Consider the following 230,686-nt stretch of genomic DNA (forward strand, 5'->3'; position numbering starts at 1 on the left):
AAGCAGAAAGAATATAAATTATGTTACAACTGATTGCAAAATTCGTATCATACAACATTTCAGCAATAATTGTAACATTTGTAGAAAGTACGGCCTTGAGCCGTACTTTCTTATAGATTTACTTAAGATTATAAACCACGTACTTGCCCTTGCCCTTAAGCGTAACCTTGTTGTAAGATTTGGTAGGGAACACAAGGTTGGTCATTGCCATACGGCCCTCAGCATCAAAAGCCTCGATGCTGCTCTTGTCTATAAACAGACGCAACTGCGACATCTTTCCGTGTACAGGTGCTTTTGTCACAACTGCAAAGTCGTCGCTAAAGTCTTTCAGTCCGCTATTTGTGCGGTCCATAGCAAAGGTGTTGTTCTTCTCGTCATATACCATAACCACCTTCTCGCCCTTATCGTTCGACAATGTAAGTGTGGCGCTGCCCTTAAGCGAAACCACTACCTCACAAGTCTCTGTCAGATTCTTCGTAGCTTTCTTTGCACGTGCGGCAGTTAGTTCAGGCGATGGAGTTACACCGCAATATATATCGCCATTGTATTCGTAAAGGTCAAGATCGCGTGGTATAGAGTTGCCCGAACGATACTGCATTGTTGGCACCTGGTTGGCATATTGCCAATTGCTCATCCATGCCATAGCTACACGTCGTCCATCAGGAGCGTTATCAAATGTAACAGTAGCATAATGGTCCTTGCCATAATCCATCCATTTTGTTACCTCAGGCTTGGTGTCGCATGTAAACTTCTTTCCGTCAAAGTCGCCAACAAAGTATTGTGTAGCCGAACCACCGAATGGGCCTCCAGGATTAATGTTACAAATAAGCATCCATTTGTACTTGTCGGTACCGCGTACCTTCATCTTCATAAGGTCAGGACATTCCCATACACCACCATGATTGCCATACTCAGCACCAAACTGACTCTCAAGAGTCCATTCCTTCAGATTGTCAGACGTATAGATATTCATATGCTGTCCCTCAGCAAGAATCATGTTCCACTTCTTTATATCCTCATTCCAGAACATGTGAGGGTCGCGGAAGTCGGGTGTGTTGCTCGTAATCACAGGGTTGCCAGCATATTTTGTAAAAGTCTTTCCATTGTCGGTGCTGTAAGCAAGGCTCTGTGTCTGGTTCTCGCCTGCCGATGTATACATAGCCACAACAGAACCATTGCCAAATCCGGCAGTATTGTTATGGTCTACTACAGCCGAACCAGAGAATATTGTACCCCAAGCATCAGGTTCAACAGCCTTGCCCTCAAACTTCCAGTGCATAAGGTCGGTAGATGTGGAATGTCCCCATGTCATGTTCTCCCATTGCGAGCCATAGGGATTAAACTGGTAGTAAAGATGCCATACACCATCCTTATAGAACATACCGTTAGGATCGTTCATCCATCCATAAGCTGGAGTGTGATGATAGACGGGACGATACTGCTCTGTATTTGTCATGTCGTATGAGTCGGCATACTTCATGTTCTTCCAGCATGTAAAGCTCGAAACACCACCATCGTTACGATAGGTGCCATTGACATGAATGTCGAGAGAGATGTTCTTGCTGTTCTTGTACTCGCTGATGTAGAGCGGCACATAATAGTCGATGTGGTTTGAAGCGAGACGGATGTTGAATGCCTTCACCTGACTGTTGCCGTCAATCACCTTTATATTACATATCTCTGCCTTCTCTTGCACCGGCAGAAGAAGCACTTTCTGTGAGTTGTCTACACGGTAGATGCAGTGGTTGTTGCTAAGGAAATTAGCCTGTTGTGCCGAGGCAGCCATTGCAAGCCCCAATACAAACGATGTTGCCGCTGTACGGCTGAATAAATTCTTTTTCATATTTTTATATAGGTTTTTAGAATTATCCAAAAATAGCGTGAGCTGTAGATAGTTGATTTCTGCTGCAAAGGTACGTTTTATATCATAATGTGAATGTTATTTATGTTTCCTAAACTTACAAGAATTACGTAATGAAACAATACTTAAACGAATAGTCATTTTTTTTAACTACAGGATATAAGATTTTTCTGTAACTTTGCCATTGAAAACATATAAAACCTAACATTTACATATGAAAACCAAAACTTACAACACATTATTTATAATGTTGGCAGTGCTTATACTCGCCACTGGTTGCACCAGCAACTATAAATATAAGATAGGTGTATCGCAATGTGTGGGTGGACGCTGGCGCGAGAAAGCCAACATTGAGATGCTTTCTGCACAACATCTATACGACACCGACGTAAAAGTGATCATTAAGAATGCCGACAACAGAAACGAGCGGCAATGTCTTCAAATAGACAGCCTCATCAACGAGGGTGTCGACCTGCTTGTGGTTTCGCCAAACGACTATCATGCTCTGAATGGAAGTTTGCAACATGCCCGCGACAAGAACATTCCTATAATTTTCTTCGACCGTACTACAGCCATGAAAGACTATACAGCCTATATAGGCGGCGACAACATTGAGGCAGGACGCAAGATGGCGGAATACGCAGCAATGCTATGTCGCGATAGTGTAAAGACGGAAGGACGACAACCTATAGTATTAGAGATGACAGGACCGCTTGAGATATCACCTGCCGCACAACGACATAAAGGTTTCAGCGAAGCCATTAGCCGTTATTCAGATATCGACTACCATCATGTGCCAAGCAAGTGGTCGTATGACGATTGCAAGCGCATCATGCAAGAATGGCTAAAAGAAGGCAAGACCGTAGATGTAGTGTTTTGCCATAGCGACCTTGCAGCTATTGGTGCCTATGAGGCTGCCAAAAAATTTCATAAGGAACGCGACATTCATTTCATTGGTATTGACGGACTACCTGGCGAGGGTATAGACGCTGTGCAAAAAGGACAACTCTCTGCATCATACATATATCCTACTCATGGCGAGGAAGTTATAGCTCTTGCCTTGCGTATACTTGAAGGAAAACCCTTTGAACGTGTGAACAACATGAAGAGCTTTGTTGTAACGCCTCAAAATGTTGCAGACATATCGCTGAGCAGCAACTCATTGATGAAACAGAACCAATATCTTGCAACAATACAGTCGAAACTCGAGACTTATCTCGGTTTCTATCACATCCAGCGCTCACTACTCATCGTGGCATTCCTCGTAATACTGCTATTGGCAGTGGCTGTTGCAACCACATGGCGTGCCGTAAAGGTCACACGTCGTGCTAACCGTCGTATGCGTGAGTTGAATGACGAACAGACACGTTTCTTTACAAACGCATCACACCAGTTGCGCACTCCACTTACACTTATAGCCGGACCCATAAACCAACTTGCCGAAGGCAAAGGTGACAAACAACAACTCATCGACATTATTCAACGCAATGTGGGACAACTACAAAGACTTATAAGTGACGTACTTTTGTTCCGTCGCGAGAACCGCGCTACTGTTGACGACACGACCGCAACTACTAATGAGCAACTAACAGCAAGCCGCAAGTCAGTACAAGACTGTCGTCATGACATTCTTGTAAATAACAATGCCGACGAACTCGCTACAGTGCTTATCGTGGATGACAATGCCGACATGCGTGCCTATCTGCGCACTCTACTACTCGACCGCTACTATGTAATAGAGGCTGCCGACGGACAGAGCGGACTTAAACTTGCCGTAGAGAGTGTGCCCGACATAGTGGTGTCGGACGTGATGATGCCAGTAATGGACGGACTTACTTTCTGTACACGCCTTAAGCAGCATGAGGCAACAAGCCACATTCCAGTGCTTCTGCTTACTGCACGCAGCAGCGAGCAACAATATATCGAAGGATTGCAGACTGGAGCCGACATGTATATGACAAAACCGTTCAGTGCCGAACTGCTTCTTGCCAACATAGCCTCGCTACTTGCCAATCGCCAGAAACTACGCCAATTGTTCAAAACTCAAAATTCCTCATCGGAGTTACCGACAATTCTTGCTCTGGCAAGCGGCAAAAGCCGAGCGCAACATTCAACATCCATTTCGCCCGACCGCAGATTCCTTGACACCTTCCTCAAGGCTATGGATAAGCACATGAGCAACACCAACCTCAAGATAGAGGTTATAGGCGACGAAATAGGACTCTCACGCGTTCAGCTCTACCGCAAGGTTAAAGCCCTCACGGGCATGACTCCTATAGAGATACTGCGCGAAACAAGACTGAAACGAGCCATGCAGCTGCTAAAGACAACCGACAAGACAGTATCAGAAATAGCCAACGAAGTGGGATTTGCCACTCCAGGCTACTTCTCGTCATGCTTCAAAAAGCAGTATGACAAGTATCCAACGGATGTAAGAGAGGAAATGAAGGTTTAATTTTACGTAACAAAAAAGAAAAAACTCAACATTTTTGACTATACTGTCAACGATTGTTGCATGTAACATGAGTGATATTTTGTGAACGATTCATGAAATATCACTTTTATTTTATTCTCTAACTTTGCAATCGTAAACAAGACGCTGCCTCAACAACGCAGTTCTTGTTAAGCTAAAAACCTTTATTAGGTATAATAGAGAACAAATAAAAACTTAAACCAAAACAAAAAACGTATATCTTATGAAGAAAGCAAAAGTAGCTTTAGTAAGTATGCTCATGCTTGCCGGTTCTAGCATTTATGCTCAGACCAACGGCATCAACGGAACGGTGACCGACAACACGGGTGAGCCTATCATTGGTGCATCAGTTAAAGTTAAGGGTTCCTCAAATATGGGCACTGTTACCGATATTGACGGTAACTTCAAACTCAATGTAAAACCCGGCGAAACCCTTATCATTTCTTATATAGGATGTAAGGATCAGGAGGTAAAAGCAGGCGAGAATCTTAAGATTGTGCTCCAAGACAACTCTGAGGTATTGGGCGAAGTAGTTGTAACTGGTTATCAAGTGCAGCGTAAGGCCGACTTGACTGGTTCTGTATCAGTAGTAAGCACAAAAGACCTAAAATCGTCAGCAGATACCGACCCTATGCGCTCTTTGCAAGGCAAGGTGCCAGGCATGACTATCACTACCGACGGTTCGCCTATTGGCACTGGTACTGTTCGTATACGTGGTATTGGCTCATTCAACTCTTCACAAGATCCATTGTTTGTTATTGATGGAGTGCCTACAACTACAGCCCTCAACTCGCTCAACATGAACGACATTGAGAGTATGCAAGTACTCAAGGATGCCGCATCTGCATCAATATATGGCTCACGTGCTGCCAATGGTGTAATTATTATTACCACCAAAAAAGGCAAGAAGGGCAGCAAACTCAATGTAGACTTCTCGACAAACCTCACTGCACAATTCTACAACTCGCAGTCGATGATGAAGCTCTGCAATACACGCGAGTATGCTACAGCTATGGCACAAGCTGCCCTCAACGATGGCATCGACCCTGTGGCTTATGCCCGTAACTATGGTCTCGATCTCAACGCATCCAGCGGACGCACTATCAAGGCATACGACCCTTCTACTGGTAACTATAACACATATACTGTCAATGGTATATACGATGGTTACATCAATGCCAAGAAAACAATGCGTATATCGGATACCGATTGGCTTGACGAGATATCACGCACTGGCTTTATGCAGAGCTACGACCTCTCCCTTTCTGGAGCTACAGACAAGTTTACCGGACTCTTGTCTGCCGGATACAAGAAGAACGACGGTATATTAAAATACTCCAACTTCGAGAACTTCTCAGCACGATTCAACTCTACATACAATGTTAACAAGATAGTAAGTGTAGGCGAGAATGCAACTGTCACCTACTCAAAGCAAGTTGATTGCGCTCCTATGGAGAATGCACTGAAGATGTCACCTACCGTACCCGTGTACGAAGAAGATGGAACAACATTCGGAGGTCCGGTTGGTGGCATGAGCGACCGTCAGAACCCTTTGCGCGAGATGTATATGAACCGCGATAATGCCTTGAAGATATGGCGTGTTTTCGGTAATGCTTACGTTGACGTAAAACCGCTCAAGGGTCTTATGCTCCGCTCAAACTTCGGTCTCGACTACTATCACTCGTTCATTCACTCAATGAGCCACACCTTCAAGTCGGACATTGTGAACAATGATATTCCGAGCACCACACTCTCTGCCCACGATGACGTGCGTTGGACATGGAGTAATACAGCCAACTACAACTTCAAGATAGCACGCGACCACGACTTCACGGTGCTTGCTGGTATGGAGTTGCACAAGCAGACTGTAGAGGATATGGGAGCATATGCACAAACATTCGCAATTGAAGACAAGGACTATATGTGGCCAGATGCCGCAACTGGTATTGAGAGAGCAACAGGTATTGGTTCTGGATACACATTGGCATCATTCTTCGGAAAGGTTGACTACAACTGGCAAGACCTTGTTCTCGCATCATTCACCATACGTCGTGACGGTAGCTCACGTTTTGGCAAGAACAACCGTTATGGTAACTTCCCCGCTGCTACACTTGGCTATCGTCTTTCGAAGAACCTCAAGGCATCATGGATAGACGATCTTAAGATTCGTGCATCATGGGGTAAGACTGGTAACCAAGAAATATCCAACACAGCGCTCTACGGCTTGTATGTTGCCGATTATGGCTCTGACCGTGTAACATCTACCGCATACGACCTCTACCGTCAAGGCACTGGCATTTTCCCATCAGGCTTCCGCGCCACACAGACAGCCAACGACAACCTGAAATGGGAAACCACAATACAATATAACGTTGGTGCCGACTTCTCTTTGTTCAACCAGGAACTCTACGGAACTGTCGATGCTTATATTAAAGATGTAAAGGATATGCTCATATCACCCGCATATCTCGGTGCAATGGGTGAGGGTGGTGCAAGTTGGTCGAATGGTCCATCACTGCGCAATATAGGTATGGAGGCTAACGTTGGCTATCGTCATACTACAAAGTATGGTCTACGCTATGACGTATCTGCCAATATCGACTTCTTCCGCAACAAGGTTACATACCTACCTTCTACAACCACAGGTTCGTATGCACATACAATGAAGGAGAACCTTGTACAGTCAAAGAAGCCTTATGGCTCTATAGTGGGATACGTTGTTGACGGACTTTTCCAAAGTCGCGAAGAGGTACTTGCCTCAGGTCAGCCTAATGCCCGTATAGGCGGACTTAAGTATGCCGACCTTGATGGTAATGGCTCTATTGATGCCAACGACCAAACTTGGATTTATAATCCTGTACCTAATTTCAACTGGGGCTTGAACGTGTCGCTTGGATATAAGAACTTCGACCTCTCAATGTTCTTCCAGGGCGTGTGCGGTGTAGACGTATACAACAATCAGAAATTCCAGACAGACTTCTGGAGCATAACAGACGCTGGAAGCAACAAGGGCAACCGCCTGCTTGGAGCATGGACCCAAGACAACACATCGTCAACAATTCCTGCGCTCACAACCAACAATACGGGCGACGAGGGACGTGCATCATCATACTTCGTAGAGCATGGCAACTGGATGAAGCTTCGCTCACTGCAAGTAGGCTACAACTTCAGCGACTCATTGCTGAAGAAGCTCAACATGACATCGGCTCGTGTATATGTTTCAGGTCAGAACCTCTTCACATGGAAGAGCAACAGCTTCACCATATCCGACCCAGAGAATTCCAACTGGGCTTATCCACACTCTTCATCAGTGTCGTTCGGACTACAGGTTGGCTTCTAATATATAATAAGGTGGGGATAATACTCCCACCCTACTATATAAACAATAATGAGTAGAATAGAAAACAGTAATATTACGCTCCAAACAATTTAAAGATTAACAATAATGAAAAATCTATATAAATATATATTTGCAGCAATGTTTACACTCGGTACTACAACATCATGCAGCGACTTCCTTGACGAGTCACCTAAGGGAGTTATTGACAAGGACAAGGCATTCAGCCGTCCCGACCAAATGGTTACTTCAGCATACGCTATGCTCGGCGATTGCTGGTATTCTTATCCATTCAACCTTTGGCCATACGGTGATTTGGCTTCAGACGACTGTCTGAAAGGAGGTTCAGGCACTACCGACACAGGCTATCACCCAATGGAGATATGGTCTACCATGACCTCTACACCAGGCGAGTTTGACGAGCTTTGGTATCGTCTCTTTTGTGCCGTGAGCCGTTGCAACCGTGCCTTGCTCTCGCTTGAGCAATATGGCAACGACAAACTCGGCGAAGAAACATGCAAGCAACGTGTAGCCGAAGTGAAGTTCCTCCGTGCCCACTTCTACTATAAATTGATAACCATGTTCCGTCAAGTGCCTTGGATTGACGAGAATGTTACAGCCAACAATCTCCAAGAACAAACTCGTAACGACGAATTCACATACGAGGAATTGTTCGGCAAGATTATCAATGACTTTAAGGAGGCTTACGACGTGCTACCCGATGTGCAGACCGACAAGAATAGAGTGAACAAGATAGCTGCTGCTTCATACCTTGCCAAGTGCTATCTCACCCTTGCCTATGGAGACGGCTACGAAGCTACCAACGGCTACGACCATATCAACAAGGATTATATGCAGAAGGTGGTGGAATACACCAAGGTGGTGAAGGACGACCCCAACTATGGCTATCTTGAGGATTATGGTGACATCTTCCTTCCTGAAGAAAAGAACAGTAAGGAGAGTATATTTGCAGTACAGACTTCTGACTACAAGGAAGACAACACCACCTACGGACGCGCCAACTGGAGCAATATGCTTAATGGAGTATGGGGTATGTGGTCGTGCGGATGGGATTTCCACAAACCATCACAGGATCTTGTTAACGCATTCAAGACAAAGAACGGTTTGCCTGAGTTTGACGATTACAACAAGACCATCGACTATCCTATCAATGGCAGTCCAAACGCTCAGAAATGGGATCCACGTTTGTTCCATACCGTCGGTATGCCTACTTTCCCATACAAGTATGAAAAGGAATACACCCTCACAAAGGCAAATAGCCGCACACCTAACACTTACGGCTACTACTGCTCTATGAAGGAAGTTCCGCAGCGCTCTAAAGGTGAGACCTACGATGGCTCATGGCAGGCATTCGCCATGAACGACTATGTGTTCCGCTACACCGATGTTATGCTTATGCGTGCAGAGGCTCTAATCGAGACCGACAACCTTTCAGAGGCCCGCACTATTATTAACGACATCCGTCAACGTGCAAAGAACTCTGTAGACAAGCACATTGCTTATGCCGAAAACCAGTGTGAGATAGCTCTCTATCCAGAGACTTACTTCCAGGACAAAACTACAGCACGCAAATGTCTGCGCTGGGAACGTCGATTGGAACTTGCTATGGAGAACGGACGCTACTTTGACCTGCGCCGTTGGGGTATAGCTTCTGAGACACTCAACGCTTACTTCGCAAAGGAACAGAACGATGTATACGACGGACAGACATACGCTCAATACTTGAAGGATGCTCACTACACACCCGGCAAGAACGAGTTCTATCCGATACCATACAACCAGCTCTACTACGTTCCTGGACTGTACAAACAGAACAAGGGATACTAAATGATACGCCACAACGGGCAAAAGCATTTGCTATATAGCTTTTGCCCTTACTTGGCGAATGAATTCTAACATCTAAACAATTATTCAATTTATGAAAACAAGGATTTCTAATATATTTATATTATTGGCTATCGTGCTCTTATCCGCCTGCCAAAGCAACGACTACGACCGTAGCGACATGATAGTCAGCGCACCCGATGCCTCATCCATAACAGGCCAGTTACAGCACGACGACTATGTATGGCAATGGAATGCTCTGCCTGATGGTGAGAGTATGCAGATAGCCACCTACCGCGATGGTACACTTACCTCCACCGAGGTTGCTTCTGGTAATACTTACGTTCAGAAAAATGTACCAACAAACGTTAAGTTTGAGTATGTGTTCAAGGTTACTGACGGCACAAATGTTTCATCTGGAGTAGTGAAAGAATACACCCGCGAGGGAGCTACATCTATCACAAATCTATCAATGAAGCAGGTTGATGTTAGCGATGGTTACAATGCCGAGATAACATGGAGCAAGGCAACTGACGCTACAAGCTTGCTACTTACCGCCACCAATGGTATTCGCAACATTAGCGAGACTCTCGATGCTGGTGCTACATCATACACCATCAACAACGTTTCAGACGGCGATACATGGAACGTTACAATTGTTGCCGTAAACGATAAGGGCACAGCACTTGCCACATCATCGTCGCTGCGTATAGGCAAGACTACCATTGGATTCCTCAGCACTTATGCTACTGCAGACGAACTGATACAGAATGGTGATGACGATGAGGCTTCGGCATGGCTTTGGCTACATAGCCAGTATGCTTCTGCCAAGTTTGTATCGTTCAAAGATATCCATTCTACTGCCGACCTTGCACAGTTCCGCGTACTATTCTGGATACGCGACATTGAGACAGGTAATGAGGCTGATGTATGGAACATTCCTTCAAATGTACTCGCAGCAACACCTGCAATACGCCAATGGTACAAGGATGGCGGCAACCTGCTGCTTTGGGGACATTCTACTGTATATATAGGTACACTTGGACGCATCCCTACTGATATGCTGCAGAACAACGACAAGAACATTGGATGTGCAGCTGGTGGATATAATGGAGACGTGTGGAAGATGGCTGTACAACTTAATCCTGGCGGTAAGTTCAGTATTGACATGTCGTCACACCCTATATACAACGGCATTGACGTAGAACAGACCGACCGTACCAAACTTATAGCCGTGAAGGGACCAGGCTGGACTGAAGACCACAACTGTCTATTCTTCAACATACCTGCTGTACTAACCGGACAAGGCAATCAAGAAATGGCTTGCTACAGCATATTGACCGACACATATGGAATATATCCACTCGCTACATGGGATTCACAGATTGACTGGGTTTCACAGCTCAATATATGGGAGGCTCGTCAGGGCAATACCGACTTCAAAGGCACTGTACTCTGCATTGGTAATGGTGGTTGCGAATTCTCAATGAAGAACGACAACGGCACACCAAACATAAGTGCTTATCCTAAGAACAATGTATATCAGGACAATGTGCTTAAACTTGCAAAGAACAGCCTTGAATATCTCAAAACAAGATAATAGAATATATTATGAACAAATCGATTTTTATTATAACCTGTTGTCTATTTGCCGCAACATCGTTTGTGGCGTGTACCGACTCAAATTCGGAGGGCGAGATAGAATTGCCAACCGCTCCCACTACACCCGACACTCCTGATACTCCCAATCAGCCATCTGATGATAACTATACGGAGCAGTACCGTCCACAAATACATTTCACTCCAGCCAAGAATTGGATGAATGACCCTAATGGTCTTGTATATCTTGACGGCACATATCATATGTTCTACCAATATAACCCTAAGAGCAATGATTGGGGAAACCTAAGTTGGGGACACAGCACATCTACCGACCTTATACACTGGACAGAGAAGAACGTTGCTCTATCACCCGACGAACTTGGTATGATATTCTCTGGTTCGGCTGTGATAGACAAGGACAATACAGCCGGATTCGGAAAGAATGCTATTGTTGCTATATATACGTCAGCCGATGCATATCAGCAGCAAAGTCTTGCATATAGCACTGACGGAGGTGCTACATTCCAAAAGTATGAAGGCAATCCTGTGATTAAGAATACCGAATTGGCTGACTTCCGCGACCCGAAAATATTCTGGCACGATGACTCTAAGCAATGGATTATGTCGCTGGCATTAGGATGGCAATACGGTATACAGTTCTGGGCATCAAAGGACTTGAAGAACTGGACTAAACTCTCTACATTCACAACTTCTATAAGTAGATGCAACCGTGGACAGTGGGAGTGTCCTGACCTTTTACAGATGGATTATAATGGCACCAAGAAGTGGGTGCTCATAGTAAGTGTCAATCCTGGTGGCCCCACCATAGGAAGTGGTACAATGTATTTTGTAGGCGATTTTGACGGCAATAAGTTCACAGCCGACGCACTCGATTATCCGTTATGGCTTGATTATGGTGCCGACAACTATGCTGGCGTTACATGGAGCAACACACCTGGTCGTACTGTTTATATAGGATGGATGAACAACTGGCAGTATGCTGGAGCTTCTCCTGTATCACCATGGCGTTCGGCATTTACTTTACCACGTGAACTGTCATTGCACGAATACAACGGCAAACCGCTTTTATACAGCAATGTGGTAAAGGAACTTGAGGCTTCTGCAAGCGAATGGAAAGAACTTACAGCTAATGCTTTTGATGCCGCCAATGCCTATGAGGTAGAACTGACAATGCCTATAGACAATGATGCCGAGATATCTCTTGTCAATAAAGAGGGCGAACACCTCGACTACACACTAAATGCTGCCACAAACAGCATTATTGCCCATCGCAACAATCAGACTGGCAAAACTTCGTTCAACGGCAACTTCTCGTTGCCATCGGTAATAGCACCGCTCAATACCGAGGGCAATAGCGTAACACTACGCCTTTATATCGACCAGTCGTCTGTAGAATTGTTTACTGGCAACGGGTCCATGGCACAAACCTTGCTTGTATATCCTAAGAGTATATACAATAGCATAACCATCAATGGCAAGCCAGCCACTGGACGCGTACGTACTATAAAGTCGATATGGAAATAACCAAATTGACACATATATAAACGAATACGAGGAGCAGGTGTTTCTTTCCTGCCCCTCGTATTGTGTTTTATCCTGAGATCTTCTTTACTAACTCTAAAACCTATTGTTTACCTAAAACTACAAACTTAATTTTACTGACCTACTAAAACAACAAAATATATATTAAAAGTCAAAGTAATATATTAAATGGTCAAGTAATAACAGTTCAGAATTATCTTTACATATAGGAGGTATGGCATCCTTGCCATACCCACTAAATTGGCTGTACAATCATGGCAGAGTGGGTATGGCAGGGATGCCATACCCTCCTACTGGTACATATATAAAAAAACAACCACGCTGCATCTACTGCGGCGTGGCTATCAATTAATAGTAAAGTGATGACTATCAGTTTTTATTCTTTGAGAAGGTATTATTAGGTGATTGTTTAAAGGTATTTTTTGCCGCTCTTGAATTACACAAATCCTTTGAGCGAAAAGTTGTGTCTAATGGTCTCAGTAGGTTGTTATGAAATGATGATAACTTTTACGTCTGCAAAGATAGTTCTATTTTGGTTCATACACAAACTTTTGACAAAAAAACTTCAAAAAAAGTTGATTTTAACATTTATATTCATGTTTTATATCCAAAAATGGCACTTGAACCGTGATTCAAGTGCCATTCTATGCTTTTTTTGACAGATGTCAATATAATGCCTGTTGTTTTTTGACTTGCATCAAAATTGCATTTCCTTTTATTAACAATTGTAATTTATATTACTTGTTGCTCATCTCCGCCTTCTTCACCTTCTTGAACAATTCGGATGCAAACACAAGATCATTTAATCTTTCGTTTGTGGCCCCCATCACGTCATCCTTTGTGCCTTGCCATTCTTTATGGCCTTGGTATATAAAGAGGATGTTCTCGCCAATGCCCAGAACCGAATTCATATCATGGGTGTTGATGATGGTAGTCATACCGAAATCCTTGGTTATTGACGACAATAACTCATCTATAACGAGAGATGTATGTGGGTCAAGTCCAGAGTTAGGCTCGTCGCAGAACAGATACTTAGGATTAAGCACAATGGCGCGAGCTATGGCTACACGCTTCTGCATACCACCTGATATCTCGCCCGGAAACTTATTCTGTGCGTCGATAAGATTAACTCGGTCGAGACACTCTTGCGCTCTGTGCACACGTTCACGATAATTCATGGTAGAGAACATATCAAGTGGGAACATAACGTTCTCAAGCACCGAGAGCGAGTCGAATAAGGCTGCACTCTGGAATATCATGCCCATCTCGCGTCGCATAAACACCTTCTCCTTCTTGCTCATACCAACAAAGTTGCGCCCGTCATACAGCACATCGCCACTTGTAGGCGTAAGCAATCCCACTAGATTCTTCATTAGCACCGTCTTGCCAGAGCCGCTCTGTCCGATTATGAGGTTGGTCTTGCCGTCCTCAAACACGGCATTGATGTCCTTCAGCACTTCCTTGTCGCCAAACGACTTGCATAGATGTTTTATTTCTATCATAGTACTTTCTTTAACTGAGTAATTGTGTAAGGAACACGTCAGAGAATAATATCAGCACACTTGACGACACTACTGCGTCGGTACTTGCCTTGCCTACCTCCACAGAGCCGCCCTCTACCGAGTAGCCAAAATAGCTTGACACGCTGGATATGATAAAGGCAAACACAAGACTCTTGATGATACTCATCCACATAAACCACGAGTTGAACGAGTGTTGCAAGCCAAGCGTAAGGTCCTCGGGCGACAATATATGGCCTATATATGCCGTGCCGTAGGCTCCAAGTATACCCGTGCACGAGGAGAAGACTACGAGGAACGGCATAATTGTTACCAGTCCAAGTATCTTGGGTAATATAAGATAGTTGGCCGAGTTTACACCCATTATGTCGAGAGCATCTATCTGCTGTGTCACGCGCATTGTGCCAAGTTCGGAGGCGATATTCGATCCCACCTTTCCGGCAAGTATCAAACACATTATACTTGACGAGAACTCAAGCAACAATATCTCACGTGTGGTATAACCCGACACCCATCTTGGCATCCAGGGACTCTGAATGTTGAGTTTCATCTGTATACATATTACCGCACCGATGAAGAACGATATAAGCAGTACGATGCCGATAGAATCGACACCCAATGCCGACATCTCCTTGACGTATTGCTTAAGAAACATGCGCATACGCTCGGGGCGGGCGAAAGAACGTCCCATTAGTATGAGATAGCGTCCTAAAGTGTTTAAGTATTTAAATATCAACATAATCGTGTCGTTGTTTTATTTCCTTTTGCAAAAGTAGCAATAAAACGGTAAAAACTATACATCAAGTTTAAGTTTTTATTTTTTATTTGTAGGAAATGATATTTTGTTTTACCTTTGTATCAATAAATATACATATACGAACATGAGTGAAACAGACAACATAAAAATGGAAGGTCAGCCCGTTGTGGAGCAGGCTGCCGAGGACAAGCCACATTGTATGGTGCTGCGAACAGAGGGACTTGTAAAGCGTTATGGCAAGCGTACCGTCGTTAACGATGTTTCTATTAATGTGCGCCAGGGCGAGATTGTTGGTTTGCTTGGTCCTAATGGTGCCGGCAAAACAACATCGTTCTATATGACCACGGGGCTTATTGTGCCCAACGCCGGACATATCTACCTCGACAAGAAGGACATCACCGACTATCCCGTGTATAAGCGAGCACGTGCCGGCATCGGCTATCTGCCACAGGAGGCGAGCGTGTTCCGCAAGCTTAGTGTTGAGGACAACATCATGGCTGTACTTGAGATGACTAAACTCTCGCACAAAGAACAGTTGGAGAAGTTGGAAAGTCTTATTGCCGACTTCAACCTTGGTAAGGTGCGCAAGAACAAGGGTGACCAGCTATCGGGTGGCGAGCGACGCCGTACCGAGATAGCACGTTGCCTGGCAATCGACCCTAAGTTTATTATGCTTGACGAGCCGTTTGCAGGTGTCGACCCTATTGCTGTAGAGGAGATTCAGCATGTGGTGTGGCGACTGAAGTATCGCAACATAGGAATCTTGATAACCGACCATAACGTGCAAGAGACATTAACTATAACCGACCGCGCTTATCTGCTGTTCGAGGGTAGAATTCTATTCCAGGGCGCTCCTGAAGAATTGGCAGAGAACCGTATAGTACGCGAGAAGTATCTTGGATCGACATTCGTACTGCGAAAGAAAGACTTCCAAGTGGTGGACGAGTCGAAGCGCAAGCGCGACATGGAGAGAGAATTACACGATTAAATATGCATAACATGAAATACTTACTTGTATCTGACATTCACGGATGTCTACCTACACTTGAGCGCGTCCTGCAGTTTTTCGACCAAGGCAAATACGATATGCTGTGCATCCTTGGCGATATTCTTAACTATGGACCACGCAACCGCATACCCGAAGGTATAGATCCCAAGGGCATTGTAGAGCGGCTTAACGCAATGAAAGAACGTATTATTGCCATTCGCGGCAACTGTGATGCCGAGGTGGATCAAATGCTTCTGCAGTTTCCAATAATGGCTGATTACGCTCTTGTTGTAGACAACGGGCGCCGACTGTTCCTTACACATGGACATGTATACAACGAACAGAACCGCCCTACCCTTGCACACGACATATTTGTATATGGACATACACATCTGTGGAAACTCGAACAAACTGACGAGGGAGACATTGTGTGCAACATTGGTTCTATAACTTTCCCTAAGGGTGGCAACGAACCTACATTCGCCACATACGAGGATGGACAGCTTATTGTACGCCATCTTGACGGCTCGATAATGAAGACTTTATCGACTACACCCCATCAATAATCACCTTATTTTATGAATACGTATTCATTTTTTTAAGTAACAGTTCAGTATTATCTTTACACATAGTAGGAGGGTATGGCATCCTACATATTACCGTTCATATANGTATTATCTTTACACATAGTAGGAGGGTATGGCATCCTACATATTACCGTTCATATATAAAGATAAATATGAATACTTACATAAGCAAGTTTATTAGGCTAATCGTATTGGCGGATTAGGCTAATCGTATTGGCGGATTAGGCTAATCGTATTGGCGGATTAGGCTAATCGCATTGGAGGATTAGGCTAACCTCATGGGAGGATTAGATTAATCGCATAAACTGACTTAGTTTACTTTGTAATCTGACTTAGTTTACTTCATAATCCAATTTATTTGACTTCATTAAAAGAGCAATGCGTTTACCATATACAAGCAAGGGGGCTTTCGACTAACCGTCGCAAGCCCCCTCTTCTTAGGATATACAAATTTATTTATTGGAATGGTGTCTCACGACACGATTTTTCTCTTAAGGAATATATCGAACAAATGCCTCCATAGCCTCATAGCAAGCTAAGCCAAGGCTGTGATACAATTCGGCTGTGGCATGATTGCGGTCTTCGGCACGCTGCCAGAACAGACGTTCGTCGTTGCCAAGGAATGGTGCACTCTCCATCTGTGACGAATGCTTGAGGATACAATTGCGCTTACCACGCAGCTCTTCAGGCGACATAGGCACACACATCTCTATATTCTCAATTTCCCACTCAGCCCATGCGCCACGATACATCCATATACGACAATCGTTAAGCCATTCGGCTCCTGCCTCCTTCTCAAGGTCTATGGCAGCAAGCACAGCATCTGTACACTTGCGATGTGTGCCATGTGGGTCGGCAAGGTCGCCTGCTACATATATCTGGTGAGGCTTAACCTTCTGCAGAAGGGCACGTACTATCTCTACATCCTTCTCGCCCATAGGTAGCTTTTCTATCTTGCCCGACTCGTAGAACGGAAGGTCGAGGAAGTGAACATGGTCGAGAGGAACTCCATTATAGGTACATGCCGTGCGGGCCTCGCCACGACGTATGAGTCCTTTTATGGTGCGAACCTCAGGAGTATCCATATCCGATGGTTTCTTCTGTGCAAGGAATGCCTTGATATCGGCGTACATCTTCTTGATAACCTGGTCTTCATTGTTGCAGAACAGCTGGTTGTAGCCATTGACAAAGTGCATAAATCGTGTTACCTCCTCGTCGCCAACGGCAATATTGCCAGATGTCTCGTAAGCAACATGTACGTCGTGGTTCTGCTGAACAAGGCGTCGCAAGGTGCCACCCATAGATATAACGTCGTCGTCAGGGTGCGGCGAGAACACAATAACACGTTTTACTGCCGGCAATGCCCGCTCTGGACGGTTGGTGTCATCGGCATTAGGCTTGCCGCCAGGCCATCCTGTAATGGTATGCTGAAGGTCGTTGAATATCTTTATATTGCAGTTGTATGCCGAACCATAACGGGCAAGCAACTCGGAAAGACCGTTCTCGTTGTAGTCTTTGTTGGTGAGCTTTAGGATTGGCTTTTGCTTCAACTGGCACAGCCAAACAACAGCGGCACGTATGGTCTTGTCGTTCCATTCGCAGTTGGTTACGAGCCATGGATGCACAATACGTGTAAGTTTGCTTGCTGCCGAAAGGTCGATAAAGAACTTAGCGTCGTTGTGTGTCTGTATGAATGATGCCGGAACGGCGTCGGTTATAGGACCCTCGACTATCTTCTCCACGATGTCCGATTTCTCCTCGCCCCATGCCGTGATAAATAGCTTGTGTGCTGAGAGAAGGGTATGGATGCCCATGGTGATAGAACAAGGAGGTACCTGTTCCTGTGTACCAAAGCTGTTGGTCATCTCATCGCGTGATGTCTGGTCGATAAGGATGATACGGCTGGTAGAAGATAATGTAGAACCTGGCTCGTTGGTTGCGATGTTGCCCATTCTACCTATGCCCAACAAGGCGATGTCGATACCACCCTCGGCTGCAATAAGCTGCTCGTAAGCATGACAATGCTCTATAACCTCGTCCTGTGAGATAGATCCATCGGGGGTATGTATATTCTCGGCCTTAATGTCTATATGGTCGAGCAAACGCTCACGCAACTGACCAAGTGCACTATGACGACAGTCTGCCGAAAGTGGAAAATACTCGTAGGCGTTGAATACTACCACATTCTCGAAACTTAAACCGCACTCTTTGTGACGGCGGATAAGCTCGGTATATACTGGTGTAAGCGACAAACCGGTGCCTAAAGCAAGCACACACTTACGACCAGCGGCTTTGGCACGCTTTATCTCGGCCTCAACGCTGTTGGCTATTACGCTTGCAGCCTCTTCCACCTTGGGATAGATGTCTGTGAAGATTTTCTCACAACGGGTTATCTCAGAACGTTCTACTGCCGTACGGGGGCGATAGTACTGCTCCGGAACCTTGTTCAACACAATCTGCGAACTTAAATTCAGTCTCATAATGGTATATGTTTTTAGGTTTGTTATTTTCTAACAGATTTTTGTTTGTATCTTTAGCATTTAGTGATTGCAAATATACTATTTTTTGGCGGGGCAAGAAACATTTAATAAATGTTTTCGTATTAAAAATAACTAACGACATTCAAATAACGCTAATAAGACACATTGTTATATATATGTCATCGATTTAGCGGAGGCTTTTCTGTAATTTTGCATGATGATAGAACAAACTGCTTTTTGTTTATAACTATAGAATACAAACCTAACACATTATATAATATATTATGCAGTATAACTTCGACAAAATAATCGACCGACACAATACGGGAGCTTATGCTACTGAGATGCTCGGCGAGGTACACGGACGAACTGATCTTACACCTATGTGGGTGGCGGACATGAATTTCGAGACTCCAGCTTTTATAACAGATGCCTTGCGCAACCGACTGGACCATTCGCTCTTTGGATATACAGTTATACCTAAGGACTTCTGGCCTACCGTGACTGATTGGATACGCAACCACCACCAGTGGGATGTCAAGGCAGAGTGGATGCGATATATACCTGGCATTGTCAAGGGTATAGGCTTTGTCATTAACGTTTTCTGCAAGGAGGACGAAAAGGTTATAATACAACCACCTGTATATCATCCGTTCCGACTTACACCATTGGGCAACAAGCGACAGGTGGTTATGAACCCTATGCATAAAAATGACGACGGCACCTACTCTATGGACTTTGATAATCTTGCAAAGGTGGCCGACGAGAAATGCCGTATATTGATACTTGCCAATCCACACAACCCGGCTGGCATAGTATGGGATGTGGAGACGCTAAAGCGACTAGCCCACTTCTGCTGCGAGCGCAACATTATTGTGATAAGCGACGAGATTCATTGCGACATGGCACTCTTCGGCAACAAGCATCATCCGTTTGCTAACGTGAGCGAGGAGGCTGCACGATGCAGTATAACATTTGGAGCGCCATCTAAGACATTCAACATTGCCGGTATTGTTAGCTCTTACTGCATTGTTCCTAACGAGGATTTGCGCAAACCGTTGTTTGAATGGCTTGCAGCTAATGAGCTTGACCAGCCACACATATTCTCGCCTATTGCCACCATCGCGGCTTTTAAGCAAGGAGAGGAATGGCGCAAGCAAATGTTGGCTTACATAGAAGAGAATGTAAAGTTTGTGGAGGAGTATATGGCCGCAAATATTCCACAGATTCATCCGTTGCGTCCACAGGCCTCATTCCTTGTTTGGCTCGACTGCAGAGGACTTGGCTTGGACCACGATGCCCTGCAAGACCTATTTGTAAATAAGGCTCGACTCGCCCTCAACGACGGTGAGATGTTCGGCGCTGAGGGCAAGGGATATATGCGTATGAATGTTGCATCGCCACGTAAAGTGCTTAAGGATGCGCTGGAAAGACTAAAGGCTGCGTGTCTTATCGGCTAACCAAGCTTTGTGCTCCTCATCCAACATTGGCGACAATCGCTCGTACACCATCTTGTGATAGGCATTAAGTAAACCGAGCTCTTCGGTTGAAAGCATATCTACAACGATAGGACGTGTGTCGATTGGACATAGGGTGAGGGGTTCAAAGCGAAGGAACTTGCCAAACTCGGTTGTCATATACGGCACGGTGAGCAAGGTGTTCTCTATGCGTACACCAAACTTGCCAGCAAGATAAAGACCTGGTTCGTCGGTTACTGTCATGCCCTCAAGCATTGGAGCAGGACGATATTCTTGACGTATCTGGTGAGGACCCTCGTGCACACTTAGGTATGAACCTACTCCATGACCAGTGCCATGCATGAAGTTCATGCCTTCACGCCACATTGCCACACGTGCAACAGCATCAAGTTGGGTACCTGCCGCACCACGTGGAAAGCAGAGATTCTGCAACGAAAGATGGCCTTTAAGTACAAGTGTGTAGACACGGCGATGAAGGTCGGTAACCTTACCAAGCTGAATGGTACGTGTTATGTCGGTGGTTCCATCAAGATATTGTGCTCCGCTATCAAGCAGAAGGAAGCCTTCTGGACGCAATGGCACGTCGGTATCGGGTGTTGGCTCGTAATGGACTATCGCTCCATGCTCCTCGTATCCGGCTATTGTGTCGAACGACTCATCCTTGAACAATGGCTGTTCTGCACGCAACTGACGCAACTTGGCACTAACCGACAACTCGGTCTCGCAACCTTTTGGTACTGCCTCCTCAAGCCATTTTAGGAATTTGACCATTGCCACGCCGTCGCGTTGCATGGCATTGCGGAAACCATTACACTCTACCTCGTTCTTTATTGCCTTCATCTCGGGCACGGGCGATGGGGCACTAACGAGATTGAAATTGCCTCGCAACTGAGACAATGTATAGTTGGTGGTAGCTGGGTCGATAAGCAATGTGTAGCCATCGTAAGAGTTGAGGGCATCTATTATATTATCATAATCATCGACAGCCACTCCCTCGGCATTGAGATATTCTATTACCTCGGGCGACAACTTCTCGTCCTTTATATACAATACAGCCACTTCCTCTGCCACAATAAGCCATGCCACAAACACTGGTGTGCAATGGACGTCGGTACCACGAAGGTTTAATGTCCATGCAATATCGTCGAGCTGGGTCATTAGCATACCACCGGCTCCACGATGCAACAAACTGCTGCGTATTCTACCTAGTTTGTCATGACACGATTCACCGGCATACTCGATGGGTTGAATACTTACCGGATTGAGCGGAACTGATGGACGATCGGTCCATATACGGTCAAGTATATCGAGATTGGTACGTACAGTGATGCCGCCATTATGCTTAAGGTCGGTCTTCAAGTCGGAACACTCGGCATAGGTCATACACATGCCGTCGACACCAATCTCGGTACTTTCGGCACCTTCTATCTCTGTGGCTATCCATTCAGCTATACTCGGAGTGCCCTCAACCCGCTCGCGCATAAGCTGGAACTCAGTTTCTGCAAGCTGCTCTTCTGCGGCAAGGAAGTAACGAGAATCGGTCCAAAGGGCAGCCGAATGTAATGTAACCACAGCTGTTCCCGCTGATCCATCAAAACCTGAAATCCATTTACGTCCCTCCCAACGCGATGGAACATACTCGCTGTTATGAGGATCCGAACTCGGAAATATAAATGCTGATAGATGTTCGCGACGCATCTCTTCTCGCAAGGCAGCGAGACGTGCGGCTATTGTCTGCTTGTCTGTTGTCATAATGTAATATAATAATGTGTTAAAAGATTGCTGATGTTTTAAATGTAGATGCTAAAAGATTGCTGCTTTTCGGCAAAGTTACTAAATTGTGCTGAAAAAGTTGTACCTTTGCACCCAGGATAATAAAAAATAATAACGATTATGCTTGATTTACCAAAAGATCCGATGATGCTCTTCAGCGTCATCAATATGCGCTTGCGTGATATATATCCATCGCTCGACGCTCTGTGTGACGATTTACACGTGAACAAAGATGAAATTATTGACAAACTAAAGGCGGCAGGATTCGAATACAATGCCGAACAAAACAAATTCTGGTAACATTTTATGAACTTTTACCCCAAACACTACAAATCACTACTATCCATTGGCATTCCTATAATGATAGGACAGATGGGCATGATTGTCCTCGGTTTTGCCGATACCATGATGGTAGGACATCACAGCACAACAGAACTGGGTGCCGCTTCCTTCGTGAATAACATTATAAACCTTGTTATTATTACCGGAACGGGATTCTCGTACGGACTGACTCCTGTAGTAGGAGGATTATTTGGACGTAAGGATTTGCAAGAGGCAGGCCAGGCTCTTCGTTGCTCATTGCTTGCGAATACGCTTGCCGGAATAGTAATGATGCTGGCTCTTGGCATTCTCTTCTTCAATCTTGGCAACATAGGACAGCCAGACGAGTTGCTTCCGCTTATGCGACCATACTATCTGGTACTGTTTGCATCGATTCCGTTTGTAATGCTGTTCAATGCCTTTAAGCAGTTTACCGACAGCATAACCGAGACCAGAACGTCAATGTGGATACTTCTGTCTGGCAATCTGCTCAATATCATCGGCAACTATCTGTTTATATATGGTAAGGCAGGATTTCCTGAGATGGGTGTATTAGGTGCTGGTGTGTCTACATTGGTATCACGAATAGTGATGGTGGCAGTATTTATTGCGGTGTTCGCTTGGCGAAAGAAGTTTAAAAGCTATCGTGAAGGTTTCCTTCGCTTGGGTTGGTCGAAAGAGTTGACTAAGCGTCTTACCACTCTTGGCACTCCTATAGCATTAGAGATGGGTATGGAGACAGCCTCGTTCTCATTATCTATTATCATGGTGGGATGGCTCGGCACTATTGCCCTTGCATCACATCAGGTGATGATAACTATATCCCAGTTCACCTTTATGGTTTACTACGGACTTGGAGCGGCTGTAGCTGTGCGCACAAGCTACTTTAATGGACAGCACGACTATATCAATACCGAGCATACGGTTATAGCTGGACTGCATGTTATGGTGGCTCTTGAGATTGTTCAAGGTGGCATTATCTTCCTTCTGCGCAATCATATCGGCGGATGGTTTACCGATTCTGCCGAGGTTTCGGCTGCTGTACTTACACTTATGGTACCTTTCTTTATATACCAGTTTGGCGACGGTCTGCAAATCAACTATGCCAATGCATTGCGTGGCATTGCCGATGTTAAACCGCTAATGATTATAGCATTCGTTGCATTCTTCGTAATCTCACTGCCAGTAGGCTATCTATGCGGATTTATATTGAACTTCGGACTTGTGGGTGTTTGGATGGCATTCCCATTCGGACTGACAAGCGCCGGCATCATGATGTGGTGGAGATTCAGACAACAAATGAGGCTGAACAACAAATAAAATGTAATAACATTAATATTAATACGTATAATAGATAAAAAGACCGCCGGGCATCACTGCCAGACGGTCTTTACTCTTTTCTTGATTATCAAACAATTACAAACTGCTTCTTTTATTTATTCGTTTTCGTGTATGCAATTTGAAAGAATCATGTCCTTTTTTTCTATATTGCAAAGATACGAATAATCATAATATAGAGGGTGTCAAAGAATAAAAACGAGATGTCAAGAAGTCAAATTGTTAGGTTTTGAAAAATTTGACATATTATTTTATAGTGTTTTACGCCTTTTTACCCCTCAATATTTTCCAATCTACATTCGGCTCTATACTGCAATGGACTACATCCATTGGCCTGAGAGAAAGCTCGTCTAAAGGTTGAAAGCGAATTAAAACCAGACATTGAAGCTACTACCTCAAGAGTATAATCAGTATCGTGAAGCAACTGCATAGAGTGGCGTACACGATATTCGTTGACGTATTCGTAGAACGATTGGGCACAACTATGGTTGAAATACTGGCTAAGATAGGTGCGGTTGGTACCAAGGCGAGCAGCAAGTTCTGACAAACGCAACTTAGGGTCAAGATACACTTTGTCTTCCTCAAAACATTGTTGCAGACGATTACGTAGCTGCGTTATAGTCTCGGTATCTGAAGACGTGTTATTATTTGACATGACATTTGTATCAGGGATATCGTCATCAACAATACTTTCTGTTGCTAATGCACTGTCAACAGCTTCGGTACCCGGCTCATCGCATCCTGATATTACATCTCTTAATACTGTCTCTTGCTTGTTGATGAAGTAGCACACTATTGCCCATACCACCAACGAGCTCGACATATACAACAAATCGGTGAATGGCGATGGACACACATTGCTAAACGCCCATAAAAGCAAAAGAACAAAAAACAAGACCATCACTCCACGCATCCAATGCAGGTTTATATCCTCGTCGTATGAGTATTCTTCCTTTAGTCGACGATGATAACGAGGCAACTCGCGAAGGGTCCATAACGCACAACCTATACCATATATTATCGATAGCACTACCATTGCCTCAAAGAAGAAGTCTATACGAAGCAACAAATAAAGCAATGACAACAGAAGTATAGGGGCTTCAAGCAAGAAGGCACGCATTTTGGAGAGCCAACCAGGACGGCAGAACTCTATTAGAATGAGTACATAAAGCGGTACGGTGACTATGTCTATGCTCGAAGTTATACGCTCCATAACGGGATCGGCTGCATAGAAGCCAGGAAGAAACACAAGGTCCTTGGCATACTGCACTGCAACAAGAAGCATAAGCAGACCTATGAGTTTCTTTGCAAGTCCTTGTTTACGGCAGCAAAACACCCAACCCATCATTAGGTGGAACATAATGCACATGCCATAGACAAGATATAGCAAGTTTGTATCGTTCATAATTTGCATTGTTTTGATAACCAATGCAAAAATAAAGAAAAAAGATGAATTAAACGATAGAAACCTAAGGAATTAACGAATAAAAGATTAAAGTTAATCAGACATTATATTATTACAGATTATTTCATCGGAAAGTAAAATGACGATTATGGGGTTATATTAAAATAGAGGGTGTCAAAATGGGAGTTATAGGAATTTAAGAAGAAGTTAATCCATCTACGATGGATAGAAGTTCTTGCTAAAGCAAGCGGCAAGAACTTCTGTTAACTTCGGGCGAAGCCCAAACTTCCTTTAACTTCTATTTTGACTCCCTCTATTTTAATTGATTATTTATGCCAACAGTTTCTCCAAACGCTCGCGTATAGCAGCAATGAAACCTGCAGATGTCTTAGGCTGCGGTGTTACACCTTCCATCAGACCAGCGAGGTCCTTTGTAACAATACCCTCATTAAGAGTCTGGAAGCAAGCCTCCTCAAGCTTATTGCCAAAGTTTACAAGTTCAGGCAGCGAGTCCATCTCACCACGTTTGCGCAAAGCACCACTCCATGCAAAGATAGTAGCCATTGGGTTGGTACTTGTTTCCTCACCCTTAAGATACTTGTAGTAATGGCGTGTCACAGTACCATGAGCAGCCTCGTACTCGTACTTGCCATCAGGAGATACAAGCACAGATGTCATCATTGCCAATGAGCCAAATGCTGTGCTGACCATATCAGACATAACGTCGCCGTCATAGTTCTTGCAAGCCCATATAAAGCCACCCTTCGAACGGATAACACGTGCTACGGCATCATCGATAAGGGTATAGAAGAACTCCAATCCGCGTTTCTCAAACTCTTCCTTATACTCTTCGAATACCTCGTAGAAGATAATCTTGAACTGTGCGTCGTACTTCTTAGAGATTGTATCCTTTGTAGAGAACCATACGCTCTGGTTGGTATCCAACGCAAACTTGAAGCATGAATGAGCAAACGAGCGAATAGACTTGTCGGTATTATGCATAGCCTGAAGCACACCAGCACCCTTGAATGTATGAACAACCACCTCTTCGTGCTTGCCACTTTCGCCATCAAATATAAGTTTAGCAACACCTGGCTCATCTGCGCGAATCTCTACGCTCTTGTATACATCACCATAGGCATGACGTGCAATAGTGATAGGTTTCTCCCAATTGCGTACAGCCGGATGGATGCTCGGAATAGTAATAGGTGTGCGGAATACGGTACCGTCGAGAATAGAACGTATTGTTCCATTAGGACTCTTCCACATCTGATGAAGCTTATACTCGTCCATACGCTGGTGGTTAGGTGTGATTGTAGCACACTTAACGGCAACACCAAGACGCTTGGTTGCCTCAGCAGCATCCTTTGTTATCTGGTCGGCTGTCTCATCGCGCTTAACAAGACCAAGGTCGTAATATTCTGTCTTGAGGTCAACGAAAGGAAGAATAAGTTCATCCTTAATCATCTTCCACAATATACGGGTCATCTCGTCACCATCCATCTCTACGAGAGGAGTTGTCATCTGAATTTTCTGTGCCATAGGTAATTGATTTTTGAGTTTTGAATTTTAAGTTTTGAATTATTGCCGTTGGCAATTTTGAGTTATTGAGTTTTGAGTTTTGAATTGTCCTGCCAATTCCAAATTGGATAATTCACAATCGGCATAGCCGACAATTCAAAACTCAAAATTCAAAATTGCTTCAGCGTTTCGATGAAGCATAATAGTTCATCAAGCATCCGTCTGCCAATATCTGACGCTCATTATCTGTGAGGTTCTGGAAGAAGAGGTGGATAGGCTGTACACCATTCTTGGTGATTACCTTTGCATCAATCTCTTCCTTACCAGAAATGATAGCCTCGCGTATGCCAGGGATAAACACCTTATCACCAGGTTCGAAGTTGAACTCTACATCCTTGCCAATAGTGAATGGAACAATACCCCAGTTGATACAGTTAGAACGATAACGCTTTGTTGCATACTCGTAGCATATATTAGCATCGCCACCAAGAACCTTTTGGCAACTTGCAGCCTGCTCACGTGCAGAACCATCGCCAGGACGGTTAGCAAATACGCATGAGCCGAATGATGTATTCTCTGCAGTAGCACCAACAGCCTTAAGAGCCTCAGCAATATTGTCGCTTATATTGCCTTCGCGACGAGCGAGGTCCTGCTTCTGTATTTCCTTGCTCAAACCAACATACTCAGGTACGCGGCGAGATAGAGCAAACTCAGAAAGCTTCAATGGGTTAGAACGATATGAACTTGTTTCGCCTGAAGGGATAAGCTCATCTGTAGTTGTAACAGGATCGTGGATAACGGCAGCAAGCTCTACAAGCATGTTCTCTGCCATTGGATACATCTTAGGCCAGTCCTTGATGTTAGGACCATATCGAAGCTCTGTCTCTGGCTTAGCCTTGCCAAATCCATTGTATACACGACACTTGTATATCTTGTCGTCATACTGATATGGCTTGTGTGTATTCTCGTACTCAACGTCTGTAGCTGCTGTTATGATACCACCATTAGCTGCAGTGGCAGCAATAGAGCGTGCATCCATAAGCGCTACCAATGACAACTGACCCTGACCAGGCTTAGAACCTTCGCGGTTAGGGAAGTTACGTGTTGTATGACGTATACTTAGACCATTGTTTGAAGGAACATCGCCTGCACCAAAGCAAGGACCACAGAAAGCTGGCTTCATTGTAACACCTGCCTCCATAAGGTCGGCTGTTATGCCCTCACGAGTTACGGCCATAGATACAGGAGTTGACTGTGGATAAGCCGAAGCCGTGAAGTAGTCGTTGCCGATGCTCTTACCTTTTATAATAGAAGCTGCCTCTGCAAGGTTGTCGTATGTACCACCCGAGCATCCGGCAATAATGCCTTGGTCGGCCCGAACCTTACCGTCAACAATCTTGTCAAGAAGATGAACGTCAACCTTATCGCCAAAACGTTTCTTTGCATCTTCCTCTATGCGTGTGAGTATACCTACTGGATCGGCCTGAAGTTCGTGAATGGTAACAGCGTTAGACGGATGGAACGGCAATGCTATCATAGCCTCCTGTGAAGAGAGGTCAATACGAATCATCATATCGTAATAAGCCACATCGCCTGGTTTTAATTCGCGATAGTCCTGTGGACGCTCGTGTATCTCGTAATGGTGCTTTACCTCCTCATCGGTTACCCATATTGAGCTCAAGCAAGTGGTCTCTGTTGTCATGATATCAATACCGTTACGGAAGTCGATAGGCAGATTCTTAACACCAGGTCCAGCAAACTCGAGTACCTTATTCTTCACAACACCACTCTCGAATGTAGCCTTAACAAGCGAAATGGCAACGTCGTGCGGACCAATACCCTTCTTAGGCTTGCCCTCGAGCCATACAAGCACAACTTCAGGAGCATTGATATCCCATGTGTTTTTAAGCAGCTGCTTAACAAGCTCGCCGCCACCTTCGCCCACACCCATATTACCAAGTGAGCCATAGCGTGTATGTGAGTCGGAACCGAGAATCATGTTACCGCATTTAACCATCATCTCACGAGCATACTGGTGGATTACTGCTTGGTTGGCAGGAACGTATATACCACCATACTTCTTGGCAGCAGACAGGCCAAATACATGGTCGTCTTCGTTGATAGTTCCACCTACAGCACATAGAGAGTTGTGGCAGTTGGTCATAGCATAAGGCAACGGGAACTCTGTCAAGCCACTTGCGCGTGCTGTCTGAATGATACCTACGTAGGTGATATCGTGCGACATCATCGCGTCGAAGCGGATGCGCATCTTCTTACCCTTTGCTCCGTCAACATCATGCGAGCGCAGAATGCCGTATGTGATAGTGTTCTCGCGAGCCTCATCTGGGTTCATGCCCTGATACTCGTCGCGGATTTCTGTACCGTTTAGGAGATAGACTCCATGATTAATGAGTTCAACCATAATGTCAATGTTTTTAGTTTTCGAAGAATAAAGGTACTAATTTTTATTTGTTAGTAATATAGATTGTTTCAAAATCTTGTAAATTTGTGTCTTTTATTGATGTATTTAGTATATTTTATGAAATTATTTTACTGTTTGCGCACAATACAAGACAAAAAGACAACGAGCGACAACATATCAGCACTACCTCCAGGAGATATGTTACGATGTATATAGTCGGTGTTCATAGCCTGTAATGCCGCCTCAAAATTTACTATATTTCGAGATGTGTCAAGCATTTGCCTGGCTTCTGTCTTTACCTCTTGCATTGTTTCCATTGATGTACGGTATACGATGTTAGTATCGTCAAGGTCGCACATTATTCGCAGCAATGTCTTGTGCAGAGCATAGTTGTCGCCCTCTGCAATGCGGTCAATGTAGAAAGGCAGCCATGCCTTGAACAGTTGCGTATAACCTTCGCGGGCATTGTCAAGTGCGCCTTTCAGTATGTTGTTTGCCTTAGCCTTGCTACCATGAGTTCCGTTTGTATCGGGAAATAGACGGGCAAGCGAAGCTATTGAGTTGCTTAAAGATTTAATTTGTTTGCTGTTTACATCATTGTATGCCATAGTGCCACATCCCTCAGCTTGTGTGATACGGCAGAATGCCTCACCTGCTAAGGCAACTGCAGCAAGACCAATAGAGAATAGTGCACCTTTGTGGGTGTTCACTCCACCTGTAACCTTAAACATTTCCCGTTCTGCCTCAATGCCAATATTCACTATCTCGTCATGACATGGCTGTTTGTCAGTAAAGCCAAGTTGGGCAAGACGCACAAAATAGGGATGCAGAGCCTGTATGCTGCGTTGCATCAATGCATGATCCATATCGCGATGAGCACCATTGTCATTGCGGTCTACCAATCCTGGCTTGGGAGTAGTGTCGAGCTCGGCTTGCAATGCCATCGATGCAAGATGTCCTATTATATAAGGTATAGTGGTAGGTGGCACAAGCTGTATAGCGTCCCATAGACAACCTTCCATCATAGCCTTGCGCACACGCGATGCACTGATTGCACTTCCTTCCTGTTGTTTTCGTTGTATCTCGTGCACATGTTCCTCTCCAAGTTGCTGATGCATAAGCTCGTTATATCGTCGGGTAAGAGGATCGGTAGGTTCGCTGCCGAAGAACCTTATTGTAGCGCCAAGAGCTGGAGCAATACGGTGACGATATAGGTCGAGATCGAGAATAATCTGCGTATCAGTTGCATCAGAGAGTTGTTTCAGGAAATAAGTCGGGAATGTTGCCGCGCTAACAGCGTAGTCGCTTCCGTCAACAACAACAACATTCCCTATATCCCTAACGCCTTGGCTCACCATCGCCTTGCGTTCGTTGTACGAGAACATGGAGCAGTCTTCCCTGACGACTACAACATACAATCTTTCAACCAACTCTGACGACTGCTCTACAAGGAAGCGATGTCCCAAAGTGAAAGGGTTTGCGTTCATTACTATTGCACCTATCGGTTTCCGAGCATTCGAAACAACTGATTCGTCATTCTTTAACTCTTCACTCTTAACTCTTAACTCTTCACTCTTAACTCCTAACTCTTCACTCTTAACTCCTAACTCTTCACTCTTAACTCTTAACTCTTCACTATACTTTTCTATTCCTCCTACACCTGTCTCCATCAATATAGCATTTGGAGATTCGGCAATAAGCCGGAACGACAAGCTCTCGAAGAGTTGGCGGTTATCAGGTTTGGTGTACAGTTTCACACACTGGCAACCTTCAGCATTAGCTTTGGCTATCAGATGAGAAACAATGACATTAGCCACAGCTTCCCCCTTATGTCCGTCAGCCACAGCAACACATTTTATCACACTACCCTTCAATCCGCCACCCGCAATCATCTCATCAGACGATTCATCAACAATGGCGGCATAGTAGTCTACGTCGTCATACCGTAACCCATTAGTCTGTAGAAACATCTCTATCTGACGTCGTTGGCGGGGTATTGTTGGGTGAAGCTCGAGTATATTCAAGGTTTTAATTACTTTTTATTCAATGCTTTTGCCATAACGGAACATATCATCTAAAATGTTTTCGCCCATTCAGGCGTTTTGTGCATATCATGAACATGTTTTCGTCCATTCAAGGCATTTTGTGCATATTATGAACATGTTTTCGCCCATTCAAGGCATATTGTGCATACTATGAACATGTTTTCGCCCATTCAAGGCATATTGTGCATACTATGAACATGTTTTCGTCCATTCAAGGCATATTGTGCATACTATGAAATAATGCGGGCTGAAAGCCCAATTTGCGCCTAGCCCAGGGCAACGCCCTGGGTAGAACGTTTGTATTCCCCTACGCCCTGAAAGGGCAAAAGCGTTTCAATCTTTAAACACATATCGTTCATCATATTCTATATTATATGAAATAAGAAACGCCTTATACTCATCGGCAAACGAAACTCTTTTGTGATGCTCGCGCTGTCCTTTGATATATTCTAGGGTTTTACTAACAACCGATTGACTCACCGAAAAAGCCCCATATCCACCTTGCCATGCAAACATATGATATTTTGGCGATATCGACTTTATCCATCGGCTGCTATTGCGTTTTATTTCTTCTACCACATACGATAGTGCCACATCTTTTGAAAGAATAAACAATATATGTACATGGTCTGCCACACCACCGACTTGTATATCTATACATCCAGTATTATTAACGAGCTGTCCTATATATGAGTGGATGCGATCTATATCATCGTCTTGAATCTTAGGACTCGTTGTTTTGACGTGGAAGATTAGATGTATGTATGTCTTACATAATGACTGTGGCATATTATTTACGCTTTTGCCCTTTCAGGGCGTATTATTGATTTTACTCATATACCCAGGGCGTTGCCCTGGGCTAGGCGCTGATGCCCCTTCGGGGCGTATTGACAACTATCGCTTACACGCTATAACCTTCGTGACGTATTGACAACTATCGCATACACGCTATAACCTTCGGGGCATATTGTCAACTATCGCATACACGCTATACCATTTGGAATGTATTGTCAGATATTTGCTTGGTATTCATCCACCATTGCATTTATTCTCTCCCATATCTCCTCTTGCGTGTGCCACCTCATCCTCATGCAATATCTTGCTTCGCGGTCACACACAAGGCAACGACGTGGGTGGCTCCCTACTCTATCTCTTGAAACCGGCACACCATCCTTGTCTATGATGTCGATATCGAAGAGTCTACCTAAGGGGTGAGTATCTTCTATCTGTACAGCAATGCGCTTGGCTTCGAGCAATGGTAAGGGGGTTATGAGATAGGCTTCGTATCCAGTTTCGAGGTCGCGCTCTATCAAGCACCCACCAAACCTAACTCCTAATTCGTCACTCCTAACTCCTAACTCGTCATTCCTAACTCCTAATTCGTAACTCTCAATCATCTGCTCCACCGCAGCATGAGCCACGATAAGCGACTGCTGATTACGCTTCACGCTTCCTGGCATAACGACAGTAAGGCACACCAGTGTCTTTCCCGAATGTTCAGCCAGCAACTTTTGTTGCATAGCATGGCGTGAGTCGCGACTCGCCAGAAGTTCGTTAAGCGTAACCATTGAATGAATTTTGAATTTTGAGTTTTGAGTTTTGAATTGTTGCCTTTGGCAATTTTGAGTTTTGAATTGTGCGCTTCGCGCATTTTGAGTTGTGAATTCTTAATTCCTAATTGAATAATTCCTAATCGGCGCAGCCGACAATTCCTAATTCAAAACTCAAAATTCAAAACTCAAAATTCCTAATTCCTAATGTTCTTTATAACATCCAGCACCGAGCCATCTCTGCCAAGCACAACACCAACTACCTTGTCGCCGAACGGCAATGGAGCTGGAGTGCCAATGATAGATAAAGCACGGTCGCGCAGATCCTCAAGACTTACAAGCTTCAAGCCAGCTGCACGCAGACGCTCGGCTATCTCTGGACGAGACGGATTAACGGCAATGCCATACTCTGTTACAACAACGTCTACCGATTTGCCCGGAGTGATAAGTGTTGTTACCTCATTCACAATGCAAGGAATTCTGCCACGAAGCAACGGACATACAATAATGCTGAGAGCAGAGTCTTCGGCTGTATCGGGATGACCACCAACAGCACCACGGATGATACCGTCGCTACCAACAAGAACATTAACGTTGAAGTTGACGTCAACCTCAAGAGCCGACAATATAACAATGTCGAGATAATGCGTAGCAGAGCCCTGCTCCATAGCACTTGCATACTCGTATGCGGCAACCTCCTTATGTTTAGGGTCGTTCTTTAACGACTCGGCTGCCACCTTATCAAACGATTGCACATCAATCAATCGGTCAATAAGACCCTCCTCATGCATCTTAACCATGTGGGCAGTAATGCCACCAAGTGCAAACGAAGCAGTTATACCCTGGTCTATCATACTCTGACGGATATACTTAACAGCAGCTAACGACGCGCCACCCGTACCTGTCTGGATAGAGAAACCTTGGCGGAAGTAGCCACTGGCAAGAATAACCTTGGCAGCTTGCTTGGCAAGCAATATATCGCGAGGGTTCTTAGTATCGCGTATAGCTCCCGAGGCAATCTTAGAAGAGTCGCCTACAGAGTCAACCTCAACTACGAAGTCTACATCATGCTCCGATATAGCGTTAGGTGTATTAGGATAAGGCACGAGGTCGTCAGTCAATATCACCACCTTATCTGCATAACGTGCGTCAGGCAGAGCATATCCCAACGAGCCACAAATACTCTTGGCATTCTCCGAACGCGAATAGCCACAAGCATTGCCTAATGTATCACAAGACGACGCGCCAAGGAAAGCTACATCAATATGCAACTCGCCTGATGCAATAGCAGCACCGCGGTTGCCATGCGAACGGAATATTACAGGCTTATCCATCAACCCATGAGAAATCTCGTTAGCCAGTTCGCCACGCAGTCCAGATGTTGACACCTGCGTGATAACACCATTCTTTATATGCTGGATAAGCGGAGCATGCACATCCTGCAAACTTGAAGCTGCAAGATGCAAGTCCTTAAAGCCCATTGCAGCCAACTTGTCTACAACCATATTTACCACCTTATCGCCACCACGGAAGTGGTGATGGAAAGATATAGTCATACCGTCGCGCAAGCCAGAACGGCGAATAGCCTCCTCAAGTGTTACAAGCTTCGGACTCTTCTGCTGAAGTTCCATACGTGGAGTAACCTCCTTAAGGTCGTGCTCTACATTATTATAAACCTTTTTTCCCATAGCCTCAGCCACCTGCGAGGCAATGGCAAGTCTTTCTTTCAGTGTGCTCATACCAAATCCTCCTCTTTAATTACGCCCGATGCCAAAGCAAGATCAATAACACGCTGGGCACGTATAACCACTGGGCGGTCTACCATTTTACCGTTTACTGCAATTACACCCGAGCCCTTACGCTCGGCTTCTTTAATGGCGGCAATAACAGCAAGCGCCTTGTCGATAGCCTTCTGCGTAGGTGTAAACACCTCGTTTATAATCTCAATCTGCCTTGGATTGATAATCGACTTGCCGTCAAAGCCCAACTGATGTATAAGCTCTACCTCCTTGCGGAATGTATCCATATCGTTAAGGTTGCTATATACAGTATCGAGTGCATCTATGCCTGCAGCACGTGCGGCAACAACGATAGTCTGGCGAGCCATAAGCAACTCCATACCTTCAGGCGAACGTTGTGTCTTCAGATTGGCACAATAATCCTCAGCGCCAAGGGCAATACCCATCATACGCTTCGAGGCTGTGGCAATGGCATAAGCATTTACAACGCCAAGCGTACTCTCTATAGCTGCCATAATCTGTGTACGTCCAAGGCATCCAAGCTCACGTTCCACCTTCTCAATTTCGTCTTCTACCTCAACCACCTCTTCGGCTGTCTCGGTCTTAGGCATACGTATAACATGTACGCCAGCCTTGACAACAGCCTCGATGTCCTTTTTGCCGTATGGAGTAGATAGCGGATTGATGCGAACCACCATTTCAGTATTGCCGTAGTCAATCGACTTCAGCGCATTGTATACAAGCAGGCGTGCTGTGTCCTTCTCTGCCATGGTAACCGAATCCTCAAGGTCGAGCATGATAGAGTCGGGGCTATATATATAAGCGTCCTGCATCATGCCAGGATTGTTGCCTGGCACGAACATCATTGTTCTTCTTAATCGTTTCATCTGTTGTAGGATTTTTAGTTAAAAATACAAGCTTTACGTCGTCAAAGCATGTTTAAGAAGCCTAACATCGGCCAAGCTGTCAAAGAAGCTCAATACCGACAAGGCAAGCAGAAGACAAGAAGGGTTATATATATTATTCCTTCCAAACGTCCTTACCAGTAGCTCTCACTGCAGCTGCAGTAGTGCGTGCGCGTATGGTACAATCAAGGGCACCCTTATCAGTAGCATGCACGTCAGCCTTGGTGATGCCAAGCCCTGTAAGGGTTTCACGTATCACCTCACGTATTTGGTCGCCAAACTGGAAGGCCACCGAACTTTGTAGTTGGATGTCAAGCCCCTCATGGTCTGCAGGGGCAATTTGAATCATAATGTCGCCAGATTCCATTGTTCCGGCTGTAGCTTGTTTTAGTTCCATAGGTCAACGGATTTTCAGTGGTTAGTTTTCACGGGGTAAAGATACAACTTTTATGTGACACCGCAAGCGTTTTAGCGAAAATTAATTGTATATCACAGACATTTAGATATTCACCACATAATAAAACTTGCCTATTCAAATAATAAACGCTATCTTTGCGAAAAATTTCGTAACGAAAATTTTCGCAATATGAACAACCCATTCAAATTCGGTTCGGTTGTTGACGAGCCTTACTTCACCGACCGCATCAACGAATTAGCCTACATCAAACATTCCATGAACAGTGCAAACCATATTGTACTGATAAGTCCGCGACGCTTTGGCAAGACTTCGCTCGTAAAGAAAGCCATTAAGGAAATCAACCGTCCAAGCATCTTCATCAACCTGCAAATGGCTGTGAGCGTTGAAAATCTCGCCTCGTTGCTACTCAAGGAGATATTCAAGTTGCGCCCATTCGAGAAGGTTAAGCATCTTATGACGCACTTCCGTGTTATACCAACCATTTCCACAAACCCATTCAGCGATGCCGTGGACGTTTCGTTCCAGCCGAGCCTCGACACTACTGCAATATTGGAGGACGCATTTGCACTATTAGAGAAGGTAAGCTCGCCTACCAAACGCATCATCACTGTGTTCGACGAGTTTCAAGAGATTATGGGCATTGAGAAAGGACTCGACAAACGGCTACGTGCGATAATGCAAGAACAACAGAACATCAACTACATATTTCTTGGCAGCCAAGAGTCGATGATGACCCAAATCTTCGAACGAAAAAAGTCGCCATTCTATCATTTCGGTATGTTGATGCACCTGGACAAGATTCCATACGACGACTTTATGCAATACATCACCCAACGCCTACCGCTCAAATACGACACGCAGGCTAAGGATATTGCCAAGGACATACTCAACACCACACTATGCCATCCATATTTCACACAGCAACTCGCATCTCAGGTGTGGGAGATTCTAACCTACTCGGATGTGAAAGAAGACATCGTGAAGGAGGCTGTTGAGCAACTAACAATAATACATGACCTTGACTTCGAACGCCTATGGATGAATTTCAACAAAACCGACAAATACATCTTGCTTAACCTCGCCCACAAAAAGCAACCGTCGTCCACACGCTCGTTGCCAACAAGCACCATCTACAGCAGTGTGAAACGCCTTATGCAAATGGGATATATAATAAAGATAAACGAATACGAAATAGAGGACCCATTCTTCAGAAACTGGCTTATTAAAAAACAAGGATAATTGTATTTGCACCTATATATGAAAGTAAGAAACGCACAAATCGACCTACTTAGGGTTGTAGCAATGCTGATGATAAGATGCTTGCATTGGCTAAGACAATCACAACCATACAAATTAAACTACCTCTGAACAATGATGTATACACTCAGACAATGTTGATGGCAAGGCATCAGAAAATCGCCAAACTCTTTGATGAAGATTTTTGGGGGTACGCAATAACGAAGTTTGGAAAAAACGGGTATTAACGACCGTAAAAACAACCAGTCATTAATACCCGTTAGTCAATTACCACATTTCTACTGCTTTTGGCAATACGCCATCTCCTTCTACCTCATCCTCATCTAAAGACAGAGGCTTATAGTTTCCATCAGCCGGTTTTTCAGAGGTACCAATTGAAGTTTCTAATATAGAAAACGTATTTTCCATTTCTACTTGCTCAATCATTGGTTTTTTATATTCTCTCTTCTTCATAGTTGTTATTTTTTTATTACCTTGTTATTATTAATAATATACACACCTGAAGGCAAACCCTCTAAAGCTTTTTCTGCTATAACATTGCTTCTTACCTTCATACCCGTTGTATTGTACACATCTACATTCTTATTCTGTTCAAGCCCAACTGAAGTAACCCCAGTCTCCACATTTGGCAACTTAACACATTTGGCAACCTCACTTTGTTTGTTAAGCCAGCAACGATAAGCAGGCATAGTTATCTCAGATGAATCGTAAACACGATAGAAAGCAAGTCCGTCCTCTTTCTGGTCTTGCAACACGTATGAGTTCACAGGCACCTTCTTGTCTACATATACTCCAGTCATATAATCGGTAGAGTATTCGTCGTAGATAGCACTGTACACACCATTGAAATGGTATGTGGCAGGAGCTCCCTTTACAATATACGGAGTATTGGCAGCAAACGAATTTACACTATTCAACATCAGAACATTGTTATTGTCAATCCCATTGCACTCTAATACTGTCAAACCTTTTGGAATCTCACAATTGAATGGTAAAATTATGGTTCCATATCCGACAGAAGTCATCGTATAATCGATACCAGGAAAGTCCTGTCCACCAGTAATAGTGAAATCCGAATATTCAATATGGTCTATACCATATCCCTTAGCATGTTGTTTATCTTCATCAAGAATAGAGAAATTCACATCCCACATCTCTACCTTATATGTTCCGTTTATAGCTGTATCATCTGCAATAAGACCAATAGAAAATAGCTCCTTCACTATTTCTCCATCTTCATTATCAGGAAAGAGTTCACTATTTGTGAGACTATATCCCATAATTTTGATTGTAAAATCATTTGGCATTCCGCATGATATCGTATGATCATATGTACGGTCTGGATTAAGAGTTATATCGTTCACATACTTACGACCTTCCTTGCGTTGATATACCTTTACACCTTTTGGCACAGACAAAGCCATATTGAATGCAAGATAATTGATGTTTGGGTCATACTCGTAGACTGTAAGTCTTGTGACAGTTTTCCCATCTGCTGTCAACTCCACCTTCTGATCCATCCACACGCTAAGCGTATTCTCGGTAGTAGCCTTGGCTAATGCCTGTGCTGAAAACAGCACAAGCATTAGCATTACATTAAAGATTTTCTTCATTGTGAAATTTGTTTATTAATGTTTCTTTTCCTTTTTCTTACTTTAGCCTTACTCTCATACGAAGAAGTATAGATTGACACTATCTCTACAATATCGTTAGAATTTATCACACCATCCTTATTGACATCAGTAGCAGCAAAGTTTATCGAAGCCTTTCCTGTAATATAATATTGAACGGATAATATCACATCCTCCGAATTCACCTTGCCATCACTATTGACATCTCCATTCTTGAATGTAGCCTGACTGATTTCTCTTGTCAGTTCCTTCTGCTCAACATTGCCAGCCATATCTACAGCCATAACACAGAATCCATAGTCGAAACCTGGATAGCCCTTGAACTTATATTCAGACGTTGTTATCTCGTCCTCAACCTTTGTCCACTTGCCACCTTCTGTGTCTTGTACATATAGATTATACTTCCATATACCAGAGCGATTGTCTTCTGCATCAAAGCGGAGCGTAACAATACCATCATGCGCCGCAGAGAAAGTTATCTCACTCTTCGGAGCTATGGCATCAACAGTATTTGTCCATACTGGTGTCTCTATAGGTTCCTCAAAGTCGAAAGTGATGGTTGCACTGTTGTTTATTTCATCACCATCCTCCATCTGCTTCTTTATGCCAATATTGTAGCTCAAGAAACCTAAGCCATTACCACCATTGTTTACAGGCAGAACGCCTTGCATGATATCATATGTTTCCTCCATCGTCATTGGATCGAGCGAGATTATTGTCCACTGTGCAACTCCTGTCTTAGAGTCATAATCCAAGTTCACCTCAGCTATGGCATTAATAGCAGGACGCATATCAATGGTCTTTGTGAAGTTTGGCTCGCCATCCAAATCAATTACCTTGTCACCTATCTGCACTCTTGTAGGTCTAAACGTATTAAGGTCGAATACTTGAGCATCAAGATTGTTGGTTACAACAATCTTGTGAGCTGAGGCATTGGCTATCTTCGGATCGTTCTCAAACTCTATTGTATAGCCTACTTCCTTCACATTATTGCTGATATACTTGCTGCCAGCCTCTGACAGATAACCATGCATCTCGTTAGGGTCACCTGGATTATATGCATTGCACAAATGTGGGTTCGGATCCTTACAGTTAGGATAGTTCAACATATCCCTCTGAGTGTTGTAGGTTGATACTACACGACTTGCCTGACCTGGTATACAATGTTGCAACCAATACCAATACAAATCTGCTGGCGATGGAAGATAATTATCAGGGAAATAATCACTAGGATTATCAAACAGACCGCTTTGTGCCAACTGATCTCTCATCGCCTGATTGTGCTGATTCTGCAAGGCATTCTGTATACCACCCAACGTACCTCCTAAAGCCAATGAAGTTCCGCATGTACATTCTGCCGCCCAACCTCCATGTTCTGCAAGACTGCATGGGTCGTCAGCACAACCATTGAAGATACCTGCCACAGCTGGTGCTTTAGCCACCTTTGCCGTTCTGTAGCTTGGAGATTTGTAGTAGTTATTGGCTATATACTCTGTAGCTTCAGGACCCTTTAGATTCCATGGTGTCTCAGTCCATGCATATGCATTAAAATCTTGATGATCACCTGTCTTTATGCCAAGGGTAAAGGTCAAGGTTTGACCTGGCATCATTTCAGGAATAATAGCAGGCACTATCTTTGTCTTGCTATTATTATCTCTAAAGTTGTCATAGTCGAAACTCAGTTGCAATCCATTCTCATATAATTCCTTATTACATCCTACGGCGAAGTTCATGTATTTCACACTCGTCATACGATCAGCATGGTCTACACCGAAGAAGAACGGAATAGCCTGATAGCTGATATTACTCTTATTTGTAAGAGTAATTGTAACAGGATATGGATCGGCTACAACTCTTGGATCTGTTATTGTCACCTCTATATCGTCAAAGCTTGCAGGCTCAAGTTCCACGTATCCTTCTCGCTTTAAAGTGACTTTACTTTCACCATCATCAAAGTTCAACACAAGGTCATACTTGCCATAAGCCTCCTTGCCATCCAGCTTCATATATAACTTTGCCTTCGACTTTTCTGTACTGACAATAGAGCTGACATTTATTGTATTATCTCCCATCACGAACGAGGCAGATTTAAGATTATCAAATCCATTGCCATCAAGTTCCATTATCTGTATACAAGGCATAACTCCAAGGGTAGTTGCCGATGTGCCAAACAGGTCGAACTTGTCAATGTGTGTATAATCCAATGTCAAGTTTTCGTCTCTAGTTCCCGTGACATCGTGCAAAGCCAGATAGTATGTACCATTAGCTTTTATATGAGTACCACCCAGGACAACCGACTCAGCTCCATTTGCTTTATAAAGTTCCTCACCTGACGTTGAGAACAACTGAATTGTGGTAGCCTGCGAACACTTGAATGCCACACTATCACCTCTTTCAGCTTTCAAACTGAACCACTTGACATTGTTCTCGCCTATACGCTTAAACGACTGCGTAGTCTGTAGCACTGTAACATCGTCGATAGTTTGTGACACTCTATAGTCAACAAACTGGCGCGTGTCATCCAAACGTCGGCTTGAAGCATCGTAGAATGCAAAGTGTATGTCATTTTTAGCATACATCATAGGCTTGCCGTCCTTGCCAACTTCAAAATGGAAACAACTGCTACGTATCGGTTTCGTCTCTACGGGTATCAGCTTCACTATCTGCAAGGGACTAACACGCTTGTCGAGTTTCACTATCTGCCGATTTGCCTCATTGTCGTTGAGCCAATAGTCGTACTGCATTATGCCATTGCCTCCTAATGGAGTCTTTACGAAGAACGAGGTCATAACTTTAGAACTTGTTCCGTCCTCCCCAATCAACATATACGACAGACGATGGAAGCCATCTGACAGATTGGCTACATCAATGTCGAAATGATAGAGGTTGCCATTTAGGGTTCCTGCTTCGGTATAATGATTGTCTCCATCTATTGAATATAGACACTTCATATTGCTGCGTTCGGTTGTGGTCATGCTGCGGTAGAAGAAAGCCTCCTTTACTGCTGTAGCCGCACCCGACTGAGTTACAACAAAAGCTTGAGCCTTATGCAAACCTGGTTTCATACCAGTTGCATCAAGTGTCCAATTGACAATACCTCCATGAGTTGATACTTTTTCCTGTTTATACAGTTCCTCGTCCACCATTAAAGCGCACGTCATATATTCGATGCCTTGCGTCTGCGGCATCTTGATAAACATGCTTGTAAGTGGTTTACTCGGTGTATTGCTCTCCACCTGTGCATGAAGAATATGGAATCCATCGTCCAGTTTGCTTACATCTAAAACCACTGGCTTTCCTGTATATTTGCCCGAGATTGTATCATCTGGTTTATTGTCAAACCATAGTCTATACTTGGTATTGGCAACCATAGCCTGCTTCCAAAACACAGCTGTTTGTGGCGAACTGTATGATGCACCAGAAGTACTGGCTTGCAAATGCACTATATGCATGCCTTCGGCAAGCGCACTCACATCAATATCTGCCTTACCGCCACTTGCCAAAACAGACTTCTTCTTTGTGTCATTGTCAAACCAATACTCAATATTGGTTGTCTGTTTTTGTGCAAGCTTTATAAAATAGCGCGTCATAGGCACACTCCACACACCCTTTGCATCTTTCACCTGAAAATGCATGATGTGGAAATTTGCATCCAATGCGCCTATATCCAAATCCATCTGCCATGCACTATTGTCCGACGAACCAGTTTGCATGGTGCTTTCGTCACCATCAAACCAATATCGGTATTCATACAAGGCTTGTCCCCTTGCCATAATACACAGACAAAGGAACAATAATAATATTAACTTTCTGCGCATAAGTGTGTTTATGCTTAGGTTGTTGTTTTATTCGGCACTCTTCACCTCAATGTCTACACTCAATTTGCCGTCGGCTGTAGTCTTGGCTGCAACGTTAAACTTGCTGATTTGTGGATTTGTTGGTGTCGGGTCGTAAGGTAGATTACCACCATAGATGCCAACTTCTGTTCCGTCCGTGCCTTTAATTAATGCTTTAGCTGCTTCTGTAAGTTTATACTCATTGTCGTCTGAATAACCAAACAGATTTTTTATTGCTTCGTTATCCTTAGCCACTTCCACATTTGTATTATTGGTGACATTGAAACTATTACTACCACTATATTTACAATATAAATTATTATAATATGTAGATGTCGACTCTGTAGAATATGAGTTAAGAATAATACAATTTTTGTATTCCGAGTTATAACAATGAGTAGTGTATTCACCTAAAAACAAACAGTTGTTGAATATATAGTTTTTACCTATAATGCTATTAACGTTTATTAAACAGTTCTGGAACACCGCAGAATTATTAGAACTATTGTTACCGCTATACTCCCTTGTTATTCTACAATGAATAAATGTCAAGTCTTTTCCATAAGATTGACTTGAACCAAAATAAATACTGCTAAATCTATCCTTTAAGAACATTGCGTTCTTTAGTTTATTGATAGTAACCCTTTGATTAGTATAAATACCCTCAATAGTCAGTCGTTGTGTTGTTTCGTCAGAGATATTAATACTAAATTCATTTGCCAACACCGTAGGTTCTGTTTGTGTGGCAGCATCCAATACCATACCTGCACCACGCAGAGTTACAGCCTTTGTAATGTTAACAGATTGGAATGTTCCCGATGATAGTGTAATTACATCTCCGTCCGCAGCAGCCGCATGTGCCTGTATCAATGCATCCGTTCCATAGAACGTAGATATTGTACCCTCATGATTAAGGGTTGCCAACAACGACGACTGAGCCTTAGCCGTTGTAGCAAACATTGCCATAACAGCCACAAATAAAACTATAAACTTTTTCATTTTGATTAGGGTTTATATACGCCTATAGACTCTTCGGATTCAGCTAACGTTAAAGTTTCGGTGTTTAGATAATCATATACGAAAAAAGGCGCAGGAGTCTGTTTCTTGCTTATCTCAAGGACACCGGCCTTCGCATTGCCTACCCAACCGAGATAAGCAACGCAGCCAGCCCACGCCCATGTACGTATATATATTACCATAGCCAATACATCAATATACATACCAAAATGTCTACATGTACACATACAGACATAATGATACGACAATTGATGCAGACCATAGCCTACAATAATCGTACTAAACGTAGGCGTTTATCGTTGCCTAATCTTCGGTTGGATTGGAAGTTGCGAAGTTCGTGTCCTTAAAGATTAGCGTCTGAAAACGCCATTTCCCATAAAGATGCCTACCTAATTCCCCACTGGGACTGGCAGCGTGTGCAAAGTTAGACAATTATATTCACATTTCAAACATTTATCCCCACAAATCTCCATCGCTTCAGATTATTATCACTAACTTTGCAAAAGCGCCAACAGCACTACACATTATATATAATATAGAACAGCTTATGAAATATCCTATAGGCATACAAGACTTCAAGACTATAATAGAAAACGGATATGCATATGTGGACAAAACCGCATTGGTATACCGTCTTGTTACAGAAGGACAGGTTTACTTTCTGAGTCGCCCGCGTCGATTCGGCAAGAGCTTGCTTGTGTCTACACTTGAATATTACTTTAGGGGCGAGAAGGCTCTGTTTGATGGACTTGCCATCAGTAATTTGGTGAAGGATTGGGAGACATACCCTGTGTTTCATATTGACTTCAACAGCAACGACTTTACCAGAGGCAATACGCTTAAAGACTTGCTCGATGCATACGTGGAGAAATGGGAGAAGGAGTATGGATTCACTGGCGACACGCGATTCGGTGTAGGCGAACGCTTTGCTCAACTTCTTGCTCATATCCACCAACATACGAGCAAACGTAGCGTGGTATTGATTGACGAATACGATAAGCCTCTGCTCGATGTACTCGACACTGGATACAAGACAAAAGACAGTAACGGCGACGAGATTCTTATAGAGGAATACAACCGCAATATCCTTAAGGGATTCTACTCTACATTCAAAGCTGCCGATGCCGACCTACAGTTTGTGCTGCTAACGGGTGTAACGAAGTTCTCGCAAGTGAGCGTGTTCAGCGGTTTCAACCAACCTGCCGATATCAGTATGAACTCTAACTACGAGGCTCTTTGCGGCATCACAGAGGAAGAAATGGAACAGATGTTCCACGAGCAGATTGACGAAATGGCAAACGAACAAGGGATTTCTCCTAAAGAAATGCGCTTGGTATTGAAGCGACACTACGATGGCTACCACTTCAGTAGACGTATGAAAGACATTTACAATCCATTCAGTGTGCTCAACGCTTTGAACAAAGGCGAGATTAGCGACTTTTGGTTTGCATCAGGAACACCAACATACCTCATACGTTTGCTTAACCACACCAAGGAGAATCTCAACGAGTTGACCGGCAAATATTACGATGCATCCGATTTTGTTGACTATCGCGCCGACGTTGAACGTCCGCTACCAATGATATACCAAAGTGGATACCTTACAATTAAGGCGCACGACCGACTGACAAACACCTATCTCCTCGACCTTCCAAACAACGAAGTAAAGCGTGGGTTTGCTACAGCCATTGCCAACAACTACCTGCAGAGCCGTACACCTGTACTAACAGAGATGACCCAACTGGTACGATCGCTTGCCTCTGCCGACCTTGAAGCGCTACGCAAACAGCTTACCTCCTTCTTTGCAAGCATACCATATACAATGCGACGCAAGGACACTGAGGCTGAACGCGAACGCTACTTCCATTACACGTTCTATCTTATCTTCCGCATTATCAGCACCTACCTTGTGCTTACGGAGAAACAACAGAGCGAGGGCAGAGCCGACTGCATAATAGAGACGCAGAACGATATATACATATTTGAATTTAAGCTCGACGGTACCGCCAAACAGGCTCTTGACCAGATAGAGGCTATGGGATATGCCCGACCATACACCTCAGACCCGCGCCATATGCACCGTATAGGTGTAAACTTCTCGTCCAAAACCGGTACGATAGACGATTGGCAAGTGGAGTGAATTCGTTATCCCTGTTGAGTATATAAATATGGTGTGTAAGAAAAAATCAATGCCAAAGTATAAGTAATATATATTAAATGGCAAAGTATATAATATTAAATGGCAAAGTATATAATATTAAATGGCCAAAGAAATTATATTACTTTGACAAGACACTTATGGCTAAAAATATTCATCCGGCATTTGGAGCGAGACAGAGCTAAAAATGAGCCTCAATCACTCCAAATGCCGGATTATTCTTTTTTTATTTATTATCCTTTATCAGCGCTACACTGAAAGCACCGAGCACAAGCAGTACACCTGCCACAATCATCATGTTGCTCTGTACAGAACCAACAAGCGACAATATACCACCGCCTGCCACAGCAGCTATAATCTGAGGTATACAGATTGTGCCGTTGAACAGTCCGAGGTAAGCTCCCTTATGTCCATAACCCTCAAGAGCATTGGTTACAAAGGTGAATGGCATTGCAAGCATGGCAGCCCAAGCACAACCGATAAGCATAAACGGAACAACAAGTAGGTCCTTATCGCCTACAAACGGAACCATAGCGAAACCTATGCCACCGATTACAAGACTAAGAGCATAAGCCAGCTTGGCATTCTTGAATTTAGGCAAAGCCATAGCCCAAAGCACCGAACCTACTGCCTGCCAGCAGAACAGCACACCAACCCAGTTGCCTGCTGCCTGATAACCCTTAGAGGCAGTATCAGTGGTATGCCATACAGTGTCGGCAATGGTGCCATTGGTGTATGTCCACATATACATAAAGGCAGCCCAGCAGAAGAACTGCACCAGTCCTACCTTCCAGAACATCGACGGAGCATGCTTCAGCAGTTCTATCCACGATGCCTTCTGCTCCTCTTCCTCTGGCTTAGCCTCATTATATTCGGCATATTCCTCGGGGTTCCATTCCTTAACCTTGCATGTAGTGTAGAGCACGCAGAGAATAAGGATGGCCGCACCTATATAGAAAGAGTAGATAACCGAATCTGGAATAACCCCCTTAGGAGCTTCGTTGGCAATGCCAACAGCAGTAAATATGTACGGGAATAGATAACCAACAACCGAACCAGAGTTGCACAGGAACGACTGTATTGAATAAGCCAACGACTTTTGCTTCTCGTTGACCATGTCGCCCACAAGCATCTTGAAAGGTTGCATAGCCATATTGATGCTGGTATCAAGGAACATAAGCGAGATTAGGCCAAACACCATAGCCGTACTTACAGCCATGCCGAACGAGCCTGCATTAGGCAACAGACACATCACAGCCACAGCTACGGCAGCACCAATAAAGAGATAAGGTATACGTCTGCCGAATCGAGTCCATGTACGGTCGCTTAATGTACCTATTATAGGCTGCACAAGGATGCCCATAAGTGGAGGCAAAATCCAAAAATAGCTCAAGTTGTGCGGGTCGGCACCAAGCGTTGCGAATATACGCGAGATGTTTGCACTTTGCAGGGCGTAGGCTATCTGTACGCCGAAGAATCCGAAGCTTAGATTCCACAAGCTCCAAAAACTTTGATTTGGTTTTGGTTTCATTGTTATCTGGTTTTTTATTTATTGGTCTATTCGTTGATTTCCCCACGGGTGCTACCTCGCACTACCAAACGTGTGCGCACCACTTTCTTCTCAATCTTATTCTTAGGCGACAGTCCTTCCACCTTATTCATAAGTATGGTGGCAGCCTCCTCGCCCACCTTCTCACCTCGCTGCTCTACTGTTGTAAGCTGAGGTTCGCAGGCTACAGAACGCTGTCCGTTGGTGAATCCACATACCGATACATCTTCAGGCACATTTAATCCGGCATGCTTTGCAGTGTACATAACACCAATGGCAGTATCATCATTCACACAGAAGAATCCATCTGGACGGTCTGGGCGTTTTAGTACATCTGGTGTTATTCTTTCGGCATCATCCCTATTGTCGCAAACATATACAAGCGAAGGATCTGGCTCAATACCTGCCTTTATCAGCGCATCGCGGTAGCCATTAAAGCGGTTGCGTCCAAGCACTGTATTGCCTCGCATACCATAATAAGCAATACGATGGCAACCAGTACTTATAAGATACGTTGTGGCAGCAAATGCACCCTGATAGTCGTCAACCACAACAAGCGATGCTTCAATACCAGTACATATGCGGTCGTAAAAAACAACAGGTATTCCACGATCTACAAGCGACTGGAAATGGTCGAATTTCATAGTATCCTTTGCTTGTGATACTATAACGCCACACACCTGGTGTGCCTCAAACATCTGACATATGCGCACCTCGCTTTCGTACGACTCTCTTGATGTTGTGGCAATAATGCGGAAACCGCGCTTTGCGGCAGCTGCCTCAATACCATTAAGAATGGTGGAGAAATAATAGTGGGTAAACTCGGGTACAATAACTCCAATCACTTTGATAGGTGCACGTCTCGAGTTGCGCAGCGACTTTGCAATGTCGTTGGGATAGAAGTTGTGCTCATGAGCATAATCGCAGATAAGGCGACGCTTCTCGGCATTTACACGGTCTGAACCGTTCAAGGATCTTGATACTGTTGCAATGGATACACCAAAATGTTTGGCTATATCCTTCATTGTTGTAGGCAAAAGTTCCGGCATGGGTAAATTGATTAGCTATACTGTAGATGTTTGTAATTTTAATAAGTTGTTGCAAAGGTATGACATTATTTTAATATAGCAATACAAAAGTGTTTTTTGATGTGAATCAAACGATGCAAACGTTTACATCAATTGCAAACGTTTGCACACTTAAATAGCAATATTTATGAACAAAAAACATACATCGCATTGATTAACATCATAATTTTGCACGTGAGTTCAATAAAAACCAAAAAGATAGAATTAGAGAAAAGCTCTTAAACGATTAAAAACCGCTTTTGTAGAACCACATCTAAACTGTAATAGTACCTATCTAAAATAGGAATCAACCTATCTAAAAAATAAACCATATCAATAGAAATCAAATACAATATTTTACTAATATCTAAAGCTACAATGATGAAGCAGGTTAAATTCCAAAATGCCATTAGGACAGCTACGCTATCAGCAGGTCTGTTCCTTTCGGCAAGTGCCTTTGCACAGCAAATTACTGTGAAAGGCCACGTAGTAGACGAGACCGGCGAGCCTGTCATAGGCGCATCCGTCAAGGTTGTTGGCGGTAAGGCTGGTGCTGTGACCGACATCGACGGTAATTTCTCTATCGCCGCCGACAAGAAGGCTACTCTCGAAATCACTTACATCGGCTACGAGCCTCTTAAGGTTGTTGCCGGACAGGATCTTAAGATTCAACTTAAGAACACATCTACAACTCTTAACGACGTTGTCGTTATCGGTTATGGTGTGGCTAAGAAGAACGACTTGACGGGTTCGGTTACTGCCCTCAAGCCAGATGACAAAAACCATGGTATTATTACTTCTGCCCAGGACATGATCCAGGGTAAGATTGCTGGTGTAAACGTAAACTCTGCATCAGGTGCTCCTGGTGATGGTGCTCAGATTCGTATTCGTGGTGGTGCTTCTTTGACAGCAAGCAACAACCCGTTGATTGTTATCGACGGTATGCCAATGGATAACAATGACACTAAGGGTGTTAATAACCCTCTGTCTCTTGTCAATCCTAATGATATCGAGAGCTTCACTGTATTGAAGGACGCTTCGGCTACAGCCATCTATGGTTCGCGTGGTTCTAACGGTGTTATCATCATTACAACAAAGAAGGGTCGCAGCGGCCAGAAGCCTCAGGTTTCTTACAATGGTACTGTTTCTGTAAGTACTATCGCCAAGAAGCTGGATGTGATGAACGCAAAAGAATATGTCGACTTCATCAAGAATTATTATGGCGAAGATTCTTCTGCCTACCAAGGATTAGGCTGGAAGGAATACAACGAGGACGGTACTCCTAACTATGCAGCAGGTACATTCGATACCGACTGGCAGGACGAGATTTATCGTAACGGCATTAGCCAGGAGCATAATGTAAGCCTTACTGGTGGCATCAACAAGCAGTCTTGGTCTATGCCTTATCGTGTCAGCGCAGGCTACACTGGTCAGGAAGGTATCTTGAAGGGTTCAGACTACAAGCGTGTTACCGCAGGTTTCAACATCAATCCTTCATTGCTCAACAAGCACCTCAACATTAATATCAACGGTAAGTATTCTTACTCAAAGACTGTTCCTGGTGGAGCAGATGCTGTAGGCGCAGCTATCAACATGGATCCTACTCGCCCTGTAAAGAGCAACGACGAGAAATTCAAGAACTGGGGAGGTTATTGGCAGTGGGCATTACCTACTACATCATACGACCCAACATTCCCATACAATCGCAATGATGACGCTCCTACAAACCCAGTAGAAAAGGTAGAGAACTACGACTTCTACAAGAGTGCACACGTTCTCTTGGGCAACGTAGAGGCTGACTATAAGATTCATGGCTTCGAAGACCTTCATTTGCATGCTAACTTAGCTGGTGAATATACAACCGGTGGTGAGTACAACACCAATAATCCTCAATCTACATACGGATTCTACTATGGTGGCAATAGCGAAGACAAGGAGAAGAAGTACAACCTCACGGCTACAGCTTATGCCCAGTATACCAAGGACTTCAACAAGGCCAACCACTTCGACATCATGGCTGGTTACGAGTATAGCCACATGAAGTATTGGGGCGACAAATGGAGCAAGTCAATGTATCCATCAACCTTCGAAGGCAAGAACGACAAGGGCGAAGCTCTTGCAGGAACTGTAAAGTCATTCGATACAAGCAGATGGAGAGGCCAGACTTATCTCGTGAGCTGGTATGGTCGTGCCAACTATTCTTTGCTTGACCGTTATCTCCTTACTTTCACAGCACGTTATGATGGTTCAAGCCGCTTTGCCGACGGACACCGTTGGGGCTTCTTCCCATCAGCAGCCTTCGCATGGCGCGTTAAGGAAGAAAGCTTCCTTAAGGATGTAAATGCTATCAGCGACTTGAAGCTCCGCCTTGGTTGGGGTAAGACAGGTCAGCAGGATACTGGTAAAATGTATTACACCGCTACCTATTTAAAGAGTACAAGCAATCACTTCCTCTATCCTATCGGTGGCGGTAACAATACTGGTCTGCTCTATCGCCCATTGGCATACAATGACGAACTGACATGGGAGACAACCACAACATGGAACGTAGGTATCGACTATGGTATGTTCAACCAGAGATTGACCGTAAACCTTGATGCTTACTACCGCAAGACAACTGACTTGCTCAGTACAACCACCATTGCTGCAGGTCAGAACTTCGACAATGCCCTCCTTATGAATGCAGGAACATTGGAGAACAAGGGTTTTGAGGTTGCTATCACAGGTCGTCCTATCCAGACAAAGGATTGGTTCGTAGAACTTAGCGTTAACGCTGCCTACAACAAGAACGAGATTACAGAGCTTGCAGGCGGTCGTGATTTGATGGAAGCAGGTATGCAGGTAGGTCAGAATCAGGCTGTAACCTATCATAAGGTAGGCAAGCCAGCCAACTCATTCCTGGTATACCAGCAGGTATACGACCAGAACGGTCGTCCTATCATGGGCTGCTATGTAGACCGCAATGGCGATGGAACAATCGATGAGAACGATAGATACTTCTATAAGAATATCGTAGCTCCTTGGACAGGTGGTTTCAGCTTCAAGGTTTCGTACAAGAACTGGGATCTCGGTAGCAACTTCCGTGTAAGCTTAGGCAACTATCTCTACAATGGATACGCAGAAGGTGCGATAAACACTAAAGAGATTTGCAGCGCTAAGGGATATTACAAGAACTCAACAAAGGATATAGCAGCTTTAGGCTGGACTTCTTACAACTATCCTCTTACCGACTACTTTGTACAGAACGGTAGCTTCTTGAAGTGCGACAACATCACATTGGGCTATAACTTCAACAATCTGTTGAAGGGTGGCAACTATAAGGGTATATCAGGCCGTATCTACGCCTCATGCTCTAACGTATTCACTATCACAAAGTACAGCGGTATCGACCCTGAAGTAAACTCTGGCAAGGACGACAGCATGTATCCACGTTGCCGCACATTCTTGCTCGGTCTGAACCTCAACTTCTAACAATTATAAATAGATTTCGATATGAAACTCAATAAATTCAAAACAATTGCCCCTGCAGTAGCTCTTCTGCTTACAGCAAGTTTGAGCTCTTGTATGGATGATTTGGACAAGGGAAACATTGATCCTAATGTTGACGCTACTCCAAACATTACAGGCTTGTACAGCAAGTGCTATGCTGGTCTTATCATGGAAGGTAATGACGGTAATGCCGATTTCACTATCGACGACAATGGTAAGTCAACCCTTCTACGTAACCTGTTCAACTTCAACGAGGTACCTACCGACGAAGCAATCTGCTGGTGGTCGGATGGCGGTATCGCAGATGTTGGCTACAATAAGTTCGATCCGGGTAATGCTACATTGAAGAACTTGTACTATCGTCTGATGTCGAACATCTCTTACGAGAACCACTTCTTAAGTCTCGATGCGGCTCAGGCTGAGACAACCAAGTATGCAGAGGTGCGTGTACTTCGTGCCTATAGCTATTTCTTGATGCTCGACTTCTTTGGAGACCCGACTTTCATTGACAAGATTTCAACAGAAACACCACGTCAGGCACATACTTACAACTCTAAGTTTGAAGAAGGCAAGAGCTACACTCGTGCAGAGCTTCTTCAGATGGGTCGTGAATTCTTGTTCAGCTGGGTAGAAAACGAATTGCTTACAGCAGAGCCAGACTTGTTGGAGGCAAAGCCTGAGACCGACAGCGACGCTGACTATGGCCGTATAGACAAAGGCACATGCTGGTTGCTCTTGAGCCGTCTGTACCTCAATGCCGGTACATACCTCAACAACGATGGTCAGGACAATCCTTATTGGAATAAGGCTCTTGAATATGCCGAGAAGGTTATCAACTCACCATATGCCCTCTTTGATGACAGCAAGATGTCAGCAGACGCCAAGGCTAACGGATATAAGCCATACGACTTGCTCTTCATGGGCGACAACGGTTCGAATGGTGCAAGTTGCGAGGCTCTTCTTCCATTGATGCAAGATGGAGACAAGACTCAGGGATGGGGTGGTTCTATGTTCTATGTAGCTGCTCTTTGGGATGCTACTATGTGTACAGTTGCAGATAAGGACGCTGCCACTACTGCCAACACATGGTCAGGTATGCGTGTTCGTCCACAATTCGTAGAGAAGTTCTTCACCGATCCTACAATTGTTGTAAACAAGTCGGCAAAAGAAATTCGCGATATGAACGTTGACGACCGTGCTATCCTTTGGGGTAAGGGCAATGCTGACGGTGCTCGTACCTTGGAACTTGGAGATAACGACAAGTTTGTCAAGGGTATTGCAACACCAAAGTGGAATAACAACTATTCTACTAACGGTACTCCTCACGACAGCTATAATGTTGACATCGACTTCTTCCTCTTCCGCGTAGCAGAGGCTTACCTCAATGCTGCAGAGGCTGAGATGCACCTTAACGGTGAGGGTTCTGCTAAGGCAAAGGGTTATATCGACGCTCTCCGCAATCGTGCCCACGCTGCCGTACGTCCTTCTTACACTCTTAACGATGTTCTTGACGAGCGTTCTCGCGAGCTTTATTGCGAAGGTCTTCGTCGTACCGACTTGATTCGTTTCAATCAGTTTGGTGGAACTCAGGCTACATACAAATGGGAGCTTAAGGGTGGTAGCACTAAAGGTACAACATTCGCTAAGACCAATAATCTATATCCTATCCCATCTTCAGAGATTCTTTCTAACAAGAACCTGACACAGATCGACGGATATAATGAGGTTCAGAACTAAAGTATAAAAGTAAAAATAGAACTATAAAAGTAAACGCAATATGAAGAATAAATATATGATGGGTGCTCTGCTTCTCGGCATCATCAGCTTATTCGCATCATGTTCGGATGACAACGACTCAAACCCAACGCTTATACAGCCTACTGAGTTTACGTTGAATACTCCTGAATATATAAATTCGACTATTGATTTGGAAAAATCTACTGGTCTTGAGCTTACATGGTCACAGCCTAAGTATACAGCAGACAATGCTCCTATCAATGCGACATACGAGGTGCAGGTATCTCCAACCAACTCCTTCACAGTTTCTACTGATGAAGCTGCTGCAGACGAGAGTGGCGAAAAGGTTCCAGACTACGCTGTTCTTAGCAACACTACACAGAAATGTGATATCTCTGCCTCTGCTGAAGAAATGGACAAGGCATTGGTAAAGATACTTAAATGGACAGAAGCTGACGTTCCTGCCGAGCAGGAGATGTACGTTCGTGTTAACGCTTATATCCTTGAGGGCACAAACCATCTGAACCCTGTCGCTTCAAACTCAGTAAAGCTCAACGTAAAGCCTTACTATATTGAACTGAAGGATGCTGTTCCAACAATGTGGTATCTTGTAGGTAACATGTTCGGCGCTAAGTGGGCTGGCACCAAGAGCATTGGAGTAGACGCACTTCCTATGTTCCTTAAGCCAAACTTCGCTTACGACAAGAAGACTGGTGCTGGTGAGATTGAATACACCAACTACTTCCTTACCGGCGATTACAACGACAAGGCCGAGGTCGATGGAGCTGGCTTCAAGATTCTGCCAGCAAGCTTCGACTGGGAATTCAGTATGAATGCCGATGCTGCTACAAAGGGTACAATCGCATATCGTGGTAATGGCGGTGGTGACGGTGGTCATATAGTAGCTCCTGAAGAAGGTTACTACACCATTACAATCAACACTGCTGACAATACAGCCAAGATGGAGAAGTACGAGGGTGATGTAAACGACTATGGTACTATCCAGATTAGTGGTTCATTCAATGATTGGACCGACACACCAATGCTCCCGTACAACACTGAGGGCGTTAAGAACCACGCTTGGTACTATGTAATGGATGTTCCTGCTGGCGAGACTGCACAGTTCAAGTTCAAGATTGCTGAATCTTGGGATACAAGCTGGGGCTATGGTGCAGAAGATGGCGCTATCAACATGTACGGAAAGTGTGATGCAGGTGGCAAGAACATCGGCTTGGCAGAAGGCAAGTACGTCATCTCATTCAACGACATCACTGGTGCATTCAGCATCGTTAAATTGTAAATCACTTTAAGCAAAGACAATTATGATTAAGAAAATATTATTGGGAATGACCCTTCTGATGGGTATGGTGTCTTGCACCGAGGACTTCACAGATTGGGGTAACCCACAGACAAATTCTCAGAAGGAAGCTGTGGCATTCGGAAATGGTAGCGTAGCTCCAGTTGATGTCATCAACTTGGCTGACGTTAATACAGAGAAGGTAAAAGTGGCGAGCATTGTTGCTCCCACTTCTTCCAACGCTGCTTATACACCTAATTATAAGATTAACTTCGACGGTCAGTCATTCGACATTGATGCTGATGGCAACATGGCAACAGCCGAATTGACAAGCTATATCGTAGATAAGTATGGCAAGCGTCCTACAGAGCGCGACATTGATGCTACTCTTGACGCATGGGTAAGCAATGGCTCAACAGCCGTGAAGATGGCTACATCTGCAACATTCCAGGTTAAGGCCATTCCTGAGGCTCCGGTTATTGAAGAGGGTTACTACCTCGTTGGTGATATGTTTACTACCATAGAAGGAGAAACAGAAATTAGTGGTTGGACGAAAGAATCCGCAAAGGCATTCAAGCACAGCGATAAGGATGTATATGAGGATCCTATCTTCACCATAAGCTTCGAGACAAAAAAGCCTGACCAGTACTGGAAGATTATTCCTAAGAAGAACATCGACTCTGGCGACATCTGGGCTGCTGGCGTAGTAGGACCTAAGGTTGACGGCGATGACAGCATGACTGGTTTGTTGACCAACGGTGATGCCAAGGCTGGTAAGATTGCCAAGGCTGGTAAGTATAAGCTCACTATCAACATGATGGACTACTCTTATACCTTAGAGGAGGTTAACTACGATCCATTCATCTACTTCATCGGCGCAACTGACGGCTGGACAAAAGCTGAGCAGAAGCTTGCTCTCGTAGACGATGCAAAGGGAGTATACACTGGTTACCTTTATTGTGCCGACCCTAACGGTTGGGGCAATCAGTTCAAGTTCCAGCGTGTAGCCGGTAGTTGGGATAATGAGATAAATTCTGGTGCATTCAGCACATTCTCTGGGGCAGCAACCAGCGAAGGTGGAAACATCGGCGTTAACGCAGGAGAAGGTGTATACTACTTCGATGTAAATCTTTCAGAAGGCACTATCACAGCCACTAAGGTTGAGACCATGGGTATCATCGGTGGCTTCAACAATTGGGATGGCGACGCTGTTATGACATGGAACGCTGAAGAGTATTGCTTCGAGGCAACTAATGTAGGTGTTACAGCAGATGGTTGGAAGTTCCGCGTAAACGGTGATTGGCCCATCAACCTCGGTGGAAGCCTCAACAACCTGACAGCAGGTGGCGACAACCTTACTGTTGCTGGCAACACAGTTAAGTTGTATCCTACAAGAAAGACTTCTGAGAATATCTACTGCACAGTAGAATAATCATAAGCATATAAGATTAAAAAAGATTAGTGATAAAATAGAAAAGGTTGGGTTCCCTTACGAAAAGGAATCCAACCTTTTTTATGTGTTTACTAAACCTACAGATATACTGCATGAATGACTAGATACTTTAGCCAAATCAAGCCAAAAACCATCGATTTGGCTAAAGTATCGTTCGTTTTCTCAAATAATTATCGTAATTTTGCACCATAACAATTATCTTTTTCAAGCAATATGGAGCAAATCATAGGACGTAAAACAGAAACCTACCTTACTGAGTTTTTATACTCTCTTGCCAGCCATTTAGCAAAGAAGCGGTCGCTGACAAAGTAGCCTTTTGGTGTTTTGTTGATTAATTGCTTGTCCACCAGAGCCTTCAGAGCTGTCTTTACGCTGCTGGTGGCAGGTAGGTGGTGGGTTAAGATGAATTGTTGGCTAAGTGGGGAGGAAACTACTTGCTCCTTGGCAATTGCTAACAAGAGTAACTGTTGGTTTTCGGTCAGCCATGCACAATAGTTTTGGTATGCCATAGCTTGCTCCTCTATCAACTCTTGAATCACTTCATCCACTAAGTCCTTATTGATCTGCTCATCACGATGTTCGAAAATACCATGTAGGATGGCTTGTACATACCAAGTTACGCAGTCGGCTTGCGAGTAGATATAGGTGAATGTGTCTACATCCACTTCTCGTTTTTGTGATGACAAAAGACGATTGGCAAATGATAGATATTTTGACTCAGCGATACATGGTAGTGACATTACAAGAGAACTCTGGAAGAATGGGCGGTTCGCCGACAAAAACATCTCTTCCATCATGTGCTGCTGGCTGCCTGAAAATACGAAATATACATTGGGAAGGAATTGGATGTAAGAGCGTATCAATGCTTCCACTCCATTCTCTGGATAGTTCATGATTTGTTGAAACTCATCTATTGCCACGTAGCATCGCTTTCCAGATTGCTTCATGTACTCGAAGATTCGCTTCAAGCTTTCTCGTCCCTCGTTTGGTTTCAAATCCAAAGAAAATGTTGGAATGCCTGTCAGTTCGTCAATTGTTAGCGTTGGTCGCCAACTGCTGAAGAACTCCTGTACTTTACGCAGGGCGGATTGAGAAATTGTATCTAATTTCCCAATGATTTCCGAAGCCATGAGCTGCACCATTTGCTCCAAGTTCTTGGTGGCAAATATGTCTAAGTAGAAGCATTTCACATCATCGTATTGCTTTTCCAACTGTTGGAAGACATGATGGATTAATCCTGTTTTGCCCATACGGCGAGGAGCGACAAGCGTGATATTTCGCTCGTTGTGTAGCGAAGTTATCATCTTCTCGGTTTCTTTCTCACGGTCACAAAAGTACTCTGCTCCTTTGTATCCATACATCACGAAAGGATTGTTAATTGTTGTCATAATCTTATTGCGCTTTTTACGTTGCGTAAATTACGCAATAATTATTGAGACTACCAAATGTTTTCAAGTTTTTTAACCCAAATCCTAATGACCGATTTGGGATAAAAAAAACTTCTGAACTTTTACAAGTTCAGAAGTCTATGGTGGTTTATCAGATAAAAAGCTCTTTATTTCAATCTAAATATATTTAGCGAATTTGCCGGTATCTCCACAACAGCACCATCTGTAGATGTTGTAACAAATGTCTCTGTAGGATGAACATTTGTCGGGTTGTCGATTGTGTTCTCCTCCTTGCCATTCTTTGCTGAAAGGCGAATAAGCTTAGCATTAGATATTGTCTTGCCCTGAAGACAAATCTCGGCTGTAGTGTTTTCGCAGCTTGTGTTTGCAACCTTCAGTATCACCTCGCCTGTATTCTCGTCCAATGTTGCTGTTGAGAATACGCCAGGCAGAGTGTTTGCACGAAGCTTAGTGGCAAATATCTCCTTACCATCCAAGCTTGCAAAAATGCTATCGCCCTTAACCTTTAGTTCAATGTCATACCAGCGACCTGTCTCTATATTTCCAGATACTGTGGCAACCTGACCCTTTGCGCCATCCACAATCTGCTCAATACCATGTTGCGTATTGTTCCATCCACCAAGGTTTAGCCAGCAATAATTCTTGTCGTCCACATAATTGAATATAAGGAGGAAACCTTCATTGCCAGCATCCTTACGCGCACGTACCTTATATATATATCCCTCTGAGGTTATCTCACCAGGGTTAAGACGTATGCAACTCTCACCATTGGATGTCTGCTTGATAATATTACCGTCTACCTTCCAGGTGCCACGCACATCAGTAGGCAACTCCTGTAAAGTCATTGGCAATGCATTACCGTTAGCGTCGGTATAACCTTTGTCTTCGAACGATACTTGTGTGCTCCATGTACCCATGCCTACACGACATACAGCAGGCTTTACCTGAACATCTCCATATTTATAAGGATTGGTTTGGTTTACTTTAAGCACACGTGTGCCTACGTTGTTGGCCATAAGGTTCTGCACATAGTAAGATGGAGTGCCGAATACCTTATCGGATGTAAACTGAATCATGTCAGGCGCCCACATACGGTCGTTGAGGTTGGCAAAGATAGGAGCATACGAAGCCATTGTAACGATGTCGCTATTGTTCTCAATACCCATCATATATACAGCCTCGCCCAGTGCGGCGTCAAGCGATCCCATATTGCCGAAGCCCTGTGTAACAGCATACTCGCCTACATATATCTCAGAACCCTTACGGTTGTAGGTATCATACTTGTTAAAGTTCTCGGCAAACCAAGCTGGGTTGCGATAGTAATGCTCGTCGAGCAACTCAACACTCTCTTTGCTGTCCCATGTCGGATTGTCATCACCCCAAGCTACCACGTTTCCTATTAGGTGCATATTGGGATATTTGGCAAGCACGGCATCCTTAAACTTCTTGAAACGCTCATAGTAATGGTCACTCTGAAGTGCAGGGTCGGGTTGATTGTTCTCGTTGCCAATCTCAAGATACTCTATATTATATGGCTCGGGATGTCCATTCTTTGCACGCAAAGCACCATATTTGCTTGTTACGGGGCCATTGGCATATTCAAGAGCGTTCATACACTCGTCTATCCAAGGCTGAATGCTGTCTACAGGTGTCATACCCCCATGCCACAAACCAACATTCACAACATATAGAGGCTTTGCATTAAGGTCTTCTGCAAGTTGCAGATATTCGTCAAAGCCCATACCATCACTTGTGCGATAACGCCAGTTTACATTCTTATGTCCAGGACGTTGTTCTATAGGACCAATGGTCTTCTCCCAGTGGAAAGCATTCTCTGGAGATTCTTGTCCCTCTACATAGCAACCGCCTGGAAAGCGTACGAACTTTGGACGTATGTTATAAAGAAGTTGTGCAAGGTCGGGACGCAAACCATTAGGACGGTTCATGAATGTAGGCGGGAACAGACTTACAACATCAAGTGTAACGGAGCCCTTGCCATCGAATACCAATTCAAACTGAGCCTTAGGGTCATTAGCATTAGCAGTAAGCTCAGCTGTATACTTGTTCCATTTCTTGCCAATAGCGGCATCAACTGTTGTCTCGGCATATACAGTCTTGCCATCAGCACTTATCAAACGTGCCTTTAATCCTCCCTTATAGTTGCCTTTTGCAAAGAGTGATAGTTTGTATGTTCTGCCTTGTACAGCATTGATGCCCCAGAATCCCTCGTTGATAAGCGATGCAGTTGCAGCCTTGTCAGCCTTAACAGTTATCTGCAATGCCTTACCCTGTGCATTGTTCAACAGAGCCTTGCTTACAAGCTGACTTGTTATGCTTGCTCCATTCGAGGCAGATGTACGCCATGTAGGTATAGCATTGTCACTATCCTCAAACGAGCGGTTGCTGATAAGTTCGGCATACAATCCGCCGTCAGCAGCATGATTGATGTCCTCAAAGAATATGCCATATAGATTTGGCGATACCTTGATGCCGGGATTAGCGGCATCCACATTTATCTTTACTTGGGCGTTGGCTGCAAGAGACGAAGCGAGCAACGCCATGAGAAATATTTTGTTACGTTTCATTATTTTAATTATATAAATAGTGAATTATATTATTCCAGTGTGGGCCAGCCATCAGCCGTCCACGTTATTTTCTTTTGTATCAGCAATGGCACTCCATTCTTAGGCATGCTGTATCCATGACACACAAACCAGTCGCCATCTGCAAACGAATAGGCTGAGCAATGTCCTGCCGCTTCAAACTCTTGTTTATCGCCTTCGATGACAATAGTGCCACCACCCTGACGCATATCCTTACCATTGCGGTCGCGATATGGACCGACAACCTTCTTACTTCTGCCTACAGCAACACGGTAGTTGCTTTTTGATCCACGACAGCAATAGTCCCAACTTACAAACAGATAATAGTAGCCACCATGCTGCATTATAAACGGAGCCTCAATGGCATTGGTGCCGGCAAACTGGGATGTAGGGTTTGGCTCTACATTAATATCACCCACAGCATGACGTCTGGCAATAGTCATTGGCTTGGCACCACGCTTTACGTGCATAGTACGGTCAAGCTGTATCATCTGAATGCCATCCCAAAACGATCCCCATGTCATCCATGGATTGCCTTTCTTGTCGATAATGATATTAGGGTCGATAGCATTCCAGTTGTCACGCTCGCCATTTGAGGCAACTATACAACCCTCGTCTTTCCATCCGTCAGCATTGGCAAGCGATGTATTACTGAGTAGTCCTATTGCTGATGTGTTCTTGCCGAATGTAGAACACGAATAAGTTAGATACCACTTGTCACCATACTTTATTACGTCTGGCGCCCAAATATGAGTCTCAAAACCTGGTACACTATCGCGCGTCCATGCCGGAATCTTGTTTCCAGGTAGCACACCATCTGGCTTGATAGTCCAATGATGACGGTCAGTAGATGTCATCTGTGTTATGCCATGACCCGTACAATAGAGATAGTACTTGCCATCCTCAAATGCCATAACGGGGTCGTGTACCATTGGAGTATCTACAACGAGAGGAACAGGCGGTGGTGCTGTTTGAGCCTGGACTGTATTGGAGATTGGGGCAATGGCGAATGCCATTGCTCCAATTAAACATTTTGCTCGAATCATTTATTATACAATTGTTGTTAAAGAATTACTTATTCAAGAATTTACGTCCATTAACAACGACAATGCCCTTGTAAGAGCGATCTACCTGCTGTCCATTAAGGTTGTACCACTTGCCCTCGCTCTCAGTCTTCTTGGTAATAACCATAGGAGTCTTTATACCGGTAGCAATGCTTGAGCCGTCGATATACGAGCCTTCGTTAACAAAGAATAGGGTTACGTTCGACTGGTTCTCAACAAGCTTCATGCTGAACGAGTAGTTGTATACCTTCTTTGCCTTAGTGGTGATGGTAGACACTACCTTAACCACATTGCCTGTAGTAAACTCAACGTTCATATCAACCAACGAGCCGTCCATATCGTCCTTGAATGTATCCCAGTTATATTCGCTCTGCATTGTGAAGTCGATGTTTGAGGTGTTTTCGGCAGTATTGCCTCCTGCTGCTGCAAACCAACCATAATTGTCGGCACGCAATGCGAAGTGCTCGGCATAACCCTCGGCTCCACGCTCGGCTGTGGCAGCAATAAGACACCAGTTATTCCAATTGGCTTTCTTATTGCTGTAGTTGTAGAACTTAAACTCAGCCTTGCCACCCTTCTTCAGGTTGTAATAGTCCTTAGAGAAATTTACCCAGAAAGCGGCATTAGTATTCTTCTCCATCGACTCAGGATAGTAAACTGGAGCGTCTGCCACTACATCAGCCTCAACATTGAGGGTGAAGTCCTTGGTGTATACATAGTTGTCCTTGCTTATAACCATTGTCATTGTTACCTCGCCCTGACCCTTAACAATACCGTCGGATGTAAGAATCGACTCGTTGCTTGATTTCCAAGAAACATTAGTGCCAAGCAATCCCTCTGTAGGCAGAACAGGTGCTTCCTCAAGTACGGTACCATCATCGAACGGAAGATTTATCTTGTTGGCTGTATACTTAATGGCAGCCTTAGCGTCAGCCTTAACAGCCCATACCTGCTGTTGCTTGGTATACGACTTCTGACCAAGTGTTGTAGAACCGCTTGATGAAGAAAGGGCAGCAATAGCTATAGCCGGAATGTTGGTATAGTCGATAGTCTGGCGAACAAGTACACCACGATATACAACACCATTAATAGTAAGGTGTATATAATCAGTGCCAGCTGTACGCTCCCATGTTCCTTCTTCACTACCTGTTATAGTGCCGTCGGCATTGAGACGAATGTTTACTGCTGTTTCGTAAGCTTTATTCTCTGTGTCCTGACCATATTCGTGACGCATAAACTGATAGTCGCCTGCTATCTCGCTGTCGGCTATAGAAGCCTTTGTAGCAATATCGTTGTTGGTAATAGTCTCGCCGTCAAACTCGAACGGAGCAGCCATAATCCAACCCTCATCATTAAGGAATAGCTGATGAACACGCACCTCATGCCCCTCGCCCTTATTAGTAAAGCGTGAGTGATATACAACGAAAGAACGTCCCTGCTTGTCGGTAAAGGCCGAGTTATGACCTTGTGCTACCTCTGCTCCCGACATCGGATCCCACTTGTAGCCACCAAAGAGCAACACTCCACGATTATCGGCTGTCTTGGCTCCGTAATTCAAAAGATAGCGTTTTGTAATTGCAGATGTGCCGTTGCAATCTACGTATGGTCCTTCTGGATTATCCGAGCGGAACACACGCATCTGATAACCTCCTGTGCTGATGAGTCCGCCATAACTCATAAAGAGGAAATAGTGCGAACCTATCTTTTCTATATAACTTGCCTCACCCGATACATAGTAGCCACCAGCTATCTTCTTGCCAAAGTAAGGATCGCTTGTGGTATTAGCGTTGGCAGCACCCTGTGTTGCAGCTTTGCCGTTAACCTCATACGGGAACTGATAAGTATAATCGCGCAGACCATTAGTTGCATCAAGTTTCAACATAAATATACCACCCGACCATGAGCCATAGCTCATCCAAAGGTTGTCGTTGTCGTCATAGAACACACATGGGTCTATACAGTTAGGCCAAAATGTGCCCCACTTGTCGCCAACATTATATCTCTCAGGCAACGATGTTGCACCGGTTGCAATGGCAAGGTCGGTGTTCTTCCAATCGTTAGCAGCTGCGTATGAATTGTGTGCATACTTTCCAAAGAAACCAGAGAACACTACCGGACCCTGATATTTCCATGGACCCTCGATATTGTCGCTTGTAAAACATACAATGCTTGAGCACCAATTGTCGCCATTCAAGCTCATATACATGCACCACTTCTTCATAGTCTTGTTGTAGATAACGTCGGGGGCCCACTGCATTCCTTTTACAGTGTTGCCCTTCTTCTGCCAACCATGAGCATCGAAGTTGCCAAATGTTACGTTCTTGCCTGTATAGTCCTTAACGGATGTTATGGCATGTGTGGAATAAGCCTGTGAGTAGTTGACAAGTACGCCACCCGTATTACAGAACAAACTGTTTGTTGCTGTAACGTTCCCCTCGTCTGCCTTGAATACTGTCCACTCCTGATAGTTCTTGTCGGCTGTGGTCTTACCTTTGCCAAGATGTGAGCCATATATATAATATGTGGGCGATGAGGGATTGCTGATATCATCGATAACGATAGATGGGTCGTGACATACCACGCGCTTGTTATATTGACGAGCACTGTATGCACCCTGAAGATCGGCATCGGTTAGATTGGTCTGCGCTGAGGCAGACATTGCCGAGAGGGCTAATATGGGTAGTAATAGATTCTTCATAGAAATATTAATTAAAAAGGGGGTGTGTCAAAATGGAAGTTAAAGGAAGTTGGGTATAGCCCGAAGTTATCAGAAGTTCTCGGACATATGTATAATTTGCTGAAAGCAATGTATTTGTCCGTTCGCTCGGCTTTGCCGCTTGCCTAAGCAAGAACTTCCATCCATCGTAGATGGATTAACTTCTTCTTAACTTCAATAACTCCTTTTTGACAGACCCTCTTCAGATTTTTGTTATTATTCAAATACCAAATGACTTCCGTCTACTGTAAACGATACGAACAAGTCGCTTGGATTGATATTGTTTATACCTGTGTACCACTGATAGGTCTCTGTACCGTCGGTACCTGTAACTATTGCCTGAACATCGGCAGTACCGTTGTTACAGTTGGTTACATATACCTTAACCTTTGCACCATTCATTGTGGCAAGCCATCCAGCCCAGTCGGCATAAGCCTCAAGCTGTGTGCCAACATGTGCACAAGCGTCATAACCGCTACCCCAACCATAGTTATCGGCACGTACTACTGCATACTCGGGTGCTGTCTTTGCTGCATCGCGAAGGATAACATAGTAGTTGTTCCAGTTGCCTGCACCAGATGTGTAGTTGGTGAGTTTGAACTCGCGTGTTGCGCCAGCTGGAAGTTTAATGTCGTCTGTGCATACTGACCAGAATGCTGCTGAACAATCGGCTGCACCAAGAGATTTTGGTTCTGGAGTAACAGCAGTAACCTTCGACTCGTTCACCTTAATAGTTACCTCAACAGTCTTGCCACCATTGGCTGTAATAACAACCTTATGCTCGCCTACTGTAGCAGGGATAGTAGAGAATGTCAACTTAGAGTTGTCGAGAATCTCTGTGCGACCGTCCTGATATGTACCCTTAACCTCAAGACCTTCTGTATCGAATGCCAATGTGCGCTCTACACCAAGAAGGGCATCCGAGTTGTAGATGTAGTAGTTGGTGTGCTTAGGCTTGCTTACAAGCTCAACCTTGACTGGAGTGTCAACAACCTTAAACTTAGCGCTTGCGTTGATGGTCTTGTCAGCCTGCTTGTTGAGGAGAGTCTTGTTGAGAGTAGCTACGATGTACTTCTCGCCAAGTGTGTTGAAGTCGGGAACTACCATAAACGAGAGGTCGCTTGAAGCTACTTCCTTAACAGTACCGCCATCGTATGTAACCTGTGCCTTAATCTGTGATGTGAAGTCAGAAAGCTCTGAACCGAGGTTCACTTCCTCAGGAACATTCACAAGCTGCATAGATACTGGCTGCTGGTCTACGGCATCTGTTACATCCATCTCGTCCTTGTCGAACACGTAGTAGCATCCGTCGACGGTGAAGTCGAGGTAAAGGTCGCCCGATTCAACAGGAATACCTGTGTACTTCTGCTGCGAAACCAAGCCCTCAGTACCAACAACGTCAGCTACAACGTCGCAAGTGTTGTCGCCATAGTTGGTAACGGTGACCGTAACCTTGGCACCATTCATCTGTGCAAGCCAACCAGCCCAATCGCCAGAAGCGGTGTTGCTATGCGTACATGATGCATAGCTGTCGCCCCAGCCATAGTCGTCCGAACGAAGACAGCAATACTCTGTCTTGTCCGACTTGCGCAGCACGACAACATAGTTGTTATAGTTGTTGGCAAGTGATGAGTAGTTGGTGAAGGTTGTAGAATAAACCTTATTGCTCTCGATCTTGATGTCTTGATCAAGGTGAGCATCCCACCATGCAGACGAACAGTCGGTATTACCAAGTGTTGTAGGCGAAATCTTCGCTCCCTGGCCCTTATTGGCATTGGCTATATCGTTGATCTTCTCCGAAAGCCAGTCGGGACTATTAACACCAAAGATGTCGCTGCCCTCACATCCGGTTAGTGTTGTCATCGCCAAGGCGGCGGTGCAGAATACGGATGCCAATTTGCTTATATGTTTCATAATTGTATTTGCTAAAATTGATTGTTATGATTTAGGTGTTTATAGGAGGTACGGCTCGAAGCCGTACCACCATATTCTATTTAAGATTAACAACCGGATGTACTGTCCAACCCTTCTCCTTGAAGTAGGTAGAGTTGTCGGTAGAGTTGTTGGCTGAGTTGCCCACAAGGTTCGGGTTGTTGTTGAGTGTATTCTGCGAGATAGGCAAGAACTCGTGACCAGGAACATATGTATCAAATGGACAGATAACAGCAGCATCGCTGCCTACTTCTGAGTAAGATACTGCATCGCCAGGCTTAACACTGGTTCCCTTGCGTACAACGCTGTGCTCCTTCATCTGCTGCAGACGACCTGCATCGTAGAAGAATCCCCAACGGATGAGGTCAAGACCACGACCAAACTCGCAACCAAACTCCTTAGGACGCTCTACATTGGCAATCTGCTCAAACAACTTATCCTTAGTGTCGAAGTCGGCAAGCTTAAGACCCTTGAGTCCAGCACGGTTGCGCACCTTGTTTATCCAGTCGATAGCCTGCTGTGTAGGTCCGTTTACCTCGTTCTCGCACTCGGCTGCACGGAGCAATACGTCCGAGTAGCGCATCATGCGGAGGTTAATACCGCAGTGAAGACCTGTAACAACAGTGCTGCAAACATTGGTACGGATATTGGTCCACTTGGCAATAGGTATACCTCCATTGAGGTTGTTGGTAACGAGGTTTCTGTCTGAAGCAATCTTCTGAGTATATGCAACGTTGCCGTTCTCAAAACCTTCCCAGTCGTTTTCGTATGTGCAGAGTGTCCAGTAGAGACGTGGATCGAGCTTGCCTGCTGTTGTGCGCTCGCTCTTGAAAAGGTTGTAGAGCCAAGGTGAGGCAGAGAGGTCTGCCCAACCACCAAAGTCGCCCGGACAGAAGTTAGACTCTACTGCATGTCCCTGTGTAGCGTTAGGCGATGTGTTTACTGGTGTCCACTCGTCGTCGGTACCCTGTGTACCATAATCGAGATACTGTACTTCGAACAAACTCTCAATATTATTCTCGTAGGCCGAGCCTTCGCGGAAGTTGTCGCCGTAGTTGGCTACAAGGTCATACTTGCCATACTTCTTTCCGATGATGTCCTTCAACACTGTTAAAGCCTCACTATACTTATGACGCTGCATAAGAGCACGTGCATAATAGCCGGCAGCCGAACCGCATGTGGCACGACCCTTAGCCCACTCGCCTCCCTCGTCGCGTGAAGGCAACAAGGTCATAGCTTCCTTAAAGTCGGCTTCTACTTGGTCGAGCACCTCGTCGTACGAGTTGGTCTTGCCATACAGACCGTCGAGTGTTGAGTATGTATCGTAGTCGGTGATGAGAGGCACATTCTGATAGTAACCAGCGAGGTTGAAGTAAGAGAAGGCACGCAGGAAGAGAGCCTGACCCTTGATGCGCTTCATTGCCTCAGTGAGGTTGGCATCGTCGTTGCCAGTGCGAGAGAGGATGAAGTTGCACACATTAATAGTATAGTAAGCCTCGCGCCAGGGCCACTCGGTGATTTCGTTGGTGATTGGTGCGTTAAAGTTATCGAACTCGAGGTACCATACCTGTGACGAGTTCCATACCTCGTCACCACGAGTGAGGTCGATGGTATAACCCACACGGCCTGTTGAACCTTCGATACGTATGTGGTTGTAGGCAGCAATGACACACTCCTCAAGATCGTCGGAGGTGAACTTGTCAGTGGTCTGCTGGTTGGGGTTGGTAAGCTCCAACTTGTCCTCACATGATGTAAGCGACACTGCGCTCAAACCGAGGAATGCTGCAAGTGCATAATTATATAGTTTCATAATTGGATTTACGTTTATTAGTTATTGTTTCTATTAGAATGTGAAGTGCAGACCTGCCATGAAGCTACGTGCGCTCGGGAACGAGCAGAAGTTGTAGCCCGGTGTGAAGGTGCCGCCAGCATAGTCGACGTTGTAGCCCTTATAGCCTGTGAAGGTGTAGAGGTTCTGTGCCGATACGTAGGCACGTACACCTGTAACAAGACCCTTGAACCAACGGTCGGGGAAGTTGTAGCCAAGCTCTACGTTGGCAATCTTCCAATATGCAGCATTCTGTATCTTGCGTGAGCTGAAGAGGTCGTTCCAAGCAAGGGTTCCCTTATTGTCTACGTATGTACGTGGAACATTTGAGAGATATGTAGAGCCATCCTCAGAGAAGCGGTTGGCATCTGCCATAGCTACATCCTTGTTGCCCCAACCATAGCAAGAGTTAAGGCTGTTGTAGATGTCGTCGGCTACGTGGTAGTTGAGGGCGCCGTATGTAGAGATGCTGAGGTCGAAGCCCTTGTACTCCATGTGTGCGCTCAAACCGAAGTTCATCTTTGCCAAACCGCTGCCAAGCACTGTCTGGTCGTAAGCGTCGATAACACCGTCGGGCTCGCCGTTAGGACCAGAGATGTCCTTGTATAGGCAGTCGCCTACATTTGCTCCCTGCTGTGTGGCGTGGTTATCAAGATCGCTCTGTGTGCGGGCGATGCCCTCATACACCCAACCATAGAACTTACCTATCTCCTTGCCTACGTATGTGGCGTATGCACCTGTGATGTACGACTTGGTGCAAAAGCCAAGAGAGGTTACGCGGTTGCGCAATGTGCTGAGGTTGGCTGAGATGTCATACTTGAACGGGTGGTCGTGGTTGCGGTATGTAGCCGAGAACTCGAAGCCGCTGTTCTCCATTGAGGCAGCGTTCATTGTTACGGTAGCGTTAGCAACACCAGTCTGTGTTGGCACTGGCACACCGTAGAGAAGGTCCTCCGAAGTGTTCTTGTACCACTCGGCTGTAAACTCGAAGCGGTTGTTGAACATGGCAAGGTCGATACCTACGTTGGTTGACTTCTTCTTCTCCCAAGCGATGTTCTTGTTTACAAACTCTGAAACGGCAGAACCTGTAACCACGTTGTTGCCGAAGCTATAGGTCATATTGTTGCGCTTCATTGTTGCCATATACATATACTCGCCAATGTTCTCGTTACCAAGCACACCATAGCTGGCACGAATCTTAGCCATGTTGATGATTTTCTTGCTTACTGGGAAGAACTTCTCCTTGTCAAGACGCCAACCCAATGACACTGAAGGGAAGGTACCCCAACGGATGTCCTTAGTAAGACGTGAGCTACCGTCGCGACGGACAACTGCAGAGAGCAGATACTTCTCGTCGTAGTTGTAGGTCAAACGGCCGATGTATGAGGCAATGGCGTGACGATACTCATACGACTCTGAATATGTATTGGCTGCATTCTGAAGCTGGAGATAGTATGGCTCTGTAAACTTGATGCCCCATCCTGTAAGCAGGTTGGTGTTCTCCTCCTCATATGTCATACCTCCGAGGAGGTTGATGTTGTGCTTGCCGATGTGGCCATCGTATACAATGGTGTTCTCGATAAGGGCATCAGCATAGTTGCGCGAAGCCTTGGTAAGGCGCTCGTTCGACTTGTCGAGATATACACGGTTAGACTGTATCCATGCAGGAATCCATGTCTTGTCCTTTGCCTCGGTCTTACTGTAAGAGAGGTTGAGGTTGTAGTGCAAGCCGTGGTTCTTAAGGTTAAGACCAACCATCTTAAAGAGGTCGACGTCGGCAGATGCTGTACCCACGAAGCGGTCTACCACGGTGTTGCGCTGCAACATAGTGTTGACAAGTAGCGGGTTGGATGCCGAGATATCGCCATGTACTGTGTCGTAGTAGACACCATAGCCATAGGCATCGTAGTGGTAGTTGTTGGCGGCGCCTACCTTGTCGTCGAGCACCCATGTCGAATTGTCGTAAGCCTTGATAGTAGGCTGCATAAGCAAGGTGCTGCGAAGCACGTTAGACACGCTGCCATAAAGACCTTGCACATACTCGCCTGCGTTAGACAGACCCATATTGTCCTGATTTGAGTGCGAGTAGACCATACTTGTGCGGAACTTGATGAACTTTGTCTCCATTGTGTTGTTCACACGTGCGGTATAGCGCTCGTAGTTAGGACCTGCTCCCTCAAGTGTACCCTTCTGGTTGAAGTAGTCGAGCGATACATTATATGTGCTCTTTGCACTACCACCGCTCAAGGCTACGTTGTGATTCTGGCGGATACCCGTCTTGAACACTTCATTAAACCAGTCGGTGTTGGTATCATCCTGGAAGTGATAACGACCGTCCTCGCCCATTTTGTAGCCACTTGGGAGTGTGGTGCCCGAATTGGCGCAAGCCTGACCGATATAGTCGCTATACTGCTCAGCGTTCATAACGTCGTATGTGCTACTTGGTATAACGTCGGCACCAAAGTAGCCCGAGTAGTTCACCTTGAGAGGTTGGTCCTTCTTACCATTCTTTGTTGTGATGATAACCACACCGTTTGCTGCACGCGAACCATAGATGGCGCCTGCCGATGCATCCTTTAGAATCTGGATAGTTTCAATATCGTTAGGAGAGAAGTCGCGTATGGTGGTACCCATTGGCACACCGTCGACAACATAAAGAGGATATGTGCTACCGAACGAACTGATACCACGAATACGTACTTGTGGGTCGGCACCAGGCTGACCGTCTGACGTAATCTGTACACCGGCTACCTTACCCTCGAGCATTGTAGAGATGTTCGAGTTGGATACCTTCTTCATTTCCTCAGCATTAACAATAGCAACAGAACCGGTGAGGTCGGCCTTCTTCTGTGTACCATAACCTACAACAACAACCTGCTCAAGCATATTGTTGTCAGGGGTAAGCTCAATTTTTTCGATGATAGCGCGGCCGCGAACTGCAACCTCGCTGGTTTTGTAGCCAAGATAGCTAACAAGCAGAGTGGCATTGGCATCTACGTCCAGTACAAACTTGCCGTCCATGTCGGTAACAGTACCGGCCTTAGAATTCTTAGCCTTAACTGATGCACCCATAAGCGGAGCACCGGTTTCGTCAACAACCTGTCCCTGAACCTTAATGGTTGGGGCTTGTGCTACAGCTGCACTTGCCTGAACTGGGGCAACAACGGTTGCACCGCCCATAGCACCGAGGCATAGCATCATTGAGAATAGATTTTTCCTCATTGTTCTGAATTTTAGGTTTTTGATATTATTAGATGTATTATTATCGCTCTTGTATGCCAAACAATAAACTTGACATATATACCATAAATGTCGGGTTGGTTTTGAATGTTTAGCTTAAGTATAAACAACAAACAGAGAATGTAAAGAAAGTGGAGATATGTGCTTGCTCCACTTTCGTACATCCGCAGTTTTTCTCATTATTAATACTTGCTCATGACAGTTATTGGTGTAAGGTAATTTTGATTGATTGCTTAACGTCTGTAATGTAAACAATGTTGCTTGTGCAACTTTTCGGTGGCAAAATTACACTTATTCGTGTTTTTTATGGTGGATTATTGAAATAAAAAAGGTGGACAAATAGTGTAAATATGCTGTTTAAACCATATTTACATATTTATCCACCTACTGTGTACCCACACAATAAAAAAAATGATATATATCAACCACGTGGACATATTTGTCGTAGGTGGATGAACGATTTTTATACTATTTCTACTCGCCTCTATAGGCCGAAGGGGCCACTCCATACTGCTTTGTAAAGCAACGTGTGAAGTATTTCGGGTCGTTGAAACCCACTCTATAGGCTATTTCTGTTATATTTCGGTTGGCTACATTATCCTTTAGCATGCGTTTGGCAATATCGAGTCGGTAGTTGCGCAAGAACTGCGAAGGGGGTAGTCCACTCTCGGCATTGAGCCTTTTACCAAGTAATGTACGGCTCATGCCCATTATGTCGGCAAGCTCTTGAACACCAAACTTCGAGTTGCTGTAATTGGCTTCCATTACCTCCATTATGCGCTCCATAAACGGACGCTCATTAGCTTCTACCTCCATACGGTCGGCTTCAATGGTCTTTTGTTGGCTTTCCTTGTAGCGTCGTTGGTTCTCAAGTATCGACTTTATACGTGTCTGCAACTCGCCAGGTTCCTCGCTCTCCTTGAGGGCATCCTCAATAGGTTGGTATAGCGATTTTACCTCAAGCTCGCGCATCTTTTCCATGCGGCGCAGGAAGAAGTAACGTGTAACGATAATGCAACATAATATTATAATGAGCACAAACCACCAACTCTTGTAGAAGTATGGTGTAACGCTGACATCGATGGATATAGTCTGCTCGTGGTCGGTACCGATGTATGGCGAATACTTTACATAAAACTCGTAATCGCCAGCCGGCAGAGCCGAATAGCGCACACTGTGTTGACCAGGCTGCAGTTTTATCCAATCGTCCTCATAACCCTTCATTCTATAGCTGTACACTCCTTGATTCTCGCCCGCGAAATTTAGTGCCGAGAAACTTATGGTAAATGATCGGTCGCCCTCGTGCAACTTTATCTTGCGGGCTGTAGTTATGTTGCGGTTGATATAACTGCTGCCTGCAAACACCTGCTGATTGTTGACACTAAGCTCGGTAAAACGCAAGTTGCACACCTGACTATTGGCATTGTCCATACCCGCAACCGCCATCATGCCACGTTCGGTGCCAAGATATATGGTGCCCTTGCGGTCGCGCACGGCGCCGTTATAGTAGAACTGCGAGCATAACAGTCCGTCATTCTTAGTATAGTTGTTAAACTGACGTGTACGCGGATTATATACCGACAACCCATAGCCAGTTGTAATCCACAGACGTCCCTGGTTGTCTTCCACAATGCCCGTAACCGAATTGTTTGCAAGTCCGTCGCTTGTGGCAAAAGTCTCTATACTGGTTTTGCCGTCCTTAGAGCGTGTAACACAATACATGCCATAACCATTGCTGCCCATCCACACCTTACCATCGCGGGTCTGGCAAAATGATATAATCTTGTCGAAAATGCGGCTGTTAGGCTTGTCGAGCTTGTACACATTGTGATAAGCCTTAAAGAATCGCTTGCCCTTACTGCGCGATTTAAGCTCCACCGTTACCATACCTCGTGTGCAGCCCACCATAAGCTGACCGTCCTTTGTTACCAAGCTACCTATACATCCCTTTATGTTGCGGCAGTCGGGAAACGGGTCTTCCAGACTATGGGTATTCAGATTGTAGAAGAATAGGCCCTCGTTAGCACCTATCCACATGCCGTTGTTTATGCGGTCGTAGGCAATGGCTCCTATAAACGTAAGCATATACTGATGGTCGGGGTCTACATTCAATCGCCAAATGTTATCGGGATTATTGGGATTGACAACAGCCACTCCTCCACCCCATGTTCCTATCCATATGTTGCCTTTGCCATCAGGAGCAAGGGTAGATACCGAGTTGTGAGGCAAGTTGGAGTTGTCCACGCGATAATGCACAAATTCCTTACTTCCAGGATGCATAACGTTGAGTCCTCCCTCTACCACACCTACCCATATAGAGCCATCAGGAGCTGCATACATGGCATTTACGGCATTGCGGGCAAGAGAAGTTTGGTCGTCGGGGTTGTTAGCATAATATGCTATGTGCAACTGACGCGGCACAAGCTTTACAACACCTCCCGTCTCGGTGCCAACCCATATACGTCCGTTCTTTACCAATATCGAGTTGACAAAGTTGCTGCTCAGAGGATTTACCTGACTCATGCTGTTCCAATGTTCCACCACACCCGTCTTGTCGTCTATTATATCCACGCCGCAAAGAGTACCTACAAGCAGTCGGCCCTCAGGCGATATGGCAAGACTTGTCGTAACATTATGTTGCAAGGTGTGGCGTTCGTCGTATGTATGAAACTGGCGTCCGTCACTACAAAACAAACCATCATTAGTTGCAAGCCATATCTTATTGTTATACTTGATGATACTTGCCGCATAGCGGTTGGACAACGGAGCAAACATCGCTGTGATGTCATTCTGTACCAACTGACCCTCGCTGACACATATATCGCTAACCCTACCGTTGTTGCACACCACAACAGAACCACGTCCATAGACATCGCACATGCCAAACTCGGGTGCGGCAGTGGGACAAGGTGTTGTAAGTATCGACGCTACCTTGCCATCCTTATCAAAAGCAATGCGCACTATCTCAAGTGTTGTGGCTATCCACACACATCCTTTCGAGTCGCAATAAGTGCGCATGCACACACTATTGAGCAACTGATGCAGACGCTCGGCCAATTGGGAATTGACACAAGGCGGCACAACCGGATGCATTGTCTCAAGGTCGAGCACCTGAGGTCCTTCCTCAAAAGCAATCCACAAACGGCGGAAATTATCCTCGCTTACATTACGACAACTGTTACTGCGCAATGCCGTAGGCGTGGCGGTATAGCCTAAACTCGCCACCTTATAACCGTCATAGCGCACCAATCCACCTCCGTGTGTACTTATCCAAATAAATCCATACGAGTCCTGAAAGATGTCGTCAGCAAAGTTATTTGGCATTCCGGATGCCATATTAAGGTAACTCACATTGTACTTGGCGGTCGTATAGCTTTGGGCAATACACCCCATCGACACAATGAGCGCAACCAATAGGGATATAATAGATTTTATCATCTGAAATTCGGCTTTTTCTGTTTATTAGGGATAACAATCTGCTGCAAATATAGCAAAAAAAATGATAATATCGCACCTCGCATCAACCGAATAGCAACCACTTTTGGATTATTTGTTAAATTCGCCAAAAACAGCCACTTTTTTCATCTTAGTGTGCCGTATATATATAAAAAATGTGTAATTTTGCACAATCGTGCCAAAACTGCAACAATAAATAAAAAAACAATATATAAATTTCTACATTAAAACAAGAAAATGAACATTTCATTTGAAAACTCAGACAAAGTGAATGGTCTGTTGACTATCACAGTAGAAGAAGCAGACTTCAACGCCTCTGTCGAGAAGACTCTTAAGGACTACCGTAAGAAGGCTAACATTCCTGGATTCCGTCCAGGTCAGGCTCCTATGGGATTAATCAAGCGCCAGTTTGGTGCTTCTGTACGCTACGATGCCGTTAACAAGTTTGTTGGCGAGCAGCTCTACAAGTACATCCAGGACAATAACATCCAGATGCTTGGCGAGCCTCTGCCTTCTGCAAAGCAGGAGACACCTGCCGACATCGAAAAGCCAGCTCCTTACACATTCGTATTCGACATCGCTGTAGCCCCAGAGATCAACATGACTCTCGACGGTCGCAACAAGATCGATTACTATACTATCAAGGCTGACGACAAGCTCATCAATGAGCAGATCGAGATGTATCAGAGCCGTGCCGGTAAGTACGAGAAGGCAGAAGAGTATAACGCTGAGCTTAACGACATGCTCAAGGGCGACCTTCGTGAGCTTGACGCTGAGGGCAACACTAAGGAAGGCGGCATCACCGTTGAGGGTGCTGTGCTTATGCCTTCATACATCAAGGTTGACGAGCAGAAGAACCTCTTCAACAACGCTAAGCCAGGCGATATCATCACATTCAACCCACGCAAGGCTTACCCAGAGGGCGAGGCAGAGATTTCTGCTCTCTTGAAGATCGACCGCGAGGTTGCTAAGGATCTCGAGTCTAACTTCAGCTTCCAGATTACAGAGATACAGCGCTTTGTTAAGGCTGAGCTCAACCAGGAACTCTTCGATCAGGTATTTGGCGAGGGTACAGTTAAGAGCGAGGACGAGTTCCGTGCCAAGATTGCTGAGGGTCTTAAGCCACAGCTCGAGGCTAACTCTGACTACAAGTTTATGCTCGACGTTCGCACATATTGCGAGAACAAGGTTGGCGAACTTACATGGCCAGACGAGCTTCTCAAGCGCATTATGCTCCTTAACAACAAGGATAAGGGCGAGGACTTTGTTGAGAAGAACTACGCTGAGAGCATCAAGCAGCTCGAGTGGCACCTTATCAAGGAGCAGCTTGTAAAGGCTAACGAAATCAAGATTGAGGACGCTGACGTTAAGGATGCTGCTATCGAGATGGCTCGCATGCAGTTTGCTCAGTACGGCATGACTAACGTTCCTGACGAGTATGTTGAGAACTACGCTAACGAGCTTCTCAAGAAGCGCGAGGCTGTAGACAACTTCGTTGAGCGTGCTATCGACGTTAAGCTCGCTGCTGCTCTTAAGAGCACCGTAACCCTCAACAACAAGGAGGTTACTCTTGACGAGTTCAACGAGATGATGAAGGGCTAATAACTCCACTCACAATTAAGATTAAATCTTAAACATACAAATGGCCGCAAGGATGTAGACATACAACCTTGCGGCCATTTTCTTTATACGGCTTTATAAGGCCCATTATTGGCTTTCCAAAGCAATGTATCCTCCCACTAAAGGCAATATTATATTACTTGCTTATTTTAATAATATTACTTGCCCATTTTAATAATATTACTTGCTCATTTTAATAATATTACTTGCTCATTTTAATAATATTACTTGCTCATTTTAATAATATTACTTGCTCATTTTAATAATATTACTTGCTCGGTGAATATATAATCGAGTAGGAGGAAAACGAAGCAGTTTTCTTCCTACTTTCGTTTTCCGACCTCTCACACCACCGTACGTGCGGTTCCGCATACGGCGGTTCCTATTTTGGATACCATTCGAGATACGCCTCCATTAAAGTAGCATACCCTGCGGAGCGTAGTTTATTGTTATCTATCGCCCTTTTTAGAACAGGGCTGTCAGCTATTCGCCAATAGCCCTTGCGAGTGTTACCCCATTCGTATGCTTGGTATTTATTGATACCGCATCTAATGAGGTTTGCCACTTTTGTCTTGACTTTCTTCCAAGCTTTCCATATACACATGCGTATTCTACGTCTTAACCATTCGTCTGTTACAAGCAAGAGACGCTTCATATTGGCAAAGTGATAATAGCCGACCCAACCTCGTATGTATTCTTTCAGCTTCTGCTTTCTCTTGGCATATCCCCATCCATTGCTGCGGTTTGTCAGTTCTTTCAACCTTGACTTCATCTTGGCTTTGGACTTTGGGTGCACCGTGAGTTGGCATTCGCCTTTCATCACATAAAAGGAGTAGCCGAGGTATTTCACTCCGCGCACATACGACACTACGGTCTTTTCCTTGTTGACTTTGAGATATAGAGTATTCTCTATAAATCGGGTTATAGACTCCTTCACTCGCATTGCAGCCCTTTTGGACTTGCAGAATATCATCGAGTCATCGGCATAGCGCACAAAGGGGAGTTCTCTGCGTTCAAGTTCCTTGTCCAATTCGTTGAGCATTATGTTACTCAACAATGGACTTAGCGGACCGCCTTGGGGAGTTCCTTCCTCGCTCGCTTCAAACAAACCTTTGTTCATTACACCACTTCGGAGATATTTGTGTATAAGACTGACCACTCTGCCGTCTTTTATCGTACGGCTGAGGATTTCTATGAGTTTGCTATGGCTCACCGTGTCGAAGAAGCGTTCAAGGTCAAGGTCGACTACATATATGTAGCCTTCGTTGACTATCCTTCGCGCTCCTCGTAGTGCGTCATGGCATCCTCTTCTCGGACGGAAGCCGTAGCTCGTCTTGGAGAATTGGTTCTCATAGATGGGAGTCAATACTTGGTTGATGGCTTGTTGCACCAGACGGTCTACTACTGTAGGTATTCCCAACAGGCGCATCTTGCCATTGTCCTTGGGTATTTCTACCCTTTTTACTGGGTTCGGACGGTAAGAACCGTCCATCAAGGAACGGGTGAGTTCATCCTTATTGGTCAGGAGCCATGGGAACAATTGCTCGCACGACATCTTGTCGATACCACCACAGCCCTTGTTTCTCATAACTGCTTTGTATGCTCGATTGAGATTTGTGGGACTAAGAATTTGCTCGAAAAGGTGTTCCTTGTCGAATGGTACTTCCACGATGTTGTCTTCACACATCCACATGAAGGTCTGCACTCCCCCATACCATTCGGTTTCCGACCTATTTCTTTGGGGGCAGCCATTAACTTGGGATAATGTTTTCTGCATTCTTTCCTTCATAAGGTATGTTTCAATTACTATCGTTTAATTGTTAGGTTCAGCCCTTCGTGCAACGTTATCGATTGTTGCACTACTATGACGTCTGCTGACTTCTCACGGCAAGCTTTACTCCACTTCTTTCGTAAAAACAACTATTTGAAGCGTCCGTGAGACCTCCTCGGATAAGGGCGTTGTCTTTCCATCTTATACCTACTTCATTTACACCGACCGTTCCGAATAGCTATTGGGCTTTGGTTTGAATAGCAACCTCACCCACGGTCACATGCCTTATATGAAGTTTCTGTCCGTTAGGTCAGATGTTTGTCTTGGGCTTCCTTCAGATTTCATCTCGCGATGAACACCCTTGCCTTTGACTATGCAATTCCCGCTATTAGGGCTTGCTCGGGACTTTCACCCGTTAGACAATGCTCATGCCGAGCGTACTATCAAAAAAAAGCACGTAGGGCATTGTCTGAAAGACAAAAGCCTAACGTGCTTTTTATTTGAGATAATATGTTTCTCTTGATTGGCTTACTTAACCTCTGCAACAGCAGAACCATCGTAAGCCCACTTATAGAAGGAAGCTCCGTGAACGAAACCTGCTCCGAAAGCGGTGAAGATGACGTTGTCGCCCTTCTTCATGTTTTTCTCATTATCCCACAATGCCAAAGGAATTGTGGCGGCACTTGTGTTGCCATAATGCTGGATGTTTACTACTACCTTTTCCATAGGCAGACCTACACGCTTGGTTACAGCCTCAATAATACGAAGGTTAGCCTCGTGAGGAACAACCCACTTAACGTCATCAGCTGTAAGCTCGTTGCGCTTCATCACCTCAGCCACGTCGTTGCTCATATCAGTAACGGCATAGCGGAACACGGTGCGTCCCTCCTGATAGAGGTAATGCAGACGGTGGTCAACTGTGAAGTGTGACGGTGGACATACAGATCCACCCGCCTTCATATGAAGGAACGGAAGACCGATGCCATCTGTACGTAGGTAAGAATTCTGCACGCCTACGTTCTCTTCCTCAGTAGCCTCTACAAGTACAGCTCCAGCTCCATCGCCGAAGAGCACACATGTAGCACGGTCGGTATAGTCAACCAGCGACGACATCTTATCGGCACCGATAACGATTATCTTCTTATATCGACCACTCTGAATCATTGATGCAGCAACATCGAGCGAATAAAGGAATCCGCAACATGCTGCCTCAAAGTCGAAAGCAAAGGCATTCTTCAGTCCAAGTTTACCAAGAACGATAGATGCCGTAGAAGGGAACTTGTAGTCGGGAGTTGTAGTGGTAACGATCAGCGCATCAATTGTGTCGGGATCAACTCCAGTCTTCTTGATGAGCTGCTTGGCCGCTTTACGTGCCATATAGCTCGTGCCGAGACCTTCCTCTGTAAGGATATGACGTTCCTTGATTCCGACACGGGTCATAATCCACTCGTCGCTGGTGTCTACCATGCGCGACAATTCCTCATTATTGAGAACATAGTCGGGCACATAGCCGCCAACTCCGGTGATTACTGCGTTTATCTTTCCCATCGTGTGGAGAAATATTATTCAGCTACTTCCTTTACGATAGCCACCTTGCCACGATAGTAGCCACAAGTTGGGCATACTGTGTGGTATACATAGTAAGCGCCACAGTTAGGGCATACTGCCAATGTAGGAGCTACTGCCTTATCATGAGTTCTTCTCTTAAGTGTACGTGTCTTTGACTGTCTTCTTTTAGGATGTGCCATTTTCTTTTAATCTTTAATTATTGTTTTTAATTTTTCTAATTCATTCCAACGCGGATCTACCGCTTGCTCTTCATTCGCGCCACTACTTCGGGTAGCTGAGTGTTCTTCGAGAACCTTTATCATCGCCGCGTTACATTTTCCAGGTGTATGCACGTGCTTAGCGGGAATGTTAAGTGCTATAAATTCGTAGATGAACCACGCCACGTCGAGTATGCCTTCTCGCTCATCAACGGTGATGAGGTCATCGTCTTCGGAATATTCTTCACCAAATTTCACTATTAGTCGGTCGTCCGTCTCAATAGCTTGTTCCATATCGTCAAGACAGATATCGCACGGAATAACGACAGTGCCCTCGGTATGGAAGTCGAACTCAAAATAGTTCTCTGTGCGCTTTACATTTACAGACACACTAATATTGCCACGCTTTATTTCTTCCTCGTCAAGTGACTCGAAATAAGCGTCGCCCAAACTGAAGTTGAGCGTGCTTACGCCCTCGTTCAGTTCCTTCAAATCTATTTTAAGTACCTCTAAACTACACATTTGGTGTGCAAAGTTACTAATATTTTCCGACATACAACAAAATCTTTACAAAGTTTTTGATTTTTAGTGTGTTTATTTCTTCAGTTCTATTCGGAACGTAGTTCCAACGCCCACTTCCGACCACTTTACCCAAATACGTCCCTTATGATATTCCTCTATAATGCGCTTGGCAAGCGATAGTCCGAGTCCCCATCCTCGCTTCTTTGTTGTAAAGCCAGGACGAAACACGTTGCGCAAGTCTTTCTTGCGTATTCCCTTGCCCGTGTCGGTCACTTCGATTACTGCCTTCGTTGGCTCCTCCCACATCTTTAGAGTTATCTTGCCTTCGCCACCCATTGCGTCGACGGCATTCTTTGATAGGTTCTCTATAACCCACTCAAACAGCGAGGCATTAATCTTTACACGTATGTCGGTTTCAGGAAACTGGCGTATCATTTGCACCTTGTTTGACGTGCGACGATCCATATAGTCTATCACGTGTTCCATTACCTCCTTAAGATCAGTCTCTACAGGTTCGGGCAGGGAGCCAATCTTTGAGAATCGGTCAGCGATAAGCTGCAATCGTTTTACGTCCTTGTTCATCTCTGGTATCAGGTCGTCGTCGGGATAGGTTTCCTTCAATATCTCCACCCATGCCATCAGACTTGATATCGGTGTACCCAGCTGATGGGCTGTTTCTTTCGACAGTCCTACCCACACTTTATTCTGTTCGGCCCGCTTGGATGTAAGTAGCGCGAATATGGCAATCACTACAAAAATCATTACTACACCCAATTGTACATAAGGATAGGATGCCAGTCGGCGCAACATAACCGAGTCGTCGTAGCACACGTTGATATAATCGGCTGAAGAAGGATTTGCATCCAGGTTGTCATCCAAGGCAATGCGTATGTCGCGTCGTTCGCGCAGCAGTTTGTGTCCCAAATTGGTTACAAAGCGCATGGTATCGGCTTCGTTGGCACAGTCGGTTATATCAAGATTGCGATAAGCCTGGACTTCTCCCGCCGAATCGAGCACAATAACGGGAATTGTGTTGTTTCCGTTAATAACCTTAAGCACAAGGTTTATGTCGGTGTTCTCGTCGGCACGGTTGAGGGTGCGCATTGCCTCTGCCCATACCTCCATTTTGTTGTGCTCCTCCTTGGCAAGGTCGCTAATGAGGAAATGGGACACAACAAGCGACGCCACGGCGATAATCACCGCGGCGAACACAAGTATAATCTTAACTCTACGTATTTGGTCGGTCCATTGCATATAAATGTATAACGCAATTATCGACAAATTATTATTGAAGTTTATGAATTAGTATTGTAATGAAAGCTCACCCCAAATGATGAGAGCCTCACCAAAGACTACTATCCATCACCTTGTTAGCTGCTCCTGCAGAAACAGTATCGGCATTTACAGCGTCTGCTGGTGTGGTTTGGCGTGTGCTCATCATCACACCGATGATGACAATCAGCACCAATGCCAATGCTATGAGTAGAACGTTCACCATCGCCAACGACCTGCCCTTGTCTGCCATCAGAAGCCTTACCTGCGCAATGTCAGCAGGACGATGGGCACAATCGGCTGTAGCACACTTCCGCCCCACCCTCACCAGTTGCTTGCTACGTACAGCCTCAGCCATATACTCCAACACCTTTCCAAACGAATAGATGTCGGCGCTGGGACTGCTTATAGCATTTGGCTGCAACTGCTCGGGGGCTATATAGCCACGTGTGCCTGCCGGAATCTTAAGCACGCAGAACGTCTCGCTGTCCGATAGTCCAAAATCTATCAGCTTTACGTCGCCGCCACGATGTGTAAGCATGATGTTCGACGGCTTGATGTCGCGGTGTACTATCTGCTTGGCGTGCATATACTCCATAGCATCAAGCAGCTGAGCAGCTATCTTATGTACCACCTCTTCAGTAATCTTGCCGCCTTTCACAGCCGTCTCAAGCGTCTCGCCGTCCACATATTCCATGACGATACACTCGCCAAGGTCGCCCACTGGCTCCATGCTTATAGTGCGGCAGATGTTGGGATGATCGAGTTGCAATCCTATCTCAAACTCCTTCATCAGCGCCTGACGATACACTGGCGTATAACGAAAATCCGTCTTCAGGCATTTCAGCACATAGCGCTTGCCATATCTCACGGCTGTGAACATACGCGCATGGCCCGACTTCGACACATAGCACTCGCTGATATTGGTGAATCCGTTGTCGGCTCGTGCTACGTTAAAATCCGATTCGCTATCTATGTCTACCACATATCCCGAAGTAGGGCGGTTTTCACTGTCATTCATAATCTGTCTAAATTATCTTTCTCACTATCGAAAGTCCGCCATTGCGTCCTGCCACAAAGGGTGGTGTACGTTCGCCATTACGCTCTATATACGGCAGGTACAGCGGCTGTTCCTTAATGAAACATCCTGTTACAAACATATCATCCGACTGCAACTTGCTGTTATGCGCTTCCACTACACGATATGCACTATCGCCTATGTATTCAAGACGAAGCAGACGATTGGGTGCCCACCCTATCTCCACATTATCACCTCGCTCCAAGTCGCTGCTCACAAGTTGGCAAGCATCAAAAAACGACGAATTGTAGCGGGTGCTGTTCTTCAGCCAAAGCAGAAACGAGGCATAGTCCTTATGTCCTATATATGCCGATAGAGAGTCGAGGGTCAGCATGCGCGGCTTATGGCTGTCGCTGACATAGCCGTACAGTCGCTTCAATGTCGACGGCGACACGAATATCTCATGTCGAAGGCGCAGTATTACCGAGAACTCCTCAAAGTCGGTGGTCGTGGTAAGGTGCTTGCCGTAATGCTCCTCAACAAGGCGTTTCAGCTCTTCTATTTCTGGTGTATTCATAGGTTCTTCATTTATATGTCATCAATTATATTCTCAAACTGGTCCCAGTATGACTTTGCCCGATAATACTCCTCTCTGCCTTTCGGCACATGCACGCGGCACGTCTTCAGAAAGTCGGTAGCAACATTGGCAAATGTATTGTTATAGCAAACTGGTGGCAACGCAGCACCGATGTAAATGTCAGTAAGCGGACAACCGTCGAAGACGTATTCGTTTATAATGTCCACTTTCTTGCCAAGGCGCACCGTGGTAAGGTGGCTGCATTTCTGAAACAGTCCGGAGGGCAGCTGCTTAAGGGTGGAGGGCAGCACCACTTCCTTCACCTTGCTGTTATAGAAGGCACACATACCCAACTTGGTCAGTCCGTCGGAGAATACGAATTTCTCCACGTTGCTTTCGCGGAAGGCATAGTCGCCAACGCTCTCTATGGTAGAGGGCAATGTGTATTCGCCCTTCTTGCCCATAGGGAACCAGAGTATGCGTTTACCATCACTGCTCAAGAGTACACCATCCTTACTCATGAAGTAGGTGTTGGCTGCCGACACGTCGATGTTCTCCAGCGATGTACAACCAGCCGATGGACTTACCGTACTTACCGATGCTGGGATGGTGATGCTGCGCAGAGAGGTGCAGCCCTCGAAGGCTTCCTTCTCTATCTTGACAGCTCCCATTGGCAACTTGATGGTATTCAGACCAGTGCAAGCACGAAACAGACCTACACCTATCACTCCGTCCTCTGTAAATCGTGATTCGCCATACTCGCCACCACCCGCAACGATGCTTGCTCCCGAAATATCGAGATCGGCAAGACGTCCGACTGTAGGATGGTTTTCCTCATCACGTCCTGCCATGATGCGCAGCGTGCGCAGATCGTCGCCATTAAGCGGGCCTACTAGAGAAAGACTGGTAATATTGAATATCTGGTCGCCGAGGAGGGTGGAAAGAATGCCTGCCTTACCAAGCACAACGGCTGAAGAGGTAGTGAACTGGATGGCTTCGCCTTCCGACTCGCCTACGCTGTTGACAGCAAAGGGCTTGATGGTGTACGTAATATTGGACTGCAGACCGTCAATAAACAGACTGTACATTCCATCGTCGTCAGCCTTTCCGCTCTGCATGATAGTTTTCTCGCCTCCCTCGATGCCTTCGCCCGAAACACGGCAACCGCAGGATGTGACGAGTTCGCCGCCATTGTCCGTGATGCTGTAGCCTACGATAAGACTAACCGGAGCGCTACTCAGCACTTTCGCCTTGCTTACCGTAGGGCGTTCGTTGGGCTGCGTGGCAAAGCTGACCATCTCGCCAGAGAGCGAGGCTGAGCCATTGGTGCCATGAAGCATATAATAATAGGTGGTGCCAGCATTGAGCGTGGATAGGTGCATACTGACATTGCCGTCGGCATCAGCCAATACTTCCTGCCTCTCAGACATGCTCTCGTCATTGCCATAACTGAACCAAAGACTGGGCATGTCCACCCCTTTTTCCTTGACACACTTGCCCAATAGCGTGGCTTCCGTACGACTAATGTCCATAGCCGGAAGCGTCTGGAGGCGAGGCTCTAAGTTGTACGGACTGTCACTGCTACAAGAGCAGACCGTCACGACAGCCATCAACAATAATATATAGAGAATACGATTATTCATAATCGGTACATTTTTTACTTGCGCTTTGTTATCATTCCAGTCTTTCCAAGGCATATTCCTACGCCTATACATCCCTGCCATTGCTTGCCGGCAATGGTCAGTGCCGACGCACTGAAGCTGAATCGTCCTACCGAAGCTACAACGCCAAGCTCTGCCGCAAAGCCTTTATGACTGAACTTTTCATTACGTAACCAACCACCGCCCTCGCTGTCGGCAAGCTGCCATGCAGTGGTCTGACTGCCATAGCCCACGCCTTCGAATATGTTGAGCAAGCCATTCAGACGATGTATGCCACCCACGGTTAGGGCATAGACAGAAGTCTGCGTGCGTCCAGTATAATAAGGTGTGTTGCCGGTAGAGGGTCGATAACCATCGCTATTGCACGAACCTATCGTCGTGGGCGACGAATGCAGATTGCTGCTCACATGCACATAAGCACCATGACGACGCATCAAGGCTGCCATTACGCCCCACGAGGGTCCATCGGTATGTAGCGAGGCTGTAAGCAACGTGAAGGCATGAAACTGAACTATGCGTCGGGGCGGTGCCACGGTCACGGTGTCGACGATGGTTTGAGTATATACTATAGTGTCATGCTTCTCCACCACAGCGGTCTGTGGTAGGCGGAGACGCATCTCATAGGTCATGCGGCTCTCAAGCTTCGTGCCGAACTTATAGTCGCGTAGCACTCCCCATTGCGGATGTTTCAGCGTTATACTCTTGGTACCTTTGGGTAGGAAAAGCCATATCTCGCCCACCTTGTCGCGACGTTCTACAATGCCCAGAGGCGAAGAGAAGGCGAAGTCAGCTGGTGCCACAACCTTAAGCAATGCGCATGCCTCGCCATTAAGGTCGCGTACGGCATCGATGAAGGCACTCACATCGGTAGGCAACTGACGGAAACTCTCCACCGTAAAGGTGCTGTCGGGCGCAGCCAATGCGACTGTCGCTGCTGCAGCCTTAGCATCGTTCAACGGCAGACACGACAATATCATAGTATACACCACGCAAAGCATAACTTTACGTAGCGAAAAATGCAGTTGATTGTTATTTTGTATGTACGGGGCGGATAGAGAACAAATCTCTGAATCCACCAAGTTTAAACTCCTTGCTGTCGTAAAGATAGACATTGTATACTTCTCTGCCTGTCTGCTCCGACGTGTGATACCATGCACAAGGTAGCACGATGCTCTTGCCAGAAGGTCCGGTCACGACGTAGTAATTGTCATACTTCTTCCATTGACACTTGTCGATAAGCTCTTGCCACTGTGCCTTAGTCGGCATGCTCCAGCCTTCGCCAAGAATGTAAGTAGCGACATCAAACTCAGCATTGCCAGCAATATCCATCGGGGCTTCCTTGGTTCCGAGATAATCCCACATGCCCAGTCCTCCCCAAGGATAACCGTCGCCCACTGCAAATAGATACTTGTGGTTCTCATATTGGGTGTTGTTATATCTAACAATCGCGTTATCATGGGCACTTGTCTTGGTCATACAATAATTGTTGTATTTGTTGTATGCCGAATACAGCTCCCTTATATCCATCGACTTGAGATACTCCTCGTATGTCATTGTCATCGGATAAGTGCTGTTCTTATTATTAGTGAACGAGGGTTTTTCCATTGGCTGGATGCCAAGTTCGTCCTCCAGCTCCTGCAAGGTCTGCTCCAAGGTCTTGTGCTCAGTGACCGGGCTCACGGAGCCAAGGTTTGAGGAAGCCCACTTCACCGACAGTCCTAAGTCCACATAGCCATAATATCCTTCCGTACCACGACCTTCGGTCTTTTTCTTGTCTGTGTAGACTTCAGGGTCCATGTTTTTATATTCGGGATGTTTGTCATCAGAATCGGTGAATCCCTGGGGATAAGTCAAGGCATTGATTTCGTCAATTATTGCCTGACGGTCTGTAAAGAAATTGTCACCCACGAAGATTTCATTGTCGTCACTGCTGCACGACGTGAATATCATTGCGCCTCCAAGTATCAATGAGGCAAACAAGTATTTCTTGTTCATAATAAGTGTTTATTGTTATGATTCTTATATGTTTCTTACCACCAATAATAGTGGTATACAACTTTAGGCTGGCTCTCCACGTATGCCTTTGCCACTGATGCTGCCGCACGTACTGTGGCAATCTGCACCTCCTTCTCGTCCTGCGCCTTCTGCTTCTCAAGCTGGAACTCACGGTCACTTACAGCCTTGATGCGTGCAGCCATCTCCGTCTGTAGGCTCTTAGCTTCAGCCTGCACCTTTGCTGATGGCATCACAAGACTCTTAAGTATATTGCTTGCCGTAGCTGCTCCGCTTTCTGTTGGATCAGAACTCCATGCCGAGCGTGCCTGACGGACAATATCAAGATTTTTCTTCTCGAGCGACGTGCTGCCATACTGTGCTATGAGCGACTGCGCTGTCTGAAAATCCTTGTTTCCCATCGGTATGGCAAAGAGCATGTTCATCGCCTCGTCATACTTTCCTACTGCGGCAGAAGCCTTGGCGGTCTGGATGATGTTGGCAGCCATACGGTCATAATATTCCGTGATGCGTTGCTTTCCCTTTGCCACAGCCTCCTGCAATTGTGGCAGAGCAGGATTCAGCTTTCTCACGGCGGCAGCTATGGCTTGGTCCTCAGAGTCGCCGATACCTTTCGCCTCGGTAGAAAAATTAGAATAGAGTGTGCCGTCAAGACCGTCACCTACGTATATGCCTATGCTTACCAACACGGCATTCTTCTGCGGAACGGTCTGAGTCTGCTCGCTTCTCAACTTCTGTATATGCCCCGTTATGATGAAACGGTTGTCGAAGCCCGAACCCGACATGCCATTAGCTGTGGCTATCTGATTGAGCTTAGTCTTTAGCATGGCGGTGGCTTTCGCTTCAAGACCGTCGTTCTCTGGCACTACTGGATTGAGACATATCACTCCGATGGCTTTCGCCGATTGTGCTTTGACGGTTGTGGCAGTGCCGTAGAATAATGCAGCCAATGCCACCACTAAAATCCTTACCTTCATGATAATATGTTATAACGTATTTTTTATTTTCCGCCAAGCACAACATATGCCTTGCCGATACCTACTGGTACAGTGGCAACAGACACTCCGAACTGAGAAAGGAAAGATGTGATAGGCTTTATGAAGCCCTCCATATTGATGGCCTTAGGCTTTCCACCGAATTTGCCCTTGCCGAAAAGCGGGAAGCGAACCTGCTCATAAGACATTCGGTTGCGAGTCTTGCCGTTCTGTGTGAATGAGCCATTCACGGTGTTCTCGTTCATCCAGTAGTCAATAACTTCGCTCAACTCACCGGTTTCGCCATTCAGAGTAACGTCCGACTCGAAGTTGAGAGGACAGTCGCTGGCAATCTTGAAGATAACCGAACCTTCGCGTCCATTGGCAATCAAATCATCGAAATGTCTCTGTATGCTTCCGGTAAAATTATCAATGAACCCTAATACAGACTCTTCGAGCAATGTTGAGATCGGTGCACCAGATGCCGAGCTGCGACCCATCTCACCGCCAATCTGCTTGCTTGTAGCTGCGTCAATGGAAGTAACACGAAACTCCACCATATTGCGCGGACCATGAGTGGTGCGTGTGAAAGCTATATTAACAAGGATGTCAGCCTGAGCCACACGCGTAAGCTGATCGAGCTCGTCCTCCACAATCTCACCGTCAGCCTTCGATGTAAGAGCCATATCCATCGCACCCTCGTTCTTAAGTTCGTCGAGCGCACTCTGCAAGTTCTTCAACGGATAGCCACGCTCCTGCATAATGCCACCCATCTTGGTGATAACATTAAGCACATCATCATTAAGAAGAGCCTTTTCATAATCAGGTGTCTTTGGGTCGATACTCTTGACAAAACCATTGTTCACACACCAAGCTTTCTCAGGAATAACCATGATAATAGGTTTCATGGCCTTAGGTTGATTGGCTGTGGTCTGAGCAAAGGTTAATACGGCAAATAGGAAAGCCACAAAAGACAAAACTATTCTTTTCATTATCTATGATTTAATTTGAATTAATAATTACCATTATTATATGGGATTAAAAATAGCTATTGAGCTTCTTGATGATACCTTCATCTTCCAGAAGCTTACGAAGATTGTCATACATCACAACAACAAAGATTCCGACTTTACGTCCTTTACCCGTCTTTACATTGTTTTCACCAGTGGGATAACCAGTGTTGACATTCTTCACATACTGAAAGAATTCGCCCTTCTTAAAAAAGGTATCAAAAAACTGCTTGTGTTCTTCGTAAACGCTCCTATCAGCAACAAGTGGCGGAATCTTACCTGCTATCTCGTTTCCTTCCACCCCAGTAAAAATACAAGCTGCCACAGCATCCTGCATAGCCATATCAATAGCCTTATCCGGAGAACTTGCAACACCCCAAGCTTTTAAGAATTTTGTGCCCTGCTGGGCAACACGAACAATCTGTACCTCATAGCTATGCGCCATATCAAAATGATAACTCTTGGCATTAAGCGAACTGAAAGCTATGATCATAAACACAAATAAAAATGCGATTCTTTTCATGTTATGTTTTATTAATTTTTATTATCATTAACTTTTGTGCAAAGTTATTAGATATACATGACCTGCACAAGTCCATAATGGTTCACAAATAGAAATTATACGGACAAGGTAGTCCGTAGAAACAACTATGGCGTTAAAGTAATCGTTTCGTCAAAATGAAACAGACTGCTTTAACGCCATATTATTAAATAATGTGTATGTGTAGTTTTTCTTCATACCGTGGCAAGCTTTGCAATAAACGGAGCTATTATTTCAGCTGCCTTTTCGAGATATTCTCTGTCCACGTCGTCGAATGTGGACAGTTCGGTGCTGTCAATGTCTATCTCACCTACTACTATGCCTTCTGAAAAGATAGGTACAACAACCTCTGATCTTGACAACGACGAACATGCTATATGACCGGGAAACTCTTCCACATCCTCTACCACAATACTGCGACCTTCCTTCCAAGCGGTGCCACAAACACCACGTCCATGCTTTATCCTTGTACACGCTGGAGTGCCCTGGAAAGGTCCGAGAACCAACTCATTGCCATCGACAATATAAAAGCCTACCCAGAAATACTCCTTAGGAAAGACCATCTTCATCACCGCAGCACAATTCGACAACACACTTATGGCTTTGTCTTCTGCATTTGCAAACACCTCTATCTGTGATAGAAGTTCACAATATTTTGACTGTTTATCCATTTTATAAGAGTTTTCCACAAAAATAGCAATTTTATCTTGTATAAAAGATAAATGATTACAAAAGTTTGGAGGTTATCATTTTTAAATGTATCTTCGCAGATATTAGGCATAAACAAGGCAAATAGGAGGCAACAGATATGACAGACAGCATATTTAGAAGACTGCCAGTAGGCATTCAGTCGTTCAAAGTTATCAGAGAGGAAAACTATCTCTACGTGGACAAAAGCGACATTGTATGGAACATGGTAAACTTGGGGGATAAGTATAACTACTTGAGCCGCCCACGTCGATTCGGCAAGTCTGTGCTTGTCGATACGCTGGAGTCGTACCTTGAAGGCAGAAAAGACCTGTTTGAAGGACTGAAGATTATGCAATTGGAGAAAGACTGGAAGCAATATCCCGTCATACGTCTTGACATGAGCCGTGGAGGTGCCAACGAAGATACTCTGCGCTCTTACCTGAACCTGCGCTTTAAGGATTATGAGGAGAAATACAACATTACTCCTGATCCTACAGCCATGCTTGCCGACCGTTTTCATGCAATTATAGCCACTGCCTATAAGCAGACGGGACTAAGAGTAGCTGTCCTCATAGACGAATACGACTCTCCCCTGCAACATTCATGGAGAACTCCAGAACACGAGAAATGCACGGGGGTATACCGTGAAGTGTTTGCCATACTTAAGGCTGACGACGAGTACGAACAATTCATTTTCATCACGGGCATCACCAAGTTCACACAAATCTCTCTTTTCTCGGTCCTCAACAATCTGTCCAACATCAGCTTTATGCCAGAATATGCTGCCATCTGCGGCATCACGGAAGAGGAGATAAAAGAGAACTTTATGCCTGAACTCAAACAGATGAGCGAAGCAAACAACTGGTCGGTACAGGAGACTCACGACCGACTGAAAGCATATTACGATGGCTATCACTTCAGTCGTCGCAACATGGTGGATGTTTACAATCCATACAGTCTCGTCAATGCGTTGAAATCAAAAGAAATAATTAATTTCTGGGCATCATCCGGAGCAACATCACTCCTCCCAAAGTTTATTGACAATGCAGAACTTCGTCTCAGCAAATTTGAGAATTGTTCTGTAATGCGCAACACCCTTGAACTGTCTGATGTCTCTGGAGGCGGTGCCGAACTGTTCCTATATCAGTCAGGGTATCTCACAATAAAGGATAGTGATGAGTTTGGCTATATCTTAGGGTTCCCGAATGAGGAAGTTAAGCAAGCCCTATATGAAACTGTACTGCCTGCTCTTGCTATGCGTTCAGAAAGCGAAATTCTGTCGCTACAAGCTTGCTTGTACAGATATTTGGGCACTGGCCTAATAGACGAAGCGATGAAGTCGTTAAAAGCCCTCATCGCTGACGTTCCATACAGCAACAAGAAACTTGCATCTATGGATATGGAGGAACGCTACCGCCTCATCATCAGCACTATTCTCAATGCTATAGGCTTGAATGTAGAAGTAGAAAAGATGATATCTACTGGTAGAATAGACATGACGGTGAAGACCTCACGCTATATCTATGTCATCGAACTGAAATTACGCAACAATGGAGGCAAGGAAGCTGCCACAGAGCAAATCCTCAACCGTCAATATATGGAACCTTTCAAGGCTGACAAGCGCAAAGTAATAGGATTGGGCATCGAACTTGACGAAGAAGGAAAGGGACTTCTGGATTGGAAGAGAACGGAATAAACGTTTTTATCTTTTATAATGAATAAAAATAAGGTGTCGCCTCTGTGCTTTAAGACATAGATGCGACACCTTATTATATATATACTATAATACTGTCATTTTGATTGTCTGAACATGACAGCAATCTTACACTCTGACTCCACAGCTTGACCGTCTTTATGGGCTGGTGTGAACACAGGCATTGACTTTACAACGCGCAAAGCCTCGTCATTGAAAACTTCATCGTCAGAGGAGAATATCTCACAATCGGTTATTTTACCATTTGTGCTAACATGAGCATTCACAATAACTTGTCCCTCTTTCTTCATTTTCTTGGCAGCCTCAGGCATGCGTATATTGTTCTTGATATAAGAGCGCATGGCTTCAAAGCCACCAGGAAATTGAGGTATCTCTGATGGATTGGAGAGCTGAATATTCGATACGTTTTCTGTATTTACAGAGTCCGTTTTCTGTTTTTCAATAATAAGTTTCGGCTCGTCAGTTTTCTGTTTTGTTTTTTTGTTGGTGCATGCCCCCAAAACAAGGGCAGCACAAACAAAAAGTAATAGCTTATAGCGTTTCATTCTACATTGCTTTATTTAACAACTTTCTTTCCGTTCACGATAAACACGCCATTACCAACAGCGTTGATATCGTTGCCAAGGTAAACTCCGTCAATTGAGAATACGCGGTTGTCAACATTCTTGTTGTCATTAACGACACCGGCAATAGCAGTTTCGCCACCACCCATAAAGTCGAAATCTACACTACCATCGTTATTTTGCTTGATGTTGGTAATAGGCTTTGACATGTGTGTGCCGCCATTGTAAATCACTGCGGCAGGAACAGAAGAATTGGTAAGCTCATTATTGCCATTGTAGGGATATAGGTCGCCGTATGATGTGTCCTTACCGTTTGCATTACGGTCATTGTCTGCACAGAACAAGGTGAGACGCTCATGATCGTTCTTCAAGTTTGAATAGTTGCATATAGTATTTACAACATTGTAGCCCCATAACTTTGCGTCATAGTCAACATGTGTTATCATCAAGCCACTTGATGGCAATTGAGTATCCCACAAACCAACATTATTCTGTCGGTTCTCCAATAAATAATACTCATTAGGTTCTGCGTCATTGTATATAACGTATGTATGTCCGTATTCTTCATCTTGGGGCTTTACACCCTTTACAGTAGTCGGCTTGTTAAGAACTGTTGGCTGAAGCCATCCCGCAAACCATTTCTCGTATGCAGTGAAATTTGGTGGGCAGAAACTGCCACCATTGTAACTGCCTGTGTCCATTAAGTCCCATAATGACATACCTAAGTTTCCTCCATAAGCTGTATCATACATGTCGGGATAGCCAAGACAATGGGCAAACTCATGACAGAGTGTACCAATACCTGCACGTGCAGATCCAAGAAGCTCTGGACCACAAGCGTAGGTATTTACTGCTACTCTATTGCCGTTTGCATCATAGTCGTTGCTTGGATACGAAGTTCCAACTTCACTATTTGAGAGACTCGATTCATGTGGCCATATAGTATTGCTGTCGCTACCGTCTGCCTGACCATGTCCTGCAAAAAGCACATAAACTTGGTCAACATAACCGTTACCTGTCCAATCGTAGTCGGCGAAATTTACATCAGCATCAGCCATACGCACAGCCTCAAGAATCATTGTTCCACGGCGTATATCTTTACTGTTACCCTGGTCTGCACCATAGTAAGCCACTTTCTTGCTCAAAGTATACGGACCTACTACGTCGAAGTCAAGCTCAAACTGATTGTTTGACTGATTCAAGAAATAGTCTTTCACAGTTCCTACGAATCCACGACGTGTGTGTGTCTTTGTCAATGGACCGTTAACATAGCCATTGACAAATTTCTGGTTGTAGCCAAGACCAAACTTTGTATCTTGATATTCAACAAGAATTATAATACCCTTCTTCTTACCGATGATTGGTTCTGATGGTTGACCAATACGAGCCGGGGACTTTCTTAATCCTTTACGCTCCGCATTTGCTATCATGCGTAATGAATCACCACGGAGTTTTATCTGTTTAAAATCAGCTTTCACATAGCGATTGCTACTGTTTTCCATAAGATCATAACAGATGCCATCAGCATCCTTAAAATAATGGCAAAACTCATCGCCTTGCAACTGGGCACGCACCCGAGTGCCATCAGCGAGTGTTATGGTGCGCCAAACACCTGGCATAGCCGGCACAGCACTTGCCGACATCACGCTGCAAGCCATTGCAGCTGAAAGAAATAATTTACTTATAAGCTTCATAAAATTTTATGGTTAATTTTTTTGTAAAAGATACATTAAAAACATAGACAACAAAACAGAATAATTGTTTTAGCAATTTCTTACATAATGGAAATATACTGCCATATACTAAAAAATCTCCAAACAAAAAAATGTCGGGAGATTTTTTAGTATATGCAGTATATGCATTAGTAAGCAAACTTCTTAAGACGGCTTATCTTAGATTTATTGAAACTCTTATGCACTGCGTTAGCATTGAAGTCCTTACGGAAGATATACTTACGCTCTGCAGCTATCTTCTTAGCAGATGCCATTGCAGCCTTAGCAGCAGATGCATTACGGTCGAGCACCTCATAGGTGTCAAGCTCTGTAACACCGAAATCGCCTAGACCTTTAGATGTTCTGGCACCGAAGTTTAGGATGAAATTGTAAACGTCATCGTCCGCATTATAGTTAGAGTGCCATCCATACTGGTCAAGCTGTGCAGCAAAGTCGGCATTTTCTTCCAACATCCATGTATATAGGTCGCCAACAAGAAATTCGTATTTGTCATTTGTAATACCTGTCTTCTGTGGCTCAACTGTAATTATGCCATCTTCATCCACAGAGAAGTAGAGATCATAACCCTCAACGAGGTAAGGTGAGATCTTAAACTTAGTAGGATCGACAGTACCCTGCGAGAGGATCGACTCCTGCTCTACAGATTCTTTTACTATCATTCCATTAGGTTCCTTCCAGAAATTCGAGCTAAGGTCCTTAGCTCCTATGGTATAGGTACCAGATGCCACATCCTTGTAACTCTCCTCTGTAGACCCATCCTTACTTGACTTAAGCTTGTATTCGAAACCCTCTGTACCTACAGCCTCGCCAGCTCCATTGTAGATTACACAAACGAGTGTATAATTGCCAGTCTCAGTATAGGCAACGTTTACGGAGCCAGAAGCTGTAGCCTCAGCAGCCTCAATAGAGCCATCGATGATACCATTTGCAGTTGCAGTAGCGTTAGAAGAAGCAACAAGTGCATACTTCACCAAAGCAACATCATTACCAAGTGTGAGGTTGAATGTAGCATAGTCGTTGTTGTCTACATCGGTGAAACGACCCTGATATTCAGCATTAAGTGCATAGTCGGCAATGATATTACCAGGAAGAGCAATTGCAAAGAGACCATTCTTTGCAGCAGTAAGGTAGCTACCCTCCTGAAGTTCTGAACCTGCGATGCAAACAGCCTGTTTCGGGAATGTTATTACACCATCCTTCATTACACCAAAGTACTGTGGGAACTGCTGCTTAACCAACTCCATAATCTGTTCGTCAGTCTTATCTGGGAAATTGCTACGTGAGTTCATCAAAATCATCCAAGGATTTCCACAGAGTGACAATTCGCCAACACCTTCCTGAGCTACATAGCTCAAACCAGTATGGCATTCCTTAAGATATACAGCATTCGGGTCGGTGGCGTCAATCACCCAATTGTGGTCAACACTTGAGTCGTATTTGAAAGCACATGCAGAGCCATCCTTCTTGGCAGCCTCAGCCTCCTGAGTATACCAATCTTCATAAGGGTTAACGATGTTATACATACCTTCCTTAACAGCACTCTTCTGAATCTTAACATCCCATACAGGAGTACCGTCTGTGAACGTGAAGATTGAAGTGATGGCATCGTCACGCATCTTACCGATTGACTTGTCGGTAGGAATATCAATCCACTCATTAGCACCAGCCTTGAATGACAAAGTGGTAATGCCATAAGTGGAATCCAAACCTTCACCAACTACAGAGATGGTACCACCAGTATAAACTCCATACTCAGCCTTTGCAGGATCGTATGTTATGTCGATTGGAGCATCGGCAGAGCCATCGGCAAATGTCACCTGTGCAGGAACTGTGAAAATGTTACCCTCACCAGGAGCGTATGACAGAGATACTGTCAGCTCGCCCTTTGTATCAACACGATGAAGTTGTATGATAAAGTTTGAAGCTGTCTTGCTGATGGTGATGACAGAATCCTGGTTGTTACTGAAATACACCTCTGTTCCAGAAACTTTTGCCGGAGTGTAATCGAAATCGTTTGTACACGCACCAAGGACGAGCGCTACCAAACTCACCAGGAACAAATATGAAACTTTTGCTATATTTTTCATAATCATTTCTTGTTAGACATTATTTGTTTTCTTTCCAAGTAGGATACTTGTCGCTTGGATCTGGGTTGTTCCAACCAACAAGTGCTTGGTTGTTATCAGCCTCGTTGCGCACCATTGTGAGGTTCATCCATGCCGGACGACCATTGGTGTTGAAACGTGTCTCCTCATACCAGTTTGTGCCAGGATAGCCACGTGTTACAGAGTAGTTAAGACGCTTGATATCGAAGAATGTCTGACCCTCACCCCAAAGTTCAACACGCTTTTGGAATACTATCTCCTCAACAACAGCGTCGGTAGAGCTTACCTTGCAGCTGTAGTTAGGATCGCGATATGTCTTCATAAACTGTTCGAGCAACTGCTTGCCACGTGCTGCATCCTGATGAGCAGCAGCCTCAGCCTCGATAAAGTACATCTCCTCTACACGCATAACTGGATAAGCCGAAGCAGCACCTGCCTGAGAGTCTGTTGCGTTGCCATTTGCAGGACGGAATTTCAGAGAAGCGTATGAAGGCATATACTTATTGCAAAGATCCTTGATTGAAGGAATGTAGATATTCTTGCTTGCAATACTTGAACCTTCTGGAGCCTTATACATATACTTACGGAAGTCGGTGTCAGACATACGGTCATACATGCTGCGATCAATCATGTTGAACGGCATGTCCGAAGAGTTAACTCCAGTATAACCGAATGTTGTTTGGTTTGACAACCATGATACCCAGTTTACAATACCAGTCTTAACCTGGTCGCTCTCACTTGTAAGCTGCTCACCCCACATCCACTTAGAGATGTCGTTGAAGCCCTTAGTGTAGCTTGTGCAGTCAGCCTCAGTCATAGGTGATACACCAGCAGCGTTAATAGCCTTACGTGCATACTCCTCTGCCTTGGCATACTCCTCATTCCACATATAGAGACGAGCCTTCAGACCGTATACACAACCGAGAGAAGGAAGCACCTTACCCTTGGTATCTGTAAGGTTCACGATATACTTCTCGGCATTGTTGAGGTCTTCCTCAATAAACTTGTACATCTCCTCATGTGATACACGTGGATTGTTCAAGGCAGCCTCTTGGTCGGTGGTCTCCCTTACAATAGGCACTGTAAGACCCTTTACGTCATTACCATCAACATTGATGTTGCTTGTAACGTCTGTAGGAAGATACTCATACATACGTGCCATGTCGAGATATGCAAGAGCACGGTAAGCTAAACCTACACCAAGGTAGCCAAGCTGCTTGTCTGAAGCAGTCTCTGGAATCACAGAACCTACCACATTGTTGGCAGCGAGAACAAGACCGAAATAATACTGGTTGATATACTGTGGGAAGATATAACCGTCGCCCTGATATTTGTTGCGTGCCCAATAGTAGAAGTGGAATGCGTATCCGCTTGAAGTCTGACAGAGGTCGCCAGTCATAAGGTCGCGGATATACATCATTGCACTATAGCCAAAGCAGTTGTGATAATTGTCAAAAAAGCCACGGTCAACCTCGTTCATTGTTGCAGGCACAGCCATCACCATAGCCTCAGCCGAAGCCGAAGAGCCCTGAATCTGCTCCTCAGTAGCAACTGTTGTAGGTTCGGTCACGTCCATACAGCCTGTGAGCGAGCTCATTGTGAGACCTGCTACAGCAAGTCCCACAAAAGAGCGATATATTCTATTCTTATTCATTATTTCTTGATTTTTATGTGTTACGAATGTTACAGCATATTAGAATGTGAGTGTGATACCGCCTGAAACAGTACGTATTGGACGATAGTAAGCGTTAGACGCACTACCAGTAATGCTCTGACGTGGGTCAAGACCCTGACGCTTTGACCATGTCCAAATGTTATCAGCCACACCATATACGCGAACCGACTGCAAGCCTAAGCTACGTAGCCAGCTCTTCGGCAATGTATAGCCGAGTGTGATGTTTGACAATGTCAAATAAGATGCGCTGATAAGGAAGCGATCAGAAGCCGAAGACATGTAAGAGTCGCCATACTGCCAACGTGGGATATTGCTGTTCTTGTTGTCTGCCGACCATGCATTCTGCATGTCAACATGGATTGCTGAGCCTGCGCTTGAACTCATCAAGCCAGCGTATGTGCCATCATAAACCTGACCACCGAGCTGATACTGGAAGTCAACAGAGAAGTCGAAGCCCTTCCAAGAAACGCTTGTACCGAAACCACCATAGAAGTCAGGCAACACGTCACCACAGAGATAGTAATCGGCATCGCTATAAGTTGTTGTACTCTCCTGACCAACAACCTTACGGTGCTTAGATCCTTCGTAGTTATCATCTACAACCTGGTTGTTGTTGTTATAGTAAATGTACTGACCGTTTGCATCTGTCTCGTAAACATTTTTGTACCACATTGACTCACCAGTTTCAGCGTTCACGCCTGCATACTTCTTTGAGTAATATGTGAAGCGCGACTCACCCTCCTTGTAGAAGAAAGAATCACTTGAGTAGCCAAGTCCGATACCCTCCTTATAGTTCTTCTTACGGTCGGCTGAGAGCTTTGTAATCTCATTGTGGTTAGATGTAACGTTAGCGTAGATATTCCATGTGAGATCCTTTGTGCGGATAACGTCACCGTGGAGGTCAATCTCGATACCGTCGTTCTTCATGTTACCTACGTTGTCGTAGTAGCCGCTCCATCCGAATGACGGTGGCAAAGATACCCATGAGAGCATGTCCTTTGTCATATTGCTATAATACTCGATACCACCTGTGATACGGCCTTTGAAGAGTGAGAAGTCGAAGCCCATGTTGAACTTACCATTCTTCTCCCAAGAGATTTTCTTGTTACCAAGTGAAGCAGGTGTCAAAGAAACATTGTCGCTTGAGTTCTTAATGCTGTAGTACGGTGTATAGAGGTAAGAGCCGATACCGTCGTTACCATTCTCACCATAAGAAGCCTTGAACTTAAGTTCGTCAACAAAAGGCACCTTGAACCAAGACTCGCGATGGATATTCCAACCGCCACCTACAGACCAGAATGTACCCCACCATGAATCTTGATGGAAACGTGAGGAAGCCTGACGCATTACAGATACAGAACCGAAGTAGCGTGTATCGTAGTTGTACATAATACGGCTGAGCCATGACTCTGTGTTGTACTCACTTGAAGATGAGTTACCACTGTCGAGAACCACAGCACCAGCAAGTTCCTTGTTGTTAACAGAGAACTGGTTGTGTCTCTTTGCAGAGAGTGCATAGCCATAAGCTCTATAGTACTCATGACCAAGCATCACCTCTATGTCATTTTTGCCATAGACCTGATGCCAGTTAAGACGCTGCTGGTAGTTGTAAGACCAATCACGATCGTGAGACTTAGCCACAACACCGTTGTTCGAAGCATACTGTCCGAAATACGGGTTGGTGGTACTAGTTGCACGATACTCGTTGAGGTATACGTTGTTGATTGAAGTGAATGTGAATCCATAAGGAAGACGAATCTCAGCACTACCAGTGGCATTCAATGTGTTACCCTCAACGTTGCTTGTATTCACAAGTGCATCAGAGATAGCGTTTGAACCGCTCATGTAAGGACGGAACGCAGCAACAGTACCGTCTCCATAGTCGTATGCAGTGATGCCAGCCTCCTTGTTGAACATGATATTGCCTTCAGCGTCGCGCATGTAGATAGGATAGATAGGCGCGATATTGGTGAATGAGAACTTGTTGGCTGATGAGCCACCATCTCCATCGTTTCCGAGAGAGTTGTAGTTGTAATGGCCATAGCTGAAGTTTGCGCCCAAGCGCAACCAAGGCTTAACCTGATAGTCTGCCTTGAAACGTGATGTGAATCGCTTGTAGTCAGAAGCTGCAGTGATACCATCATTGCTAAGATAGTTTACTGAGCCATAGAAAGTACCCTTGTCGGTAGAACCGTTAGCTGTAATTGTGTATTCCTGACGGAGAGAGTTGTTGTAGATAACATCTTCCCAATCATCAGGAGTCAAATAATAACCGTTGGCAGAAATTGCACCGAGAGTGGCGTTAGGATTAAGCTTGCCGTTGGTACCAATCATCTGCTGACCGTTAGGAATAGTGTATACATTATAACCGAGACCATAAGTCTGGTTATTGATAAGGTTGGTGTTAGCCCACTTCCAGGCCTCTGTCGGGTTCATGTGACCATAAAGATAGCCCACTATTGGATTGCCTTTGTCATCCTTACCAACAACACCTTTCTGCTGGTTTACTGCATAGTTATAGAGTCCCCTATACCACATTTCGTAGTAAGCGGCAGGATTCTTTATTGTCTCATACTCAGGAACAGCCTTTGAGTTAGAGCCCCACTTTGCATCAACAGTGATAACACCGTTCTGTCCACGCTGTCCACTCTTGGTAGTGATAAGTATAACACCGTTACCACCACGCGCACCGTAAAGGGCAGTAGAGGCAGCATCCTTCAATACTGTCATCGACTCTACGTCAGTAGGGTTGATATCATTGAGCGAGCCACCATAAGGCGAACCGTCAAGCACAATGAGAGGGTCGTTGCCTGCATTGATTGAGTTGTAGCCACGAATACGGATAGAAGGAGTAGAGCCTGGCTGACCTGACGCTGTGTTGAGCTGCACACCAGCAGCCTTACCTTTTAAAGCGTCCGCAGCATTAGTAACCTGCACTTTACCAATTTCCTTAGAGCCTACAACTGCAGCAGATCCAGTGAAAGACGACTTCTTCTGTGTACCATAGGCAATAACCATCACCTCGTCGATGCTATGCTGGTCAGTGTCAAGAACAACATTCATGTTCTTGCCTGCCTTTACTACCTTAGTAACCATACCGATATACGAGATCTCAATCTTAGCATTCTCAGGAACGTTAAGCGAGAAGCCACCGTTCACGTCGGTAACTGTACCAGCGGTCTTTGAGCCTACTACTTTGACAGTAGCACCGATAACCGGCTCGCCGTCTTCAGCAGAGGTGACCTTTCCGGAAACGTGAGTTTGTGCCAATGCCATTCCTATGCTAAGGAATAGACAGGCGATAAACGTCATGATTCTTTTTTCCATAAATCTCTCTCTTTTAAGTAAAATAATGTATAATTGATGTTTTTTTTTGCTATTATTGTGCTCCAGAGGTCTTACTGGGTGTCTTCCTCGCGGGGCGAGGTGGACAGAAGGGAATATCACATTAAGGTGTTATCAGTCGATAAAGTGTTATCTCAAATACAATTGAGCACTTTGCAATTGCTGACGTCCTTGTTTAATTACTGTTTTACATTTAGCATCGAACCCAACATGTCAACATTTTTTTAAATTTTATAATCTATTTGCAAAATTACGTATTATTTATTTTCCATCCAAATATTTTAACGCAAAAAGCGTGGTTTTATTGCAAAATTATTCCAAATCAAATAAAATTCCGTATATTTTGTTTGTTTTTATAAGTTATACCATGCATTGCGCAACAAATTGTTGTACGCACACACTATGGGATATTTGACATTTTGGTAGAAAAAGAGCAAAATATCGTGTAGTTCCTGTCGTTTTAAGTTTAAAAATATATTAAAACAGGATCGCTTTATAACATTGCGTCAGTGTATATGTATAATTTAAGTTTCGCAAGCGAAAGAAGTTATTGGAATTTATCAGAAGATAACTCGCTTCGCTCGTTCAGGGAGTGCTAACTCCTTTAATTCCATTAACTTCTGAACTTGCGAAAGTTCAGTATATAATATTTTAAAATGTAAGGAATAACAACCTATTACTATACTGGTATTATAGTCGGTGATGTTATAAAAACAAAAGAGAGTGTGTCAAAACTCAAACCATGCGGGCTGAAAGCTCAAATTTCGCATAGTCCAGGGCCGCTCGGCTCTGGGCTAGGAGCTTCTGCCCCTTCGGGGCGTACCACTTGCGACTTTTGACACACCCTCTTCTGTATGTATCGTTAACAAATAATCGACTTTATCTCCTCTACAGTCTTTCCCATAACAACTGAGATTTCGTCTAACGACATGCCACGGTTGATAAGACTATTGATTGTAGCTTGCAATGTCTTCATATGTTCTGCAATCTGACTGTTTTGCTCAGCAATCTGATTGTTTTGCTCTGCAATCTGATTCTTTTGCTCAGTTATATACTGGTCTTGTTCTGCTATTTTCTTATCACGATTCATTATAGCTGTATCGCGATTCTCTATTGCTGTGAAGTATTCGTCTTCCACATTCATGTCTTGGCGCAACTTGGCATCAGAGGCGGCTGCAAGCAGTCGACGAAGAATATACATCATGTCTGTATCGTCTTCATAATTGTCTTCGTCGATATTGAGCATCTGACGATTGTACTTGTCCTTGTGAGTTTGGTCAAATACACTAAGTACCTTCTCTAACTTGTTGTTTACCCTGCCATGAAGTCGTGGAATCTGTACTATTATGCTATCATGGACAAGACTCTCTACGAACGGATCAGGGATGCCTTCTGTTACTTCGTTGCCATAATAGTCGTATGCCTTATGTACGGCATAAATTATCGGTTCTTTTATATCACCCACCTTATGACCAAGCAAATAAACAGTCACCATTGGTGTACCAAATTCGTGCGACTCTTCCTTGCCTATATTATCGGGATTGGCATATTGGGCACCAAGATATTGACGGAAACGCAAAGTCTCGGTCTCAAGCCATGTTTTCTGAAGTTCTATAAGCACTAAGTGTTGAGAGCCGTCGCTCTCGCGCACCTTGGCACCAAAATCAATACGAAACATTGAGATGTTGTCGCGAGTGCCGTTAGTGTATTCGTGTTTTCTAACTTCCACTTCAAGCACTTCTTTCTTAAGAAGAGCCGAAATTAGAATCTTTGCAATACGTAAATCCTCTACAAGATATTTAAATACCGAGTCGTAAATAGGGTTGGCTACTCTAAGAATCATAAAAACTCCTCCTTATTATAATATACACCACAAAAATACGTAAAGATTTTCTAAAATCCAAATATTTTGCTGTTTAATGGTTGGTTTTGACACGAGAACGATGTGGACCATCACTCCATTCCCAACCTTTTGAGCATATTCCTATTGGCATCAGCAAGCGAGGGGTCGAACATTGAGCGTATATATATCATTGTTGTTGACACCTTGGTGTGACCCATAGCCTTAGCAATGAGTTGCCATTGTTTGCAACACCCAATAGAAACGGGTGCTACAAACAAGTGGCGTCTTGCTGTTAGTTGACGTTAAGCTTAACGGTCTTGCCACCAGCCTTGACAACATACAGCCCCTTCTCTACTGGTGTAACGGCAGCAGTGCTGATAAGTTCGCCGCTTGCGCTATACACCTTAACGTCCTTAGCGTTCTGCACTACAATCTTGCCGTTATTGGCAAAGATGTTAACGCGCTTGGCTTCTGGACTGCCAACACTTGTAGGATAGGTCTCGAAGGCAACAACACCCGTAAGAACATTAATGCTAATTGATTTGAAGGTCATCTCCGTACCCTCCATATCAAGCTTTATGTTCATACCTTTGTTTGTTAGCTTCACCGGCTGGTCGAAAGGAATATACTCGCCATCGTAGGCTGTACCCCAATCGAATGTCATCCAATCATCAGACGCAAACTTAAACATCTCGCCATTCTTGATAGTTACATCGTTCCACACAACAATACCGTTGCCCATATCCTTGCCAACGAGTGAATTCTCAAACTGCCATTCGCTTGCCTCGCCTACTATATAGCAATCGGGGTAAACGTCGGTGCCTATGTTGAACTTCTCCCAAGTGTATTCTGATGTAGATTCCAGCTTGTTGTCAGAGTTGTACATACTAGAGGTTGCAATATTGCCATTCTCGTCGTATATTTCATTGGAATACGATGTTTCTATCCAATCATTTGTATCTTGACTCCAATCATAGAAATGTACGGTTTTATGTTGCTCGGATATAATATCTATATTATAACGCCAACCAGTATAAACGCCACCATAGTTCTCTAAATACGAGTAGAGTATAAGATCTCCATACTCGTTATAGCCTTCTTTTTGTTCGCCATTGACAACCCAGTCTTGCTTGGCAGCATCCCAGTCATATTTTCCATAAACAACGTTCACCTTACCAGGTGTACGCTCTTCAGATACTTCCTTGTTTCCCGACTGCCACTTCTTAGTGGTATTGTCCCAATCATACAAACGAAGACTCATATATCTGTAGTTTCCATCCCATTTCCACTCTTGTCTTGATGATGGCTTCCATTCGTTGTTAACATAATAGCTTTCTTCTTGCATTGTCATATGACCAAACGAATCGAATTCGTAAGCTGACTTATAGCCATGTGAAATAGCCCCAGTATCGTCGTAATCGAGATAATAATATAAGGTGTTAATTGGGGAACCATTGTAAACCCATACTGTTTCTCTTGTTTTGGCATAAGTATTAGGTGGGGCAACCAATTTCGATTCTACTTCCTTTGTTATGTTGCCGTTGTCGTCATACTCGTAAGTGATCATATACCCACCTATGATCTGACCGTCTTGATAAAAAGACGAGACTTTGGATTTAATATTTCCATTGTCCAAAAATTCAACCTCGGTTGTACCTGTTACGTTTCCGTTGGCATCCTTCTCAACAATCTTAGTATTGCGCCATTGCTCGTTGGTTACCACAATACTGCGGCTTGGTTTGTGCTTATCAGCCATCAAATTGTCGTGCTGCATATCACGTACTCTTTGTTCGTTGATAAACTTACCACGGTTGTCGGTTTGTGTCATTGGGTTAATACCTTGATTAATAACATTGGGCTTAGTGCCAACTTTCTGGGCAGAGGCGGACAATACGCATGCGAACAATCCTGCCAAAAGTAAATAATGCTTCATAATTTGTGTTGTTTTAAACGGGTTAGTACTATTTTGTTCGCAAATATACAACTTTATTCGTTTGGTATGGGTGTCATTGCGTAAAATAAATGTAGCATTGCGTAAAAAAATTGCCAAATTGAATGAAAACAATGAGGTATCGAATGAATACAATGAGGTATAGAATAAATACAATTATGCATTTCATTAAAAAACCTCAGTACCGTTTTTAGTACCATATAATCGGTACTGCAGTACCATATAGCTGGTACTGGAGTTTCAGTTATATAGTACTGCAGTTTATATTGACTGGTACTGGCGTTTATATTATATTCATTAAAGGTACATCCGAAATTTGGAGTGATAGAATTGTAAATTGCAGTTTATCGGGGATAAGCTCTTGTACTTGTATCTCCTTTGCTCGTAGTTCCCACAGAATTCACAGATTACACAGAAGCCTACGGGATTAAGGTTTTGGAATACACAGAGCGTATAGACGCTGCGCGTCATACGACAGAAGGCACAGAATTGATAGCTTGTGTAGCGTCGCCAAAGTTAAGTATGGTTCGCCGCCAATGGCGGCGCAAGCAATCATTTCTGTGGATTCTTGCATCGCGAAGCGTAGGCCATTCTGTGGATTCGAAAAGCTTAAGCCCGTAGGCTTCTGTGTGGTCTGTGCATTCTGTGGGAACTACATACAAAAGAACTACAAGTAAAATTATGCCTACAAAAAAAGGTATATTATACCTTTAGAAAGACATAATATACCTTAAGACAATAAAAACCGTATCTTCAGAAAGACAAGGCTTAAAGCGACTCCAGCATTCGCTTCATAACCACCTCAGCCGAAATCTCTCTGTTGGCAGCCTCAGGAATAACCAGCGAGTTGGCCGACTCTATAACATCGTCGGTAACGATAAGACCACGACGCACGGGCAGGCAATGCATAAACTTGCCATTATCGGTTACAGCCATGTGTTTGTCGTCTATAGTCCACGACATTTCCTTTGAGATAATCTTGCCATAATCGTCAGGATTGGTTACACCCGGACAACTCCAGTTCTTAGCATATACAAAGTCGGCACCCTCAAGCGCCTTCATCTGGTCGTACTCCACATGTGCATTGCCCACAAACTTAGGGTCGAGCTCGTAGCCATGCGGATGTGTAACTACAAAATCTACGTCTGCGGCATTCATCCACTCGGCAAACGAGTTGGGCACAGCTTGTGGCAAAGCACGACAATGAGGAGCCCATGAGAGCACTACCTTAGGACGTGCCTTGGTTTTATGCTCCTCAATGGTTATGAGGTCGGCAAAGGCCTGTAGAGGATGCACAGTTGCTGTCTCCATGGCAAATACTGGGCGTCCACTGTACTTAACAAACTGCGACACTATAGTCTCGGCATAATCGTACTCGCGGTCGGTAAGTCCGGCAAACGAACGTATGCCTATAAGGTCGCAATAGCTGCCCATAACCGGGATGGCCTCAAGCAGATGCTCCGACTTGTCGCCATCCATTATAACCCCACGTTCGGTCTCCAGCTTCCAAGCTCCGGCATTAACGTCAAGCACAATGACATTCATGCCAAGGTTCATGGCAGCCTTCTGTGTAGATAGACGGGTGCGCAACGAGTTGTTGAAGAAAATCATCAGCAATGTCTTGTTCTTGCCAAGATGCTGAAACTGGAAGCGGTCGCGCTTCACCTCTTGTGCCTCGGCGAGAGCTGCATTAAGGTCGCCAAGGTCTTGTGCATGGAAGAATGTTTTCATATTATAATTTTTTTACCCTCTTACTTGTCCCTCCCCGTCTATCAACCACTTGTATGTGGTTAAAGCCTGGAGTCCCATCGGACCACGCGGTCCAAGTTTCTGTGTACTTATACCTATCTCGGCACCAAGACCAAACTCGCCTCCATCGGTAAAGCTTGTGGGTGCATTCCAGTAGACACAAGCCGCATCCACCTGTTGTTGGAAGAGTTGTGCGTTCGACTCGGATGCTGTAATGATGGCCTCAGAATGTCCTGAACCATATCTGCGGATATGCTGCAGAGCCTCATCAATGCTGTCTACCGTCTTAATAGCCATAGTATACGACATAAACTCGGTGCCATATACCTCGTTCTCGGTATCGGGCGTCACAGCCATAATAAGGTTGTCGGGATATGCCGACTGGCTTAATACGGCATAAGCCTTATCGTCGGCGTATATCTTGACGTTCTTCTTGGCAAGAGGCGCGAGCAGTTGTGGCAAATCAGCAATTCGCTTGCTGTGTACAAGCAGACAATCGAGAGCGTTGCATACACTAACGCGTCTGGTCTTGCCATTCTCGATGATGCGCGCACCCATATCAGTATCGCCCAACTCGTCGAAATAGGTATGCACCACCCCAGCACCTGTCTCAATAACAGGTATGCGTGCCGTCTGCCGCACAAAGTCAATAAGGCGGCGTCCGCCACGTGGTATGCATAGGTCAATATATCCAACTGCAGTAAGCATCTGCTGTGTAGCCTCGTGTGTGGCTGGCAGCAGACACACCACATCATCGCTGATATTGTGGCGTCGCAGCACATCTTTTATAAGCGAAACTATGGCACGGTTTGAAGCATCGGCATCCTTTCCGCCTTTCAACACACAAGCGTTGCCTGTCTTGAAGCATAAGGCAAAGACGTCGAAGCTGACATTGGGTCGCGCCTCATATACAACCCCCACCACTCCATAAGGCACCCGTTGCTTGTGCAGACGCAAATTGTTAGGCAGCGTCTTGGCGTCGAACACCTCGCCAAGCGGGTTGTCGAGATGTGCCACATTGCGTAGGGCAGAAGCTATATCGTGCAGACGTTGCGGAGTAAGTTGCAATCGATCGTACAACGGATTGTCCTTATCCATACGACTAAGGTCGTTGGCATTGGCTACAAGTAGGTCTGAGATGTGCGCCTCTGTAGCGTCGGCAAGATCTAACAGCAGAGAAGTGCGGTCGGTCTCGCTAAGACGATTAAGGGTATATGAGGCGCAGCGAACTTTTGCAAATATATCATTCATAGGCATTAAGAAAAATAGGGGTCCTTATACAAACTCGGTATACGGCGTGTCCTTATCGCCTTGCAGCACCCTCTGCAATATATTCTCGCGGGTGCCATTAGCAATATACACATGTATGCCGGTATGGGCAACACTAAGTGCTGTGTTGCACTTGCTTGTCATGCCACCACGTCCAAACGAACTCTTGCTATCGGTGACATACTGTGCCACATCCTCTGCCGACCGAACCTTACGTATTGTAGGACGCGAGCCATCGGCGTCAGGATTACCAAGCAAGCCGTCCACATTACTTAATAGTATAAGGTTGTCGGCTTTCATCATCTGAGCCATAAGTCCGGACAGTTCGTCGTTGTCGGTGAACATAAGCTCGGTGATAGACACCGTATCGTTCTCGTTTACAATTGGTATTATGTTGTTCTCAAGCATCACACTGATGCACGACTTCTGGTTTTGGTATTGGCGCTCGGACAGGAAATTCTCCTTCATTGTAAGCACTTGACCAACATTTATGCCATACTCGCGAAACAGCGAGTAGTATAGATTCATAAGCTTTACCTGACCCATAGCAGAATAGAGCTGACGTTGCTCAACACTGTCTAATGGATGAACAGCCTTCATCTCTCCCCTACCGCAAGCCACAGCTCCCGATGATACCAGTATCAACTGATGGCCAGCACTATGCAAGGCAGCAAGCTGGTCGACAATGGCAGAGAGTCGCGATACATTAACATGTCCGTCGGCACGTGTAAGTATGTTGCTTCCTACTTTTACTACTGTAAGCATTGGTTGAATTTTGAATTGTGAGTTTTGAGTTTTGAAAACTCAAGATTTAACACTGTTCCTTAGTCCCTCAATCACGGCATTGGTGAATCCTTCCTTCTCCATGGCATTAAGGCCACGAATGGTAAATCCGCCAGGTGTAGTTACCTTATCTATCTCGGCTTCGGGATTTGCTCCACTCTTTTGCAGCAGCAAGGCAGCACCCTTTATTGTTTGAAGCACGATATCCTTAGCGGCATCTGCCTTGAAACCAAGCTCTACTCCACCCTCTGTAGCAGCGCGAACATAACGCATGGCATAGGCTATGCCACAAGATGCCAATGCCATACCGGCACCAAACTGGCGTGCCTCAACCGACATTGTCTCGCCTGCAGCATTAAACACATCTATAACAAGTTGCTCAGCCTCATCGGTTCCGCAAACACGTGTAATAAACGACATGGATGCGCCTACAGCGATAGCTGTATTGGGCAAAGCGAAAAACGTGGCTGGACACTTTCCATTGTATTCCACCCACGACTTTACCTGCTCGGCCTTTAAGCCAGCAGCCACAATAACAAGTACCTGACGCTCGGCATCAAGCACGTCGCTTATCTCTTCCATGACACTCTCTACAAGCCATGGCTTTACTACAAGAAACACTACATCACCCCATGCTGCAGCCTTGCGGTTGTCGGCATAAACCTGCACGCCTTGCTCGGCATATGGAGCAAGGCGGTCGGTATGAGGATTGGATATACTTATGTCGGAAGCACTGAAACTATCAGAACGCAAGAAGCCTTCAAGCATTGCACCGCCCATGGCTCCGACTCCAATTATTGATATATGCATAAATATATGTTTTAGATTATTTAGCAGCTGTGGGTAAGGCAGTTCTTAAACTTGACCAAGAACTCATCAGCATCATTCTTTGTAAGGCACAATGGCGGAAGCAGACGCAAGATATTGGTTGACGCGCAACCTGTGAAGCAATGCTCATCATGGATAAGACGCGAGCGAACCTCCTTGTGCGGAATGTCGAGCTCTATGCCTATCATCATGCCACGTCCGCGAACATCAACTATATGACTGTTATGCTTCTGCATTTCCTTGAGTTGACTGATAAGATAGTCGCCCACCTCGTGCGCATTCTGCACAAGTTGTTCCTTCTCAATAACATCAAGAACGGCAAGGGCAGCTGTACAAGCCAGATGATTTCCACCGAATGTGGTTCCGAGCATGCCATATACAGGCTTAAACTCAGGCGATATGAGCACGGCACCCATAGGGAATCCGTTGCCAATGCCCTTGGCACATGTTATGATATCGGGACGGATGCCAAGCCACTGATGGGCAAAGAACTTACCGCTACGACCGTAACCACACTGTATCTCGTCGCATATGAGCACGGCACCATATTTCTTGCAAGCAGCTTGCAAGCCCTTGGCAAACTCCTCGGTAGCCAAGCGTATGCCACCAACACCCTGTATGCACTCTATGATACAAGCAGCCACATCGCCCTTGGCAAGTTCGGTCTCCCATGCTTCGAGATCGTTAAGCGGAAGGAAGGTAACGTGGTTGTTGGCATTGATTGGCGCAATAATCTTAGGATTGTTGGTAGCCTCAACCGCCAATGAAGTACGGCCATGGAATGCTTTCTCGGCAGACAACACACGTGTCTTGCCCGTATGGAATGACGCAAGCTTAAGGGCATTCTCGTTGGCCTCGGCTCCAGAATTGATAAGGAAGAGCTGATAGTCGTCGTAGCCACATGCCTTGCCCAAACGCTCGGCAAACTGCTGCTGCAATGTATTGATTACTGAGTTGCTATAGAACCCAAGCTTATGCAGCTGGGCAGTAAGCATCTCCACATAATGTGGATGACAATGACCAATAGATATAACGGCATGGCCGCCATAAAGGTCAAGATACTCTGTGTCGTGGTCGTCCCAAACATGACAACCAAGACCTTTGGTGATATTAATATCAAATAGGGGGTAAACGTCGAATAGATGCATAATCTTATAGTGAAGAACGAAGAGTGAAGAACGAAGAATCCTATAGTTTTTTCTAATAAAGAAACTTATAGGTTCTTATTTAGCGTTCTTGTCATTCGTTTGGTTTAACTTATTTCTATTTTTTACAGTTTTTATTGAAGATACTAATATGGCAATGAGTTCATTACAATCCTCCAACATACTTTTATATTGTGACTCACTTATAAACCCCGTGTCATACATAAGATTAAGCCAATAATATGTTTCATTACATTCTTTCAATGCTATATGAAGTTTATTGACAAAATCCGACGAACTTTGAGCAAACTCCGCCTCTCGCACTAAAGCTCCTACAGCTGTCCCAGACCGAAAAACCTGATTTGTCAATGAGTATATTTTGGCAGGGCAATCAATATAGCTTACCATATTGATTATTCTCTTTGCAAAAGCATAGCTTTTATTATGTAAAGGAGATTGATCTCTCTTATATTTAAAATCATCCATAATTTAAGTGAAGAGTGAAGAACTAAGAGTGAAGAGTGAAGAACTAAGAGTGAAGAATCCTATAGTTCTAGTATTAGAAGAGTAAGAAAAAATAAATCTCAACCATATCAGTATTGGATTCTTCGTTCTTAACTCTTCGTTCTTCACTTTAAAAGCTATTGGATTCTTCACTCTTAACTCTTCGTTCTTCACTTAAAAAGCACTTGGTTTCAGTCTCAATCCCATGTCTTCCTCAATTCCAAACATCACATTCATGTTCTGCACTGCCTGTCCTACAGCACCCTTAAGAAGGTTGTCGATACAAGAAGTGATGAGGAGCTTGTTGCCATACTTCTCACAATGTATCAAGCACTTGTTGGTGTTAACTACCTGCTTGAGGTCGATAGGCTTGTCGACATAATGGGTGAATGGAGCATCATAATAGAAGTCCTTGTAGGCTGCAACAATGTCGTCGATAGGAAGTTCAGTCTTTACAACCTCAGTGGCAAAGATGCCACGGGCAAAGTCGCCACGATAAGGAATAAAGTCGATAGAGGCAGAGAAGTCGCCATTGCCGGCAAGTTGCTGCACTTGATTCAAGCTTTGGCATATCTCAGGCACATGCTGATGCTGGAAAGGCTTGTATATGCTCATGTTGTTGTTGCGCCAAGAGAAGTGGGTAGTGGCACCTGGTTTCTGACCAGCACCAGTTGAACCCGTTATAGCATTAACAGATACATCGTCGTTGATGATACCAAGCTTGGCAGCAGGAAGCAATCCAAGCTGAATGCAGGTGGCAAAGCAACCAGGGTTGGCAACATGCTGCGCCTTGGCTATATCGGCACGGTTTATCTCGGGCAAACCATACACATAGTCGTTGCCCTCGCGCTTTAGACGGAAGTCCTGTGCAAGGTCGATAATCTTGACGTTATCCGGAATCTTATGCTCCTTCAGGAAAGCCTCGCTCTTGCCATGCCCAAAGCAGAAGAACACAACATCCACATCATCGAAAGGCATATCAGAAGTGAAGCGCAGGTCGGTCTCGCCATAAAGACCCTCGTGCACATCGGTAATAAGGTTGCCGGCATTACTCTCACTATTGATAAACGTAATCTCGGCTTCAGGGTGATTGAGAAGTATGCGGATAAGTTCGCCAGCTGTGTAACCGGCTCCGCCAAGGATACCTATTTTCATATTATAAGAAAAAAGCCTCACCCCTAACTCTACCACATATAGAGGAGAATAGTATGTGAGACGTGATTGAGAAGCCCCACCCTCTTCCCCCTTGTGAGGAGAATTGAATGTGAGGCGTGATTAATTACTAATAGAGAAGTAGGCCGCGCTCCTTATGGAGTTGGGCTTATCTCCTTCGGCATTATAATCCAAAGTAGGATATATACGAGTGTACCGCTGAATGCTGTGCATACTGTAAGCAGCACATAAATCACACGAACAAGGGTTGGGTCAAGTTCAAAGTAATCGGCAAGTCCACCACAAACGCCACCCAACATACAATTGGTGGACGAACGCTGAATTCGTTTATTCATTGTCGTAAATGTTTTGATTATATATATAACTGAACTTTCGCAAGTTCAGAGAATTCAGAAGTTAAAGGAGTTAGCGCTCCCTACGGTCGCTAGAATTTATAGCCATTACTCTTTTTGCTGAATATTCAGCTATAAGACATACGGCTTTAAATTCTATAACTTCTTTAATTTCTATAACTTCTGAACTTGCGAAAGTTCAATATATAATGTATGACGTTGCGGTTGACCTAAAAGTTGCAGTTGTTACCGCTTACCTTATCGCTGCTCGTCGGGATGAATACCGTAGTATACACGCAACGGAGTAGAGAGAACTTTGATAAAGCCCTTAGCCTCCTCGGCAGTCCAACCGTGCTGCATCTCACCATACTCGCCAAGTTTAGACTTAAGCAAGTCGTCCTTACTGTCGACACCTACAGTCTCGAATCCAAGAGGACGCAACTTGAGGATTGCTGTACCGTTGACATTACGCTGCGACGATGTGAGCATAGCCTCGATATCGGGCATAACAGGCTCAAGATACTGGCTCTCGTGTAGGAACATGCCATACCAGTTGGCCACCTGATCCTTCCAATACTGCTGCCACTTGCTGAGTGTATACTTCTCAAGAAGACGGTGAGCCTCAATAATAAGCTTAGGAGCAGCAGCCTCAAAGCCAACTCGTCCCTTAATGCCGATGATAGTATCGCCTACATTGCAGTCGCGACCTATGCCGTAAGCGGCACCTATCTCCTCTATCTTTTGAATGGCAGCAACCTTGTCGTCAAACTTTTCTCCATTGACAGCAACAATCTCGCCCTTATCAAATGTAATCTTCAGCTCCGACTCGTCCTCACGAGTAACGTGCTTAAGGTAAGCCTCCTCGGGCAATCCCTGTGTAGAGTCGAGTATCTCGCCACCGCAGATGCTGGTACCCCAGATACCTACGTTATAAGAATACTTAAGCTTGGTGAAGTCGGCAAAGAATCCATTCTCGTTGAGATAGTCAACCTCTTCCTTACGCGAGAGAGCCTTGTCGCGTGTAAGTGTGATAATCTCCACACCCGGCGCCATAACAAGGAATGTCATGTCGAAACGAATCTGGTCGTTGCCCGCACCAGTAGAACCATGCGCAATGGCATCGGCACCAATCTGCTTGGCATAGCGTGCAATGGCAATAGCCTGGAATATACGCTCAGACGACACCGAGATAGGATAGCAATTGTTACGCATAACGTTGCCGTAAATCATATACTTCAACGACTTCTCGTAATACTCCTGTGTAACGTCGAGTGTTACATACTGCTTTGCGCCAAGCTTATAGGCATTCTCCTCATTAGTCTTAAGCTGTTCGGGAGAAAAACCGCCGGTATTAGCACATGCGGCATGCACCTCATAGCCTTCCTTGGCAAGTTTCATTACTGTGTACGAGGTGTCAAGACCTCCTGAAAATGCTACTACAACCTTTTTCATATTGACATATTTATTTAACTCTCCAACTTCTTAATTCTTTCAATCACATTCTCTGGCAACTTAGCAGGCAGGTGTTCTTCTGGATCGTACAACATTCCGGTACAAATGCAATACTTGCGACCAGTACGCTTGAGCACGTCAACATTGATACAGCCCTCGCATCCACGCCAGAAAGCCTCATCGTCAGTAAGGTCGGCAAAGGTTACAGGATGATAACCCAACTGGGTGTTCATAGCCATAACCGCGGCTCCACTGGTAAGAGAGAAAATCTTAGCATGCGGCCAACGTGTACGAGCCAATGTGAAGGTAAGGTCCTTGATGCGCTTAGCCACGCCAAGACCACGGAACTTAGGGTCAACGATAAGACCCGATGTTGTGACGTACTGCTTGTTGCCCCATGTCTCAATGTAGCTGAATCCGACAAACTCGTCGCCATAAAGGGCTATAACAGCCTTGGCCTCCTTCATCTTGGTGGCAACATACTCGTGTGTACGTTTTGCTATACCTGTGCCGCGCACCTTGGCAGCCTTCTCTATGGTATCGAGTATCGTGTCGACATATTTCTCGTGTGATGGGTCGGCTACCATCACGGTTATATCTTCTTTATTCATTATATGAATGTTGAATTATTTGAGTGGTGATAATTCTTAATTCCTAATTCTTAATTCCTAATTCTTAATATTCCATTCCCGGCACAATAGAGCTAAGTCCCTTAAGCACCTGCTCTTGCGTAGCACCCTCTTTAATGACAATAAATATAGTATCGTCGCCGGCGATGGTGCCTATAATCTCCTCGATATGTCCATTGTCGATGTTGTATGCAATGGAACTGGCATAGCCAGGTCGGGTGCGGATAACGCCTATATTGCCTGAAAAACTGATAGAACGGTAACCGGGTATGCGCAGCATCTCAGATGCCATACGTGGAGTTGGCACACGCTTGTACATTGTCTCGTTAGGCAATACATAAACATACTTGCCATTCATACTTGCAGCCTTTGCTACTTTGAGCTGCTTGAAGTCACGGCTAAGCGTAGCTTGCGTTACGGAATAGCCTTCCTGGGCGAGTGCTGAAAGCACCTCTTCCTGACTTCCGAGCTCCTTGCTCGATATAAGCATCTTCAATGTTTCTATTCTGTCGCTTTTTAACTTCATAATTGCTATGTCTGTATATTTATTCGGTTTTCCAAGTGCAAAAGTATAAATAATTGAATAAACAACCAAACAATTACGCATAAAAATGTAAGGAAAAATAACAAAAAGCAATTAGCGAGTTATATCCATGTATATTTATACAAAAAGCCCTCCCGTTTTGCGGGAGGGCTATAAAGGGTTTTAAAAATATCGACGATTCCTAATATTATTCCTTTCTTCCGAATATGCGAAGCAGATAGAGGAAGAGGTTGATAAAGTCGAGATAGAGAGTCAAGGCACCAAGGAGCGCCAACTTCTGCGACATCTCTCCACCATTGGGTGCCTCAAGACACATCTGCTTAATCTTCTGTGTGTCGTAGGCTGTAAGACCTACAAAGATAAGGACACCTACATAGCTGATGATAAGGTCGAAGCCTGTACTCTGTACAAAGAGATTGACAACAGTGGCTATGATAAGACCGAGAAGTGCCATAAAGAGAAGCTTGCCCATTGAGGTAAGGTCGGTCTTAGTAGTATAGCCCACAAGAGCCATCAAGCCAAACGTGCCTGCCGTTATAAAGAACGTCTTGGCAATAACCGCCATTGAGAAGGCAAAAAATATAACCGACAATGTGGCACCATTAATAATCGAATAGAGCACAAACAACAATGTTGCTGTAGACAGCGACATACGCGTGATGGCTCCGCTAATGGCCATAACAAGACCAAACTCGGCTATAATCAAGCCCCAAAACAACACCTTGCTTCCAAAGATAGCAGCAACGAGCGCAGGCGACGAAGCCACGCCAAAAGCTGTTATACCTGTTATGGCAAGTGCAAGGGTCATCCATACAAACACCTTACGCATAAGCGCAGGGAAAGCAGATGATAGAGCATAGTTGCCGTCGCGATACTGCTCTACATCAGTCCAATTTTCCTGTTTCATAATCGTTTTCTTTCTTTAAAAATTGTGTTGATATTATTGATTTATTTATATTTCATCTTACATATTCAACTTATATCATTGGGTATTTATTCTATTTATCAATTCAATCCATCTGCAAATATAATGGTTTAATTTTCAAAAGACAAATAGTGTGCCGTAAATTTGAGAATTATTAATAAGTATAGTTTAAACTCTATACAATATTAAAAAAAGAGTAAAACGTTCGGATAATATCCGCTTATTTAGTAATTTTGTACTCTTAAACACAAAGGGGATATTGTGCCTTGTCGAAAGAGAGGTCTGGGGCCCCGTTATGATAAAGCAAAATGGAAAATAAAGATACAAAGAATGCGTATGTGCGACAAGTGGCCGACCAAAAATACGAGTACGGCTTCACTACCGACGTGCATACCGACATAATAGAGAAAGGACTGAACGAGGATATCGTGCGCCTTATCTCTGAGAAGAAAGGCGAACCCGACTGGATGCTGGAGTTCCGCCTAAAGGCTTTCCGTCACTGGCAGAAGCTTGAGCAGCCAACTTGGGGACATGTACATGTACCCGAGATAGACTATCAGGCAATATCCTACTATGCCGACCCGCTTGCAAAGAAGCCAACAGACGAAAAGAAGGAGATAGACCCTGAGTTGATGAAGACTTTTGATAAGCTTGGCATTCCACTTGAGGAACGACTCGCACTTAGCGGTGTGGCTGTGGATGCCATCATGGACTCGGTGTCGGTGAAGACAACATTCAAGGAACATCTTGCCGAAAAGGGAATTATCTTCTGCTCTATAGGCGACGCCATAAAGAATCATCCCGACCTTGTGAAGGAATATCTTGGAAGCGTGGTGCCTTATCAAGACAATTTCTTCGGAGCATTGAACAGTGCCGTATTCAGCGATGGTTCGTTTGTGTACATACCTAAGGGTGTGCGATGCCCAATGGAGCTAAGCTCATACTTCCGCATAAACGCACGCAACACGGGTCAGTTTGAACGTACGCTTATCATTGCCGATGACGACTCGTACGTAAGCTACCTCGAGGGCTGTACAGCACCGATGCGCGACGAGAATCAGCTGCATGCAGCTATTGTGGAGATTGTAGTAAAGGACAATGCCGAAGTGAAATACTCTACTGTACAGAACTGGTATCCTGGCGACGAAAAGGGAAAAGGCGGTGTGCTGAACCTTGTTACAAAGCGTGGCGACTTGCGTGGAGTAAACTCTAAATTGTCGTGGACTCAGGTAGAGACTGGCTCAGCCATAACATGGAAGTATCCATCGTGTGTATTGCGTGGAGACGGCTCGCAGGCAGAATTCTACTCGGTTGCCGTGACCAACAATTATCAGGAGGCAGACACTGGTACGAAGATGATTCACATGGGCAAGAATACAAAGTCGACTATCATCTCCAAGGGCATCTCTGCCGGACACAGCCAGAACTCTTATCGTGGACTTGTACGTGCCACAAGCAATGCCGACAACGCACGCAACTATTCATCATGCGACTCTCTGTTGCTTGGCTCCGACTGTGGTGCACATACATTCCCTTATATGGACATCCACAACGACACGGCTGTAGTGGAGCATGAGGCTACAACCTCTAAGATTTCAGAAGACCAGCTGTTCTACTGCAACCAGCGTGGCATCCCTACAGAGCAGGCCGTGGGACTGATCGTTAACGGATATGCCAAGGATGTGCTAAACAAACTGCCAATGGAGTTTGCGGTAGAAGCACAGAAGCTGCTGAGTGTATCGTTGGAGGGAACTGTGGGATAAAGGGATTTTTGAATTTTGAATGTTGAGTTTTGAATTGTTGCGGCAGAGCCACAATGTAGAATTGGACATTCAAGAATTAAGAATATGACATTCAAGAATAAGAGAATGAACTATATGCAGTACAGGTTAGGCGGATTGTTCTTGGCTACAGTTCTCTTGGCAGCCCCTATAACGACATTGAACGCAGCCAATGACGATGACGATATGGCGCGTCGCTGGGCTGTCATTGCAGGCATGAACATATCATGTCCTACAACAGCAAGCAACGAGCAGCCGCAATCGTTTACGGAGAAGGCAGGGACATTTGGCTCTGCTATGGGCAACATTATGTTGGAATATTATCTTAACAATGCCCACTTCTCGTTTGTGGGTGGCTACAATGCCGAGACACTGGAATGGTATAGCAGCGACGTGTCGGCAACAATGCGCAACATTGCGCTTGGCGCACGCTATTATCCTCTAAATACTGCTTGCGCCATACAGCCTTATGCTGCCCTTATGACATACACCAATGTTGGCTCGCAGAACGAACAGCACAGCATGAGTGTTACGGGAAGCGGCTACAGCCATGAGCGCAACTACAGCATAAGCTATCCACGACTGAGCGTTGCTCCTACCATCGGCTTCGACTGTTACATATTCTCGTCGCTTGCCCTGGAATTTCAATACGGATTTCCTCTCGGCATAGACGGCAAGACACACGTAAGCACTACGTACGGCGGACAATCTGACGCATACAACATGCACTCGAACATGCACCGCCACAACATTCAGATAGGATTGAAGGCCACATTCCCGTTCAGATTCACAACGAACGACGGTAACAACCTATTCGACCTTATATACATGGCACTCGGCATATACGACCCCAACGACGAGGCACCAAAGGAAACAAAGAAAGAACGACATAAGTCGAGCTTGAAACGAGTGCTCGATTCATACTAAAATTTAAAACTAATAATATGTTAGAAGTAAAGAACCTCCACGCCACTATCGCTGGCAAGGAAATACTCCGAGGCATCAACCTCACTATAAAAGACGGCGAGATACACGCCATCATGGGACCTAACGGTTCGGGAAAGTCAACCCTTAGCGCTGTGCTTACTGGCAACCCTCTATACGAGGTAACAGAAGGCGAGGCCATATTCAATGGCAAGAACCTTATCGAGATGAAACCAGAAGACCGTGCACACGAGGGATTGTTTCTCTCGTTCCAATATCCTGTGGAAATACCTGGCGTATCGATGACCAACTTCCTTAAGGCTGCCGTTAACGAGAAGCGCAAGTATCAGGGACTGCCAGAACTTAAAGCTGGCGAATTCTTGAAGCTAATGAACGAGAAGCGCAAGATTGTTGAACTAGACTCGAAGTTCACACGCCGCTCTGTAAACGAGGGTTTCTCGGGTGGAGAGAAGAAACGCAACGAGATATTCCAAATGGCTATGCTTGAGCCTAAGCTTGCCATACTTGACGAAACAGACTCTGGTCTTGACGTTGATGCCATGCGCATCGTGGCAGACGGTGTAAACAAGATGCACACACCAGAGACTTCGGCTATCGTCATAACCCACTACGAGCGTCTGCTGGATATGATTAAGCCCGACGTGGTGCATGTGCTATACAAGGGAAGAATAGTGAAAACTGCCGGACCTGAGCTTGCCAAGGAGATTGAACAGAGAGGCTACGACTGGATTAAGGCTGAAGTTGAAGAATTTTGATTTTTAAATTTTGAATTTTGAATTATTGATGAAGTCAATAAATTATAATTCAAAACTCAAAATTGAATAATTCAAAATCGGCTCTGCCGATAATTCAAAATTCAAAACTCAAAACTCAAAATTGCGACCACGTCGCAACAATTCAAAACTCAACATTCAAAATTCAAAACTCATAATATGAATAGCGAGAAACAATATATCGACCTCTACCGCGAATGTCGCGACCAGATAAGCGCCCATAGTGCCGACGCGCTTAACGCTGTGCGCGACGCTGCCTTTGCCGACTTTGAGCAATTGGGATTCCCATCACGCAAGGTAGAACGATACAAATATACAAACATCGACCGACTGTTTGAGCCAAACTATGGCTTGAACATAAACCGTATCGAGATTCCGGTAGACCCATACAAGGCGTTCCGTTGCGATGTGCCAAATCTTAGCACATTGTTATACTTTATTGTAAACGACCAGTTTCGTTCGGCACTTCAACCAAAAGATAATCTGCCCGAAGGCGTAGAGGTGACATCGCTTGCACAATATGCTAAAGAGCATCCTGAGTTTGTGGCTGAACATTATGCCAAACTAGCCAAGACCAACGAGGACGGCATTACCGCCCTTAACACCATGCTGGCACAAGACGGACTGATGGTACATGTAAAGAAGAATGTAGTGTTGGACAAGACGGTGCAGGTAATTAACATTCTGCGCTCTGACGTAGATCTAATGGTAAACCGCCGTGTGCTAATCGTTATGGAGGAAGGCGCAAGCGCCAAATTCCTATTCTGCGACCATGCTGCAGACGACCATCAGTTCCTTACAACACAGGTGATAGAGGCTTACGTTGGACAGAATGCATCGCTCGACCTCTATTGTATGGAGGAGACACACATCAAGAACACACGCGTGTCGAACGTGTATGTGGAGCAGCAGCGCGACTCACGTTTCAACCACAACGTTATTACACTGCACAATGGTGTTACACGCAATCGCCTCGACGTACAGCTTAAGGGCGAGGGTGCCGAGTGTTGGTGCAACGGCTGCGTAATAGCAGACAAAACACAGCACGTGGACAACAATACCCTTATCGACCACCAGGTGAGCCACTGCACAAGTCATGAACTATACAAATATGTACTTGATGACAAATCGACTGGCGCATTTGCCGGACGTGTGCTTGTTAGACACGGAGCACAGAAGACCATAAGCGAGGAGGTCAACCAAAACCTTTGCGCCACCAAGACAGCACGCATGTATACTCAGCCAATGCTCGAGATTTATGCCGATGACGTGAAGTGCTCGCACGGCTCAACAGTTGGTCAGCTCAACGATGCTGCCCTTTTCTATATGCGACAGCGTGGTATAAGCGAGAAGGAGGCTAAGTTGCTGCTTGAGTTTGCCTTCATCAACGAGGTAATCGACCAAATTAAGCTTGAACCACTGCGCGACCGCTTGCACTATCTTGTGGAGAAACGATTCCGTGGCGAGCTGAGCAAGTGTGAGGGATGCAAAATGTGCAAGTAAGGAAAAGTGAAGAGTGAAGAACGAAGAGTGAAGAACGAAGAATCCGATAGTTATAGTCCCTTCATTCTTCACTCCTCACGCTTTACTTCAGTATTTGATTCTTCACCTTTCCCTCTTCATTCTTCACTCTTTACTCCTCACCCTTTCCTTCAGTATTTGATTCTTCACTCTTACCTCTTCATTCTTCACTTAAAATATGTACGATATCAATAAAGTTCGCGAGGACTTCCCAATACTATCTCGCACCGTATACGATCGTCCGCTTGTCTATCTCGACAATGCAGCCACTACACAGAAACCACTTTGTGTACTTGATGCAATGCGCGACGAATATCTTAACGCCAACGCCAACGTTCATCGTGGTGTTCACTATCTATCACAACGTGCCACCGACCTACACGAGGCAGCACGCGAGAAGGTGCGCCAATTTATTAACGCGCCAAAGGTAGAGGAGATAATCTTCACCCGTGGCACTACAGAGAGTATCAATCTTGTGGCATCATCATTCTGCGAGGGCTTTATGACAGAGGGCGACGAGGTTATTGTCTCGGTTATGGAACACCACAGCAATATAGTGCCTTGGCAGTTGCAAGCTGCAAAGCGCGGCATTGCACTCAAGGTAATTCCTATGGACGATTCAGGCAAACTCGACATGGATGCTTACGAGAAGTTGTTCTCCGACAAGACTAAAATTGTAAGCATTGCACATGTAAGCAATACGCTCGGAACGGTGAACCCCGTAAACGACATAATACGCATTGCCCATGAACATGGCGTGCCTGTATTAGTTGATGGGGCACAGTCGACCCCGCACTTCGCCGTTGACGTGCAAGCTATGGACTGCGACTTCTTTGCCTTCTCGGGTCATAAGATTTATGGTCCTACTGGTATTGGTGTGCTATACGGCAAGGAGGAGTGGCTCGACCGCATGCCTCCTTATCAGGGCGGTGGCGAAATGATAGAGAGCGTGAGCTTTGAGAAAACAACATTCGAGAAACTGCCGTTTAAGTTTGAGGCTGGCACCCCCGACTATGTTGCCACACACGGACTGGCTATAGCTCTCGACTATGTATCTAATCTCGGCATGGACAACATATCAAAGCATGAGCACGAGCTTACAGAATACTGCATGGCTCGTATGGCAGAAATAGAGAATATGCGTCTGTTTGGAACCACAGAAGGCAAGGATGCCGTAGTGTCGTTCCTCGTTGGCGACATACATCATCTTGATATGGGCACACTGCTCGATCGACTAGGTATAGCTGTGCGCACTGGTCACCACTGTGCACAACCGGTTATGGACTGTCTTGGTGTACAAGGTGTGGTACGTGCCTCGTTTGCCCTTTACAACACCAAAGACGAAATAGACACACTTGTTGAAGGAATAAAGCGCGTTAGTCAGATGTTCTAACAGAAAACATACATATACATTATAACTGTCAACATCATAATAATATCGGGACAATTGGTATTTGTCCCGATATTTTTTTGTATTTTTGCCATATATATCTATATATAATGTATACAGAACAGACACTTTATATAAATGTCGCCACAAACAAGATTTTCAACCAATGAGTAAAGATAAAGAAACAAACCACTTGCTACCCCACTACTATACCGACCTTATTGAGGCTGGTTGCGACGAAGCTGGACGTGGATGCTTGGCAGGTAGCGTGTATGCAGCTGCCGTAATACTGCCACGTAACTACGACAACCCGTTGCTTAACGACTCGAAGAAACTGTCGGAGAAGAAACGCAGAGAATTGCGCGACATGATAGTGCGAGATGCTGTGGCATGGGCTGTAGGCGTGGTAACGCCTGAGGAAATAGATAAGATTAATATACTTAAAGCAAGTTTCCTCGCTATGCACCGTGCTCTCGATCAACTAAAGGTGCGTCCTGAAGCTGTTATCGTAGACGGCAACCGATTTACACCATACCAAGACCTACCTTATACAACTATAGTAAAAGGTGATGGAAAGTATCAAGCCATTGCCGCAGCAAGCATACTTGCTAAGACATTCCGAGACGAATATATGGACCGGTTGGCTGAAGAGTATCCATACTACGACTGGCAGAAGAACAAAGGATATCCAACTAAGGCGCACCGCGAGGGCATCCGACAACACGGGACAACGCCATACCATCGCATGAGCTACAACCTTATGGGCGATAGACAACTTGAACTTCAATTCGACTAACAAACTAACGCTAACAATAACCTGATGGAAACAGCACAGTGCAAACGCATTCTCGACCTCATAGTCTACCTCACTTGCAACGGACAACTTACCACCCAACAGTATGCCGACATGTTAGGAGTGACTCGACGAAACGTATACAACTATCTTAAATTGCTTAGCGACTACGGATTTCGCGTGGTACGCAACGGTAGTAGATATCATCTCGACCAAAGATCGCCTTTCTTTAAACAACTGAAGGAGAACATTCCACTAACAGATACAGAGGCAGAGTATTTGTGCCAGACTCTAAGCGAGGCCGACCCTAAAGACACTATGGCATCAATACTGCGCGCAAAGTTGGCACGCCACTTTGGATTGAATGACATTATGATGAGTCAGACTCTTTCAGAAAGGGTTAACTCAAACAAAGCAGTATTGCGAAACGCTATAAAGAAAGAGCGAGTAGTGAAAATATGCAACTACTCGTCGCCACACAGCCACACTGTGACCGACAGGTTCGTGGAGCCTTACATGTTTCTGAATAATGACAGAGATGTACGTTGTCACGAAATATGCTGCCACCAGAACAAGACGTTTAAGCTATCCAGAATGGAAAAAGTGGAACTAATGGATATGCCATGGGCTAATAAGGCACAGCACAAACAATTGTACACCGACATATTTATGTTCTCAGGAGAGGAACGTTATCATGTGAAACTGTTGTTAGGACAGCTCTCGCACAATATAATGGTGGAGGAATATCCACTATCCGAACCTTCAATAACACTCGCATCCGATGGCATTCATTGGATTTTGGACATTGAGGTGGCATCGTTCATGGGCATAGGACGTTTTGTCATGGGACTATATGATGACATTAAGGTACTTGGCGACGAACAGTTCAAAACTTATATAAACGAAAAAGTGGCTTTGATAAAGAAGTCGATACAATAAACAAATAATAATAACAATGAATCTAAAAGCAATAAAGAACAAGATATTCAACGGTAAGAATCCGAAGTTTATCTACTACATCCGTGCGTATGTTATGACTCATATTCCGCGTGCACTGTTGCGACCGGCTTTGAGTAAACTTGACAGTATAATAGAACAACGTGCCGACCGCGACTATATTCTAGACCGTGTGAATTATTACTGCAAAAACAGTTCATATCCTGAGGTAGACCCCAAGAAATGGGCAGAAGCTTCAGTTAATGTTGGCAATCAGCCTATGACACGCCAAAAGGTATATTATAACGATGCTATGGAGTATGCCCGCCACTTTGATCCGAGCTACCGTTGGTGCCTTATCTCTGGAGATGTAAACTATACCCCAACTCTTCCAAGCATAGTCAAAAGCCGTCCAATCGGCGGCGACAACCATAATGCTGTGCTGCTGAAACTTGATAAAGTGCGCCACTTTATATTCACAAACGACAAAATGCCATGGCGCAATAAGACAGACCGTGCCATATTTCGTGGCAAGATTGCGGGCAAAGAACAACGTTTGGAATTTATGCGTCGCTGGTTTGGCAATCCACGCATAGACGCAGGAGTTATCGATAAGGATATGAAAGAATGGACAAAGCCTAAGTTAACCATACCTGAACATCGTCCATATCGATACATAATGTCAATTGAAGGAAACGATGTGGCATCTAACTTGAAATGGGTGATGTCGTCCAACTCTATTGCAGTTATGCCACGACCGCTATTTGAAACATGGTTCATGGAGGGCCGACTTATTCCGAACTACCATTATATAGAAGTAAAGCCCGACTTCTCCGATCTTTTGGAACGTATGGACTACTACTCAGCCCATCCCGAAGAGGCTGAGGCTATAATAAAGCATGCACACGAATATGTTGACCAGTTCCGCAACTCACGCCGCGAACGTCTTATATCTCTGCTTGTCCTTAAAAAATACTTTATGGGAGTTGGACAAATAAAATAAGATATCAATTGACAGCATACACATTTACAGGATCAAATAATATTGTTGTGTTTTTAACGATTCAATATTATTTACATCCTCTTAGTTATATTAATCGAGTAGGAGGAAAACGAAGCAGTTTTCTTCCTACTTTCGTTTTCCGACCTCTCACACCACCGTACGTGCGGTTCCGCATACGGCGGTTCCTATTTTGGATACCATTCGAGATACGCCTCCATTAAAGTAGCATACCCTGCGGAGCGTAGTTTATTGTTATCTATCGCCCTTTTTAGAACAGGGCTGTCAGCTATTCGCCAATAGCCCTTGCGAGTGTTACCCCATTCGTATGCTTGGTATTTATTGATACCGCATCTAATGAGGTTTGCCACTTTTGTCTTGACTTTCTTCCAAGCTTTCCATATACACATGCGTATTCTACGTCTTAAACATTCGTCTGTTACAAGCAAGAGACGCTTCATATTGGCAAAGTGATAATAGCCGACCCAACCTCGTATGTATTCTTTCAGCTTCTGCTTTCTCTTGGCATATCCCCATCCATTGCTGCGGTTTGTCAGTTCTTTCAACCTTGACTTCATCTTGGCTTTGGACTTTGGGTGCACCGTGAGTTGGCATTCGCCTTTCATCACATAAAAGGAGTAGCCGAGGTATTTCACTCCGCGCACATACGACACTACGGTCTTTTCCTTGTTGACTTTGAGATATAGAGTATTCTCTATAAATCGGGTTATAGACTCCTTCACTCGCATTGCAGCCCTTTTGGACTTGCAGAATATCATCGAGTCATCGGCATAGCGCACAAAGGGGAGTTCTCTGCGTTCAAGTTCCTTGTCCAATTCGTTGAGCATTATGTTACTCAACAATGGACTTAGCGGACCGCCTTGGGGAGTTCCTTCCTCGCTCGCTTCAAACAAACCTTTGTTCATTACACCACTTCGGAGATATTTGTGTATAAGACTGACCACTCTGCCGTCTTTTATCGTACGGCTGAGGATTTCTATGAGTTTGCTATGGCTCACCGTGTCGAAGAAGCGTTCAAGGTCAAGGTCGACTACATATATGTAGCCTTCGTTGACTATCCTTCGCGCTCCTCGTAGTGCGTCATGGCATCCTCTTCTCGGACGGAAGCCGTAGCTCGTCTTGGAGAATTGGTTCTCATAGATGGGAGTCAATACTTGGTTGATGGCTTGTTGCACCAGACGGTCTACTACTGTAGGTATTCCCAACAGGCGCATCTTGCCATTGTCCTTGGGTATTTCTACCCTTTTTACTGGGTTCGGACGGTAAGAACCGTCCATCAAGGAACGGGTGAGTTCATCCTTATTGGTCAGGAGCCATGGGAACAATTGCTCGCACGTCATCTTGTCGATACCACCACAGCCCTTGTTTCTCATAACTGCTTTGTATGCTCGATTGAGATTTGTGGGACTAAGAATTTGCTCGAAAAGGTGTTCCTTGTCGAATGGTACTTCCACGATGTTGTCTTCACACATCCACATGAAGGTCTGCACTCCCCCATACCATTCGGTTTCCGACCTATTTCTTTGGGGGCAGCCATTAACTTGGGATAATGTTTTCTGCATTCTTTCCTTCATAAGGTATGTTTCAATTACTATCGTTTAATTGTTAGGTTCAGCCCTTCGTGCAACGTTATCGATTGTTGCACTACTATGACGTCTGCTGACTTCTCACGGCAAGCTTTACTCCACTTCTTTCGTAAAAACAACTATTTGAAGCGTCCGTGAGACCTCCTCGGATAAGGGCGTTGTCTTTCCATCTTATACCTACTTCATTTACACCGACCGTTCCGAATAGCTATTGGGCTTTGGTTTGAATAGCAACCTCACCCACGGTCACATGCCTTATATGAAGTTTCTGTCCGTTAGGTCAGATGTTTGTCTTGGGCTTCCTTCAGATTTCATCTCGCGATGAACACCCTTGCCTTTGACTATGCAATTCCCGCTATTAGGGCTTGCTCGGGACTTTCACCCGTTAGACAATGCTCATGCCGAGCGTACTAAAAAAAAACTGCTTATAAACTCTACGTTTATAAGCAGTTTTTTATATTATAGGGTATTGACATTTGCAATACCCTTATAATTCTTTATTATTCAGCCGACTCCTGGTTAGAGAAATCAGTAACGTTGCGACGATTAGCCTGCATACGGTCATATTCCTCCTTTGAGCCAACAACAATCTTCTCCCACTGGCGAAGACCTGTACCTGCTGGAATAAGGTGACCAGAAATAACGTTCTCCTTCATACCCTCAAGGAAGTCAACCTTACCACGGATAGCTGCCTCATTGAGCACCTTGGTTGTCTCCTGGAACGAAGCAGCCGAGATAAAGCTCTTGGTTTGGAGAGCGGCACGTGTAATACCCTGAAGTATCTGTGTAGATGTTGCAGGTATGGTATCACGCACCTCAACAAGACGCAAATCACGACGCTTAAGACTTGAGTTCTCATCACGCAACTTGCGAGCAGAAACTATCTGACCAACCTTAAGCACGTCGCTATCGCCAGCATTGACAACATACTTCTTGCCCCATATGCGGTCGTTCTCCTCAGCGAAGTCGAGCTTGTCAACCATCTCCTGCTCAAGGAATGTTGTATCGCCAGGCTCGTCAATACGAACCTTACGCATCATCTGACGTACAATAATCTCAAAGTGTTTATCGTTGATCTTCACACCCTGCAGACGGTATACGTCCTGAACCTCGTTAACGATGTATTCCTGTACGGCGGTAGGACCCTTGATAGCAAGGATGTCGCCCGGAGTAATAACACCATCCGACAATGGAGTACCTGCACGCACGGCATCATGTTCCTGAACAAGAATCTGCTTTGACAGAGATACAAGATACTTACGCTGGTCGCCAGTCTTAGATGTAACGATAATCTCACGGTTGCCACGCTTAACCTTACCCATTGTTACCTCACCATCGATCTCTGATACAACAGCTGGGTTAGACGGATTGCGAGCCTCGAATAGCTCTGTAACACGTGGAAGACCACCAGTGATATCGCCTGCAGAACCTGCTGCACGTGGAATCTTCACGAGAGTAGTACCAGTCTTGACAGTCTGACCATCCTCACATACTACGTGACCACCCACAGGGAAGTTGTAAGTACCTATAATCTCACCATTCTTGTCGAGTATATCACAGGTAGGAACCTTAGACTTGTCCTTAGAGTCTGTGATAATCTTCTCTGTAAGACCTGTAGCTTCGTCGGTCTCGGCACGGTATGTAATACCCTCGATAACATCATTGAAACGAAGTGTACCAGCATACTCTGTAACGATAACGGCATTGAATGGGTCCCACTTGGCAATAAGGTCACCCTTCTTAACGATGTCGCCCTCCTTGAAGTAGAGTGAAGAACCGTAAGGTACGTTCTGTGTAGCAAGTGTAATGTCGGTATGTGGATCGATAAAGTGAACCTCTGACAGACGGCTTACTACCATCTGGCAGTCAATGTCCTTCTCGCCATTATTCTCAACAAACGGTACAACACGAAGGTCCTCGAAGTGCAACTTACAGTCGTTCTTAACTACAATAGATGCATTAGCAGCTGCGTTACCAGCCACACCACCGGCGTGGAATGTACGGAGAGTAAGCTGTGTACCCGGCTCACCAATAGCCTGTGCGGCAATAACGCCGACAGCCTCACCAAGCTGAACCATGCGCTGTGTAGCAAGGTTACGACCGTAACACTTCATGCAGACACCCTTCTTGCTCTCGCAAGTGAGCACTGAACGAATCTCTACGCTCTCGATTGGTGAATCCTCAATAGCCTTAGCCACTGGCTCTGTTATTTCCTCACCAGCGTGAACGAGAATCTCGCCTGTTGACGGATGGATAATGTCATGTACTGAAACACGACCTAGGATACGCTCGCCGAGAGAAGATACTATCTCGTCACCATTCTTGAGAGCAGTGCAAACGAGTCCGCGGAGAGTACCGCAGTCTTCCTCTGAGATGATAACATCGTGCGAAACGTCAACCAAACGACGTGTCAAGTAACCAGCGTCGGCAGTCTTCATAGCGGTATCGGCAAGACCCTTACGGGCACCGTGCGATGCGATAAAGTACTCGAGCACTGACATACCTTCCTTAAAGTTAGATATAATTGGGTTCTCAATGATCTGGTGTCCCTCGGCACCTGCCTTCATAGGCTTAGCCATAAGACCACGCATACCAGAAAGCTGCTTAATCTGATCCTTAGAACCACGGGCACCAGAGTCAAGCATCATGAATACAGCATTGAATCCCTGGTCGGCCTCTGTCATCTCCTTCATAAGGATGTTGGCAAGGTCATTGTTCACGTGTGTCCAAGTATCGATAACCTGATTGTATCGCTCGTTCTCAGTGATGAAGCCCATGTTATAGTTGTCCTCAATAGCACGAACCTCAGCCTGACCACGGTCAACAATCTCCTTCTTTTCTGGCGGGATGATGATATCATCAAGGTTGAACGACAGACCAGCAACGTATGCCATACGATAACCGAGGTTCTTGATACCGTCGAGGAACTCGCAGGCGCGTGCCATACCCACAGCCTTGATTACGTTTGAGATAAGTCCGCGGAGCGTCTTCTTAGAGATGATATCGTTGAAGAAACCTACTTCCTTCGGTATAATCTGGTTTACAATAACACGTCCAACAGAAGTCTCCACCATGCGCTTCTGGAGCTTACCGTCTACAAGGTCGTCTACGATAACCTTCACAGTAGCATGAAGGTCGCACTTGCCTTCGTTGTGGGCGATAAGAGCCTCCTCATCACCATAGAATGTGAGTCCTTCACCCTTGGCTCCCGGACGCATCTTAGTGATATAATATAGACCAAGCACCATATCCTGCGAAGGCACTGTAACAGGTGCACCATTGGCAGGATTAAGGATGTTGTGGCTCTGGAGCATCAATATCTGCGCCTCGAGAATAGCCTCGTTACTCAACGGAAGGTGAACAGCCATCTGGTCACCGTCGAAGTCAGCGTTAAACGCAGTACATGCCAATGGATGAAGCTGGATAGCCTTACCCTCTATAAGCTTAGGCTGGAAGGCCTGGATACCAAGACGGTGAAGTGTAGGAGCACGGTTAAGCATAACTGGGTGACCCTTCATTACGTTCTCAAGAATATCCCAAATCACCGGCTCACGACGATCTACAATCTTCTTAGCACTCTTAACAGTCTTCACAATACCACGCTCGATGAGCTTGCGAATAATGAACGGCTTGTAAAGCTCGGCTGCCATAAGCTTTGGCAGACCGCACTCGCCCATCTTCAACTCAGGACCTACAACGATTACCGAACGGGCAGAATAGTCAACACGTTTACCGAGGAGGTTCTGACGGAAACGTCCCTGCTTACCCTTGAGCGAGTCAGAGAGTGACTTAAGAGGACGATTGGCATCGCTCTTTACAGCACTCGACTTGCGAGAGTTGTCGAAGAGACTGTCCACTGCCTCCTGAAGCATACGCTTCTCGTTGCGGAGGATAACCTCAGGAGCCTTAATCTCAACAAGACGCTTCAAACGGTTGTTACGTATGATTACACGACGATAAAGGTCGTTGAGGTCGGATGTTGCAAAGCGACCACCGTCAAGCGGAACGAGAGGACGAAGTTCTGGCGGAATAACCGGAATAATCTTCATAATCATCCACTCTGGACGGTTTACGTCCTTAGAACCGCGGAAAGCCTCTACCACCTGAAGACGCTTCAAAGCCTCAGTCTTACGCTGCTGTGACGAGTCGTTATTTGCACGGTCGCGCAATTCGTATGAAAGAGAGTCAAGGTCGAGGTTTGCAAGAAGATCGTACACAGCCTCGGCACCCATCTTAGCGATGAACTTGTTAGGATCGCTATCGTCAAGATAGTCGTTGTCTGGACCAAGCTTGTTGTCAATGATGTCCATGTACTCGTCCTCAGAGAGGAGGTCCATCTTGTGTGAACCGTTGAGCTCAAGACCCTCAGAGTCGGTGCGTCCCTCAAGAGCACCTGGCTGTATTACCACATACTTCTCGTAGTAAACAACCTGATCGAGTTTCTTGGTAGGCATACCGAGCAGATAACCAATCTTGTTAGGTAAAGAGCGGAAGTACCAAATGTGAGCTACGGGCACAACGAGTTCTATATGTCCGCTACGCTCACGACGTACTTTTTTCTCAGTAACCTCAACACCGCATCGGTCGCACACAATACCCTTATAACGAATACGCTTGTACTTGCCGCAGGCGCACTCATAGTCACGTGTCGGACCAAAGATGCGCTCACAGAACAGACCGTCACGCTCGGGCTTGTAAGTACGATAGTTTATGGTCTCAGGCTTTGTTACCTCGCCATACGAATTCTCCAATATCTCCTCCGGAGAGGCAAGACCGATGGTTATCTTCGTGAAATTATTTTTAACTTTTGTATCTTTCTTGAAAGCCATATATTTCTATAATTTAGGGATGTCGGTATTAATCGAGTTTGATGCTGAGACCAAGACCGCGAAGCTCGTGCAAGAGTACGTTGAGCGACTCTGGTATACCTGGTGTAGGCATAGGATCGCCCTTTACAATAGCCTCGTAAGCCTTTGAACGGCCAACGGTATCGTCTGACTTAATTGTCAAAATCTCCTGAAGTACGTGGCTGGCACCAAATGCCTCAATAGCCCAAACCTCCATCTCTCCGAAACGCTGTCCACCAAACTGTGCCTTACCACCAAGTGGCTGCTGAGTGATGAGCGAGTACGGACCGATTGAACGAGCGTGCATCTTGTCCTCAACCATGTGACCGAGTTTCAAGAAGTAGGTAACACCTACTGTAGCAGGCTGGTCAAAACGTTCGCCTGTCTCGCCATCATAAAGGTGTGTTGAGCAAAGGTGAGGCAGACCTGCCTTATCGGTCCACTCTGAGAGATCCTCAAGATGAGCACCATCAAAGATAGGTGTAGCAAACTTAACACCGAGCTTGCGACCAGCAGCACCGAGGATGGCCTCGAATATCTGACCAAGGTTCATTCGAGAAGGCACACCTAGAGGGTTCAACACGAGGTCTACTGGACGTCCGTCCTCGAGGAACGGCATATCCTCCATACGTGTAATCTTAGACACGATACCCTTGTTGCCGTGACGACCAGCGAGCTTATCTCCTACACCAATCTTACGCTTCTTGGCAACATATACCTTGGCCATCTGAAGAATGCCTGAAGGCAGCTCGTCGCCGATGGTGATGGCAAACTTCTTGCGTTTGAGCTCGGCATCGAGAAGCTTGTACTTGCGTATGTAGTTCATAATAAGCTTAGAGATGAGCTTATCGGTGTGCTCGTCGCCTGTCCAGTCGTTCGATTGTATTCCGTCGTACTCGAGGTTCTTCAACATTGTAGTTGTGAACTTGGTGCCCTTTGTGATAATCTCAGCACCAGAGTAGTCCTTGATGCCCTGTGAAGGCTTGTCCTCGGTGAGGGTAAGGAGCTTGTCGACAAGAATATCCTTCAAGTCGTCGTTCTTTGCCTCATACTCCTCGTCAATCTTGGCGAGTATCACCTTATCCTGTTTCTTCGACTCACGAGTCTTGATAGCACGTGCAAAGAGCTTCTTGTCGATAACAACACCGCTCAATGACGGGTTGGCCTTCAATGAAGAATCCTTAACGTCGCCTGCCTTGTCGCCGAAGATGGCGCGCAGAAGCTTCTCCTCCGGTGAAGGATCGCTCTCGCCCTTAGGCGAAATCTTACCGATAAGGATGTCGCCCGGCTCGATGCGTGCACCGATACGTACGATACCGTTGTCGTCGAGGTCCTTTGTGGCTTCCTCAGACACGTTAGGTATATCGCTTGTGAACTCCTCAAGACCACGCTTTGTCTCGCGCACGTCGAGCGAGTACTCGTCTACGTGTACTGATGTAAGCACGTCGTCGCGAATCATACGCTCCGAAAGCACGATGGCATCCTCGTAGTTGTAACCCTTCCAAGGCATGTAGGCAACGAGAAGGTTGCGGCCCAATGCGAGCTCGCCATTCTCTGTAGCATAACCCTCGGTAAGGATGTCGCCCTTCTTAACACGCTGACCCTTATTGCAGATAGGACGCAAGTCGATAGTCATGTTCTGGTTGGTGCGACGGAACTTCGGTATGCGATACTCCTTGAGAGCAGGCTCGAAGCTTACAAACTCCTCGTCGTCTGTACGATCGTAGAGGATACGGATGGTTGTAGCGTCTACATACTCGATAACACCCTCGCCCTCGGCAGTAATCATTGTACGAGAGTCCTCGCAAACTTGTTTCTCAAGACCTGTACCTACTATAGGAGCATCGTTGTGAAGCAATGGCACAGCCTGGCGCATCATGTTACATCCCATGAGCGCACGGTGACCGTCATCATGCTCCAAGAATGGGATAAGGCCTGCAGATACAGATGCAATCTGCTGCGGCGATACGTCCATAAGGTCTACCTCTGAAGGAGGCACTACTGGGAACTCGGCGTTCTGACGGCACTTAACATAGTCGCGGATAAACGAGCCATCCTCACGCAACGGAGCGTTGCCCTGTCCTATAACGTGGTTCTCCTCCTCCTCAGCGGTGAGGTAAACAACGTTGTTGTTATCGAGGTCTACGATAGAATCCTTAACCTTACGGTATGGAGTGGCGATGAAGCCAAGCTCGTTGATTGTAGCATATACACAGAGAGAAGAGATAAGACCGATGTTCGGACCCTCAGGGCTCTCAATAGGACACAAACGACCATAGTGTGTATAGTGTACGTCTCGAACCTCGAAGCCTGCACGCTCACGTGAAAGACCACCAGGGCCAAGAGCTGAGAGACGACGCTTATGAGTTACCTCAGCAAGCGGATTGGTCTGGTCCATGAACTGTGACAGCGGGTTGGTACCGAAGAATGAACTTACAACGCTTGAAATAGTCTTGGCATTGATAAGATCGGTTGGCTGGAACACCTCATTGTCACGTACATTCATGCGCTCGCGGATAGTGCGGCTCATACGTGCCAGACCTATTGAGAACTGGTTGCTCAACTGCTCGCCCACAGTACGAACACGACGGTTAGAAAGGTGGTCGATATCGTCAACAGTGGCGTTAGAGTTAACCAGCTGGATAAGATACTTAATAATTTCGATTACATCATCCTTAGTAAGAACACGAACATCAGAGTCTGTATCAAGACCGAGCTTCTTATTTATACGGTAGCGTCCTACCTCGCCAAGGTCGTAGCGCTTGTCCGAGAAGAAGAGGTTCTGGAATACCTCACGCGCTGATGCGTCATCAGCAGGGTCGGCATTACGCAACTGGCGATAAATATAAAGCACAGCTTCTTTCTCCGAGTTTGACGGGTCCTTAGCAAGAGTGTTAAAGATGATGGCATACTTGTTGGCAGCCTCGGCATCCTTATGAAGAAGTATTGATGATGTGCCCGACTCGAGAATATCTTCTACGTTATCCTCTGTGAGCTCGGTCTCACGCTCCATGATTACCTCATTACGCTCGATAGAAACAACCTCACCAGTATCCTCGTCTACGAAGTCCTCATTCCACGACTTCAGTACGCGTGCGGCAAGTTTGCGACCGATGGCAGCCTTCATGTTCTTCTTGTTTACCTTCATCTCCTCAGCAAGGTCGAATATCTGTAGGATATCCTTATCCTGCTCGTAGCCCATAGCACGCAGAAGAGTTGTAACAGGCAACTTCTTCTTACGGTCAATATAGGCATACATCACGTTGTTGATGTCAGTGGCAAACTCAATCCATGAACCCTTGAACGGGATAATACGGGCAGAATAAAGAACAGTGCCATTTGCATGTACACCCTGACCGAAGAACACACCAGGTGAACGGTGCAACTGCGAAACAACTACACGCTCGGCACCATTGATTACGAAGGTACCGTTGTCTGTCATATAAGGGATTGTGCCAAGGAATACGTCCTGTATGAATGTGCCAAAATCCTCATGGTCAGGATCTGTACAGTACAGTTTCATCTTAGCCTTCAAAGGTACGCTATATGTAAGACCACGTTCAAGACATTCGTCAATAGAGTAGCGAGGCGGGTCAATATAGTAATCCAAGAACTCAAGAACGAAATTATTGCGTGTATCGGTAATAGGGAAGTTCTCGGCGAACACCTTATACAAACCGTCATTCTTGCGTTCCTCAGGCGGAGTGTCTAACTGTAAGAAATCCTTGAAAGACTTTAACTGCACATCGAGAAAATCCGGGTAGGGCAACGGATTATGGACGCTGGCAAAATTTACTCTGTTATCAACAATTTTTGAAGCCATCAGAAGAATTTATAGGGTGATAAAATCAATATAATGTGAAAAGACACAAAAAGGTTAGGACCCGCCTACTTGGAAGATCCTAACCATATAAGAAAATTTCACGAAAGATTGCCGCTTCTATGTTTGTATGCATTACGCACTTACGGCAACTTCTCGTTGGGTTGTCTGTGTAATGCGAGATTACTTGATCTCTACCTTAGCACCAGCAGCCTCGATAGTCTTCTTCAAGTTCTCAGCCTCGTCCTTAGAGATGCCTTCCTTGATCTTAGCAGGAGCGCCGTCTACGAGATCCTTAGCTTCCTTCAAGCCAAGACCGCAAGCTTCCTTAACTGCCTTTACTACCTGGAGCTTAGCAGCACCTGCCTCAGCGAGGATAACATCGAAAGATGTCTTCTCCTCAGCTGCCTCACCTGCTGCAGCAGGACCAGCAGCTACAGCTACAGCTGCAGCAGCAGGCTCAATACCATACTCGTCCTTGAGGACTGTTGCCAACTCATTTACTTCCTTTACTGTAAGATTTACCAATTCTTCAGCAATAGCTTTAATATCTGCCATTTTATTTTAAATTTTAATTGTTTTTAATATTAATGTTTTGTGACTTGGAGTTGAATTATTCAGGACGCTCGCCCAAAGTCTTAAGCACACCATGGATAGTGTTTGCGCCTGACTGAAGAGCAGAAACAACGTTCTTGGCAGGAGACTGCAGCAATGCCACGATATCTGCGATAACCTCGTTCTTGCTCTTGAGAGCTACAAGTGCCTCAAGCTGATCTGCACCGAAGATTGTCTCCTCAGCATAAGCAGCCTTGAGTGTAGGAATGCCCTCTTTCTTGTATTCCTTAAGCAGCTTTGCAGGTACGTTTGCAGTGTTGCAGAACATCACAGCTGTAGTACCCTTAAGTGCGCCATACATCGGCTCGAAATCTACGTCTGATGCTTGGAAAGCCTCACGGAGAAGGCTGTTCTTAACGACGATCATCTTGATCTCGTTCTTGAAGCACTTGCGACGAAGATTGCTTGTTGCCTCGGCGTTGAGACCAGCGAGGTCTACGAGGTAAAAGTGAGGATATTCCTTCAACTTCGCACCGAGCTCAGCAATAATAGTATCTTTTACTTCTTTCTTCATTTTACAAAACTTTTAGAGTTACTCAACTGATTTAGGATCAACCTTGATACCCTTACTCATAGTGCTCGAAATAAAGATACTCTTGATGTATGTACCTTTAGCAGCAGCAGGCTTGAGCTTAATAATGGTAGCGATAAACTCCTTAGCATTCTGATAGATCTGCTCTGGAGTGAAGCTAACCTTACCGATTGATGTGTGGACGATACCAGCCTTATCAACCTTAAAGTCAATCTTACCCTGCTTTACTTCCTTAACTGCCTTAGCAACGTCCATAGTTACAGTACCGCTCTTAGGGTTAGGCATCAATCCACGAGGACCGAGGATACGGCCGATAGGACCAATCTTACCCATGCAAGAAGGCATTGTGATGATAACGTCGACGTCTGTCCAACCACCCTTGATCTTCTCGATATACTCGTCAAGACCTACATAGTCGGCACCTGCCTCCTTAGCGGCGGCTTCCTGATCAGGAGTACAGAGAGCGAGCACGCGTGTTACTTTACCAGTTCCGGCAGGCAGTGAAACCACGCCACGAACCATCTGGTTAGCCTTACGCGGGTCAACGCCCAAGCGTACATCAATATCGAGAGAAGCGTCGAACTTGGTAGTGGTAATTTCCTTTACCAGCTCTGAAGCCTCTTTCAGTGTGTATGCCTTCCCTGCTTCAACCTTATCAGCTACTGATTTTTGATTTTTTGTCAGTTTCATTTCTTAAAAATTGAAGTTATTAAACATTTTCAGGGAAGTCTCCCTCTACAGTGATACCCATACTTCTAGCTGTTCCTGCAACAAGGCGCATAGCCGATGCTACAGTAAAGCAGTTAAGATCCTTCAGTTTGTCTTCAGCGATTGCTTTTACCTGCTCCCAAGTTACTTTACCAACTTTCTGGCGGTTAGGCTGCGCTGAGCCACTCTTCACTTTGGCTGCCTCTTTCAGCTGAACAGCTGCAGGAGGAGTCTTAAGTTCGAAGCTGAATGATTTATCGGTGTAGTAAGTGATAACAACAGGAATTATCTTACCTGCCTTATCCTGGGTTCTGGCGTTGAACTCTTTGCAGAATCCCATGATGTTGATACCCTTAGAACCAAGTGCAGGTCCTACTGGAGGAGAAGGATTCGCAGCGCCACCTTTAATCTGTAATTTGATTAATCCAGCAACTTCTTTAGCCATTTTGTCTGTTAATATTTAATTTGATTAATATAAAAGAATTCTCACGCGTCCGTAACAATGCGTTAGCCTTCTTTTTCGACTTGCATAAAACCAAGCTCTAACGGAGTCTTACGTCCGAAGATCTTGACCATCACCTTAAGTTTGCGCTTCTCGACGTTCACCTCTTCGATGACGCCACTGAAGCCTGAGAATGGACCATCTGTAACCTTAACAGTCTCATCAACCATATAAGGCACATCTATGTTCTCTTCAATCTCTGTCTCCTCGCATGTACCGAGCATACGGTTGATCTCACTTTGGGGAACTGGTGAAGGATTATCCAAACCGCCAAGAAAACCTAACACATTAGGCGAGAAACGCAGCGTGTGAGCCACGTCGCCTACAAGGGCTGCTTCTACAAAGACATAGCCTGGAAGAGAAATCTTCTCCTTAACTACTCGCTTTCCATTACGCAAAGATGCGTGCTTCTCAAGAGGAAGAACCACCTGCGAAACATGCTCCTGAAGTAACGGATTGTGCTTAATTTCAGCGTCGAGGTATTCTTTTACCTTGAACTCCTTGCCGCTTGCAGCACGAAGCACATACCATTTCTTTTCTGTTTTAGCCATTTTCTTGAACGATTAACCTGAGTATACCATTCCCATAACCCATCTAAAGAGAGAGTCCATAGCGAACACCACTACTGCAATGACAAGGGAAGCAGATAATACAATCACTGCACTGTGGTTGAGTTCAGCATACTTTGGCCAAGTTGTTTTATGCGCAAGTTCGTCGTAACAACACTTGCAATAATTTACAAACTTTTTGAACATATTATCTTCTATTTTGCACGGGAAGAGAGGCTCGAACTCCCGACACCTGGTTTTGGAGACCAGTGCTCTACCAACTGAGCTATTCCCGTAGGATAGTTCCCGATGCTAAAAGCAGTACGGGAACTATTATTATTTTAGTAAGCTACCCTTTCGGGCAACTGGCTAATCAACTAATTGTATTAGTCCTCGAGGATCTTTGTGATCTGACCTGAACCTACTGTACGGCCACCCTCACGGATAGCGAAACGGAGGCCCTCGTTGAGAGCTACAGCGTAGATAAGCTCAACCTCGATCTCTACGTTATCACCAGGCATTACCATCTCAACTCCCTCAGGAAGCTTGATCTCACCGGTGCAGTCCATAGTACGGAGGTAGAACTGAGGACGATACTTGTTGCCGAATGGAGTGTGACGACCACCCTCTTCCTTCTTCAAAACATAGATAGAAGCCTTGAAGTGCTTGTGAGGCTTGATCTGACCCGGGTGGCAGAGTACCATACCGCGCTTGATCTCGTTCTTGTCGATACCACGGAGGAGCAGACCAACGTTATCGCCAGCTTCACCTTCTTCGAGGATCTTACGGAACATCTCAACACCAGTAACAACACACTTCTTATCCTCACCAAGACCAAGGAGCTCAGTCTCGTCGCCTACCTTAACACGGCCAGTCTCGATACGACCAGTAGCAACAGTACCACGACCTGTGATTGAGAATACGTCCTCGATAGGCATCAAGAATGGTTTGTCAAGATCACGTGGAGGCTCCTGAATCCATGTATCAACAGCGTCCATAAGCTCCATTACCTTGTCAGTCCACTTCTCTACACCGTTAAGTGCACCAAGAGCAGAACCACGGATGATAGGAGTCTCTTCCTCATAACCATACTGGTCAAGAATCTCGCGGACCTCCATCTCAACAAGCTCGAGCATCTCCTCGTCCTCTACCATATCGCACTTGTTCAAGAAAACAACCATGCGAGGTACGTTTACCTGACGAGCGAGAAGTACGTGCTCACGTGTCTGAGGCATAGGACCATCAGTAGCAGCAACAACAAGGATAGCACCGTCCATCTGAGCAGCACCAGTTACCATGTTCTTTACATAGTCGGCGTGACCCGGGCAGTCTACGTGAGCGTAGTGACGCTTAGCTGTTTCGTACTCGATGTGAGCAGAGTTGATAGTGATACCACGCTCTTTCTCCTCAGGAGCGTTATCGATCTGGTCGAAAGACTTAACTTCCTCGCCGCCGAAACCCTTATCGTGAAGAGTCTTAGAGATGGCAGCAGTAAGAGTGGTCTTACCATGGTCAACGTGACCAATTGTACCAATGTTTACGTGCGGTTTGGTGCGCACAAATGTTTCTTTAGCCATAGCTTTTTATTTTATATATAAATTGTTTAATCTGTTTTTCTTCAAATTCTTTGATTAGAAACTGAAGCAGAGCTGTAACTGAGAGTTGAACTCAGGACCTCTTCCTTACCAAGGAAGTGCTCTACCACTGAGCTATTACAGCAACTTAGAGCGGAAAACGGGGCTCAAACCCGCGACCCCCAGCTTGGAAGGCTAGTGCTCTATCAACTGAGCTATTTCCGCAAAAGTTAAATGAAAGTGGGTGGTGATGGATTCGAACCACCGAAGGCATCGCCAGCAGATTTACAGTCTGCCCCATTTGGCCACTCTGGTAACCACCCTTCCATGAAATAAATTAATCGCTCCAAAAAGTAGGTTAGCGAGAAGAAAAACTGCGTTCAGTAATTCCGTTTGTTTCTTGAGCCTCTTGTCGGATTCGAACCAACGACCCCGAGATTACAAATCACGTGCTCTGGCCAACTGAGCTAAAGAGGCAAAATCCTTGCAGCCGTTAAGCCACCATTTAGGACCTGTTCTAAAACGGCTGCAAAGATACGACTTATTTTTTATTCACCAAAACTTTTCGGTATTTTTTTTACTTATTCCTTGTTTTTTCTTTAAATTTAGTCAATTGAACCTTCATTGCGTCCACACAGAGATCTACCCCCTCCTCAAATGTGTCGCATGTCTTCTCCACAAAGAGTGCCTGTCCGGGAACAGCTACCGTTAGGCTTGTTTCCTTATTATTGGATGTAGCAGGCTTTACAACTTTAAGCTGTACCTCTGCTGTCTTGATGTCTTCGAATGTCTTCTCTAATTTTGCTACTTTCTTCTCGATGAATTCTTGCAGCTTCTCTGTTGCGTCAAAATGGATTGACTGAATCTTGATCTCCATAGTGTCCTCCTTTTCTTTGTTAAGGTTTTTACTTATGTTTATTTCTTATATATATAATAAGGTGTAGTAGATTTACAATCCTCGAGACTTTACTCTCTGGGATGCGCCTTACTATAAATCTGTTTTAGTTGTTCGAATGTTGTATGTGTATATATCTCGGTTGTGGATAGACTGTTATGACCCAGCAACTTCTGCACACTCTCTATATCTGCCCCATTGTTCAGCATCGCAGTGGCAAATGAGTGACGCAATACATGCGGTGAACGCTTATTAATATTAGGTACAGCCGACAACTGCTCTCTCACAAGCAACCTTACCTGTTCGTACCTCAAGCGTCGCCCTTTATTATTAATAAAAAAGGCGGATGTCTCACGTTTTAAGACTTGCGCGTCGCGCATATGTTTGTACTCTTGCATTTGCACGCTCAGCTTGTCGCCAAACGGAACAATGCGTTGCTTATTGCCTTTGCCGGTAACACGAAGCTCACAGCGTTGGAAGTCAATTGACGCATCGTCAAGACCTATCAGCTCACTCACTCGCAGTCCTGTTTCATAGAACACCGCAAGTATAGTGCGCGTGCGCACACTGTCGTAGCTATCATTCCACTCTGCATTGTCAAGAAGTTTGTCCATATCGCTCTCGCTTACAAACTGAGGTAGCCTTCTGTGCTTCTTTGGAGCATGTACGGCATGAGCTGGGTCATGGTCTACCATTCCTCTTGACAGCGCATATCGGTACATCGACTTCACCGCACTAAGCCGTCTACATATAGATGTGGCGGCATTGCCTTTATCCATCATGTCCTCCATCCATGCCCGGATGATGTCGCTGTCTACATTATCGAAGGTGATGTCCTGGTTCAGACTTTTTATGTATTTCTCAAACTTGCAGATATCCATGCGGTAGCTCTCCACGGTCTCGTCAGAGCGGTTGCGCTCGTATCGCATATAATCCAAGAAACTGTCTAAATTCAACATTGCCGTCGATTGTTTATTTCGTTTACGAATGTACGGATTTTATTTCGTATCTCCAAATTTCCGAGGAATTATTTTACTTTTTTTGTATAAATGAGTAAATGCGGAGTACTTTAGCCCAAAGAAAGAGGAATATACCGCTTGCTTTAGCATAAATAAGGTGAGGCACGCTATTGCAAAAGTCTTACTTCTGGGCTTCTTCAGCCGACTTGAATCTATCCTGGCGTTCGAGGAACTTAATCAGTCCCCAGCGTACAGAACGCAAGCCAAACTGCTCGGTATGTATATCCTCAGGCTTAATCCACATACACTCTGCCGCGTCATCTCCGGCAGCAAGCGCCGAATCATCCTCTACCTCGCACAGATAGAACATGTCAAGCGTGTGGATGTCGATGCCACTGTAACGGTAAACGTTAGGCAGAGAAAAGAGATATTGTGCTGATACCACCTTCAAACCTGTCTCTTCCATAACCTCACGACATACACCTTCCTCCGAAGTCTCGCCTATCTGCGCGAATCCGCCAGGCAAGTCAAGCATTCCCTTAGCTGGTTCCTGTTTGCGACGCTCTACAAGAATCTCTCCCTTGACGTTCTTGATTATCGCCACATTGGACGCACTTGGATTCATAAAATACTCAAACCCGCAATTCTCGCACTTCTTGCTTGTTGCGCCATTTGCCTCGAAGTGATGACTGCCACACAATGGGCAATACTCGAACTTTTCTAATGGATGCATCTTGATAATGTTTAATTATTAATGTATAATGTTTAAATATTGGGGTTATACTTTAAACATGATGCAATATTACAAAAAAAAGGCTACCTTTGCAAGAAATATTACAAAAATCATAACAATAAAAAAACAACAATAATAACAAGCAACAAAAACAAGTGACACAATGAAAAAAGCAAACCTTCTTCTTGCGCTTCTACTTCTATTCCTTGCGCTGCCGGCTTTGGCACAGCGCTCGTTCAACCAGAATCTGTGGCAAGCTAAGGCCCCAAACAAGAATGGCCTGCAAGACACAGCGTATATTAAGGTGTATCTACCAGATGCCAAGCGCGCCACTGGCCGTGCTGTTGTGATATGCCCTGGCGGTGGCTACGAGTATCTTGCCATGCAGCACGAGGGCACCGATTGGGCTCCATTCTTCAACAATATGGGCATTGCAGCCATCATACTGCACTATCGTATGCCAAACGGCAACGAAAAAGTGCCTATCAGCGATGCAGAAGAGGCCTTGCGCATAGTACGCCGCAACGCCAAGTCGTGGAACATCGACGCTAACGATGTAGGTATCATGGGATTCTCTGCCGGTGGCCATCTTGCTTCAACAATAGCAACACAGTCGAAGGGCGAGGCTAAGCCCAACTTCCAAATTCTGTTCTACCCCGTTATCACAATGCTTCAGGGCTATACCCACCAGGGTTCGCACGATGCTCTGTTAGGCAAGAATGCTCACAAGAAGGAAGAACAGAAGTACAGCTCTGACATGCAAGTGTCGCGCCTTACTCCACGTGCATGCATCCTTCTATCCGACGACGACCACGTGGTAATGCCTGCCAACAGCATTAGCTACTACTCTGAGATGTTCCGCCATGATGTACCTGCCTCGCTGCATGTCTATCCTGGTGGCGGTCATGGATGGGGAATAAAGACATCTTTCCGCTATCACGTGGAGATGATGATGGACCTCAAAGCCTGGCTCGAAAGCTTCTAAATACTTTATCAGACATCAAGAGGATGTGCATTTCACTGACAAAACGTAAGCCATACACTCCACATTACATCTTGATATACATATTTGCATATCAAAATGTAATGTGGATTTAGCAAACCCTAACCGATAACTCACTTTTATTCTACGAATTTTAACCTATTATAGAAAATAGGTAAAAAAAAGTTTAGAAAACCTTTGCCATTAAATAAATTTTATATAAATTTGTCGCCGTAATCAATTAACAATCTACAACATTCACAATTTATTACCTTATATCACCTTACTTTAACAATTCCATAAATATCACATAAAGCCCGAAGTGTGTCCGTACATTAGCACGGCCGTACCAAGGCAAACCATATAAAAGCACGCCCCAAGACACACCCCCAAAGACGCCCCGACATGAAAGGAGACAAACAATATAAAACCACAAACATATAAACTCACCCCAAAAACAAGTCTAAAAATCAAGACTATATTAAATCTCTATAACCTATTTGATATGAGAAAATCTGAATCAAAAAACCAGTTGAAGACAGCCATGCTGATGTGTGCGCTGACTTCCTTGACGCCTCAGTTGGCAGTCGCAGGAAACAGTGTTTCCACCCCCCTACTTCTATTTCTGAGATTCAACAGCAGAATGCAGTTGCTAAGGGTAAGATTGTTGACTCTAAAGGCGAGCCTCTTATTGGTGTGTCTGTTGTAGAAGCAGGTACATCGAACGGCACCGTTACCGATGTTGACGGCAACTTCTCTTTAAACCTTAAGAAAGCAGGAAGCAAGATTAATGTTTCCTACATTGGCTTCAACTCTACTACAGTTGCAGCTAACGACCACATGAACATTACTCTTAAGTCGGACGACCAGCAGCTCAATGAGGTTGTTGTGGTTGGTTACGGCACACAGAAGAAGGTAAACCTCACTGGTTCTGTGGCTTCTGTTGACAGCAAGCAACTTGAGAACCGTCCTATCCAAAACCTCCAGAGTGGTTTGCAGGGCCTTATGCCGGGTGTTGCCATCAGTGGCACCAACGGTGCTCCAGGTATGGACGCTGGTTCTATCAATGTGCGTGGTGTCGGTACATTCAACAATTCTTCTCCTTACATCCTTATCGATGGTGTAGAGGCTGGTACTATGTCGAGCCTCGACCCTAACGATATCGAGAGCATCTCTGTACTTAAGGACGCAGCCTCGGCAGCCATCTACGGTTCAAAGGCAGCCAACGGCGTTATCCTTATCACCACAAAGAAAGGTAAGAGCGGAGCTCCTCAGGTTAACTATAACGGCTACGTAAGCTTCCAGAACGCTACAGCCCTTATCGACCGTCTTAGCTCTTACGATTATGCAAGCATGTTCAACACCTTGCTTGCAGCAGACAAGCAATATGACCTTACTCAGTTTGAGAATGGCAAGAACAATACCGATTGGTACGACCTTGCCTACAAGACTGGCGTTATGCAGCACCACAACGTTAGCGTAAACGGTGCCAACGAGAATGTTAACTATCTCGCATCTGCCGGTTATCTCAAGCAGACAGGTATTCTTCCTAATGCAGGACGTGAGCAGTTCAATGGTCGTACCAATCTTGAAATGAAGATTAACGACCGCCTTACAACTCGCCTCAACCTCGCTTTCATAAAGAACGACTATACCGACCCGTCATCAGCATACGCAGGTGGTGGTTCCGACCAGATTATACGTCAGCTCAACCTTATCGCACCTTGGGTTACTCCACGTTACGAGGATGGTACATGGGGTACAATCGCCGATGGTAGCCCTATTGCATGGCTCGACAACGACATCAAGGTTGTACGTCGCAACACCAACTTCACCGGACTCCTTGGTTTCGACTATAAGATTATCGACGGTCTTGTAGCTAAGGTTAGCGCTTCTTACGTTAACAACACACAGAACTACGACTACTTCCAGCCGTACTTCCGCTATAATGCCAACAAGGAGACGTCTCCTAACGAGCATACAGAGCAGATGTCTAAGTGGGAACGCAAGACATTCGAGGCATTGCTTACATACAACAAAACTCTTGGCAACCACAACTTTGGCGCTCTTGCCGGTTGGCATGCTGAGGGCTACGAGTATAAGTATTGGTACACATATCGCCAGAATTTCCCAAGCAGCTCAGTAACAGACATCAACGCCGGTGACGCTTCTACACAGAAGGCACAGGGCTACACACGCAAGCTTAACATGCTTTCTTGGTTCGGTCGTGTTAACTACGACTTCGCTGGACGCTATCTCCTCGAGGCTAACCTCCGTGCTGATGCATCAAGCCGCTTTGCTGACGGACACCGTTGGGGATACTTCCCTTCATTCTCTGCAGGCTGGCGCGTAAGCGAGGAAGCATTTATGGAGAACACCAAGTCTTGGCTCTCTAACTTGAAGATTCGTGGTTCTTGGGGTAAACTCGGTAACCAGGAGGCTATCGGCGATGACTACTATCCAGCTCTCAGTACCTATAACACTGGTGCCAACTATGTATTTGGCGGTACATTGAATCCTGGCTACTATCAGGGCTCTTACAAGATCAACACCATCACATGGGAGAAGGCCACAACATGGGGCGTAGGTGTAGACATGGGCTTCCTTAACAACAAGATTACAGCAAGCATCGACTACTACAACCGTCTTACCGATGGCATCCTTATGTCAGTAGACGCTCCTTACGAGTTTGCTCTTGGTAGCTACAAGGACAACGTAGGTCAGATGCGCAACCAGGGTGTTGAGCTCCAGATTGCTTACAACGACAAGTTTGGCGACGTTACATTCGGCGCTGCATTCAACCTTGCTTACAACAAGAACAAGATCGAGGATATGCCTGGTAAGGGTTATATCGATGGTGGCAATGGCATCCGTAATGCCAAGGGTCACGAGTTCAACAGCTACTATGTATACAAGGCTGATGGTTTCTTCGCATCAGACGAGGAGGCTCAGGAGTATATGAACTACTACTGGCCAGCCGATGGTTCTAAGGGCGGTTGCCCATTCGGTGGTGGCGGCTTCAAGGGTGGCGACCTCAAGTATGTTGATACAAACGGCGACGGCAAGATCAATGCCGAGGACCGTATCTTCACCAATGGTCCTACTCCACGCTATACATTCGGCTTGAACCTCAACGCTGCTTGGAAGGGATTCGATATCTCTATGTTCTTCAATGGTCAGCTCAAGGCTAAGCGCTTCTTCGATTCATTCGAGGTTGAAGGCTCATTCTCAGGCGATAGCTCTCACCCAGCTACAATCTGGAAGGACTCTTGGACATTCAACAAGAAGAACCCGAAGATGCCACGTCTATTCAAGGACACCAACTCTCCTAGCTCTTCACGCCAGGTTATGTCTACATTCTGGCTCAAGGACGTTGCTTACTGCCGTCTGAAGAACTTGCAGATTGGCTACACATTGCCTAAGCAGATTGTCAACACTATCGGCCTCAACAAGGTACGTGTTTACTACTCTTGCGAGAATCTCTTCACTATCGATAACCTCGACCTCAACATGGATCCGGAGGCTACCAGCCAGCGACTCAGCTCGTATCCGTTACTCCGCACCCATTCATTCGGTATGAGCGTTACATTCTAAAAACTACATCTATTTAAATCATTACTATTATGAGACATCTTAAAAATTATATATTTGCAGGTATAGCGGCTCTCATGACCACTTCGTGCTCTGATTTCCTCGAAACAGCACCGAAGGATGCCATGACACCTGCTACAGCATGGCAGACACAAAGTGATGCCGAGAAATTCCTTACCGGATGTTACAACAACTGGGAAGACAACTACGACAACGGTTGGGGTTGGGATGGATTCCTTCTCTATTGGGATGGCGCTTCCGACTTTGGTTACGACCAGTATCCTTGGGAGGGATATACTCCTATCGGCAATGGTCAGGTAAATGCTACCACAGGTCGCGACTTCTACGAATTCTCTAAGATTCGTCGTTGCAATGAATTCCTTGACAATGTTGATAAGTGCTCTTTCAGCAGCGAGGCTGTAAAGAAGGACATGATAGCACAGGCTCGCTGGATTCGCGCTTACCGCTACTTCCTTATGAACTGGAACTACGGTGCAGTGCCTATCATCAAGAGCTTCCAGTCAGCCGAGGAAGCTATGGTTCCTAAGAACACCGAGGCTGAGGTTAGAAAATATGTAGAAGACGAGCTCGACCAGCTTGTAGGCGACCTCAACGATGCTCCTTCACAGACCGGACGTATCGCAAAGGGTGCAGGCTATGCTCTCCGTATGCGCGAGGCTCTTTACAATGAGCAGTGGGCTGTAGCTAAGGATCGTGCCGAGAAGATTATCGCTCTCGGTCAGTACGACCTCGACCCAAGCTATTCTAACGTCTTTAGTCTTGCCGGTCAGGGTTCTAAGGAGATTATCCTTGCAGTACAGCACATCACCGGTACCAAGTACAATGACGTTGTCGGTCGTATGTACAGCAATGGCGATGGTGGTTGGAGTTCAATCATGCCTACATGGAACCTTGTCGACGCTTACGAAATGGCTAACGGCAAGACCATCGACGATCCTACATCAGGTTATGATGCAACTCATCCGTTCAACAACCGCGACCCACGTATGGGTATGACAATCTGCTATCCTGGCTGCGACTACATCAATGGTCAGGGCAAGCAAGCTATCTTCAATACTCTTGACGAGAAGATCAACGGTGTGAAGAACTCTAACTATAAGGACAGCAAGAACAATACACCTCCAACTGGCCTTATCTGGGGTAAGTATCTTGCTCCGCAGAGCCAGTACAGCGACATCTGGAACACTGCATGCTCGCCTATCGTATTCCGCTATGCTGAGGTGCTCCTTACATGGTGCGAGGCTGCCAACGAGCTTGACTTCAATGCCAACAAGGCGCAGATTTATACTTATCTGAATAAGATTCGTAACCGTGTAGGTATGCCGGATGTTGACGAGGCTAAGTACAACACCCAGGAAACACTGCGTGAGCTTATCCATCGTGAGCGTTCAGTAGAGCTTGCAGGCGAGGGTCTTCGTCGTAGCGATATCCTCCGTTGGAAGACTGCTGATGGTAAGATGCTTGCCGAGAAGGTTCTCAACCAGGTATTGCTGAGCCGTGAGGGTACTGTAAACATGGATGCATCTGTAGCTCCTGGCATGCGTGCCACATTCAGCGGCAAGACAACAGAAATAGAGACCCGCGTGTTCAAGACATACAACCGCTACTTGCCAATACCGCAGGGCGCTCTTGATGCCAACAAGGCTCTTACACCGTCTGATGGTTATTAATTAATCAATTAATAAACGAACAGATCGTTATAGGTTAGTATAAAAATGGAATCCCCGGAAACAGGTGCAACTTGTTTCTGGGGATTTTCATTTGTGTTTATTACTGTCTGCGTTTAAAGCGCAACGCTACTATTCCGCATATTGCCGCCAACGTAACGCCAATGGAGTTGGCTGCAAAGTCGAGCCATTCGCCCGACCTACGTCCGCCTGTACACGTAGCCTGCAATATCTCTATTAGTCCGCTCATAGCTACAGGCGCAAGCCAAGCAAGCAGAAACAGCTTCATAGGATTTATCTCGTAGCGGAAACCTCCGCCTATGTCGCACTTTACACGATGTCTGCGCAGATACTCATACCATATAGTGCCACACGTGCCCAAATACATGGCGGTATGCACCCACTTGTCTATCAGCGACACATTATCGAGAGGCGTGTGGGGCACAGAGGCAAAACACAACACCCATATTATAAGAATGTAGAACGACGATACGGGGTACGACTTAAGAAGATGACGAATGTATTGCATAATCATTTGTTTAATTGGTTGCTTTATAATGTTTGTTTGAGCTGCAAAGTTACGAAAAAACAATAACATAAAAATGTCGGGCTACAACTATCTATATTCATAATTACAACATAATTACCAGTTTTACTTACAAACCGTTCTCTTTTCTCGAAATAATTTTATACTTTTGCAACTTTAACAACTACAATAGCATTAAATCATCATATATCCCGTAAATATTATAGGATAACAAAACAAAATCACGAAGAAAGATGTCAAAAGAAAGAGTAAACTTTGGAAGCAAACTTGGTATGGTGCTCGCCACAGCAGGTTCGGCTGTAGGACTTGGCAACGTATGGCGATTTCCGTATATGACTGGACAAAACGGCGGTGCCGTATTTATTATGGGATATATCGGTTGTGTCGTGCTACTTGGTCTGCCATGTATGATGAGCGAGTTTATCATTGGCCGCCACGGAGCAGCCAATACCGGACGCGCCTACGGCAAGATGGGAACACACAGCCTATGGAGATTAGTAGGATGTATGAGTGTGCTTACCGGATTTCTTATCACTGGCTATTATGCTGTGGTATCAGGATGGTGCTTGCAGTACATCTTCTCATCGGCATTTGGCGAGCTTAACGGCAACCCAACCTACATAACCGAGTACTTCAAGGATTTCTCTTCGGCTCCCCTACAACCTGTAATATGGACCGTAGCCATACTTGCTATGACCCATTTTGTCATTATACACGGGGTACGCAGCGGCATAGAGCGTGCCTCAAAGATAATGATGCCGTTGCTCTTCATACTGCTGCTCGTTGTGGTTGTAGGCTCGTGTATGCTGCCTGGAGCGGGCAGAGGCATCGAGTTTCTATTCCGTCCCGATTTCTCCAAACTCGACTCAAATATGTTTCTCGCCGCAATGGGCCAGTCGTTCTACTCGCTGTCCATCGGCATGGGTTGCATATGCACCTTTGCCAGCTACTTTTCGCGCCAAGCCAATCTTATGAAGTCGGCTGTCAACATAGTACTAATCGACTCGCTGATAGCCATACTTGCCGGACTGATGATATTCCCAGCAGCCTTCTCTGTAGGTGTTAATCCCGACTCGGGACCATCGCTTATCTTCATCACCCTGCCCAACGTTTTCCGCGAGGCATTTGCCTCCATGCCTATTTTAGGCACAATCATCGCCACCGGTTTCTACATACTGCTGTCGCTTGCAGCCCTAACATCGCTCATATCATTGCACGAGGTGTCTACAGCTTTCTTCTACGAGGAGCTGCATACAACACGCAAGAAGGCTGCCACAATAGTAACCGTATCGTGCTGCATTATGGGAGCCTTCTGCTCGCTATCTATAGGCGGACGCGACTGGCTTATGATAGGGGGCAAGTCGCTGTTCGATGTATTCGACTTTGTAACCGGACAGATATTCCTGCCCATAGTAGGCTTCCTTACATGCCTGTTCTTAGGATGGGTGGTGCCACGCAAGACGGTGAAGGACGAGTTTACCAATTGGGGCACGCTGCGCTCCACTCTGTTCGGCGTATATATGGTGCTAATAAGATATGTATGCCCAGTGTGCATCGTGGCGATATTCCTTAACCAGTTGGGTGTGATATAACAATAAATATACAGAGAAAAAATTGCTAATGAATCAATCAGGTAGAACCAGTTTCGCCACCAAGTTTGGTGCTGTGCTTGCAACAGCAGGCTCTGCAGTAGGACTTGGCAATGTGTGGCGATTTCCTTATATGACTGGCGAAGACGGGGGGGCCGCCTTCATACTTATATATCTTGTATGCGTGCTTATGCTTGGCATACCGGGTATGATAAGCGAGTTTATCATCGGACGCCATGCTGGCTCAAATGCCGCACGTGCTTACCGCCGACTGGCAGCCGGAAAGGCATGGATGCTGATAGGCGTTATGGGCGTGCTTACATCTATGATAGTGCTTGGCTTCTATGCTGTAGTAGCTGGATGGTGTCTGCAATATCTCTATGCGTCGTTGGTTGGTCAACTCTCGGGCGATGCCAATTATGTGGCAGCCTACTTCAACGACTTCACCCATAATCCGGTAATGCCAGCGTTCTGGGCAGTGGCATTCATCCTTATCACCCACTTTGTTGTGGTGCATGGCATACGCAGCGGCATAGAGAAGGTATCCAATCTGCTCATGCCTACCCTATTTATTCTGCTTATAGTGCTCGTTGGAGCGTCGTGCATGCTGCCAGGAGCATGGCGCGGAGTAGACTTTCTGCTTAACCCAGACGTCTCTAAAGTAAGCAGCACGGTGTTTCTTGATGCCTTAGGCCAGGCTTTCTTTTCGCTGTCGTTAGGCACGGCATGCCTGTGCACCTATGCATCCTACTTCTCAAGGCGAACCAACCTTGCCAAGACAGCTTGCCAGATAGCCATAATAGATATGCTTGTGGCTATACTTGCCGGACTTATGATATTCCCGGCAGCTTTCTCGGTAGGCATAAGTCCCGACTCAGGTCCGGCTCTTATATTCATCACCTTGCCCAATGTCTTCAGAGAGGCATTCGCTTCAATGCCTATTGTTGGCTATATAATGTCGGTGCTCTTCTACATGCTTTTGGCATTGGCTGCCCTTACATCCACTATCTCTATGCACGAGATAGGCACAGCCTTCTTTCACGAGGAACTGCGCTGCTCGCGTCGTATAGGTGCCACTATAGAGACAGTTGCTTGCTGCATCATAGCTATACTATGTGCCCTGTCGTGTGGCGCATATAAAGGCTTGTCGATAGCAGGCCGCACATTGCTCGACTTCTGCGACTTTCTTACCGCACAGATACTTATGCCTGTAGGAGCACTGGCTACATGCTTGCTCATAGGTTGGTTTGTGCCTAAACGTATTGTACGAGACGAGTTTACCAACCGTGGCACCACATGGGTTAAGGTATACGGTATATTCCTGTTCATAGTTAGATTTGTGTGCCCAGTGTGCATCATTGCGGTATTCTTGCACCAAGCAGGAGTGGTATAAAATCGACAAAAGGGTTAAGATTACTGAAATCAGTATCTTAACCCTTTTATGTCGGGATGACAAGATTCGAACTTGCGACCCCTACGTCCCGAACGTAGTGCGCTACCAACTGCGCTACATCCCGATTGCATAATGGGAGTAAACCCAAAAGCGAGTGCAAAGTTACAGGTTTTTTCTGATATACGTGCATCTTTTCTTTATTTTTTTTGTTTAATGACAATTAGCGAAAAATTCTTTGCAAAAAACTTGCAAGTATCAAATATTAGTCGTACCTTTGCACCCGCAATTAAGCAACATAGTGTTGGTGCCATAGCTCAGTTGGTAGAGCAAAGGACTGAAAATCCTTGTGTCCCCGGTTCGATTCCTGGTGGCACCACAATAAAAAGGAGTTACTCATTAGAGTGACTCCTTTTTTGTTGTTAATACACTTTGTTTTTTAACGCCATAGCTCAGTTGGTAATGCACGCCGTGTCTATACTCGTATAAATCTCTGAGACTTTCAGCATATACTCCAACTCCTTATACACTTTCAAGAAGCAATGCCATATATGCACCTCTATACATTTGCGTGTAAAATAAAACATGGGACAGAAACCGTAGAGTTTTTATCAAAAAATTTATATATGATTAGGATTATATAATAAAAACTTCGTATATTTGCATTATAAATAAAAAAATGATGCCTATGAAGCATAAATAAAAAGAAGACATATTATAATAAAATAAAGAAGCGTTAGCTTTGTATTCTTGCTTATCGAAAATCGCCAAATTTAAGAAAAGCAATCAAGAGTAAAAGGTTAATGCTCACGTCTGTCTACAGGCGTGGGCTTTTACTCGTGTATGGTTGCATATGGTGTTTGGCGATACCTCGATAAGCGTAGACGAAGTTTTAGTCCACGTTTTTTTATTGTCTAAAACCTACATTCTTGGACTACATACACAAAAATTATTAACCGAGGCATAAAGACCAAGTATAAAACATTTATATACAAGGTATGAATATGCAACAAAAAACATTTCATTATGGGAACAACATTTAGGCTAATACAGAGAGTATTCGCTTTTTTACTCGTAACAGTAGCAATAACGGCGTGCGGTAGCGACAACGATTCAGCAGACGGTGACGACGGCAACATAAAGCCGGGTGTAACAGTAAACGACCCTGAGGGGACTGTGAGTCTATCTATGATGAAAGGAAATGCACCTAATGAAACAACCACAATTCCTGATACATACATATATGTAGGTAATGACTATAACTTTAATTACGGCGAATTCGTATCATTGGGAACCGTTAAAGGTTTGGGCAACGTAACCCATATTCCAACTATTGGGTGGGCATCCTCTATGCGTGTACAAAAAAACAATGGCTATGTAGCATACTCCAATGGACATTTCGTAAGAATATTTGTTGAAGACGAGATTGTCAGTACTTCTGGTGGGGTGATTGGCTATGACGTGAAATATCAATCCCCATTTAAAGGAAAAGACATTGATTTGGAAATACCGACAACATCCTTATCATTTAACAAGGATGGAGGCACAGAGAATATAGTTTTAGACAACAAAGAATTTGTGGTATTTACCGCTAAATCATCTGAATCTTGGTGCCAAATACAGACCACATCTACTTATGGCCAATACTTCCTATCAAATGGCTTAAATATCACAGTCCTGCCATCTAATGTTACAGAAACTACAGAAGCAACAATAACACTTACCACTGCATACGGAAAGAAGAAAGAAATAAAGGTAACAAGAAGTGGAGTAGATCCATATATCAATCTCAACAATACTTTAATTAACTTTGATGCAAAAAGTGCAAACACAGAAATCGGAATAAATACAAACATACAAAAAGAGAACATAGAAATAATCAACAACATAAGTACATGGTGTGAGGCAGAAATCGTAGACAATACAAGAGTTATGCATGCTAATGCCTCCAAAATAAAGTTCGTAGGCAACAAACCCGTTAAAGCTGTAAAATCATCAGGTAACGCAACCTCTTATTCATTAAAGTTGACTGCTAGCGCCAACGATAAAGACGAAGAACGCAATGGTAAAATAACGCTGAAGACTAAAGATGGGAAAAATAGTGTGACAGTGAACATAACACAGAAAAAAGGTTATTTGTATGTTTCAGAGCTTCAGAATGGCAATAATATAATGGGAGCATATAATAATGCTAGTACAACAGAAATAACTGTTTATAGCAATCTAGATAATAAAGACATACAAGTATCCTCCTCTGAAACATGGTGTGAACCTATTTTTAACGAGTTATCATACTGGAGGAATCTATCAATAAAGTTGGATGCAAATAAAACAGACAAATCAAGAGACGCTGAAGTAACTATTTCAAATAAGGCTAAAACAATGAAGTATACCTTTATTGTAAGACAAGATGGTACTCAGTTTAATCCTAGTCAAACTAAGGTTGGATTTGACAAAAACTCAACAAATAAAACATTAGTGATAAACTCTAAATTAGACTGGGAGGCCTCATCTGATCAGAACTGGTGCAGCGTAAGCAAAAATGGCAATAACCTTACCATTCGCGTAACAGCATATTCTGGAAATACAGCAAGTAGGAAAGCAACAATATCCTTTAAAGGATTGTCAACAAAGATATATGTTGACCAAAGTAAATACGCCGTTGGAGAAGAATATAACGAAAATGGTGTTAAGGGAGAAGTAGCCTATATGGATGACACTATAAGATATGTCAGAAAATACGTTGGAACATCTGCCTGGTCAACAGAAAACGTAGCTATCGGGGCAACATACGATAACGATGGTACGAAAAATATGGATATAGTAAAGAAAATTGCCGGATGGAAAGACCTATACCCCGCATTTGCCTTGTGCGATGCACTTAATAAAAATGGCGTGAAGGGTTGGTATTTACCTGCTAAAAAAGAAATACTCTGGAGGCAAGATAACGAAAACAATTGGTCTTCTACAGAACACAGTGCCACCTACGCATATTATGCCTTTAACAGTATTAACTACAAAAGCGAAAAATTAAAGATTTATGCAATACATAAATTCTAAATAAACATAAGAGAAAAGTGGAACCACAGTAGATAAAACGAGACTGCAATTCCACTTTTTTCTATTTTTACTCTTCCCCCATCCCCTCCAACTATAGTGTAAGATAAACTGTGTCTGGCTATAATCAATGTCGCCAAAGGCGGCAAACTATGCTTAACCTCGGGTTATAACAAATACATAAGTAACAGTTCAGAATTATCATTACATATAGTAGGAGGGTATGGCATCCTTGCCATACCCACTAAATCGGCAAGACAATCATAGCAGAGTGGGTATGGCAGGGATGCCATACCCTCCTACAGATTGCCACTCATATATAAAGCTAAATATTAACACGTACTTATATATCACTCCATATCCGGATGAACAACAAAAAGGAGCCACTCATTAGAGTTACTCCTTTTTTGTTTCCATATGCCATTACAAAGCATTATATATTACTTGCCATTTTAATATAATATAAATGGCAAAGTAATACAATATAAATGGCAAAGTAATATATACTTCTATTAGCCTCCCATTTCTTAATCATCAGCCAACGTAAAGTCGAGCTGTTTCTTCTCGAGATTTGCCTGAGCCACCTTAATGCGTACTGGGTCGCCAAGCTGATATTTATTGTGATGACGTCTGCCCACAAGACAGTAGTTACGCTCATCAAAGTCGTAGTAGTCGTCGTCAAGATCGCGCATTGGTACAAGACCCTCACAATGGTTCTCGTCTATCTCGCAGTAAATGCCATACGACTGTATACCAGAGATATGCGCATCGTACACATTACCTATACGTTCCGACATAAACTCTACTGCCTTGTACTTGATAGAATCGCGCTCGGCATTGGCGGCAACCTGCTCCATCTCAGACGAATGCTCGCACAACTCCTCGTAATGTTCCTTATTGGCAGAGCGTCCACCTTGCTGATAACGCGTTATTAGTCGATGAACCATTGTGTCAGGATAACGGCGGATAGGCGATGTAAAGTGAGTGTAGTAGTCGAACGCCAAACCAAAGTGACCTATATTGTGTATAGAGTATTTTGCCTTCATCATGGCGCGCAGCGCAACAGTCTGTATGAGGTTTTGCTCGCGCTTGCCCTCACAGTCGGACATAAGCGTGTTGAGCGACTTGGCAAGTGCGCCTTTCGTGCCGTCTGTCTTCATCTTGTAGCCAAACTTGACAACAAACTCCCTCAATGTCTCGAGCTTTGTCGGGTCTGGATTGTCGTGCACACGATAAGGCAGCGTCTTAGGCTTCTTGCCCTTACCCACCTTGCCTACCGATTCAGCCACGGTTCGGTTGGCAAGCAGCATAAATTCCTCGATAAGCTTATTGGCATCCTTAGAGCGCTTGAAGTAGCAGCGTATAGGCTTTCCCTTCTCGTCTACGTCGAAATGAAGCTCCTCGCGGTCAAACTTAACGGCGCCATTCTTGAATCTTGCGGCACGCAACTTCTTGGCCAATCTATCAAGTGTAATAAGTTGGTCGGCATTCTCGCCCTTGTATCCTCCCTTAGGAGCTGGTGGTGCCGGCTCACCCTTGCCATCCACTACTCCATTATCCTCAAGCAGCTGTTGCACTTCCTCGTAGGCATAACGGCGGTTCGACTTTATAACAGTATGCACAATGCGGTAAGCCTTAACGTTGGCATCGTCGTCCAGATTGAATATCACAGAGAAGGCAAGCTTCTCCTCATCCGGCCTCAACGAGCAAATAAAGTTGCAAAGGCGCTCGGGCAGCATCGGTATAGTGCGGTCGACGAGGTATATACTTGTGGCACGCTTCACAGCCTCCTTGTCTATCACAGAGCCTTCCTTAACATAGTGGCTCACGTCGGCAATGTGCACACCCACCTCCCACAGACCGTCCTTAAGCTTCTTTATAGACAGAGCGTCGTCGAAGTCCTTGGCATCCTTTGGGTCGATTGTACATGTAAATGTGTCGCGGAAGTCCTCGCGCTCGGCATAATCCTCGGGGGTTATCTCGGCTGATATCTTCTCGGCAGCCTCCTCAACATTCTTAGGATACTTATATGGCAAACCATACTGTGCCAGGATAGTGTTCATCTCAACATCGTTGTTGCCAGCCTTGCCCAGCACATCCACCACCTCGCCTATCATGTTGCGATGGTCCTGATCGGGCCATTCTATAATCTTGACCACAGCATTGTCACCATCCTTGCCGCCCTTAAGCTTTCTACGCGGGATGATAATGCTGTTGGCAAGCACGTTAGACGGAGATATAAGCGTGCATATATCGTGGTCGAACGTAAGGCGTCCAACAAACGTGTCCTTTGCACGCTCCAATATCTCTATTACCTGTGCCTCCTTGATATGATTCTTTCGACGTGCCATATACGAGAAACGCACACGGTCGCCCGTAAGAGCCCACATAGAGTTGCGCTCAGCCACAAATATAGGTTTGTCCGAGCCATCGGGAGTTACCGTGTTCTTGCCGTTTGTCTTGCGCTGAAACACACCCTCCTGCACCTGTCCCTTAAGGTTTAGTTTGTAGGAGTTGTCTGTAACCTTAGATATGAAGTCGTCCCACGCCATCTCCTCCATTATATCAATAGCGAGCATCTTAAGGGGATGAGTGTCAAGATGCAGCGTGCGGAATATATCCTTAAATGATAGAGTCTTGCCGGGATTGGACACGAATAGTTCCTCAAGCTTCGGGGCAAGCTGTTTCTTAGTCATGCGTTTGCCGCCTTTTTTTCCTTTTCCCATATTATTACTGATTTTAGATTGTTCGTGCTTTGATTATTACAATGCAAATAAACAAAAAAAGTTTGAAACAAGCAACATCATTGCTGTATTAAATTACTGTTAAGTTACGTAAACGACCACTTTACTGCCCATAAAGGCACATTGGTAAGCCATTCTTGTTCTCTGTATCCCGACATCGAAAAACGCATGCCATGCAAGCCAGGGTTGTCCGAAGTAAATTGTCGCAATGATTTTGCTCTGAGATTCTCTTCCGCCTTCACTTCAATAGGAATTATTTCATTGTCGTGCTGTACAACAAAATCGATTTCCATTGTAGAGTTTTCATTGCTATAATAGTAGACAAAGGTATGTGGAATAGACTTTAATTGCTGCAGTACATAGTTCTCCGTAAAAGCCCCCTTATATTCCTCAAATACATTATTACCAATAAGAATCTGCTGCGGGGGCGTTTCCGACAATGCTCCAAGCAAGCCCATGTTCGTTATTATTTTGATTAATAGACACTTACAATGCAAATTTACACTTTTCTAGGGGAACTTACAAGGAAATACCACATTTTTCTAGGGGAACTTTTAGACTAATACCACACTTTTCTAGGGGAACTTGCTCACAAACGTTGATTTTGTAGCCAATCCAATGAATGGAAAACGACACAACAAACTGCAAATTAAGCTCAGAAAGCATCAGATAAACAGCAATTTAGGCACGAAAGTTTTGTATTGTCTACTATTTGCACTACCTTTGCAACCGATTATGTACCAATTTTCATAATGACAAGCAAGATATTGATAACCGGAGCCAGCGGTTTTATTGGCAGTTTCATCGTAGAAGAAGCACTAAATAAAGGTATGGAAGTGTGGGCTGCGGTGAGACATACGAGTTCTAAAAAGTATCTCACGGACAATCGTATAAACTTCATAGAGCTTGACTTCTCCTCAAAGGAGAGGCTCAAGGAACAGCTCGACGGTAAGCACTTCGACTATGTAGTGCACGCTGCTGGCGTGACCAAATGCCTTGACAAGACTGACTTCCGACGCATGAACACCGACGGAACACGCAACCTTGTAGACGCGCTAATAGAAATGCAGATGCCTATAAAGAGATTTGTATTCCTTAGCTCGTTAAGTGTATACGGTGCCATACACGAAAAGCAGCCCTATCAAGACATTACCGAGAACGACAGTCCACGTCCTAACACCGCGTACGGCAAGAGCAAACTGGAGGCAGAACGCTATTTAGACTCGGTAGGCAACGATTTTCCATACATCATACTTCGCCCTACAGGTGTATACGGACCACGCGAGCGCGACTACTTCCTTATGGCAGAGAGTATTAAGAAACACGTTGACTTTGCCGTAGGATTCACGCAGCAAGACATTACCTTTGTATATGTGCTTGACGTTGTTCAGGCTGTATTCCTGGCATTAGACCGCGGTATGAGCGGACGCAAATACTTCCTAAGCGACGGCGAGGTGTATAGCTCTACCGAATTCAGCGACCTTCTGAAGAAAGAGATGGGCGTAAAGTGGATGCTGCGCATCATTGCACCGGTATGGGTGCTGCGCATTGTTACCTTCTTCGGCGAGAAGATAGGCCAAATAACCCACAAGCCTATAGCGCTAAACAACGACAAGTACAACATTCTGAAGCAACGCAACTGGCGCTGCGATATAGAACCAACTATGGACGAACTTGGCTACCACCCACACTACAAACTTGATAAGGGCGTGAAGCTCGCAGTAAAGTGGTATAAGGAAAACGGGTGGTTGTAATTTTATTCTTATAAGAAGACAATAAAGAAATGAACTTCATCAAACAACTATTCGCCATCGAGAGCAAGCCCAAGCGCGGACTCATGGCTCTCGAATGGGTGGTGTTGGCTTATACATTACTTACGCTTTGCGTGGCTTTGTTTACCTACACCGAGCTACAAAACCCTGACGCAATGATTTGGGGACGTGTACGTGTCGTGGCTATGACCGCAGCCTTATGGGTGGTATACCGACTTGTACCGTGCCGACTTACACGCTTGGTGCGCGTAGTGGCGCAGATGTCGCTATTGGCATGGTGGTATCCAGACACTTACGAGCTAAACCGCATGTTCAGCAACCTTGACCATGTGTTCTGCGGATGGGAACAAAACATCTTTGGATGCCAACCAGCCCTAACCTTTGTAAAGACAATGCCGTGGGCTGTAGTGTCCGAGCTTATGAGCATGGGATACGCCAGCTACTACCCCATGATAGCGCTCACGGTACTGTTCTACTTCTGCTGCCGATACAACGAGTTTGAAAGAGCTGCCTTGGTAGTTATGGCGTCGTTCTTCGTCTACTACATAGTGTTTATCTTTGTACCAGTAGCAGGACCTACGTTCTACTACAAAGCTGTAGGACTGGACAATATAGTGCAAGGCGTGTTCCCAGCAGTAGGCGACTACTTTAATACACATACCGAATGCTTGCCTACTCCAGGTTATGAGCAAGGATTGTTTTATGGACTTGTCGAGGATGCCAAAGCAGCGGGCGAACGTCCTACAGCTGCCTTTCCATCATCGCATGTTGGCATTGCTACTGTATGTATGCTATTGGCGGCACATACCCGCCAACGCAAACTGGTATTACTAATGTTGCCTTTCTACATCTTTCTATGCTTCTCAACGGTATATATCCAGGCACATTACGCCATCGATGCATTGGCAGGATTGGTATCGGGATGCCTGCTTTACACCGTATTGATGTGGCTCAGTAGGGGCGAAATGAAAAAAAATAGATAAAAAGGCGAAAAAAGTTAGCAAAAGTTTTGGAGATTACAAAATTCTTGCTAACTTTGCACCCGCAATCACGAGACAGCGCGAAAGCAACCTGTTTGCTTCAATAGCTCAGTTGGTTAGAGCACCTGACTGTTAATCAGGGGGTCGTTGGTTCAAGTCCATCTTGAAGCGCTCGAAACAATCGTTCAGCACAAGTTTCAAACGCTCAACGCTTTCGATGATTGCTATGCTTCAATAGCTCAGTTGGTTAGAGCACCTGACTGTTAATCAGGGGGTCGTTGGTTCAAGTCCATCTTGAAGCGCTTTTAAAAAGTCTCGCAAGCAACAGCTTGCGAGGCTTTTTCGTTTATCTACATAGATATCCCAAAAAGATAGCGGCTCATATAATATTGTTGTGTTTTTAACAATCTGTATTTCTTATGCAAACAACTGTTTTACCCTATAAAGATAGAACTTCAGATCATTCACTCCTCTGAATTCAGCCCTGAATGTTTTTAGCTTGCAGTTAAACGNATACGGACTTGTAATCTATGGGCTGAGTTCTATTCATGACGCAAAGATAAACAATAATATTGGATTGTTAAAAACACAACAATATTATTTGATCCCATATCAATGTAGTGAGCGCTATTATTATATCTCCTTTTCGCGGTAAATCACCTTATTGGCGCCACTCGTTATCTCCAAGGCTTCAGGATGCTCCTTGATAAAAGAGTCGATATGGCGAACACGCTTGCTCTCGAGTATCTCATCAACAGCTATCAGTATGCCTGTTTCCTCAACATCACCAAAACCGTAGTTGATGGCTGTACCAAAAAGCTTCATCGTTGGCGACAACGACATATAAGCATTGACAAGCGGCGGAATGTTGTAACCCAAGGCACGTACCTCACGGTTTAGGATTAGATAATCCTTCTTGAAATCATCCTCGCAGAACAGCTTCTTCAACTCATCCTCCGGCGTTTCTATCTTAAGCGGCTTGAGCGGGATGATAAGGTTCTCCTTATCGTCGAAATGCTTCTTGAGGAAGTAGAGAATCATATCCCTACCCCTTCGGATGTAAGATGGATACATCGTCATCTTGCCAAAGAAATAGCGCACATTAGGCTTTATAACGGTAAGTGCACCAAGTCCGTCCCAAAGATTATCAAGTGCAAAGAGGCTCTTTGAGCCACGTCGTGTGCTCTGATACTCAAGAGTTACGAACGAGCGACCCAGCTCTACGGTGTACGGCATATAATCCTTTAGGAACTTGTCGGAGAAATGGAACATGTGGCTTGTTGCAAGCTTAGGCTGTCCTTTCTCGTCAAGTTCCCAGTCGGAACCCAACAGATAACGATAGCCACCTATAATCTCCTCGGCCTCAGGATTCCACACAATGAGCTGCTTATAGCAATTAGGACATGTGTCAAACTCGTCAATATCCAACGGCTTGCCAGTGCCGCCTCCCGCCTCACGAAAAGCAATCTCGCGCAGACGTCCTATCTCGCGCATCACATTAGGCGCGTTATGCGCTGTGATGACATAAATCTCGTTGTGGCTCTTATTGGTCATACGGAGCTGACGCTCGGGTGTAAGCTCGCTCTTCAACAGCTCCTTACTGACCGGTTCTATTATTGGCTCTTCCATGTTGTATTCTTCGAATATGTCTACAGGCCATACGGCCCTATTTTATCTTTTACGTTTTGGCTTTTTACCTTTTTACTCTTTTATCTTTTTACCCTTTTACCTTTTGAGGCAGGTCGTATACAGCATCCTCCACCCATTGAGCCCACTGCTGCGCCGTGCGGCTACGGTCGAATGTTTGCCATGGTATAGGCTTGCCTATATGTATGGTAAAATGCTTGCCCACATTGCGATACATCTCGTCCACAAGGAATATCATGGCAAGATTGAACGGTAGGAAACGGTCGCTGAACTTGGCTATGCGATAAAAGCGAGCCGAGTTGGTTCCACTGAAATGAATGGGTACGATATCGCGCTGACACTCCACGCTCTTCTTGATAAACGTCTTTGTCCACGGTATATCGTGTATAGAGCCGTCGGGCTGGCGACGACTATTAAGCCCAGCTGGGAACATCAGCATATGATTGTCGCTCTTGAAGCCAGCCTCAACCATACGCGGAAAGTCGCGACTGTTGCGGCCTGTCTTGTTTATACCTATACAAACGGGAGCAAGACCAGGCAAGTTCATAAGCAGATCGTTGACAAGATAGCGGAAACGCCCATCGTAATGACGACCTATTATAGCACCGAGCGCCACTCCATCCTGTCCTCCAAGCGGATGATTGGACACAAAAGTATAAAGACGCCCATCGTCCTTGGATGGCAAATTCTCCTTGCCCACTATCTCAATATCCATCTTAAGATAGCGCACGCAAGCCTCGAGCCAATCCACACCCGTAAGGTTGCGGCTGTCCCATATAAACTTGTTCACCTGGTCCTGGTGAATAATGCGCTTGAGCCATGACGTAAGAACCCCCGGTACATAACGTGCCTTTGGCCCCATCTTGCTGCTGAGTATCTTGTCAATGTCGATTGTATGCTCTGAAATTTCGTTCATCTTGACCTGAAAAATGCTATTTGGGTACAAAAGTAACACATCTTTTTCAGATACATTCCATTTAACACAAGAAATATATCTTTTTAATAATTTTGATACCTAAATGTAGACTCGTATGCGGATTTTTATGTACCTTTACACCCAAATACGCTTATTAATAATGTATAAGGACAATATAGAACATACAACCAGCATAAAGACCGCCGAAGGTTACCACGTACCTGTGCTTCTTGACGAAAGCATAGACGGGCTCAACCTAAAACCAGGCGGCATATATGTAGACGTGACATTCGGCGGAGGCGGACACTCAAGAGAGATTCTATCACGACTCGCCCACGACGCTCATCTCTACAGCTTTGACCAGGATGCAGATGCCGAGCAGAACATTGGGGAACCCGATGACAGATTCACCTTTGTAAGAAGCAACTTCAGATACCTAAAGAACTGGATGCGCTACTATGGTGTGGAGCACATAGATGGTCTGCTTGCCGACCTTGGCGTATCGTCGCACCACTTTGACGATGCTGAGCGAGGTTTCTCATTCCGATTCGACGCGCCATTAGACATGCGAATGAACAAGCGTGCCGGACAAACAGCTGCCGATATTGTCAATACTTACGACGAGACAAAACTGGCAGACGTTTTCTACATATATGGCGAGATGAAGAACTCAAGACGCATTGCGGCTGCCGTTGCCAAGGCAAGACAAGCCAAGGAGATTAAGACAACGAGCGACTTTCTTGCTGCCGTGGAGCCTTTATTCCGTAAGGAACGCGAGAAAAAGGAGATGGCTAAGCTGTTCCAAGCATTACGCATCGAAGTTAATCATGAGATGGACGCGCTAAAGGAAATGCTGGCATCGGCTACAGAACTGCTGACACCCGGCGGACGTCTATCGGTAATAACCTACCACTCGCTTGAAGACCGCATCGTAAAGAACTATATGAAGGCGGGCAATGCGGAAGGCAAGGTAGACCAAGACTTCTTCGGACGAACAAACACGCCATTCAAGACAGTGGGCAAGCTTATAATTCCTACTGATGAGGAGCAAGAGCGCAACCCACGAAGCCGAAGCGCAAAACTGCGTATAGCTGAGAAAAAATAAACATTATGGAGACTGAAAAGAATCAACCAGACGCACGACTCATCCTCGAACATCTTGAGGAAAAGGCCGATAAGGATACCGAACGGGAGGCGCCATCGCTTAAGACCATCATACGAGAGCAAGCCACTGAGGAGGACATGCCCTTTGCCAAGAACCTTACACTGCGCAAGATTCTGGGCGGCGACATACTGAGCGCTAACGTCATAAGACAGCAAATATGGCTGATACTGCTAATATCGCTATTTATCGTGGTATACATATCCAACAGATACAAGTGCCAGCAGGACCTTATACGCATAAGTTCCCTAACCGAACAACTTAAGGACGCCAAATACAGAGCACTGTCGTCAAGTAGCGACCTGACACAAATGACACGCGAGAGCAAGGTGCTTGAGCAACTTAAAACCTGCCAGGACAGTACATTGCAGATAGCAACTCAGCCACCATACATAATTAATGTTCCAAACACAGAAGAAAAATGAGCAAGTTTGACAGCAAGAAAGCAATGCCAAGATTCAGTTTCATAGCTATACTTATGACGCTGATAGCTGTCGCCGTACTGGGCAAGACTATGTACATCATGACTGCCAAGCACGACTTCTGGATGCAAGTGGCCGACCGTGTGAAGGTAGACAGCCTAAGCACACCACCGGTACGCGGCAACATTCTAAGCTGCGACGGACAATTAATGGCATCGTCGTTGCCACAATATAAATTGTTTGTCGACTTCAGAGCCATACACACAGCAGATAAAGACTCGCTGTTTGAGGTAAAACTCGATTCTATATGCGACGGACTGAACGCTATATTCCCCGAACGCTCGGCTGCCGAGTTCAAGGAACATCTACTTGAGGGATATCAAAAGCAGAAAGCCCACTGGCCTATATGGCCAAGACGTGTGAACTACAGCACCTATTCGGAGGTAAAACGTTTGCCTATATTCTGCCTGAAGAAGAATCGCGGCGGATTCCACACCGAGGAGTTCAATGCACGCAAGCAGGCATACGGATCGCTGGCTCTGCGAACAATAGGCAAGATGTTCGGCGAGATAGACTCGGCACAATGCGGACTGGAGCTATCGTACGACTCGCTGCTTAGAGGCGAGAACGGTATAAGCCACGGTAAGAAGGTACTAAACAAATTTCTATACCTTACAGACCGCGCACCGGTAGACGGTGCTGACATCGTGACTACAATCGACGTATCGATGCAAGACCTTGCCGAACGTGCCTTGCTCAACGAGCTGTACAAGATTAACGCCAACGTAGGTGTGGCCATCGTTATGGAGGTTAAGACGGGAGACGTCAAGGCTATAGTAAACATGACAAAGTGTGCCGACGGCACATATAATGAGATAAAGAACCATGCAGTAAGCGATTTGCTTGAACCAGGTTCTGTATTCAAGACCGCCTCAATAATGGTAGCACTCGACGATGGTGTGGTAGACACAACTGCCTACGTAGATACGGGATGCGGTGTATGGCCAATGTACGGTCGCGAAATGAAAGACCACAACTGGCGACGCGGAGGATACGGTATGCTCAAACTGCCACAAACGTTGTGGGTAAGTTCAAACATCGGTGTAAGTAGAATAATTGACGACCACTACCACAACACTCCGGAGAAGTATGTTGAGGGAATTAGACGACTGGGCCTTGCAGACGACCTACACCTACCAATACCGGGCTACTCGCCGGCAAGAATACGTATGCCGAAGAAAGACTCAAGAGGCAAACAATACGTAAACTGGAGCAAGACCACACTGCCATGGATGAGTATAGGCTACGAAACGCAAGTACCGCCTATATCAACCTTGACCTTCTACAACGCCATAGCCAACGGCGGCAAGATGATGCGCCCAAGATTTGTAAAAGAGGTGCGCAAGAACGGCCAGGTTGTAGAGACATTTGCGCCAGTGGTAATGCGAGAGCAGATAGCCAAGCCTACAACAATAAAGAAGATAACGCACATCCTGGAGCAAGTGGTGAGCGTAGGACTGGGAAAGAAGGCAGGTTCGCCATCGTTCCTTGTTGCAGGCAAAACAGGTACGGCACAGATATCAAAAGGCGCGGCGGGCTATAAGAGCGGACAGATGAACTACCTATTGTCGTTTGCCGGATTCTTCCCCGCTTATGAGCCACGGTACAGTTGCATCGTATGTATACAGAAGTCGGGATTACCTGCATCAGGAGGCGGAATGAGTGGAGTTGTGTTTCACGATATAGCCGAAGGCATTATGGCTCAGAGCCTAAAACTTGAGGCAATCGACGCACGCGACTCGCTTTCCATCCTTATACCACAGGTAAAGAATGGCAACATACTGGCTGCCGACTATGTGCTTACACACTTAGGCTTTGAGCCTCGCGCAGACTGGACAGGATCTTATGCCAACGGCAACCCGATATGGGGACGCGCAACAGAGACAAATGGAAAAACCATCAATCTACAACGTGAGCCATTAGGCGAACGCTCACAAATGCCGGATGTGCATGGTATGGGAGCACGCGATGCCGTATATCTTATCGAAAGCCGCGGACTGAAAGTGAAGCTGCACGGACGAGGCAAGGTGGTAGAACAGAGCATCGGTCCAGGAAGCAAGATTGCCAAAGGAATGACTTGTGTACTGCGACTCGCCTAAGGCGAAGGTAATGCAACAATGTAAACAATGTAATAAAAGACATAAAATATAATTCTAAATAATAGAAATGAAACTTAAGGAATTGCTCAAAGATATCCCCGTAGTTGCTATAGTAGGCAGCGAGGATGTTGAAATCACAGACGTGAACATCGACTCACGCCGCATCAAAGATGGCCATCTCTTCATAGCAATGAAGGGAACGCAGGTAGACGGTCACAAGTTTGTGCCCAAGGCAATAGAGCTTGGAGCAAAGGCTGTGATGTGCGAGGACATGCCTGAAGAAAAAGCCGAGGGCGTGACATATGTCCAGGTGGAGTCGACAGAAGATGTTGTGGGCAAGGTTGCCACAACATTCCACGGCAACCCATCTACAAAGCTAAAGCTTGTGGGCGTAACTGGAACCAACGGCAAGACCACTATCGCCACCTTATTATATAATATGTTTACAAAGATGGGGCACAAGTGTGGCTTGCTGTCTACCGTATGCAATTATATCATAGACGAGGCAATACCAGCCGACCACACCACTCCGGACCCAATAGAGCTTAACCGCCTGCTCGACCGCATGGTACAAGCAGGATGCGAGTATGCCTTTATGGAATGCTCGTCACACGCCATTGCACAGAAGCGCATTGGCGGACTGACCTTTGCGGGTGGCATATTCACCAACCTTACACGCGACCATCTCGACTATCACAAGACATTCGAGAACTACCGCAATGCCAAGAAGGCCTTCTTCGACTCACTGCCTAAGACTGCCTTTGCCATAACTAACGCCGACGACAAGAACGGCATGGTGATGGTACAGAACACTAAGGCAACAGTAAAGACATACTCAATACGAACTGTGGCCGACTTCAAGGCCCGCATTATAGAGTGCCACTTTGAGGGCATGTACCTTGAGATGGACGGACACGAGGTAGGTGTACAGTTTATTGGCAAATTCAATGTAAGCAACCTGTTGGCCGTATATGCAGCTGCCGTAATGTTGGGCAAGTCGCCCGAGGATGTGCTGGTGGTAATGAGCACATTGCATAGCGTAAGCGGACGCCTTGAACCTATACACTCGCCAGAAGGATATACAGCTGTAGTAGACTATGCACATACACCGGACGCTTTGGAGAATGTACTCAACGCCATACATGAGGTTCTCGACGGCAAAGGACACGTAATAACAGTATGTGGTGCAGGTGGCAACCGCGACAAAGGCAAGCGACCACTTATGGCACAAGAGGCTGTAAAACAGAGTGACAAAGTGATTATCACAAGCGACAATCCACGTTTTGAGGAGCCACAAGATATCATCAACGACATGCTTGCCGGACTAAACGCGCAGCAGATGAAGAAAGTTATCTCTATAGTAGACCGCCGCGAGGCTATACGCACAGCCTGCATGATGGCACAGAAGGGCGATGTAATACTCATTGCCGGCAAGGGTCACGAAAATTATCAAGAGATTAAGGGCGTGAAGCACCACTTCGACGACCATGAGGTTGTAAAGGAATGTTTTAAGAATTAAGAATTAAGAGTTACGAATTAGGAGTTGTCGGCTACGCCGATTAGGAGTTTTTGAGTTTTGAATTTTGAATTTTGAATTGTCGGCTACGCCGATTAGGAATTATTTAATTTTGAATTCAAAACTCAACATTGCCAAAGGCAACAACTCAAAACTCAAGACTCAAAACTCAAGACTCAAAACTCAAAATTCAACATTGCCAAAGGCAACAATTCAAAACTCAAAACTCAAAATTCAAAACTCAAGATGTTATACTATCTTTTCCGCTTCCTCGAACAATACGGCATAAGCGGCTCACACATGTGGGGCTACATATCATTCCGTTCGTTGTTAGCACTCATCCTCTCGCTCATTATCTCGGCATGGTTCGGCGAGAGATTTATCAAGTATCTAAAAAGCAAACAAATAACCGAGACACAGCGCGACGCAAGTATTGACCCGTTCGGTGTAAAGAAAATAGGTGTGCCATCAATGGGTGGCATCATTATTATTGTGGCTATACTTGTGCCTGTACTGCTGCTTGGCCGTCTACGCAACATATACCTGTTGCTTATGATTGTCACAACGGTATGGTTGGGATTTCTCGGTGGTATGGACGATTTTATCAAAATATTCCGCCGCAACAAAGAGGGACTTAAAGGCAAATACAAGATTGTTGGTCAGATAGGTATCGGACTTATTGTAGGTCTAACCCTGTGGGCATCGCCTGATGTCAAGATGAACGAGAATCTTGCCTACGAGAAGCAAGGCCACGAAATAGTGGTAAAACATAGAGCAGAAGCACGCAAGTCGCTAAAGACAACAATTCCATTTGTAAAGGGCCACAACCTTGACTACTCGCGTATAACAAGCATATTCGGCGAGCACCGCGTAGCAGCCGGCTGGATATTGTTTGTAATTATGACAATATTCGTGGTGACTGCCGTAAGCAATGGTGCCAACCTAAACGATGGTATGGACGGTATGTGCGCAGGCAACTCAGCCATTATAGGTGTGGCATTGGGCATACTGGCATATGTAAGCTCGCACATCGAGTATGCCAGCTATCTCAACATTATGTACATACCTGGATCGGAAGAACTGGTAGTGTTCCTATGCGCATTCATTGGTGCACTGATAGGCTTCCTGTGGTACAATGCCTATCCTGCACAAGTGTTTATGGGCGACACAGGCTCGCTGACCATTGGCGGTATCATTGCCGTTACAGCAATTATCATACACAAGGAACTTATGCTCCCGATATTGTGCGGCATCTTCTTTGTAGAGAGCCTCAGCGTTATACTGCAGGTTTACTACTACAAACTTGGCAAACGACACGGCGTAAAGCAGCGCATATTTAAGCGCACACCTATACACGACAACTTCCGCACACAACAGTTGCAACTCGACCCTGAGTGCAAATACCTAATAAAGAAGCCAAAAGGTGCCATCCACGAGTCGAAGATTACAATACGTTTCTGGATAACCACCATCATATTGGCGGCTCTCACAATAATAACACTAAAAATAAGATAACAAATATCTCTCCCCCATTATCGGGGAGTGGCCAATAAACAATAATATGAAAAAGATTGTTATTCTCGGCGCCGGCGAGAGTGGTGCCGGAGCTGCCGTACTGGCAAAGAAAGAAGGCTTTGACGTGTTCGTTAGTGACATGTCGGCCATTAAAGACAAATACAAGAAAATGCTTAACGACCACAATATAGAGTGGGAGGAAAAGCAGCACACCGAGGCTAAGATTCTCGCAGCAGACGAGATTATAAAGAGTCCTGGCATACCCAAAGAGGCTCCTATGGTTAAGAAAGCCACAGACAAGGGCATACATATCATCAGCGAGATTGAGTTTGCAGGACGATACACTAACTCGAAGATGGTATGCATAACCGGCTCAAATGGCAAGACAACAACAACATCACTCATATACCACATATTCAAAACGGCGGGATATGATGCCGGACTTGCCGGAAATATAGGTCGCTCGCTTGCATTGCAGGTAGCTGAGGATCCACACGAATATTATATCATTGAGTTAAGCTCGTTCCAGTTGGACAATATGTACGACTTTCATGCCAACATTGCCATACTGCTGAATATAACGCCCGACCACCTCGACCGCTACGACTATTGTATGCAGAATTATGTGGACGCCAAAATGCGCATTATTCAGAACCAAACAAACGACGACTCATTCATCTACTGGAACGACGATCCTGTTATTAAGCGCGAGCTGGAGAAGTATGACATAAAGGCAATACAGTATCCTTTCTCCGAACTGAAAGAAAAGGGATCTATAGGCTACATTGAAGAAGGAAGCTACAAGATAGAGAAGCCCACTCCATTCAATATGGAACAGGAAGAACTGTCACTTACAGGCAAGCATAACATATACAACTCGCTTGCTGCAGGCATTGCCGGCAACATCACAGGTATCAAGAAAGACGTGATACGACAGAGTCTTAGCGACTTCCCTGGCGTTGAGCATAGACTGGAAAAGGTGTGCAAGGTAGGTGGCGTGCAATACATTAACGACTCAAAAGCCACCAACGTTGACGCTTGCTGGTATGCCCTTGAGAGTATGAAGACCCCTACAATCCTAATAATTGGAGGCAAGGACAAAGGCAACGACTATAACGAGATTAAGCAACTGGTAAAGCAAAAATGCAAGGCGCTTGTGTTCCTTGGAGCAGACAACACCAAGCTGCACAACTTCTTCGATGAGATGGGCATAACAATACGCGATACTCATTCGATGAAAGACTGCGTGGCTGCATGCTACGAACTTGCACAACCTGGCGACACCGTACTTCTAAGCCCATGTTGTGCTAGCTTCGACCTGTTCAAGAACATGGAAGATCGCGGCGAACAGTTTAAGACATTAGTAAGAAGTCTGTAAAAACAAGAGATGATAAACAAGACATTAGGCAACATCTTCAAAGGCGACAAGGTAATATGGATGGTTTTCTTCTTTCTATGCCTTATCAGCGTCATTGAGGTATACTCGGCATCGGCACAGCTCACCTACCGCGCAAGCAGCTATATTGCGCCTATGTTTAAACACATAGGACTGCTGGCGTTGGGTGTGCTAGCCACAGTATTGACACTCAATGTCAAGTGCCGCTACTTCAAGTTGCTCACCACCCCATTACTCGGACTGTCGTTCGTTATGCTTATCTGTGTATTCTTTGTGGGAGATTCTACCAATGGAGCGCAAAGATGGATGGGCATCGGAGGCATACAGTTTCAGCCTTCAGAAATAGCAAAAGGCGCCATGGTGCTTGCTACGGCACAGATTCTGAGTAATCTGCAGACAGAGAACGGAGCCGACAAGAACGCTTTCAGGTACATACTAACTGTAAGTTTTTTCATAGTAACGCCTATAATGTTTGAGAACTTGTCAACCGCTATGCTTCTTTGCATCGTCATATTCATGATGATGCTTATAGGACGTGTGCCTATGCGACAGCTTGGTAAACTGCTAGGATTCACCCTTCTATCTGCCGCCATACTTGTGGGAGCCATCTTGACCTTGGGTAAAGACAACACACAAGATCAGCTGACTGAAGGCAAGCAGCTAACCGAACAGGTAAAGGCAGAGCCCAAGGACAAGAATATGGTGGAGAAGGTATTCCACCGCTTCGACACATGGAAGGCGCGTATAGACAAGTTTCTTGTACACAAGCAGCTTACGCCAAAGGACATCGATCTCGACAAAGATGCGCAGGTGGCTCATGCCAACATTGCCATTGCCTCGGCAAACGTGGCAGGCAAAGGACCAGGAAATTCGGAGGAATGCAACTTTATACCACAAGCCTACTCCGATTTTATCTTTGCCATCATCATCGAGGAAATGGGAATAGAGGGCGCCTTCTGCGTGGCAATGCTTTACATTATCCTACTATTTAGGACTGGACGCATAGCAAGCAGATGCGAAAACAACTTCCCCGCCCTACTGGCAATGGGTCTTGCCTTGCTGCTTGTAACACAGGCACTATTTAACATGTGTGTGGCTGTGGGTTTGGCTCCTGTAACTGGTCAGCCACTACCACTTATAAGCAAGGGCGGAACATCGAGCATTATCAACTGCATATACATTGGAGTGATATTGAGCATAAGCCGTTCGGCACAGAAAAAGCCTGAAATAATAGAAGAAACAAACATTCCTCAGTCGGCTTTAAAACAAAAATAGCCAACGGTTAAATAAAAGGAAGCACAATAATCGGCTTTATCAGAAAAAATGATTAATTTTGTGAATTGAAAAAGTCAATAAAACGCGAGCAAATGGAAAATGAACTAAGAGTCATCGTCAGTGGCGGAGGTACCGGTGGACACATATTCCCGGCTGTCTCTATAGCCAACGCAATAAAGTCTAAACGTCCCGACGCAAAGATATTGTTTGTTGGAGCAATAGGCAGAATGGAAATGCAACGCGTACCAGCGGCAGGCTACAAGATAGTAGGTCTGCCTGTACGTGGTTTTAAACGACCACTTTGGTCGCCTTCCAACATAGGCGTGGCTTTAGACTTCTTCAAAAGCAAGCATATGGTACGCAAAACCATCAAGGAATTTGCCCCTGATGTGGCTGTAGGCGTAGGCGGATATGCTAGCGCAGCAACCCTAGACGCTGCAAACGCTATGGGTATACCAACGCTCATACAAGAACAAAACTCGTATGCCGGCGTAACCAACAAACATCTTGCACCTAAAGCATGCAAGATATGCGTTGCCTATGAAGGAATGGAACGTTTCTTCCCTGCCAACCGCATAATAATAACGGGCAATCCTGTACGCCAGAATCTTATCGAGACAAAAATAACACGAGAAGAAGCCATAAAGAGCTTAGGACTCGATCCGAACAAGAAAACCATATTGCTGGTTGGAGGAAGTCTTGGAGCACGTACTATAAACGAGAGCGTACTACAGCATCTCGACCTTGTTGAGAAAAGCGGTGTGCAGTTTGTATGGCAGACTGGCAAGTACTATAGCGCTGCCGTTACAGAACAACTCAAGAACCATCACGCATTGCCAATGCTCAAGGTTATGGACTTCATCAGCGATATGGGAGCAGCATACAAAGCTGCCGACCTCGTAATAAGCCGTGCTGGAGCAAGCTCCATAAGCGAGTTCTGCCTAATAGGCAAGCCCGTAATACTGGTCCCATCTCCCAATGTAGCTGAAGACCATCAAACAAAGAACGCCATGGCATTGGTCAACAAGAGTGCTGCGCTATACGTAAAGGATGCAGAAGCACCTGCTACACTGCTACAACTAGCAGTAGACACAGTAAAGGACGACGAACAACTTGCTCAACTGGCAGAAAACATCAAAAAACTTGGCAAACCAAACTCTGCCGACATCATTGCCGACGAAGTATTGAAGATTGCCGGAAAATAAAAAATCTACAATGGAAATCAAAGATATCAAAGCTGTATATTTCGTCGGTGCTGGCGGTATCGGCATGAGCGCAATAGCTCGCTATTTCATCCACAAAGGTATCGTGGTAGCTGGATACGACAAAACTCCGTCAGAACTAACACACCAACTCGAACGCGAGGGCGTGATTCTCCACTATAAAGAAAGCGTTGAGGATATTCCACACGCTTGCCGCAAGCCAGAATCTTGTCTTGTAATATATACACCGGCAATCCCTGCCGACCACAAGGAACTGGTATACTTCCGTGAAAATGGATTCACAATTGAAAAGCGAGCTCAAGTTCTCGGAACACTAACACGCACACACAAGGGACTATGTGTAGCTGGAACACACGGCAAAACAAGCACATCAACAATGTGCGCACATATAATGCACCAGAGTCATCTTGACTGCAACGCCTTCCTCGGAGGTATATCCAAAAACTACGGCACCAACTACATCCTGTCAGACCATAGCGACTATGTAGTGATAGAAGCCGATGAATTTGACCGTTCGTTCCATTGGCTACGCCCATGGATGAGCGTAATCACAGCTACCGACCCCGATCACCTCGACATATACGGTACAAAGGAAGCTTATCTTGAAAGTTTCCACCACTACACTACACTGATACAGCAAGGCGGAGCACTCATTATACACAAGAATCTGGAAATGAAAGCCGAATGTCAGGAAGGAGTAAAAGTATACGAATACAGCCTTAACGAAGGCGACTTCCACGCTGAAAACATTCGTATTGATAACGGCGAAATAACCTTCGACTTCGTGTCACCAATCGAGAATGTTAAGGATGTAGAGCTCGGTCAGCCTATTCCTATCAACATCGAAAACGGTGTGGCAGCTATGGCTATGGCTCAGCTCAACGGATGCAATGCCGAAGAACTGCGCTATGGAATGAAGACATACAAAGGTGTAGACCGCCGATTCGACTTCAAGATTAAAAACGACAAGCATGTGTTGCTGTCCGACTACGCGCACCACCCGAAGGAGATATATCAGAGTGCAAAGAGTATACGCGAATTGTACAAAAACCGTCGCATCACAGCTATATTCCAACCACATCTGTACACGCGTACACGCGACTTCTACAAGGATTTTGCCGATGCCTTATCACAGCTCGACGAGGTTATATTATGTGACATATACCCAGCACGTGAGAAACCTATACCAGGCGTGACATCACAGCTTATATACGACAATCTCAAAGAAGGCGTGGATAAAAGTATGATTCACAAGGAGGACGTATTGGACCTCGTGAAAAACCGCGACTTCGACGTTCTCGTTATCTTAGGCGCTGGCGACCTCGACAATTACGTGCCGCAGATAGCCAAGATTATCGAAAGCAAGGAGAAGTAGGCTGACACAACAGGCCATAAAAGGCCTTGTCAACAAGACATACATACAGTCAAGACTCATCAACTAATAAAAACGAAAGACAAAGTGAAAACATCCTGGAGCAAAAGACTGTTCGTGGCAAGCGACATCGTGATAGCCATATACCTGGCGCTTGCCTTTGTCTCTTTCGACAAGAAAGGTGACTCTAAGGCATTGTGCTCCAAGGTGAACATCGATATTGCCGACAACGCTGCTGGAGGATTTCTTGACGCCAAAGTGATAAAGGAGCGCTTGCAGAAGACGGGATACTATCCCATCGGACGTCCGCTGACAAACGTAGACACAAGAGGCATTGAGGAGATGCTTAGACGTAGTCCATTCGTCAAGACTGCTGAATGCTACAAGACAGAAGGAGGATACGTATACATAAGCGTTACACAGCGCATGCCTGTGATACGCATAAAAGCAGACAACGGTGACGACTACTATGTAGACGATCACGACTGCATAATGCCTCGCTCAAGCTATACGAGCGACCTCATCATCGCATCGGGCAATATCAACCGTTGGTATGCTATCAACTACATATCACCGTTGGGCAAGGCCATTATGCAAAATGACGTTTGGAAGAACCTTATCGAACAGATACATATCACACCCGAACTCGGCGTAGAGCTTGTACCACGCATTGGCGATCATATAGTGTATATAGGACGTCTTCCTGAGATAAACGACAAACGCAAGCACGAAAAGGACATAGACCTGTTCATCGAGAAGAAGATGACAAGATTGGAAAAGTTCTATAAGTACGGACTTTCACAAGTTGGTTGGAACAAATATTCGTATGTAAACATTGAGTTTGATAACCAAATAATATGCAAGCGCAAGGATGAACGACCCAACGTATATGAGCCACAGCCTGTACAATCGGTTGTAAACATATCAAACCCAACATCCCAAATTGCCGAAGACGGACCGTCAGAAGGTGAGGAAACCACCCCCGCAACAGAAAACAAAACTGGAACGGAGAACAAGAAAATGGAAACCAATAAGAAAAGCGGAAACGAGTCAAAAAAGACAGACACCACTAAAAAGAAATCAAGTAACTAAGAAATTATACAACATCACATAACAACGTATGGCAAAGGATTTTATAGTAGCTATTGAGCTGGGATCATCCAAAATCACCGGCATGGCTGGAAAAAAGAACCCCGACGGCAGCATTACCATTCTCGCTGCCGCATCAGAAGACTCCACCTCGTACATACGCAAAGGTGTAGTCTACAGCATCGATAAGACCACCCAAGGACTGAGTAATATCATCAGCAAACTAAAGAACAGCTTGCAGGCTGACATAACACAGGTATATGTAGGCATTGGCGGACAAAGCATACACAGCGTCAAGAACATGGTAATCAAGGATTTACCTATGGACGCTATCGTGTCGCAAAACATGGTAAACGAGCTTATGGACTCAAACCGCAACATGACATATCCCGACTACGAAATACAGGATGCAATAACCGAAGAATATAAGGTGGACCTACAATATCAAAACGACCCTGTAGGAATTCAGGCAAGTCGTCTTGAAGGCAACTTCCTTAACATTCTTTGGCGTCGTTCATTCTACCGCAATATCAACAAGAGCTTTGACAATGCAGGCATAGCAATTGCCGAGACTTATCTTGCACCGCTTGTAATGGCAGACAACGTACTTACCGAAGCAGAAAAGCGCGCCGGATGTGTACTAGTTGACCTAGGTGCCGAAACCACAACCGTATCGGTATACTATCGTGACAAGCTACGAAGTATTGCGGTTATTCCGCTCGGTGGTGATAATATCACAAAGGACCTCGAGTCGCTACAAATGGAAGCCTGCGAGGCAGAACGTATGAAACTGAAGTACAGTTCGGCCATTACAGATGTAGCTGATATCGACCCGACAGCCATCTTACCTATCGACAGTAATCGCTCTGTAGAAAGTCGTCGTTTTATCGAGGTGGTAGAAGCACGCACTCTTGAGATAATAGAAAATGTCAAGAGCTTCATACCATCCGAATATATTGACAAACTGTTAGGTGGTATCATAATCACTGGTGGAGGTAGCAACATGACCAACATTGAAAAGGCTTTCCGCGAGATAACTGGTGTAGAGAAGATACGTATAGCCAAATTCGTGACCCTTAACATAAATTCGAAGGACTCAAAGCCCGAATTACGCCACGATGGCACTATGAACACCATCTTGAGCCTAATCGCACGAGGTGATATGAACTGTGCAGGCAACCCCTTTGGCAATTCACTATTTGACAATCAGCAGTTCAACGCAGCATTTACAACAGGCACTACAAACGGCACAACTACCACACAGCCAAACGCAACTACGCCTCACGAAACCGAGGAAGAACGCACAAAACGTGAAGAGAAGGAGCGCATAGCAAAAGAAGAAGCCGAACGTATCAAACAAGAAGAAGAAACACGCAAAGCCAAGGAAGAAGAGGAGCGCAAGAAGAACTCACCAATACACCGATTCTTTGGCTCACTGAAGCAATTTGGACGATCGCTCGTAGAACCTGAAAACAACGAATAAAACAGATTAACACTATGCCAGACAACAATAATAATATGATGGTGGACTTCTGCACACCAGAAAAAGAAAACAATACGATTATCAAGGTAATCGGTGTCGGTGGCGGTGGCGGCAATGCTGTCAACCACATGTACCGTGAAGGCATACACGACGTATCGTTCGTGCTGTGCAACACCGACAACCAAGCTCTTAACGATTCGCCAGTACCAGTGCTATTACAACTTGGCACTGAAGGTCTTGGAGCAGGAAACAAACCTGCTAAAGCACGTCAAGCAGCCGAAGAGAGTCTTGATGCCATAAAACAAATGCTTACTGATGGTACAAGAATGACATTCATCACGGCAGGAATGGGTGGCGGCACTGGAACAGGTGCGGCTCCTGTTATAGCCCGTGTAAGCAAAGAACTAGGTATTCTTACTGTTGGTATCGTAACCATTCCGTTCCGTTTTGAAGGCAAACGTAAGATAGACCAGGCTCTTGACGGTGTTGAAGAAATGGCAAAGCACGTAGACGCACTACTTGTAATCAATAATGAGCGCCTACGCAAAATATACCCTGACCTTACAGTGCTGGATGCATTCGGAAAGGCTGACGACACACTCTCTGTAGCTGCAAAGTCTATCGCTGAAATAATCACCAACCACGGACTTATCAATCTCGACTTTAACGATGTAAAGACCGTGCTCAAGGATGGTGGTGTAGCAATTATGTCTACAGGCTATGGCGAGGGCGAAGGACGTGTTAAGCAAGCTATTGCCGACGCCCTCAACTCTCCATTGCTTAACGATAATGATGTATTCAACGCAAAGAAGATTCTTCTCAGCATCAATTTCTCAAAGGATTCAAATAACGATACACCCAACTCTGGTGGCTTGATGATGGAGGAGATGAACGAGGTGAATGACTTCATGGAGCAGTTTGGTTCCGACTTCGAGATAAAGTGGGGTATCGGTTTAGACCCAGATCTCGGCAACAAGGTCAAAGTTACTATCCTCGCCACAGGCTTCGGTATAGAGAATGTGGACGGAATGAACAGTCATATCAAGAAGATAGCACAAGAAGAGGATGACAAACAGGTTGAGATTAAGATAAAGAACGACAACCGTCGTATACATTACTACGGCAACGACAAGGGCGGAACAGTAACAAAGCGACGCCCGCACATCTTCCGTTTCTCTGCTGACGACCTCGACAACGAGGAAGTTATACTCACAGTCGATACTACTCCTACATACAAGCGTACACTGCAGCAACTCAACGAACTGCGCCGACGCATTGTTGACGAGAAAGGCATTGCTAAGCCTCGTGAGGAAGACGAAAGAGTAAGCGGTATGATTTCGTTCGGCGACGACTAACAATATCTCTTATTAACAAGAGTTGATAGCCATCCTTTAACACAGCAATATCTTATCTGTTAGCAGAATAACTGCATCAGGACAGGCAACGATTTCATCTCAGGAAAGCCTGGTTGATGAAGTCTATAATATTGCAAAACAACCTCTACAATGCGGTTGCGCTCGCTGCGTGATAGCGAGAGCAGCCGCATTGTTGTATAGTTAAGTCGCATAAGTAACCTTATCTTATTGGCCTCATCTGGCTGTAGCACATCATTATGAGCGGGCATACTGCCAGTAAAACATCCCGAACGCATATCAAACCATGTCTTACCTACGCCACTATCAAGGTTGGGATAAAAACCCACGAAATGCGAAAGATGCAACATATATATAATGTGGAAGTTGGCGAAACCGTTTGTACAGGCATCCAACCAACGCACAGAATTTTCCACGAACAGGTACAACGGTCGGTTTGCTTGCTCAGAACGTGTACAGTAACTAGTAAATTCAGCCACAAACATAGCTATCGATAATTTTAAAGCATCGAACGGGATTGACACAAACGGACATGCTACCGCCGCCTCTTTAATACGTTGAAGCTTCTGCGAAGGACGGAAGTCGAACTCTATTGAAAGAATTGTAAGTGGCTGAAAGAATTGTTTCTTCACACCCGAACGAGAAGTGCGTGGAATACGTTGCATGAAAGACAGTCGTCCATACATCTCAGTAAACATATCTACGATAATCTGTGACTCCCCATATTTCAATGAGTTAAGCACAATAGCATTGGTTTTTACGAGCATTTTTGCCGATAATTATGATTTTGACGGCAAAATTACTGAAAAATACACCATTTTAATAAAAAACTCCAATTAAAATTTGGTGGGACTAAAATAAAGTCGTACCTTTGCATCCGCTTAAATCAAGCATCGTTGGTCCCTTCGTCTATCGGTTAGGACGAGAGATTTTCATTCTCTAAAGAGGAGTTCGACTCTCCTAGGGACTACAATCAAGAAAAAAAATAAAAAAGAATAACAAAAAGAAGATGGCAAATCACAAATCATCACTTAAGAGAATCCGTCAGGACAAGGCTAAGGCTTTGCACAACAGATACTACGCAAAGACGATGCGCAATGCTGTCCGCAAATTGCGCGCCATGACGGACAAGGAAGAGGCTGTAAAGCTCTATCCTTCTGTTCAGAAAATGCTGGACAAGTTGGCTAAGACTAACATCATCCACAAGAACAAGGCTGCAAACTTGAAGTCAAGCTTGTGCCTGCATATCAGCAAGCTCGCTTAATCAAGTTTGTTATCAAACCCATACAGAGGTCGTTAATCTTAAGATTAACGACCTCTTTGCGTTTTAGGAAACACAACGCACATCAACGATGTGCCACAATTTTTCCTTTGCGACGTAAAACAACGAAGGCTTCCTCTATAAAGAGAAAGCCATCATTATGTTGTCCCAAGCGGATTCGAACCACCACAATTTTTCCTTTGCGACATAAAACGACAAAGGCTTCCTCTATAAAGAGAAAGCCCTCATTATGTTGTCCCAGGCGGATTCGAACCACCACAAACAGAACCAAAAACTGTTGTGCTACCATTACACCATAGGACAATCGTGAGTGCAAAGGTAGTAATTTTTTATTCCACCGCCAAATTTTTTACCTGTTTTTTCACATTTACTTTTCTATCAATATGTAAACGAGCTACCTCCCAAGAACTCTCTCAATAGAGATGTAGGTGGCAAAGCCGAATGATCTATAGCAGAGAAATACCCAAGAAACTTGCGCAGTCTATAAGCCTCAGCATACTCGTCACAATTCTCCGGTACCTGTTCAAGCAAAGGTTCAGCCTGTTTTTTGATAGCAGCAAGCTCGTAAATCATAGCCGTATTAAACATTGCGTCGGCATTCTCCTGATATGGGAAAATCCACTTATTCTCTCCCGCACGCACCGAAGCCCAACGTCCTATAGTGTCTTTAGCCGTACATCCACGTTGCTTATCATCGCGAATAATGCGACGCAACAATCTATTATCCGTTGTAGGTATATAGTTATGGTCGTCAAGGAGTATAGTGGTAAGTGCCGATGCATACACACGATATTTAAGAGCGTCATCTATTTGGGCTGTCAATTCGGGATTAAGCGCATGTATGCCTTCTATAACGAGCACATCACCAGGATGCATACGCATCTTGACCCCGCTCTGCTCGCTCTTGCCTTTAATAAAGTTATACTTTGGTAACTCCACTTCCTCGCCACGGAATAGTTGTGCAAGCTGCTTGTTAAGCAACTCAAGGTTAAGAGCATGGATTGACTCAAAATCGTATTCGCCCTTCTCATCACGCGGTGTAAGCTCACGGTCAACAAAATAGTCGTCAAGCGATATTGGCACAGGCCGTATGCCATTGCACACAAGCTGTATACTCAAACGCTTGCACGTTGTTGTCTTGCCCGAAGACGAAGGGCCTGCAATAAGCACCATCTTCACACTCTCCCTTTTACTTATCTCCTCGGCAATATGCGCAATCTTCTTCTCCTGCAAAGCCTCCGACACATTTATTATCTCTGTAGCATGTCCCTGACTAACAGCTTCGTTAAACATACCCACAGTAGACATGCCGAGCAAACGCTGCCAACGGTGATGCTCCTGAAATATCTCAAACATCTTGTCTTGACGTATCAGCGTACCAAGCTGCATAGGATTGCTCATAGAAGGAATGCGCAAAAGCAATCCGTCATAATACTTCTCTACACCAAACAAAGTGAGCTGTGCCGTATTGGTAAGCATTGTACCATAGAAATAGTCAACAAACCCCTCTATATCATAATATAATGTATACAGCTTGCCAGTTGTACGCAACAACAAAGCCTTGTCGTGATGGCCATACTTCTCAAACATAGCAATAGCTTCCTCTGTAGGCACCTCATGCCGGCGAATAGGTATAGCACGGTTTACGATGCTCTGCATCTCCTGCCTAATGGCCGTTGCATCGTCTACCGTCAATGGTCTACCAATACGCAAGTCGCAATAATAACCATTGGATACAGGTATGTCTATCACCACCCTACTGCCAGGAAACAGCTTGTGTACAGCCTTGCAAAGCACAAAGAAAAGCGTGCGTGTATAGGCTCTTGAACCCGATGGTGTTGTGATGTCTAAAAACTCCACATCCTTCGAATTATACACACGATAGTGCATTCCCTCCACCTTGTTGTTAACCTTGGCGTTAACTGGCGGATAGGGCATACCTATATTTAACTTGCTAAAAATATCAGAAAGATTACTTCCCGTTTCTACTTTTAAAGTTTTTTTATTATTTTTGCAACGGATTTGTATCAACTGTTTCATTCTGATTACACGTTTAAGGGTTAATACTCTGAACCGAAGTGGGCAGACAACATCTCCCTAATGTTTCGGAATAGCAAAGATACTCCGTTTTTCGACACAAAGCGCAATACTGCCACTAAATAAAATTAAAATATGTCGATTTGGATTATTTTTAAGATCATCGGATCATTGGCTCTACTCATCTATGGTATGAAGGTGATGAGTGAGGCTCTCCAGAAGATGGCTGGCTCGCAGCTTCGCCATATCCTTGGAGCAATGACTACCAACCGTTTTACTGGTCTGCTGACTGGTATGTTTGTAACAGCTTCGGTGCAGTCGTCTACCGCGACGACGGTGATGACCGTATCATTCGTCAACGCAGGATTGTTAACACTTGCCCAAGCAATCTCCGTTATTATGGGTGCTAATATTGGTACCACGTTCACGGCATGGATCATGACGTTAGGCTTCTCATTCAACATGGCCGACCTTGTGTTCCCCGCATTCTTCTTTGCCTTGCTACTTATCTACAGCAAGAAGCGCCGCTATGTAGGCGACTTTATCTTTGGTATTGCGTTTATGTTCTTCGCCATTTCCACCTTGGGTGCAACGGGCAAGGAAATGGACTTAAGCCACAACCAGTCGGTTATCGATTTCTTCTCTTCCTTCGACAAAGACAGCTATGCCACGATATTCTCATTCCTTGGCATTGGCACCGTATTGACGTTCTGCATGCAGTCGTCGGCAGCCCTTATGGCTATCACCATGGTGCTCTGTTCTAGTGGAGTACTACCTATATATATGGGTATTGCTCTCGTATTGGGCGAGAACATCGGCACAACCATAACCTCAAACATCGCAGCTATGGGAGCCAACACACAGGCTCGCCGTGCAGCCTTGGCACACCTAACGTTCAACGTATTCGGTGTTATTTGGGTTCTCTGCATTTTCTATCCATTCATCGATATGGTATGCAGTTTTGTAGGTGTAGATCCGCATGCCGACCACATCGACGCAACACGTCTTTCTGTGGTACTTGCCGCATTCCACACAACATTCAACGTATGCAACACCAGTATTCTTATCTGGCTCATACCTCAAATGGAGCGCTTTGTATGCTACATTATTAAGCCATCTGCCAAGAAAGACGAGGACGACTTCCGTCTGCGCTATATCGGTGGCACAGCTATCATGAAGACTCCTGAGCTCTCGGTACTTGAGGCACAGAAGGAGATACAGTCGTTTGCCGAGCGCATACAGCGTATGTTCGGTATGGTGAGAGAGTTGCTTGGCGTTAAGGACGACGCCCAGTTTACAAAGCTCTTTACTCGTATCGAGAAGTACGAGAGCATTTCAGACAACATGGAGATAGAGATAGCCAATTATCTCGACAACGTGTCCGACGCTCATCTCTCTGACGAAACAAAGGCCAAGATACGTGCTATGCTTCGCGAGATAACAGAGATTGAGTCGATAGGCGACTCTTGCTACAACCTTGCACGCACTATAAGCCGCAAGTTTAAAGGCAAAGAAGACTTCACAGAGCAGCAGTACGAGCACTTGCATCAGATGTTCGAGCTTACCGACGATTCGCTTACACAGATGAACGTTATGCTTACCGGTCGCCGCGACAATCTTGACGTAAACCGCTCGTTCAACGTTGAAAACGAGATTAACAACTATCGCAACCAGTTGCGCTCGCAAAACATCAACGATGTAAACGACCATAAGTACACCTACACTATAGGTACTATGTACATGGACATCGTATCAGAGTGTGAGAAGCTTGGCGACTACGTGGTGAATGTTGTTGAAGCCCGTATGGGCACACGCCAGCGCGAGGCATAATAAACTGCAAGACAAAGTCTTGTTGGGGGCTTGAAACTCTGGCAGGGCTTTGACAAAAACAGTAAAAACACCCGATGTGGGCAAAACCCTCATTCTTCGGGTTTCGATAATAAAACAAAAAGGAAGACCTAACGAGAGCAAGCTCTCGACAGTCTTCCTTTTTGTTTTATTATCGGTTCTGCAAAAGCAGAACTATACCCACATCGGGCTATAAACAAGAAAAACATTGGCGCATATCTTTCCAATTGAACTATTGTCTAATGAATTTATATATCAATAACATTTTATTATGAATTATCATATAAAAAAGCTATCCGAACACAATCCCTCGTTGCTTCAACAATTGCGGCAATATTGTTATGGTATTAATGGCTGCTGTCAAACTGTACATCGTGAGTTGGGGCCTTATCTCAATGAATATATGTATCAAGACGCATTGGAAATAATTTTGAATGAACGCAATATCCCGTTTGTTAGGGAGTATTACTTCTCTATAGATTTTCATGGGCAAAAGATAAAGCATAAGCATTATGTAGATTTCTATGTAAAGAACAAGGCTTTTATTGAATGTAAAGCTGTAGAATGTCTGGGTACAGAGCAAAGACAACAGCTTTGGAACTATATGCGACTTACTAAAACAAGAATAGGAATTCTTTGGAACTTTTCGCCATTGCGCGACCAAAGTGAGCATTATTATCTTGATGCAGAAACAGAAACAATGTATATGTTCTGATTTAGGAAAAGACTCTAATGGGTTTTAAATGTGTGAAAAAAAGTATAGCGTCAAGTTGTGCGCCAATGTTTTTTATGTTTATCGCCCTATTGTGGGCAAAGTGCAGCTTGCTGCATAAATAAAAGGATTGAAGGATGGGTGTCGAGAGCTTGCTCTCGTAAGACCATCCTTCAATCCTTTTATTGAAGCCCAAAGGGTTTTGCCTACAATAGGGTGTATTGTCGGTTTTTGTCAAAGCCCTGCAATACATTCCTTTAAGTCACTCGCCGATAAGCTTCCCAATAGAAATTTTATACATCGGTATACGGCGCAAGGAGCCTTATATTTTTCCTCCGTAGCACAAGTCGCCAGCATCGCCAAATCCAGGCACAATATATTTATGCTCGTTAAGACCTGGGTCAACAGCAGCACACCATATAGTAGTGTCCTCAGGGAATGTCTTGCGGATATGTTCAATACCCTCCGGCGCAGCCATTACGCACACCACATGCACCTTCTTAGGCTTGCCCTTAGTAAGCAAAGCCTTATATCCCATCTCCATTGAGCCGCCTGTGGCAAGCATCGGATCTACGATAAGCAATGTAGCATCGTTAAGGTCAGGAGTGGCAAGATACTCCACATGTATGCCCACCTTTGTATGGTCGGCATCCTCGTACTCGCGATAAGCACTAACAAAGGCGTTGCCTGCATGGTCGAATATGTTAAGGAAACCCTGATGGAAAGGCAATCCGGCACGGAATATAGTGCCAAGCACCAGCTTGTCTGTAGGCACATTCACCTTAGCCACACCCAATGGAGTCTGCACGTCACGCTCCTCATAGTCGAAAGTTTTGCTAAGTTCGTAGGCAATAAGTTCGCCCACACGCATAATATTGTTGCGGAACAACAGACGGTTGGTCTGATAATCCTTGTCACGCATCTCCGCCATATACTTATTTATGATGGAGTTTGATTTGCTAAAATCTATAATTTTCATAGCTATAAGTTGTGTTTATAATTATTCAAACAAGTTGCTTTTTCATAGGTCCGTATATTTACAAAAAATGCGCCCATAGGTTTAAGGCGCAAGTTGAACCATGCAAAATTACATATAAATCCGCATTAATTTGCAACGTGTAAATTGCAAACCGCACACAGATGTTAGATTTTGCGATATTTTAACATAAAAAAGATTACACCCAAGCAAATTTTGTCACTCAGAAACATTGTTATCTTATAGTTTTTTCATAACTTTGCGGTGGTAAATAAAAGGAACGACAATTACGTCGTGCCGACTTACACATATTTATACAAAGACAATGAAAGTCGCCTGAGCAGAAACGACGGCCCCGATCAGGCAATAGAGGAGCCAGGCCTACGGAAGTTGATCTATATTCACATCTAAATAATATTTTCAAAAAAAATGGCAAAGTTAGATTTGACACAGTACGGAATTACTGGTTCTACAGTAATCGCTCACAATCCGTCTTATGAGAAGTTGTTCGAAGAGGAGACAAAAGCAGGTCTCGAAGGTTTCGAGGTAGGTAAGCAGACTGAACTCGGTGCTGTCGACGTAATGACAGGTATCTATACCGGTCGTTCACCTAAGGACAAGTACATCGTAATGGACGAGAACTCTAAGGACACTGTATGGTGGACTTCAGAGGAATATAAGAATGACAATCACCCGATGTCTGAAGAGGTTTGGGCAACGGTTAAGGATATCGCCAAGAAGGAGCTTTGCAACAAGAACCTCTATGTAGTAGATGGTTTCTGCGGAGCTAACAAGGATACACGTATGGCTGTTCGTTTCATCGTTGAGGTTGCTTGGCAGGCTCACTTCGTAACAAACATGTTCATCCGTCCTACAGCTGAGGAGCTTGAGTCTTTCGAGCCTAACTTCGTTGTTTACAACGCATCTAAGGCTAAGGTAGAAAACTACAAGGAGCTCGGTCTGCACTCAGAGACTTGCGTTGCTTTCAACGTAACATCTAAGGAGCAGGTTATCATCAACACATGGTACGGTGGTGAGATGAAGAAGGGTATGTTCTCTATGATGAACTACTTCCTCCCATTGAAGGGCATCGCTTCTATGCACTGCTCAGCTAACTGCGACAAGAACGGTGAGAACACAGCTATCTTCTTCGGTCTCTCTGGTACAGGTAAGACAACATTGTCTACCGACCCGAAGCGTCTCCTCATCGGTGATGACGAGCACGGATGGGACGACAACGGCGTATTCAACTTCGAGGGTGGCTGCTACGCTAAGGTTATCAACCTTGACAAGGAGTCTGAGCCAGACATCTACAACGCAATCCGTCGTGACGCTCTCCTCGAGAACGTAACTGTTGACGCTAATGGCAAGATCGACTTCGCTGATAAGAGCGTAACTGAGAACACTCGTGTTTCTTACCCGATCTACCACATCAACAACATCAAGCCGGGTTCTTCTGCACCAGCTGCTAAGCAGGTTATCTTCCTTTCAGCTGACGCATTCGGTGTACTGCCTCCAGTATCTATCCTTACTCCAGAGCAGACTCAGTACTACTTCCTCTCAGGCTTCACAGCTAAGTTGGCAGGTACAGAGCGTGGCATCACAGAGCCTACTCCTACATTCTCAGCTTGCTTCGGTCAGGCTTTCTTGGAGTTGCACCCAACAAAGTATGCTCAGGAGCTCGTTAAGAAGATGAAGAAGAACAACGCTAAGGCTTACCTCGTTAACACTGGTTGGAACGGTACTGGCAAGCGTATCTCTATCCGCGACACACGTGGTATCATCGACGCTATCTTGAGCGGCGACATCGACAAGGCTCCAACAAAGCAGATCCCGATGTTCGACTTCAAGGTTCCAACAGAGCTTCCTGGTGTTGCTACTGAGATTCTTGACCCACGCGACACTTACGCTGAGGCTGCTCAGTGGGAGGAGAAGGCTAAGGACCTCGCTGCTCGCTTCATCAAGAACTTCGCTAAGTACACAAACAACGAGGCTGGTAAGGCTCTTGTTGCTGCTGGTCCTCAGCTCTAATCTCTAAGATTATTTGCGATAAAGACTAAATAGAAAAGGTCTGTTTCCTGGTAATACGGAAACAGACCTTTTTTGTTATATAAAGAATCGAATGTGACAAAACTAATTATCAGCCTAGAATAATAATATATATTACTTGACCATTTAATATATATTAGTTGTCCATTTAATATATATTACTTGACCGTTGAATATATATTACCCAAAAACACAGTCAAGATACCAGCCTTACCCCCAAATATGCCCATTTGCCTATGCGTTATACAATCGGCAGTGATATACCCTGAATCTTTTGGTAGATGTCGAGGGCAAATATATCGGTCATACCGGATATAAAGTCGATTACCGCCATGATGCGAGTCTCGAAGTCATTGCTGTTGATGTCATACTGGTTGCTGAATCTTTTGCGCAACTGTTCAGAATGGAACTTCTCCGGACTAACCGCGGCTTCTGTCAGCGTTTCCATCAACGTCTCCATTATCTTATAACCCGACAGTTCCACATCAAGCACCGGTTTCGAGTTGTATATTCGCTCAAAGCTCACGTTGGTACAATGCTTATACGCATCACGCACAAGCGGCGAAACATGGTCAATAAGCGACCCAACAAACTCGCCATCAAGTATTGCCTGCTCATTCTCCACAAACGTGCGCGCACATTCACTCTCAAGCAGTCCAATGGCACAAGCACGCATATATACCACCTTTTCGTTGTTATCGGTTATGCCCTCATCGGTTATACGCTGCATTATCTTCTGTCGATGAGCTTCGTCAAAGAAGCCAAGTAGCAGCTTCATCGTTTCGTCGAACGAAAGGATGCGCAATTTGTGGGCATCCTCAATATCCATTATCTCGTAGCAGATGTCGTCGGCTGCCTCGACAAGATACACTAAAGGATGGCGGGCATAACGCAATAGTTCGTCGTCGGCAGATAGCCTAATCATTCCCAGCTCGTCGGCTATCCTACGAAAATACTCTTCCTCAAAACAGAAAAATCCAAACTTGCCCTTCTTCCCCACACACAAGCTCGAGTGAGGATACTTAACGATGGACGCCAAGGTTGAATATGTCATAACAAATCCACCCTCGCGTCTGCCGTGAAAGCGGTGGGTTAGCAGTCGGAAGGTATTGGCATTTCCCTCGAAATGAGTCAAATCGTTCCAAAACTCATTGCTTATACGCTCTTGCAACGCTTGTCCCCCACCCTCGCGAAAATAGGCCTGAATAGCCTTCTCTCCAGAATGTCCAAAAGGCGGATTACCCATGTCGTGGGCCAGACATGCAGTACTAACGATTGTGCCAATCTCCTCAAACAGAGTTCCAGCAAGTTCTGGATGGCGTTGTTTTAAAACACGTGCCACATCATTACCAAGCGACATGCCCACACTTGCCACTTCCAGCGAGTGTGTCAGTCGGTTGTGTACAAAGATACTTCCAGGTAAGGGGAACACCTGTGTCTTGTTCTGCATTCGCCGGAACGGAGCCGAAAAGATAAGGCGGTCGTAATCGCGCTTGAATTCAGAACGGTCGTCGTGTCGCTCGGGATGCCTTACTTCCTGCCCCAAGCGTTTGTTGGATATGAGTTGTTGCCAGTTCATAATGAATAACGAGGCGGCGCTTATGCCGTCTTGTATGTGCAAAGGTACAAAAGTTGGATAATAGAAACTAAAATTAAGTCACAATTATCCGTTATATCATTAATAATAAGTACTTTTGCAAGATAAAAAGAAACAAAACAAGAATGGTTAAGATAAAAATAGTGAATCGTGGCTCACAGCAGCTCCCTGCATATGCCACTCCCGAGAGTGCCGGTATGGACTTGCGCGCCAATATTACTGAACCCATTGTGCTACATCCATTAGAGCGTCGCATCATTCCTACTGGTCTCTATATTGCCCTGCCTCCAGGATACGAGGCACAAGTGCGTCCACGTTCTGGACTCGCCTTTAAACACGGTATAACCGTACTTAATTCACCAGGCACAATCGACTCCGACTACCGTGGAGAGCTTGGTGTACTGCTTGTAAACCTATCCAACGAAGACTTTACAGTTGAAGCTGGCGAACGTATTGCCCAAATGGTAATTGCACGACACGAGCAAGGCGAGTTTGTGGAGGTTGAGGAACTTGACGACACCGAACGTGGAGCCGGCGGATACGGACATACTGGAGTGAAGTGAAAAATGAAACAAATGAAGATATACAAAAGTCCAATCACACTATTGGTGTTGCTTGCCATCGTCCCGGCACTTGCCTCAGCCCTTACAAGCAGCAACAATCAGGTGCGACGCACAGCGCCAGAGGCAGACACTATGACAATCTCTGCCGACTCGCTGATTGCGGCTACTCCCCTATTTGACCGACTCTTCCTTGACGCTGTAAACGACCAACTTGCTGGCAACGACTCGGCTGCTATGGCAAAGTTCGACTCTTGCATCGCCATTAATCCTAATGCCGCCGAGCCTTACTATCGTCGTGCGCTTCATTATGCCGACACTGGCAACGACTCGCTTGCCAATATATGCCTAGAGCGAGCCGCACAGCTCCAACCTGGCAACGACACTTACCAAGAGAGTGTAGCCGAAACATACATCAAACGACGCGACTATGACAGCGCCATCAAGGCATATGAGAGTCTGTACAAACATCATCACGACCGCAGCGATGTGCTCGACTTGCTCGTCCGTCTATACGGTGCCAAGAAGGATTATGCCCATATGCTGTCCACAATAGAACGTATGGAGCAGGTAGATGGCGAGAGCGACGAGACCACGTTTCTCAAGATGAACATCTACGAGCAACGCAAGGATACCAAGAACGCATACCGTATGCTCAAGAAGCTTAATGATGAGCATCCCAACGAGCCTAACTACAAGGTAATGATGGGCAACTGGCTTATGAACCACGACCGCAAGACAGAGGCGTTCGACCTATTTAAGAGTGCCCTGAAGGACGATAGCCAAAACGAATTTGCACTTAGTTCGCTTTACGACTACTACCGTTCGGCGGGCGACAACGATTCGGCCGACCATCTGCGCGACGAGATTCTGTTCAGTTCAAAGACCGAAATAAAGACCAAGACAGCCATGCTGCAACAGGCAATACGCGAGAGTGAGCAGCAAGGTGGCGACAGTCTACCAGTTATTACACTCTTCAACCGCACAATCGAAGCTTCGCCTAAGGCGGTAGACATCATCAATCTCAAGGCGATGTATATGAAGCTGAAGAAGATGTCAACCGACTCGGTCAACGCCACATTTGCTCAAACACTTGCCATTGAGCCCGAAAACGCTACAGCCCGCATCAATATCATACAGAACATTTGGTCCAAGAACAATTGGGAGGAGATTATAAAACTAAGCAAAGAAGGCACACAGTACAATCCGGAGGAGATGTCGTTCTACTACTTCTTGGGTATGGCCTACTTCCAAGCCGACCGCGATGACGACGCTCTTGACGCCTTCAAACGTGGTGTGGGAGAGATTAACGACAAAAGCGATCCCGACATTGTGAGCGACTTCTATGCCATAATGGGCGACATACTATACAAGAAGAATCGACCCGAAGAGGCCTTTGCCGCCTACGACTCATGCCTGCAATGGAAGGACGACAACGTGGTGGCACTAAACAACTATGCCTATTATCTGTCTCAGCAGAACCGCGACCTGAAGAAGGCAGAACAGATGAGCCTGAAGACAGTAGAGGCTGAGCCTACAAACTCGACATATCTCGACACATATGCATGGATTCTGTTTCTTCAAGATCGTTGCGACGAGGCTAAGGCATATATAGACAGAGCGCTCGAATGTGACACCGACTCTACACAAGGGCCATCAGCTGTAGTCATCGAGCACGCTGGAGACATATATAACAAATGTGGCAATGCAAACCGCGCAGCAGAACTTTGGCAGAAAGCCATAGACGCTGGAGGCGACAAGGCTGCAATTGAAAGAAAAATTAAGAAAAACAAGAAACAATGAAAAGATTACTCTCTATAATCGCCATAGCAATATTGTTGGCCTCGTGTGCCAGCAAGAAAACTGTTAGCGATGGTTCAAACACACCCTCAATATCGATAACAAAAACACAAAAGGCCGAACAAACTGAGTTTCTGCACCGCATAAACAACAACCACATTTCTGCCACAAACATCGTTGCATCGGCCGACTTCCGCCTTACAGGCAAGGGCAAGGATATCAGTTGTGACGGCAAACTGTCAATGCGACGCGACGCTATAATACGTCTGCAATTGCTTTTGCCTATAATACGCACAGAGATTGCACGCATCGACTTCACACCTGAGTATGTATTGTTAGTTGACCGCTATCATAAAGAGTACATCAAGGCATCTTACAAGGAGGTGAGTTTCCTTGCAGATAACGGCATTTCATTCTACTCGCTGCAGTCGCTATTCTGGAACGAACTATTCCTACCAGGACAGAAGAAAATTGCGGATAACCAACTCAAACAATTCGATTGCGACATCGCATCTGTAGGAACTACTGTGCCCGTTGAGTTTCACAACAAAGCCATCGACTACCAGTGGACAGCCAACCGAGCCACTGCATTGATAGAGAAAGCCATAGTATCGTACAAGAGCCAGCAACATGGAACATCGTCGCTCACTTGGAATTATGCCAACTTCAAGTCAATATCTGGCAAGTCGTTTCCTCTTACTCAGCAGTTTGCCGTACAAACCAATATCGGCGGCAAAGCACAATCGGCACAAATAAGCGTCAAGATGTCGTCGCCAAAGACCACATCCGACTGGGACATAGAAACTAATCTATCGTCTAAGTATAAGAAGATTGAAGCACAAGACATACTGAAGAAGCTCCTCTCAATTCAGTAAACCAAGCTTATGCCAAGCAATATAAAAGCAACAAATATGAAAAAATACTTAATTGGCCTCTTGGCTGCCTTGATATGCATTCTGCCTTTCAACCAAGCAGAAGCTGGAGTTATGGCACAAGCCAAGAAGACTACGCAGACGCGGAAATCTTCTACAAAAAGCCGCACAGCCGCCAAGAATACTACAGCAAGAAAAAATGTTGCCAGAAAGCATACCGCCAAGACAACACAAAGATCGACTACCACAAAAGGCAGAAAGAAAGCAAAAAAGTCGACAAAGCCCAACTACTCTACAGCAGAAATTCGTGGACTGCAATCAAAACGTTCTGCAATGCAGAAGGAGATAAAGAAGCAGGAAGCTGCTTTGCGTGCCAATCAGGCTGATGTTAAGAAGCGTCTCGGCGACCTTATGGTTATCAACAGCGAGATAGACAAACATCAGAAGAACATTGACGGCATACAGAAAGACATCAATCACATCGATGGCAACATTGGCATACTCAATGCCCAGCTATCCACATTGCAACAGCAGTTGCAAGACCGCAAGGCTAAGTATGTCAAGTCGATGCGCTATCTCACACGACGTCACACTCTGCAAGACAAACTGATGTTTATCTTCTCGGCCAAAAACTTCGCACAGATGTACCGCCGTCTGCGTTTCGTACGCGAGTATGCCTCATGGCAAAAGGCACAAGGCGAAATGGTTAAGGCCAAGCAAGCACAAGTAAACGAGAAGCACCAGCAATTGCAACAGGTTAAGGGCCAGAAAAACAACATGCTGTATAAGGGTCAGCAAGAACGCAAAGCACTTGAGGGAAAACAGCAAGAACAGCAGACAATGGTGACATCACTGCAAAAGCAACAGAAAACCATTCAGAAGGTAATTGCTCAACAGCGCAAGGATGCCAACGCCATAAATGCACAGATAGACCGCCTTATCGCCATTGAGGTAGAGAAGGCACGCATACGTGCTGCCGAGGAAGCTAAACGCAAGGCCGCAGCCGAAGCTGCAGCAAAGAAACGCCGCGAAGAAGAGTTGGCAAGACGTAAGGCCGCAGCCGAAAAAGCACGTATTGAAAACGAACGTCGTCTACGCGAAGCACGTGAGGCAGAGGCACGCGCAAAGGCTGCAGCACGTGAGGCACAAGAGAGAGAAGCAGCTGCACGCGCAGAGGCTCAGCGACAAAAGGATGCCGAAGCAAAGAAGAAGGCACAAGCTGCCGCAGATGCTGCAGCTGCCGAAGCCGCAGAACAGAAGACCGCAGCCGAACAAAAGGCTCGTGAGGCCGAGGCTCAGCGAATGGCAGTTGAGCGTAAAGCCAAGGCTGACGAGCAACGTTCGTCGAAAGAGATAGCAGAGGCACGTAAGAATGTTGAAGAAAGTAGATCTATGTCATCAGTCGACCGTATGATGTCTGGAGGCTTCGAGGCCAACAAGGGTCGTCTGCCAATGCCTATAACCGGTAGTGCACGCATCGTGAGCCACTATGGTCAAAACTCTGTAGCCGGTCTATCTGGTGTTACAATTGACAATAAGGGCATCAACATTATGGGCCAATCAGGCTGCCAAGCCAGAGCTATATATGATGGCGAGGTTAGTGCCGTGTTCGGATATGGAGGCTCATTTGTTGTGATGGTACGACACGGAGTATATATATCCGTCTACTGCAACCTTCGTTCTGTAAATGTACACCGCGGTCAGAAGGTTAGTACCAGACAATCGCTCGGCACAGTTGCATCAGACAATATACTGCAGTTCCAGTTGCGCAAGTTGCAGAACCGTCTCAACCCCGAAGCTTGGATTGGACGATAAATTGTATCTTGCCAACGCCTTAAAATTCCAAAATAAGGCACTATTGCATACAAAATGTAAGAAATATTTGTCCACGTTGCAGATTTTTAGTAATTTTGCATCGTTCAGTGGAATGAGGGGCTCCGAGAGAGCTCCTCATTTTTTATTCTCTAAGATATTTATATGATAGACAAAAACACCGTAAGAAGCATTGTAGAAGAGTGGCTTGACGGCAAGGAATACTTTCTTGTCGACATCGAAGTAAGCCCCGACGACCGTATCGTAGTTGAGATAGACCATGCCGATGGAGTATGGATTGAAGACTGCGTAGAACTGAGCCGTTACATCGAAGACCACCTTAGTCGCGACGAAGAAGACTATGAACTTGAAGTAGGCTCCGCCGGACTGGGACAACCATTTAAGGTTGCACAACAATATCATTGCTTCGTAGGCAAAGAAGTAGAAGTGCTCGATGCCGATGGCAAAAAATATAAAGGCACACTGAAGAGCGTTGACGGCAACGACTTTATTGTAACGGTGCAAGAAAAGCAGAAGGTTGAGGGCAAGAAGCGCCCACAACTTGTGGAGCTGGACCGTCAGTTCCAGATGGACAAGGTGAAATATACAAAATACTTAATAAATTTCAAATAAGCTATGGCAGCAGCAAAGAAAGACGATGTAGTGAGCATGTTCGACTCGTTCAAGGAATTCAAGGAGACCAAGAACATCGACCGTACCACACTGGTGAGCGTTTTGGAAGAAAGTTTCCGCAACGTTCTAGCTAAGATATTCGGAAGCGACGAGAACTTCGACGTTATCGTAAACCCAGATAAGGGCGACTTCGAGATATACCGCAACCGCGTGGTTGTAGCTGACGGTGAGGTGGAAGACGAGAACAAGCAGATAGCTCTGAAAGAAGCACGCAAGATTGAGCCCGACTATGAAGTAGGCGAAGATGTATCAGAGCGTGTTGAGTTTGCCAAGTTTGGCCGCCGTGCCATCCTAAACTTACGCCAGACTCTCGCCTCAAAGATTCTTGAGCTTGAGCACGATTCTCTCTACAACAAGTATAAGGACCGCGTAGGTCAGGTTATCGCAGCTGAGGTTTACCAGGTATGGAAGCGTGAGGTTCTTGTAGTAGACGACGAGAACAACGAGCTTATCTTGCCTAAGGCCGAGCAGATACCAGCCGATCAGTACCGCAAGGGCGAAACAATACGTGCCGTGATAGAGCGTGTTGACAATGAGAACAATAATCCAAAGATTATTCTCTCACGCACAAGTCCTACTTTCCTACAGCGTCTGCTCGAGGCAGAAGTGCCAGAAATAGCCGAGGGTCTTATTGCCATTCGCCGCATTGCCCGTATGCCGGGCGAGCGTGCTAAGATAGCAGTTGAAAGCTTCGACGAACGCATCGACCCTGTAGGCGCATGCGTTGGTGTTAAAGGTAGCCGTGTGCACGGTATCGTGCGCGAGTTGTGCAACGAGAACATCGACGTCATCAACTATACAGCCAATACAAAGCTCTTCATCCAACGTGCTCTTTCACCAGCTAAGGTGTCAAGCATCAACATCGACGAAGAGAATAAGAAGGCTGAGGTATACCTCAAGCCTGAAGAGGTGAGCCTTGCCATCGGACGTGGCGGCCTTAACATCAAGCTTGCTTCAATGCTCACCGAGTACACCATCGACGTATTCCGTGAGGTAAGCGAAGGCGATGCCGACGAGGACATCTATCTTGACGAGTTCTCTGACGAAATTGACCAGTGGGTTATCGACGCCATCAAGGGTATCGGTCTCGATACTGCAAAGGCTGTACTTAATGCGCCACGCGACATGCTCGTTGAAAAGGCCGACCTCGAAGAGGAGACCGTTGACAACGTGCTCAAGGTGTTGCGCGCAGAGTTTGAAAACTAAGTAGATATAACATAAGGGAGCTTCGAAATTCGCATGGATTGTCGAGACTCCCTTAGCGAGTATCTAAACACCAACTTTTTTAATACAACATTAAGCATGAAAGGGAAGACGTAGAACGAGTAGCCCCTAACAGCTTTGCCACAAGTCGGATTAAAGCGGCGAAAAGGGCAGAAGTAGGCAGACGTTTTACTTTATTACTCCTTTTACTCTTTTACTTTTAAAACTACAAAATATGAGCATCAGGTTAAACAAAGCATTACGAGAGTTGAACATCGGACTCCAGACGGCAGTGGAGTACCTCGAGAAGAGAAGCGATTTGGGTGAGGTTAAGGCCGAACCAAGCTTCAAGCTCACCGACGAGCAATATGCCGCTCTTGCCGGAGCATTCCAGCAAGACAAGGAAGTGCGTTCGCAAGCAGAAAAACTCTTGCAGAAGAAGCCAAAAGAGAAGAAAGCTAAGGAGGAGAGTTCTGAGGAACGTTCTCTAGCATCGGGTGTCAAGCAGCAGTACAAGCCACTTGGCAAGATCGATCTTGACAGCATCGGCAAGAAGCATGCCGAGCGCAAGCCTGCTAAACCTGAGGCCAATGTGGATTCTCAGGCCAAGACTGCTGCCGTAAGTCAGAAGCCGGCAACCCCCAACAGCACACCACAGAAACCGGCGGCTGCCGACGTGAAAGTGGAAAAGACGGAAAACAAAATAAATCAGAAGCCTGTGGTTCAGAACAAAGAGCACAAAAAAGAAAGAAATCAAGAGCCTAAGACAGTGGATGCCGCACAGACTGCAACCACTACGGCCGCCGAAGCTGCAAAGACGCAGCCGGCAGAAACAACTAAGTCGGAAACAACATTATTCACCACAAAGAGCGAGAAGAAGATTCTCAATACTCCGAAGGTGAACGTTCTTGGCAAGATTGACCTTGCTACGCTCAATCAAAGCACTCGTCCTAAGAAGAAGTCGAAGGAAGAGAAGCGCAAGGAGCGTGAGGAGAAGGCACAACAGCAGCGTGGCGACAAAAAGAAACGCGAACGCATCAACAAGGTACGTGTTGATATAAATGCTGCATCAAATCAACCAGGAAACGGCAATGGTGGCAAACAGAACAACAATGGCAATGCTGGTGGCAGCAGCAAGAACAAGAAGAAGAACCGTAACCGCGGTGGCCAGCAGAAACCTGCTGAGGTAAGCGACGAGGACGTTGCACGTCAAGTAAAGGAGACACTCGCACGCCTCACCAACAAGCAGAACCAGACTAAGAAGGGTGCCAAATATCGTAAGGAGAAGCGTGAGGCTGCCCAGGAAAAGATGAACGAGGAACGTCGCGAGGAGAAGAAGGAGAGCAAGACACTTAAGCTCACCGAGTTCGTGACCGTATCCGAGCTTGCCACTATGATGAACGTTTCGGTTAACCAGGTTATCGGAACTCTAATGAGCGTCGGCATTATGGTGTCTATCAACCAGCGCCTTGACGCCGAGACTATCAACCTTGTTGCAGAAGAGTTCGGTTTCAAGACCGAATACGTAAGCGCAGAGGTTCAAGAGGCCATTACAGAGGCAGAGGATGATGAGAACGATCTCGTACCACGTGCCCCTATCGTTACTGTTATGGGTCATGTAGACCATGGTAAGACATCATTGCTCGACTATATACGCAAGACCAACGTTATTGCCGGTGAGGCAGGTGGTATTACACAGCACATTGGTGCCTACCACGTTCAGCTTGAGGATGGTCGTAAGATAACCTTCCTCGACACTCCTGGTCACGAGGCATTTACTGCCATGCGTGCCCGTGGTACACAGGTTACTGACGTTGCTATCATTATCATTGCTGCCGATGATGCCGTGATGCCTACTACAAAGGAGGCTATCGCACACGCTCAGGCAGCTAACGTACCTATGGTATTTGCCATTAACAAAATAGACAAGCCAGGTGCCAACCCCGACCGCGTGCGTGAGGAACTTGCTGCAATGAACCTCCTTGTTGAGGATTGGGGCGGGAAATACCAGTGTCAGGAAATTAGCGCCAAGAAGGGTCTTCACGTGAACGAGCTTCTTGAGAAGGTGCTTCTCGAGGCAGAAATGCTCGATCTCAAAGCTAATCCTAACCGCAAGGCAACAGGCTCTATAATTGAGTCGTCACTGGACAAGGGTCGTGGCTATGTGTCAACAGTACTTGTGTCTAACGGTACATTGCGTGTGGGCGACAATCTTATAGCCGGAACATCATGGGGCCGAATCAAGGCCATGTTCAACGAGCGTAACCAGCGTATTGAGAGTGCAGGACCTTCAGAGCCTGCTATTATCCTTGGTTTGAATGGAGCTCCTACAGCAGGTGACTCATTCCATACATTGGATACCGAGCAGGAAGCACGCGATATAGCCAACAAGCGTCAGCAACTTCAGCGCGAGCAGGGCTTGCGCACACAGAAGCGTCTTACCCTTTCGGATATCTCTCACCGTATTGCTCTTGGATCATTCAAGGAACTTAACATTATCGTTAAGGGTGATACCGACGGTTCTATCGAAGCCCTGTCTGATTCATTCATCAAGCTCTCAACAGAGAAGATAAAGGTGAACGTCATCCATAAGGCTGTGGGTCAGATTTCAGAGAGCGATGTAACTCTTGCCGATGCTTCCGATGCTATCATCGTAGGTTTCCAGGTGCGTCCTTCAGCCGCAGCTCGCAAGCTTGCCGATCAAGAGGGTGTTGAAATCAACACCTATTCAGTAATCTACGATGCTATTGACGACGTTAAGTCTGCCATGATTGGTATGCTCGACAAGGTTAAGAAGGAAGTTATTACCGGTCAGGTTGAGGTACGCGAGGTTTACAAGATCTCTAAGGTTGGAACCGTTGCCGGTGCTTACGTTGTCGAGGGTAAGGTTCACCGCACAGACAAGGCTCGTGTTGTTCGCGATGGTATCGTTGTACACACAGCCGAGATTGCAGCCCTCAAGCGTTACAAGGATGATGTTAAGGAGGTTGCCGCCAACTTCGAATGTGGTATATCACTTGTCAACTTCAACGACATACAGCAGGGCGACGTGCTTGAGACCTTCACAGAGATTGAGGTAAAGCAGACACTTTAATATAACATATTAATAAATATATAGATTAAATCCTTGGGCTTTTAACAGTAAGCCCAAGGATTTTTTTGCTATTAGCCCTTAATTCATTTGAATCAAAACTTAAACACATAGTGACAGAAAGACATACTGAGGATTATTGGCTTGGCACACCTTATCGAAATAAAGGAACAAAAATATGATGTGGCGACAATATATCGTACCTCATATAGACACCAAATAATGTTGGTCTTCTTGATATATTTAGCTAACTTTGCAAGCTGATTAAAACCAATAGTAAAAAGATGTTTTCTAAATATTATACTATAGTCTCAATTGCCGTATGCGCGCCTACATTGGCTACGGGCCAAAACTACTTCGACGTGATGTCACTTACATGCACCGAAAAGCAAGGAAGCGCCGTGTATAATGCAGCTGTCGACTTTCCAGTTGGAGGCGACGCTGCCGTGATACGCAATGCAAAAGAGTGGATAGGCGAAGTGCTTATGTCGGATATAGATATGCCTGAGGTGTCGATGTCGGGAATATCGACAGATGACTTTGGCAAATTATTGGATGCTTTGGCTAAGGACTTTGTTAAGAACAACGAAGGCTCACGCCGACGCATAGAGATAACATGGATGTACGAGGACCCTACATGCGTGACATACGAGGCTACAACCACCGACAGAGACTCTGTTGATTGGTCAACAACAAGCGTGGCATGCTTCTCCAAGCAAGATGGACATAGAGTGACAGCCAACGAGATATTCAACTGCGACGAGGCGCAAATAAAACGTCTTATGTGGCGCTACCGTGGCAATCTTACTATGGAAGTGGCAAAAGCCGATGATCTGTATGTGGGTGACTGCGGATACATTGACGGATGGGTATTAGTTGTTGGACCCGCTCAAGGCACATCGGGAGCTGCATACCGACTGAGATACCCCGAAATAGAGCAGTGGCTTAAAAAGGCAAAAAGAGACGGTTACCTCGCACCATAGAACAACAAGAAACAAGCAACAAAATCAACGCATAAAAATCTCCACAAGCCTTTGCCAATAAGCAAGTTTCATTATAGCTTTTTTACCATTAAAAATTTCACCAAGTCACGAAAAATTAGTACTTTTGTACAATAAATATCGAATATAGCATAATGGCAGAAATACAGAAAACCGAGAATAACTACTCGGCAAGTAATATCCAAGTTCTTGAAGGACTTGAGGCAGTGCGCAAGCGCCCTGCGATGTACATCGGCGACATAAGCGAGAAGGGACTTCACCACCTCGTAAATGAGACTGTTGACAACTCTATCGATGAGGCTATGGCTGGCTATTGCTCGCACATCGAGGTAACCATCAACGAAGACGAGTCGATAACAGTTCAGGACAACGGCCGCGGTATCCCAGTAGATGAGCACAAGAAGCTGCACAAGTCGGCTCTTGAGGTTGTTATGACAGTACTGCATGCCGGAGGTAAGTTTGACAAGGGTTCTTACAAAGTCAGTGGTGGTCTGCACGGTGTGGGCGTAAGTTGTGTTAACGCTCTTTCTACACACATGAAGTCGCAGGTTTTCCGCGATGGTAAGATATATCAGCAAGAATACGAGAAAGGCAAACCTCTATATCCTGTAAAGGTTGTAGGCGAGACCGAATTGCGCGGTACACGTCAGCAGTTCTGGCCAGATCCAACAATATTTACCACAACTCACTACCAGTGGGACATAGTGGCACGCCGTATGCGCGAGCTAGCATTCCTTAACGCAGGCATAAAGATTACCCTTCGCGACCTTCGTCCTAACGAGGAAGGCAAGACACGTGAGGAGGTATTCCATGCCAAGGACGGACTTAAGGAATTTGTGCGTTACGTCGACCGTCACCGCACTCATCTCTTCGACGATGTTATCTACCTCAAGACCGAGAAGCAGGGCTTTCCTATCGAGGTGGCTATAATGTACAACACCGACTACTCGGAGAACATCCACTCTTACGTAAACAACATCAACACCATAGAAGGCGGTACACACCTCACTGGTTTTCGTGCCGCTCTCACACGTACATTGAAGGCTTACGCCGACAACGATCCTGTAATCTCCAAGCAAATAGAGAAGGCCAAGATCGAGATTGCAGGCGAGGACTTCCGCGAGGGTCTAACAGCCGTTATATCTATCAAGGTGGCAGAGCCACAGTTTGAGGGTCAGACCAAAACCAAGCTTGGCAATAGCGAGGTTGCAGGTGCCGTGCAGCAAGCTGTTGGTGAGGCTCTTACAAACTATCTTGAGGAGAACCCCAAGGAAGCAAAAATGATATGCGACAAAGTTATTCTCGCTGCTACTGCACGTATTGCAGCACGCAAGGCACGCGAGAGTGTACAGCGCAAGAATCCGCTTACCGGCGGTGGTCTACCTGGCAAACTTGCCGACTGTTCTAACCGTGACCCCAAGAAGTGTGAGATATTCCTCGTCGAGGGTGATTCGGCTGGTGGCTCTGCCAAGCAAGGACGCGACCGATATACTCAGGCTATACTGCCGTTGCGCGGTAAGATTCTTAACGTGGAGAAGGTTATGTGGCACAAGGTGTTCGAATCGGAGTCGGTTATGAACATCATACAGAGTATTGGTGTGCGTTTCGGCGTCGAGGGCGAGGAAGACAAGGAGGCCAACATCGACAAGTTGCGTTACGACAAGATTATCATCATGACCGATGCCGACGTCGATGGTTCTCACATCGACACGCTCATTATGACTCTCTTCTACCGCTTCATGCCTAAGATTATACAGGAGGGACACCTTTATATCGCCAATCCGCCGCTCTACCTCTGCACCTATAAGAACAAGGTGAAGGAGTATTGTTATACCGAGCAGCAGCGCCAGGCTTTCCTCGACAAGTATGGCAACGGCACAGAGGACGGCAAGTCTATCCATACCCAGCGCTATAAAGGTCTTGGTGAGATGAACCCTGAGCAACTTTGGGAAACAACTATGGACCCCAAGCAGCGTCTGTTGAAGCAAGTTACCATAGAGAACGCTGCCGAGGCCGACGAGATATTCTCTATGCTTATGGGCGACGACGTTGAGCCACGACGCAAGTTCATTGAGGAGCATGCTACTTATGCAACTATCGACGCTTAATTAAGTGAAGAGGGAAAAGGGAAAAGGGAAAAATCCTATTGCTTTTTCTATAACAGCATACGGACTTGGACTTGCGCTATGGTTCACGAGCTGATGATGGGAAAAGCAGAAAGGAAATAATAGAGAATCCTATAGCTTTTTCCCTAACATTATACAGATAAATTGGGCTTGCACCATGATTCACGAGCTGATGATGGTGCAAGCCTTTTTTACTTTTAAAGAAAGCCTATTCAACCAACATATAGCTTTCTGAATGAAGAAATAAAACTGAAGATTCAAACGGTATTAGTGATGATGACGCCTTAAATTACATCTCATAGGAAACGAGATTCATCACCAAAGAACATGGATATAATATAAACCCCAGTACCAGTCAATATAAACTGCAATACCAGTTATATGAAACTCCAGTACCAGTCAATATAAACTACAGTACCAGTTGTATGGTACTCAAAACGGTACTGAGATAATTTACAAAGAAGTATAAATAAAGTCCATCTGGTGTTATATACGACAGAATCAAAGATTCAATCATGTATCATTCTAAATACCGCATAAACAATAAAAAAAGCTACATCCTTATGCAACGCCTATTATTCATAATCCTAATGCTATACGCAACAGCAGTTCAAGCTCAGCAAATAGGAACCAAGTGGATGACAGCACCGACACCTACCGACTCTGCGTGCCAATGGTTTCGCCACACCTTTATAGCCGATAAGAGTCCGCGCCGTGCCTCGGTGTGCATAGCTTCCAATTCGCGCTTTGTACTATACGTCAACGGGCGCAACGTGTCTACAGCTCTTTATATGCCCAACCGCAAAGCCAACGAAAATCAGCCTATAGCCATAACTTTCGACGTGACACGCTTCTTGCGTCCCGACTCAAATACCGTATCTGTGCTTGCCTGTCCTGCAATAAGCCACAACTGTTCTACAACAAAGCGCAAGACAAACAACAACACAAATGCTTTTATTTCTCCTGCAATAGCCGTCAACTTCTTTGGCACCACTATTGACAATCATCTCTTTTCTTATTCGTCACCAGAAGGTTGGCTGTGCCATCCTGCCTCGACATACATCACTCAGGATGGCGAACTGATGGACGGACGAGCCAATGCGCAGTTGCTCGCCTATGGTGATATAATGTTGGCGCAATGGCAACCGGCAAGGACGTTAGAGGGAGATTTTTTTACGGTCAACAGCCTTACAAACAATTATAAAAACAATGCTATTATAGACTTCAAACTCTCATACGAAAGTCTATTTGGCTATCGCACCCATTCGTACAACACACTGAAAGACAATACGGTACGAACACACAAAATTCTAAGACCAAGATATTTCGACCTTAATGGGCGCACTGTAACATACGACTTCTCACCAGGCTTCTTTGGCTTTGTACGTGTTACACTTCGCGGTTGCAAACGTGGTGAACACATACGCATAGGCAATCTTGAATATGTATGCTCGGGCGAAATGGACGAACAAGCTTTCTGCCGATTCACACATCAGTATGCCCGACAGATTATTATCTCGGGCGACCGATGGTTTAAACCCGAGCAAATACAGGAAGTTGAGGCCATATGTCTATAAACTGGCTTCAATTAGAATCTTGCAACAAACGCCTACTCAGTTACACCATCATATAGAGACCTTTCACGATGCTTATTTAGAGGAGGAAAATTAACGTTTTACGTAATAATCTACATTCCTCTTCTTTTTAATAAAACATAAAATTTCCGTATATAATAATGTATACGGAAAAATATTCTTACTTTTGCGCCAAAAATAAAGAAGACAAAGCAAAAACATGCAAGAAAACTTAGTAATAGTCGAGAGCCCCGCAAAGGCCAAGACCATAGAGAAATTCTTGGGTAGCGACTTTAAAGTAATGTCGTCTTACGGACACATACGCGACCTGAAAAAGAAAGAACTCAGCATTGACAAAGATACACTCCAACCCGACTACGTTATTCCGAAAGATAAGGAAGAACTAGTAAAGAAACTTAAGGAAAGCGCAAAAAAGGCACACAAGGTGTGGCTAGCATCCGATGAGGACCGCGAAGGAGAAGCCATCTCATGGCACCTTTGCGAGGTACTAGGATTGGACGAGGCATCAACCAACCGCATTGTATTCCATGAGATTACAAAGCCAGCAATTCTTGCTGCAATAGCTCGTCCGCGACATCTTGACATGAATCTTGTCAACGCACAGCAAGCTCGCCGTGTGCTCGACCGTATTGTAGGTTTCAAGCTTTCGCCTGTACTTTGGCGCAAAGTAAAACCTGCATTGTCGGCAGGACGTGTACAGTCGGTTGCTGTACGTCTTATAGTAGAACGCGAACGCGAAATACAACAGTTCAATAGCGAGCCTTACTATCGTATAAATGCCATATTCGCCATAACCAATGCCAACGGCTCACAGTCGGAGGTTAAGGCTGAGCTTGACAAACGCTTCGACAATCACGACGATGCCATTGCCTTCCTAAACCAGTGCAAAGACTCAGAGTTTACTGTTGACAGCGTAACAAAGAAGCCACTAAAGCGTATGCCGGCTCCACCATTCACAACTTCTACCTTGCAACAAGAGGCAGCACGCAAGCTTGGATTCTCTGTATCGCAGACCATGATGGTGGCTCAGCATCTTTACGAAAACGGTCTTATCACCTACATGCGTACCGATAGCGTCAACCTCTCTAAGCTATGCCTTGGTGCGGCAAAAGAGGAGATTGTAAAACTATATGGCGAGGAATACAGCTCTACACGCAACTTCCACACCCACTCTAAGGGTGCTCAGGAGGCTCACGAGGCTATTCGTCCTACATATATGAGCAACACCTCTATCGACGGAACATCACAAGAGCGCCGCCTATACGACCTTATATGGAAGCGTACAGCAGCCAGCCAGATGGCCGAAGCTCAGATAGAGAAGACCACCGTGGCTATTGCAATGACCGGCAATAGCGAACAACACTTCATTGCTAATGGCGAGGTTGTTAAGTTTGACGGTTTCCTGAAGGTATACCGCGAGTCTACCGATGATGAGCAGAATGAGCCTAAGGACGAGTTTGCACACAATCTGCCTGTAATAAAGGAGGGCGACAAACTAACACGACGCGAGATAACATCTACAGAGCGTTACTCACAGGGTCCGACCAGATACACCGAGGCAAGCCTTGTACACAAACTTGAGGAGCTTGGCATAGGTCGTCCATCTACATATGCGCCAACCATCTCTACCATTCAGCAACGCGATTATGTACAGAAGGGAGATAAAAAGGGCGAAGAACGTCCTTATATTATCGACACATTGCGCGGTATCAAGATTACGCCAACCCGTAAAGTAGAGCTTACCGGCAATGAGAAAGGAAAACTTCTGCCTACAGACATAGGCATCGTCGTGAACGACTTCCTTATGGACAACTTCCCCGTAATAATGGACTACAACTTTACGGCTAAGGTGGAGCAAGAATTCGACCAAATTGCTGACGGCAAAGAAGAATGGACAGATATGATGCGCAGCTTCGACAAAGAGTTTGAGCCAACCGTAGACAAAGTAATGAACGCACGTTCGGAACATAAAGCAGGCGAACGCAAGCTTGGAGACGACCCCAAGACTGGTCATCCTGTATTTGTCAAGATTGGACGTTATGGCCCAGTTGTACAGATTGGTACTGCCGACGATGATGAGAAACCGCGCTTCGCACAATTGCCAGCCGACAAGAGTATGGAGACCATTACCCTTGACGAGGCACTTGAGCTATTCAAGCTTCCACGTACTGTTGGCGAATTTGAGGGTAAGAATGTCACTATTGGTGCCGGACGATTTGGCCCGTATGTGCTGCACGACAAGAAGTATGTGTCAATCCCGAAGGATGAAGATCCATTGACACTAACCCTCGAACGTGCTATCGAACTAATCGAAAGCAAACGCAAGGCTGAAGAAGAACGTCATCTAAAGAAGTTTGACGAAGACCCGAAGCTCGAAGTTCTCAACGGACGCTATGGACCATACATCGTATACGACGGCAAAAACTATCGCATACCACGCGACCTTCACCCTAAGGCAGCCGAACTGAGCTATGAGCAATGTATGGATATCGTGAACAATCCACCTGCCCCGAAGAAGAGAGGAGCAGCAAAGAAATAAAAGATAAAACGTCATAAGTATGACCCGAATAATCCTCATCGGCTATATGGGAGCCGGAAAGACTACCGTTGGAAAGGCACTCGCCAAGGCACTTGGCGTGACTTTCTACGACCTTGATTGGTACATCGAGACACGTATGCGCCGTACCGTAAAGCAAATATTCGACCAAGAGGGCGAAGAGGGATTCCGCCGTATCGAACGCAACATGCTGCATGAGGTGGCTGAGTTTGAAAATGTTGTACTGTCGTGTGGCGGTGGCACTCCGTGTTTCTTCGATAATATCGACTATATGAACCAACAGGGACCTGTAGTATATCTCAAAGCATCGCCCGAGGTGCTGTATGAACACCTAAAGATGGGCAAGTCGGTACGACCATTGCTCCTTAACAAAACTCCCGAAGAGGTTAAGAAGTTCATAGTCGAGCAACTCGCCCATCGCGAACAGTTCTACTCAAAGGCCAAGTATACCCTTGATGTGAACTTGCTCGACAACTATGACAAGATAAACATTACAGTAGAGAAACTAATAGAAATGTTGAATTAGGAATTCAAAATCAAAACTCAAGACTAAGAAATGAAGAAATGGACCATTGAAGACTCTCGCGAGCTATACAACATTAACGGATGGGGCACATCCTACTTCGGTGTGAACGACCGAGGCGATATGTACGTATCTCCTTGCAAGGACAACGTACAGATTGATCTGCGTGATGTTATGGACGAATTGCAGCTACGCGATGTCACACCGCCTGTTTTGCTGCGATTTCCAGACATCCTCGACAACCGTATCGAGAAGACTTCAAGTTGTTTCAAGAAGGCTGCAGAGGAATATCAGTATAAAGGCGAGAACTTCATCGTCTACCCTATTAAGGTGAACCAAATGCAACCCGTAGTTGAGGAGATTATATCACACGGACGCAAATTTAATCTCGGACTGGAGTGTGGCTCCAAGCCAGAGCTACATGCTGTAATTGCCGTACAATGCCAAAGCGACTCTATCATAGTGTGCAATGGCTACAAAGACCAAAGCTACATAGAACTGGCATTGCTTGCACAGAAGATGGGCAAGCGCATATTCCTTGTTGTTGAAAAGATGAACGAAATTGGACTGATAGCTGCAGCTGCCAAAAAACTCGGCGTTCGTCCTAATATCGGTATTCGCATCAAGCTAGCGTCAAGCGGTTCTGGCAAATGGCAAGAGAGTGGTGGCGATGCTTCCAAGTTTGGTCTACGTGCTTCGGAGTTGCTTCAGGCTCTTGAGATTCTTGATGAAAAGGGACTGCACGATTGTGTACGACTGATTCACTTCCACATAGGTTCGCAGATAACAAAGATACGACGCATACAGACAGCGCTGCGTGAGGCTGCCAACTTCTACATTCAACTACACAAGATGGGATACAACATCGATTTTGTTGATTGTGGTGGCGGACTTGGTGTCGACTATGACGGCACTCGCTCGTCAAGTTCTGAAAGTTCGGTTAACTACTCTATACAAGAGTATGTCAACGACTGCGTATACACCTTCGTCGATGCAGCCAATAAGAATGGCATTGCACATCCTAACCTCATTACAGAAAGCGGACGCTCGCTGTCGGCACATCATTCGGTACTTGTTATCGATGTACTTGAGACAACATCACTACCGCAGATGCGAGAGGAGTTTGAACCGGCTGAAGGCGATCATCAACTTGTTAAGGACTTGTACGAGATTTGGGACAACCTCAATACACGCACAATGCTTGAGGACTGGCATGATGCCGAACAAATACGCGATGAGGCTCTCGATCTTTTCTCGCATGGTATTGTAGACCTTCGCACTCGTGCCGAGATTGAGAGTATGTATTGGAGCGTGTGCCGTGAGGTAAACAGTATGGCCAAGTCGCTTAAACATACTCCCGAAGAGCTGCGTGGACTGGACAAGCTTCTTGCCGATAAGTACTTCTGCAATTTCTCGCTCTTTCAGTCATTACCAGATGCATGGGCTATTGACCAACTATTTCCTATAGTACCGATACAGCGACTCGACGAACGTCCTACACGCAATGCCACTCTGCAAGATATCACTTGCGATTCTGACGGAAAGCTTGCCAACTTTGTAACAAACCGACAGGCTTCACACGTGTTGCCGGTTCACACAATAAAGAAGAACGAGGACTATTATCTCGGTGTATTCCTTGTTGGAGCTTACCAGGAGATTCTCGGCGATATGCACAATCTATTCGGCGATACCAATGCCGTTCACATATCGGTCAAGGACGATGGCTATCACATCGACCAGATATTCGACGGTGAGACAGTAGAAGAGGTGCTCGACTACGTACAGTATAATCCCAAGAAACTGGTGCGTCAGTTGGAGATATGGGTAACCAAGAGTGTTAAGGCAGGAAAGATTTCGCTCGAAGAGGGCAAGGAATTCCTTAGCAACTATCGCTCTGGATTGTATGGATATACTTATTTAGAGTAACACATAGTCTCACCTCACCCCTACACAATATGGAAAGATATGCTTTATTTGCTGTATTTACTTTCTTTAAAACAAAATAACCCCAATCCTCGTTGTTAATACAGACAACAGGGGAAGGGCTTCAATGGGTTTATGAAAATAACAATAGTCAAAGTAGGTGGCGCCGTGGTTGAAGACCCAGCGCAGCTTACATCTCTCCTTGAAGGTTTCAAGAAGATAGAGGGTGCCAAGATATTGGTACATGGTGGCGGACGACGTGCAACAAAGGTTGCTGCCGCATTAGGCATAGAGAGCAAGATGGTTGGCGGACGACGCATTACGGATGCCGATATGCTTGAAGTTGTAACAATGGTTTATGGTGGATTGGTGAACAAGAACATCGTGGCACAACTGCAAGCGATAGGTGTTGACGCCATAGGCCTTACAGGTGCCGATATGAACGTTATACGCTCGCACAGACGTCCGATAAAGGATGGTATCGACTTTGGCTTTGTTGGCGATGTCGATGCAGTGGATGCCACACGTCTGCACACACTTATCGATGCTCATCTAACACCAGTTCTTGCACCGCTCACACACAATGGAACCGGAACAATGCTTAATACAAATGCCGATACCATAGCATCCGAGACAGCACGCTCACTTGCAAAGACAGACGATGTAACCCTTGTCTATTGCTTCGAGAAACCAGGTGTGCTTGCCAATCCAGACGACGACAACAGTGTGATACCAACAATCACACGTGCAGGCTTCCAACGTCTCACTGCCGACGGAACAATATCGGGCGGTATGCTGCCTAAGATAGAGAATGCACTTGCTGCTGTTGAGGCAGGAGTAAAGAAGGTTGTCATAACCAAGGCCGATTGTCTTGGCAACAACAACGGTACAATAATATTATTATAAGATGTATATATAGCAGAGTTGTACGGCTTGCCGCCGTACAACCTATTGTATGATTTATTAGGCTTGAAACCCTTTAAATGTTAAACGAGGTTAATTACACGCATTGCTTGTAACAACTCTCCCCTACAATCGTCTTACAAATAGAGCACAGATGAAAAAGATTAGTTTTCGCAACGATATCCTGCCAATGAAGGATACACTCTTCAGGCTTGCACTCCGCATCACATTGAGTCGTGAGGAAGCTGAGGACATTGTGCAGGACACACTGATAAAGGTGTGGAACCGTCGCGAATCATGGGACACTATCGATAATATCGAGGCGTTCAGTCTTACCATCTGTCGTAATATGGCTCTCGATCGTCTACGTCTTCACGACAACCAAAACACATCGCTTGACGATAATGTTGGTGGCGAAAGACTTGACACTACATCCAACCCTTTCGAGCGCACTGTGCAAAGAGAGAAGGTTGAGATTGTGAGAAACCTCATCGACAGTCTGCCTGAGAAGCAACGCAGTTGTATGCAGCTACGCGATATCGAAGGAAAGACTTACAAGGAAATTGCCGCTGTGCTTGGTATAACAGAAGAGCAAGTAAAGGTAAATATCTTTAGAGCACGGCAGACAATAAAGCAACAATTCATACAATACGACAATTATGGACTATAAATACATCAACCAGCTTTTAGAGCGCTACTGGGAGGGCAAGACCACTCTTGAGGAAGAGCAGATATTACGCTCGTTCTTCAGCCAGTTGTGTGTGCCAGAAGAATTGGCAAAGTTTCGTCCTCTGTTCAACTACGAGCAGACCGAGCCTAAAACCAACTGCCTTGGCAATGACTTTGACGAGCGAATTATGTCCATGATAGACGAACCACAACATGTTGAGGCAAAGCGTGTGCGCATAAGCCAGAGATTCGCCCCTCTCTTTAAGGCTGCTGCAATGGTGGCAATAGTGCTAACACTAAGTCAGGCTGCACAACTCTCGTTCCAAAGTGGCAATAGTACAGAAGGTGTTCCTGCATCGTACACACAACATCCCACTAGTGGAGCATCTGTAGCATTGAACGACTCGCTACGTCGCGACTCATTAAAAAACGGCAATATCGGCGCTACCGTTGTACCGCAAATGAGTCAGAATGGCCCAACAATTATCAAATGACAATTTCTATGCTTTCTCAATAAATCATTTTTAGTTAAAACAAAAAAACTCGAAGCTGCGAAGCTTCAAGTTCTCTCAAATTTTTCATAACATACTAACGTTTGACTGACCGTCGCTATTCTTACAGAATACGGCGGTCAGTTTTTTTTTATGACGTATGGGTGTCGAGAGCTTGCTCTCGTAAGACCATACGTCATACCTTTTATTGAAACCCTAATGGTTTTGCGCACAATAGGGAGTTTTATCGGTTTCTGTCAAAGTCTTGCCATATATTTCTTAATAGCCTCTCCCCGACAAACTGCAATATAAGCTTGCATCCATTCAACATTTATTCCTCTGTATACAGCACCTGCACAAGCGTCTGTCCTACAGCCTTAAGCACGTTGGTGTCGATATGTTCCATAGTATCATGGATTGTATGCCATGTAGGTCCAAACGAACTCTGCTGGCAATCAGGATAGAAGGCTATGATATCAACACACGGGATACCTGCCTTCTCGTTCACAGGTACATGGTCGTCGGTAATCATACCACCATCCTTCATCGGGAAGAATGATCCATAACCAATTTGTGCTGCTGTACGCCAAATCTTGTTCACAATCTCGTTGGCATATTGCTTGGATACACCCTCTTGATAGAACTTGGCTCCCTGACCGCCTACCATGTCGAGCAGTATACCGTAACGTGCCTCATATCCCTGAGGCAGATTGGTTGCCCAATACTGTGCGCCAAGTGCCCAAGTATCTTCATCTGTCTGTACGTCCGACCACTGAGGCAAGCCATAGTCCTCGGCATCAAAACAAACAAAGTCGACACCTATATGCAAAGTAGTGTCGTTCTTTATCAAGCGAGCTAATTCAAGCATAACAGCCACACCACTTGCACCATCGTTGGCAGCCATAACAGGCTTATGCCAGTTAGTTGAGTCGGGATCGTTATCTGCCCAAGGTCTACTGTCCCAATGGGCACACAGCAATAGACGTGTAGTTTGTTCGGGACGGAATCGTGCTATGATATTACGTGAACGCAATGTTGTTCCATCCCAACCTTTAAGGTCGGCGTCTTGAGCCTCAACAACCATACCAAACTCGCGAAACTTAGACATAATCCATTCGCCACACAAATCGTGTGCTTTAGAGTTCATTGTACGTGGTCCAAAGCTGCACTGCTTGGCAGCAAAAGCATATGCTGAGTCTGCCCGGAAGGTTGGCCCCACTAGTGCCACAGTGTCTAGCACATTACTTGTAGCCGACTTAGAAGCATTCTTGCACGATGCGCACGAGCATATTATCACAGCCACTGCCAATGACAAGAACACCGAGAATACAGTCTTATTCATACTTATTCGTAGTTCAAAATTCGTAATTCAAAATCGGCAAAGCCGACAATTCGTAACACCTAATTCTTCTTTGCCTCGTAAGCCAACGCATACATACGTATCTGCTTTACCATAGCCAACAATCCGTTAGAGCGTGTTGGCGAGAGATGATCCTTCAAGCCTATTTTGTCGATAAAGTAGAGGTCGGCATCAAGAATTTCTCGAGGGGAATGTCCACTTATAACCTGAATGAGCAGGGCTATGATACCCTTAACTATAAGAGCATCACTATCGGCAGTAAACACCAATAGTCCGTCATCTGTCATATCACATTGCACCCATACACGACTTTGGCAGCCGTCTATAAGGTTCTGTTCGGTCTTATACTTGGCATCAAGCGGTTCCAACTCACCGCCGAGGTCGATTAACAACTGGTACTTGTCCATCCAGTCGGTGAAGTCTTGAAACTGTTCAATAACTTCGTCTTGTGCTTCGTTTATTGTCATAATTTTATTTATTTACCTTCTCCAATTTGAAGAGTTTATCACTTGGACGAATCTTACCAGGCACACGGAATGACACATGTTGTCCCTTATGTGCTGTCTCTACAGGATTAAGGTCGTATCTAATTTCGTCCACATCCACATACATTACACCAGTTGTAGGACCGGTAATAAGCAGCTTGTCGCCAACAGAGAACTCGCAAGCCTCGCATGTAAACTCAGCCACACCAAGCTTAGAAAAGTATTTTACGCCACGACCCACATACACTTTCTTTTCGGTAGCATTAGAGCCATAGTTGCTATTCCACTCACCAAGAGTTTGACCTTGATAGTAGCCATCCCAGAAACCACGATTGAAGACAGTAGCAAGACGCTCGTCCCACTCATCCTTCTTATCCTCGCTAAAGGTGCCTTCAAGCACAGAAGTGATAGCCTCCTTATAACATTTAACCACATTATATACATACTCTGGTCCACGTGCACGTCCTTCAATCTTGAACACACGCACACCGCTCTTCATCATACGGTCTATAAAGCGCAATGTCTTAAGGTCCTTAGGCGACATTATATACTTGTTGTCAACCTCTAACTGACATCCAGTTTCATTGTCAGTAACCGTATACGAGCGACGACATATCTGCATGCACTCACCACGGTTGGCCGAACGTCCGGTATTCATAAGGCTCATATAGCACTTGCCACTGACAGCCATGCACAAAGCTCCATGACAGAACATCTCGATGCGGATAAGCTCGCCCTTAGGGCCACATATGTGTTGACGCTCAATCTGCTCAAAGATGTAGGCCACCTGGTCCATGTTAAGCTCGCGGGCAAGCACCACTACATCGGCAAATTGGGCATAAAACTTAAGAGCCTCAGCATTGCTGATATTAAGCTGTGTAGATAGATGCACCTCCACACCTATCTCTCGGCAGTAGGTCATAACAGCCACATCGCTGGCAATAACAGCCGAGATGTTGGCTTCCTTGGCTGCATCAACAATCTGATGCATAAGTTCCACATCCTCATCATAGATGATCGTGTTCACTGTTAGATAGCTCTTCATGCCATGCTCGGTACATGTAGCGGCTATCTCACGCAAGTCGTCAATAGTAAAATGATTGGCAGAATGAGAGCGCATATTGAGTTGCTCCACACCAAAGTAGATACTATCGGCACCTGCCTGTATGGCCGCCTGCAAGCTTTCGCGCGAACCTACTGGCGCCATTATCTCGTAATCGTGTATTGTTGTATTATTCATAATGTGCAAAATTACTTATTTTTAAGCGTAAAACATCAAAAATAAATATAAAATAGCTATCTTTGCAATAAACAAAGCATAACATAACATAAACAAAACTATACCAATATGGAAAAGACTCTTATTCTTCTCAAACCATGCACCGTACAGCGCCGTCTAATAGGCGAAGTTATCAACCGCCTTGAGCGCAAAGGCTTGCGCATTGTTGGCCTTAAGATGATGCAGCTCGACGATGCAATCCTCAACGAGCACTATGCTCACCTCGTAGACCGTCCCTTCTTTCCGTGGCTTACAGCCTCAATGAAGTCGGCTCCCGTTGTGGCAATATGTGTTGAGGGTAATAGTGCAGTAACTGTAGTGCGCAATATAGTTGGCGCTACCAATGGACGCAAGGCTGCACCTGGAACAATACGTGGCGACTACTCTATGAGTGGCCAGGAGAATATCATACATGCTTCTGATTCTATTGAGACAGCCGAGATAGAAATGAAGCGATTCTTCCGTGAAGGCGAGATATTCGAGTATCCAGACCCACTGCACGACTTCCTTTATGCTCCTGACGGAGATTAATGGTAAGAAAAAGAAAAACAATAATAAGCAAAAATGGAAAAAGTAATCATTAACAGTTATCACGAGTTTGCCGCACTTCTTGGCAAGAACATTGGTGTTTCCGACTATGTTGAACTCTCGCAGGAGCGTATCAACCTATTTGCCGATGCCACACTCGATCACCAGTGGATTCACGTAGACACAGAGCGTGCAGCCGTTGAAAGCCCGTTCAAGTCGACCATAGCACACGGCTACCTTACTCTATCTATGTTACCTTATCTGTGGAACCAGATTATCGAGGTAAAGAACCTCAAGATGATGGTGAACTATGGAATGGACAAGATGAAGTTTGGCCAGGCAGTAAAGTCGGGTGAACACATTCGCCTCGTAGCCGACCTCCACTCTATCGAGAATCTGCGCGGCATTGCCAAGGTACAGATAAAGTTTGCCATAGAGATTAAGGAGTCGCCTAAGAAGGCTCTCACCGGCATCGCAACATTCCTCTACTACTTCGAGTAAAGGTAGAAAATGGACATACAAGAATTCAACAACACACAGTGGAGCCGTAATGTCATACTTGTAGACGGCGACTATGTAGACTCGGTGGCATTCGACCTCACTGTTAACTTCGAGCGCATGCTTGGACGCCGAATAAACAAAGCTGATACAGCACGATGGATAGACTGCATCGCACTTGACGGTGGAATGCGTGAAGGACGCGACTCAAACGGCGAGACACAGGTTATATTCATACATTCAAAGGACAAGCAACAGCTCGACAACTTCAACCCAGGCTCTTACGAGAACAACCTCAACGCTATGGCTTTCAAGGACTCGCTTGGCGAATTTATAATAAGTTCATACCCAGTTGAGGAAGTGGTCAAACACGACGACTTCTTTCTCGATATCCTCAAGACTGTGGTAAACCACAAGGATGTGCACCGTGTTATGGCCATACCCAATGCCGAACATCATGCCCTTTGGGACGCATTGCGCCATGTTTTGCGCGACATCGATGACGAGGAGAAGCGTGTAACACTGTTTGCAATGCAACCAATGGACGGTGGCAACTTCAAGCAAGAAATCCTCGGATTCTCTCTGATGAACGCCCTTGGAATACGAGGCGACGAGCTGAAGTAATGTTCATCCAACATAAAGTATAGACGACCTTTAGGTCTCATTATTTCTATCAAAAAGAAAAACAAATTAACAACTATAACAAAAGAAACGACAATGGGAAAAGTATTAATGATTGGCGCTGGTGGCGTCGCTACCGTTGCAGCGTTCAAGATTGCACAGAATGCTGACGTTTTCACCGACTTTATGATTGCAAGCCGCACCAAGGCTAAGTGCGACAAGATTGTAGAGGCCATCGGCAACCCTAATATCAAGACAGCGCAAGTAGATGCCGACGACGTTGAGCAGCTTAAGGCTCTATTCAACGATTACAAGCCTGAGCTGGTTATCAACCTTGCTCTGCCATACCAGGATCTTACCATCATGGAGGCTTGTCTTGCTTGCGGATGCTCTTATCTCGATACTGCCAACTATGAGCCTAAAGACGAGGCTCACTTCGAGTACTCATGGCAGTGGGCTTATAAGAAGCGCTTTGAGGATGCCGGTCTTACTGCAATTCTTGGTTGCGGTTTCGACCCAGGTGTTACAAGCATCTTCACTGCATATGCTGCCAAGCACCACTTCGACGAGATTCAGTATCTCGACATTGTTGACTGCAACGCTGGCAACCACCACAAGGCTTTTGCCACTAACTTCAACCCAGAGATCAACATACGCGAAATTACACAGAAGGGTCTATATTGGGAAGACGGCAAGTGGGTTGAAACCGCTCCGCTCGAAATACACAAGTCTCTGACATATCCTGAGGTTGGTCCTAAGGAGAGTTACTTGCTACACCACGAGGAGATAGAGAGTCTTGTTAAGAACTATCCTACTATCAAGCGCGCTCGCTTCTGGATGACATTCGGTCAGCAATATCTTACATATCTTGACTGCATACAAAACCTCGGCATGTCGCGCATCGACGAGATTACATACGAGGCTCCGCTTACCGACGACCCAACCAAGAAGGTTAAGGTAAACATCGTACCTCTGCAGTTCCTTAAGGCTGTGTTGCCTAACCCACAGGATCTCGGCGAGAACTACGATGGACAGACATCTATCGGTTGCCGCATCCGTGGTTTGAAGGACGGCAAGGAGCAGACCTACTACGTATATAACAACTGCTCGCACGAAGCTGCCTATAAGGAGACTGGTATGCAGGGCGTAAGCTACACCACCGGTGTGCCTGCAATGATTGGCGCTATGATGTTCTTCAAGGGTCTGTGGCGTAAGCCGGGCGTTTGGAACGTTGAGGAGTTTGATCCAGATCCATTCATGGAGCAGCTCAACAAGCAGGGCCTGCCTTGGCATGAGATATTCGGTGGCGACCTGGAGTTGTAATTCTAAACTCAAAATTCAAAACTCAAAATTCCATTTATGGCAAAGACAGAAGAAATGTCGCTTGCTCAGGAGGGCAAACTAAAGGCTCTCCAGGCAGCGATGTCTAAAATAGAAAAAGACTTCGGCAAAGGCTCTATCATGAAGCTCGGCGACGAGCAGGTAGAGAACGTTGAGGTTATCCCTACTGGCAGTATAGGTCTTGATGCCGCTCTCGGCGTAGGCGGATACCCAAAGGGACGTATTATTGAGATATATGGTCCAGAGTCGTCTGGTAAGACAACTCTCGCCATTCATGCTATTGCCGAGTCGCAGAAGGCAGGTGGTATAGCAGCCTTTATCGATGCTGAGCACGCTTTCGACCGCTTCTATGCAGCCAAGCTTGGTGTAGATGTAGACAATCTATGGATTTCGCAGCCAGACAATGGCGAACAAGCTCTTGAGATAGCCGACCAACTTATACGCTCTTCGGCTATTGACATTATCGTTATCGACTCTGTTGCAGCACTTACACCTAAGGCTGAGATTGAGGGCGATATGGGCGACAACAAGGTTGGCTTGCAAGCTCGCCTTATGTCGCAGGCTTTACGCAAGCTCACCAGTACCATATCTAAGACCAACACCACATGTATCTTCATCAACCAGTTGCGCGAGAAGATTGGCGTAATGTTTGGTAATCCTGAGACTACAACTGGTGGTAACGCCTTGAAGTTCTACTCTTCAGTGCGCCTAGACATACGCAAGGTTACGGGCATTAAGGACGGCGACCAGATTATAGGCAATCAGGTTCGCGTCAAGGTAATCAAGAACAAGGTGGCTCCTCCATTCCGCAAGACCGAGTTCGAGATTATGTTTGGCGAGGGCATATCTAAGGTTGGCGAAATTGTAGACCTTGGTGTTGAATACAACATAATACAGAAGTCGGGCTCTTGGTACAGCTATAATGGCTCTAAACTTGCACAAGGTCGCGATGCAACCAAGTCGTTGCTTAAGGACAACCCCGAGCTTATGGAAGAACTTGAGGGTCTTATCAAGCAAGCTATAAGCGACCACCGCGAGGGCTAATGCTATTTGCGGTGTTCAAATCAAGACAAGCAAAAAAAAACAGTTGGATACACAAAAGCATCCAACTGTTTTTTTATTGCCTTCTTTTATTAAATAGGAATGAGCATTAACTGCGCACTTCCTCCACTTTGGTTTTCATTCCCTTTATCTTAGCTCCAGCTGCCAACTTAATAACGTTGCGAGCCACTCCACGCGCCACTGCCACGTAGGCATAACGCTCGTACACATCGATACGACCTATATCCGAACCCTTAAGCGAGCACGTCTTGCATAGGAAACCAAGTATATCACCTTTCGAAATCTTGTCCTTCTTACCCTTTCCTATATACAGTGTTGTCATACGTGGCACAGGTGGACAAGCCTTAGCATCAGGAACTACAAATTCCTCTGTATTCTCCTTTACATATTCGGGAAGAGTCTCCTCCGGACCTATTATCATAAAGGCACGACCAGTAGCCTCCCAACGACCAGTACGACCTACACGATGAATGTACTCGTCCTCTCCTACCGGCAGGTTATAGTGAATAACATTATTCACCTCGGGTATGTCGAGACCGCGTGCAGCAAGGTCGGTACCAACAAGAACGTTTACCGACTGGTTGGCAAAACGATATACAGCCTCCTCACGTTGGTCCTGATCCAGTCCACCATGCAGACAACTTACAGCCACACCCTTATCGGCAAGATATTTACCCACACGCTCCACACCGTCACGATAGTTCATGAATACAATGGTCTGCTGATTGCCAAAGGCATAAATCATACGCATAAGCGTGTCTATCTTGTCCTTCTCGGGCGACTTTACAGTATACAATCCTATTCGATCAGGTGTCTGCTCCTCGTCAATACGATAGTCGATGCGCTGTGTTCGTCCCATACGCACAAAGGCTGGCATTTCCTCAGCATCGGTTGCTGAAAGCAGAAGGCGACGCTCCACATTAGGCAGACTCTCCAATGCCTTCTGCATCTCGGCACGGAAACCCATGCGCAAGCACTTGTCAAACTCGTCTATAATAAGCCAGCGCACAGATTCTACCGAGAAGTTAAGTTTGTCAATATGGTCGTTCAATCTACCTGGAGTACAAAACACTACTTGTGGACGTGTGCGCATAATAGTGCGGTGTTCGTCCATAGTAGGACGTCCGCCATAAAGACATTCCGAACGCATGCCAGTGCCCATGCGTCTAAATACATCATTCGATTGCATTGCCAGCTCTCTACCAGGCACAATAACCACCGCCTGAACCTCGTCAAGTGCAGGGTCAAGCTTAGTTGCAAGTGGCAAGAGATAAGCAAGCGTTTTGCCGCTACCAGTAGGAGCCAATACTACGATATCCTTATCGCTGTGCAACACAGCCCCGATAGTATCCTGCTGCATATCGTTTAGCGCTTCGATACGCAGTTTCTGAAGTGTTGTTTCTATATTCATTGCATTATTTGTTTTTATTGCCAATAAGCTGTCTATCTATTGCCGACACACAGCCATCTTTTGCAAAGATACGTAGAATAAAATGAATTCTACAGAAACGCAACAAAAAATGTTGAGATAGCATTAATTAAAAACACATTAAAGGATTGTGAATAAAAAAAGAAAAAAAACAGGATGTAGAGTGATGAACCAAATAAAAATATTAATTTTGCAATGGACATACCTATTTTAATAAGGCAACCGAAATAAATTAATAAGGCTACCCAAAATAAGACAAACAGTATATAGATGGAGCGAACTGGAATATTCGTCGGGTCGTTCGACCCATTCACTATAGGACACGACTCGGTGGTAAAACGTGCTGTAAAGATGTTCGACAAGCTTGTTATCGGCGTTGGCGTTAACGAGAGCAAGCGATATATGCAAACTGCCGACGAGCGCGTTGAGGCCATAAGGCGTCTATACAAGGACGATAACCGAATAAGTGTGGAGAAGTATAGCGGACTTACTGCCGAATTTGCACGGCAAATGAGTGCTGAGTTTATTGTAAAGGGAGTGCGCTCTGTAAAAGACTTTGAGTTCGAACGCGAGCAAGCCGACATAAACCGCCGACTTACAGGAGTAGAGACTGTGCTTCTGTATGCCGAGCCAGGCATGGACAGCATATCATCATCTGTAGTGAGAGAACTTACACACTTCGGCTACGACTGCAGCCAATTCCTACCTAAAGTTCAGGAATAAAGAGATAAGTATAAATTTAAAAAAACAGATTTATGATTACATATAATGTAGACGGCGTGAAGATGCCGAAGATTAGGAAACGTGACACATCAGCATGGATACGTGCCGTAGCTGCTACATACCAGCTTAAGGTTGGCGAGATTGGCTATATGTTTGTGGATGACGAGAAGATTCTCGAAGTAAACAACGAATACTTAGGTCACGACTATTACACAGATGTCATAACCTTCGACTACGACGAGCCCGGCATTGTAAGTGGCGATATCGTTATATCGCTCGACACCGTGCGCACCAATGCCGAGAAGTTTGGCAAGGAATACGATGACGAGCTGCACCGTGTCATAATACACGGCATTCTGCATCTCTGTGGCATCAACGACAAAGGACCTGGCGAGCGCGAAATAATGGAGGCCGAGGAAAACAAGGCACTTGCTCTGCTTGCCGAAATGAAGAAGTAATAAAAATATAGGAGGTATGGTCCACTAACCATATCTCCTACATCATTATCTATATTTGCTATATTATTTATATCTGTCCAGCCTCTACCTGCCTTACTATGCGCTCCGTAAAGCGGTCTACACCATTAGGGTCGTACTTCTTGGTGAGCGAGGCACCAAATAGCGAGGCAAATGCCTGATAAAATCCGGCACGTATCGGACCGAGAAACGCCTGTATCAACTGATACGATGACGAGTCACACTCGCGGTAAATTAGTTTTATTAGCAACTTGCCCTGCGAGTAGGTCAGTTTTTTCATGCGTGGAGTATAACGCTTGCGTATATCCTTCTCCACAAGTTTCATGTGCTCTTCCTTAGCCTTCTTGTTTGGCAATGTCTGCAGATAGTCGTATGTCTCGATTATAATGGCATTCACTTCCTTGGCAATAGGCAACACCTTCTTGATATTAGCCACCAGGCGATTGTATGCCAGGCGTTGACGTGGGTCGGCAAAGGTTAGCTTGGGATAAATATACAGCGCGTTAAGCTCTACATATTGTATGCTGTCGCCATCGACAAGGGCCTTGCTCACTTTTACCATCGGCACAAATGTTGGCGATGATTGGTCGGCATTGCTTTTGCTGTCGACATCGTCAGTATCGACGGTTGACGTGTTTTGCCCATAAGCAGCGCCAAGGCTGAATAGGCACAACAATAATATAACTATATGTTTTGCTTTCATAACTGGGTGCAAATGTACACAGAATATTTGGAATTGAGAGAGTTAATTGAGTAAACTATATTAAACCATTACATTTTTTATTTATCACTAAGATGAAAAGATTCATACTCACTGCCTCAATAGCCCTTCTTGCTATTGCGGCAAGCGCAGTACCCGCAAAACGTGGACAATGGCGCAACGTACAGCTTGCCAACGGAAATACTGTTCGTGTTCAACTCGTAGGCGATGAGCACATGCACTACTATGCAAGCGAAGACGGAACACGCTATTCGTTCGACTCTACCACCGGATTCTATTATCCTATTAGCGACGTACAGATGGCTTCCAAACTTAAGCGTGCAGCCATACGCCGACAGGATATTGCCAACAAGAAACGACCATACAGACTGGGCAATATCGACAAGAATGTATTCCAAGGCACTAAGAAAGCTATTGTTATTCTGGCTGAATTTACAGACAAAAAGTTTAAGGCTGCCAACAACATGGCACTATACAAGAAAGCCATCAACGGCATAAACTATAACGAAGCGCCTTTCAACGGTTCGGTACGCGACTATTTCCGTGCGCAAAGCCACGGACAGTTTGATATCGACTTTGATGTTGTGGGCGTATGTCCACTTAAAGGCAATTATGCCGAATATGGAGCAAACTACAGCGACGAAGACGAGCCCTATGCCTACAAAATGATTGTGGAAGCCTGCCAATGGGCACACAACAATGGCACCGACTTCTCTAAGTACGACTGGAACGGCGATGGATACGTTGACCAGGTGTATGTGCTGTATGCCGGATTGGGCGAGGCTGACGGTGGCGACGTCAATACCGTATGGCCACATATGTTCTACCTTACTTATACCAACTATAAGAAACCGCTGACACTTGACGGTGTAAACATCGATACATATGCATGCGGACCTGAATTGCAGGGCGGTGGCAGCAACAATGGCGTGGGTACTTTCTGCCACGAATTTTCTCACTGTATGGGTTTCCCTGACCTTTACGACTATAACGGCAAATGGTATGGCATGGGACACTTCGACCTTATGGACTCTGGAAGCTATAATGGCAGTGGATTCTTGCCTGCTGGATACAGCGCTGCCGAGAAGAGCGATTGCGGATGGATTGAACTGAAGGACATGACAGACATTACCGAGACTGTAAACATCACGGATATGGCTCCACAGACTCAAGGAGGCGATGCATACATAATCAAGAACAAGGGCAACGAGGATGAGTTCTACGTTGTAGAGTATAGAGCACAAGAGGGATGGGATGCCGAACTGCCTAACCAAGGCATTATGATTACACAGATTGACTATGATGCCGATGTCTGGGAATACAACTGCACCAACACAAAAGATTACTACTACAAGGGCAACCAGAAGCTTTTGAACAACCACATGCGTTGGACTATAAAGCGTGCCGACAATTCTTCAAGCTATTTCAGTGACGGCCATGCTCTGTACCCATACAATAGCAACAACAAGCTTACAAGCTCATCCAAGCCTGCCGCAAGCTTGTATACCGCCAACAGCGACGGTACAAAATTCCTGAACGTAAACATAGAGAATATGGCCTTAGCCGACGACTATTCTACGGCTTCTCTATCGTTCGTTCCCAAGAAAGACAGTGGTTCGGAGGACAAGCCCGTTATTCCAGAGGGCAATTATCTATTCTATGAGTCGTTCAACAAGAATAAGGGTACTGGCGGTAACGACGGTCTGTGGAGCGGTTCTATAGCAAGTACACAGAAGCTGAATAACGACAACGAGGGCTGGACAAGCGCTAACGACAAGATATATGGTGCCAACAAGTGTATCAAATTGGGTACTACTAATTATTCAGGCACAGCAACATCACCGGCTTTCACCGTCAACGGCACAGCAACCCTTACATTCAAGGCTGGAGCATGGAATACAACCAATGACGGCACCACACTTACAGTATCGACATCTAACGGCTCACTCGGCCAGACATCATTCAACATGACACGTGGCGATTGGACTAACTTCAGTACCACTATCAACGCTAATGGCAACGTGAAGCTTACATTCACTACATCTGCCAAACGTTTCTTCCTCGACGAGATTATGGTAACTGCCACCGCAACTGGCATTGCATCAACAACTGCCGACATTGCCAAGACTACCGTAATTGGATACTTTGCACTCGACGGCACACGCTTACAGAGCCCAAGAAAGGGTGTCAACATCGTGAAGTATGCTGATGGAAGCTCTAAGAAAATTGTTATGATGTAAACAGGTTGTTCACCTCAATTTATGAATACGTTATCATTGGCTTACGAAAACGTTATCGATCAACTATAAATACGTTTTCGTTGGCAAATGATAACGTATTCATTTTTTCACTAAATAGTAAGCAAGTGTAAAGATACTAAATCAGTTTCAATTCAACGACCAACCTACTGCCTTTAATTTTGACCTTTACAATGATGAAAAGTAAAAAATCGTGGAGATATTCTTCTTTGTCCAATAATTTGACAACTGTGTCTAATTATTGGACATTCTGTTTTATGAGACTTCTGTGCTAATCTTTTGACTATCAGTAGAATTGTAGTTTTGGCACAGCCATTGTCCTCATTATATAAAAATGAAGACGATTATGAAAAGAATAATAATACTGATAGAATGGATACTTGTTGCGTCAGTAGTCTCGGCACAGAGCTGGAGCCTTGACGACTGCATGAAGTATGCCGTAGGGCATGCTACTGATGTGAAGCGTGAGACTATCAACGCACGCCAACGCAAGCAAGACTACCAACATGCTGTGGCTGCTTTCTTGCCTACTGTAGCAGGTGGAGTGCAGGGCCAATATGCTTGGGGACGAAACATCGACCCTGAGACTAACACATATAATAATGTGACAACATTCAACAACTATTATCAGCTTTATGCCGAACTGAATGTATTTGACGGTTTCGCCACTATAAATGCTTTCAAGCAGGCTCGATTAAGCCGTGACTTTTCTGCTACGGCGATGCAGAAGGCGCAGGACAATATAGCTATCGATGTGATGCAGAAATATGTGGATGCTGTATACGCTGAGGCAAGCATACAGATAGCAAGCGAGAAGTTGAGTGAGAGCCGACGTATGCTGGCTAAGATGCAACGTCTGTATGAATTGGGCGAGAAAGGACGCCCGGATGTGGTGCAGATGGAATCGCAGGTGGCTGAAGACGAATACAGTCTTACGCATCAGCAGAATATGGCAAGGCAGAGTCTGCTTGCTTTGAAATCGGCTATGAATTATCCCGTAGGTGATGAACTGAAGTTGGATATTCTGTCAAAGGATAAGGAGAAAAGTCTTGCATCATGTCAGCTGACTATAGGCGATAAGCCGAACTCTGAAAATATCTATCAGAGTTTCCTGAATATCTCTCCCGATATGAAGTCGGCAGAGTATGAGGTGGAGTTGGCACGATATGACTATAAGATAGCAAAAGGCAGATTGCTGCCCTCGCTCTCGCTCAGTGGTGGCATCACCACCAACTATTACAAGAATCTCTCTCTGAAAGGGCAATACGATGGATTTGCCTCGCAGTTTCGCAATAATCGAGGCGAATACCTCGCATTGACCCTTTCGATACCTATTTATAATAGCGACCGTTGGCACAGCATGAAGAAGGCACGCAACAACTGGCAACTGGCTCAGGTGAATCTCGAAGAAACCCGTCGCAAGCTTCACGACCAAATAGCCCAAGCAATAATGGATGCAGAAGGCTACGCCAAGGAATTGCATCAGATGCAGAAGAAGGTAGCCTCCGATTCGATTGCCTATCACATGTCGAGCCTTAAGTTTGAGGAAGGAATGCTTTCCACCTTCGACCTTCATACCTCAGCACAAACGCTTCTTGAGAGTAGAATAAAAGAGCTCCAGATGCAAATGCTGCTCGTCATCAAACAAAGGTTAGTGGGGTATTACCAAGGAGAAAGACTAATAAAATAATTGAACTTTCGCAAGTTCTGAGAATTCAGAAGTTAAAGGAGTTAAGAAGTTAAGCCAAATGCTTTTAATGCTATAAATAAAGCAAAAAACCAATGGTTTCGCTCGGCTTTGCCACTTGCTTGCAAGAACTTCTTAGCGACCATAGGGCGCGAAGTTTCCTTGAGCATCGCGAAAAACTCCTTAACTTCTTAACTACTTTCACTTGCGAAACTTAAGTAAAATAAATAGAACACAATTGGATTTTTCACTCTTCACTTTTCACTCTTCACTTAAATTATGGACATTAAAATAGAAAAGAAAAAATATCTCGTGCCCCGTAAGTATTGGGTATGGATAGCAGGAGGAGCTGTTCTGATAGCAGTCCTCGTATGGTTGGGCTTGGGCAATTTCTCTTCCACGTTGAAGGTGGACAGAAAAGGCTTGAGCATAGGAAATGTAGAGAAGGCACAGTTCAACGATTATGTATCTGTGGACGGACAGGTGGTGCCTATCTCCGTTGTGCAAATCAGTTCGGAAGAAGGTGGTATTGTTTTGGATAAAGTAGTAGATGAAGGTGCTCATGTGAATAAGGGCGATGTACTTGTGCGACTGAGCAATTCTAATCTCGACCTTGAGATACTGAATGCCGAGAGCGAACTTGCCGAAAAGCAGGACATGCTTCGCAACACTCAAATATCAATGGAACAAGACCGACTGAACAATAGCAACGAGGAGCTTACGCTTTCGCAGGATGTCATCACCAAGCGTCGAGCCTATGAGCATCAGGAGACTTTGCACAAGGAAGAACTCAATTCACGCGAGGAGTATCTCAAGGCAAAGGAAGCTTACGAACTTGCCGTAAAGAAGCATGCGCTCATTAGCAAGCGGTTGAAGAAAGACGCACAGCTCCGCCGTTCGCAGATGGATCAGATGGGCGATAATCTGGAAGCCATGCAGAAGAATGTGCAGCTGGTTCGCCAACGCAAGGAGAAGCTGAATATCCGCAGCACTATTTCGGGCGAGATTGGTTTGCTGGATGTGGAGTTGGGACAGAGCATCCAGGCTGGACAGAAGATAGGAGTAATTAACGATCTCAGCGATTACAAGGTACAGGCGCAGGTGGATGAGCATTACATCGACCGTGTGAAGCCAGGCCTTAATGCCTCTTTCGTACAGAACGGCAAGCATTATCTTCTGCAAGTCCGCAAGGTTTATCCCGAAGTAAGAGACGGCAGGTTCCGCATCGACTTCATCTTCAAAGGCGTACGCCCAGACAATATCCGTACAGGTCAGACATATTACGTGGATTTGCAGCTCGGACAGTCGAAGCAGGCAATAATCATCCCTAAAGGCACGTTTTATAGTGTAACGGGTGGTCAATGGATTTTTGTTTTAGACAAGAGTGGCAAGAAGGCTTATCGCCGGAAGATTACCATCGGTCGCCAGAATCCTCAATACTATGAGGTGATAGAAGGTTTGGAGCCGGGTGAGCAAGTCATCGTCAGCGGCTATGAGGCCTATAAGGATAATGATGTATTAGTGATTAATTAGTAGTGATTAATTGGGCTAACGCCCTTGAAACAGAATATTGATATGAATAATATTATTAACGCATTCAAGAATCTCCCTCGAAGGGGCCAGCACAATTTCGTGAAGATTTTGTGTCTGGCGCTCGGACTGGCAATCAGTTCGGTGATTATCGCCGAGATTTATTTCGAGCAGACCTATGATACGTATTTCCCAGGATGGGATAGGACGTATATGATTTCGGAAGTGGGTAGTAACCAAGGCGAAACTTTGAAGTTTAACCAAACTTCAGGAGCTACCGCTCAAGGTGTAAAGCAATATGCGCCTATGGTGGAAGCAGCCACCCGTACTGACTTTTTTCATAACGATGCCCAATGCAAGATGGAAGACCAGAACGTCGTGTCTGCCAATATCTTGATGGCAGACAGTTGTTTCTTCGATATCTTTCCGCAGAAGATATTGGTGGGCAATGCCAAGCAGATATTGTCCCAACCGTTGTCTTGCCTTATAGATTCAGAAACAGCAGCAAAGATTGGCGGCAATGTCGTAGGCAAACATTTCACGCTTCCCAATTATCCGGGAACAACTTTTACTATCTATGGGGTTTTCGAAGAGTTTCCATGGGGTTCATCTTTGCATAACATCCAGATTATTCTGTCAATGTCCAGTACGCCATACGTATATTCTTATGATGGTAGAGACCAATGGGTTGGAAATGATCGATATTCTTCATACATCCGGTTGGCAAAGGGACATGATGCAAAAGAACTCAAGCCTTACGTGAATAAGATGCGAGAGGATCATTTTCCTCTGAAGGAGTTGAAGAATATGGGAGTGGAACTCAACTACGATTTCACAGTGTTAAGTGATGTTTACACACAAGACCCTTACATCAAGAAGATGGGGTGGATTATGTCTATTGTGGCTTTTGTCCTCCTTTTTACTTCGGTGATGAACTATCTGCTTATCATCGTGGGCAATTTGGTAAGCCGTTCTCGCGAGATGGCTGTCCGAAAGTGCTACGGTGCCAAACCAAAGAACATTCATGCCATCATCTTCTCCGAGGCTTTGGTGCATGTGGGGTTGGCTGTTGTTCTTGCCATTGTTCTTGTGTTCCTTTGCAAGGGTACGATAGAGAATTTTCTCTCGGCTCCGATAAGCACGTTGGTGTTTAATCGTGGCAGCTGGATATTGGTGACGATTTGTCTTTTGGTATTGCTAATTGGCGGCTTGGTGCCAGGTTGGCTTTACAACAAGATTCCTGTTGCCATAGCTTTCCGTGGCTATAATGAGAACCGCAACCGATGGAAACTTGCTTTGTTGGGCATCCAGTTCGTTATCTCAGGTTTGCTGTTCAGTCTGCTTTACATCGTGAATGGTCAATACCAGCTGATGTTGGGGCTCAATCTTGGATATGATTATGATAATGTTGCGATAGTTTCGATAGATGCCAGCGATGCTAACCAACGCCAGCAATGTATGGCTGAAATCAGACGAATGTCGAATGTCAAGGATTGTTGTTCTGCTTACTCTGTTCCGCTAAACGCGTATAATCGTGGTGGTAATATGGTTGGAATACCAGGCGATGATAATAACACCATTAATATCATGGAGATGTCGGGAGTGGACGACAATTACTTTAAGATGATGAACATTCCTATCGTTCAGGGGTCGTTCTTTACTGACAGAAGTGACAGCTGCCGTCAGGTAATCATTGATGAGCGATGTGCTGAGAAACTCATCAAAACGTGGCATTGGAAGGACGGAGTTGTAGGCAAGCAAATTACTTGTACGGGACATGACGAAAACGTTTTCACAGTCTGTGGCGTATGCAAAAACGTTCGTTGGGGTGATGTAGGAACCAGTGGAGATATGATGAATGATTTCCCCGTATTGTATTTCTATTCACTCAAGAGGTCTTTCTATATATTAGTTAAGTTTAATGAACTGCAGGACGAATCGTTGGCGGAGTTGCAATCGAATGTGCAGTCGATGTATCCTAACAATAAGGTCATCGTGAAGAGTTATGCCTCTGAATTGGCTAACCAGTATTCTTCCCAGCTTAATTTCCGCAACGGCATACTCGTGGCAGGCATCGTGACGATGATTATCGCACTCTTCGGATTGGTGGGATATACGAGTGATGAGGTGAACCGCCGCCGCAAGGAAATTGCGATAAGAAAGGTGAATGGAGCTAAGGTGAATGACATCCTGCGCATCTTCCTTAAAGGTATTATGAAGATAGCCTTGCCTTGCATCATCGTGGGAGACATTGGGGCTTGGCTTATAGCCAGACAATGGCTGATGTCGTTCAGCGAGAAGATTTCGATCACACCTTTACTCTTTATATGTGTTACGATTCTGCTGCTCGTCATCATCGCCCTATCAGTAATCATCAACTGCTACAAAGTGGCTAATAGTAATCCGGTGAAGTATCTCAAGGATGAATAAAATAATCGGGAGTTAAGGAGTTAAGAAGTCAAGGAGTTAAGACAATAGTCTTTTCTCCTATATTCCTAACTTTTAGCAAGACAAGCATCTCTTTAACTCCTTAATTTCTTTAACTTCAAAAAAAATAATAAAATGATAAAAGTAGAAAATCTTTGCAAGTCGTTCCGCACAGAGGATGTGGAGACTATAGCTTTAAATAACGTATCG

166 protein-coding genes and 11 tRNA genes (1 of these 177 running past the window's edge) are annotated in these 230,686 nt (G+C 45.3%); 82 read left to right on the plus strand and 95 right to left on the minus strand.

Annotation, left to right across the window (positions count from 1 at the left end):
* Positions 1-118 precede the first annotated feature (118 nt).
* The gene (locus C9991_RS01890) at positions 119-1,843 is read right to left on the minus strand and encodes a glycoside hydrolase family 32 protein (RefSeq protein ID WP_106810938.1); all 1,725 of its coding nucleotides are present in this window, start codon (positions 1,841-1,843) and stop codon (positions 119-121) included.
* A 232-nt stretch (positions 1,844-2,075) separates the two neighbouring features.
* On the opposite strand from C9991_RS01890, the gene C9991_RS01895 reads away from it, so the two are divergent.
* From C9991_RS01895 to C9991_RS01915, 5 genes are all read left to right on the plus strand, one after another.
* The gene (locus tag C9991_RS01895; RefSeq protein ID WP_106810939.1) at positions 2,076-4,316 is read left to right on the plus strand and encodes a hybrid sensor histidine kinase/response regulator transcription factor; all 2,241 of its coding nucleotides are present in this window, start codon (positions 2,076-2,078) and stop codon (positions 4,314-4,316) included.
* A gap of 241 nt (positions 4,317-4,557) precedes the next feature.
* Positions 4,558-7,674 carry a SusC/RagA family TonB-linked outer membrane protein gene (locus C9991_RS01900; protein ID WP_106810940.1) on the plus strand — a complete coding sequence of 1,039 codons (3,117 nt, stop codon included), beginning with the start codon at positions 4,558-4,560 and terminating at the stop codon, positions 7,672-7,674.
* Positions 7,675-7,779: 105 nt separating this feature from the next.
* Positions 7,780-9,519, plus strand: coding sequence for a RagB/SusD family nutrient uptake outer membrane protein (locus C9991_RS01905; protein ID WP_106810941.1), 1,740 nt, complete (start codon positions 7,780-7,782; stop codon positions 9,517-9,519).
* 91 nt (positions 9,520-9,610) lie between these two features.
* Complete coding sequence (locus C9991_RS01910; RefSeq protein ID WP_106810942.1) at positions 9,611-11,116, plus strand: DUF4960 domain-containing protein; 1,506 nt, start codon at positions 9,611-9,613, stop codon at positions 11,114-11,116.
* 11 nt (positions 11,117-11,127) lie between these two features.
* Positions 11,128-12,663: a glycoside hydrolase family 32 protein gene (locus C9991_RS01915; protein ID WP_106810943.1), complete on the plus strand. Its 1,536-nt coding sequence runs from the start codon at positions 11,128-11,130 to the stop codon at positions 12,661-12,663.
* A gap of 755 nt (positions 12,664-13,418) precedes the next feature.
* Here C9991_RS01915 and C9991_RS01920 read toward each other — a convergent pair.
* Positions 13,419-14,183: an ABC transporter ATP-binding protein gene (locus tag C9991_RS01920; RefSeq protein WP_106810944.1), complete on the minus strand. Its 765-nt coding sequence runs from the start codon at positions 14,181-14,183 to the stop codon at positions 13,419-13,421.
* Between the two features lie 10 nt (positions 14,184-14,193).
* Entirely contained in the window at positions 14,194-14,940 is a 747-nt protein-coding gene (locus C9991_RS01925; RefSeq protein WP_106810945.1) for an MlaE family ABC transporter permease, read from the minus strand.
* Between the two features lie 166 nt (positions 14,941-15,106).
* Between C9991_RS01925 and lptB the strand changes: the two genes are divergently transcribed.
* Both lptB and yfcE read left to right on the plus strand, forming a co-directional pair.
* The gene (gene lptB, locus C9991_RS01930; protein WP_198643756.1) at positions 15,107-15,946 is read left to right on the plus strand and encodes an LPS export ABC transporter ATP-binding protein; all 840 of its coding nucleotides are present in this window, start codon (positions 15,107-15,109) and stop codon (positions 15,944-15,946) included.
* Positions 15,947-15,957: 11 nt separating this feature from the next.
* Positions 15,958-16,512, plus strand: coding sequence for a phosphodiesterase (gene yfcE / locus C9991_RS01935; protein WP_106811720.1), 555 nt, complete (start codon positions 15,958-15,960; stop codon positions 16,510-16,512).
* 512 nt (positions 16,513-17,024) lie between these two features.
* Here the strand turns inward: yfcE and C9991_RS01940 are convergent.
* Entirely contained in the window at positions 17,025-19,013 is a 1,989-nt protein-coding gene (locus C9991_RS01940) for a glucosamine-6-phosphate deaminase (protein WP_106810946.1), read from the minus strand.
* 284 nt (positions 19,014-19,297) lie between these two features.
* Here C9991_RS01940 and C9991_RS01945 point away from each other — a divergent pair, with 284 nt between their 5' ends.
* Positions 19,298-20,473: a MalY/PatB family protein gene (locus C9991_RS01945; protein ID WP_106810947.1), complete on the plus strand. Its 1,176-nt coding sequence runs from the start codon at positions 19,298-19,300 to the stop codon at positions 20,471-20,473.
* Here C9991_RS01945 and C9991_RS01950 read toward each other — a convergent pair.
* Positions 20,447-22,243 carry an aminopeptidase P family protein gene (locus C9991_RS01950; protein ID WP_106810948.1) on the minus strand — a complete coding sequence of 599 codons (1,797 nt, stop codon included), beginning with the start codon at positions 22,241-22,243 and terminating at the stop codon, positions 20,447-20,449. The two genes, C9991_RS01945 and C9991_RS01950, sit on opposite strands and share 27 nt — an antisense overlap.
* Before the next feature lie 141 nt (positions 22,244-22,384).
* Between C9991_RS01950 and C9991_RS01955 the strand changes: the two genes are divergently transcribed.
* Together C9991_RS01955 and C9991_RS01960 are read left to right on the plus strand one after the other, a co-directional pair.
* The gene (locus tag C9991_RS01955) at positions 22,385-22,564 is read left to right on the plus strand and encodes a DUF4250 domain-containing protein (protein ID WP_106810949.1); all 180 of its coding nucleotides are present in this window, start codon (positions 22,385-22,387) and stop codon (positions 22,562-22,564) included.
* A gap of 6 nt (positions 22,565-22,570) precedes the next feature.
* On the plus strand, positions 22,571-23,905 hold the full coding sequence (locus C9991_RS01960) for an MATE family efflux transporter (RefSeq protein ID WP_106810950.1): 1,335 nt from the start codon (positions 22,571-22,573) through the stop codon (positions 23,903-23,905).
* Positions 23,906-24,194: 289 nt separating this feature from the next.
* Here C9991_RS01960 and C9991_RS01965 read toward each other — a convergent pair whose 3' ends face one another.
* The 9 genes from C9991_RS01965 to citD form a co-directional block, all read right to left on the minus strand.
* Positions 24,195-25,328 carry a helix-turn-helix domain-containing protein gene (locus C9991_RS01965; RefSeq protein ID WP_157949336.1) on the minus strand — a complete coding sequence of 378 codons (1,134 nt, stop codon included), beginning with the start codon at positions 25,326-25,328 and terminating at the stop codon, positions 24,195-24,197.
* A gap of 330 nt (positions 25,329-25,658) precedes the next feature.
* Complete coding sequence (locus tag C9991_RS01970; RefSeq protein ID WP_106810952.1) at positions 25,659-26,870, minus strand: NADP-dependent isocitrate dehydrogenase; 1,212 nt, start codon at positions 26,868-26,870, stop codon at positions 25,659-25,661.
* A 160-nt stretch (positions 26,871-27,030) separates the two neighbouring features.
* The gene (locus C9991_RS01975) at positions 27,031-29,271 is read right to left on the minus strand and encodes a hydratase (protein WP_106810953.1); all 2,241 of its coding nucleotides are present in this window, start codon (positions 29,269-29,271) and stop codon (positions 27,031-27,033) included.
* A 128-nt stretch (positions 29,272-29,399) separates the two neighbouring features.
* On the minus strand, positions 29,400-31,295 hold the full coding sequence (locus tag C9991_RS01980; protein ID WP_232823224.1) for a triphosphoribosyl-dephospho-CoA synthase: 1,896 nt from the start codon (positions 31,293-31,295) through the stop codon (positions 29,400-29,402).
* A gap of 354 nt (positions 31,296-31,649) precedes the next feature.
* Positions 31,650-32,105 carry a transposase gene (locus C9991_RS01985; protein ID WP_106810954.1) on the minus strand — a complete coding sequence of 152 codons (456 nt, stop codon included), beginning with the start codon at positions 32,103-32,105 and terminating at the stop codon, positions 31,650-31,652.
* Positions 32,106-32,326: 221 nt separating this feature from the next.
* The gene (gene citX / locus C9991_RS01990) at positions 32,327-32,884 is read right to left on the minus strand and encodes a citrate lyase holo-[acyl-carrier protein] synthase (protein WP_106810955.1); all 558 of its coding nucleotides are present in this window, start codon (positions 32,882-32,884) and stop codon (positions 32,327-32,329) included.
* A gap of 179 nt (positions 32,885-33,063) precedes the next feature.
* Positions 33,064-34,605 carry a citrate lyase subunit alpha gene (gene citF, locus C9991_RS01995; RefSeq protein ID WP_106810956.1) on the minus strand — a complete coding sequence of 514 codons (1,542 nt, stop codon included), beginning with the start codon at positions 34,603-34,605 and terminating at the stop codon, positions 33,064-33,066.
* A complete protein-coding gene (gene citE / locus C9991_RS02000) occupies positions 34,602-35,492 on the minus strand; it encodes a citrate (pro-3S)-lyase subunit beta (RefSeq protein WP_106810957.1) in 891 nt (296 codons plus the stop codon). Before citE ends, citF begins: the two co-directional genes overlap by 4 nt.
* Positions 35,493-35,625: 133 nt before the next feature.
* Positions 35,626-35,907 carry a citrate lyase acyl carrier protein gene (citD, locus tag C9991_RS02005; RefSeq protein WP_106810958.1) on the minus strand — a complete coding sequence of 94 codons (282 nt, stop codon included), beginning with the start codon at positions 35,905-35,907 and terminating at the stop codon, positions 35,626-35,628.
* 189 nt (positions 35,908-36,096) lie between these two features.
* Between citD and C9991_RS02010 the strand changes: the two genes are divergently transcribed.
* Entirely contained in the window at positions 36,097-37,167 is a 1,071-nt protein-coding gene (locus tag C9991_RS02010; RefSeq protein ID WP_106810959.1) for an AAA family ATPase, read from the plus strand.
* Between the two features lie 285 nt (positions 37,168-37,452).
* Here the strand turns inward: C9991_RS02010 and C9991_RS02015 are convergent, their stop codons facing one another.
* The 4 genes from C9991_RS02015 to C9991_RS02030 form a co-directional block, all read right to left on the minus strand.
* Positions 37,453-37,638, minus strand: coding sequence for a hypothetical protein (locus tag C9991_RS02015; RefSeq protein ID WP_106810960.1), 186 nt, complete (start codon positions 37,636-37,638; stop codon positions 37,453-37,455).
* A 5-nt stretch (positions 37,639-37,643) separates the two neighbouring features.
* On the minus strand, positions 37,644-38,798 hold the full coding sequence (locus C9991_RS02020) for a T9SS type A sorting domain-containing protein (protein WP_106810961.1): 1,155 nt from the start codon (positions 38,796-38,798) through the stop codon (positions 37,644-37,646).
* Positions 38,795-42,589, minus strand: a complete 3,795-nt coding sequence (locus tag C9991_RS02025; RefSeq protein WP_106810962.1) for a DUF7619 domain-containing protein — start codon at positions 42,587-42,589, stop codon at positions 38,795-38,797. The genes C9991_RS02020 and C9991_RS02025 overlap by 4 nt, the downstream gene beginning before the upstream one ends.
* Before the next feature lie 72 nt (positions 42,590-42,661).
* Positions 42,662-43,651, minus strand: coding sequence for a hypothetical protein (locus tag C9991_RS02030; RefSeq protein WP_106810963.1), 990 nt, complete (start codon positions 43,649-43,651; stop codon positions 42,662-42,664).
* 565 nt (positions 43,652-44,216) lie between these two features.
* Between C9991_RS02030 and C9991_RS02040 the strand changes: the two genes are divergently transcribed.
* On the plus strand, positions 44,217-45,809 hold the full coding sequence (locus tag C9991_RS02040) for an ATP-binding protein (protein ID WP_106810965.1): 1,593 nt from the start codon (positions 44,217-44,219) through the stop codon (positions 45,807-45,809).
* A gap of 244 nt (positions 45,810-46,053) precedes the next feature.
* Here C9991_RS02040 and C9991_RS02045 read toward each other — a convergent pair whose 3' ends face one another.
* On the minus strand, positions 46,054-47,358 hold the full coding sequence (locus C9991_RS02045; RefSeq protein WP_106810966.1) for an SLC45 family MFS transporter: 1,305 nt from the start codon (positions 47,356-47,358) through the stop codon (positions 46,054-46,056).
* Positions 47,359-47,384: 26 nt separating this feature from the next.
* On the minus strand, positions 47,385-48,425 hold the full coding sequence (locus C9991_RS02050; protein ID WP_106810967.1) for a LacI family DNA-binding transcriptional regulator: 1,041 nt from the start codon (positions 48,423-48,425) through the stop codon (positions 47,385-47,387).
* Between the two features lie 399 nt (positions 48,426-48,824).
* Between C9991_RS02050 and C9991_RS02055 the strand changes: the two genes are divergently transcribed.
* The 4 genes from C9991_RS02055 to C9991_RS02070 are packed head-to-tail and all read left to right on the plus strand — an operon-like array spanning position 48,825 to position 56,398.
* Positions 48,825-51,914 carry a SusC/RagA family TonB-linked outer membrane protein gene (locus C9991_RS02055; protein WP_232823258.1) on the plus strand — a complete coding sequence of 1,030 codons (3,090 nt, stop codon included), beginning with the start codon at positions 48,825-48,827 and terminating at the stop codon, positions 51,912-51,914.
* Between the two features lie 21 nt (positions 51,915-51,935).
* Complete coding sequence (locus tag C9991_RS02060) at positions 51,936-53,669, plus strand: RagB/SusD family nutrient uptake outer membrane protein (protein WP_106810969.1); 1,734 nt, start codon at positions 51,936-51,938, stop codon at positions 53,667-53,669.
* A gap of 40 nt (positions 53,670-53,709) precedes the next feature.
* Positions 53,710-54,969, plus strand: coding sequence for a SusE domain-containing protein (locus tag C9991_RS02065; RefSeq protein ID WP_106810970.1), 1,260 nt, complete (start codon positions 53,710-53,712; stop codon positions 54,967-54,969).
* Positions 54,970-54,991: 22 nt separating this feature from the next.
* On the plus strand, positions 54,992-56,398 hold the full coding sequence (locus C9991_RS02070) for an Outer membrane protein SusF domain-containing protein (protein ID WP_106810971.1): 1,407 nt from the start codon (positions 54,992-54,994) through the stop codon (positions 56,396-56,398).
* A 266-nt stretch (positions 56,399-56,664) separates the two neighbouring features.
* Here C9991_RS02070 and C9991_RS02075 read toward each other — a convergent pair whose 3' ends face one another.
* The 8 genes from C9991_RS02075 to C9991_RS02110 all read right to left on the minus strand — a co-directional run bounded on the left by C9991_RS02075 (position 56,665) and on the right by C9991_RS02110 (position 74,649).
* The gene (locus C9991_RS02075; protein WP_106810972.1) at positions 56,665-57,807 is read right to left on the minus strand and encodes an AAA family ATPase; all 1,143 of its coding nucleotides are present in this window, start codon (positions 57,805-57,807) and stop codon (positions 56,665-56,667) included.
* Positions 57,808-57,974: 167 nt separating this feature from the next.
* Entirely contained in the window at positions 57,975-60,413 is a 2,439-nt protein-coding gene (locus C9991_RS02080; RefSeq protein ID WP_106810973.1) for an alpha-L-arabinofuranosidase family protein, read from the minus strand.
* A gap of 29 nt (positions 60,414-60,442) precedes the next feature.
* Positions 60,443-61,447 carry a family 43 glycosylhydrolase gene (locus C9991_RS02085; protein WP_106810974.1) on the minus strand — a complete coding sequence of 335 codons (1,005 nt, stop codon included), beginning with the start codon at positions 61,445-61,447 and terminating at the stop codon, positions 60,443-60,445.
* 55 nt (positions 61,448-61,502) lie between these two features.
* A complete protein-coding gene (locus tag C9991_RS02090; RefSeq protein ID WP_106810975.1) occupies positions 61,503-64,193 on the minus strand; it encodes a glycoside hydrolase family 43 protein in 2,691 nt (896 codons plus the stop codon).
* Positions 64,194-64,427: 234 nt separating this feature from the next.
* Positions 64,428-66,125 (minus strand): bacterial Ig-like domain-containing protein, encoded by a 1,698-nt coding sequence (locus C9991_RS02095; RefSeq protein ID WP_106810976.1) that lies wholly within the window; start codon positions 66,123-66,125, stop codon positions 64,428-64,430.
* Between the two features lie 76 nt (positions 66,126-66,201).
* Positions 66,202-67,953 (minus strand): RagB/SusD family nutrient uptake outer membrane protein, encoded by a 1,752-nt coding sequence (locus C9991_RS02100; RefSeq protein WP_106810977.1) that lies wholly within the window; start codon positions 67,951-67,953, stop codon positions 66,202-66,204.
* 33 nt (positions 67,954-67,986) lie between these two features.
* Positions 67,987-71,193 carry a SusC/RagA family TonB-linked outer membrane protein gene (locus C9991_RS02105; protein ID WP_106810978.1) on the minus strand — a complete coding sequence of 1,069 codons (3,207 nt, stop codon included), beginning with the start codon at positions 71,191-71,193 and terminating at the stop codon, positions 67,987-67,989.
* 492 nt (positions 71,194-71,685) lie between these two features.
* Positions 71,686-74,649: a two-component regulator propeller domain-containing protein gene (locus tag C9991_RS02110; protein WP_106810979.1), complete on the minus strand. Its 2,964-nt coding sequence runs from the start codon at positions 74,647-74,649 to the stop codon at positions 71,686-71,688.
* Between the two features lie 255 nt (positions 74,650-74,904).
* On the opposite strand from C9991_RS02110, the gene tig reads away from it, so the two are divergent.
* Complete coding sequence (gene tig / locus C9991_RS02115) at positions 74,905-76,269, plus strand: trigger factor (protein ID WP_106810980.1); 1,365 nt, start codon at positions 74,905-74,907, stop codon at positions 76,267-76,269.
* Between the two features lie 400 nt (positions 76,270-76,669).
* Here tig and ltrA (C9991_RS02120) read toward each other — a convergent pair whose 3' ends face one another.
* The 14 genes from ltrA (C9991_RS02120) to C9991_RS02185 all read right to left on the minus strand — a co-directional run bounded on the left by ltrA (C9991_RS02120) (position 76,670) and on the right by C9991_RS02185 (position 90,083).
* A complete protein-coding gene (gene ltrA, locus C9991_RS02120) occupies positions 76,670-78,076 on the minus strand; it encodes a group II intron reverse transcriptase/maturase (RefSeq protein ID WP_106810824.1) in 1,407 nt (468 codons plus the stop codon).
* A 510-nt stretch (positions 78,077-78,586) separates the two neighbouring features.
* A complete protein-coding gene (locus C9991_RS02125; protein ID WP_106810981.1) occupies positions 78,587-79,606 on the minus strand; it encodes a beta-ketoacyl-ACP synthase III in 1,020 nt (339 codons plus the stop codon).
* Positions 79,607-79,620: 14 nt separating this feature from the next.
* Positions 79,621-79,806 (minus strand): 50S ribosomal protein L32, encoded by a 186-nt coding sequence (gene rpmF, locus C9991_RS02130; RefSeq protein WP_021993472.1) that lies wholly within the window; start codon positions 79,804-79,806, stop codon positions 79,621-79,623.
* A 6-nt stretch (positions 79,807-79,812) separates the two neighbouring features.
* Entirely contained in the window at positions 79,813-80,346 is a 534-nt protein-coding gene (locus C9991_RS02135) for a YceD family protein (RefSeq protein WP_106810982.1), read from the minus strand.
* Between the two features lie 72 nt (positions 80,347-80,418).
* Positions 80,419-81,600, minus strand: coding sequence for a sensor histidine kinase (locus C9991_RS02140; RefSeq protein WP_106810983.1), 1,182 nt, complete (start codon positions 81,598-81,600; stop codon positions 80,419-80,421).
* 88 nt (positions 81,601-81,688) lie between these two features.
* On the minus strand, positions 81,689-82,639 hold the full coding sequence (locus C9991_RS02145) for a serine/threonine protein kinase (protein ID WP_106810984.1): 951 nt from the start codon (positions 82,637-82,639) through the stop codon (positions 81,689-81,691).
* A gap of 7 nt (positions 82,640-82,646) precedes the next feature.
* Positions 82,647-83,213: a hypothetical protein gene (locus C9991_RS02150; protein ID WP_106810985.1), complete on the minus strand. Its 567-nt coding sequence runs from the start codon at positions 83,211-83,213 to the stop codon at positions 82,647-82,649.
* Positions 83,214-83,224: 11 nt separating this feature from the next.
* Positions 83,225-84,856 (minus strand): leucine-rich repeat domain-containing protein, encoded by a 1,632-nt coding sequence (locus tag C9991_RS02155; RefSeq protein WP_198643730.1) that lies wholly within the window; start codon positions 84,854-84,856, stop codon positions 83,225-83,227.
* A 14-nt stretch (positions 84,857-84,870) separates the two neighbouring features.
* The gene (locus C9991_RS02160) at positions 84,871-85,851 is read right to left on the minus strand and encodes a hypothetical protein (protein ID WP_106810987.1); all 981 of its coding nucleotides are present in this window, start codon (positions 85,849-85,851) and stop codon (positions 84,871-84,873) included.
* 52 nt (positions 85,852-85,903) lie between these two features.
* Positions 85,904-86,869 carry a hypothetical protein gene (locus tag C9991_RS02165; RefSeq protein ID WP_106810988.1) on the minus strand — a complete coding sequence of 322 codons (966 nt, stop codon included), beginning with the start codon at positions 86,867-86,869 and terminating at the stop codon, positions 85,904-85,906.
* Between the two features lie 35 nt (positions 86,870-86,904).
* The gene (locus C9991_RS02170; RefSeq protein WP_106810989.1) at positions 86,905-87,864 is read right to left on the minus strand and encodes a hypothetical protein; all 960 of its coding nucleotides are present in this window, start codon (positions 87,862-87,864) and stop codon (positions 86,905-86,907) included.
* Between the two features lie 23 nt (positions 87,865-87,887).
* A complete protein-coding gene (locus tag C9991_RS02175; protein ID WP_106810990.1) occupies positions 87,888-88,853 on the minus strand; it encodes a DUF6175 family protein in 966 nt (321 codons plus the stop codon).
* Positions 88,854-88,899: 46 nt separating this feature from the next.
* Positions 88,900-89,394 (minus strand): hypothetical protein, encoded by a 495-nt coding sequence (locus C9991_RS02180; RefSeq protein ID WP_157949337.1) that lies wholly within the window; start codon positions 89,392-89,394, stop codon positions 88,900-88,902.
* 212 nt (positions 89,395-89,606) lie between these two features.
* Positions 89,607-90,083, minus strand: coding sequence for a GAF domain-containing protein (locus C9991_RS02185; RefSeq protein ID WP_106810992.1), 477 nt, complete (start codon positions 90,081-90,083; stop codon positions 89,607-89,609).
* 137 nt (positions 90,084-90,220) lie between these two features.
* Here C9991_RS02185 and C9991_RS02190 point away from each other — a divergent pair, with 137 nt between their 5' ends.
* The gene (locus C9991_RS02190; protein ID WP_106810993.1) at positions 90,221-91,798 is read left to right on the plus strand and encodes an ATP-binding protein; all 1,578 of its coding nucleotides are present in this window, start codon (positions 90,221-90,223) and stop codon (positions 91,796-91,798) included.
* Positions 91,799-91,893: 95 nt separating this feature from the next.
* Here C9991_RS02190 and C9991_RS02195 read toward each other — a convergent pair whose 3' ends face one another.
* The 19 genes from C9991_RS02195 to C9991_RS02280 all read right to left on the minus strand — a co-directional run bounded on the left by C9991_RS02195 (position 91,894) and on the right by C9991_RS02280 (position 116,346).
* Positions 91,894-92,361, minus strand: coding sequence for an energy transducer TonB (locus C9991_RS02195; RefSeq protein WP_106810994.1), 468 nt, complete (start codon positions 92,359-92,361; stop codon positions 91,894-91,896).
* An 11-nt stretch (positions 92,362-92,372) separates the two neighbouring features.
* Entirely contained in the window at positions 92,373-94,073 is a 1,701-nt protein-coding gene (locus C9991_RS02200; RefSeq protein ID WP_106810995.1) for a M6 family metalloprotease domain-containing protein, read from the minus strand.
* 167 nt (positions 94,074-94,240) lie between these two features.
* The gene (locus C9991_RS02205; RefSeq protein WP_157949338.1) at positions 94,241-96,199 is read right to left on the minus strand and encodes a hypothetical protein; all 1,959 of its coding nucleotides are present in this window, start codon (positions 96,197-96,199) and stop codon (positions 94,241-94,243) included.
* Between the two features lie 19 nt (positions 96,200-96,218).
* The gene (locus C9991_RS02210; protein WP_198643731.1) at positions 96,219-97,871 is read right to left on the minus strand and encodes a RagB/SusD family nutrient uptake outer membrane protein; all 1,653 of its coding nucleotides are present in this window, start codon (positions 97,869-97,871) and stop codon (positions 96,219-96,221) included.
* Positions 97,872-97,910: 39 nt separating this feature from the next.
* Complete coding sequence (locus C9991_RS02215; RefSeq protein ID WP_106810997.1) at positions 97,911-101,219, minus strand: SusC/RagA family TonB-linked outer membrane protein; 3,309 nt, start codon at positions 101,217-101,219, stop codon at positions 97,911-97,913.
* Positions 101,220-102,099: 880 nt separating this feature from the next.
* Positions 102,100-103,080 carry a coiled-coil domain-containing protein gene (locus C9991_RS02220; protein ID WP_232823225.1) on the minus strand — a complete coding sequence of 327 codons (981 nt, stop codon included), beginning with the start codon at positions 103,078-103,080 and terminating at the stop codon, positions 102,100-102,102.
* 292 nt (positions 103,081-103,372) lie between these two features.
* Positions 103,373-105,013 carry a hypothetical protein gene (locus C9991_RS02225; protein WP_106810998.1) on the minus strand — a complete coding sequence of 547 codons (1,641 nt, stop codon included), beginning with the start codon at positions 105,011-105,013 and terminating at the stop codon, positions 103,373-103,375.
* A gap of 786 nt (positions 105,014-105,799) precedes the next feature.
* Entirely contained in the window at positions 105,800-106,762 is a 963-nt protein-coding gene (locus tag C9991_RS16815; protein ID WP_198643732.1) for a Rossmann-fold NAD(P)-binding domain-containing protein, read from the minus strand.
* A 12-nt stretch (positions 106,763-106,774) separates the two neighbouring features.
* Complete coding sequence (locus C9991_RS16820; RefSeq protein WP_198643733.1) at positions 106,775-108,037, minus strand: glutamate-5-semialdehyde dehydrogenase; 1,263 nt, start codon at positions 108,035-108,037, stop codon at positions 106,775-106,777.
* A gap of 18 nt (positions 108,038-108,055) precedes the next feature.
* Positions 108,056-108,814: a glutamate 5-kinase gene (gene proB, locus C9991_RS02235; protein ID WP_106810999.1), complete on the minus strand. Its 759-nt coding sequence runs from the start codon at positions 108,812-108,814 to the stop codon at positions 108,056-108,058.
* 39 nt (positions 108,815-108,853) lie between these two features.
* Positions 108,854-109,642: a pyrroline-5-carboxylate reductase family protein gene (locus C9991_RS02240; RefSeq protein ID WP_106811000.1), complete on the minus strand. Its 789-nt coding sequence runs from the start codon at positions 109,640-109,642 to the stop codon at positions 108,854-108,856.
* Between the two features lie 20 nt (positions 109,643-109,662).
* Positions 109,663-110,808, minus strand: a complete 1,146-nt coding sequence (locus C9991_RS02245; RefSeq protein ID WP_106811001.1) for an aspartate aminotransferase family protein — start codon at positions 110,806-110,808, stop codon at positions 109,663-109,665.
* Between the two features lie 75 nt (positions 110,809-110,883).
* Complete coding sequence (locus C9991_RS02250) at positions 110,884-111,291, minus strand: four helix bundle protein (protein WP_106811002.1); 408 nt, start codon at positions 111,289-111,291, stop codon at positions 110,884-110,886.
* 192 nt (positions 111,292-111,483) lie between these two features.
* Positions 111,484-112,464, minus strand: a complete 981-nt coding sequence (argC, locus tag C9991_RS02255; protein ID WP_106811003.1) for an N-acetyl-gamma-glutamyl-phosphate reductase — start codon at positions 112,462-112,464, stop codon at positions 111,484-111,486.
* 152 nt (positions 112,465-112,616) lie between these two features.
* On the minus strand, positions 112,617-112,817 hold the full coding sequence (locus C9991_RS02260; RefSeq protein WP_106811004.1) for a PspC domain-containing protein: 201 nt from the start codon (positions 112,815-112,817) through the stop codon (positions 112,617-112,619).
* A gap of 255 nt (positions 112,818-113,072) precedes the next feature.
* A complete protein-coding gene (locus tag C9991_RS02265) occupies positions 113,073-114,266 on the minus strand; it encodes an argininosuccinate synthase (RefSeq protein WP_106811005.1) in 1,194 nt (397 codons plus the stop codon).
* 14 nt (positions 114,267-114,280) lie between these two features.
* The gene (locus C9991_RS02270) at positions 114,281-114,877 is read right to left on the minus strand and encodes a GNAT family N-acetyltransferase (RefSeq protein WP_106811006.1); all 597 of its coding nucleotides are present in this window, start codon (positions 114,875-114,877) and stop codon (positions 114,281-114,283) included.
* A 64-nt stretch (positions 114,878-114,941) separates the two neighbouring features.
* Positions 114,942-115,421 (minus strand): arginine repressor, encoded by a 480-nt coding sequence (locus C9991_RS02275; protein ID WP_106811007.1) that lies wholly within the window; start codon positions 115,419-115,421, stop codon positions 114,942-114,944.
* Positions 115,422-115,626: 205 nt separating this feature from the next.
* Positions 115,627-116,346: a Bax inhibitor-1/YccA family protein gene (locus C9991_RS02280; protein WP_106811008.1), complete on the minus strand. Its 720-nt coding sequence runs from the start codon at positions 116,344-116,346 to the stop codon at positions 115,627-115,629.
* 326 nt (positions 116,347-116,672) lie between these two features.
* Between C9991_RS02280 and sufB the strand changes: the two genes are divergently transcribed.
* The 8 genes from sufB to C9991_RS02320 all read left to right on the plus strand — a co-directional run bounded on the left by sufB (position 116,673) and on the right by C9991_RS02320 (position 125,506).
* Entirely contained in the window at positions 116,673-118,127 is a 1,455-nt protein-coding gene (gene sufB, locus C9991_RS02285; RefSeq protein WP_106811009.1) for a Fe-S cluster assembly protein SufB, read from the plus strand.
* 84 nt (positions 118,128-118,211) lie between these two features.
* Positions 118,212-119,072, plus strand: coding sequence for a hypothetical protein (locus C9991_RS02290; RefSeq protein ID WP_106811010.1), 861 nt, complete (start codon positions 118,212-118,214; stop codon positions 119,070-119,072).
* Between the two features lie 17 nt (positions 119,073-119,089).
* Complete coding sequence (gene sufC, locus C9991_RS02295; RefSeq protein WP_106811011.1) at positions 119,090-119,845, plus strand: Fe-S cluster assembly ATPase SufC; 756 nt, start codon at positions 119,090-119,092, stop codon at positions 119,843-119,845.
* Positions 119,846-120,022: 177 nt separating this feature from the next.
* Positions 120,023-121,366 carry a Fe-S cluster assembly protein SufD gene (gene sufD, locus C9991_RS02300; protein WP_106811012.1) on the plus strand — a complete coding sequence of 448 codons (1,344 nt, stop codon included), beginning with the start codon at positions 120,023-120,025 and terminating at the stop codon, positions 121,364-121,366.
* A 196-nt stretch (positions 121,367-121,562) separates the two neighbouring features.
* On the plus strand, positions 121,563-122,777 hold the full coding sequence (locus C9991_RS02305) for a cysteine desulfurase (protein ID WP_106811013.1): 1,215 nt from the start codon (positions 121,563-121,565) through the stop codon (positions 122,775-122,777).
* A gap of 163 nt (positions 122,778-122,940) precedes the next feature.
* Positions 122,941-123,570 (plus strand): ribonuclease HII, encoded by a 630-nt coding sequence (gene rnhB, locus C9991_RS02310; RefSeq protein WP_106811014.1) that lies wholly within the window; start codon positions 122,941-122,943, stop codon positions 123,568-123,570.
* A 24-nt stretch (positions 123,571-123,594) separates the two neighbouring features.
* The gene (locus C9991_RS02315) at positions 123,595-124,506 is read left to right on the plus strand and encodes a helix-turn-helix transcriptional regulator (protein WP_106811015.1); all 912 of its coding nucleotides are present in this window, start codon (positions 123,595-123,597) and stop codon (positions 124,504-124,506) included.
* A 16-nt stretch (positions 124,507-124,522) separates the two neighbouring features.
* A complete protein-coding gene (locus C9991_RS02320; protein WP_106811016.1) occupies positions 124,523-125,506 on the plus strand; it encodes a glycosyl transferase family 90 in 984 nt (327 codons plus the stop codon).
* Positions 125,507-125,691: 185 nt separating this feature from the next.
* On the opposite strand, the gene ltrA (C9991_RS02325) is transcribed toward C9991_RS02320, so the two are convergent.
* The 18 genes from ltrA (C9991_RS02325) to C9991_RS02410 all read right to left on the minus strand — a co-directional run bounded on the left by ltrA (C9991_RS02325) (position 125,692) and on the right by C9991_RS02410 (position 142,843).
* Positions 125,692-127,098 (minus strand): group II intron reverse transcriptase/maturase, encoded by a 1,407-nt coding sequence (gene ltrA / locus C9991_RS02325; RefSeq protein ID WP_106811017.1) that lies wholly within the window; start codon positions 127,096-127,098, stop codon positions 125,692-125,694.
* A gap of 512 nt (positions 127,099-127,610) precedes the next feature.
* Complete coding sequence (rpoC, locus tag C9991_RS02330) at positions 127,611-131,939, minus strand: DNA-directed RNA polymerase subunit beta' (protein ID WP_106811018.1); 4,329 nt, start codon at positions 131,937-131,939, stop codon at positions 127,611-127,613.
* Positions 131,940-131,967: 28 nt separating this feature from the next.
* Positions 131,968-135,780 (minus strand): DNA-directed RNA polymerase subunit beta, encoded by a 3,813-nt coding sequence (rpoB, locus tag C9991_RS02335; RefSeq protein WP_106811019.1) that lies wholly within the window; start codon positions 135,778-135,780, stop codon positions 131,968-131,970.
* A 180-nt stretch (positions 135,781-135,960) separates the two neighbouring features.
* The gene (rplL, locus tag C9991_RS02340) at positions 135,961-136,335 is read right to left on the minus strand and encodes a 50S ribosomal protein L7/L12 (RefSeq protein ID WP_106811020.1); all 375 of its coding nucleotides are present in this window, start codon (positions 136,333-136,335) and stop codon (positions 135,961-135,963) included.
* Positions 136,336-136,390: 55 nt separating this feature from the next.
* Positions 136,391-136,906 carry a 50S ribosomal protein L10 gene (rplJ, locus tag C9991_RS02345; protein WP_106811021.1) on the minus strand — a complete coding sequence of 172 codons (516 nt, stop codon included), beginning with the start codon at positions 136,904-136,906 and terminating at the stop codon, positions 136,391-136,393.
* A gap of 18 nt (positions 136,907-136,924) precedes the next feature.
* Complete coding sequence (gene rplA / locus C9991_RS02350) at positions 136,925-137,614, minus strand: 50S ribosomal protein L1 (protein WP_106811022.1); 690 nt, start codon at positions 137,612-137,614, stop codon at positions 136,925-136,927.
* A 19-nt stretch (positions 137,615-137,633) separates the two neighbouring features.
* The gene (gene rplK / locus C9991_RS02355) at positions 137,634-138,077 is read right to left on the minus strand and encodes a 50S ribosomal protein L11 (RefSeq protein WP_106811023.1); all 444 of its coding nucleotides are present in this window, start codon (positions 138,075-138,077) and stop codon (positions 137,634-137,636) included.
* Positions 138,078-138,139: 62 nt separating this feature from the next.
* On the minus strand, positions 138,140-138,685 hold the full coding sequence (nusG, locus tag C9991_RS02360; RefSeq protein WP_106811024.1) for a transcription termination/antitermination protein NusG: 546 nt from the start codon (positions 138,683-138,685) through the stop codon (positions 138,140-138,142).
* Positions 138,686-138,697: 12 nt separating this feature from the next.
* Positions 138,698-138,889 carry a preprotein translocase subunit SecE gene (gene secE / locus C9991_RS17230; RefSeq protein ID WP_106811025.1) on the minus strand — a complete coding sequence of 64 codons (192 nt, stop codon included), beginning with the start codon at positions 138,887-138,889 and terminating at the stop codon, positions 138,698-138,700.
* 16 nt (positions 138,890-138,905) lie between these two features.
* A tRNA-Trp gene (locus C9991_RS02370) sits at positions 138,906-138,978 on the minus strand.
* Between the two features lie 90 nt (positions 138,979-139,068).
* Positions 139,069-140,259 carry an elongation factor Tu gene (tuf, locus tag C9991_RS02375; protein ID WP_106811026.1) on the minus strand — a complete coding sequence of 397 codons (1,191 nt, stop codon included), beginning with the start codon at positions 140,257-140,259 and terminating at the stop codon, positions 139,069-139,071.
* Positions 140,260-140,329: 70 nt separating this feature from the next.
* Positions 140,330-140,401, minus strand: a tRNA-Thr gene (locus tag C9991_RS02380).
* Positions 140,402-140,408: 7 nt separating this feature from the next.
* Positions 140,409-140,481 (minus strand) — tRNA-Gly (locus tag C9991_RS02385).
* A gap of 16 nt (positions 140,482-140,497) precedes the next feature.
* Positions 140,498-140,579, minus strand: a tRNA-Tyr gene (locus C9991_RS02390).
* A gap of 80 nt (positions 140,580-140,659) precedes the next feature.
* A tRNA-Thr gene (locus tag C9991_RS02395) sits at positions 140,660-140,733 on the minus strand.
* Positions 140,734-140,833: 100 nt separating this feature from the next.
* Positions 140,834-141,133, minus strand: coding sequence for a ribosome hibernation-promoting factor, HPF/YfiA family (hpf, locus tag C9991_RS02400; RefSeq protein WP_106811027.1), 300 nt, complete (start codon positions 141,131-141,133; stop codon positions 140,834-140,836).
* A gap of 89 nt (positions 141,134-141,222) precedes the next feature.
* A complete protein-coding gene (locus C9991_RS02405; RefSeq protein WP_106811028.1) occupies positions 141,223-142,110 on the minus strand; it encodes a tyrosine recombinase XerC in 888 nt (295 codons plus the stop codon).
* A gap of 181 nt (positions 142,111-142,291) precedes the next feature.
* Entirely contained in the window at positions 142,292-142,843 is a 552-nt protein-coding gene (locus C9991_RS02410) for an NUDIX hydrolase (RefSeq protein WP_106811029.1), read from the minus strand.
* Positions 142,844-143,006: 163 nt separating this feature from the next.
* Between C9991_RS02410 and C9991_RS02415 the strand changes: the two genes are divergently transcribed.
* The 3 genes from C9991_RS02415 (at position 143,007) to C9991_RS02425 (ending at position 149,107) form a co-directional block, all read left to right on the plus strand.
* Positions 143,007-143,828, plus strand: coding sequence for an alpha/beta hydrolase (locus tag C9991_RS02415; RefSeq protein WP_106811030.1), 822 nt, complete (start codon positions 143,007-143,009; stop codon positions 143,826-143,828).
* 549 nt (positions 143,829-144,377) lie between these two features.
* The gene (locus C9991_RS02420; protein WP_106811031.1) at positions 144,378-147,419 is read left to right on the plus strand and encodes a SusC/RagA family TonB-linked outer membrane protein; all 3,042 of its coding nucleotides are present in this window, start codon (positions 144,378-144,380) and stop codon (positions 147,417-147,419) included.
* A gap of 29 nt (positions 147,420-147,448) precedes the next feature.
* Positions 147,449-149,107, plus strand: coding sequence for a RagB/SusD family nutrient uptake outer membrane protein (locus tag C9991_RS02425; RefSeq protein ID WP_106811032.1), 1,659 nt, complete (start codon positions 147,449-147,451; stop codon positions 149,105-149,107).
* A 100-nt stretch (positions 149,108-149,207) separates the two neighbouring features.
* Here the strand turns inward: C9991_RS02425 and C9991_RS02430 are convergent, their stop codons facing one another.
* Positions 149,208-149,633, minus strand: a complete 426-nt coding sequence (locus C9991_RS02430; RefSeq protein ID WP_106811724.1) for a VanZ family protein — start codon at positions 149,631-149,633, stop codon at positions 149,208-149,210.
* A gap of 251 nt (positions 149,634-149,884) precedes the next feature.
* Between C9991_RS02430 and C9991_RS02435 the strand changes: the two genes are divergently transcribed.
* Both C9991_RS02435 and C9991_RS02440 read left to right on the plus strand, forming a co-directional pair.
* Positions 149,885-151,243 carry a sodium-dependent transporter gene (locus tag C9991_RS02435; protein WP_106811033.1) on the plus strand — a complete coding sequence of 453 codons (1,359 nt, stop codon included), beginning with the start codon at positions 149,885-149,887 and terminating at the stop codon, positions 151,241-151,243.
* 28 nt (positions 151,244-151,271) lie between these two features.
* Positions 151,272-152,633: a sodium-dependent transporter gene (locus C9991_RS02440; protein ID WP_106811034.1), complete on the plus strand. Its 1,362-nt coding sequence runs from the start codon at positions 151,272-151,274 to the stop codon at positions 152,631-152,633.
* 51 nt (positions 152,634-152,684) lie between these two features.
* Here C9991_RS02440 and C9991_RS02445 read toward each other — a convergent pair.
* A tRNA-Pro gene (locus tag C9991_RS02445) sits at positions 152,685-152,757 on the minus strand.
* A 179-nt stretch (positions 152,758-152,936) separates the two neighbouring features.
* Here C9991_RS02445 and C9991_RS02450 point away from each other — a divergent pair.
* Positions 152,937-153,009: transfer RNA gene (locus C9991_RS02450), tRNA-Phe, on the plus strand.
* Positions 153,010-153,656: 647 nt separating this feature from the next.
* Positions 153,657-155,690 (plus strand): BACON domain-containing protein, encoded by a 2,034-nt coding sequence (locus tag C9991_RS02455; protein ID WP_106811035.1) that lies wholly within the window; start codon positions 153,657-153,659, stop codon positions 155,688-155,690.
* Positions 155,691-156,214: 524 nt separating this feature from the next.
* On the opposite strand, the gene rnr is transcribed toward C9991_RS02455, so the two are convergent.
* Both rnr and C9991_RS02465 read right to left on the minus strand, forming a co-directional pair.
* Positions 156,215-158,413: a ribonuclease R gene (gene rnr / locus C9991_RS02460; RefSeq protein ID WP_106811036.1), complete on the minus strand. Its 2,199-nt coding sequence runs from the start codon at positions 158,411-158,413 to the stop codon at positions 156,215-156,217.
* Positions 158,414-158,517: 104 nt separating this feature from the next.
* On the minus strand, positions 158,518-158,889 hold the full coding sequence (locus tag C9991_RS02465; protein ID WP_232823226.1) for a DUF4143 domain-containing protein: 372 nt from the start codon (positions 158,887-158,889) through the stop codon (positions 158,518-158,520).
* A gap of 294 nt (positions 158,890-159,183) precedes the next feature.
* On the opposite strand from C9991_RS02465, the gene C9991_RS02470 reads away from it, so the two are divergent.
* From C9991_RS02470 to C9991_RS02485, 4 genes are all read left to right on the plus strand, one after another.
* A complete protein-coding gene (locus tag C9991_RS02470; protein ID WP_106811037.1) occupies positions 159,184-160,185 on the plus strand; it encodes an NAD-dependent epimerase/dehydratase family protein in 1,002 nt (333 codons plus the stop codon).
* Positions 160,186-160,214: 29 nt separating this feature from the next.
* On the plus strand, positions 160,215-161,186 hold the full coding sequence (locus C9991_RS02475; protein WP_106811038.1) for a phosphatase PAP2 family protein: 972 nt from the start codon (positions 160,215-160,217) through the stop codon (positions 161,184-161,186).
* A gap of 94 nt (positions 161,187-161,280) precedes the next feature.
* Positions 161,281-161,354 (plus strand) — tRNA-Asn (locus C9991_RS02480).
* A gap of 57 nt (positions 161,355-161,411) precedes the next feature.
* Positions 161,412-161,485: transfer RNA gene (locus tag C9991_RS02485), tRNA-Asn, on the plus strand.
* 331 nt (positions 161,486-161,816) lie between these two features.
* On the opposite strand, the gene glsB is transcribed toward C9991_RS02485, so the two are convergent.
* Positions 161,817-162,812 (minus strand): glycine N(alpha)-acyltransferase GlsB, encoded by a 996-nt coding sequence (gene glsB, locus C9991_RS02495; RefSeq protein ID WP_106811039.1) that lies wholly within the window; start codon positions 162,810-162,812, stop codon positions 161,817-161,819.
* Between the two features lie 88 nt (positions 162,813-162,900).
* On the minus strand, positions 162,901-163,746 hold the full coding sequence (gene glsA, locus C9991_RS02500) for a lyso-glycine lipid O-acyltransferase GlsA (RefSeq protein WP_106811040.1): 846 nt from the start codon (positions 163,744-163,746) through the stop codon (positions 162,901-162,903).
* Between the two features lie 160 nt (positions 163,747-163,906).
* Here glsA and rsmH point away from each other — a divergent pair, with 160 nt between their 5' ends.
* The 12 genes from rsmH to ftsZ all read left to right on the plus strand — a co-directional run bounded on the left by rsmH (position 163,907) and on the right by ftsZ (position 179,713).
* Complete coding sequence (gene rsmH / locus C9991_RS02505; protein WP_106811041.1) at positions 163,907-164,851, plus strand: 16S rRNA (cytosine(1402)-N(4))-methyltransferase RsmH; 945 nt, start codon at positions 163,907-163,909, stop codon at positions 164,849-164,851.
* Between the two features lie 5 nt (positions 164,852-164,856).
* A complete protein-coding gene (locus C9991_RS02510) occupies positions 164,857-165,333 on the plus strand; it encodes an FtsL-like putative cell division protein (protein WP_198643734.1) in 477 nt (158 codons plus the stop codon).
* Positions 165,330-167,489 (plus strand): penicillin-binding protein, encoded by a 2,160-nt coding sequence (locus C9991_RS02515; protein WP_106811042.1) that lies wholly within the window; start codon positions 165,330-165,332, stop codon positions 167,487-167,489. Before C9991_RS02510 ends, C9991_RS02515 begins: the two co-directional genes overlap by 4 nt.
* Positions 167,490-167,556: 67 nt before the next feature.
* Positions 167,557-169,008, plus strand: coding sequence for a UDP-N-acetylmuramoyl-L-alanyl-D-glutamate--2,6-diaminopimelate ligase (locus tag C9991_RS02520; protein WP_106811043.1), 1,452 nt, complete (start codon positions 167,557-167,559; stop codon positions 169,006-169,008).
* A 243-nt stretch (positions 169,009-169,251) separates the two neighbouring features.
* Positions 169,252-170,520, plus strand: a complete 1,269-nt coding sequence (mraY, locus tag C9991_RS02525; protein WP_106811044.1) for a phospho-N-acetylmuramoyl-pentapeptide-transferase — start codon at positions 169,252-169,254, stop codon at positions 170,518-170,520.
* Positions 170,521-170,566: 46 nt separating this feature from the next.
* Entirely contained in the window at positions 170,567-171,898 is a 1,332-nt protein-coding gene (gene murD, locus C9991_RS02530) for a UDP-N-acetylmuramoyl-L-alanine--D-glutamate ligase (RefSeq protein ID WP_106811045.1), read from the plus strand.
* Positions 171,899-171,907: 9 nt separating this feature from the next.
* Complete coding sequence (locus C9991_RS02535; RefSeq protein ID WP_106811046.1) at positions 171,908-173,191, plus strand: FtsW/RodA/SpoVE family cell cycle protein; 1,284 nt, start codon at positions 171,908-171,910, stop codon at positions 173,189-173,191.
* Positions 173,192-173,283: 92 nt separating this feature from the next.
* Positions 173,284-174,396 carry an undecaprenyldiphospho-muramoylpentapeptide beta-N-acetylglucosaminyltransferase gene (gene murG / locus C9991_RS02540; RefSeq protein ID WP_106811047.1) on the plus strand — a complete coding sequence of 371 codons (1,113 nt, stop codon included), beginning with the start codon at positions 173,284-173,286 and terminating at the stop codon, positions 174,394-174,396.
* Positions 174,397-174,406: 10 nt separating this feature from the next.
* Positions 174,407-175,789, plus strand: coding sequence for a UDP-N-acetylmuramate--L-alanine ligase (gene murC, locus C9991_RS02545; protein ID WP_106811048.1), 1,383 nt, complete (start codon positions 174,407-174,409; stop codon positions 175,787-175,789).
* A gap of 84 nt (positions 175,790-175,873) precedes the next feature.
* A complete protein-coding gene (locus C9991_RS02550; RefSeq protein ID WP_106811049.1) occupies positions 175,874-176,878 on the plus strand; it encodes a cell division protein FtsQ/DivIB in 1,005 nt (334 codons plus the stop codon).
* Between the two features lie 28 nt (positions 176,879-176,906).
* Complete coding sequence (ftsA, locus tag C9991_RS02555; protein WP_106811050.1) at positions 176,907-178,358, plus strand: cell division protein FtsA; 1,452 nt, start codon at positions 176,907-176,909, stop codon at positions 178,356-178,358.
* Positions 178,359-178,372: 14 nt separating this feature from the next.
* Positions 178,373-179,713, plus strand: coding sequence for a cell division protein FtsZ (gene ftsZ / locus C9991_RS02560; protein WP_106811051.1), 1,341 nt, complete (start codon positions 178,373-178,375; stop codon positions 179,711-179,713).
* A 59-nt stretch (positions 179,714-179,772) separates the two neighbouring features.
* Here ftsZ and recO read toward each other — a convergent pair whose 3' ends face one another.
* Positions 179,773-180,498 carry a DNA repair protein RecO gene (gene recO / locus C9991_RS02565; RefSeq protein ID WP_106811052.1) on the minus strand — a complete coding sequence of 242 codons (726 nt, stop codon included), beginning with the start codon at positions 180,496-180,498 and terminating at the stop codon, positions 179,773-179,775.
* 131 nt (positions 180,499-180,629) lie between these two features.
* Between recO and C9991_RS16590 the strand changes: the two genes are divergently transcribed.
* Together C9991_RS16590 and rpsT are read left to right on the plus strand one after the other, a co-directional pair.
* A tRNA-Glu gene (locus C9991_RS16590) sits at positions 180,630-180,701 on the plus strand.
* 39 nt (positions 180,702-180,740) lie between these two features.
* Positions 180,741-180,995 (plus strand): 30S ribosomal protein S20, encoded by a 255-nt coding sequence (gene rpsT, locus C9991_RS02570; RefSeq protein WP_094879283.1) that lies wholly within the window; start codon positions 180,741-180,743, stop codon positions 180,993-180,995.
* 250 nt (positions 180,996-181,245) lie between these two features.
* Here rpsT and C9991_RS02575 read toward each other — a convergent pair.
* Positions 181,246-181,316, minus strand: a tRNA-Gln gene (locus C9991_RS02575).
* Positions 181,317-181,391: 75 nt separating this feature from the next.
* Positions 181,392-183,053 carry a nucleoside kinase gene (locus C9991_RS02580; RefSeq protein ID WP_106811053.1) on the minus strand — a complete coding sequence of 554 codons (1,662 nt, stop codon included), beginning with the start codon at positions 183,051-183,053 and terminating at the stop codon, positions 181,392-181,394.
* A gap of 132 nt (positions 183,054-183,185) precedes the next feature.
* On the opposite strand from C9991_RS02580, the gene C9991_RS02585 reads away from it, so the two are divergent.
* Entirely contained in the window at positions 183,186-184,880 is a 1,695-nt protein-coding gene (locus C9991_RS02585) for a Na/Pi cotransporter family protein (RefSeq protein ID WP_106811054.1), read from the plus strand.
* Positions 184,881-185,169: 289 nt separating this feature from the next.
* Positions 185,170-185,613 (plus strand): GxxExxY protein, encoded by a 444-nt coding sequence (locus C9991_RS02590; protein ID WP_106811055.1) that lies wholly within the window; start codon positions 185,170-185,172, stop codon positions 185,611-185,613.
* Positions 185,614-185,932: 319 nt separating this feature from the next.
* Here the strand turns inward: C9991_RS02590 and upp are convergent, their stop codons facing one another.
* Positions 185,933-186,589 (minus strand): uracil phosphoribosyltransferase, encoded by a 657-nt coding sequence (gene upp / locus C9991_RS02595; RefSeq protein ID WP_106811056.1) that lies wholly within the window; start codon positions 186,587-186,589, stop codon positions 185,933-185,935.
* Between the two features lie 426 nt (positions 186,590-187,015).
* On the opposite strand from upp, the gene pckA reads away from it, so the two are divergent.
* Entirely contained in the window at positions 187,016-188,617 is a 1,602-nt protein-coding gene (gene pckA / locus C9991_RS02600) for a phosphoenolpyruvate carboxykinase (ATP) (RefSeq protein ID WP_106811057.1), read from the plus strand.
* A gap of 259 nt (positions 188,618-188,876) precedes the next feature.
* On the opposite strand, the gene dgt is transcribed toward pckA, so the two are convergent.
* Positions 188,877-190,214, minus strand: a complete 1,338-nt coding sequence (dgt, locus tag C9991_RS02605) for a dGTP triphosphohydrolase (protein WP_106811726.1) — start codon at positions 190,212-190,214, stop codon at positions 188,877-188,879.
* A gap of 143 nt (positions 190,215-190,357) precedes the next feature.
* On the opposite strand from dgt, the gene dut reads away from it, so the two are divergent.
* From dut to C9991_RS02685, 16 genes are all read left to right on the plus strand, one after another.
* Positions 190,358-190,795 (plus strand): dUTP diphosphatase, encoded by a 438-nt coding sequence (gene dut / locus C9991_RS02610; protein WP_106811058.1) that lies wholly within the window; start codon positions 190,358-190,360, stop codon positions 190,793-190,795.
* A gap of 12 nt (positions 190,796-190,807) precedes the next feature.
* Positions 190,808-192,595 (plus strand): tetratricopeptide repeat protein, encoded by a 1,788-nt coding sequence (locus C9991_RS02615; RefSeq protein ID WP_157949339.1) that lies wholly within the window; start codon positions 190,808-190,810, stop codon positions 192,593-192,595.
* Positions 192,592-193,467: a lipoprotein insertase outer membrane protein LolB1 gene (gene lolB1, locus C9991_RS02620; protein WP_106811060.1), complete on the plus strand. Its 876-nt coding sequence runs from the start codon at positions 192,592-192,594 to the stop codon at positions 193,465-193,467. The genes C9991_RS02615 and lolB1 overlap by 4 nt, the downstream gene beginning before the upstream one ends.
* Positions 193,468-193,503: 36 nt before the next feature.
* Entirely contained in the window at positions 193,504-195,279 is a 1,776-nt protein-coding gene (locus tag C9991_RS02625; protein ID WP_106811727.1) for a murein hydrolase activator EnvC family protein, read from the plus strand.
* Positions 195,280-195,441: 162 nt separating this feature from the next.
* On the plus strand, positions 195,442-195,909 hold the full coding sequence (gene rimP / locus C9991_RS02630; protein ID WP_106811061.1) for a ribosome assembly cofactor RimP: 468 nt from the start codon (positions 195,442-195,444) through the stop codon (positions 195,907-195,909).
* A 3-nt stretch (positions 195,910-195,912) separates the two neighbouring features.
* Positions 195,913-197,175 (plus strand): transcription termination factor NusA, encoded by a 1,263-nt coding sequence (nusA, locus tag C9991_RS02635; RefSeq protein WP_106811062.1) that lies wholly within the window; start codon positions 195,913-195,915, stop codon positions 197,173-197,175.
* Positions 197,176-197,407: 232 nt separating this feature from the next.
* Positions 197,408-200,266: a translation initiation factor IF-2 gene (infB, locus tag C9991_RS02640; protein ID WP_106811063.1), complete on the plus strand. Its 2,859-nt coding sequence runs from the start codon at positions 197,408-197,410 to the stop codon at positions 200,264-200,266.
* 281 nt (positions 200,267-200,547) lie between these two features.
* Complete coding sequence (locus C9991_RS02645; protein WP_106811064.1) at positions 200,548-201,246, plus strand: hypothetical protein; 699 nt, start codon at positions 200,548-200,550, stop codon at positions 201,244-201,246.
* 152 nt (positions 201,247-201,398) lie between these two features.
* On the plus strand, positions 201,399-203,372 hold the full coding sequence (gene gyrB, locus C9991_RS02650; protein ID WP_106811065.1) for a DNA topoisomerase (ATP-hydrolyzing) subunit B: 1,974 nt from the start codon (positions 201,399-201,401) through the stop codon (positions 203,370-203,372).
* Between the two features lie 581 nt (positions 203,373-203,953).
* Positions 203,954-204,967: an alpha-L-rhamnosidase N-terminal domain-containing protein gene (locus C9991_RS02655; RefSeq protein WP_157949340.1), complete on the plus strand. Its 1,014-nt coding sequence runs from the start codon at positions 203,954-203,956 to the stop codon at positions 204,965-204,967.
* A 217-nt stretch (positions 204,968-205,184) separates the two neighbouring features.
* Positions 205,185-207,524, plus strand: a complete 2,340-nt coding sequence (gene topA, locus C9991_RS02660; protein WP_106811067.1) for a type I DNA topoisomerase — start codon at positions 205,185-205,187, stop codon at positions 207,522-207,524.
* A 19-nt stretch (positions 207,525-207,543) separates the two neighbouring features.
* Positions 207,544-208,068 (plus strand): shikimate kinase, encoded by a 525-nt coding sequence (locus tag C9991_RS02665; protein ID WP_106811068.1) that lies wholly within the window; start codon positions 207,544-207,546, stop codon positions 208,066-208,068.
* 30 nt (positions 208,069-208,098) lie between these two features.
* Positions 208,099-209,991, plus strand: coding sequence for a biosynthetic arginine decarboxylase (gene speA / locus C9991_RS02670; RefSeq protein WP_106811069.1), 1,893 nt, complete (start codon positions 208,099-208,101; stop codon positions 209,989-209,991).
* 132 nt (positions 209,992-210,123) lie between these two features.
* Positions 210,124-210,894 carry an acetylglutamate kinase gene (argB, locus tag C9991_RS02675; RefSeq protein ID WP_106811070.1) on the plus strand — a complete coding sequence of 257 codons (771 nt, stop codon included), beginning with the start codon at positions 210,124-210,126 and terminating at the stop codon, positions 210,892-210,894.
* Positions 210,895-211,045: 151 nt separating this feature from the next.
* Entirely contained in the window at positions 211,046-211,561 is a 516-nt protein-coding gene (locus tag C9991_RS02680) for a GFO_1088 family ECF-type sigma factor (RefSeq protein ID WP_106811071.1), read from the plus strand.
* Positions 211,551-212,054 carry a PG0215 family putative anti-sigma factor gene (locus tag C9991_RS02685; RefSeq protein ID WP_106811072.1) on the plus strand — a complete coding sequence of 168 codons (504 nt, stop codon included), beginning with the start codon at positions 211,551-211,553 and terminating at the stop codon, positions 212,052-212,054. The genes C9991_RS02680 and C9991_RS02685 overlap by 11 nt, the downstream gene beginning before the upstream one ends.
* A 328-nt stretch (positions 212,055-212,382) precedes the next feature.
* Here C9991_RS02685 and C9991_RS02690 read toward each other — a convergent pair whose 3' ends face one another.
* The 3 genes from C9991_RS02690 to C9991_RS02700 are packed head-to-tail and all read right to left on the minus strand — an operon-like array spanning position 212,383 to position 215,136.
* A complete protein-coding gene (locus tag C9991_RS02690) occupies positions 212,383-213,393 on the minus strand; it encodes a M28 family peptidase (RefSeq protein WP_106811073.1) in 1,011 nt (336 codons plus the stop codon).
* A 59-nt stretch (positions 213,394-213,452) separates the two neighbouring features.
* The gene (locus C9991_RS02695) at positions 213,453-213,878 is read right to left on the minus strand and encodes a SufE family protein (RefSeq protein ID WP_106811074.1); all 426 of its coding nucleotides are present in this window, start codon (positions 213,876-213,878) and stop codon (positions 213,453-213,455) included.
* 4 nt (positions 213,879-213,882) lie between these two features.
* On the minus strand, positions 213,883-215,136 hold the full coding sequence (locus C9991_RS02700; protein ID WP_106811075.1) for a peptidase U32 family protein: 1,254 nt from the start codon (positions 215,134-215,136) through the stop codon (positions 213,883-213,885).
* A gap of 108 nt (positions 215,137-215,244) precedes the next feature.
* On the opposite strand from C9991_RS02700, the gene ndk reads away from it, so the two are divergent.
* The 5 genes from ndk (at position 215,245) to recA (ending at position 219,207) form a co-directional block, all read left to right on the plus strand.
* Positions 215,245-215,706: a nucleoside-diphosphate kinase gene (ndk, locus tag C9991_RS02705; RefSeq protein ID WP_106811076.1), complete on the plus strand. Its 462-nt coding sequence runs from the start codon at positions 215,245-215,247 to the stop codon at positions 215,704-215,706.
* A gap of 33 nt (positions 215,707-215,739) precedes the next feature.
* Positions 215,740-216,204 carry a MaoC family dehydratase gene (locus C9991_RS02710; RefSeq protein WP_106811077.1) on the plus strand — a complete coding sequence of 155 codons (465 nt, stop codon included), beginning with the start codon at positions 215,740-215,742 and terminating at the stop codon, positions 216,202-216,204.
* A 9-nt stretch (positions 216,205-216,213) separates the two neighbouring features.
* On the plus strand, positions 216,214-216,825 hold the full coding sequence (locus tag C9991_RS02715) for a DUF6621 family protein (RefSeq protein ID WP_106811078.1): 612 nt from the start codon (positions 216,214-216,216) through the stop codon (positions 216,823-216,825).
* A 93-nt stretch (positions 216,826-216,918) separates the two neighbouring features.
* Positions 216,919-218,145 (plus strand): saccharopine dehydrogenase family protein, encoded by a 1,227-nt coding sequence (locus C9991_RS02720; RefSeq protein ID WP_106811079.1) that lies wholly within the window; start codon positions 216,919-216,921, stop codon positions 218,143-218,145.
* A gap of 36 nt (positions 218,146-218,181) precedes the next feature.
* Complete coding sequence (gene recA, locus C9991_RS02725; protein WP_106811080.1) at positions 218,182-219,207, plus strand: recombinase RecA; 1,026 nt, start codon at positions 218,182-218,184, stop codon at positions 219,205-219,207.
* A 106-nt stretch (positions 219,208-219,313) separates the two neighbouring features.
* On the opposite strand, the gene C9991_RS02730 is transcribed toward recA, so the two are convergent.
* Complete coding sequence (locus tag C9991_RS02730) at positions 219,314-220,636, minus strand: DEAD/DEAH box helicase (protein WP_106811081.1); 1,323 nt, start codon at positions 220,634-220,636, stop codon at positions 219,314-219,316.
* A gap of 288 nt (positions 220,637-220,924) precedes the next feature.
* Here C9991_RS02730 and coaD point away from each other — a divergent pair, with 288 nt between their 5' ends.
* Both coaD and ybeY read left to right on the plus strand, forming a co-directional pair.
* Complete coding sequence (gene coaD / locus C9991_RS02735) at positions 220,925-221,377, plus strand: pantetheine-phosphate adenylyltransferase (protein ID WP_106811082.1); 453 nt, start codon at positions 220,925-220,927, stop codon at positions 221,375-221,377.
* A gap of 32 nt (positions 221,378-221,409) precedes the next feature.
* Positions 221,410-221,835 (plus strand): rRNA maturation RNase YbeY, encoded by a 426-nt coding sequence (gene ybeY / locus C9991_RS02740; protein WP_106811083.1) that lies wholly within the window; start codon positions 221,410-221,412, stop codon positions 221,833-221,835.
* A 67-nt stretch (positions 221,836-221,902) separates the two neighbouring features.
* Here ybeY and C9991_RS02745 read toward each other — a convergent pair whose 3' ends face one another.
* Positions 221,903-222,556, minus strand: coding sequence for a DUF4294 domain-containing protein (locus tag C9991_RS02745; RefSeq protein ID WP_106811084.1), 654 nt, complete (start codon positions 222,554-222,556; stop codon positions 221,903-221,905).
* A gap of 92 nt (positions 222,557-222,648) precedes the next feature.
* Here C9991_RS02745 and C9991_RS02750 point away from each other — a divergent pair, with 92 nt between their 5' ends.
* The 5 genes from C9991_RS02750 to C9991_RS02770 all read left to right on the plus strand — a co-directional run.
* Positions 222,649-224,814: a M6 family metalloprotease domain-containing protein gene (locus tag C9991_RS02750; RefSeq protein ID WP_106811085.1), complete on the plus strand. Its 2,166-nt coding sequence runs from the start codon at positions 222,649-222,651 to the stop codon at positions 224,812-224,814.
* Between the two features lie 364 nt (positions 224,815-225,178).
* Entirely contained in the window at positions 225,179-226,522 is a 1,344-nt protein-coding gene (locus C9991_RS02755) for a TolC family protein (RefSeq protein WP_106811728.1), read from the plus strand.
* 276 nt (positions 226,523-226,798) lie between these two features.
* Positions 226,799-228,052 carry an efflux RND transporter periplasmic adaptor subunit gene (locus C9991_RS02760; protein ID WP_106811086.1) on the plus strand — a complete coding sequence of 418 codons (1,254 nt, stop codon included), beginning with the start codon at positions 226,799-226,801 and terminating at the stop codon, positions 228,050-228,052.
* Positions 228,053-228,094: 42 nt separating this feature from the next.
* Positions 228,095-230,479: an ABC transporter permease gene (locus C9991_RS02765; RefSeq protein ID WP_106811087.1), complete on the plus strand. Its 2,385-nt coding sequence runs from the start codon at positions 228,095-228,097 to the stop codon at positions 230,477-230,479.
* A 132-nt stretch (positions 230,480-230,611) separates the two neighbouring features.
* Positions 230,612-230,686: the 5' portion of an ABC transporter ATP-binding protein gene (locus C9991_RS02770; RefSeq protein ID WP_106811088.1), read on the plus strand. It continues 603 nt past the right edge of the window; 75 of the gene's 678 nt are visible here — the first part of the coding sequence; the start codon lies at positions 230,612-230,614; the stop codon falls past the right edge of the window.

Source organism: Prevotella merdae (genome assembly GCF_900290275.1).
GTDB classification, from domain to species: Bacteria; Bacteroidota; Bacteroidia; order Bacteroidales; family Bacteroidaceae; genus Prevotella; species Prevotella merdae.

What these genes read in the sequence shown, in the direction of transcription:
- rpoC (WP_106811018.1), bottom strand. Translation starts at nt 131,939, where the DNA reads ATGGCTTTCAAGAAAGATACAAAAGTTAAAAATAATTTCACGAAGATA.
- C9991_RS02685 (WP_106811072.1), top strand. Translation starts at nt 211,551, where the DNA reads ATGGACTATAAATACATCAACCAGCTTTTAGAGCGCTACTGGGAGGGC.
- C9991_RS01925 (WP_106810945.1), bottom strand. Translation starts at nt 14,940, where the DNA reads ATGTTGATATTTAAATACTTAAACACTTTAGGACGCTATCTCATACTA.
- C9991_RS02055 (WP_232823258.1), top strand. Translation starts at nt 48,825, where the DNA reads ATGAAGCAGGTTAAATTCCAAAATGCCATTAGGACAGCTACGCTATCA.
- C9991_RS02020 (WP_106810961.1), bottom strand. Translation starts at nt 38,798, where the DNA reads ATGAAGAAAATCTTTAATGTAATGCTAATGCTTGTGCTGTTTTCAGCA.
- tuf (WP_106811026.1), bottom strand. Translation starts at nt 140,259, where the DNA reads ATGGCTAAAGAAACATTTGTGCGCACCAAACCGCACGTAAACATTGGT.
- ftsA (WP_106811050.1), top strand. Translation starts at nt 176,907, where the DNA reads ATGGCAAAGGATTTTATAGTAGCTATTGAGCTGGGATCATCCAAAATC.
- C9991_RS02095 (WP_106810976.1), bottom strand. Translation starts at nt 66,125, where the DNA reads ATGAAACATATAAGCAAATTGGCATCCGTATTCTGCACCGCCGCCTTG.
- C9991_RS02410 (WP_106811029.1), bottom strand. Translation starts at nt 142,843, where the DNA reads ATGCATCCATTAGAAAAGTTCGAGTATTGCCCATTGTGTGGCAGTCAT.
- secE (WP_106811025.1), bottom strand. Translation starts at nt 138,889, where the DNA reads ATGTTCAAAAAGTTTGTAAATTATTGCAAGTGTTGTTACGACGAACTT.
- ybeY (WP_106811083.1), top strand. Translation starts at nt 221,410, where the DNA reads ATGATTACATATAATGTAGACGGCGTGAAGATGCCGAAGATTAGGAAA.
- C9991_RS02475 (WP_106811038.1), top strand. Translation starts at nt 160,215, where the DNA reads ATGAACTTCATCAAACAACTATTCGCCATCGAGAGCAAGCCCAAGCGC.
- C9991_RS01940 (WP_106810946.1), bottom strand. Translation starts at nt 19,013, where the DNA reads ATGAGACTGAATTTAAGTTCGCAGATTGTGTTGAACAAGGTTCCGGAG.
- hpf (WP_106811027.1), bottom strand. Translation starts at nt 141,133, where the DNA reads ATGGAGATCAAGATTCAGTCAATCCATTTTGACGCAACAGAGAAGCTG.
- C9991_RS02755 (WP_106811728.1), top strand. Translation starts at nt 225,179, where the DNA reads ATGAAAAGAATAATAATACTGATAGAATGGATACTTGTTGCGTCAGTA.
- C9991_RS02225 (WP_106810998.1), bottom strand. Translation starts at nt 105,013, where the DNA reads ATGAAGCATTATTTACTTTTGGCAGGATTGTTCGCATGCGTATTGTCC.
- coaD (WP_106811082.1), top strand. Translation starts at nt 220,925, where the DNA reads ATGGAGCGAACTGGAATATTCGTCGGGTCGTTCGACCCATTCACTATA.
- C9991_RS02655 (WP_157949340.1), top strand. Translation starts at nt 203,954, where the DNA reads ATGCAACGCCTATTATTCATAATCCTAATGCTATACGCAACAGCAGTT.
- topA (WP_106811067.1), top strand. Translation starts at nt 205,185, where the DNA reads ATGCAAGAAAACTTAGTAATAGTCGAGAGCCCCGCAAAGGCCAAGACC.
- C9991_RS01985 (WP_106810954.1), bottom strand. Translation starts at nt 32,105, where the DNA reads ATGCCACAGTCATTATGTAAGACATACATACATCTAATCTTCCACGTC.
- recO (WP_106811052.1), bottom strand. Translation starts at nt 180,498, where the DNA reads ATGCTCGTAAAAACCAATGCTATTGTGCTTAACTCATTGAAATATGGG.
- C9991_RS02305 (WP_106811013.1), top strand. Translation starts at nt 121,563, where the DNA reads ATGTACGATATCAATAAAGTTCGCGAGGACTTCCCAATACTATCTCGC.
- nusA (WP_106811062.1), top strand. Translation starts at nt 195,913, where the DNA reads ATGGCAGCAGCAAAGAAAGACGATGTAGTGAGCATGTTCGACTCGTTC.
- C9991_RS02430 (WP_106811724.1), bottom strand. Translation starts at nt 149,633, where the DNA reads ATGCAATACATTCGTCATCTTCTTAAGTCGTACCCCGTATCGTCGTTC.
- glsA (WP_106811040.1), bottom strand. Translation starts at nt 163,746, where the DNA reads ATGAACGAAATTTCAGAGCATACAATCGACATTGACAAGATACTCAGC.
- speA (WP_106811069.1), top strand. Translation starts at nt 208,099, where the DNA reads ATGAAGAAATGGACCATTGAAGACTCTCGCGAGCTATACAACATTAAC.
- C9991_RS02425 (WP_106811032.1), top strand. Translation starts at nt 147,449, where the DNA reads ATGAGACATCTTAAAAATTATATATTTGCAGGTATAGCGGCTCTCATG.
- C9991_RS02170 (WP_106810989.1), bottom strand. Translation starts at nt 87,864, where the DNA reads ATGAAGGTAAGGATTTTAGTGGTGGCATTGGCTGCATTATTCTACGGC.
- ndk (WP_106811076.1), top strand. Translation starts at nt 215,245, where the DNA reads ATGGAAAAGACTCTTATTCTTCTCAAACCATGCACCGTACAGCGCCGT.
- C9991_RS01905 (WP_106810941.1), top strand. Translation starts at nt 7,780, where the DNA reads ATGAAAAATCTATATAAATATATATTTGCAGCAATGTTTACACTCGGT.
- C9991_RS01910 (WP_106810942.1), top strand. Translation starts at nt 9,611, where the DNA reads ATGAAAACAAGGATTTCTAATATATTTATATTATTGGCTATCGTGCTC.
- C9991_RS01970 (WP_106810952.1), bottom strand. Translation starts at nt 26,870, where the DNA reads ATGGCACAGAAAATTCAGATGACAACTCCTCTCGTAGAGATGGATGGT.
- rpoB (WP_106811019.1), bottom strand. Translation starts at nt 135,780, where the DNA reads ATGGCTTCAAAAATTGTTGATAACAGAGTAAATTTTGCCAGCGTCCAT.
- C9991_RS02125 (WP_106810981.1), bottom strand. Translation starts at nt 79,606, where the DNA reads ATGGGAAAGATAAACGCAGTAATCACCGGAGTTGGCGGCTATGTGCCC.
- C9991_RS16815 (WP_198643732.1), bottom strand. Translation starts at nt 106,762, where the DNA reads ATGAAAACATTCTTCCATGCACAAGACCTTGGCGACCTTAATGCAGCT.
- dgt (WP_106811726.1), bottom strand. Translation starts at nt 190,214, where the DNA reads ATGAACTGGCAACAACTCATATCCAACAAACGCTTGGGGCAGGAAGTA.
- C9991_RS02140 (WP_106810983.1), bottom strand. Translation starts at nt 81,600, where the DNA reads ATGCAATGGACCGACCAAATACGTAGAGTTAAGATTATACTTGTGTTC.
- C9991_RS01900 (WP_106810940.1), top strand. Translation starts at nt 4,558, where the DNA reads ATGAAGAAAGCAAAAGTAGCTTTAGTAAGTATGCTCATGCTTGCCGGT.
- C9991_RS02585 (WP_106811054.1), top strand. Translation starts at nt 183,186, where the DNA reads ATGTCGATTTGGATTATTTTTAAGATCATCGGATCATTGGCTCTACTC.
- C9991_RS02535 (WP_106811046.1), top strand. Translation starts at nt 171,908, where the DNA reads ATGATAAACAAGACATTAGGCAACATCTTCAAAGGCGACAAGGTAATA.
- C9991_RS02520 (WP_106811043.1), top strand. Translation starts at nt 167,557, where the DNA reads ATGAAACTTAAGGAATTGCTCAAAGATATCCCCGTAGTTGCTATAGTA.
- citF (WP_106810956.1), bottom strand. Translation starts at nt 34,605, where the DNA reads ATGAGCACACTGAAAGAAAGACTTGCCATTGCCTCGCAGGTGGCTGAG.
- C9991_RS02270 (WP_106811006.1), bottom strand. Translation starts at nt 114,877, where the DNA reads ATGAATAAAGAAGATATAACCGTGATGGTAGCCGACCCATCACACGAG.
- C9991_RS01975 (WP_106810953.1), bottom strand. Translation starts at nt 29,271, where the DNA reads ATGGTTGAACTCATTAATCATGGAGTCTATCTCCTAAACGGTACAGAA.
- C9991_RS02205 (WP_157949338.1), bottom strand. Translation starts at nt 96,199, where the DNA reads ATGAAAAATATAGCAAAAGTTTCATATTTGTTCCTGGTGAGTTTGGTA.
- C9991_RS02155 (WP_198643730.1), bottom strand. Translation starts at nt 84,856, where the DNA reads ATGAATAATCGTATTCTCTATATATTATTGTTGATGGCTGTCGTGACG.
- C9991_RS02165 (WP_106810988.1), bottom strand. Translation starts at nt 86,869, where the DNA reads ATGAACAAGAAATACTTGTTTGCCTCATTGATACTTGGAGGCGCAATG.
- sufB (WP_106811009.1), top strand. Translation starts at nt 116,673, where the DNA reads ATGGAAAATAAAGATACAAAGAATGCGTATGTGCGACAAGTGGCCGAC.
- C9991_RS02245 (WP_106811001.1), bottom strand. Translation starts at nt 110,808, where the DNA reads ATGCATCTATTCGACGTTTACCCCCTATTTGATATTAATATCACCAAA.
- rplL (WP_106811020.1), bottom strand. Translation starts at nt 136,335, where the DNA reads ATGGCAGATATTAAAGCTATTGCTGAAGAATTGGTAAATCTTACAGTA.
- C9991_RS02275 (WP_106811007.1), bottom strand. Translation starts at nt 115,421, where the DNA reads ATGAAGTTAAAAAGCGACAGAATAGAAACATTGAAGATGCTTATATCG.
- C9991_RS02150 (WP_106810985.1), bottom strand. Translation starts at nt 83,213, where the DNA reads ATGAATACACCAGAAATAGAAGAGCTGAAACGCCTTGTTGAGGAGCAT.
- C9991_RS01920 (WP_106810944.1), bottom strand. Translation starts at nt 14,183, where the DNA reads ATGATAGAAATAAAACATCTATGCAAGTCGTTTGGCGACAAGGAAGTG.
- C9991_RS02175 (WP_106810990.1), bottom strand. Translation starts at nt 88,853, where the DNA reads ATGAAAAGAATAGTTTTGTCTTTTGTGGCTTTCCTATTTGCCGTATTA.
- dut (WP_106811058.1), top strand. Translation starts at nt 190,358, where the DNA reads ATGGTTAAGATAAAAATAGTGAATCGTGGCTCACAGCAGCTCCCTGCA.
- C9991_RS02040 (WP_106810965.1), top strand. Translation starts at nt 44,217, where the DNA reads ATGAAATATCCTATAGGCATACAAGACTTCAAGACTATAATAGAAAAC.
- gyrB (WP_106811065.1), top strand. Translation starts at nt 201,399, where the DNA reads ATGGCAGAAATACAGAAAACCGAGAATAACTACTCGGCAAGTAATATC.
- C9991_RS02045 (WP_106810966.1), bottom strand. Translation starts at nt 47,358, where the DNA reads ATGAAACCAAAACCAAATCAAAGTTTTTGGAGCTTGTGGAATCTAAGC.
- C9991_RS02060 (WP_106810969.1), top strand. Translation starts at nt 51,936, where the DNA reads ATGAAACTCAATAAATTCAAAACAATTGCCCCTGCAGTAGCTCTTCTG.
- murD (WP_106811045.1), top strand. Translation starts at nt 170,567, where the DNA reads ATGAAAAAGATTGTTATTCTCGGCGCCGGCGAGAGTGGTGCCGGAGCT.
- C9991_RS01945 (WP_106810947.1), top strand. Translation starts at nt 19,298, where the DNA reads ATGCAGTATAACTTCGACAAAATAATCGACCGACACAATACGGGAGCT.
- infB (WP_106811063.1), top strand. Translation starts at nt 197,408, where the DNA reads ATGAGCATCAGGTTAAACAAAGCATTACGAGAGTTGAACATCGGACTC.
- ftsZ (WP_106811051.1), top strand. Translation starts at nt 178,373, where the DNA reads ATGCCAGACAACAATAATAATATGATGGTGGACTTCTGCACACCAGAA.
- C9991_RS02080 (WP_106810973.1), bottom strand. Translation starts at nt 60,413, where the DNA reads ATGAAACGTAACAAAATATTTCTCATGGCGTTGCTCGCTTCGTCTCTT.
- C9991_RS02440 (WP_106811034.1), top strand. Translation starts at nt 151,272, where the DNA reads ATGAATCAATCAGGTAGAACCAGTTTCGCCACCAAGTTTGGTGCTGTG.
- C9991_RS02435 (WP_106811033.1), top strand. Translation starts at nt 149,885, where the DNA reads ATGTCAAAAGAAAGAGTAAACTTTGGAAGCAAACTTGGTATGGTGCTC.
- C9991_RS02590 (WP_106811055.1), top strand. Translation starts at nt 185,170, where the DNA reads ATGAATTATCATATAAAAAAGCTATCCGAACACAATCCCTCGTTGCTT.
- C9991_RS02745 (WP_106811084.1), bottom strand. Translation starts at nt 222,556, where the DNA reads ATGAAAGCAAAACATATAGTTATATTATTGTTGTGCCTATTCAGCCTT.
- C9991_RS02010 (WP_106810959.1), top strand. Translation starts at nt 36,097, where the DNA reads ATGAACAACCCATTCAAATTCGGTTCGGTTGTTGACGAGCCTTACTTC.
- rplJ (WP_106811021.1), bottom strand. Translation starts at nt 136,906, where the DNA reads ATGAAGAAAGAAGTAAAAGATACTATTATTGCTGAGCTCGGTGCGAAG.
- tig (WP_106810980.1), top strand. Translation starts at nt 74,905, where the DNA reads ATGAACATTTCATTTGAAAACTCAGACAAAGTGAATGGTCTGTTGACT.
- C9991_RS02190 (WP_106810993.1), top strand. Translation starts at nt 90,221, where the DNA reads ATGACAGACAGCATATTTAGAAGACTGCCAGTAGGCATTCAGTCGTTC.
- rpsT (WP_094879283.1), top strand. Translation starts at nt 180,741, where the DNA reads ATGGCAAATCACAAATCATCACTTAAGAGAATCCGTCAGGACAAGGCT.
- C9991_RS02320 (WP_106811016.1), top strand. Translation starts at nt 124,523, where the DNA reads ATGAATCTAAAAGCAATAAAGAACAAGATATTCAACGGTAAGAATCCG.
- rplK (WP_106811023.1), bottom strand. Translation starts at nt 138,077, where the DNA reads ATGGCTAAAGAAGTTGCTGGATTAATCAAATTACAGATTAAAGGTGGC.
- C9991_RS02665 (WP_106811068.1), top strand. Translation starts at nt 207,544, where the DNA reads ATGACCCGAATAATCCTCATCGGCTATATGGGAGCCGGAAAGACTACC.
- C9991_RS02695 (WP_106811074.1), bottom strand. Translation starts at nt 213,878, where the DNA reads ATGACAATAAACGAAGCACAAGACGAAGTTATTGAACAGTTTCAAGAC.
- C9991_RS02100 (WP_106810977.1), bottom strand. Translation starts at nt 67,953, where the DNA reads ATGAAACTATATAATTATGCACTTGCAGCATTCCTCGGTTTGAGCGCA.
- C9991_RS02615 (WP_157949339.1), top strand. Translation starts at nt 190,808, where the DNA reads ATGAAGATATACAAAAGTCCAATCACACTATTGGTGTTGCTTGCCATC.
- lptB (WP_198643756.1), top strand. Translation starts at nt 15,107, where the DNA reads ATGGAAGGTCAGCCCGTTGTGGAGCAGGCTGCCGAGGACAAGCCACAT.
- murG (WP_106811047.1), top strand. Translation starts at nt 173,284, where the DNA reads ATGGAAAATGAACTAAGAGTCATCGTCAGTGGCGGAGGTACCGGTGGA.
- rpmF (WP_021993472.1), bottom strand. Translation starts at nt 79,806, where the DNA reads ATGGCACATCCTAAAAGAAGACAGTCAAAGACACGTACACTTAAGAGA.
- C9991_RS02470 (WP_106811037.1), top strand. Translation starts at nt 159,184, where the DNA reads ATGACAAGCAAGATATTGATAACCGGAGCCAGCGGTTTTATTGGCAGT.
- C9991_RS02085 (WP_106810974.1), bottom strand. Translation starts at nt 61,447, where the DNA reads ATGGCATTCGCCATTGCCCCAATCTCCAATACAGTCCAGGCTCAAACA.
- C9991_RS02065 (WP_106810970.1), top strand. Translation starts at nt 53,710, where the DNA reads ATGAAGAATAAATATATGATGGGTGCTCTGCTTCTCGGCATCATCAGC.
- citE (WP_106810957.1), bottom strand. Translation starts at nt 35,492, where the DNA reads ATGAAACGATTAAGAAGAACAATGATGTTCGTGCCAGGCAACAATCCT.
- rnr (WP_106811036.1), bottom strand. Translation starts at nt 158,413, where the DNA reads ATGGGAAAAGGAAAAAAAGGCGGCAAACGCATGACTAAGAAACAGCTT.
- C9991_RS02645 (WP_106811064.1), top strand. Translation starts at nt 200,548, where the DNA reads ATGTTTTCTAAATATTATACTATAGTCTCAATTGCCGTATGCGCGCCT.
- C9991_RS02315 (WP_106811015.1), top strand. Translation starts at nt 123,595, where the DNA reads ATGGAAACAGCACAGTGCAAACGCATTCTCGACCTCATAGTCTACCTC.
- citD (WP_106810958.1), bottom strand. Translation starts at nt 35,907, where the DNA reads ATGGAACTAAAACAAGCTACAGCCGGAACAATGGAATCTGGCGACATT.
- C9991_RS02625 (WP_106811727.1), top strand. Translation starts at nt 193,504, where the DNA reads ATGAAAAAATACTTAATTGGCCTCTTGGCTGCCTTGATATGCATTCTG.
- C9991_RS02160 (WP_106810987.1), bottom strand. Translation starts at nt 85,851, where the DNA reads ATGATATTGTCGTGTCTGCCGTTGAACGATGCTAAGGCTGCAGCAGCG.
- C9991_RS02050 (WP_106810967.1), bottom strand. Translation starts at nt 48,425, where the DNA reads ATGCCGGAACTTTTGCCTACAACAATGAAGGATATAGCCAAACATTTT.
- C9991_RS02195 (WP_106810994.1), bottom strand. Translation starts at nt 92,361, where the DNA reads ATGAAACGCTATAAGCTATTACTTTTTGTTTGTGCTGCCCTTGTTTTG.
- C9991_RS01950 (WP_106810948.1), bottom strand. Translation starts at nt 22,243, where the DNA reads ATGACAACAGACAAGCAGACAATAGCCGCACGTCTCGCTGCCTTGCGA.
- C9991_RS02680 (WP_106811071.1), top strand. Translation starts at nt 211,046, where the DNA reads ATGAAAAAGATTAGTTTTCGCAACGATATCCTGCCAATGAAGGATACA.
- C9991_RS02700 (WP_106811075.1), bottom strand. Translation starts at nt 215,136, where the DNA reads ATGAATAATACAACAATACACGATTACGAGATAATGGCGCCAGTAGGT.
- C9991_RS02580 (WP_106811053.1), bottom strand. Translation starts at nt 183,053, where the DNA reads ATGAAACAGTTGATACAAATCCGTTGCAAAAATAATAAAAAAACTTTA.
- C9991_RS02730 (WP_106811081.1), bottom strand. Translation starts at nt 220,636, where the DNA reads ATGAATATAGAAACAACACTTCAGAAACTGCGTATCGAAGCGCTAAAC.
- C9991_RS01890 (WP_106810938.1), bottom strand. Translation starts at nt 1,843, where the DNA reads ATGAAAAAGAATTTATTCAGCCGTACAGCGGCAACATCGTTTGTATTG.
- C9991_RS02250 (WP_106811002.1), bottom strand. Translation starts at nt 111,291, where the DNA reads ATGGATGATTTTAAATATAAGAGAGATCAATCTCCTTTACATAATAAA.
- argB (WP_106811070.1), top strand. Translation starts at nt 210,124, where the DNA reads ATGAAAATAACAATAGTCAAAGTAGGTGGCGCCGTGGTTGAAGACCCA.
- rimP (WP_106811061.1), top strand. Translation starts at nt 195,442, where the DNA reads ATGATAGACAAAAACACCGTAAGAAGCATTGTAGAAGAGTGGCTTGAC.
- C9991_RS02145 (WP_106810984.1), bottom strand. Translation starts at nt 82,639, where the DNA reads ATGAATGACAGTGAAAACCGCCCTACTTCGGGATATGTGGTAGACATA.
- C9991_RS02090 (WP_106810975.1), bottom strand. Translation starts at nt 64,193, where the DNA reads ATGAAGAATCTATTACTACCCATATTAGCCCTCTCGGCAATGTCTGCC.
- C9991_RS02110 (WP_106810979.1), bottom strand. Translation starts at nt 74,649, where the DNA reads ATGATAAAATCTATTATATCCCTATTGGTTGCGCTCATTGTGTCGATG.
- sufC (WP_106811011.1), top strand. Translation starts at nt 119,090, where the DNA reads ATGTTAGAAGTAAAGAACCTCCACGCCACTATCGCTGGCAAGGAAATA.
- C9991_RS01895 (WP_106810939.1), top strand. Translation starts at nt 2,076, where the DNA reads ATGAAAACCAAAACTTACAACACATTATTTATAATGTTGGCAGTGCTT.
- C9991_RS02215 (WP_106810997.1), bottom strand. Translation starts at nt 101,219, where the DNA reads ATGGAAAAAAGAATCATGACGTTTATCGCCTGTCTATTCCTTAGCATA.
- recA (WP_106811080.1), top strand. Translation starts at nt 218,182, where the DNA reads ATGGCAAAGACAGAAGAAATGTCGCTTGCTCAGGAGGGCAAACTAAAG.
- C9991_RS01915 (WP_106810943.1), top strand. Translation starts at nt 11,128, where the DNA reads ATGAACAAATCGATTTTTATTATAACCTGTTGTCTATTTGCCGCAACA.
- C9991_RS02185 (WP_106810992.1), bottom strand. Translation starts at nt 90,083, where the DNA reads ATGGATAAACAGTCAAAATATTGTGAACTTCTATCACAGATAGAGGTG.
- nusG (WP_106811024.1), bottom strand. Translation starts at nt 138,685, where the DNA reads ATGGCTAAAACAGAAAAGAAATGGTATGTGCTTCGTGCTGCAAGCGGC.
- C9991_RS02510 (WP_198643734.1), top strand. Translation starts at nt 164,857, where the DNA reads ATGGAGACTGAAAAGAATCAACCAGACGCACGACTCATCCTCGAACAT.
- C9991_RS02135 (WP_106810982.1), bottom strand. Translation starts at nt 80,346, where the DNA reads ATGTGTAGTTTAGAGGTACTTAAAATAGATTTGAAGGAACTGAACGAG.
- C9991_RS02025 (WP_106810962.1), bottom strand. Translation starts at nt 42,589, where the DNA reads ATGGCAAGGGGACAAGCCTTGTATGAATACCGATATTGGTTTGATGGT.
- C9991_RS02265 (WP_106811005.1), bottom strand. Translation starts at nt 114,266, where the DNA reads ATGAAAAAGGTTGTAGTAGCATTTTCAGGAGGTCTTGACACCTCGTAC.
- rplA (WP_106811022.1), bottom strand. Translation starts at nt 137,614, where the DNA reads ATGAAACTGACAAAAAATCAAAAATCAGTAGCTGATAAGGTTGAAGCA.
- rsmH (WP_106811041.1), top strand. Translation starts at nt 163,907, where the DNA reads ATGTATAAGGACAATATAGAACATACAACCAGCATAAAGACCGCCGAA.
- C9991_RS02720 (WP_106811079.1), top strand. Translation starts at nt 216,919, where the DNA reads ATGGGAAAAGTATTAATGATTGGCGCTGGTGGCGTCGCTACCGTTGCA.
- C9991_RS02715 (WP_106811078.1), top strand. Translation starts at nt 216,214, where the DNA reads ATGGACATACAAGAATTCAACAACACACAGTGGAGCCGTAATGTCATA.
- C9991_RS02105 (WP_106810978.1), bottom strand. Translation starts at nt 71,193, where the DNA reads ATGAGGAAAAATCTATTCTCAATGATGCTATGCCTCGGTGCTATGGGC.
- C9991_RS02070 (WP_106810971.1), top strand. Translation starts at nt 54,992, where the DNA reads ATGATTAAGAAAATATTATTGGGAATGACCCTTCTGATGGGTATGGTG.
- C9991_RS02200 (WP_106810995.1), bottom strand. Translation starts at nt 94,073, where the DNA reads ATGAAGCTTATAAGTAAATTATTTCTTTCAGCTGCAATGGCTTGCAGC.
- C9991_RS02220 (WP_232823225.1), bottom strand. Translation starts at nt 103,080, where the DNA reads ATGATTCTTAGAGTAGCCAACCCTATTTACGACTCGGTATTTAAATAT.
- C9991_RS02290 (WP_106811010.1), top strand. Translation starts at nt 118,212, where the DNA reads ATGACATTCAAGAATAAGAGAATGAACTATATGCAGTACAGGTTAGGC.
- C9991_RS02455 (WP_106811035.1), top strand. Translation starts at nt 153,657, where the DNA reads ATGGGAACAACATTTAGGCTAATACAGAGAGTATTCGCTTTTTTACTC.
- C9991_RS02465 (WP_232823226.1), bottom strand. Translation starts at nt 158,889, where the DNA reads ATGGGCTTGCTTGGAGCATTGTCGGAAACGCCCCCGCAGCAGATTCTT.
- C9991_RS02075 (WP_106810972.1), bottom strand. Translation starts at nt 57,807, where the DNA reads ATGACAACAATTAACAATCCTTTCGTGATGTATGGATACAAAGGAGCA.
- sufD (WP_106811012.1), top strand. Translation starts at nt 120,023, where the DNA reads ATGAATAGCGAGAAACAATATATCGACCTCTACCGCGAATGTCGCGAC.
- upp (WP_106811056.1), bottom strand. Translation starts at nt 186,589, where the DNA reads ATGAAAATTATAGATTTTAGCAAATCAAACTCCATCATAAATAAGTAT.
- proB (WP_106810999.1), bottom strand. Translation starts at nt 108,814, where the DNA reads ATGCTTACAGTAGTAAAAGTAGGAAGCAACATACTTACACGTGCCGAC.
- murC (WP_106811048.1), top strand. Translation starts at nt 174,407, where the DNA reads ATGGAAATCAAAGATATCAAAGCTGTATATTTCGTCGGTGCTGGCGGT.
- C9991_RS01955 (WP_106810949.1), top strand. Translation starts at nt 22,385, where the DNA reads ATGCTTGATTTACCAAAAGATCCGATGATGCTCTTCAGCGTCATCAAT.
- C9991_RS02030 (WP_106810963.1), bottom strand. Translation starts at nt 43,651, where the DNA reads ATGAAAAAGTTTATAGTTTTATTTGTGGCTGTTATGGCAATGTTTGCT.
- C9991_RS02260 (WP_106811004.1), bottom strand. Translation starts at nt 112,817, where the DNA reads ATGAATAAACGAATTCAGCGTTCGTCCACCAATTGTATGTTGGGTGGC.
- C9991_RS02710 (WP_106811077.1), top strand. Translation starts at nt 215,740, where the DNA reads ATGGAAAAAGTAATCATTAACAGTTATCACGAGTTTGCCGCACTTCTT.
- C9991_RS16820 (WP_198643733.1), bottom strand. Translation starts at nt 108,037, where the DNA reads ATGCCTATGAATGATATATTTGCAAAAGTTCGCTGCGCCTCATATACC.
- C9991_RS02515 (WP_106811042.1), top strand. Translation starts at nt 165,330, where the DNA reads ATGAGCAAGTTTGACAGCAAGAAAGCAATGCCAAGATTCAGTTTCATA.
- C9991_RS02015 (WP_106810960.1), bottom strand. Translation starts at nt 37,638, where the DNA reads ATGAAGAAGAGAGAATATAAAAAACCAATGATTGAGCAAGTAGAAATG.
- citX (WP_106810955.1), bottom strand. Translation starts at nt 32,884, where the DNA reads ATGGTTACGCTTAACGAACTTCTGGCGAGTCGCGACTCACGCCATGCT.
- ltrA (WP_106810824.1), bottom strand. Translation starts at nt 78,076, where the DNA reads ATGAAGGAAAGAATGCAGAAAACATTATCCCAAGTTAATGGCTGCCCC.
- glsB (WP_106811039.1), bottom strand. Translation starts at nt 162,812, where the DNA reads ATGGAAGAGCCAATAATAGAACCGGTCAGTAAGGAGCTGTTGAAGAGC.
- rnhB (WP_106811014.1), top strand. Translation starts at nt 122,941, where the DNA reads ATGAGTAAAGATAAAGAAACAAACCACTTGCTACCCCACTACTATACC.
- lolB1 (WP_106811060.1), top strand. Translation starts at nt 192,592, where the DNA reads ATGAAAAGATTACTCTCTATAATCGCCATAGCAATATTGTTGGCCTCG.
- C9991_RS02405 (WP_106811028.1), bottom strand. Translation starts at nt 142,110, where the DNA reads ATGTTGAATTTAGACAGTTTCTTGGATTATATGCGATACGAGCGCAAC.
- C9991_RS02760 (WP_106811086.1), top strand. Translation starts at nt 226,799, where the DNA reads ATGGACATTAAAATAGAAAAGAAAAAATATCTCGTGCCCCGTAAGTAT.
- C9991_RS02750 (WP_106811085.1), top strand. Translation starts at nt 222,649, where the DNA reads ATGAAAAGATTCATACTCACTGCCTCAATAGCCCTTCTTGCTATTGCG.
- C9991_RS02415 (WP_106811030.1), top strand. Translation starts at nt 143,007, where the DNA reads ATGAAAAAAGCAAACCTTCTTCTTGCGCTTCTACTTCTATTCCTTGCG.
- ltrA (WP_106811017.1), bottom strand. Translation starts at nt 127,098, where the DNA reads ATGAAGGAAAGAATGCAGAAAACATTATCCCAAGTTAATGGCTGCCCC.
- argC (WP_106811003.1), bottom strand. Translation starts at nt 112,464, where the DNA reads ATGAAAATAGGTATCCTTGGCGGAGCCGGTTACACAGCTGGCGAACTT.
- C9991_RS02180 (WP_157949337.1), bottom strand. Translation starts at nt 89,394, where the DNA reads ATGAAAAGAATCGCATTTTTATTTGTGTTTATGATCATAGCTTTCAGT.
- C9991_RS01960 (WP_106810950.1), top strand. Translation starts at nt 22,571, where the DNA reads ATGAACTTTTACCCCAAACACTACAAATCACTACTATCCATTGGCATT.
- C9991_RS02690 (WP_106811073.1), bottom strand. Translation starts at nt 213,393, where the DNA reads ATGAATAAGACTGTATTCTCGGTGTTCTTGTCATTGGCAGTGGCTGTG.
- yfcE (WP_106811720.1), top strand. Translation starts at nt 15,958, where the DNA reads ATGAAATACTTACTTGTATCTGACATTCACGGATGTCTACCTACACTT.
- C9991_RS01965 (WP_157949336.1), bottom strand. Translation starts at nt 25,328, where the DNA reads ATGAACGATACAAACTTGCTATATCTTGTCTATGGCATGTGCATTATG.
- C9991_RS02765 (WP_106811087.1), top strand. Translation starts at nt 228,095, where the DNA reads ATGAATAATATTATTAACGCATTCAAGAATCTCCCTCGAAGGGGCCAG.
- mraY (WP_106811044.1), top strand. Translation starts at nt 169,252, where the DNA reads ATGTTATACTATCTTTTCCGCTTCCTCGAACAATACGGCATAAGCGGC.
- C9991_RS02210 (WP_198643731.1), bottom strand. Translation starts at nt 97,871, where the DNA reads ATGAATAAGAATAGAATATATCGCTCTTTTGTGGGACTTGCTGTAGCA.
- C9991_RS02240 (WP_106811000.1), bottom strand. Translation starts at nt 109,642, where the DNA reads ATGCATATATCAATAATTGGAGTCGGAGCCATGGGCGGTGCAATGCTT.
- C9991_RS02280 (WP_106811008.1), bottom strand. Translation starts at nt 116,346, where the DNA reads ATGAAACAGGAAAATTGGACTGATGTAGAGCAGTATCGCGACGGCAAC.
- pckA (WP_106811057.1), top strand. Translation starts at nt 187,016, where the DNA reads ATGGCAAAGTTAGATTTGACACAGTACGGAATTACTGGTTCTACAGTA.